Here is a 230,686-nt window from a genome sequence, read left to right on the forward strand (position 1 = left end):
CATTAATTATTGACCTTCTAAGCATATTAGCAAAAGCAGGACTAGACTGTTCTAAAACAAAAGATATTTTACCATTCTTTTTATCAGATTCAAGAGAGGTAACAATCATTTTAAACTCTTCGACCTCGCTTTCCGCCTTTTTTCCTGCACCCATCGTGAGGGATTGGCGTTACGTCTTCAATAACTCCGATTCTTAAACCCATTCTTGAAAATGCTCTAACTGCTGCTTGAGCACCAGGGCCTGGATTTGAAGGACCATTATGGCCGCCTCTAGCTCGGATTCGAACATGAATTCCTGTAATTCCTTTATCTTTTGCAATTTCTGCAGCTTTTTTAGCAGCAATCATTGCAGCAGTAGGACTTGATTCTAAACGATCTGTTTTAACAACTTGACCACCAGAAGTACGCGCTATACTTTCAGTTCCAGTAATATCCGTAATGTGAATAATAGTATTATTATATGTTGAATAAATATGACAAACTCCCCATTTAACCGGTCTACGTTTATATTCTGGCCTAGGCGCAGGTCTTCGGTCAGTATTACGATTAAATTTATCTGGCGTCCTTGCACCTACCGGTTTACTATAGGTACTTTTAGGTGCAGTTTTTTCTACACTAGGTTCTGTTGATTGTACTTTTGGTTTTTCTTCAGCCATTTTTAATCTTATTTTTTGGGTTTAGCCTGTTCTTTTTTAGGCTTTGATTTTAATGTTTCTTTTTTTACTGGTTCAGCACCAGGCGTGTCTGTTTTTTTCTTTTTTTCAAGTGAAGCACGTTCTGGATGTTCTGGATTAGATATTGCTGATCGTTCAATAAATGAAATTGTATGTTCTTCATTTAATGAAACTAAATAAGATGGCGCAGTTATGATTTTCTCATTAACAGTAATATGTTTATGAGTGATAAATTGTCTAGCTTGTTTAGCTGAATTTGCTAACATTTTTTTGTAGACCATTGTTTGTAATCTTCGCTCCATTAAATCGCGAATTGAAAGTGATAATACATTAGGAAGAGAAGCTTCAGAACTTAAAAATCCAAGTTTTTGTAATTTTTTAAGTAATTGTGCTTTTTCAATTTCAGCTTGACTACCTGTTTGAGTAACAAGTTTTTTTGCTTGAAGAAAGAAATTTCTCAATAATGAATTCATCCTATAAATTTCAGTTTTGTTTTTTAATCCAAACTCTGCTTTAAGTGCTTTTTCCTCTTCTATTCGTTCTTTATTCCAAGGATGATTTGGACCTGAATATTTTTTTCTTGTTTTTTTAGGATCTCCCATTGTAAATTACCTTATTTTGTTTTTTTCTTAACGCCTAAACTAGTTCCTCTTTTACTTCTAAAATTAGAACCGGTTCTTTGACCTCTTAGTGGAAGGCCTGCTTGGTGTCTAACACCTTTAAAGCATTTAATTTTTTTAAGAAGTTTGATGTCATTATCTTTTTGAAATTTAAGACTAGGCCCTAACAAATGCATATCTTCTCCAGTTTCAACATCTTTTTGTCGATTTAACATCCAAGAAGGCATTTTGTATGAATGTGGATTTTGAAGAACATCAGTTAATTGTTCAGTTTCGTCATCTAAAAGATATCCAGTTTTTTTATTACCTTCAACTTTTGCGTATTGGCAAACTGCATTAGCTAAAGAAAAACCAATTCCTTTAATTTTAAGCAAAGCTTGCTGAATAGGTTTGTTACCATCTAAATCAGTATTTGCTACACGCACGATGTGTTTGAACTCTTGTTTTTGTTCTGACATTATCTAAACACCTTAAAAAAGCTCCAAATTGATTCAAAAAACATAGAAAGCGCTCATTTATTGAAATATTATCAATAAACCCTAAACGCGCTCGAAATGCCTTTGAACTCGGGCTTTTATAATATTTGGTAAAAATGGCGTTCGTTTATAAACTTATTGGAAAGACACCAATTAAGTTAGTTTAGTCTGCTAAAATTTAAGTATTGTGGCGCCCAATATAAGATGAGACATAGTTTAGAATATAATTAAAGCACATTACTATCAGTTTAAAGAATTATTTAATCATACCCTGATTAGTTTAAGTCAGCATTAATATATTTCATTTAAAAACAAAAGAAATATAAGGGACATATCTTAGAAAAAATCTCAACAATACGGGGCAGCAATCGCACAATAGTAATTGGTTACGCTCAATTGAAACGCAAAGTAACATTCCTCATTAAACATTCGTCAAGATTACACATGGCAGTAGTCGTATAATGGCAATTGGTTACGCTCAATTGAAACGCAAAGTAACATTCCTCATTAACATTCGTCAAGATTACACATGGCGGTAGTCGTATAATGGTTAGTATATAGGACTGTGGCAAACACTAATTTCCAAATATTATTTGGATTTTATTTGCAGATATCCTAAGACGCGAGTTCAATTCTCGCCTACCGCCCTTTTTTATTTTATTCACACACACTAATTATTTTCAGTTCACGTGTCAATAATTTATTTATACATCCCTTGCGCAATATGTGCATCACTTTGTTCTCTTGCAGGTTGAGTATATTTAGTATGAAGAGAAGGATTTGACTTCTTAAATTTGTGTTCTTTAGAAATATCTTTTAGTTTATATATTATGTACGGCGCAGAAAACGAAATAACATAAACGAAGGTAACTAAAAAAGGATTTTGAATTATTTCCAGTTGAATTACTCGACTTAAGTTATTGGCAATTGATACTACAACAAAAATTGTTACTGCGGCCATCATTGGAATAAAAACTCCTGCAACAATATGATGTTTATAATCAATTTTTTCAATATCTTTTAACAATAAATTAAACATAGCTCCAAAAATTAAACCCATCACAGACAAAATAACTAAAATTTGCACAGAAGTTAACATCATCAAAAATGGAATAAAAACTAACGCAATAATAAAATTACCAATAATTGCAATAATTAAAACTGCCCAATAAATTACAGGATTTAAATCATGAACATTAGAAAATCTTTGATGATGTGTTTTCATAGCTTCAGGATGGTTATCTTCACTATACAATCTTGATAATGCACCATCAACTTCATTAGACGACCACCCTTTTTCCATAAGATGCTGATGAAGCGTTCTAGGCATATGGGTCACCTGCGAGCAAAGAAACTGCTAACTTGCGAAAAGCACTCGCGGAGTCTGAATCAGGATGTGCGAATACCACAGGATGATTAAGCTTTGATGCAGACCTTACCGAATTATCAAAAGGAATAACCCCTAAAATAGGTTTTGATAATTTTTCACTAATTTCAAAAAGCGAATGATCAAACTCATCAGATTTAAACTGATTAACAATAACTCCTTCGATATTAATTCCAATTGAATTTGATTGTTCTATAAACTTCTTAGTATCATGAACTGAATTAGGACATGCAGTACATACTGCGATCACATGATCTGATGCTTGCATAGTATGCATAGTGTGGAAATGATCGTCTGCAGAATCAACCACAACTAAATTTGTAGAATTATTTTGGGCCATACTATTTGTAGACGCGCCTCTTTTGGGAAAATGCGCATGAGGTTTTCTTTTAGATAAATCAATAAGATGAGGTTTAAGATGAGTAATTAAAGAATTATGATAGTCTTTTTGAAAAATTGAGGAAGGAACAAACTTCAATCCAGAATTGTGTTGATACAAACAAGAATGAACTGGGTGAGTTCCATTAATTGCAGAGTTTAAATTTTTAGTTAAATTAGGAAAGCCTAAATTAAGACTGATGTTTGGATGAATAAAATCCGCGTCAACAAGAATTACTGAAGAATTATTAGTTTCAAAATGTGGCGAAAGTGCAGAACTTAAATTAATAGAAACAGTGGTTTTACCTACACCTCCTTTTGCAGAAACTAAACTTAATATAGTCATTTGAAAATAAGTTTTACAAAAATCTCTTTTTTAATCTTTTTTAAAAAAAATAAATTATGCTAATAGCTTTAAAAAGCTCTTTTTAAAAATAATTAAACAATTATAATTTATAAAAATACCTTAAAATTAATCTTCTTGAGGCAAAAATTTGTTTGATAAGTACCCAAAAAATAACTTAGTTTTTTGAAAATATTCAGTAATAACATCAATATTAACTTTAACATTTTCTTCATCCTTTAAAAAAGCAGTAAGTGCTACATGTCTTCTAAATTCAAATTCTTTGCTATATTCAGCCTTAGAAATACGTCGCCACAATAAGAATAATTCCACCATTTGAACAACTTTTTCATCATCTGCAAATAATTCTTTAACTAATTTGCATTTGGGAACGGGAGCTGAGGGAATTTCTCTTAATTCCCCTTTTTCAACTAAATCAGTTAATAATGCGTTAAAACAAAAATCAACACAATTAATTAACCTCTCAATTATACTTTTAAGAACATCAACTGTACGAGTATATTTTAAACTAACGAATATTAAATGATCTGCTCTTTTTAGCTCATCTCTTGATTTTTTGTAAAATTCGTTCATTTTGCCCTCCTAAATTCTTCTGAACTGGAAGTGAAGACCCACTTATTTATAAATCTAATGAGAATTTAAAAAACCAAGTATTATTCGCCCGCAAATATCAATTAATCAATTTTGCAATTTGAATTTATGACTCGTGCTTTATGATTATATTCTCAATTTTCTTTAAAAATGCATTTGCCTTTTTGATGTACTGTTTCATTTCAGATAATGAAATTTCTTTCATCTCATATTTGTCTGAACAGATAACAAATTTATTATTGCGAGAAAATTCAACAGGACTGTCTTTATGAAACTTAACAAACTTTTTTAAGTCCAAAATTAAATTAATCTCTTCAGTTGAAAAATTATGTTTTTTAGCTAAATGTAGTTTGAATGAATTATATTTTGAATCGAATGATTCCTGGAATTGAGGAATTTCTTTTTGGTCTCGCATAAAAAAAAGTAAAGCATCAAGAGAATAAGATGTTGAAACAAAAATGTTTTCTAGTACTGCTAACAATAATTTAGGATCTTTTACCATAGGATATGTCTGAGTTAGCATGTGATCTGCAACTTGAATTTTTTTTTGTGCTGCAGATAAAGATTGCGAGTAGGATTTCATAAAAAAAAAGAAAGCAGAGAATGTTTAAAAAGGTTATTGTTTATATAATTATTAATTTAAAATTTATTAAAATTTAAATTTGTAAATACTTAATTAATTTAGCTAAGATTAAATAACTAACATAAAAAAAAGAAAAATGAATAAAATAAAAAAAGAAATTAGATTGTCATTTAAACAAAAAGTTTAAATAATTATTAAATTTACTCGTCGGATTGTTCTTGGATATCAATAATTGCTTGAGCTAAATCTCCTTTAGCCGCTTTTAATGCATTCATTGCATCTTCTTTTTGAACTCCTGTTTGATCTATAACTGTTTGAATATCGTCTTCATTAATTTCAGGTTCAGTTGATACTTCCCGTTCATGAATTTCGCCAGAAATCTGAAATGTTTCTTGCCCCATCATTTTAACTTTTGCAACCTGAGGATTAACTATAATAATTTCTTTATCAGCAGTTTTGATAATAACTTCAGTTGCAGGAATATCTACTTGAGAAACACCCATCTTTTTCATCATTCCTTGCATTTGTCTTGGATTAACACCTGGAAACATAATTAAACACCCCGCATATAGTATTTACTATAACATATTTATAACAATAAAAAAATTTGATTTTGATAAATTTACTCAAATTACCTTAACTAGTTACTGTAAATGTGCCACCCATAACATGTAAAAGAAGAATTATAATCATAACTACAATACATACTATGACAACATGACCTGGTTTAATTTGAATACTTGATTTATAATCATCAAAATATCTTGTTAAACCGCCAATTCCTGAAGGCATTGATACTTTATTTGATTTTGACATAAATTTCTAGAAAAAGAGGGAGCTATTTAAAGGTTTCTGATCTAAACAACTGCTATAACACCCCAATAGCCAATTAACAATGAATGTTATCTAAAACACCTAATTTAGCTAAACCCCTAATGGGAGTTAAAAAAAACGTAGGACCAGAATAAGCCATCTTCTGTAAAATCCAAACAGAACTATAATATTCTGCGATGATTTTTCTTGACATTTTACTTAGCAGCATAATGCTTTGCACCAGCCTAGGACTCGCCGTTTCATCCCTTCCTTAAATAATGTCTGGAGGTTAACTGAATTTTGTTGCCAAAATCTTCGCATCCGTCATCCTAAATTTTAAGGTGGTTTCGTTTCTGAGCCGTTGCCAACCATTTCTGATTCTTACTTTAGTAAGTGGCAAAATTAGGTGGATGGACTTTCCTCAGTTGTGTTAAACACTTCCGTTAGTCAAGTTCTAATCCTACAAAATAGAAAAAACGCAAAGGCACTTTTAAACTTTTTCAAAAACTACAAAATGAATAGGATCTTTTCCTTGAAAAACTATTTTTGATGCAGTCATTTTAAAATCATTTTTCTCAGCTATATCTTTTAATGCATTTTTAGTTTTCAGCATAAATCCTATTTTACCCTTGGATTTAAGAACATGTTTTGAGACATAAAAAAATTCAGAATATAGTTTATCAAAATCTGCTTGATCAAAAGTCCTACAAAGCCTAGGTGGATTTGAAATAATAAAATCTACTGATTTTTCTTCAAATTTAGTATCTAACCATTCAACTTCAGTTCTAGAAAAATTAAGAATTTTATTGACATTTGCAAGTTTAGCATTTTTTTCTGCAGCCCTTACATTTTTTTGATTTTCATCAAATACGAAAATTTCAGATGTTAAATTCGCAGGAGAGATTTTTTCTGAATCCATCTCTTCAAAAAAAGAATTACAATCAACATTCTCAAACAAATTAAACTTTTGAAATGCAAATTTTGGTTTAGCAAAAAAGTTCACAGAATAACTCGATAAAAAACAAGCAGATTCAATTCCCGTAGTTCCTGATGCGCAAAATGGATCTAACACGACCATTTTAGTTTTTTGAATTTTAGATTTATTTTTTTTAAGTTTTGACTCAGGTTTAAAAACTTCTTTTACAGATGGAGTTAACCCAGTAAATCTAGCTAAAGAATAAGCTAACGTTCCTTTAATTGAGTCTAGATGATTAAAAATTCTATAATCTCTTTTACTTACATCAAACCCAATAAAATTCAATCCTAAATATAACTCATTGTCGAAAATATAAACAAAAATAGGAATATCTGGATCTGATAACTTAACTTTTGACTCAACTTTATTTTTTTTGAGTTCATTAAAAATAAATTCTCCAACTTGTGCACCAATATCTTGCGATGTAAAATCATGAGAACCTATTCTATTGCATGAAACTGCAAATGTTTTATTAAAAAATAAGTTTTTTGGAAATTTGCCAAAGTCAAGTTTAGATTTTAAATCTGCTAAATCTGTGAATGAAAAATTTTGAAAAAGTAGCCCCGCACTAAAAATTGATTGTGCAGAATAACAAAATTTCGCTAAATCAGTTAATTTATCTTTTGGCAAATCAAACAAGTTTATTCCCGATTCAAAAGATTTACTTTTGACATTTAATAATTCTTGAATTTCTAAAGCAGTTATATCTGAATTGCCTACATGAGTTAAAGAAAACGCTTTCATTTTAAAAATTACTCCACCTGAGACTCAGAATCTGAAATTGGTTCTTGAGTTACAGTTGAGGCGTCATTTGATTCTTTTGTTGAATCATCACGGTCACTATCAATATCGCTGTTATTATCAGCATTGCTTTTAGTATCATTACCTAAATCATCATTGTTAGTTTCATCTTCTGAATTATCACTATCTTCTTTGATAATTTTTGCAGCATCAATTACCGTATCTCCCGCACCAATTCTCATAAGACGAACTCCTTGAGTATTCCTACCAATAATTGAAATTCCTTTAACTGACATCCTAATAATAATTCCATTTTTAGAAATAAACATTAATTCATCTTCTTCATCAACACTCTTTACTGCAATTGCGCAACCATTACGCTCACTACAAATAATATTTCGAACTCCAATTCCTCCTCGGCCTATCAAACGATAATCCCCAACAGGCGTTCTTTTACCATAACCATTTTCAGTAATTGTAAGAATACATTTTTCTTCTTCTGCTTTGATCATTCCAATAACTGAATCTCCAGGTTTTAATTTAATTCCTTTTACACCTGCAGCATTCCTACCCATAGGCCTTACTGCTTGTTCATTAAATCTTGTAGCCATACCATTTTTAGTTGCTAAAATTAAATTTAAATTTCCATCTGTTAGTACTACTTCTTTTAGTGTGTCTTCAGAATTTAGAGTAATTGCACGAATACCGCCTTTTCTAGGTCGACTAAATGCAGAAAGTTCTGTTTTTTTAACAATTCCTTTTTCAGTTGCAAAAATTAAATAATGTGAATCATCAAATTCTCTAACCGGTTCGAATGCAGAAATATATTCATCTTTATCTAAACGAAGCAAGTTCACAATTGCTTTTCCTTTGGATTGTCTAGATGTTTCTGGAACTTCATATACTTTTAACCAATAAACTTGACCTTTATTTGAAAAGAATAAAACTGTTGAATGTGTTGATGCCACAAATAAATGTTCAATAAAATCTTCTTCTTTTGTTCCTGCAGCAATAATTCCCTTACCACCTCTACCTTGTTGGCGGTAAGTGTCGACAGAAAGACGTTTGATATAACCACTATGACTAATAGTTACTACCATATCTTCTTCTTTAATCAAATCTTCAATAATAATATCAGAGTCATCTCCTACAGTAATTTCTGTTTTCCTAGGATTTCCAAATTTATCTCTAATTACTATTAATTCATTTTTTATTAATGCAAATATTTTTTCTCTAGAAGCTAAAATAGCTTTAAGATCTTCAATTAAACTCATTAAACCTTTGTGTTCTTCTCTAATTTTTTCTTGTTCTAATGAAGATAGTTTTTGTAATTTCATATCCAAAATTGCTTTTGCTTGAATTTCAGATAACGAATAATCAGTCATTAAAACTTGTTTTGCATCTTCTGCATTATCACTTTGCTTAATTTTTTGCACAATTGCATCAATATCTTCAAGAGCAATAATTAAACCTTCAAGAACATGTGCTCGTTCTTCTGCTTTTTTTAGATCAAACTGAGTTCTTCTTCGCACAACTTCTTCACGATGATTAATGAATTCTTGTAATGTTTGTTTAAGATTAAGAACTTTTGGAACTCCCTTAACTAAACTTAGATTAATAACTCCAAATGTTACTTGAAGCCTGCTGTGTTTGAAAAGTTGATTAGTAATAACTGCAGGGTTTGCATCTGATTTTAAATCAATAACAACTCTAATTCCTGATTTATCAGATAAATCTCTAATATTTGAAATACCTTCAATTACTTTATTAGAAACAAGATCTGCAATTTGTGCGATAAGATGACTTTTATTAACTTGATAAGGAATTTCAGTAATAATTATTCTGTGTTTATTTTTGCGTTCTTCAGTGTCTAATTTTGCCCTAACTTTAATTCTTCCTCTACCATAAAGATATGCACTTTGAATTCCTGCAGTCCCACAAATAATTCCCCCTGTTGGAAAATCTGGACCTGAAACAGTATTCATTAATTCTGCAATTTCAAGTTCGGGATTATCAATTAAATTAATAGTTGCATCACAAATTTCATTCATGTTATGAGGAGGGATGTTTGTTGCCATTCCAACTGCAATACCGCTACTACCATTAACCAAAAGATTTGGAAATTTGCATGGAAGAACTAATGGTTCATCAAACTCACCTGAAAAATTAGGTGAATAATCAACTGTGTCTTTATTTATTTCAGAAAGAAATTCGTCAGATAATTTTGATAGTCTTGCTTCAGTATAACGCATTGCTGCTGCTGAATCACCATCAATCGAACCAAAGTTACCCTGCCCATCAATTAAAGGATATCGAAGTGCAAATGGTTGAGCCATCCTAACTAATGAATCATAAATTGCTGAATCACCATGCGGATGAAATTTACCCATAACTTCTCCTACGATTCTTGCTGATTTTTTGAATGGTTTACTATGAGTCATCCCAAGACCATTCATAGCGAATAAAATTCTTCTATGAACTGGCTTAAGTCCATCACGGACATCAGGAAGTGCTCTTCCAACAATAACTGACATAGCATAATCTATATATGATCTTTTCATCTCATCTTCAATAAGATTTTTTTTAACTCTAGGATCATCAATTATTTGAGGCGTTTTTTCGCTATCAACTAACTCTTCGTCATCAAAGTCAGATTCATTCGAATCAGAATTATTGTCATCAGAATTGTTAGCATCAGCTTCAGAACTATTAGAATTAATTTCTTCTTTGTTTTCTTCGTTTGTTGAAGATGAATCTTGATTTAAATCTTCTTCAAAATTATTAGAATTTTCTTCAGCCATTTTAGTTTTAAAATCTCAATTTATAATATAAATATAATACTTCAAATGAAAAAGGGGTTGTTTTTAAATGTTTTGGTTGTTTTTTTCAAGCAAATGATCGCTCATTTATCAAGATCATTTTCTACGCGTTTGCAGGCCATTTAATGATCTCCGAATCAAATAATTGATTACTCAATAAGCTAATTATTTAGCGATACCAATAACCCTTTAATGAGCTTACAACTCCCAAAAATTAAATGCCAACGCACACCAAAATTAGAAAAGTATAAAAGTCAGACAAAACATCCAATTTGTATGAATGTTAAAATGAATATACCAATACCAACGAAAAAAAATGAAAGCAACAGATTAAATGATCTGAAAAAATATGCACCCATGATTTTACTTGCAGTAATAATTATTGGATCTGGGTTATTTTTTGTATTACAAGATAATACTGGAGGATCTCAACTTACCAGTGCAGTAGTTACTGATTCAAAATCACTTTTAACTGACGGCGAGACAATAACTTTTGAAGATACAGGCGCGAATAACTTAACTGATACCACAATTGATTCAATAAATAACTCCGATGCACGACCAAATGACGCAAGTGCTGCAGAAAAAAATGCAAAAATTATCGACGAAGAATATGTAAAACGAATAGATACAGAAATAATGTTTGATCAAATACCTTCACTCAATAAAGAATCAAAAATTAAATCAATTGTTTTAGAATTCACTGATTTGACAACAAAAATCAATGTTAATGATGACCAGTTAGAATTGAATGATTTAAATAAAGCAAAATTAGAAATTACTAACTTTGATGGCTCAATAAAACTCGATGAAATTGGATTCTCACTAAATGGTGTTGCTGAGCGAATTGAAGTAAACAATATTGCTCTTGCAACAAAAGAAAAAATTAAACTAAGTTTTACCAATCTAAATTATGACACTGTTTTTGTAAAAGAAATTAATTTCAAAAATATAGAATTATCAAAAGGAAATGGAGTTATAGAAATTCCAGAAAAAATGACATATTATTTGAAAGGGGATATTCTTTTAATAGAAGATTTTTTTGGCGATCTTACAATAGATAAAGAAGAAGACCAGAAATTTAATTTAGAAGGTGGAGTTACCGATATTGACGTTAATGGCAATACCATGAATCTTAATTTGCGTTAAAAACTCCAAATTACAGTTTAAAGCTATTTTTAATCATTTTTTTTCTTTTAATTCAAAATTTGAGTAGTTTAAACAGAGTTAGGTATATTCTGCAATATAACAATATTTAAAAAGAATTATTGATTAACCAGTAGTAATAAATCTTAAATTTCAGAAGAAATTGAGGGAGGGTATTAAAAAATGGCATTAGAATCAATAGTACAAGTATTATTAATCGAAGACGATCCACAAATGAGAGCGAATGCAGAACAGACTTTAAGTTTGCAAGGAATTAATCCAGTAATGGTTGATCCAGCTCAAATAATGAAATACGAACAACCAGGAAATAAAGGAAGATTAGTTGTTAATCAAGAATATTTAGCTGGTTTTGAAGAACAAGCAAATCTAAACGGAAATGATGGTAAAATCGTTATGTTCGTAGATTTAAAATATGATTGTTTAAAAACAGCAGATGGATCTCCAATACCTTATTCAGGAATTGATTTTGTTCGAGAGTTAGCAGAATTGAAAGCACAAACTGGAGATAAATATGATTGGATTGATCGAGCAATCGTCCTAACAAGCTTATCAGGACAAGTGAAAGATCCAACAGATTTTATGATGATGAATGAAGCATTACCAATTTCAGTAGTGCACAAAGATGTCGAAAATAAAACATATAGTGAGATGGTTTCTGATGTTTATCACGCACTACAATCAGAAAAGACTGCACCGAAAGTTGCTAATGATCCAACTAACTGGTAAGTTTCATCTAAAAATTTTTAAAATTTTTTCTTTACTCTTTTTTCTCAATATCTAAACTAAATTTAAAAAATTCTCTAGCTTAAATTAAACTAGCCCATTTAACACCACAAAATAAATCAACACAAATTAATAAGAAATAAAAAAATAATCAAAATAGTATTCTAATTCTCGCACCACTCTCGCCCAGACTATCATACATAATTGCACCCTTATGCGCATCTTTAATAATGTTATAACTTGCGACAGTCCCAACACCATGCCCCCTATCGCCCTTAGTTGAACCAACACGCTCACCCCTAGTAAGTTTTTGTGCAATAACTGGATCTAGCACGCCCGACTGATTAATAATAGTCATAACTTTAGCACCCATTCGTTTTACTTCAATTCGCGCATACCCCCCAATTGACGCATCCAAAACATTGTCCAAAATATTAATGTATGCTGCCTTTAAATCCCTGGGACTAATTTCAACTTCAACATCAGGCCCAACAGTAAGTGAAATATCAACTTCAGATGAATTTAAAACCCTCGCATCAGAAATTACCCTATCTAAAAATTCAGCATAATTAACTTTTTCTTTAGGAACTTCAATTTTTTTACCCATAATTAATTGAGCATAAGTATACGACGATCCCGATCTAGAAAGAACTTTTTGTATGGATTCTAATTCACCAACATATTCAGTTCCTGAAAAACCCTCAACAATATCCCCAATTTTTGCTTCAAGAGAACTAGAAGTTTTCAAATCATCTTGAGATAATTCAAAAGGAACCTCCCCTTCAGCAATTAAATAAATTTGTTTTAGACGAGCCAAACAAACCATTCTAACTGCTGCCTGATCATTTTTGATATCGTGAGCCCAACCCATTAATTGATTTTGATAAGTATAAAGTCGATTTACCTCTGAAAGACTACCTTCTAATTCTCGACGAAGACTTTCTTTTTCTCTTGCTTCAAGAGCTGCTTTCTTTTCTGCTTTAAGTTGTCGAGTTTCTGCTTCGTGACGTTTTTTTTCTTCATTAAAACGCCTCTCTTGTTCATCCAATAATTTGACATTTCCGATTGCCTGTTCATTTGCAAGCTTTCTTAAAAAAGTTTGATTATCTTCAAATGCCTGTTGAAACTTCTTAGCACTCCCAATATTTGAAAGCCCCGCTAAAACAACAAAAATACCCCCTCTAGTTTGATAATAAAAGTGATCAAAACATGCTTCAGAATTATAAAATTGACCTGCCCTAAAAATTCTTTTTTCATTAACATAAACATCTCGCTCACAAAGAATTGCAGTGTTAGGTAAATCATCCCTATCAGCCATCATTCTAGAAATCGGACTATAGTGCACACCTTCAACAGGCGCTAGAACTCCCTCCAATTCACTCAAACTAACTCCTTTAGATTTTTCAACTAATTGTTGCATTTCAAGTAAAGAAACTCGTTTTCCAAAATATTCAGTCGCATTTCCATCCCCAATAAATAATTCTATCCCCTCTGATTCCAAAGACAAATTAGCTCCAAAAAAAGTATTCATTGCAAGCACCGTATCCTCAACTCTTGATTGTGAATGTGTTGGAACACAACGCATAACAAATCTAGGAGAATTATAAAAACTAACATTCCTAGGTGCTGATGCAGTAACAGACTGAGTGAATTGCTCATCAAAAATAAGCGGGACGATATCATATTTACCAAACTGTAAAGACCCCCCCTTAACTGCACCAATTTCGCGCATATCTAGCAAAGTATTTAGTTCAGCATCAAATGTATGAGTTCTATGTAAAATTGCCTCTGGGTTGCCCATATACTTTGCAACAACTCCTAATTTTTGAGAATACCTAAACGCCCTAGAGGTAATTTCCTTAAAAATTTCAGGATTGTCAGTAACTTTTAATATATTTTCAATTATAGTTTTACGCAAAGGAAAATAAGGAACTTTACGATCTGGCGTTGAAATAAAATCAATAAGACTTGAATCAGAAGTTATATCCACCCCTGCAGACTCGGCAATTGAAACTAAAACAGGTTCGTCTCGCATGCCATCTAACAGATGAAAATGTTGAATTGCTTCTGCGAAATGCTCTGCTGAAGATAACCCCGAATTGTTGTCCCTTGCTTTTTTTTTGTCTAAACCAATTAATATTTCAGTAAGAGAATTAAAATATAATCTAACACTATGGCCACTAATTGTTAATTCTGCATCATTTGAACTTGCCATAAATATACGAATCCCCATTGGAAATAAAGCTTTGTTACTTTTGGGTAGTGTTATTCTTTTATAAATATTTTGATTTATTTAAAAATATAAAAGAATATATATTATTAAGTTTATAAACACAATAATGTATTAAGAATAATAACTCATCCACACACTTAAAACCCAATTCGCAAAATTAAAAATCAATTACACTAATTAAACTTAATTAATCTGAATCTAATCAAAATGGCCAAAATACAAATAAAAGAGGTTGATTTAGAACTCTTAGATGCATTCATAGACTTCCCAAACAAAGTATATTCCAAAAATAAATATTGGGCCAAACCAATCAAAACAGAACAAAAAAAGTTTTTTGACAAAAATAGAATTCTTTGGAAAAATGTTTCAAAAAAACTATTTCTCGCAGTATTAACAAAAGAAGATTCTACAGAAGAAATTGTTGGACGAATCGGAGCATTTATTGATAAAAAATATTTGAAACAAGAAAAAGTAGGATATTTTGGATTTTTTGAATCAATAAACTCAATTGAGGTTGCAAAAAAATTAATCAAAGCCGCAGAAACATATTTGAAACAAAATAAAATAAAAAAAATGAGAGGGCCAATTAATGGAACCATTTCATATGAGACCGGACTTCTTATCAAAAATTTTGAAGAAATTTCGGCACCGCTCATGAATTTTAATCACAAATATTATTCAAAATTACTAACTCAAACAGGCTTGATCGAATATAAAAAATTATTTTGCTATAAAATTAATCTTAAAACACTATCTTTTGAAAAAATTAAAGACTCCCTAAAAGAAGGATTCGGATTTAGAATGTTAAAAATCCAACAATTAGAAAAAGAATCAAAAATAATGGCAGCAATCATAAATAAAGCATTCATTGCCACAAAACACTTCCAATTTAGAAAACATGACCCCCGAGAGTTTTTAGAACAATGCTTAGGACTCAAACAGTTATTTGATAAAAAATTAACATTTTTTCTCGAGGATAAAATAAATAAAAAAGAATGCGGAATTGTTGTTGTATATCCCAATTATAATATCATAATTAAAAACTTAAATGGTAAATTAAATTTGTGGAATAAAATTAAATTTATGCTTGAAAAGAGAAAATTAAAAAAAGCAAAATTAGACATAATTGCAATTCATCCAACTTATTTCCACAAAGGTCTTGGAAAACAAATGATGAATCAAGTTTTAACAAACTTAAAAAATAAAGGATTTGAAGAACTTGAGTATTCATGGGTTCTTGAAGACAATATTGCTTCAATAAAACTCGCAGAACATTACGGCGGCAAAGTTAATAAAACATATGCACTATATGAGAAAAAAATAGAATAAATTTTCTAACTTAAAATACAAACTTAATCAATAACTTTTGCAAGAATACTTTCTCCTGCTCTCACATTATCTCCTTCTTTAACGACCAATTTAACGTGTTTAGATGGAACTAAAACATCAACTTGTGAGCCCATCTTAATCATCCCAAATCTTTGACCTTTACTCACTTTTTGATTCTTTTTAACCCAGCACACAACTTTATTCACTGCAAGATCTGCAATCTGAATAACATATACAGGAAATTTATTTTGAATTAAAATAATATTTCTCTCATTTTCCCACATGTGTGTTGAAAATTTATGAAACGGTCTTAAGTTTAGCATTGTTCTTAACCACATCAAAGTCATAGGCAAATTTTTATGCTGATAATGATGAATTTTTTTAACAGTGCCTGCAATTGGTGCTCTATTAACATGAACGCTGAAAGGATTCATAAAAATTCCTATCAAATATTTTTCTCCCCTAAGGTGAGTTTTAACACTCTCCTCTAAATTAATTTTTCTTCCACGTTTAATTGGTATGGGGATTTCATTATGCTTAACTTTTTTGACATAAACTATTTTCCCATCTGCAGGAGACACTAAATTTTTACCTTTTGGAACTATCCTACCAGGATCCCTAAAAAAGAAATAAAATCGCCAATACCCCCACAATAAGAATAAAAGCACAAATAAAATTATGAAATAAGATAAAAAAGTCATTATGATCACACATACCTAATTTTAATCCCACTCTTATGAGGATATTTATCAAATTCGAAACAGTTTATGATTAATGGATTCTTCCCAGTTTTTTCTTCTAAAATTTCAAAATTAAGAGGGAAATCAGTACTCAAATGCATAAAAAAAGAATGGATTGCTTCATGAAATTTAGCAGCATTATCTTTTGACTTCTTAATATTTTTTCTTAATTGAATATCAATTTGTAAAAAAGGATTATGATCTTTATCATACATTTTTATCAATTTAAAAGTTCCAGTTGTAAGTTTTGATAAAAAATCATTAGAATAAATTAATTCTTGAATGTACTGAGGATAAATTAATTGGCCAATAAAATTAATCGTCCCATCAGATCTTCCGACTACGAATAAGAACGGAAGAGGTGCTTTAATTTTAAGATCTATATTTTGTTCTTTTAATATTTTATTAAGTTCAACAAACGAAATTGGCTTACCCACATCATGAATATTATATCTTATAAGAGGTAGCGAGGCTTTAAGATCGCAATTAGAAAAAACAAGTTCATCTTTTTCAGTATTTTCAATAAAAAATTTAGTTGGGTCGTATTGGAATAGCATAGGCAATGCAGTCGCATAATCTCCAAAAAGTGCAGTTTTAAGTTTGGAATTTGTTAAACATAAATATCTCAAATATGCAGATTCTTTCGTCTCATTAATTCCAGTTACGCCAAGATCTGATGCGCCAAATGCAGAAAAAATAAATCCTTTTTTATCATCTCCCATCGAACTTCCAAGTAAAGAATGCATATACTGCCGCCATTCTTCAGTAAACGCCTCCGCTCCCAGTAAAAGATTAACTTGACTTTTTTTAAAATCAATTCCCCTCTCAATACCTTCTTCAACGAGGTTTTTTATGAAATGTGGAGTTCCTGCAAAAATAAATTGATCATATTCTTCTTTTAAATCATTGAAAATATCTAATGTTTCTTTTGAGTCTGCTCCAGGCGCAATAATACTGCACTTGTCAGATCCAATCATCAACAAATCAACACCACTCACCCAAGAACCTAGCGCAAAACAATCAATAAGCAATGTTTTAGATTTAGTCACGCCAAATAATAAGTCTAAACCCAGCGACGCAAAATGTCTAGATTCAATTTGTTCACTTCTAGATTTAGCCCAAGTAGACGAGTGTCCAGTATAACCAGAACTTCTTGCAAGAAGACCGCACTGACTTAAATCCCTATCAATGCATAACTCACTCATCTTTGTTGCAGTTTTAATATAGCTAACTTTAGAAATAATTGGAACTGTTGCAAAATCTTTAAATGATTTAATTAGTTTAGGATTAATATTTTGATTAGATAAAATTTGAGAATAATGTGGAACTCGCAATGCTGCACGGTGAAAACTTTTCAAAACTTTTTTTTTTGAAAGATATTCTAAATCGCTAGGATTTGAATTAAGAATTATATTCTTCATAAACTTAACGTCATTAGCTTTAATATCCATAAAAAAATCTGAAACTTCCACGGGAAGATATTTCATAAGACGAGAGATCATGTTATATACCTACTTTTTAAACCTATTTAAAGCTTTCTAAATTTTGATCAGAATACCCCGAGAGATTCACTTAATAAATTCTTGAATTCTAGTAATAACTTGTTTGGGATCTGAAACTATAACTGTGTGATCAGCACCAGTTAAAATTCTTAACTTAATTTTTTTATTCATCGCTTTAATATCTTTAGAAAGTTTAATTGGCACTGTTTGATCTTTTTCACCTGCTAAAAGCAATGTTGGAACTTTAAGATGTTTTAACGTATAATTTATTTTTTTTTTATTACAGTTAATATAATTTTCAATAATGTCTAAAACTTCAACTATGCTTTTAATCGGAGTCATATGTACAAGATAAGAAACTAAATGCATATTTTTTAAATTTTCTGGCTCAGATAAATCATACTCCTTATGATTAATAATCGAAAACTTATGTGTTTTGGAATGCTCTGCAAAAAATCTCATAAATTTTGATAAAAAAGGAGTAAGATTTAAAATACGATTATGATCAAATGGGCATACCGATGCAGTTTCTATTAATATCAGATATGTTGGATAAATTGTTTTATATGTCATGCAATAATTAATTGCAATTGCACCGCCCAGACTATGACCTATAAGTGCATATTTTTTTATTTTATGTTTTTTTAATAATTCCCTTAAATCTTTAGCAAAATAAGCTGCCATATAATTTTTAAACTTTGCAGGTGCATCAGATAAACCATGCCCCCTAAAATCAAACGCTAAAGTTGAGTATCCTTTTTTTTGAAAATAAGTCATTTCTTTTTGCCAGATAGTTAAATTACCTCCAACACCATGTAAAAAAACTAACGTTAATGGATTATCACCTTTATGATGATCATAATAAATTTTTGTTTTGTCAAAAGAAGTTAAATAGGATCCCATAAACAGCACCATAATAATTTCAATTTATAAATGTTTTTAAAATAATTACGATATGATAATTAAAACATATAAATCAATATAACAAAATATATTCTCGAATCACTATTATTGAGTGGAATAAAACATATAAACGCTTCAGGTCTTAAATAAATAATAAGAGAAACTAAGAGGAGATATTAATGAGTTCTGAACCAAAAAAAAATGAAACTGTTCTAGAAACAGATCCAACAAAATTAAGAAAAGTACACATTGTTCTTGAAGATATTGATGAATTACGCGATGCAATCGTTTCTCAACTAGATCGAAGTTTTGCAAATTTTAGAAAAGGAACTCCTGGAAGTTTAGAATTTGAAGCATCCACACCTCAAGAAATAGTTTGCTTTCCAACACTTTACAACTTTTTAGAAGAAGCAACATTTGATCCTAATGCAGTTTATACCTGGTCAAATGATTGGCACTACACAACTGAACAAGACATGAAAGACCCATATAATAGTGCACGTGCAATAATTATTACTCTTGCCGGAATACTTGGAAGTTATGATGTAATGTTAAGACAAGATCAAACTGTTTTACCTGATACTGACACAATAGGATTTTTGTTTCCAGAATATCAAGAAGTTCAAAGAGTTTTAGCCGATGACAAACTAACAAAATTAAAACAATATTTAAGAAACACTGCAGGAATGTCAATTAACACCGCATATCCTTCAGACGCAATATTTGATATGAGTACAATCGCAACTTTTTCAGCAGTTGGAAACACAACCGCGCCAGTTTTACTCTATCAGGAAAAAAATCCAGCATCCTTTGAAATGCAAATGTATAACATGGCTTTTGCAGCAATAATTGCTCGACGAGGATTTCAAAATGGACTCCCAATAGTGGGTGAAGCACACCAATACTCTCCAGAGGATTTAGCTCGTAGAATAGAACTTGATCCTGAGATTGCAAATCAATTTGGTATTGCGCGAGGCCTTAGCGGAAATGTTCTTGAACAATTTGTTGAAGAATTTCCAATCGGAAGATATTTCAAACACGAGAAAAAACAGACGTGAATACCTACTGTTGTGAGAATATCATTAAACTTACTCTAAAAACAAAAACATTTTTATAATCTAGTTTATAAAGTAGGTTTAGTGATAGATATAATTATGATTCTCAGTAATGAATATTTACGATTCGTATTAATTCTTACGCTTTTTTTTGGTCTTGCTTGGCTTGTCGACTGGATTTTAACAAAATATGTTCAAAAATATGTTGAAAGTACAAAAACAAGCATTGATGATTTAATTGTTGAAATAATTAGGGGACCCGTACATTTTTACATAATTGTTGGCGGAATATACTTAGCATTCAAATCACTAAGCGTGATTGGATCATATGCTAATTGGCTAAACAAAGGATTTATTGTCATTTCTATATGGGTCGGAGCCACAATCATTGCAAGTCTTGTTGCAGCACTAATTGATTATTGGTTAGAATCCCATAAGCGGTTTAAAAAAACACCTCAACTACTTAATAAAATATTTACAATCACAATTTATTTTCTCGCACTAATCATAATACTAGGATACTTCAATGTTGAAATTACACCTCTCCTTGCAACACTAGGAGTTGGAGGTCTTGCAATCGGTCTTGCATTACAAAAAACATTATCCGATTTTTTTGCAGGACTAAACATAATCTCTGAACGACAAATAAATGTTGGAGATCATGTACAAATAGAAAACGAAAAAATCTCAGGATATATTGATGATATTGGTTGGAGATCAACAAAAATAAAATCATTAAGAAATAATATGATCATAGTTCCTAATTCTAGTCTATCAAACAGCATAGTTACAAATAACAAAATGCCACACGATGAAATGTCAATTATCATTAAATGTGGAGTTGCATATAGCTCAAATTTAAATCAAGTTGAAAAAATAACTCTTGATGTTGCAAAAAAAATACAGAAAAAAATTGAAGGTGCAAAAAAAGAATTTGAACCTTTAGTTAGATTTCACACATTTGGAGAGTCAAACATTGAATTTAGCATAATTTTACGTGTTGAACATTTTGTTGACCAATACAGAGTTAAACATGAATTTATCAAAGCATTAAAAGACCGATATGACCAAGAAAACATAGAAATTAGTTGGCCTGTAAGAAAAATTTATTATGATAATCAGGTAGCAAATAAATTAAAATTGCAAACTAAACCTGTTCGAAAGAAATAAAATAATTACTTAATCTCGCCAATCATATGTTCTCTAACTATAAACGTTCTTCCGCAATAAACACAACGTTTTTTTTTATCGCTCAGAATTCTAGATGTAGTATGATATTTCATATTATTTTTACACGCAGGGCATTGAAGTAAAAAGAAAAATTTTTCCATTTTTAATTAGAATCGTGTTTAATAGGCATTGCATCTTCAGGAACACTCATCCCTTCAGAAGAAGAATCGTTTTTATTAGATTCGGATTTTTCAGTATTTTCTGACTCACTATTTTTTGACTCTTTTTTTTGAGAATCATTTTCGCCATCATTTTGATTCGAATTAGTTTGTGCAGGATCTTGTGCTAGTTCTTGTTCTGGACGTTCAGTTGCCTTAACACTTTCTCCCTCGATAAAATCTTCAAGTTCCGGATGAAGATTTCGATCCTCAAAAATATCATCTTTAACAACAACATCTTTTTTAACTGGTAAATCTTTATGAGTTTCTAGTAGTTGATCTGCAAGTTCTTTTGCGTGATCTGAATTATTTTTTTCTAAATCCTCTTCGAGTAATTTTGCTGATCCATCAACTTCAGAGTTAGACTTATCTGATTCGAAACCATTATTTGAGTTAGAATCAGCTTCATTTCCAGACGTAGATTCGCCCCCTGCTACTTCAACAGACTCAGCCTCTTGGTTTTCAGATTGTGAAGGAATAGGTACAACATCCAAATCTCCAATTTTTTCAGCAGGTTCTTGTGCTTTATTTTTGCCAGAATCATCATCAGAAATTATTTGTACTTTTTCTAAAGGAACTGCAGAGTCATATGTTTCAAGAGATCCAACTTTTTCACCCTCTACGTTATCTTTTTTTGTTGTGTCACCCAATTTATCTAGATTCGCATCTTGATTTTTGGTGTCAATTATTTTTTCTGGATCTTGTGGAAGTGCTAATTGAGCTTGAGATGAACCATCAAGTTTATTCTCGTAATCTTCCACTTTCTTTTGTGGAAGGACATTTTTTAAATCTGCAAAATCTTTGAATACTTCTTTAATTGCTTTTTTATGAGGTAGATCGAAATAATCCAAAAACTTTTGAGTGGTTTTGAGAAGATAAGATCTCCCTTGACGTTCTTTAGACAGAAATCCTTGCTCAACTAAATCTTTAATATGTTCATATGCTTTATTAGATCTAATATTTACTACTTCTGCTTGCAAAATTGGTTGTTTCCACGCAACAATTGCTAATGTTTCAAGAATTGCTTTAGACATTTCAGTGTGAGGATTAATACTATGAACAATTCCCAAATATTTTTCGCGAACTATTAATTTCCAACCATCTCCCTCTTCTATAAGACTTATAGGTGAATTTCGAGTTTTATAATCTGATTTGATGTCATTTACGGTTTCTTTTACTAATCCGTCTTCTTTAATGTCTAATAAAAGTTTAATTTCAGTTAAAGTAATTACTCTACCACTAGAAAAAAGAATTGCTTCAATTTCATTTTTTAATTCTGAAAATTCAGCCATTTAAATTATCCACCTCGTTTGAAAACCAAAATAAAATATAATAATGTACAATAAAATATAATCCAATAATTGGTTATTTAAATCAATAATTGTTTATTTAAATCAATAATTGTTTATTTAAATCAATAATTCCATAATAATCCAACAATAACCCAATATTTTGAACTATTAAAACATTTGAAAAAAATAAACTAATATGAGTATATAAATATTATTTATCTAAAGCTCAATTTAATAAGTATTTTATAATTTGATTGAAACTTATTTTAAAATTAATAACTGCAATCATATTGTTACTTCTTACCTAACTTACTTCTTACCTAATTTAAGCATTGAAGAGTAAACATCTCCCTTTTTTTCAATAACTTTCTCTTTTACTAATTGACCTAAAAAGTTTTCAATTTTATCTGCCGGAATACCCACATTTTTAGAAATTTGTTCAAGAGATAACTCTTTGTTTTGAAGTGAAAAAACAATAAAATTTCGAACTAAATTAATACTGTTTTTATCCATAAGTTTAACGTGCGCAGACATTTCTTTTACTCTCATATCTGCAAAGTGAAGTCTTGCTATAAGATCTAACATTAAATCTGACAAATCTTTTGCACCAATCATTGATTCTGTTGGTTCTAAAACATCAATAGACGATGGAGTGAAATCAAAAACAAAACTTAACAAATCTTTAGGAGATTTAACCCAGAATTCTACTTCCGCAAATGCAGTCAACAATTTCTCATTATCTTTAACAGGTGTTGCTTCAAACGATTCTTCAAATGTCACTTCTAAATATTTTTCTTCATTAACTTTATCTAGAACTCCATCCAATGTTTTCTCAACATATTCTTTAGGCGCACCTAAAACCTCAATTAAAGCTTTTACCAATAACTCGCCTTTAGCCATCCTTTCTTTAGGAGACATAACTGGAGCTTCTTCCTCTTCTACTGCTTCAGATTTATTTTTTTTACGCTTAGTTGATTCTTTAATTGCCATACTTTAATCAAAAAAGATACTGACTTATATATCTTTCTGAAAATAAAAACCCCTCAATACTGTGCTTAGAAGATCTGTACCTGCGAAATTGAATAAAATTTAAAAAAAATGAATCTATTAAAGTTTTTTGAAAATGAGTAAAACTAAAAGAACTGCAAATAATAAAATGAATATAAAAACTAGAAGAGATCTTGCTTTGGCAGAACTTGATCTATAACTGTCAGATGAGTTCATTTTTGAAAAATTTGCAGGAAATTTTGATTTAAAATCAATAATATGTTGATCTAAATTTAACGAATTATTTAATTTATTTAACGAATTATTTGTTGGAATTACAATTAACTCTTTAGTTAACAAATAAGGTGTTTTTCTATTTGATGAATTAATAACAATTCTTAACTTAAACATTCCGGCTTTTATAACTGAATTATTAAGAGTAAAAGATACATTTGAAAATTTAGGCAAAATTAAATCTTTACGATTATCTGTTTTTTTACCTTGCGAATAATGTTTGCTACTTTTAAAAACATAAGAATATACGGAAAATATCAAATCCTCATCTCGAAAATTTTGAGCAGAAATATTAATTGTAAATGACTGATTGACAAATACTTTTGATGGTGCTGAAATAATTGAAAAGTTCAAATTAGTTGATTTTGTGTTTGTTTTTTTAGGAGAGGGTATTGATTTTTGTGTTGAAGTGATCGATTGAGAGTTAATTGATTGATTTATGAACTGAGCATTACAATCCCCGTTAGCACTCCCCTCATCATAGACCTCACATTCCTCAGAATTATTCAAATCACATTCTTTTAAGACATCTAACTCTGCTAACTCCAATTTCACGTCGAGATCAAACCCCGTAATTCGTAAAAAAACTGATTGATTTTTAGCAAGACAACTTAAATAAAAAGGAAAATTAATAGTTTTGGAATGATTTGAAAATTTATTTTGAAATTTTTCTTTTTTTGTAGGAGTTAATTTTTTTAGTTTCGAATCTAACAAATCAAAATACAATGTAGTCTTTCTAGAATCTAATTTAACAAACAAGTAATCAACCAATAACTCATTCGCATTAGTGTTTTTTGAAATATTAATAATATTTATTCGTGCTTGATCATTTTCCCCAGAAAATAACACTTTTTGTGGAATTTGATATATATTTTGAGACGAATCACCCATATTGCTTTCACCCACTAATAATTTTAGACTAATTTCATTTTCAGGATTGTTAATTTGATATTTGGCGATGTTAATTATTGAAGCAGTATCGCCACCAGAGAATATTATAACCACGATTAACAAAAATATTTTTAAACACAATTTTAAAAAAATATTAGTCTGCATGTGTTACTAGCGAAGAAATTATTTAATTAATTTTTACTGGAAAAAACCGTAAAAAGAATTAACTTAGTCGGAAAAACTAATTTTATTGCTACTTCAAAGTTTGTTACCATTATAGAATACTCGATAAAGTTTTAATACTAAGCAAGGATAAAGTATTTAAACGTAACTATATGTTGTCGTGGGGGTAACATGTCTTTTTTGGAATCAATTAAAAATAAATCTAACAATGGAGAACCTGAATTAGATTTGCCACCATTACCAACAGAAGATGAATTTAATTCTCAAGATTTTTCCCAAGAACTTAATCAGTTCCCACAAGACAATATGAATCCAACTAACACTCAACAAACAACAGTACCCGAGTTAGATAATCAAGGACTTCCTCCATTACCTCAACAAGTTCAATTTCCCACTCAACCTAATGCAGGACATGATATGAGCACAATTCCACCACTAGACTTAGGTAATAAAAAATTTCCCATCCCCCCTCCAAACGAAAATTCACTTCCAAAATTACCACCAATTAATCCTATGAACGCGTCCTCTGCAGTCGCACCCCAACCAATACAACAATATCCGCAACCAGGACAGATTGGAAATTCTCCTGTTGAAAATACTAACAATTACCCACCTACACAACCTATGCCACAACCAAACTCACAAAATCAAGTCACTCAAATTCCCGAAGTTCCCGATCTCGACGATCTTCCAGAACCAGTTTCACAGTCAACACGTCAAGAAAATTCACAAACCAACTTTAACTCTAATTCGCAAATTCCAAAATCAGTACCTTCTCTTGAAGGATTTCCAAACATATACGAAGAAATTAATCAAATGCCACAGTCACAAAGAATGGCATCAGGACCAGTTTTTGTTTTACTTGACGATTATCGAAACATACTAGATAATTTTAATCAAATCAAAATTAAATTTAAAGAAGAAGAAACAAAATTTACTGCAATCAATAATATCAAAATTAAAAAAGAAATAAAACTCGAAGCATTTAGAGAAACCATCGAGGACATACAGCGAAAATTATTATTTATAGATAAAGTCCTATTTGAAGGATAAAGAGGTAAAAATGGAACGAAGTGCACCAGTATTTGTAAAAATAGATGAATACAAAGACGTCTTAGACATAATTGATTTAGTTAAAAATAAAATCGGTGAAGCAAAACATCTTATCAACCAAATCAATGAAATAAAAAATCAAGAAGATACTGAACTTGAAATGTGGTATAATGAAATTAATGACATTGAAAGAAAAGTAGACTATGTGGATAAAACACTAGTTAAACCTGAAAATACATAAAAATGGCAGAAGGAGAATTTTTTGTACAAATACCTGACGGCACAGAAGTGCGACGAATCTTACTTGAAGATAGCAAACAAATAATTCAAATTCTACAAAGATACGAACAATTTAAAGCACATAGAATCCACAAACAAGAACTCATTAGCAAACTCCGCGATATAAATCAATCAATTCAAGTTTTATTACAAAAATTAGAAGAAGAAATGCCAAAAACAAATATGCGTGTAAAATTAACCAAACGAAAAAAAGAACCAATTAGAAGTCAAAAAACAAAAGAATTACAACAATTAGAACAATCACTTGCAGACATAGAACGAAAGATCTCATCTGTACGAAAATAAAAACTAATTCTCTCATAAAACTAGTTATTAAGTTAATAAATATAATCAGTTAGCTTTTTAAATCGTTACTCGTTTACAAGAAAAATGACAAAAGTAACTTGTGTTAGCGTTGTATTACAAAAAGCTGAAGATGTAAAGAATTTTTTACTTGAAAAAAATCTATTTAATAAAGATTATTCTTTCAAAAAATATGAAAATAGAATTTGCTTCCCAATAATTCAATCAAAAGAAAGCAACCAAATGATTCTAGACAAGTTCGATTTTGTAACATTTGAAGAACTAGAATTACAAGAAACTAGATATCCTCAAAATTTAAAAGACTCACTAAAAGAAAAATTAACAAAAGAAGAATTAGGTTTTTTAAAAACTTCATACGATGTTGTTGGAACAATTGCAATACTTGAAATTGATGCACCACTTGATAAAAAAGAAAAAATTATTGCAGATGAAATTCTTAAAACAAACAAAAACATAAAAACAGTAGTAAAAAAGGCAGATAAACACGACGGAGAATTTAGAACTCAAAAAATGACCTACATTGCCGGCGAAGAAACACTCGAAACATCATATCAAGAACATAATGTGCGACTAAAACTAAATGTTGAAGAAGTATATTTTTCACCAAGACTCTCAACTGAACGAAAAAGAATATATGAAAAGATTACGAAGGGAGAAGATGTTTTAGTTATGTTTAGTGGTTGTGCACCTTATCCTTGCGTTCTTTCAAAAAATAGTTCTGCTGCCAATATTTTAGGAGTTGAAATAAATCCAGTAGGACACAAATATGGAATTGAAAATATTAAATTAAACAAACTAACCAATGTTAAATTAATTAATGGCGATGTACGCGAAATTGTTCCAAAGCTAGAAGAAAAATTTGATCGAATACTTATGCCACTACCAAAAACTGCAGAAGAATTTTTAGATACAGCACTTTGCGTTGCAAAAAAAGGAACAATAGTTCACTTATACGCCTTTTTACATGAAGACAATTTTAAAGAAGCACACGATGCAATAGACATTGCCTGCAAGAATAAAGGATTTAAGTATAAACTACTTGAGACAGTCAAATGCGGGCAACACGCGCCAAGAGTATATAGAATCTGTGTTGATTTTGAGATACTTTAAACTTTAGAACTCATTTAAAAGAATTTCTGGAAAGCTTTTTATAATGCCCTGAGTTATTCAATAATTAAGTAGTGTAAACCTGCGATGATTTAGTGAACACCAGCTGAGCCTTGCGGCGATGATGGACGGTAGTAACTTAAGAGCGGGGCACAAATACTTTACAAAAATAGAAATTACTCAACAAACAAATTCTAACCGAAAAAAATATGTTAAAACTCAAAAAAAAATCTTACGCTAAAGAAAAAATAATTAATCGACAAAATCTATAAACTGCCCATCTTGAATTATGTGAACTTGTTTTTCAGTTTCATAACCCATTTCTTGACAAAGATCAACAAGTGCAGTCTTCATACTCAAATTACCATGCGCAGGAATAATATGTTTTGGTTTTACCATATTAATCAAATCTCTCAAATCTTCTCTTGCTGCATGACCACTAACATGAATTTTTTTAAAGAGTCTCACTCCTTTCTTTTTTATTTTCTCTTCTAAAATCTTACGATTTGCAATATTAATAGTTGTTGGAATCACATCACAACTAAAAATAATATGATCTTCTTTTTCTAGTTCAAACTTAAATTCACCAGAAATAATTCTTGACAAAACAGATTTAGGCTCGGCTTGATGACCTGTGCACACAATCAAATACTTAGAACGATCTTTTTTGACCTCTTCTAACATACGAGCAATTTTCTTTTTATAACAAATAACTGTTGCTTCACGAGAAAAATCAACTATTTTAATTGCTTCTGCAGCACCCACATACTTACCTAAACTACGACCTAAAAGAATAACTTTTCGCTCCAATTTATTACCAAACTCAATAATTGATTTGAGTCTTGCTATATGACTAGAAAAAGTTGTGACAATAACTGCTTTACCCTCGCTATTACAACAAAGCATAACATCTTTTAGTAATTCACGCGCTACTTGCTCTGAAGGAGTCTTACCATCATTATTTGCACGCGTACAATCAACAATTAATGCAACCACTTTTGATTTGGGATCCTCAGAGTTTTCAGAAATTTCCCCAATTCTTTTTAATTTTTCAAAATTAGGTTTTTTACCAAGAGTAGGATTATTATCAAACTTAAAATCATTACCATAAATAACTTTACCATACTTAGTATGAACAATCACCATCACAGTCTGAGGAGTACTATGCGTCATGTTAACAAATTCAATAGTGATATTATCAGAAATTTTATAAGAACAATTAACATTTAAAACTTTAATTTCATTATTAAGTTTTATTTTTTCATCTTTACAAATTCTAAAAATAACTTCTGCAGTAAATGGCGTGCAAATGATTGGAGACGTAAATTTATTTGACATAAAAGGAATTGCTCCAACATGATCCAGATGTGCGTGAGTTGGAATAATTGCTTTTACTAATTTTTTCCATTTTTTAATTGGTTCAATATCAGGAATTGCGCCAATTTTAGATAATGCATATGCACTCAAATCAACATTGTCTGCATCTTCAGTATAATTCACATAAGCATCCAGATGAAGCCCCATATCAAGAATTACTACCTCATCATCAACTCGCACTGCAGTCATGTTTTTACCAACTTCATTAAATCCTCCCACACCACAAATTTGTAAAGTCATGAAAAAAGATTCAGGATAATTTGTTTATAAATCTTTGGAAGAAAAAGAAACTGAATTTGATTGAAAGCAGATGACTGCAATAAGTTTTATATATCACTGCAAGATTTCTTTTACGCAGCGCGAAAGGCTTAAATTGGTTAATTGAACGCTAAACTAATGTTACCTTAAAATTAATGCTTAAAAAAACGTGGGGGTAGCAAAGTATGGTCAAATGCGCTGGACTCAAGTTAAATTTGAGTGATGAGCTTATGCGATGAATAATTACGCATATGACTTTCCTATTATGAGGAATCCAGTCCTTTAGTAGGTTCAGGGGTTCGAAATTAAATATGATTTTTTTAGTGCTTAAAACTAACTAAAAACCATATTTGACGATTGTCCCCTCCCCCACATTTTCTATTTTTTTATCATAAATAATAATTAGAACAATAAAATTAAAAGAAATCTCCAAGACCTTTTTGCGCTGCTTTTTGTTGTTGCTTTTCAAGTTTTTTTAATGCAGACAAAACACGATCTTTGCTAAAATCATGTTCTTCACATAAAATTTTACAAACCCTATCAGGATCAATTGCAGTCCAGGTTAAATCATAATCATCAGTGTGAGGCATTTTTTTAAATAAATAAAATACTTCAGTCCAAGGAAAATCAAAAAAATCATCCCACTTAACTTCTTCAAATAAACTATCAAAATCAGAACCATGTTTTTTAACTAACTTAATTGCATTTTTTGGACCAATACCCCTAATTCCTCCAACATTGAAATCAGTTCCAACTAACATGCCGACAGCAATTAATTGATCTCTATCAATACCTAAATGATTAAGGTTTTCTGCAAGTTCTATTATTTCAGGTTTAATTTGTTCATAAGACAATCTGCCCAACATTTTTTTACGCTCAGAAATAGTTAAATTACGAACCATAATAGGCACTCCAAACATCAAACAATCAAAGTCTTGAGAAATTTCATAATCAACTTCCCCTTTTGAAACCATGTATGCTGCTTGGGCCTCCCCCTCGCTTGGTGCTTGAATAACTGGAATTCCCAGCGCCAATAAAAGTTCTTTTGCTTCACTTACCATTTCAGGACTTAACTTAGCAGTTCTTGCAGCAAATTTTTTCATACCTTCGAGATCGTGCTCAGCTTCCGCTTCTTTAAATTTTTTTTGAGCGTCTGATTTGAGTTGTGCTCGCCTAATACGTTCTTTAGTTTTAAGTTCTGGTGCTTTCCCATCAAAAACAAAAGCAAGTTTCATTCCATGAGACATAAGTTTAGTTGACCTATAAAATAATCCACTAAGATGAGATGTTACTCTACCTTTAGAATCAGTAAGAAGTGCTCCGTCTCTTTGACGAATTGTCGATACAAATTGATATAAAATATTAAATGCATCTACTGCAAACGTTTTATTATTAAATTGATTAATCGACGCTTCTTTTTTCAAAATTAAATCTTTAAGATTAACACCCATTCAAGACACCTTTTAAACTGAATTTAGACTTCTGGTTATTGACTGTGCTCACAAACTTCCCAGCATAAAATATTTATGAATTACAGATTTATGAATTATATATTTACAGTTCAGATATTGTTGATGACCATTCCTTTAAATTCATTAGACAACATTTCTTCTGCTCGCTTAGTTAACTTTCCCGACGTAACAAAAAGAACAGGTAACTTTTTTAATTGTCCTTGAACAAACGCTGAACTTAAATCACCATCATTAATTGTTTTTTTTGATTTAGCTTTACAATAAAAACTAATAACTCCTACTGGACTTGGAACATCAAGTACCAAATCAAGTTCAGAATTTTTTCGAATAATTTTTATGTCAATAAGTTTAATATCATTTGATTTTAAAAATGAACTTATTTGAGACCCGAACTCATCATCAGGAATTTGAGGAAGTGGTTTTTCAAAAGTTTTTTGCGTTTCATTAGAAATTGATTCAAGTTTTGATTTTTTAGGTTTTGGTTTATCCCTCGATATTTCTTTAATTTGAGAAATTTCTTTTCTTAAGTCTGAGATGATAGATTTTTGTTGATTGATAAGATCATTTCTATGTTTTAAAAGAGATTGTTCTAATTCTAAAATTGTTTGATGATCATTAAGTTGAGCTTTAGATGGTACTTCACTATCACTCGTTGTTGAAGGAACCTGACTTTTTTGAGTTAATACTTCAGGCTCCACATTTGGTTGCGCATTAGGTCGGGGTGATTCAACTGGCGTTGGTTGTGCAGGATGAGTTTGAGTAATTGGTTTTTGAGTTGGTTGTATGTGCTCCGCTGCAATTGAATTAGAATTTTCTTTTTGAACCTGAGTGTTTTGCGATTGAACTTGATTATTTTCAGGAACATCTGCTTTTGGAACTTCATCTACTTTTTCAACTTCAGGTGCAGACTTATCTTCAATTCCCAATAATTTTTTAATAAAAACCGAACTCTCATCATTTGATAACAAATACCATTTCCAAAAAATTTCAGTAGAATTATTATGCGAAACTTCTAACGGAATTGCAAAGTCTTTAATTTCTCTTAAACTAACTCGCACCAAAGGAGTCTGAGTTGAATCTTGAAGAATCTTTTTAGATTTTAATAAATCAAAAGTATCACGATCTTTTGCATTAAGTTTATTTGAAAAATTTTGAAGAAGATGTTCTTGACCTGGCTTAAAATACAAAGGAGACCCCCCAAATTTCAAATTTGAAAGCTTTAAAATTTTATTATCAACAAGCTCGGATAACATAGCTGATGTAAACAGAATATTTAGATTTAATTCCTTATTAATATTTGATGGAATAACTGGGCCTTTAATACTTATTAACTGAAGGATCTTAGACTGGTTATCTGGAGCTGCCATAATACAAAATAAAAGAAATCAAAGGTATATAAGTATTTTGATACAAGTGGAAAGTAAAAACAAAAAAAAGTAAATTAAGTTAAAAAAATGATTAGAAATTTAATTATAACTACGTTTATGGTCGCATCCAACGAATTTCCCAGTAAGTAACATCAGTCTCAGCATCAACAACACCGATTAAAAGCCGTTTTTTAGTTGAGTTTGCAACACGATTTTTTGCAGAAAATTCATACCATGAAAAACTATCTGATTCTTTAACAGGATATACTAACCATTTGGCATGATCTTCACCAGGTTTCACACCACGATCGTAAACCCTAAAATCAGCACCAAACTTAAGTGCAGTCTTAACAATATACCCTCTGTTTCTTAAATCCTTAAACACGCAGAATCTAGTCCAGAAATTATTTTCTTTTCTTAACGCTTTTTTAAGAAAATTCTGATCATCAAGTGGCTTATTACGAAGATCAGTAATGACAATACGTTTTTTTTGCATAAGATAATAAGCTTCAATAAGAGATAATTCTACTCTGCTTTCAACAACAACCCCAAATCTACTTTGATTATAAAGTTCTCTTGCTATATCACTATCTTCAGTTAATACTCTTTCCTTAGCAAAAATTGCTTTAACAACTTGTTTTGGCATTTTATATCAGATTGAGAGGGTTATTTATAAAGGTTTGGGGATTTAATAACTTTGTTTAAATAGGATTTATAAAGGAAAATAATATAAATGGATAATGGAAATTAACTAATAATATATTCACTAAAATTGATTGTGCGTACGCCAATTACAAACTCAATCGTACTCGATTATTAAAAAAAACTCAAAACAAAAATAAAATGCAACTAACATTTTTAGGCACCAACTGGTTACGCTCAGCTTGACACGCAACACCCAGTACGATTTCGCAAACTCAATCGTACTCGATTATTAAAAAAAACTCAAAACAAAAATAAAATGCAACTAACATTTTTGGGCACCAACTGGTTACGCTCAGCTTGACACGCAACATCCAGTACGATTTCATAAATTCAATCGTACGCAATTTTAAAAAAAAACTCAAAACAAAAACAAAATGCAACTAACATTTTTGGGCACCAACTGGTTACGCTCAGCTTGACACGCAACATCCAGTACGATTTCATAAACTCAATCGTACGCAATTTTAAAAAAAAACTCAAAACAAAAACAAAATGCAACTAACATTTTTAGGCACTAGTGCCATGGTTCCAACAAAGGAACGAAATGTATCAGGGATTTTTCTAGATTACAAAACAGAAGGAATACTATTTGATTGCGGAGAAGGAACGCAAAGACAGATGAATATAACTGGAATAAAAAGATCAAAGGTTACAAAAATACTAATCAGCCATTGGCATGGAGATCACGTTTCAGGAATTATTGGCCTCATCCAAACAATGGGTTCAGATCAAGTAACTCACACAGTAAGAATATATGGCCCAACAGAAACTAAAAAAAGAGTTGAACATATGATGCAAACTTGCATATTTGATCAAAAAATAGAAATTGAAGTGATGGAACTTGAACCTGTGGGAACAGAAGTATTAAGATTTTTTGAAAACGAAAATTATGCACTAGAATGTGCTGCTCTTGATCATAAACTACCTTGCATAGGATTTAATTTTATTCAAAAAGATCAGCTTAATGTGAGCATGGCAAAAATTAGCAAATTAGGACTGAGTGAAGGCCCATACTTAAGACAAATTAAAGAAGGAAAAGATGTTACTGTAAACGGAATTAAAGTTCTTTGTAAAGATGTAACGTATCTTAAACCAGGAAAAAAAATAAGTTATGTTGCAGATACTCAAACTTGCGAAGGTGCACTGAGACTCGCCGAAAATGCAGACATACTAATAAGTGAATGCGTTTATGCCTCATCAACACACCAAGAAAAAGCAGAACAATACAAACACATGAGCGCAAAAGATGCAGCAATGCTTGCAAATCGGGCAGAAGCAAAAAAATTAATACTCACACACTTTTCTCAAAGATACAAAAACACACAAGACATAGAAGAAGAAGCTAGCATGTACTTTGATAATGTAATTTGTGCAGAAGATTTTATGAAAATAAAAATTTAATTCTTTTCTCGACGAGAAAAATTCATCTGCTTTGTTTAAATTCATAATTTTAAAACAGAAATTGTTAAACTAAAATATAATTAAAATTCCCAAATAGACTTCTGTCCGGCTTTCAAAAGCTGTTCTGCTTCATCATAAGTTATACGTCGTTTATTCATCAAAGCTCTAACTTGAGTTTCAAAAGTTTCTTCTTCAGTTTTTTTTTGCTCACCAAACATCTTAATATAAAATTATTAGAAATGTTATTTAAAGTTTGTTTACCATTACACAATTAAATAAATAAATATGAAATCGCACAATAGTAACAAAAACATGAATTGTTTATGTAATGCCCCAGAAATACATATTTGATCAAAAGTTTTGATTGATAAAAACATAATAATAAAAATAGTTCTTACTTAAGTAAACACATAATTATTTTGAAATGTAAACAATAAATAACAATGAGTCTAAAAAGTAAAGGAATTAATGCTGAAAGAGAATTAATCCACAAATTTTGGGGATCTGGTTGGGCCTCAACAAGAGTTGCAGGAAGTGGTTCAATCAAATACGCTAGTCCTGATGTTATTGCAGGACGAGGTAATCGTAAAATAGTAATAGAATGCAAAGTCACTAAAAATACTCGGCAATATCTCACCCATAAAGAAGTAAAAGAATTACAAGAGTTTGCAAGCATATTTGGAGGGGAAGCCTGGATCGGGGTTAAATTTAATTCTTACGGCTGGTATTTTTTAAATATTGAAGACTTAGAACTAACACCTAAAAGTTATGTTACAAGTTTAGAACATGCAAAATTAAAAGGATTACTCTTCGAAGAATTAATTGAATTCAAATAAATTATTATGAATTTACTTTTTTTTAGCTTTTGTTTTTTTAAGAAGTTCATCAACTTCTTTTTCCTTCTTCTTAATTTTTTTAACTTCAGATTTTACTTCTTGAATCTCATCTTCTTGACGTTCATGTGATTCTTCTGCTCGATCCAACTTATGTTCTTCTCTTTTTAAAATATTACTTTGAGTGCCAGAAATGTAAACTAATAACAATGCAATAAATAACACATTAATTACCATCCCAAACATAATTTCCAAACTAGTCATAAATCTTGCTGCAGTCGATAAAGGAGTAATTTCTCCATACCCAATTGTTGCAAATGTTACAACACTATAATAAATAAAAGTAGTTGGTTCAAGTTCTTCTTCAAATCCAACAGTAAATGCGTCCGGCGAATGAACATACATATCATAATACTGCATACCAAAACCAAAAATATACAATAAAACAATCGCAAGATACACAACCATAACGTATAATTGTTTTCCTTTAATGAACCAATCTTTAATATTAGAATAAATACCTAAAACTTCGGGAGCAAAAATAAATGTTAATAAAAGATAATGCGCAAAATAACACAACGACCCAAGTAAAAAACCAGGATTACCTGCTAATGCAGAAGGCAAGGAAAGTCCAATACCCACAAGAAAAAAAGCTAAAATGGAATATCTAATTCCTGAAATTTTCTCTCGCCTACGAATAAAAGGGATTATCAACATAAAAATAAGAAATGTAAAAACAAACATGAAAATTCTAGCGACAATAGTTTGCGATGTTTCAAAGAAAATACTAAAAATTGAACCTAACCAAAAAGAAATCAAAAGCGCAATTAAAATAGGAATAAAAAAGAGCAAATTATAATTAACTAATTTCATAAGAGAAATATCAGTTTTGCCAATATCAGACGGGTGCGACACCTCTTTTTTCATACGATCCCACAGATTCATTATTTAAATACAAATAAAAAGACTATTTAAATGTTTCTCATAAAAAAAATAAAAAAGATTACACCAACAAAGAAATAGTAAGATTAATAAAACTCAAATTAATACAAACTAATATGAAATCTTGGATGCATAAATTCGAACATTTAATTGATAAATCAATACCTTATACTTTAATACTATTATTAGGAATCATTGTTATTGAAATATTTTTTAAAGACTTTGCACACCACTACCACACAATAATTTCCATACTTGATTGGATTGTAATTTCAGTATTTGTTTTTGATCTTGTGTTCAAATATATCCGAATAAGAAATGTAAAAAATTTTATAAAAAAATGCTGGCTAGATATTATCGCAGTATTTCCTTTCTTTATTTTTTTTCGAGCAATAGAAGGAATTGCAGGGACATTATCATTTGGACTCAATGAAGGACTTGGAACATTTCAAAGCATTCTACACGAGGGAGTCGAAGTTGAAAAGGAAGGCGCAAAAATAATTGAAGCAATAGAAAAAGAAGGCACACGAGGTGCAAAAATGACTCGAAGCACTCGATTTACAAGATTTGTTCGAATGTTTTCACGAACTCCCCGATTTTTAAAAGCAGTGCCTTTTTATGCAAAACCAACAGGCCAACATCACCCTCACGAAACCATACTCAATAATAAAAAGAAAGCACATAAAAAAACTAATTCTAAAAAGAAAAGAGTATGATATTGAACATACTTAATGTCTAATTAATAATAATTAAAAAGAATAAAAGCCCTTGGTGAGAGTTGAACTCACGACCTGCTGCTAACTCAAATAAACACATTTTACAAGTTCTGTGTTAGGATATACGAGGCAGCCGCTCCAGCCACTAAGCTACAAGGGCAAGTATGAACGTAAATTCAAACATGACTATAATTAAATTTTTTCTAATACTTCCTTTTTTGTTTGAAACTTATTTTGACATTCACTACAAATAATATGCTTCTTACCCTTTTCATCCTTAACATAAGAACCAAATGGTTTTTCTAAAAAATTCATTTGAACCTTTTGCTTACAAATCTCGCACTTCATATTAACTAAAGAAAAAAGATTTGTTTATAAATTTAATCAAATAAGTTTAAATACTTAAAAAACCAATATATACATTAAAATGATAGGATTCGTACTAATCTCACTAAATCATGGAGATGAACAGAAAGTACAAGCTGAATTACAACTATTAGAACAAGTAACTGAAGTTCATATTCTATTTGGAGAATGGGACTTAATCGCAAAAGTTACCGTAGATGGTCCAGAAGCACTTTCAACATTTGTTATGGACGCAGTTAGAACAATACCTGAAATAAAAATGTCATCTACTCTTATTGTTGCGAAATAAACATGAACTTAGAAAAAAACTAATATTTATGTGTAATACAACTTGTTAGCGGATTTTTGTTCACGGTCTTTACGACTATCTTCTTTATTTACCCTTGGCCTAGATGAATCTTCATCACGCCGCATAGTAATTTTTAAATCTGCCAAAAAATGATTCATCCCTTGCTCCATCGTAAACGGACCTTTTACAATACCATTTACTGCCGGAACTCCATCAAATACCACAATTTTTCTAGCAATATAATCAATAAATAATAAATCGTGATCAATAACAAAACAAGACTTACCCGTTACATCCATCAAATCTGCAATTATTTTGGAAACATTAAGCCTTTGCTCAACATCCAAATAAGCACTTGGCTCGTCTAAAAGAAATAAATCTGCATCCCGAGAAAGACAATGTGCAATTGTTACTTTTTGAAGTTGTCCTCCTGAAAGCTCATTTAATTTTTTATAAAATAAGGGTTTTAAATTTAATGGATTAATTAATTGATTCTCAAACTTTTGAATTGCAGTGCCTAAAAAAGTCATCACTAACTCATCAGTTGATTCCAAATATTGTGGTTTGTAAGCAATCTTGATTTTCTCATCAATTTCTCCTTCATCAGGCAGATCCACTTTTGCTAAAATTTTAACAAAAGAAGTTTTACCAATTCCATTCTCACCTAAAACTCCAATAACATCATGTTTTCTTAATTCACCTTTCTGTGCAACTAAAGAAAAATTACCTAATTTCTTTTTAACATTTGACCACGCACACAACAACGGAGTTTCCCTATTATGTTCTTCAGGCCTAGTGTTAAATGTAATCTTGTAATCTCTAAATCTAACATTCTCTTCTTTAATGTAACCTTCAAGATATGCATTAATCCCAACTCGCGTTGTTCTTGGAAGACTAACCATCCCATAAACACTTTCTCGCCCGTACATAATATGAGTTAAATCAGTCATCGAATCAAGAATAATTAAATCGTGCTCGATAATTAAAACTGCCTTTTCAGGGGTTGCCAGACTTCGAATAAACTTACTTAATTTAATTCTCTGTTTAATATCTAAATAAGATGTTGGCTCGTCGAAGATATATAGATTTGCATCTTTTAATACAGTTGCTGCAATTGCTACTCTTTGTAACTCCCCACCAGAAATATGTTCAACACTCCTATCAATTATTTTTGTTAATTCTAAAAGAGTAATTATTTCATCAAGTTTATTTGTTTCATCAGCTTTTTCTAAAAGTTCTCTTACTGTGCCCTTAAACACTTTAGGAATTTGATCAACCGCCTGCGGTTTATATGCAACCTTAATTTCTCCCTGCTTTACCTTCTCAAAAAACTTCTGAGCTTCAGTTCCTTTGAAAAACTCAACAAGTTCGTCGTATGATGCGGATTCATTTCTCCCAAAATTAGGCTTTAATGCACCCGCAAGAATTTTAATTGCAGTAGATTTTCCAATACCATTTACTCCCACAATACCCACAACTTTCCCAAAAAGAGGTGTTGGCAAAGAATAAAGTGCAAACCCATTTGGGCCAAATCTATGAATTGGATCGCGTTGAAGTTCTGATGGTAAGTTAATAATTGAAATTGCTTCGAATGGACAACGATTACTACAAATACCACAACCAGTGCAAAGAGACTCGTCAATAAGTGGTTTTCCCTCTTGTTGAATTATACATTCAGAACCAGTACGATTCATAGGACAAAGTTTGACACAAAGAAAATCACCACAACCAATAGGATTACAATATGATTTTTTAATAACTGCAATACGTTTTTTCATTTTCCAATCTTCCTCACAAAACTTAAGAATCCAGAATGAATAATTTGTCTTGATTTTGGTCTAACTTTTCTACCTTCAACTTGCCACTCTCGTTCTATTAACTCAATAGTTTTAAGATGAATAAGATTTTCATGATTGGGAATTTCATTAACAAACTCTGCAGTTTGAGTAATTGTTGGAGAATAAGATACAACAAAACCTCCTGGTTTTAGCATTTTTGATGCGTGTTTTAAAACTAACCACGGTTCTGGAAGATCAAGAGTTAATAAATCAACATTTTTTTCTTCAAATCCATCATAAATACTTTGATTTTTAACATCAATATTTTTTATATCAAGAATTTTAATATTTTCTTTAACAACTGCAAGATGATCAGGTTCAATTTCATACGTTGTAACCTTTTTTACATGGCGCGCTAAAAATAAAGAAAGTGCGCCTGAACCACTACCTGCATCAACAACAATAGAATCTTTACCAACTCCAGTTTGCGCCAGAATAAAACCAATATCTTTTAGAGGGATTATTTGAGGCAATCTTTTCATCTTTTTATAATCATCAATGAACGCAGAATCAAAAATAAATAATTCTTCACCTTTACTAGAAATAACTTTATCGCCATTTGATTTTTTCAGATCTTCCGCTTTGATAAAACCTTTTGACGTGGAAAAATCTTTAGACAAATCAGATAAATAATATCTTTTTTCTTTTGAAAGAGTAATCTCTTTATCCAAATCTTCAAAATACTTTTTTATGCATTTTTTAATTAAAATTTTAGCGCACATAAATATAAAAGAAAAAGAGAAGATTTTATAAAATTATAGCTTTTGAGAACGCATTAAATAAGGCTTAATCTATCTTCTCAAGCACTTGCGCCGCTAAATCCTCAGTCCAACCTTTTCTAATTAAACCTTGTCTAATTTGCTCTTTTGAATATCCTTTCTTCGAAAGTGCTTTAATTGATGCGATTGCAGCTGAAAGCCGCGTATCTTCCTCATGCAGTTTATTCTTCTCCATATGAGTATCAACCGCAGTAATATGAGTGAAAACATCATCTAACAATTCATTAGACCAACCTTTTTTTGAAAGAACATTTCTAACTTCCTCACCCGTAAAGCCATTAGCAAGCGCATGATAAATATACCTTTCCACTGCCATTTCTTTTTCTTTTGATAGAGTTAATTTAGGCTTAGGTTTTGGTTGCACTACTGGTTTTTCTTCTTGGGTAAAAGGTAGGACAGGTTCAGAGATCTCTTTAGGTGATTCTCCAAGACCTGCCCTGGTTGTTGTTGGGGGTTTTCCCATAGGCAATTGATAACGGAAAACCGCAATACCACCTATGAGAAGAACTATGATTGACGATGCAATAATCCACGTCCACAAACTAATTGGAGACTTCGGAGGTGTTGGTGATTCTACAACAGGTTCGGGCGTCGCCTTAATATTTGCCCAACCACTTTCAGTTTTGGTTGTTGCTTGCCCTGTTACTTCAGTTGTTATTTGAGACTCAACTTTAGGATTTGTTTGAGGAGGAGTTACTTTCTTCTTAGGCGGCAATAAATTAGGCATAGCATAAGATTTTTTCTCAGGATATAATTTAAAACTCATTATAACAAAACCATCAGCAAGCTCTATATTGATCACAATGTCATCTGAAAATAATTCTGCTAAACCAACAGTTTTTTGCTCTCCTAATTTAACTGTGTATGAATAAGGAGTTCCAGTTCTTTTGATGGTTGCTTGTAAATTACCAACTTCAGTAACATCAAAAGGATACTCTAACCCATTAAACAAAATAGTAAGTTTGTCATTTTTTCTAAGTTTTGCAGTAACACCTTGATCGGTTGGGATAACTACAATAGATGAGGGACTAGATGAAGAAGATCCGCCTCCGCCGCCACCACCTGTGTTCCCACCCGCAGAACAATCGTTGCAAATACCACCACAATCAGTTCCAGTTTCAGATCCATCTTTTTTATTATTATTACACATATCTTCCGCAACAAAAAATGCAGAAAATTGAGTGATTCCCGTAATTGTAATCATGCCAGTATTAGAATCAAAGGATAAATCAGTACCATGAGTTTCGACATTCCTAGTCATATTTGGAATTCCAGCATCAAAATCATAAGGCGTGTGAATAACCACCGGAGTAGTTAATGAATCTAACTCTGAAGCATTATAATAAATTGTAAAAGTATTATTAACTCCATTTTGTTTTACTTCAAACGCATGCACTGCTAAAACTTCATATTCTGCACCCGAAGTATTAAATGAAGTATTAACATAAGTAAAATCATCTATGTCTAAAGACCTTGAACTAATATTAACAACAGTTGTTGGTTGAAACGTTGTTGAAATTACTTTAAATTTCTCATCCAACGATGCAATCTCTGCAGTTAAAATAGTGTCAGGCAAATCTACCTGTTGCGTAGAATTAAATGACTGATTATTATGTAATTCAATTTCGCCCAAACTATAAATCAAACTAACATTTTCTTTGTTTGTTGCAGAAACAAAACTAAATGAAAATAAAACTAACAAAAACAAAATACAAAATTTGAATAAGTTTTTAGTTCTCATTTTAGTTTACGTTAACATTCTGTTCTACTTTTTCGAAAGAGGAAAACACATTCAAGTAGGATTCATCAAATAAATTAGATTCATTGTCAGATGCATTTATGAAAATACTATAAGTTCCATTCTGACTAACCTCATCAAAACTAAGATTATAATCTCCCTCTATATCTGCATCACTAATCGCAGGTATAAAATCATCAGCTTCATATTGAGATAAAGATCCATTAGGAAGAATAAATGTTAAATTAAATGAATCAATATTATTTTTAGACGATAATGTAAGTGCAACATCTATCCCGCTATCATTAAACGTCCAACCAGACCCGAAGGAAATATTATCAATGAAAATAAAATCTTCTAGTGCATGGAAAGTTGCAATATCAGGATCACCATAAGTTCCTAAATTATCCACACAAGAAATATTTAATACCGTTTCTCCTTGAGATACATTAATTGTAGTATCATTCCCTAACGTGTTCAGATACGTTTTATTTACGACACCGTCAAGATAAATGGTACAGTTAGCAAGTTCATCCACTGTGAAATTTAAAGGAATTTCTAACGACTCATAAACTCCCCCATTAACAGGAGAATATAAATCAACTCCTGGAGTTGAAACATTTAGTTGAACTACAACAGGCGTTGAATTTTTATAATTCAAACCATCAAATGCGCTTATTTTAATTCCGAAATAATCAACATTGTAACTTGAATTTATCCACTGATACCAATTATTGGTTGTGTTGGCCACATTAGTAAATGAAGTAATATCTTGAGACGAATCAAATCCAAAATACACATGATACTCTAAAGATTCATTATCTATATCTTCTGCAGCATCCCAAGTAATATTAATTGAGCCACCATATTCCTCCCCTGATGATGGATAAGTTATTACTGGCGCTATGTGAGGCATATCATTAAATGCAGTAACATTTAAAGTTATATCTGGAGACCACTCTGAAACATTAATTAAATCGCCAGCCCTAAATGAAATTGTTGGCAAAATTTCATCCTCACTATTAGAATAATTTGCAGGAGGAGTTATGTTAACAATTCCAGTAGAGTCATTAATTACAACAGTAAAATTACTATTAGATAAATTATATTCATAAGTTAAGTTATCCAAATCTACATCGAAAAATTCTTCAGATAAATTAATACTTATATTAGATACATCTTCAGTCAGAGACATATTATCAATTTGACCTCCAAAGTAAGGAGCATCATTAACAGGGATTATTGATATGTTAATCTGAGTTTCAAACCCAATTAAATAGCTATCAACAACATTAATAATTAAAGTAATGTTTTCAACATAATCATTACCTAAAGTAATATTATATTCTCCAGTTGTGCTATTAATTAACTCAACAGTTAAAGTTTCATCTAATAACTCAATAGGATCTGGCACAACATCATAAGTTAAATTATCACTTGTTGGATCAATATCTTCATCAGGATCAATAAAAAAATCATCTAACGTAATTGTACCAGACAAGTCTTCGAGTATACTAATAATGCCTGCACCCATAAATATTGGAGGTGTGCTTTCAATAAAAATTGAACTAGGTAATTCAGTTGAATCATTATTACCATCAACTGCAACAACTGACCAATTTAAAGTTTTATTAATGAACTTGTGTAAATCAACAACCTCAAAAGTATAAATCCCACTATCTAAGTAATGTGTTGAATTCTGAGTTTCGTTAACACTAGATACTTTAGAAACAATCGTTCCATTAGGATACTCAAATGAAATATTTACTAAACTTAGCGTTTCATCAGTAATATTTACTGAAAGATAAATACTATCACTAGCAACCACTGTCGTTAAAATAGCATCACCTGAAACATTCATTGTTTGATTTTGTGCAATGATCGGACTTGAATGATCAATATAAACTTCCCTACTTTCAGGATTGGTTTCAGCAGGACCCGCACCATTCTCACCATTTAATTGAATAACATATTCTCCTTCAGCCCAATCACCAACATAAATTAAATCAGTGTAATTATGATCTTCTGCATACACAGTTTCTTGAGTTTCTTTAAATTTAATTAAACCTTGCGAATCATAAATAGTAAAAGAACTATTGATTGCATTTGTAACTTGAAACCCTGAATCAATATTAGTTTCGTTGTATATGTGCCCACTCTCAATAAAAGAGCTATTTGTATCATTAATCCCAAATATTAATTGCGGAGCTCTTTTATCAACTGTAAAATTAATAAATGATTGATTAGTGTTATTGAATTCATCTTTTGCAGTCACAATAAAAGTTAAATTCGTTACATTATTTTCAATATCTGAAAAATCTAGTAAAATATCTCCATTGGAAGGTAAACTTCCAGTCATATTATCATAAGTTATATTTGTATTATTAGCATACTTAACTTGATATGTTCTCTCAGTAATTGCATTATTATCAGTAATTGTTGTTTGAAATTCCACTACTCCCGAAATAATATCATCCTGGTCAGGGAAAACAAATTCTACCGAGGGATTAGTTCTATCAAGTTCAAACTGTCTTGTAGTTGAGTAAACACAAGAATTGTTAGCAACAGCATTATCGCAAGCAACAACTCTCCAATAATAAGTTCCATCCTCAGAGTTTGATGTATCAACTTCAAAAGTTTCAGCAGTAGCCCCAGTTGGTTCGCTGATAAAAATAGAAGTTGGAAGTTTCAAATCACGTTCATAAATCCAAATTTTAGATCCGTTAGTTGCAACTACAATATTATCACTAAATCCATAATCAGTAACTGAATCTGATTCGTCAATTAACTGATTGTTGTTTTGATTTATAAAAAAACCATCCAAACTGTTATTTATTGAATAATCTCCAAAATAACTATTTTCAAAATTTTCTTCAGGATACGAAATAAAACTATTATTATTTCCAAAATAAACTGCAGTTCCACCATTATTATCAGAATAACTGGATACAACTATTGGGAAAACTGACAAATTGTCGCCAGCATAATCCAGTTTCATAGATAACTTAGATTCTGAATCCGCTAAACTTAAGATTTCACCAGATTTATTAGACTGCAAATCATGCATCCAAACAGAGCTGCCATCACCCCAAATAAAAGACCCTCCTTTAACAGAAACTGCATCAGCACCATAAACCCCATTTATCATAACTAATTCTAAGGAATCTAATTTAAAATTAAATATTCCTGAATCATTTACATAAATTAAATTATTCCCCTCAACATCATAAGTGTTTGATTTAAAATCAGTTACTACCTCTGATCTTTTTGAAGTTGTTAAATCATAACTTAATAAATCCTTTTGCGCACCATTTGTTTTTTGATAATAAATTTTATTTTTGTAGATTTTAGGCATTGTTTCTGCAGATGTTGTTGTTGTTATTTGAGCAGTATTATTAGTCACAATATTTCTTGAAAAAATGTTCCAATCACCCGACCTATTATCAGCCCAAACAATAATATCTCCAAAAACATCTGGATCTGCAATAGTTGCAACGGACGGCGTTAAAATTTCATATCTTGAAAAATTATTCAACTCATTATCCGAATAATTAAAACTAGTTTCATTATCAATTTCAATTGAGTAAATAAAATAATCATCATCAAGGTCACTTGTTAAATTCCAAGATAAAATAATATCTGAATTAGTTTTAGTATTGTTTGAAACTCCAATTAATTCAGGAATTGCTGGAGCACTATTTGAAACTCTAACATAACCTGACGAACTATTAGTTCTTTCTGTCTCATCAGCAATATTTACAGCACATGAAAGAGTTGAATCGCGAGTTATTGAATATTCTGATAAATTCAATTCAGCAGAAGTAAAATTTCCTGAAAGGAATAAATTTGTGGAATTCTCAAAGTTTACTCCGTCGTCAAACCACTGAAACAATGCCGAATCAACATTATTATCTTGATCCGTATAATTTGCAGAACAAAACGCAATTGAATCTGCATAAACAAATTCGCCGTCTGAATTATTAACAGTTACGTTAAATACTTGAGGGGCATCTGGCCAATTAATTATAAAATTAACATTAGTATTTTGAGTATGATCTTGAGCAACTCCCTGACTATCCCTACAAGAAATATACCAAGTAAAATTACCTTGACCACCAGTTGAAATTTCGCCACCAACATTAAACCTATTTACAGTCGTATTAGTACAAGAATAATTAGTTAAAGTAAAATTATCACATTCTTGAATATTTTCATTACTACTATACCCAATATCAACATAAGTTAAAACACATTCACTAGCTTCTTCTGCATTGAAATTAATAGTAACATCTTTATCAGTTTCATTTACAAAAATCCAACCATCGCCAGGATTTGAATCATCATTAATTTGATAAACTTCCGGTGCGGTTGGTGCAGAATTATCAATATAAATAATACCATTTGAATAAGTTGAAGCATTAGGATTATTAAAACCATTATAGGGAGTTATTTTAAAGTAATATTTAATTTGATTATCTAAACTAAGTCCACTAACTGAAACTTCAGAATTAGTAACATTACCACTTGCACCACTTACTGCCGGACAACTATTAGGAATATCTCCACCACACTGATCATCCTCAGGATTGTACTGCAAAATTTCCCAAGCATAATGATCTATACCCGTTTCAGGATCAGAACTTGGAGTCCAACTAGCATGCAAATATGAACTATCAAAAGTTTGGAAACCTTGATCAGTAACAGATGAAATTAAAGTAGGCCCAGTTAAGTCAGATTTCATAACTTTTTGTATTGCCCCCGAATCATATACTTTTAAGTTACCTGCACCATCATAAACATGAAGTTTGAACGCATGACACTTACCAGAAATTAAATTCACATCTTCAATTGATTCGGCAAGACCATTACTAGGAGTAAGATAATGAATCAAATTAAAATCATAAATTGGAGGGCAAGTATTATTAAGACCTACAGGTAATGAAGACGTTCCCATCCACAAAGAAACATTTTTGATTCCTGCAACCGAATTACTGGGCGTATCTAAACCATTATCTAAACCAGATCCATTATCCCCCCCCGAATTATAAAAAATATCCACGCTTTCAATATCATAATCGCCTCCCACATAAGAAATCGCACCACCAACTGGCTCTGTGAAATCAGTAGTTATTCCTGCAGATGAAAAAAACTCAGACCAACCACTACTATAGTTAGAAAAACTATTTCCACTTTTTGCTCTAACATTAAAATAATATTTTACTCCTTCTTCCAAAATTAAATTTGAAACTAAAACTGAGGTTTGACTTGTTTGCGTGAGCGGATGAACTGAATCAAAGCTTGCTTCCCATTCATTAGTTCCAGTTCCGATTGAATACTCATACCCAATAATTTCAGACTCTGCATCAGTAAAATTCCATGAAGCATTTAAGGATGATTGTGAATTTGCCCAAGCAGATGCGCCTTGTGACACGCAATTCCCCTCACAAGCAGGAGCACTATCATCAATATACAAAATACCATCACTAGAAACTGGCGCACTTGTAGCTCCAGCCAAATTAACTGCCCTAACATTAAAATAATAAACTTCATTAGTTAAAAAAGTAAAATTATAAGCTGATTCTATTTCTGAACCCGTATGAGTTATGTTAATTTCTTTAGTTTGTTTTGATATATTAACCCAATTTAATTTATCAACAAGACTTGGATCTTTACCAACTGAAACTTGATAATAATCTAAATCAGTATCTTCACTCCCACTAGCTAAAGTCCAATTAGCCCAAATCCAATTTTTACTAGTCACATCCCAATTATTATAGTCTCTAACCCAACCAATACTGACATTAGTTAGTATAACATTAATTTCAGTCACATTAATTTTTTCAGTACCAATATAATCCGATACATTAAACTTAACATTATTTGTTCCATTAAATAAAACCAAAGTAACATTACATGAATAATATGAAGTATTGATTTCAGAACACAAAATATTATCTTCAAATTCAGACATATTTAATCCCAAAGAATCATTAACTGATTCAGGACTAACTGCATGAATACTAAAGTTATCATCTTTTGACGCATTAATCCACAATGAAGAAATATTTACTTCATTATTATCAGATACGTTAAACTCAATAAAAGTTTCAGTTGATGCAGAAACATTTGAAATTTCACCCAAATAAAAAACAGGAGCGTCACCTGCATCATAATAAACGTATTGTGAAATTGATTTGTATCCTTCAGTTTCGTTTTTAACTCCCACTGCATAAATTTCATTAGTTTGATTGGCAGTTAAATTTCCAGAAATATTAATTGATACATTAAAAAATCCATGCCTCCACTCTGCGCTATGAATTACCATATCCGCAGACGTTGTTACCGAACTTTCTAATGTAGGATCGAGTATTATTCTAGGATCTTCTCCAGGATTATCTTCTATTTCAGTTACATTATATCTTTGCCAATAAGTTCTATCATGATTTGAAAACTCAACCCAATAATTTGCCCACGCAGATTCGCTAATATCTAATGAGTCATATTCTGCTTGAGAAACAAAAACATAAGATGCACCTTCTGCATGATTTGAACTAATGTTTAATACACCTAATTGATTTGAAGTATTATTTACATCTTGAGATAATAATGATACTTCATTATCCTCATCTTTGATTACAACAGTAATATTTAAATGGGTTAAGCTTTCTTCGTCAATATACCCAATAACATTAAAATCTTCATTTTCTACACTAGGCAAATCCCACAATTTAGGAATTGCTTCAACAGGACCTGTTGGATGATTAATAAAATCATCAGTAGCACTACCAGAATTTCCTTTCTTATCCGTACCCCAAACAGAGATTCTATTAACGCCACCATACAAAGAAACATTAGCTTGGAAATGTCCTGAAGGATACTCTGTCGAATACAAAGTAACTTGTGTTCCCACAGGAATAATTGATTCTAAATTATCTGTAAAATTAACTCTAATATCATTACCCGTTCTATTAGCCTGATCAATTGCATATCTTTGGAAATAAGTCTTATCATGATTTGAAAATGTAACATAATCATATGTCAAAAATGCGTCTTCACGCTCAGCAGTCCATTCAACCAACACAACATTTTGACCTTCTTCAGCATGATAATTTAAGGTAATACTTTCACCTTCATATGTTGAATAAATTTCTGAATTTGTTTGAGTATCAACACTAAACTCATAATTTTCATCCTCATCAACTCTTAAAATAACAATTGTTGATTCAATATCAGACTCATCATAATAACCCGCAACAACTGTTGTAGAATTATCAGATTGATTTGTTGGATGCAACCAAATTTGTTTATACAAAATAGGTGCAATAGGTGCAGTTACATCATCAACAAGAGTAAACGTCGAAGATAACGATTGATTCTCAAATTTATTTGAAGTACAATTAATATTATAATTATACACTCCTGGAGCAGTAAAATTTGTAACAGAATTATTAAATTTGTAAACTCCAAAATTTGAATCATAAATCATAGGCGTATTTGAAATTTTAGATAATCCATTCCAAGATTGAGAAATTGAAATTGTACAACTACCATTATTAGTTGATGCAAAATCATCTCCTCCTGTTTGATCATTTATTGATTGTCCTGAAAGATCATTACCTTGATCAGTTATGAAAAACTTAGTATAGTTTGCATAAAACCAAATACGATGATAAGTTTCTAAAGTACCATTTTCAGTATAAGTATTAATTTTACTATTATTAGTAGTTGAATAATTTGAAAATGAATTAACTTGAGTTGAAAAAATTCCATTCGTGTAATTTCTTGAACTGCTCGGACAAATTGAGTTATTACATAAAACTCCATTCCTAAGTAAAGCAGGAATTTGTTCGTAGGAAAGATTTGTTAAATTTAATTGAACTTGTTTGTTTGCTAAGTTGTATAACAAAACAGAATCCACACTAATTGAATTTTGTTCAATTGTAGCATAATTAAGATTCATTTTTTTAAAATTAATTGTTTCAAGGAATTCAATTGAACCGTAAGTGTTTTCCAATAAAACATTTTCTGCAGAGTCTAATTCATCAATCAACGTAAAATTATAAGTATACTCTGCTTGATTAAATCCTTCCCCACAATCAGGTTCATCCCAACCAATATCCCCATCACAATCCCAATCAATAAGTCTATCTGCAAGATCAGTACAATGATCAACAGAAGAGTTTGAATGATTTAATGCGCCCGGATTTACCGCAGGATTATTATCATTACAATCTTGAGGAATAAAATAAGAATCGTTATCATAATCAGTTGCCTTACTTACATTAAAAAAATCACTCTGATTAGTAAAACCAATAACTCCATATGCTAACGGAGTAACATTATAATAAAACGACGTATTTTGCGGATCACCATAAGTAATTTGGTTATACGGAGTCCACTCAAAATAATTATTTACTTCAGTATCTGTTAAAGTAACCGAACCATAAAAAGTACCTTCAACACCAGTATCATTTTTGTAAAGATCAACCTGATACGTAATTGCATCAAAATTACCAACAGAATTCCAAGTTAAATTAACAACATCCTCACTAGTTTCAAACGCAGCATCAATTGGAGGAGACGTTTTCAAACCACATTCAGTATCAGGAATAGTTGCACCTGCCGGATGAAAATTACCTGTGTTGTTTTGGCAAAAAGTGTTGTTTGTTAAATAGTCTTCACCAATTCCTTTCAAAAATAAATTGTTTGAAACTAAATTTCCCTCATTATTCTCAATAAATGCAAGATCATTTCCTGAACTATTAAAATAATTATTATAAATAATATTAGAACTGGATACTACACCAATTCCCGAAATAGTCGAGTTTATGAATGAATTATTTTCAATTAAACTCAAATTTGAATCAAGATAAATACCATATGATGAACCAGATATTGAATTATTAATAATTGAAATATTAACTGAGGGTTCATCAGTAAATACACCCATGTCAAAGTTACCCATAATTAAACAATTAGTAATAACTGAATTATTCACATATTGATCAATTTCAATTCCTCTGTCAGTAATTCCTTGAATAGCAAAACCTGCGCAATCAAGAGCTACATTATTAGCATTGATGTTAAGACCATTTGTGGAACAACTAGTAATATTATCAACCAAATAAGTATGTTCAACAGTCAAATCAGAATTACAAAATGTAGAAGTACCATCACCAATCCAAGCATAACCACAATCAAAAGATGCAGGGAAATTTTTAGCAGTTAATGTGTAATTATTACCAACACCGTTGATACAGAAGTTGTTGTTGCCATTATCTAAAATGCCATTTCCATAAAAAATATTATTGGAAAAATTATTATATTCTCCAGAATTAAGGTCTAAATCATATTTAGAGTTTCCAGCATTAATAAAAACATTATTTATGAAACTATTATTATTTCCCCCTTGCAAATAAACTCCCGATCCAGTTGTGCTATTAATAGTATTATTTTCAAATAAACCATATTCTCCAACTTGTTGTATGCCATAAATAACATTGTTTAAATTGGTGTTAAATACTCTTAAGTAATCTGCATTATTTGAAGCGCCAATACCATATGAAAAATTATTAATTATACAATTATTTATGGTGATATTGGAATGAGGATTGTTAAATAAATCTACTCCAAAATTAAACTGGGTTCCATCACCGAGAATAAGATGGTCGTCACAATCTAAATTAAGATTATCCTCCCCAATGTTGAGTCCATTACCAGAACAAGTAGATTCTCCAGTAGCTCGAGTTAAATTTTCAGTTAAAATTAAGTTGCCAATAACAGTTACGCCACAAACAGGAGGCAAAGTTTCTGGAGAATATGCTTCAGTCAAATTACTACAAGGATAGGCATCCATTTCTACTCCTTCTACGTAATAGTTACCATAATAGTTTGATGAAGTTGTAAATCTTCCCGCAGTAAGTTCTGAAGTTACAGGCCCACAATAATAACTAGTTCCTGCAGATACATCATTAACATTACCACTTAGAAAAGTATTTAGCCAAAATTGGTTATTTGTCGACGATCCAGTCACATTAATGTTAGTTTCCATATCTGAAAAAGTATTTCCTACAAAATTATTGGAGTCCGCATTTGAAAGCGAAACGTCAACCTTACCATTTTCTTCATTATCCAAAATATTAAATGAAAAATTGTTATTATCCGCACTAGTATCAAAAACTACTGCATGATCTTTAGTAGTATTACAATCATATATAGAATTGTTAAAAAATAAATTATAATCTCCTTGTATATGTATGCATGAATCCGTAGAATCATGGAAGGTATTGTTCGTAAAATTTGAATATCTCACATTATCAAACAAAATTACATTAATCACAAACCCTGAAATATCGCAATTTCTAATTGTAGTATAATTCCACTGATAACCAACATTAAAAATATTAATGCCATAATCCTGATCATACAAAGCATAATCGCCACTAATTTCAAATCCACCACAATCCAAAGTTACATTGTTTGCACCTATATAGAATCCATTACCCGTACAGGCTAAGCCCTCATCTAAAGTATAAACTCCATTTTCAGTTGCTAAAGTATCACCACAGGCAAGAGTTTGCCCAGGTGTTTTGACTGCCATCCCAGTTATTGTTGGATCGCCTGGAAGGATTATTGCTGCTGCTATTAAAGAACCAATCAAAGCTATTACTGCCACTACTGAAAGTAGTTCTGCATTCTTGTTTGATCTCATAAAACCTCTTTTCTCTTTTTGTTCTTTAGTAGTCAGGTTCATCTTATTTATTAAATTTATTATAACTCCTCGAGATTATTTTTGGATCGTGATTTTTTGTAAGTGTCAACTGCTTTGTCAATTGATTTTTTCTTAAGTGGAATTTTGTCAGATTTTTCTTTTAATTTTTGAATTATTGGAGAATCGCTTGGAAGATCTTCACGTGGAATTTTTTTGAGTAGAATACCTTCATCAGAAATAGAAAATGCCCAAAAGCCCGTACCTTCACCTATTCCAAGCTCTTCACGAATGTCCTTAGGAATAACTATTTGCCCGCGTTTATCACACTGAACAATCTTTGGGTACTTCTTCACTTTAAAATACAATCGCCTCTTTTATTCTGAAAATCAGATTAAAACCTCTGAAATTCATTTTAAACGTCTGATTTTCGTTTAAATTGTTTGAATTTCTTGAAAAAATTTAGTTTTTCTGAATTATTTAACTGAAAGTCTCACTTATATTCTGAAAATAAGAAAAAGCATCGTATATAAATGTTTCTATTTTTTTAAAGCTTTAAACAAACTTAAAGTTAAGAAAACCTATTTAAATGAGCAAAGAATAGCAGATAGCCATGAGTCGAAACTTTTTACTAGTGTCCTTGAATGACAAAAAGGCCAAAAAAATTGCAAGCGTAATTAAAAATCCTAGCTGCAAAAAAATACTCGATTACTTGGCAGGAAAAGAGAGAAGTACAGAAACCGAGATTAGTAAAAAACTTGAAATGCCGATTTCAACAGTGCACTACAGCATAAAACAATTAGTTGAGGCAAAACTTGTCAAAAGTGATGAATATACTTACAGCGAAAAAGGAAAAGAAATAAATCACTATAAACTAGCAAATAAATATGTAATCATCGCACCCGAAGAAGATAAAAAAGGTTTACGAGAAAAATTAAAAACAATCATCCCCGTTGCACTAATTACAGGAGCACTAGGATTTGTTGCCAGTTTATTTGGAAAAAGCATAGGATCATTTGGCTCAAGTATTTCAACGACAAAAATAATGGCAGCACAAGATATGGCAACTGAAAGTGCTCAAGTCATGACTGCAGAAGTTGCAAGCTTTAAATCAGCACCAATTGCCAGTCAAGCAAGTAACATGTGCGGAGTTGATATTCTAACTTACTTTGGATGGTTTATTTTTGGTGCAATTACAGGAATTGGAATTTATTTACTGATAAAATATTTAATTAAACGATTTTCTTAAAATAATCTCATCATGTTATTTTTATGTTATTCTATTTTTAAACTACCTCTCAATTTTAAAATAATAACTTTAACCTAAATTAAAGCTTACTCGTCAGAATAAATAACATAATAGTTCTACCTAGTATTTGGTGATACTAATGAAAAAAATAATCTTACTCATTTCAATACTTATGTGTTTAACACTGTTAAGTTTTGTTAACGGCACAGAAATAACCCATTATCCAGGAAATCCAAATATTGGCTTTGAAAATACTGCAAACTACAATGTAATATTTGATGGAGAAGGGGAAGCAGAAATTATTGCAAAAATAAATATGATTAATTTGAATTCTGAATTGAATACAATAATTCTCGAAATTCCCGGAAATATTCGAATAATTAATGCAATACAAGAATATGATGCATCAGATCGAGATGAACAAACAGACGAACAAAGAAATAAGTATTATTACAATAACCCAAAACATTACGCAAAAATAAATTATTCAAAAACAGGGTTTTCAGAAACAAATGTTTACGAATTTAAGCTTGCAAACCCAACCCGCGAACTAGAAAGTACAAGCATAATTTTACACTACAAAGCGAACGGATACGTACAACCAGGATTTAATAAAAAGTTTGAATTTAAAACAATAAAAATTGGACATGATCAAACAAACGTTCGAGTAGCAATAGATGTCGTTGATGGTTTATATCTTAAAAATGGAAAAAGCAAAATAGGATATTACAACAATTACGGCGTTTTTGATAGTGCAAAAGGAATGCAAAGTAGGGAAATTTCTCAAGCAGTATCGCGAATTGGATACACCGGACAATACACAAAACAAACAGGAGGACTCGATCCTTGGGAAACATATAATGTTTACGGAACTTATACTGACTCTTGGTTAGTTTACAACCTAACACCCATAATTGTTATTTTAGGCCTAATCAGTTTAGTTTTTTTCATCGGAATAATTGGTTTTAAAAAACTTAAGAAAACAAAAGAACCAAAACTAAAAAGTTATTTAGCAGGAATTGGAAGCGTAATTGGAATTTCAATTTTATGGGGGCTCGAAATATTTTTACTTGTTAATTTGCGAGACCTTGTGGGATATCAATATGATGACTTAATTGGTGCTTTGAGTTTTATCATAATACTGCTGATTACTCTTGTGACTCTTATTTTAACTCCAATTTATGTCGGACTCAAAAGTAAAAGTAACTATGGCTTTATGGTGGTCGTTGTACAAGTCATTAGTGCAATTATAATATTAGTATTAGGCACAGTAATTTTAGTTATCTTAGGAGTTTGAGTAATTGTTTAAAAAAATAATTTTTTTATTTTTATTTATTATGTTAATTTTTCAATTCTAATTGTTAAAATCAATAACTTAAACTCAAATTAATTGATAAGTTTTAAATAACCTAAAATCTTTTTTATTCTTATGAGTTTAAAAAATAATAAAGCAATTATTGTAACTGGAACACCAGGCACAGGTAAAACCACATTTGCGAAGAAACTTACTCGCAAAGAAAAACTCAAAATCATCGATGTCACTAAATTTATTAAAACTGAAAAATTAAGCCAAGGATATGACGTTGAAAAACAATGCGAAATTATTGATGAATTAATTCTTAAGAAAAAACTAATAGAACAAATAAAAAAAAATGAATCTACAAGTAGTAAAAAATTAATTATAGATAGTCACATGTCACAAATACTGCCAAAAAAATATGTAGAAAAGTGTTATGTAACCAAATGCAATCTAAAAGAATTGAAAAAAAGACTTAAAACCCGAAAATATTCTAAAGAAAAAATAAAAGAAAATCTGGATTGCGAAATATTTGATATATGTTTAACTGAAGCTCAAGAGAAAAAATACGAAATAGAAATCATCCACACAGATTAAATAAAAAATAAAACACTATTTCTTGAAATTAAATGTTATTTATGCTAAATTAAATATTATTTATGCTAAATTAAATATTATTTATACTATTTAAAAAAATTAATTTTAGTATTTTACAACAATATAAAAATAAAATAAGAAAAAAAATTAAAAATATAAAAAAAATATTAAGTTATTATTTATCTAAAGCTTCCGCAGTAAGAATAGTTATCCTACTTTCTTTAACTTTAGAGTCCATACCAACAATATATTTGATTTCGCTACGTTCAACAGTTGCAACTAAAACTTTGTCAACAATCCCATCTAAGATTATTGCATGAACGCCAGAAGTTAAACTCTTAATAGTCCCAACAAGCTCTGTTACTGGAACTTTACCAAGAATATTTAACTTTGGATCAAGAATATATGCTCCTCTCGTACCAATTAAATCCTCTAGCATTTTTTTGAAAGTTGCCTTTTCTGGTTCAGATAGCGCAGGCTTTCTCACAAACCTAGGATTAGGTGCAGATCTAAGCTTTGGCAATGGTTGCCTTCCTTGAGGTGGTGCTCTAGAATTATTTTGAACTGGAGCAGACCTTCTTTGAGGAACAGCTTGATGACTCGCAGATGGGCGAGGCATAGGCCTTTTGTTAGCAAAGTCCAATTTAGCTTGTTCTGCTGAAATTTTCGAACGCAAACATTTGTGAAGTTCTTTTTGAGTTAATTCTTCAACTTCTTTCCCATCAGGCGCTTTAGTTACAAAATCAAGTTCTGCAACTTGGATTAATTCCTGAACGTTTAAATCTCCGCCACGATCTCCATCTACAAAAGCACACATTATTTTTCTTTTGGACAAATCAATAATTGTTTGAGGAACAGATGAACCATTCATAGCAATTACGTTTTTGAAACCATGCTTAAGCAAATTTAAAACATCTGCGCGACCTTCAACAAGAATAATTTCTTCAGAATCATCAATTGATGGCCCTGCTGGAAGTCTATCCCTACCATACTCTCTAATTTCCATAACTCTAACTGAATAAGCAACTTCATCTGCTAATTCTTGAGAATCAGGAAGAACCGTATCCGCAAGAGTCTTTAAAAGTTCTTTTGCTCTGTCAATAACAAATGATCTTTTCGAAATTCTAACATCTTCGATTTTAGTAACTTTGATTTTAGCATTGCACGGGCCTATTCTTTGAATAATCTCTAATGCAGCACCAATAATACAAGTTTCAGCTTTATCTAATGAAGACGGAACGATAATTGCCCCAGTAGTTTTACCTGCTCTTGTTTCAACATTAACCTCAATACGGCCAATACGACCAGATCTTTGAAGTTCTCTTAATTCTAAATCAGATCCTAAAAGACCCTCAGTTTGACCAAAAATAGCACCAACAACATCAGGGCGATCAACAACTCCCTCAATATCAATAGTTGAATGGACTATATATTTTGCACTTACTTGACTAATTTTTGCCATGTGTATCCTCCTCTATCTTGCAAATAACAAATACAATCAATTAGAATAAGTACTTACGATCCCCACTTTGAAAGTTACAGTTCAATTTGCGCAATGGATTTAATTAAATTTAGACGAATTTAACCAATATTAATTAATATCTAAACTGGTTGATATCTAATCGATAAAATATCCAATCTGTTTAACATCCAATAAAAACAATGCAAAATGAAACTGTGTGAGCATGCAAGTAACCTCCTTCTCAAAGACTAAATAGAACAACCTGTTACAAATAATGTATTAAATTAATTAAATTTAATGAATATGATGAATATGAAATATTTGTTCTATTTAACTTATTGATTGTATTTGTATAACGCTTTAAATCGGCTTTGAAAGCCTTTTTGTTTTTTAAATGATAAATATGAAATAAAATGTTGCCCGAGACACTAACTCCCAAGTTCATCGCTTGCATTTAGCGACAGCTCAATTGAGTACTCTCGTGACGGGCTGTACCACGCAAGAGTGTCTTCAAATCATCGATAGACCTTACGTCAGGCTCAAAAAAGGACCCATTTACGCAGTTTTATGAGTTTATATAGTGAACATGACATATATAAACTTTTGTTTTCGAAGTTAGAAAATTAAACTATATAAATGTTTCGATTATTTATTACTGTTTAGTAGTATTTATCGTTGCTTGCGGTTTTGTAATATTTTAATCACAAATACGATAACTTGCAACCAAATTAGAAAAATCAAAATCCATAATTACAATTAAATTACCAGAAGAAACATATTCACTATATTTTTTCGAAATACGCCCAACCAAACTAGACCCTTCCACACTCGAACTCACAACTAAATCTAAAGTTTTTGCTAAATAAACCTCTACCAACGCTTCATTTTTTCTCCTACCCACATAAGTAATACCATTTAATGCATCATGAGCATAAACTCCCGCTAATTTTTGAAATGAAGTATATTTTTTTTCTTGAACTTGTGCCGAAAATAATTTTTTACGTAACCTGCGCAGAGTTTTAGGATGAAGTGCAGTTACATTCCCATTAATTAACCTGTGAATTAGCGATTGAGAAACTCCAATTAACTCTGCAGTCTCCCTTTGAGAATAATCTGCAGAATATTTTATGAGCGCTAATCTAACTTCAGCAATATCTTCCTCAGTAATTACTGCCATAAAAATTGATTAATTTACTAACACATAAAAGTTTGATTCTATTCATCACTAGTTTGATATATAAATAAAGATATAAATGGGAGGGGACTTCTTTAAAAATACACACAACAAACTAGGTTAAACTACCAAAATTCAAGTGAAATATTAAAATGGGAAAAATAACACGCGAAAAATTCAAAATTAGAGGAAATGTATTTGATGATTTTACAGAAAGACTCATATTCAAATTAGAAGGAAAATACTTCGATCACATAAAAAGTCCAGTATCAATTGGAAAAGAAGCAAACATTTTTACTGCCACCGGACTTGAAGAAAAAGACTCAGAAGATACAGAAGACGAGCGTAGACCAGTAATTCTTAAAATTTACAGACTTGAAAATTGCGAATTTAATAAAATGTATGAATATATCAAAGTTGATCCACGCTATTCCAACTTGAAAAAAAAGAAAAGAGAAATAGTATTTTCTTGGGCTCAAAGAGAGTTTAGAAATCTCCTCAAAGCACGAGAATCAGGCGTAAGAGTCCCAATACCAATACATTGTGAACGACACATCCTGGTTTTAGAACAAATTGGAAAAGACTGTCCCGCACCTAAATTAAAAGATCAAATCCCCCAAGATATTGCTAAATTTTATGACAAGGTCGCAGAGGAAATGAAAAGACTTTATAAAGGAGGACTGGTGCACGGAGATTTAAGCGCATTTAACATACTCAATGATTGCGAAAATCCAGTGTTTATTGACTTTTCACAATCAACCACCACCCAAAATCCAATGGCACGAGAACTGTTAGATCGAGATGTAAAAAACATTTGTGATCACTTCAAAAAAATAGGTTTAAAAACAGACGAACAAAACCTAAGAAAACAGATAAAAGAAGCTAAATAAAAAATGGAATTCCACCACGAAATCAAAATACCAAAAGAAAGAATCGCAGTCTTAATAGGTAAGTCTGGAGAGATTAAGCACGAGATAGAAGAAGAAACCAACACTAAAATTAACATAGACAGTAAAGAAGGCGATGTGAATTTAAGTGGAGAAGATAGTTTAGGCATATTTATTGCAAAAGATGTAATCAAAGCAATTGCCAGAGGATTTAATCCAGATCTTGCAAAACTACTTCTTAAAGGAGATTATACATTTGATATGGTCAATATTCAAGATTATACAGGCAAATCAAAAAAAGATTCATTAAGACTAAAAGGAAGAGTTATTGGAACTGAAGGAAAATCAAGAAGACACATAGAAGACTTAACCGAAACAAACATTAGCGTATATGGAAAAACAATTGCAATTATTGGCCGTGCTGAAGATACAAACATAGCAAGAAAAGCTGTTGAAAGTTTACTTGCAGGAAGTGCACACACTTCAGTTTACAAATGGCTTGAAAAAAAGAAAAAAGAAAAAGAAAGAAATAATTTTTTACAACATACAGAACCAGAAGAACATTTTAAAGAAATAAGCGATCTTGAAGAAGAAACTGATGAGGTGAGTTCTGAAAAAGATAACGATCAGGAAAATGACGAATCTTAAGAACGCAAAAAAATAAAAAAAGTTTAACTGAAAAAAAATAAAAATTTAACTAAAATTTATTGACTACAAAAAACAGTTAACTTTGAAAAAATCAAATTCATATTTCATTAAACAAAAAAAAAGGTGAATATCGATGTCTCAAACTAAACTAACAGAAACAGATCCAACAGGAGAAGGACAAACAAAAGCACACGAGATGGCAAAAAAACAAAGAGAAATCTCTGTTGCCGAATTCTTTGCAAAAAATCGACACTTACTCGGATTTGACAATCCAAAAAAATCACTTCTAACAACAATTAAAGAAGCAGTAGATAATTCTCTTGACGCATGTGAAGAAGCAGGACTACTTCCAGAAATTGCAGTCGAAGTAATACAAATGGGAGATAGTAGATTTAAGGTCGTAATTGAAGATAATGGACCTGGAATTGTAAAAAAACAAATACCCAACATATTCGCAAAACTTCTTTATGGAAGCAAATTTCATTCACTAAAACAACAAAGAGGACAACAAGGAATTGGAATCAGCGCATCAGTTATGTATGGGCAAATGACCACAGGAAAAGCTGCAAGAATAACCTCTCGAATCGGCGCAAACTACGAAGCGCATTATTTCGAATTAAAAATTGACACTCAAACAAACAAACCACTCATCCAAAAAGATGACATAATAGAATGGCACAAAGAAAGAGGGACAAGAATAGAACTTGACCTTGAAGCAAGCTATTCAAAAGGAGCACAATCAATTGATGCATATCTTAAGCAAACCGCAATTGCAAATCCACATGTCACCATAATTTATACCAATCCAAAAGCCGAACAAATAATTTTTCCAAGAGCAGTTGATAAAATGCCCTTAGAAGCAAAAGAAATCAAACCACACCCTTATGGAATTGAACTTGGACTTCTCATAAAAATGATAAGCTGGACTGCTAGCAAAACATTACAACATTTTCTCATGAATGAATTTAGTAGAGTAAGTTCTTCTGTTGCAAAAGAAATTTGCGAACATGCAAAACTCTTACCCAACACAAAACCAAAACAACTCAAACGAGAACATGCCGAAAAAATACTAAACGCAATCAAACAAACAAAAATTATGAATCCTCCAACAGACTGCATATCACCAATAGGATCAGATGCACTCGAAAAGGGACTCAAAAAAGAAATAAAAGCAGAATTTTATTGTGCAACTACCCGGCCTCCTTCAGTATACAGGGGAAATCCATTCGTAATTGAAGCAGCACTAGCATATGGTGGAGAAATGCCAAAAGACAAATCCATCAGAATATTAAGATATGCGAATCGAGTACCAATACAATACCAACAAAGTGCTTGTGCATCAACTCACGCAATAATGCATACTAATTTTAAAAATTATGGACTTCACCAATCAAGAAATTCAATTCCAGTAGGGCCTATGACTCTAGTCATTCACATGGCATCAGTATGGGTTCCATTCACATCAGAAAGTAAAGAAGCAATTGCGCACTATCCAGAAATCATCAAAGAAGTAAAACTTGCAATACAAGAATGTGGAAGACTTCTTGCAAGTTATGTTAACAAAAAAAATAGACTGCAAAAAGAAATGCAAAAAAGAAGTTACATTGAAAAATACATCCCTCACGTTGGAACCGCTTTAAAAAAATTGCTAGATCTAACAAAAGAAGACGAAGCAGAAATTGAAGAAATACTAAAAAAAATCCTCGAACAAAAAAGAGGAAAACTCAAAAAAATAGAAGCAGAAAATTTAGAGTATGATGAAGAATTTGCAAAAATTGGATCTGCAACAGTAGAAGATGAATTAGAGTCTGATGACGAAAATAACGGAGGTGAAAACGATGAGTGAAGTAATTGATAAAATTAAAAAAATAGCAACACAAGTACACCAAGAAATCAAAAAAGTAAAATCACCTTCATTATTCATGCCAGTAAGATCACTACAAAATGTAAGTTATGATCCAAAAGAAGGATACTTTAAATTAATCGGAAAAGAAAAAGAAAGAACACTTACTGCAACAACAGTAAAAACATTTGCTCAAACTCTCCTCATGATGGATGAGAGTAAAAACATAGTAAAGTCTGATGATATTGCCACAAAAAGAGAGATGTATTATATTTCAAAAAACTGGGGAGACGCTCGATTTAAAGAACAACCCGAATCAGACTCAGTAATGGACGACATAGAAAGCATGATGCTTGTTAATCGCGAACAACTAGGATTCATACCTGAAGAAAAAGGCGGCGATGTTGCAGGATCCCTTGTAGTCATTGACAAAGATTCAGAAACTGGGGATGAACTAAAAATTGATTGTACCAAATTTGGAAGTGGAGCATACTCAGTACCAAGTATTGTCGAACATTTAAAATTTGAAACCAAAGCTAAATTTATATTAGCCATCGAAACTGCGGGTATGTTTCAAAGACTAGTAAAACACGGCTATGCAAAAAAAGCCAATTGCATACTAGTTTCCATGGGAGGAGTACCAACTAGAGCTTGTCGAAGATTTATCAGGCGATTATCAGATGATAAAAAATTACCAGTATACGTTTTTACAGATGGCGACCCCTACGGGTTTTTCAATATTTATAGAACTTTGAAAGTAGGATCTGGAAATGCAGCTCACATAAACCAATACTTTTGCGTACCTAATGCACAATTTATTGGAATAACCCCTCAAGACATTATCGATTACAAATTACCAACACATCCATTAAAAGATGTAGATAAGAAAAAAATCAAAGATGTAATCAAAAATGACCCATTTTGTAAAGCACACAAAGAATGGCAAAAAGCACTCAAACAATTAGCAATGATGGGTAAAAGAGCGGAGCAGCAGGCACTTGCAAAACATGGACTAAACTTTGTCATAACTGATTATCTTCCAAAAAAACTCAAAGATCATACAACCTGGCTACCCTAAAAATAGCATAAAAAAGACTAGTAACTTTTGGTTGCTAAGAGAGGTAATAAACTGAGGGAAAGATCTAATACTTAATTTCTTTTTAAATTAAGTTAAATAAGATAATAATATTTATAAATGAACTGCTGTTTCTTGAAGAATAACTCAATACGGGCCCGTAGCCTAGCCTGGTAAAAATCATCACTCACTCTGAGAATAATATTTGAAGAGTTTACTGATTTTTAGGTAAATAGGGCAACAGCCTTCTAACCAAACAAACTAAAGTTTGAGAAGAGAGCTGTGGGTCGAGGGTTCGAAATGTTTTAAGCGCTAGGTAAAACCGACCGAAATGCTTAAACCTCGAAAGTCCCTCCGGGCTCGTTCATATTCACTTTTGAAAATAATTCTATTTAACCAAAGTACGTTTGATAAAATAAAAAAAAATACTTTAAAAAAACAAAAATATACTTCACGAAAACTATATAAATAAACACTTGCCCCAATTGGAATAAAATACGTTCAATTTGGTGGAGTCGCCAAGCCCGGTAAGGCGTTCGGCTGCAATAATTGGGATGATGAGCAACCAAAAATCATGGTTGTAATGATCTAGCAGATCCCGATCATTCGAGGGTTCAAATCCCTCCTCCACCTTTTTTATTTTTATTAAAAATATGTTTTGATTATCACATAAATTTAAACCAAATTTGAGGTAATTAACAAAAAAAAACCAAGTTCTACACAAAACGAATTAAAAAAAATTCAAGGTGAAAAAATGGCAAGTTGTGAAATGTGCGGACGCGAAGGAGACTTAACAGAAGTAGATGTTGAAGGAACAAACCTAGAAGTATGTAAAAATTGTTTAAAGTTTGGAAAACAACAAGTTAAACCTGCAGCTAAATTTAGTAGAGCGCCAAATAAATTTAATAAAACTCAAGGCAGATTTAAACAAAGAAGAACAATACGACCTGAAGTTGTAGAAGTAATAATCAAAGGATACGGCGACAAAGTAAGTAAAGTAAGATCAAAAATGGGTTTGACCCAAGAAGAATTCGCACGCAAACTTAATGAAAAAGAAAGCCTAATTAGTAAAATCGAAAATAATCAGTTCGAACCTAGCATAATCCTTGCAAAGAAACTTGAAACAATACTAAAAATTAAACTAATAGAAGTTCAAGAAGAAACAAAAGCCGAAATGTTACAACAAAAAGCAAGCGGAAAAGGGCTTACCATTGCAGATTTTATTAAAGTTAGAAAAAAATAAATTTGAAGTTTTACTAACACACACCAAAAACTAAAATTATTTATTTAAATTAATTTTCTGTAGTAATTAATACTTTCCAAATCTTAATACCTTGTTTAGAATAAATATTTTCAAATGTTTCTTTATTTCTTAATAAAAATAACAACCCTTCATCCGGTTTGATCCAAACTTTACCATCAGTCATTGTTTCATCAATATAAATATAATTAATACCATATTGAGTTAACAGAGTTTTTGCAGTTTCTAAATCTCTATTTTCAAAAATCGTTTCTGACACTTTTAGTAAAAAACTTTGATCATAATTAGATCCCGAAAATGAATCTGCGAATGCAACTCTTTTTGAAATCGACTCAATCCAATAACCATTATCGTAATGACTAAGAACTACTGAATGCGCATCAGAAGCATTTTCTAAAAATGTTAATGCGTCAATAGTTTCACTTGATGGTTCAAAATTAGTAACTCGATTCATAAAAGAAACTGAAGAAAATAATAACCCTAAAATAATTAAAAAAATAGATAATTGCTTAACAAAATCAACTTTCCATTCTCGCTCATATAACATAACAAATGCCATTCCTGCTGAAACTGCAACAAAAAATGAGATATAAAAATTAGCAGAAACGCCCACTATAAAATTTGCAAACAACAATAATAAAGCCGCTATAAAAAATATTAAAAATTGATTTTTGTGTTTCCAATATAACAAAACACCCATGCACGCAAGTAAAATTGTAAAACTACCAAAACCTGCAACTCCCCCTAAATCAGAATTTAATCCAATGAAAAAATCAGAGGAATGATTAAACAAATAATTAAGGAAATAAGGTGGTTGAACCGAAAAAGAAATTAATCCCACTACAAATGAACTAATCAAAAACCAATCTAATTTTTTACCAGTATAAAATACATATGCAAGTAAAAGTAATACCACAACTGCAGAATTAAAAAGAGTGAATGCTGCAACAAAACCAAATATTATTGTTGAAAGTATAAGAAACATCTTTCCTTCTTGAATAAATAAATAAAAGCCTAACAACGTCAGAAAAATAATAATTGAATGGGGATTTGAAAATGAAAATAAATAAACAAATGCAGGAGATATAACTAAAAAAATAAGAATTATTTGCCGAGTAAATTTTGGAAATTCAAAACTAATAAGAATTTTATTAAAAATAAATAAGGAAAGAATCCCAAATATTAAAGGTAAAAGTATTGAAATATACTTAAGTGAAAAAATAAAACCAAACAATGCTAAAAAAACATGATAAAAAGAAAAATACATGTTTCTTGAATGGAATGCTGAATCTTGAATTGAAGGTAAAGACTGAATGATATCTAATTTATCTGGAGACACCCTATCATAATCAATTAAAGACTGTGCTAAACGCGCATGATAATAAGGTTCTGACCCAATCATTAATGGTTCGTTATTAGCAAAACGTCCTGCGTAAGGCAACAATAAAAATATGATAAAAGCTGCAACTAAAAAAATCAATAAATTCTGTTTTTTCAAATCGATTTTAAACCAATCCATAAATAAACCACCTTAAACAATTAAATTAAATATATTTGTCATATTGAACTGTGAAACTTTTTTATTAAACATACGCATCAAACATAAGTATTAAACACAAATATGTAACATAATTATCAAACATAGCATAAATAGTTAACATAAAAATTAACCAAACTTACATTTAACCTCATATATTTTAATATCAATTATTGAATTATTAGTGGTCGCTAACTCAACTTCAGCAGGAATTGACTCTGACTCATAAACTAAAGGAAAACATTCTTTATCCACATATTTTATTTTTTTAATATCATAATCAAATTTAGTATGATCTGAAAAATAAATATAATCAACAGAATATTTCTGTAATAACTCTAATGCTTCGGATTTAAACAAAAACGAATACATCCCTTTAATATCATCAAAATAAACTGAAGAATCTTTAATTAATAAAAAGTTCATATCACCAACATTTTTTCTGTTAGAAATGCTCGCAATAAACTGTCCCTCACCTAATGTAGATAAAATAACTGAATCTTTTGGAGTATTTTGTTTGATCCATTCAAATGCCTCAAACTCTTCTTCGGATAATGCATTATCCATTTTTTTACTCGAAAACGCAAAACATGCTAAAACAGATGTGAGAATGAAAATAATCAATAATGTTGCTATGAAAACTTTTTTGAAAAACGCAAATTTTGTTTGTTCAAAATAAGAAATCAAAAAACGATATGCAGGACCTGCTAAAATAGATAAAAATAAACTCAATAAAATTAAACCAAGTTCTAATCTAACAAGTTTTAGCCAGAGTAAAATAGTAATTGCAAAAACAAACGATCTTAAAAGATAAACTTTCTTATCTTTATCTTTTAACATACACTTATACATCGAAAAAACTCCGAGAACGAAGGGTAAAATACCCACTGTTGTGAATGCTTCTAGAATTGATGTATCTTTAAAATATGAAAATAAAATTTGATGTGGAAAATTCTGCCAAATAACTGCATAACCATGAAATAAAAATGCATTTTTAAAGAAAATAAATTCAAACCAAATAACAAAAAAAGTTGCAAACAAAATTAATTCTAGCTCCAACCAATTAGTGTTTTTATACTCTAGTCTCATGAAAACTAAGTACAACAATAAACCAATAATTAAAAAGAAAATTATAGGCGAAACTAAAGGCACAATAAAACAAAGTAAAACAAAATAATAAATATATTTTTTTGATTGTGAAACTTTTAAGAAAAAATAGATCAGTAAAAAGAATAGCGGAACAGATAATGAATACACAGAAACCGAATTAACAGTCTCTGCAATATAAATCGGAATAAATGAACAAATAAATGCAGTTATAAGTGAATCTCTTCGATTACCCATAATCTCATACGCGATTAAATATGCGATGAATACAAATGTTGCTGCAAAAATATTTGGTAAAATTTTGGCAGTTAAAAAAGTACCAAAAAATAATGAAAAAAATGATAAAATATAATGAAACAACGGCGCAAACATAAAAAAACGACCAGAGTAAGAAAGTGAATCTTCAAATAGCGGAATTCCTGTTTCTCTTATGTGCTCAATTTGCCTTAAATTAAAATATGCAGACTCACCAGTAAAATGAGGTGATTGAAATGCAAAATAAAGACGAATAGATAATGAAATTACAAATAATCCAATTAACAAATATAAATACTTTTTTTGTGCTTTTGAAAGATTAAATTTCATGGTTTACACACATTTTACACACATAAGTTATTGACGCTAAAACACTTTAAAATAATAAATATTAATATCATTTCACTGCTTTAAAAAGATAAAAATCAAAGGGGTTTAAAAAACTTTGGCAAAAGACTAACTGAGAATGTAAAACTATTTAAACAGCAAAAAAAACAAAATAAATATGGAAAAAACACCCACAGGGAGCAATGTATTTGATAAATTACTTAATGGAGGCTATGAACTAGAAACACTCACAACCGTTTATGGTCCATCAGGCAGTGGAAAAAGTAACTTGTGCCATGTAAGTGCAGTTAATACCATACTAAATGAAAATAAAAAAGTAATTTATGTTGATACAGAAGGAGGATTTAGTTTAGAAAGACTAAAACAAATCACCCCCCGATATGACGAAATTTTGGAAAAAATAGTTATTTTAAAACCAACAAATTTTGAAGAACAAAAAAAAGCATTTCTTAAATTAAATAAATTATTAACCAATGAAGATGTCGGACTCATAATTGTTGACACAATTTCTATGTTATACCGACTTGAACTTGGCAAAACCGAAGAAACATACAGCATAAATCGCGAACTCGGAATACAAATTGCGCTCATAACTGAAATATGTAGAAAGAAAAAAATACCTATTTTAGTAACAACACAAGTATATGCAAATTTCGAAGAACAAAACCAAGTAAAAATCGTCGGCGGAGACATACTAAAATATGCAAGCAAATGCTTAGTAGAATTAAAAGTATTAAAACACGGACGAATGGCAATTCTTAGAAAACACCGAAGCATAAAAGAAGGACGCGAAGCATTATTTAAAATTGAAGATAGCGGACTCATAGAAATAATTTAAAATAAAATTCAGCAAATACTAACTCATATTAACGAAAAAATAACCAATAAAATTAAAGAAAAAAAGATAAAAAAAATATTAAAATTTATGTTTCACAAAAGTCATCAAAAGGCACATCTAATTCTTTACCTTGTTCTAGTAAACCTCTATGTCTCATATATTCTCTAGTTAAAATATGAAATAACAAACCTAAACTTTTCTTACCCTTATTATTACAAGGCATAACAAAATCAAGATTATTAGTTTGGTTGTTTGTATCACATAAAGCAACAACAGGAATACCTACCTTTAGCGCATCCTTAATTGGATTACGATCAGGCCATGCATCTACTGCAAGTAAAACTTTTGCTTCAATAAACTCATTCAAACTAGGATTTGTTAAAACTCCAGGAGGATAACGTCCAGGAAAAGCTCTTGATCCAGTAAGTTTTGCAAACATTCTAATCGGTCTCCACCCATTTTCACGCCTACTAACTACAACAATATCTTCAGGAGCGTAATTTGCGAGAAATTTCGCCGCGAGTGCTATACGTTCATCAATTTTTTGAAGATTAAGAACAAATAATCCATCAGGTCTTACTTTGTAAATGAAATTCTCCATATATTTAGTTTTAAATTTTGTACCAATATGAATACCTGCTTTAAGATATTGATCGATTGGAACTAATAATTGTTTTTGTTCAGCCATTTTAACTCCTCCAAATAATAATCCAAATAACTTTAATTTTTAATTAAATATGATATAAATCAGCTAAATTTAAATTAAAGCTTTAAATAACCACCTAGAAAACATAAAACGTTCTTAGCTACAGTATTATCGCCTTTGTAGCTTGAAAAGAACCCAGAATCTTTTTAAAAAGTCCTGCCATGTTCTTATCTAGGCAATAAAATCAAAAAATCAAAGGGGATTTATAAATGTTTGGGAGGGGTTAAACCCTGAATTTATGACCTTATCGTGCCACGCACCCTAAATCCCTTAAAATCAAATATGTTTATTAAAATTAAATTAAGAGTTTTTAAATATTTAGAAGATTTTGAAGAGGTTGAAGGGTTAGAAGAGTTTGAAGGTTTAGAAGTTGTGCAGTGATTTGTTATAAACCATATTTCGCACAAATAAAAAAATACCTCAAATATTACTAAGCTACTAATTGATTTTCACCAACACCAATAATTACCTCAAAACACGTTCATCAAACCTAATTGTGAAACCTTAATTTTAAACAATAAAAACATTTAAATATAATCTCGCTTTTATTTTTACTCAATAGTTTTGAAACAGATTTAAATAATCTCTTTAAAGCAAACCAATTATTAAGTTATAAATTTAATATAAATTCAAAAAAAATTAAAGTAATATAATACTACCAGAGGGGGACTTACCATGGCTGAAGACGAAAAAAAATTTTCAAAAGAACTTATAGGAAAAACAGTTGTTTCTAAAACTGGGAAAAAATTTGGCCAAGTTGGAGATATAGTATTCGAAACACGTAGCGGAGAACTAATCCACCTAATTCTTGCAAACCCAACACAATACATTGATAAACTTGAATTAGAAAAAGATAGAAAAGGAAACATCTTAATTCCATTTAGTGCAGTTATTGCAATGGGAGACTTCTTAGTAATAGCCGAAGAAGATATCATATAAACTAGCCCAATATAATAATAAATTTAAACTAAATTTTTTAAAATATTTTATTTATTTTTATGATCATTCTAACACCTATACGACAATTAAATTATATCTTGCGATTTAGTTAAAATAACAATATTTTTATAGTAACCCGTTTTCTTTATAACTCATGGTAAGCGACATATGGACTGAAAAATATAGACCGAAAAAATTCTCAGATGTTTTAGGACAAGACGAGATAGTAAAAAGAGTAAAAGCATTTGTAGAACAAAAAAGCATGCCTCATCTTTTATTCTCTGGCCCTGCAGGAGTTGGAAAAACATCACTTTCACTAGTTACAGTACATGAATTATTTGGCGACTCTTGGAGATCAAACTTTCTTGAATTAAATGCGAGCGATGAGCGAGGAATTGATGTAGTACGAAATAAAGTAAAAGACTTTGCAAGAACAAAAGCAATTGGAGATGTACCGTTCAAAATAATTTATTTAGACGAATGTGACGCACTTACAAAAGAAGCACAACAAGCGCTTAGAAGAACTATGGAAAACTACACTCAAACTTGTCGGTTTATTTTAAGTTGTAATTACTCATCAAAAATTATTGACCCAATACAAAGTAGGTGCGCAATATTTAGATTCAAACTACTTGCTCAAAAAGATATAAAATTATTAATAGAAGACATAGTACAAAAAGAAAATTTAACAATGGATGATTTAGCAAAAGATGCATTATACCAAATCTCTAATGGAGACTGTAGACGTGTTGAAAATATTTTACAAGCAAGTGCCGTAATATCCAAAAACATAACTGAAGAACTAATATATTCATTATCCTCAGTTGCAAAACCAAAAGAAATCAAAGAAATGATTCAATTAACACTTGATAACAATTTCTTAGATGCTCGAAAAAAATTACTAGATATAATGCTCAATTATGGATTATCCGGACTTGACATGATCAAACAAATACAAAAAGAAGTAATAAGCATGGATGTTGATGGTCGCAAAAAAATGCAAATGACTGAGATGTGCGGAGAGTTCGAATTTAGAATGACTGAAGGATCAGATGAATTTGTTCAATTAGAAGCATTAATTGCGAAATTTGTTTTAATAGGTTCTGAATAATTATAAACCTGCTTCTGACATATAATTGTTAAATTATGAAATTCATAAAACAAAAGAATTAGTTAAAAATTATTTAATTTTTTGGAGATCTTTTAATTGTTTATCAATACTTCCCATTTCAGATTCTATTATTATTTTTTCGTCTAAAATGGATTTTATTCTCTCAACATAAGGTCTTAACTTTCTAGCCCAATACTCAGGAACTTTTCCTTTTACACGCTTAGCCAGCAGTTCAGACTTTCTTTTTTCACAAGATTCTAATTCATCCTCAAGACTCTTTAACCGTTTAGCTAAACGCTTTGACTTATTAACTAATTTTTCTTCAGGGGTTTTATTACGATCCCAAAAACTCATAAACCATTCCATAACCATTTTTGACATATCAGAAATATATAAACATTTCTAAAAAAAACAATTAAAGAACTAATACAATTATAGTAAGATTAAAATAGTAAATCATCCTCTTAATAAAACATGACTGAAGAAAATGAGGTGCAACTTGATTCTAATCTTATCGAAGAGATAGAAACTAGAACCAAAAGACTTGCTGAATCAAATCTATTTCTAGCACAAAAATTAAAAGAAAATGACGATACGATAAATTATCTTCATGATAACATGTCCAGGCTTTCTTTTGTTAAACAAAACTTAGAAAAAAAAGAAAAAATAATTACTGAATTAAAAACAAAAACTGAAGCTGCATTTTTTGAACAACGAAGACTTGAAACTGAAAATACCAGACTAATTACGGATTTAAGTGAACTCAAAAAGAAAAGTCAAGATTCAATTAATTTAATGGATGAAAAAACTAAACAAGTAACTGACATGAATTTACACGTTTCAGAACTAACTGTTGAGATTAAAAAACAAAAAAATGAAATTGCACGACTACAAAATCAAGTTGAATTATTAACCTCAAAAAATCAACTAAAAGAAAATACAACACACGAACTACAAAGTGCACTTGACTTAGAAAAAAAGAAAAATGAAGATATCAAAGCAGAATTTGAAAATAAAAAAATAGAACTAACAGAAAAACAAAAACTGTTTGACGAAGAAACTGAAACACTCAAAAAAAATTATGAAAGCCGCCTTAACAGGCTCGTACAACAAAACACACTAAAAATTGTTACGTTCAAATCGAAAATAGACAAACTACACAAACTATTACAACACAAACAAGAATCAATCTCAGAAAGACAAAAACAAGCATCACAAGTCATAAATGAATTTAATAAAAAATTCAAAGACCTCGTAAGTGATGAAGATGCACTTCAACTTGAATCATACAAAGAAGAACTTGAAGAAAAAGAAGAAAAGTTTACCGAAGAACTAAATGAACACCCATATGATTCACCAAACAATAACATAGGTCAAATTAATAGTTCGGATTTAATAAATGAAGAAGTTGATGGCGCAACCGCAGAAGAAGAAGAAATGATTATTAATCCATATCAAGAAATTAACGATCCATACTCAGCATCACCAATGCCAAATATTGATGATCTAATACCAATGATTAAAGTAGCACTTGATCATGGAGATAATGTGGAAAGCATATTTAATTCTTTACTCAATTCAGGAATAGATAAACAAGCAATACAACTAGCATTCACAAGAGTAAATGAAAGTGAATAAAAATAATTGTTAGCAATTTATGTTGTGTTAATAGCAACTGTACGTTCCATTAAATTCTCAAAAGAATAATTCCAAGTACTGCAATACAAACTAGTCCAAACTGCTTAAGAGATAGTTCTTCACCATTAAACAACTTAGCAAGAATTGCAGTAATAATTATGAAGTTAGGATGAATTGCTGAAACTAATACTAACGGACCTGATTTAAGCGCAGTCAGTAAAGAAATATAACCCATAAAATTTATGATTCCAATAATAATACCATATTTAATTGATGCAGACCAATTGGTTTTTTGAATCATTTTAGGCAATTTATTTCTTTGATTGAATTTTGATGTTTTTGCAGAACCAAAAGAAATCATAATAGAAAACAAATAAGTGATCATAATAAAAAATCCAAGATTAGTTGAGGTTGCAGCATACTTGTTAGTTATCATCATCCCAGCACCAAATGGAATTGTAATTATGGCAAATAAAAAACCAGATCTTGTTATTTTATAATCAGATTTAGATTTAGCAAAATAGTGAATGAGAGTGATTGCCAAGATAATCAATATAATTCCCACAATAGAAAATATTGAGAGTTTTTCTTTGAAAAAAATAATTGCATAAAAAACAGTTAAAATAATGCTTGCTGCAGAAATTGGAAAAACGATATTAGTTGGAAGAAATTCTAATGCCTTAAATTGAAAAATTGTTTTAAGAAAAAAACATAATGCAAAAAGAAAACCTAACAAGAGAGTAAGGGATATAAATAAAAATTCAAAACCCTTAATTGAAAAATAAACAATTGCGAAAACTTCTACAGTGAGCATGAAAAATAAAGTTACCCAAAACTTATCAGCAGAGTTAGTTAATGCTCGCTTGTATAAAAAACTTTGAATACCAAACATGCACGTTGCAAAAATTGAAAAAAAGAACCATTCCATACACAGAATAAGTAATGAAATAGTTTAAATAATTATCTAGAAACAAAGACTGTTCACTTATCATAAGAAAATAGAAGATATGATTAAAAAAAATATAAGAAAAAAAGAAATAAAAAATTAATTGATAAATGTTTAATTATTTATCCTCCAATGTGTTGAACTGTTAAAGATGTTTCTGCACTTTGTTTGTAATCATATCCGAGATCGATTCTAACAACTTTTTTGAAGTCACTAGGTGAACTAATTTCTTGACTACAACTAATTTCTCTCATGCCGTTTAAAAGAACAACATCACCAGAATAAACAGAACCACTAGATGATGGATCTTGTAGACCACTACAAGTTAAACCGCCACTAATTCCAGTATCAATTTCAACGTGAACTTTGTTACGCTTAGGAAACTCTTCAACACACTCAGAACTTGATGCGTAAAGTTTACCACTTCCTTTATGTTCAACTTTAAAAATAAAATTGGTTTTTGTTGCACTACCAACTGATTCTCTAAAACTAGTTACTTGAACTGGAGCACCAGAATTATCAACTGATTTTTCTTCTGTTACTTTACAAAAACTAGATTCTTGACCAGTCATACCCAGCATATCTTCTAAAATGCAAAGTTCAGAATTAACAACAGTACCATAATTATAACAAACATCTGCTTTAATATTATAAGTTACTTGACCTGCAACTTCTTTTTGGTTTACAAAAGCAGAACCTGATGTTGGAAAATCAATAGATGCCATACCGCCAGGTATCTTTCCACCTTCAGTATCAATTTTAACTCCTCTAAGCGGATCAGGACTATCTTTTTTAAGATCAGATGCGCCAACACCAAAGTCAGCAGGATCAAATCCAGTAACAGTAACAGTTGCATCAGAACCAAGATCTATATCATGACCTCCTAAGTTTTCAATACGAACACTAATTCCGAAAGGTTGCTCTTTATCAACAACGGATGTAGGTGGAGCACCGGATACAAATTCAATTGATAAACCATCAGTACCTTGAATAAACATACTTCCAGTTTTAATACCAGTAGGTTGAGCTGCAGAATCTTGATTCTCCCCACAACCAACTAAGAAAATCATCATTAAAATGACCAAAATAATCGCTAATCTCCTCATTTTTACGCCTCCTTTTTGAAAAAAATGAAATTTGAGTTATTATATTAAATATTACCAACCAAAGAGTTGATAACACACATATCATCAATTTTTTATTATTTTTAACTAATATTAATAGCTAATACAAACATAAAAACCGTTTTTCTATATAAATATTATTTAAAATGCATCATATATGTTATTTTTTATTATTCAATATTTTTAATTGCAACATCTCGACTTATGCTATTTTTATAACCATATTTTAATCTCACAGATAATGTAGTTTGAAATGCACTACCTGCTTGAGCAGTTTGAGGAAATTTACAATAAATTGTTGCTTTACCATTAACTAATCTAAGTTTATCATTTGAAGGTTTACAATCTCCTTCCCAATTAGTACCTAAAACAGGATTTTCATAATAAACTTTGTTAAGATCTTTAAAATCTAAATTATTAGGACATGCTGCAAGTGCAGTTGGAGAATAAACAACACCGTTTCCAGAATTAGAAATATGAATTCTAAAAAAAGTTCCTTTAGGCGTTGAATCTTGTTCAATTGACGTTACTGCCAACGGTGCTCCTTGACTACCTGCTGCAACATTTTGAACTGTACATGCTTTATCACTTAATTGATCAGTAGGATTTGGATCAACACACACAATAGGACTTGCAACAGTTTCATAGGGATAACATGCAGTTAATAAAAATTTAGGACGATAAACAGGAGTTCCTTCTTGAAGATGAATGTCTGATGATTCCCACTCAAGAATTTCCATTCCTCCTTCAGAATTATATTGAGACTTTCCCTCTAAATAAGAAACTTCACGAAATGGTTGTAAGTTAATTAGTCTAGGATCATATCCAGTTAAGTAAAATGATGCACTTGGAACATCATAAGTTCCACGATTTTTAATTGTTACCATAAAAATTAGAGGAGTTGTAGAATAAATTTCTTGAGGAGGCGTATCTGCTGAAAATTCCATTACAATTCCTTCAGTCCCAGTATGCGAATAAACTGGGGATTGTTCAGGATTATCAGGATTACCTTTGTTTAATCCCCCACAACCAACTAATAAGAAAGATGTGACTAGAATTGAAATAATTAAAAACATTCGCTTAGTTAATTTCATTTTATATCCTCTTTTAAAACAAAAACAGTTATTTTGTTTTATATATTTTTCGGTAAAATATAATTATTTTAATAGTAAATGAATAATTTAATTTTATAATATATAACAATCATTATTCTAGGGAAGACAGCGATGCTTTAAACTCAGATTCTAATCCAGTACAAACTGCATCACTAACTCCACCAATTGGAGGTGCAATCATTAATTTATGATGAACCTTATCTTTATAATTATATTTCGCAGTAACAGTCACAGGAGTAATAAATGCGCCATCTTCTTTATTTAATTCAGTATAACACCTAATTTTGGATTTGCCCGATCTAAAAACTGCAGTTCCAGGTTTTTCATTAAAAGTATTCACTAAACTTTTACAATGCATGTTTTGACCACTAATTTCTGCCTCAACAAAAATCTTATTTTGAATCTTAGGATCATCGCATTCAGCAATAAATTCATTCAAATAAACTTCACCTTGAGAATTTGCAATAGATAAGTCAATATCAATTTGTGCCCTAATTTTATTCCCATACGGAACTATTTCGGGACTAATTTGTGTAACTGCAATTGGTGCGCCTTGACCACCTGACAAAGAAACTGCTGATTGAGTACAAACTTTTTCTTCATTTTTTGCTGACTGTTTATTGCTATTTGGATCAAAACAAATATCTGCACTTGCATGAGTTTCATAAGCATAACATGCTATTGCCACCACAGTTTGTGAAAAATTCTTTTTTTGATTGCCTTTTAATTGCTGAAAACAACGAGACAGGGCAGGATAATAAATTTCAGTAAACTCACCATCACTTACAAATGCAGAACGACCCAAAAGTTCAAATTCTTGAGTTCTAGTATCTTCTTCAATTAAAAACATTGTTGAATCGAAATTTAAAAAAAGACTGCCCTCTGCAAGATCTACATCATATGCACCCTTATTTTCTAAACGAATACCAAAATTAAACATATCTCCCACAAGAACTTTCTCAGGAGGCATTGATTCGACAAACTCCAATTTAATACCTTCAGTTCCTTTTCTATAATCTTGAATTTTAACATTATCAGCAGTTTTTCCCGTACCAAATAAACTACCTTTCATACTAACTGCAGAACCACAACCAGTTAGTGCTATAAGTAAAAAAATAATTGCAATTAAAATAAATAACTTGGTTACATAAATTTTATTTAGGACGGTTGATTGAGTTTTAATCATTTTTTTATATTCTCTTTTTGGTTTGATCTTTTTTAATTTTTATTTTTTTATTATTAAATATTATTAATTAAAAATTTTCATTATTGAAATTTAAGTTGTTGTGTTATTACTTATGTTTTTAGTAGTTGATGTTTTAGAATCACTTGCTTTTGACTTTCCACAACCATAACTTGTTTTAGTAAATTCTTTTCCTGCAGACTTAACATCGAGTTCCAACTTATTTTGAACTGCATACTCATATTCTATTTCACCAATAATAGTAGTTGGATTGGCTTCTGTCGGATTTATTAATATTTTATCAGGCGCAGTTAATGCCAAATGACATGAAGGTAACTTTTTTTGTAACCCTTTTTGTAATTCGAAAAATTTCATATTACCAACATTATCTAAAGTTAAAACTGTACGCTCATCCTCAACAAGTTGTGACCAACCTTTACAAAAATTAATTGCTTTTCCCTCAGTAGTTCCAGAATCTGCTTTCTTAAACCCATCTGGCAAAACTAATCTGACTGAAGAAATATGTTCAATTGCACCTTCCCCCATATTTTCTACATTAATTGACAATTTAATAGTCTTACCACTATCTTCTAAATCTAATCCAATTAATGGCATTTTTTGAGTTTGCAAAACTAATTTAATTAAACCTTTATCAGACATTGATACGCCTGTGAAATCTGATAGTTCAGGATAAAGAGATCTAATTGCAGAAACTACTGCGCTTTCACCATCTAAACTAACTCCATTTTGTTGAGAATATGCTTTTAATTTTTCTTCTAAATAGGATTTATCAATAAATGCATTTTTTAATTCAGCTTTTGTTGTAAACCCAGATGACACTGCAGTTAAAAAAACAAAATATTTCTCAGGACAAACAATATCGTCAGGATAACAAGTTATTTCTTGATCAAAACTTAATTCAGATGGTAACTCTGACAGATCAACAACTTCTTTTGTTGAACCAATAAGTGAATCATACGCAGTTGAGGCAGTAACTTTATGTTTAGATCTTCTAATAGAATTACAACCTACAACTGTTTGAATATTATTACTATAACCAAATCCATGCAATCTAGCGCTTATTTCTAAAGGTTCTTTTGAACCCATATCTCCTGGTTGTGGAAGATTATATGTTTTAGTATTGGGAGTCCAAGGATTTAACCATTCAACACCCACAAATTCTTTAACTTGAGTATCTTGATTCCCTTCAATACGTTCACCACTTGCTTTTTGCAAATTCTTTTTCCAACTCTTTTGAAATTCACCAATGAGTTCTGCTACTGCGCTTTTAGCACCGTAAGAAACTGACTCTGATGCCTCGTCTGTTTGAGCATCAACAGTTGTTTGAGACATAGCATATGCAACACGAGGACCAATCACTGTAACACCAAACGAACCAATTGCCACAATGAAAAGAATAACCACTATAACTATGATAACTGCACCCCCGTTACCTCCTGACCTAGAACCACCAGATGCAATATTTGCAAATCCGCTTGATGATTGTTTAACTCGTGCACCAGATAAACCTCCTGAAGAAGGACTTGAACTCGTACTTGAAGATAAACTTGCACTTTGAGATTTCATTTGAGAAACTAATTTTTTTTGTGAATCTATTTGAGATTTAATTGCATCTCTTTCTTGATATAAATGCTTTAAATTATTTTTACTAGCTTTGATAGACAGATAAACATTTAATGTATACCAGGGAATAATATCTAAAAACGGAACTAATTCTAACAATCCAAAATTCATTTTTTGATATCTGCCCTTACCCAATATAGATGGAAATAGCATAAATTGAAGTAAGCAATCAAAAACAAGTTCTATAATCTCAGACATTAATCCAGTACTTACTGACACTATCTGATCAATAAAAATTCCCCACACTACATCTACAATAAATGCGACTATGTATGCAGTAATTTTTTTTCCAAACGAAATATCTTTTTCATTAATCTCTGAATTTTTCGCATCAAGTTGCGATGCAAGAGAGGTAATTTGAGAACTTGCCGAAGAAAGTTGATTTGCTAATTGATATTGTTCCATTTGACCTAATCGCCCCATATCAGGACTTGAGGTTTGTGGTTGATTTTGCATTGCAGTATTTGGTACTTGCGATTGATTTTGCACAGAGGGATTTGGCGTAGAACCTTGCGGTTTAACAGAATTAGCACTAGGGGCAAGCCGACTATTTAACTTATTTAAAGCATTACTACCCGGATTAGGAGGAGAAATGATACCACACCTCTTTTTAATAAATATTTGATTATCGATAAATATTAAATTAATTTAATAAATATTTAAGTAAATATTTTAATTGATATAAATAAACATTTAATTGATATTTTTAAAATATAAAAAAATATTTTATTAAGATTTAATCTTTTCTTACCACTTCTAACTTAACAATCTGAAGAATGTCTTCAGGAGTTATCTTAATTGCATTATTGCCTTTCACCAAATAATCATTAATTTTTTTACTATAAACTCTTTCTTTTTGATGAATATTTGTTTCAATGCCATTAATATTTGCCTTGCCAATGTGATACTCTTGCGAATCTATAAAAGTGATTTCTAAATAAATTTCATCAGATTCATCTTGTACATCAGAAAACTCATCCTCATCTAAATCAAAGAAATAAACTGGCTGAATAATTTCTTTTAATTCACTCTTAATTTTGATTAAATCAATCAAGTAATTACCTTTAATTGTTTTAAACACGATTTGGTTCTCCCCATTACGAAGAATATCTGGAGAAAATTCAACAGTAATTGCAAAACCACAGTCAGGAACTGCATCATAAACTATGTGATTATTAATCAAAGCTTGAAGAGCTCCAACCGAACCAATTGAACATTCCGGCGTAAAAACTAACTTTCCTCGCTTAAGATTATTTTTCTCAGTTGCACTTGCAATAAAAATATTACGACTCAATTGTTGACTAATATCAGTAATATCACCTGTAATTTGTAAGTTTTCAAGATTGTGTTTGTTCACTCTCCAAAAAGCAAGTCCGACATCTTCTGTAATAAATTCTAAACTATTAGCACCTTGTGCCAAATATTTTGAAGATAACTTAATAGGATCAGGATTTTCTTTAGTTATTGCTTGATTGAAAATTTCTTCGCCATTCAATAAAATTTGAAGATTTCCTCTACTTAGTTTAGAAACAAATGTTAAAAGTAAGTTCTCAGTTTGAGACAAATCTTGAACTACAAATGAAAACTCTCCTGTTTTATCTGAAAACCAGCTCTTTTTCACAGACAGACTATTTTGAGTATCAATAACTTTAGAATTTTCTGATGCAAAAATGTTTACTGGCGCAATGCTATGTTCAATATCTTTAGTTGAAATAGTAGTTAATGTGCCTGGAGTCTCAAGAAGTAAAGTAGTATTTTTATCATCATCGCCAGAATCTTTCGAATCTTCTGAATAATCACCTTCTAAAATATTCTGCCTCACTTGAGGAGGAATAAACAATAAGTAGAAAATAATTAATAAAGCAATTAATGCAACTAATGTTGCTGCCTTTGTACCATCTTCAGCTCTTTTATTTTTAAATAACTGCATTTTTAACCTCTATTTTGAAAAACATTAAACAATTTGAATTATTTAAATGATAATTTAAAGATAAATAATATTTTAAATAATATAATACTTTGGATTAATGAATAATTTTATATATAAATGTTTTTCTTTTTTATGTATGAAAATAATTAGTTTTAAGAAAAATGAAGCAAAAGTCGAAATAGAAACTGCTGATGATTTATGGTATCTGAGTAGTATTGTTGATAATTGCGACATTGTTGAAGGTAAAACTGAAAGAAAAATAAAAATTGGTGAAGCTACTGATCGGTCCCAAAAAATAGTACGAAAATGGGTTTACTTAAAATTAAGTGTTGAAAAAATTGAATTTCATAAATATTCCTCAAGTTTACGAATTAGTGGAAAAATAACTGAAGGACCAGAAGATGTCGCCAAAGGAAGTTACCATACATTCTCAATTGAACCTGGAACACAGATAAAAATTGTAAAAGAAACTTGGCTTTCATATCAAACAAAAAAACTAAAAGAAGCAAGTGAAAAAGCAAAATCAAAAATTTTAGTTTGCGTATTTGATCGTGAAGACGCATATGTTGGACTATTAAATCGACAAGGATATGAACTTTTAACTAAATTAAAAGGAAATGTTGCTAAAAAAGATGAAGCTAAACAAATTGTAACAAATTTCTATTCAGAAATTATAACTGTCCTAAAAGAATATGCAACTAGATATAACGTTGAAAAAATAATTGTTGGCTCCCCTGCATTTTGGAAAGATGAATTTTTAAAAAATGTAAAAGACCCCGAATTTAAGAAAAAACTTGTAATGGCCACTTGCAGCAGTGTTGATGAAAAAGCAATAAATGAAGTATTAAAACGACCTGAAACACAAACAGTACTAAAACAAGATCGAATTGCTCAAGAAGTACAATTAGTTGATAAAATATTATCTGAAATTTCAAAAGAAGGAAAAATCGCATACGGTATGTTTGAAGTTAAAAACGCAACCAATATGGGTGCCGTAAGTAAACTAATTGTAACTGACGGACTCATACAAAAACTAAGAGAACAAGAAACATTTGATGAATTAAATAGAATAATGAAAGAAGCAGACAAACAAAAAGCCGACATTGTAATTATTGATTCTGAAAATTCAGGCGGACAAAAACTTGACGGGATAAGCGGTGTTGCTGCAATACTTCGATTTAAATTGAATTAAAATTAATTTGATCTTATTAATCATTACAAAAAACGCAATTATTCGCCACCTTCTCTAAAAATATCAACAATAGATACAACAATAATTGGAAGTAACCCCACCGCTAAATGACTCACTACTTCTTTATCAACCAAAATAAAAAAATTCAAAAAATCAATAACAAATAAATCATTAAATGCCGGTGATAACAACAATGCAGCACAAGCAACCACAACTATTGCCTCGATTAAAATTCTAACCTTAACTTGTTCTTTAAACGCTGAAAACAATAAAATTAAAGAGTGAATAATTAAAAAAAAAGCAACAATAACTGATAATAAAGATTTGAGTTCCGGAGTAAAAACATCAAAAAAATGATAGTGTTCAGACAATAAAATAACAATTGCTAAAACTAAAGAACTTGCCTGAATGATTTCTAATATACGCATAAGAGACATTTTTTCACTTCATTTATTTTAAAACATTAATTACTTCTAAATACATCATTTTTTCTTCATTGGTGGGAATTACAAAAACTGAAACTTTGGACTTTTTTGAAGATATTTTAATATTATTTTTTTTGTTAAGATTAATATCAATATCAACACCCAAATATTTGAAATAACTAAGAATATTTTTTCTTATCCACCAAGCATGCTCGCCAATTCCTGCAGTAAAAAGAATTGCATCGACGCCATTTAACGTCGCAACATACGACCCAATATATTTTGCAACTCTATAACAAAAAACCTCTTCTGCTAGTTTTGCATCAGATATTTCTGATTTTTTAGATTTAGATGAATCTTTTTTGATTTGCGTGTGAATATCTCTCATATCACTAGAACCGCAAATACCTTTCAAACCACTTTGGCAATTAAGTAATTGATTTATTTGTTTTGAAGACATATTTTTTTGATCTTGAAGAAATAATATGATTGCAGGATCTAAATCTCCTGATCTAGTACCCATAACTAAACCTTCAAGAGGAGTAAAACCCATTGAGGTGTCAACACTCTTGCCATTTTTAATTGCGCAAACACTAGAACCATTGCCCAGATGACAAGAAATAATTTTCAAACGAGAAATTGGCTTTTTTAAAAGTTTTGCAGCAACTCCTGATACATAATTATGACTTTCCCCATGAAAACCATATCTGCGAATTTTATTTTGCTTACAAAGAAGTTTTGGAAGCGCATATGTAAATGCTTTAGGGGGAATTGACGCATGAAATGCAGTATCAAAAATTGCTACTTGCGGAATTTTAAATAATTCTAAACAAGTTTTAATCCCCTCAATTTCAGGAATATCATGAAGAGGTGCCAACACAGATATTTTTTCTAACTTTTTAACAACTGCCGCAGTTATTTTTTTTGATTCTTTAATATCTCCGCCATGAACAACACGATGACCTATTGCATGAATCTTGCAATTAAAATCTTTATTAATTATTTTTATAAGATTTAGAAGTTCTTTTTTAAAATTAATAACTCTTTCAATTAATCCTTTATTAACTTGTTTGCCTTCAATAAATAATGCATATTTTATTGACGATGACCCTAAGTTAAGAATTAAAATGTTTTTTATTTTAGTTTTATTCATTTTTTTATTGGAGTCTTCATTTAATTTTTTTGTTTAATTTTTTTGATGTTTTTATTTGATTTATTTTTTGAATTTTTTAATTCCAGCACTTGAACTGATGTTAATGCTGCTAGCTCCACAATATCATTAACACTACAGCCCCTACTTAAATCATTAACCGGCATTGAGAGTCCTTGAAGAAACGGTCCAATAGCTTTGGCATGAGCTAGACGTTCAACAAGCTTATATGAAATATTACCTGCATACAAATTTGGAAAAATTAAAACATTTGCATTACCTTTTAGAGGAGACAATGGTGCTTTAAGTTTTTGAACTGAGGGAACTAATGCTGCATCCACTTGAAGATCTCCATCAATTTTTATTTTAGGATGTTTTTTATTGACAATCTTAATTGCTTTTTGAATTTTTGCTAATTCATCATAATTTGCACTTCCATGAGTTGAGAAAGATAATAATGCAATCTTAGGATTTAGCCCTAAATCTTTTGCTGAATTCCAACTATCAATTGCAATCTCGGCTAATGTTTTTGCGTCAGGGTTTATGTTTACTGCACAATCGGCAAATAAAATAAGCCTATCTTGAAGTTCCATTAAAAAAAGACCACTAACTCTATGAAACCTTTCTTTAGTTTTTATTATTTGTAATGCAGGACGAATAGTGTGAGCCGTCGTGTTTGTTGCACCACTAATTAGAGCTTCTGCAAAACCCATTTTAACCATTGTTGTTGCAAAATAAATCGGATCTTTAAGAAGAATGTTTGCTTGCTCAATTGTAAGTCCTTTCTTTTTTCTTAATTTGAATAAAAATTTAACATGTTTATTAAATTGAATTTGGGCTTGTTTTGAAGAACTAAGATAATCAACAAGAATCACTTTTTTAATTAAAGAGTTAGGTAACTTATTTTTTTTAAGAGCTTGAGCTAATTTTTTTTCTGAACAAAGAAGAACTGGCTTTGCATAATTAAGTTTTATAATTTTTTGAATTGCGCTAAGCGTTCTTGGTTCAGTAGACTCGGGAAAAACAATCTTTGCAGGATTTTTAGATGCTTTGTTTTTTATTTTTTTAAGAAAATCCATAAATTCACCTTTTTTATTATTGATACAAGGAATAATATTATTTTACTGGCAGAAATTATGCTGCGTGACGAGCTTGAAGAACTTGAGCTTTTGCCTTCTGAGCAGCAGTACGTGCTTGTTCTGCATCAGCTTTTGCTTTTTTCTCTTGAGCTAACACTTCTTTACTCTTTTTAATTTCAGCCTTAATTGTTTTATTAAAAGCATCGTGAACTTTTTTAACAGTATAACTCTTCGCTTTATCAGTTTCTGCAACATCTCTTTCAAGACTTTTAACATGAGTTTTAACTTCTTCAACAGATTTTTTTAAAAATCCATATGCGTGCTTAACTTTAAATTGAACTCCCACAGTTTTTCGTTGTGCAACTTGAGCCTCTTTTGCTTCAAACTGTTGTTGTCGAAATACTTTATCTAATTCTTCTTTATATTCCTTATTTTGAGTTATAAGCGCACCTGTTTGAGTAATTTCAGAATAAGCCAAAGCTAAATGCCCATATGCTTCGTCTAAAAATCGCGATGCCCTGGAAAGATAAAAAACTTCATGAACAATTTTTGTACTTCCTTCAATAATTGGAGTAATTTTATTTTTGTTTAAATCTAATGCTAAATGAAGAATTGTTGAAATTCGATCTAGAATAATTCCCAAATAATCTGTAGCTTCAACAAGAATTGCATCAGGAATTTCATTTTCAAAATCTTTCACTTTACCTTTAAAGACTTTGTAATTTGCTTCAAGTTTTTTATCTTGATTTCTAAATTTAGGAGTGTAACTTCTAAAACTATTTTTTATACTCTTAATATCTTTTTCTGCAGCTTCTATTCTTTTAATTTGTTTATTATGTTTTCTCCAAACATCTTCTAATTGTCGCATTACCAAATCAAGTTTACTTCTAATTTGATCTAATTTATGTTCTTCTTGTTTGAGAAATTCAATTCTTCTGTGAACTCCACCTAATTCTTGTTTCGCATCATGAGTTTTCGCAGTAATATGTTCTAATTTTTTTCGTTCCTCTACTAATTCACCCTTAATTCTCATTAATTCTGTTGCAGTTGCAGCTTTAATATGTTTAAAATGACTCATAGGTTCTTTTAGCATCCGACATTCTTCTGCGGCATGAACTACTATATCTAATACTCCATCAATAATTTTAAGTGCTTTTTCACGATAATGCTCACCCTTACGCCTATTTTCAATTAATACAGCAAAATCTTTTAACATTTGTTTTGCAAATGCAAGAAGTGGTTTTGCACGTTCTTCATCTAAAGCTTCGGCACCAACGTGCGCTAATTGATTATCAATCCATTTTGCTTTTTGTTCGAGAACATTTAATATTTGATGATCTTTTTGTTCAAGACTAATTTCTCCTTGTTCTAGAGAATCTAACGTTTGTCCAATTTTTTTAGCACCTGCAGCCATTGCTTCTTCATGAGTTAAAAGTTCTAAATTTTCTGCTTCGCGTCTTGCAAGAAGTGCAGTAACTTTTTTTGCTCCTGCAACAACTTTGTCTTTTGAACCTTTAATTGTAGCACCAATTTTCTCTAAAGGTTTTTCTAGCCGCAAAGTTTTTCTAGGACTAAAACCTTCTTCACTCATTAAATGTCGTTCTTGTCCAGTACCATATTTTTTATCATGATTTCTTTTCATAGAAAACAACATAACGCCCACTGCTCCAAGAAATAATCCTGCAAACATCCAATAATTAATTGAAACTAAAGTAGACAAAAACCAAATAACAAGAATAATTGGTAAAACTCCTTTCGAATTGCCTTTCTTAACTTTGAATACAAGAACAACTGATAACATAAGCATAATACCAATTGATGCATAATTTAAATCCATTCCAAAACGAATAGCAACACAAATAAAAAGAAGAGCTAAGTATGCTGCCAATCCTTTTTTATCTTCAGATTTTGCAGTCATAAAAATCATTAACACACAAAAGAACATAATCACATAAAGAATCGAACTATATTCTCCAAGCTTACTAATATAACTCATTAATTTACCTGAAGGTCCAACCCACCCATTCATGCCCGTTTGTGCTGTACTTAATAAATCCATTTTGTTAAAACCAATAAAACGCGAATAATAATAAATTGTATAAAATTAAAATTTATAATTAACGAATAATTTTTAACAATAAACGTTTAAACATTAATTTAAATGATATAAATTTTCTTTTTACTGATAAATCTTTTTCTTTTTGAATGCAAATAAATGTAATTGTATGCATTATCTGCGCTGCTTTTTTTAATTGATTTAAATCTCTAAACGCATGCGTATGAAAAATCAAATCTAATTTGGGTAGGTGAACGTTTAGTATTCTATTAATTTTTCTTAACGAAACTCCCCCCACACTCAAAAAAGAAGGTTTGCAATTGTGACTAATCAAAATATTTTTTTCTGATTCAAGCGCAGTTTTAAAATCAGATAAATGGTTAATAACATCTTTTTTAACAACCAGGATATTTACTTCTTTTCTTAACTCTTCTTTAGAAAAAACTTGAACAAGGTCATCTAAGATGTATGTTAAATTTTTAGCCAGATTTAATTGGGTGAAACTTACTTCTTCAAATGAATTAAAACTTGGTTGTGAATTGTCAGATACTTCTTTAGAGGAAGTAGTTTTGTTCTTATTACCCTTATTATTTTTATGACTATCAAAATTATGATACTTCTTTTTTTTTGATTCAAAAACCATTTTTTAAAACTTACCCTACTTGAGTTAAAACTCTTGTTAGTTTCTTAAATATTGAGTTTTGATAATGTGTAATTAAGTAATATATACTCTAACCACAATACTATAAACATATTAATAGATAAAAAGTATTTAAAGTTATTTAAATTAAACAATGTTGGCCCGCGCCATAAAACTTAATCAAACCAGCAAAATAATGGCGACTTCACCTAATCCAAAGTTTGTCCAAAACAGAACAAAAAAATAAATTATGAGTGAATTTAATATAAATAGAATTTAAACAAAATTTGAATTGGATTTTAACAAAATACCCTTGAATTAGAAAAAATTTGAACAAACTTTAGAAAAAATAATGCCAAAACAAATCAAAAAAAACCATTAAAACCCCCAACATTCATTTGAGTTTATCAATGTTTTGTAACTGCAATAAAATAAAATATGAACTTAGTTTAACAATGCATAAATAAATAACATCCATAAGTGACAGATATTTGTCGTCGAGAAAATAAAAAAAATAATTCTAAATATATAAATAACTGCCAAATTAAGAGTGTTTGCGTTAAGCAAAAATATATAAACCGTAATTACTACACTGTTACAGAAGTAAAAAAACGTAACATATATTAAGTAGTACTTTGTTATACCGTTCTAATAAGTAACAAATTTTTAAAAAAAAAGTTAAAAAAGGGGGAGGTTACAAACATGATTGTAAAAGAAGAATTTCTAAGCAAATTAAGGCGTTATTTCTCACTCAATCTATACGAAGTTAAAATCTGGACTGCGTTGTTATCTCGCGGTGTTTCTACAGCAGGAGAATTATCAGATATTGCAAATGTTCCAAGATCTAGATCTTACGATGTTTTAGAAAGTCTAGAAAAAAAAGGATTTGCAGTAACAAAACTCGGCAAGCCAATAAAATATATTGCAGTAGCACCAGAAGAAGTAGTAGAAAGAGTTAAGAAAAATATGAAATTTCATGCAGATGAAAAAGTAAAAAGATTAGATGGTCTAAAGGGCACTGAAGTATTAGGAGAATTAAACACACTACACTCTCAAGGTATCGAACTTGTTGAACCATCAGACTTAAGTGGAAGTTTGAAAGGAAGACATAATCTATATAATCATCTAGAATTAACAATTAAAAATGCAGAAGAAAGTGTAACTATAATGACTACAACTCAAGGTTTAATGAGAAAAATCGAAGGATTAAAACCAGTCTTTGAAAAGATCAATAAACGAGGAGTTAAAATTAGAATTGCTGCACCAGTTACAAAAGAATGTGCAGGAGTTATAAAAGATATATCTTCAGTTGCTGAAGTAAGACATACAAGTCACAAAGGACGATTCTGCGTAGTTGATGGAAAAGAAGTTGTATTTATGGTAATGGATGACCAAGAAGTACACCCAACATATGATGTGGGAGTATGGGTTAACACACCATTTTTTGCAAGTGCTTTGGATAATTTATTTGATCTCTCATGGAAAAGCATGAAAGTAGTTAAATAAACTTCAACTAATAATAAGGCAATTAAAACTTAAATTTTTTATTTTTTCTCAATTTATTCTTTTATTAAAAATTAATTAATAAACACAGATATTCTTATTGCTCTTTTTATTCTAATTATTTTTATGAAAAATATCTGGTAATATTAGCATAAGATATTTAAATAACCATTCCAACCAAGACAAAGATGGAAGGGAATGAAATTTTAGAATTAATCGAAACATTACACCCATTAGAGATTAAAATAGTCCCACTATTAATTGAATCTCCAACATTCAAAGAATTAGTTGGAAAAACAGATCTTTCTGAAATAGAAGTTATGCGGGCAGTACAATGGCTTGGAAATAAACAAGTATTAAAACTTGAAACTACATCTATTAAAAAAATAGAACTCGCAGAAAATGGACCTGAATATGTTGAACGTGGCCTTCCAGAAAAAAGATTTTTGCAATGTTTAGTCCCCGCAGTTGATGGACTAACACTGGATGAAATCACTCAAAAAACAGGACTTAAAAGAGAAGAAATCAATGTATGCATTGGAACTTTACGAAAAAAAGTAGCAATAGATGTTGTCGATAAAAAATTTAAAATCACAGACCAAGGTCATAAAATACTTACAAAAGAAAGTTTAGAAGAACAATTTCTTAGAAAAGTAAACCAGCAAGAATTAATTGAAGAAAAACTCGAACCAGAAGAAAAATTTGCATATGATAATTTAATTAAACGTAAACAAATAATTCAACTAATTGAGATTAAAACAAAAACTATTCAATTAACTGACTTAGGAAATTCTCTAACTCAAAAAATCAAAGAAAGTCCAAATATCCTAAGTAATTTAGGAAGTGGGCAACGAATAGAACGAGTCACTCATAAAATGCTTAAAGATGGTTCTTGGAAAGGAAAAACATTTAGAAAATATGATGTAAAAATAAATGTTCCAACAATATATCGCGGAAAAAGACACTTTGTAAATCAAGCAGTAGACTATGCTCGAAGAGTATGGGTGGAACTAGGATTCAAAGAAATGAAAGGACCGATTCTTAATACTTCATTTTGGAATTTTGATGCATTATTCACACCTCAAGATCATCCAGTAAGAGAAATGCAAGATACATTTTTTATTAAAAATCCAGAATTTGGAAAATTACCAAGTCCAGAACTTGTTGCTAAAATAAAAGCAATGCACGAACATGGAGGAGATATGGACTCCACAGGCTGGCAATATAATTGGAATTCTAATGATTCTAAAAAAAATGTTTTACGAACTCACACAACAGTATTATCTGCAAAAACACTTGCAGCACTCAAAAAAACAGATTTTCCTGCTAAATTTTTCGCAGTTGGAAAATGTTTTAGAAATGAAACTCTTGATTGGTCACACTTATTTGAATTTAATCAATTCGAAGGAATTATCGTTGATCCTGATGCCAATTTTAAACACTTGCTTGGATACTTAAAATTATTTATGAAAAAAATAGGTTTTCCTCAAGCAAGATTTAGACCTGCATATTTCCCATATACTGAAATGTCAACAGAAATTGATATATTTCATCCAGTTCACAAACAATGGTATGAGCTAGGCGGTGCAGGAATTTTACGACCTGAAGTTGTTGAACCATTACTAGGTGAAGCAATTCCCGTACTTGCATGGGGACCAGGACTTGACAGACAAATGGTTGATTTTTATAAATTAAATGATCTACGACACATGTATAAAAATGATGTTAAAAAACTTCGTGATATGAAAGAATGGATGAAGTAAGTTTGAAATACAAATTGCAATCATAATTTTTAAAATATAAAAAAATAAAGGATACACAAAAAATGCCAAGCATAACACTTAACAAAGAAGTTTTTGAAAAACTTATTGGAAAAGAACTTAGTGAAGAAGAATTAAAAGATAGAATAAGCATGCTTGGAACGGATCTTGAAAAAATAGAAGATGGAGAAATCCATGTGGAAGTATTCCCTAACCGACCAGATATGTTATCCGAACAAGGATTTGGACGCGCATTATCTGCATTTATTGGTGTTAATGTTGGACTTAAACAATACCAAGTTTTAGATAGTTCAGAAAGAGTAATAGTTTCTGAATCAGTAAAAAATATTAGACCTTATACTACCTGTGCAATTGTTCGTGGACTAAACTTTGATGATGCGAAAATTAAAGAAATTGTTCAAATACAAGAAAAACTTCACGTAACATTTTGTCGAAATAGAAAAAAAGGAGCAATAGGAATATACCCTATGGAAAAAATAAAAACTCCTATAAGATATATGGCTGCAGAACCCAATACAATTAAATTCTTACCACTAGAATCACAAAGAGAAATGACTGGTCTGCAAATATTATCACAACACCCTGCCGGACGAGAATATGGTCATTTACTCGAAGGAAAAGAAAAGTTTCCATTCTTTATTGACGCAAATGATCAAGTATTATCAATGCCCCCAATCATAAACTCACATTTAACTGGAAAAGTAACTGAAAACACAACTGATGTTTTTATTGAATGTAGCGGATTTGACTTTAACATACTTCAAATTTGTTTAAACATAATTGTAACTGCACTCTCAGACATGGGTGGAACAATTCATAACATGAATGTAGAATATCCTGACGAAACAAAAAAAACTCCAAATCTTACTCCTCGAAAAATGAAATTTGATCTTGATTATACCAATAAATTATTAGGTCTTTCTTTAACACTCGAGGAATGCGAAAAATTACTCGCTAAAATGGGGTGTGGAATGGAAAAATCAACTGATGGTCGTAGTTATGCTTTAATTCCAGCTTATCGTGCAGACATGTTACATCACATGGATTTAGTTGAAGATATTGCAATAGCATTTGGTTATGAAAATTTTTGTGAAGAAATACCCCAAGTTGGAACAATTGGAGAAGAAGAACCAATAGAGATATTCAAAAGAAAATTATCAATTATGCTTATCGGACAAAGATTACTTGAAACAAATACTTATCACTTATCAAATAAAGAAGAACAAAATGAAAAAATGCTAGATCAAGTTAATTTAGTAGAATTAAAAAATCCATTAACAATAGAATATTCAGTTTTAAGAAGAAAAATGTTGCCTTCGCTCATAAGAGTATTAAGTGAAAATAAACATCATGAATACCCCCAAAATTTATTTGAGATGGGAGTTGTATTCAAACATGATGATACTCAAGAAACACTTGTTCGTGAAGATGAACATTTATCAGTTTGTTTATGTGGACAAGATAGCGATTTCACCAAGATTAAACAAATATTGAGTAGTTTAATGGAAGGACTTAATTTAAATTATGAAACAACCACTAACGAACACAATTCACTAATTAGGGGAAGAAGCGCAAATATATCTTGCGAATTTAAAACAAATTTAACCGGAACTGATGATGATACAAAAAGCATTACTCTAGGATATATTGGAGAATTAAATCCAGAAATCCTAGAAAAATGGGGAATTGAAATGCCTGTTTCTTGCTTTGAACTAAATCTTAGTAAATTATTTGAAGAATATCACAAAATAATCCAATAATAATATTAAGAATTAATCCTACTAAATTTATTTAATTTAAATCAGGAGTTTTTACTCTGCCAAATTTATTGTTTGAACTTTTGTAGAAATAAGTTCATCATAAACATCAAAGAATGCGATGTGTAATTTTTTGTCTTCTTCTAAATCACTAGTTGTTATTTTTGTTTCTATGTTTATAGTTTTCATAGATCCACTAGTAATTTTTATTTTCTGGTCTTCAAGATTTATTTCATCATCAAACCATTTTGGCGGAACTTCATTTGCAGCATATATTTTCATTTTTATTGTTTGAGGATATACCGTAAATGTTTCGCCATTAGTTATTATTAATTCTAAATTTTCAATTGATCCCCAGTCTTCTCCTCGAGTATTAAATGTGTGATCTTCTAAATAGGTTATGACTTTAAGATATTCCCTGATCACATATTTTGCAGACTCATCAGCATCAGTATATTCATCTGTTGAAACTCCAACAGTTGGGTTTTGGTCAGTTAAATTATCTTGATTAGTTGAGGAAATAGTTGAATTGGAATTGTTAATATTATTAGCCGCAGCAGTATCAGCTATACTAGAATTATTATCAGCACCATCATTTTCGCTAGGTTCAATAATTATTGGCACTCCTAACTGTTCTGTTTGATTAATAATTTCAGTTGCGGTTTTATTATCAGGTATTAAATCATCTTTTGAACTTACAGTTTCAGATACACTCGCCTTATTTGTAGAATTGATTGATGAATTCAAACTTGCGTTGATAGGTTCATAATCCATTTGAGTTGTTAATTCAGTAATTTGAGTGTTGTTATCCGAACTCATTTTTTGAGCACTAATTCTACCAATAAAGAAACTTCCCACAATAATTATTACAAAAATAAGTGCATAAATGATAAATTTGAGTACTGAACGCATACTTACAGAATAAGCTAAGATTTCATCTAATAAGAATTCATGTCGCTTCTTTCGTCTAAACGGGTTGTTTATTTCTTTTCTTTTGAAAGCGAGCTTTTTTTTGTTCTTTGTTTTATGTGATGCCATCATTAAACCTTAGCAATTAGCGTCTCAATACTTGCCAGCATATTATGTTTAATCGAGGTAGTTTTTAAAAATATTTCTATGGTTTACTAGGCCTAATTTTAAGTTAGAATGAGTTCATAGATTAAAAACTAGAATAAAAAAAATGTTAAAATAAATTAAAAGAATTATTCTTGATCAATAGCTTTCTCAAGTTTAGTTTCAGCAACTTCTTTTGATTCTACTTTTGCTTCAATTTTAGGTTTGTCTTCTTTTTTAGCAGCAGCCTTACCTTTTTTTGATTTATCAACTAACTCAGCTTTTTCAGATCCCCTTACTTTTCGAGGTCTTGGTTTAGCTTCTTTTTTAGTAGTTTCAGTTAATTCAATACCTAATTTTTTGAATTCTTCCACAACTAATGCATGATCTGCTCCTTGTGTAAGTTCAATAGTAGATGCTTGCGGATCTAAATGAATAATATTGCATTTACGTCTTCTAGTCTCACCATCAATAAGAACATGGTTAGAATCCATAATATCAACAATAACGCAAACTTTACCTGAGTCTCTTCCTGCAATTTTAGTACATAATCGTCCTACTTCCATCATTTTTAAAACCTAATATATAATATATGCAGCGCAAATAATCGTGCATAAAGATCATTAACTTTAATTTATTCTGTATGAATTTAATTTATTCTGTATGAATTTAATTTATTCTGTAACTCGGGTCTTGCCAATGATAACTCTTCGAGTACATTTGGAACACAAACATCCACCATAAGGCCTTTCAGGGCGCTTAACAGATTTCGGCATAGTTCTCATCTTAAAAGGCCTTTCTCGAGGCACTCCTTTGAGATTATCACCGCAAATACCGCATTTAGCAGCGTTAGGCTTTCGTTTCTCGAAATGCATAACTGTATTGCTTCCAGGAGTCTTTTTCATGACTCTTCTCAATGTTCTTGACTTATGACCAGGTTTAACCATTTAAATCACTTATCTGCGAAAAAAGCGCGCGGTTTATAAATCTTTTCAATTGATATAAACTAGCAGTGCAAAATGCGCGCAAAACCACCCTAAATTCAATAAAAATTGATTTTATAAAACAACTAATCTTCGCTAAAACTGTAAAAACACCAAAAGGTTTTTAAATCTTATTATCTGAAAACAGCAATATAAAAATTATAATCAAAATAATATAAAAATTAAATAACAAAATAATAATAATCACACAAAATATTATTTAAACTGTTTTGAAAACAAAAAAATAGCAAATTTTAAAAACAAAAAGTTTAAAAAGGAACTGTTGAGATTGAACATACAATAATAAAATAACAGAGCGCACAATCTACAAATTGCTCGAATTTGGTTATTAACATGAAGTTATCAAATAAACTTATAGAAGACGTAGTGACTGAAGTTGCGGGCCAAGATGTTCTACCACTTATAAAACTCATAAAAAACAAAAAAAATGTTAGTGAGTTTAAACTAGCTGAAAATCTTGAACTTGAAGTAAACTTTGTAAGAAATATGCTATATAGATTATATCATGCGAACTTAGTTTCATTTACAAGAAGAAAAGATAAAAAAAAAGGTTGGTATATTTACTATTGGACTTTTAGAACAAAACAAATTAAACATTTAGCAATAACTCTTAAAAAACAAAAAGTAGACAGATTAAAGGATCGACTTAATAGAGAACAAGACAGTCACTTCTTTATTTGTAAAAATTCTTGTATGAGACTTGATTTTGAAACATCAATGAACTTTGGATTCAAATGTCCTGAATGTGGAGAACTCATGGAACAACAAGATAATGTAGCAAAAATTAAAGAAATAAAAGATGAAGTAGAGTTATTAGAAAAAGAATTAGAAGCAGAAAAACCAAAACCCTTCACCCAAAAAAAGAGTGCTTCAAAAAAGACTGTCAAGAAAAAAGAAGTTGAAAATGAAGATGGATGGGAAGATGATGAAGAAGATTTAGATAATGATTCTGAAGAAGAAATAAAACCAAAAAAGAAAACCGTGAAGAAAAAAGCAGTTAAAAAAAAGGTAGTGAAGAAAAAAACAGTAAAAAAAACTACCGCAGTCAAAAAAACTGTAAAGAAAAAAACAAAAGAAAAAAAAGCAGATGATTCTGATACTGACTCCGAAGACGTAAAACTAAAAATTACTAAAAGAAAAGCAGTTACAAAAATAACTACAAAAAGTAAACACATTCGAAAAAAATCATTACTAAAAAAACCTAAAAAAGGCGTAATTTCTTATCTAAAAAAAGTTATAAATCATTAAATTAAACTGACTTTGTATCAACAAAAATAATTCTAGAATAAAAAAGGATATTCTCGACGTAATTCTTCAATTAATGAATCAGATCTAAAAACTCCCAGCTCAGTTATGACTCCTGCAACTAACTCAGGAAGAACTATTTCAAATGCAGGATTTAATACTTTGACTCCTTTAGGAGGTGCGCTCCAAATCTCTTTTGGATCTCTTAATTCAACAGTTTCATCAGAACCAAACACAGTTAATGGATCAAATTTCCAAGAATGAGTACAAGAATAAACTGGAACTCTTAAAGCATGCGCAAGAGTTGCAATCATCCCACTACCAACTTTATTAAACACATTACCTTCAGACGTTATTGCATCAGCACCCATCAAAAATAAATCTGCTTTACTCAAAGCAATGGCTGCAGCACTATCTACAAAATGAGTCACTGGAATTTTTGCTTTTGCTAAATCAGTCGCAGTAATTCTTCCTTGAAACCGCGGTCTTGTTTCGGTATTGTAAACTTCAAAAGTTTTACCTTGTTCTTTTGCTTTAATTAAAATATTCACAACAGTACTACTATGACAATGAGTATACACAATAGAACCTGTTTTGATTTTTTTTGCTCCAAATTCAATTAATCTTTCTTCGCCAACTTTAATAGAATGAATTGCTTCATGAATTTTATCGTGAATACTTGACACAAAAAGAACTTTTGGTTCGTGAATGAGGTTATCAATATCTTGCAACACAAAATTAATTGCGTTTCGCATCATGGGTTCCGTCGGCCTACTTTTGAATAATAATAACTTTCCTTTTTTCAAAGATTTTGCTAACTCAATTGTTGAGTCAGATTTCTTTTCTTTAATGAGTTCTTTAATAGCTAACACTGCAGATGTTGCGACGTTTGTTGCTCCCTGAATTTTTAAAGATTTAATATCTCCAACAATTTGTTTAAAACTCATAATATTACCTCAATAGATAATGCACTATTTAATAATTTTGATTAATTGAACAATGAAAAAAATTAATATTCAAAAAAAAATTAATTAAATCAAGTAAATTAATTTAATCAATTAAAACAAATATTTTTGACAGTTAAGATACTACCTTAGGGATTTTTTGTTTAAGTTTATTATCGAGTTTAACTTCATTTACGTCAAAAGTAGTTAAACAAGATTTTTTTGAATCAAACACATCAAGAGATGGTTGAAACACATGTGCAGTTTTTTCATCAAAATAACCACAACGAAAATCTGAAAGAGGAATATTTGTTCGCCGAGACAACATCAATGCATAAAAAAACGTTTGAGTCGTGGCATATTTTTCTTTTGTTGCTTTTGGTTTAAAATCCCAAACCCAAATTTTATCATCCGGTTCTACTCGCAACACATCGATATGTCCAGTTAATGGCTCGTCAGTTTCAAAAATAGATTTATACTGTTTGAGCTCGTGAGATAATAACCAAATTGGAACTTCCACTCCAATGGTCGTTGAATCTTGTTCTAACATATGAATTTGAACATTACTGTGCGCAGTTTTGTAGCGCTCAGAATCAAGTCCGATTTTTGCAAGAGAACTTACTTCATGACCTTGAATTACCACTGGATCAATATTCAAATTGAATTTTAGAGATGAACCCCTCGGACCTGAGTGAAAATAATGATCTGGACAATCATGAAAAACAACATCCAAATATTTTTTAAGTGTTTGAAAATTAGAATTACATAATGAATTTATTTTATGATCATTAAGGCGGTAGTGGTAAAACCATCCATGCTTAAATGATGTGTGTCTAATTGACATATTAAAAATATAATAAAGAAAAGAAAAAATTTATTTTTTCTTCTTAACAGCTTTTTTCTTAGATCCAGATCTAGTAGCTGATTTTAACATGCTCTCAATCTTTTTCTCTTCCTTAAAAACCGCTGCTTCTTCTCTGACTAATCTATTTGCAATTTTAATTAAGTTCTCATCCATCCTAGCAATGCGCCTTTCAAGAAGAACTAGAATTCTTAAACTATAAACAATAGCTGATAAAGTTCCTATAATAATTGCAAGAGTAACACCTTCCAAACCAAGTCCTGCCATTTTATTACCTCCTCTTTTTTTTAATAAACTAAAAATAATCAATAATTATTAATGAAAAATAGTGAGTCCTACTATTTAAATGTTACTCAATAAATAATGACAAATATAGAAGACAGGTAACATAAAATTTTTTATAAAAATATAAATTAAAAAAAGAAAATAGTGATAGAAAATCAGTGAAAAAAATTAAAATATTTAATAATTGAAATTGATAAAACTTATTTTAATGCTTTATCTGCAGAGTTTAATTTTCCCCATTCGCCGTCAAATAACTGTTTTAAAGCCGCGCCGAAGAAAGGAGTATTTACCCACACACCAGTATCGTATGTTGGATGAACCTCTGAATCATCAAGTAACATAAATGTTAGTTCCTTACCATCAATTAAACAAAATCTAGCTCGCATATTTTCATTATGTTTGATTTCTGCTAAACCATTAAGTTCTTTAACTGCTTTTTTTGTTTCTTTGGATAATGGTGCTGCGATTCTAACTTTTAAATTTTTATCTTTTGCTTTTAGAAGTGCTGATCTTAAAAATTCAGCTTTTCTGATAAGACCTTCACTTGTAGTCATAATATCAACTGTGCTGGATGCGTTTTTAACCATGGATTCAACGTGATTATAAAGATTTCCTCGACCTTTAAGTGCCCCAGAAAGATCGGTTGGATCAACAAGTTCAATACCTTGTTTGTGAAGATCTTGAAGTTCATCTAAAACATTGCTCGCTTTAAGCTCATCTAATAATCTTGTATGGCTTTGAGCATCTTGTTCAACTTTTTTCTTAACTCGCTCTAAAACTTCATCAGGAGAAACCGCAACATATTTTATTGGCTTGCCAAGTTTCATAACAATAAATCCTTTTCGTTCTAAACTTTCTAAAACATCATAAGATCTAGATCTTGGAACATTAGCGATATCAGATAATTCTCCTGCTGTAGAAACACCACGAGATAACAAAGCAGTCCAAAGCTTGCTTTCATATGTATTAAGACCAAAGTCTTTGAGTTTGCTTAAAAATTCTTTTTGAACAATCATTATTGGGCACCTTCCGTTTGTTTTTCACAAATAATCACTATAACCTTCGCGTTTAGCTTAAAACCATCTAAACACCTCAAAATTATCAAAATTATGATTTTAAAACAGTTAAAATGTTTTAAATCTTTGAGAACCCCTTTTTATCCCAAAAAACCCAATTTTACAAGTTTGTTTGAGAGTTAATATAATAAAAATCTAGAAGGTGTAACCAGTATTTAAAGGTTTCGCTATTTTTGCTATTTCTAAGTAGCAAATAAATTTTATGTTGATTTTGAAGCAAATTTACCTAATAACTACAAAACATAAATTGAACCACACATTAAAATCTAATATCAAAAAAGTTGAATTCTTGATTTGATAAATCCTCAAATTTTTCAACAGAATCAACTTTAGCCATCAATGAGCCCATTTTTAATTTCAAAATAAATTGAGAAATCTTATTTTGATTGCCATGAACTATAATTTCTACATCACCCGAACTTAAATTTTTAACAAACCCCGCCAAACCTAAAATTGATGCAGACTGCTTAGTAAACGCTCTAAAAGATACACCTTGAACTTTTCCTTTAACCAACAATCTAACTTTTTCCAATTTAACTCAACCTCAAAAAATCACGTCCACTCGACGGATGACCCAATCAACAAATTTTTCTTTTTGATTAACCCTTTTTTAACCTCAATAAAAAACTTAGCCTTTTTTTGCGCAGTATAAAATGTAAAGGGTAAAAAATTCTGTTTAATATCAACAATTTTTTTATTTGAATCAATAAATAACACATCAATAGGATAAAAAACAAACCACATATGCAAACTTAAAAAAATAGGTTTTGTGAAAATAAAAATATGAGCCGTATCCTCAATTTGGGCTCTGTTTGAGAACATCAAACCAATCATTTTTGAAACTAAACTTATTCTTAACCTAACTTTTTTACAAATAATTTGTTTTGAATCTTTTTCAAACAACATATAAACATTTAAAAAACAATAAACATATAAAAGATTATCTCAAAAATAGTCTCGTTAAAAATATTTTAGGCACTCAAACACCATAAAACCCTGTCAAAACGTAAGTTTCCACAGGAAATCAAGGGGGTTTAGTGACCGCAAGAAATAGGTTCTTAATTATATGTTTCTGAGTAGATATATTTATAAAGAAATGGGGCTTTTGATTTATATAAGGTTTAAAAGTCATTTATAAACATATGGGGGTTTAAAATGAGTAAAAAAGAAATAAGAGTTGTAAATATAGTTGTTTCAGCTGCATTAGGGCACGATATCCCTTTAGAGAAGATGGCAGCAACACTTTCTAACACAGAGTATAATCCAGAGCAATTTCCAGGCTTAGTTATAAGAATAAAGGAACCTAAAACCTCTGCTTTAATATTCAACAGTGGTAAAATTGTATGTACTGGCGCAAGAAACATGGAAGATGTAAAAAAATCCATAAAGCAGATAATTAAAAGCCTAGAAAAGATCAATGTAAAAATTAAAGAAGAACCAGAAGCTACAATCCAAAATATGGTTGCTAGTGGTGCTATTGGCATGGATCTTAATCTAAATACTCTGGCAATGAAGCTACAGAACACAGAATACGAACCAGAACAGTTTCCAGGATTAGTATACAAACTAACTGTTGAACCTAAAGGCATGAAACCTTTTAAAGCGACATTCCTATTATTCTCAAATGGAAAAATTGTATGTACTGGAACTAAAAGTGAAGAACAAGTAAATCTGTCAGTAGATGCTTTAATCGAAAGTTTAGAGAAAGTAAAATAAAAACTTGGGAAAAACGTTAAAATAATTCGAGAATTGATCATAAATTTCAATTCTCGACCCAAAATCTTTTTAAACATTTAAAATAGAACTAAAATAGCTTTAGCTTTCAACATAAGTTTAAAAATACCAATTAATAAATTGTTTATTTAAAAGATGGTGTGATTTGAGTGGATGTATCAGAACAAGTAAGAATATTTGAAGAATTCTTTGAAAAGAATTACTTAACAGATATACTAGAAAAAATAAGAATAGGGCAAAACTATTTAGTAGTTGATTTCTTAGAATTAACCAAATTTAATCCCGAAATTTCACAATTATTACTAGATCAACCAGAAGAAATTCTAAAAACAGCAGAAATTGCAATAAGATCATTTGACTTACCTGATAGTTTTAAAAATTTCTATGTAAGATTTTTTAATTTACCGCTATCACAAAAAATAGCAATAAGAGCTATAAGAAGTGAACATTTAGAAAAATTTATTTTTTTAGATGGAACTGTTAGACAAAAATCAGATGTTCGTCCTCAAGTAACTTCCGCCCGATTTGAATGTCCAAGCTGCGGAAATGTAATTACAGTTCTTCAACTAGAACAAAAATTTAAAGAACCTACCAGGTGTGGTTGTGGAAGAAAAGGAAAATTCAGACTTCTAAGCAAAGAACTTGTTGATGCACAAAAAATAGTATTAGAAGAATTAGCAGAACAACTTGATGGTGGCCAACCAAAAAGAATTGACGTATTTCTCAAAAATGATTTAGTTTGCCCATTAAGTGATAAAAAAACCAATCCCGGAACAAAAGTACAAGTTGTTGGCCAATTAAAAGAAGTTCCAATACCTGCAAGAGATGGCGGTCAATTAATCAGGTATGATTTGATGGTTGAAGTAAATCACATATTAACTATGGATGAAGATTACGGCGAACTAAAAATAACTGATGAAGAAAAAAAAGAAATTTTAGAATTATCACGCGATCCAAAAATATTACTTAAATTAACAAATTCAATTGCGCCTTCAATTTATGGTCATGATAAAATAAAAGAAGCAATAGTTCTACAAATACTCGGAGGAGTACACAAAACGCGTAAAGATGGTGTTCGAACTAGAGGAGACATGCACATTTTACTAATAGGGGATCCTGGTTCGGGAAAATGTTTGGAGGGTAATACTAAACTAGTTATGGGAACAGGAGAAATAAAAACAATCAAAGAAATAGTGGAATCAAAAATAAATGAAAATGTTTTTTCAATTAATCATACAGGAAATTGTTTTGATATTGCCCCCTCAAGATTTTGGAAAAGAAAAATTAGTGAAAAACTTTTTAAAATTAAAACAAAAACAGGCAATGAACTTTTACTTACTAAACAACATCCATTATTTACTACAAATCACGGATTGATTAATTCTAAAACTGCTGCAGAATTTAATATTGGAGAATATATAGCTCAACCATCTAATTTGAATGTTTTTGGAGAATTACAACAAGTTCCAATTGATTTTGAAAAAGTTAAATCTTTTCATAAAACAAAATATAATTTACCAACACACATAGGTGTTAAGTTTGCAAGGTTGTTAGGCTATCTAGTTGGAGATGGATATGTTAGACAAAGAAAAACAACTGGCTTAGTAAGCATCACAAATAATGATTTTGATTTGTTAAATCGTTTCGAACACATAATTCATGATTTATTTGGAATACAGGTTAGTAAAAGAAAAAAACAAAATTCAAATAGTTATGAATACTATTTTTGCTCAAGAGAACTAGTTAATTGTTTAGAAAAAATTGATAAAAATATAACTAAAGGATCGGGAGATATGTTAATTAGCAAATACATCCAAAAATCCCCTGATTTTGTTTTAAAGGAATTTATTTCTGCATTATTTGACTGTGAAGGTTATGTTAATAAAAATAAACGAGAAATAGAGTTTAGTTCGAAAAGTAAAAATTTAATTGTTGATTTAAAATTGTGTTTATTAAGATTTGGGATAACAACTCAAAGTTCTGAATGTTTAAAACATGCAACAAATACAATAAATAAAATTAAAAGAAAATATCATAGATTAAAAATTAGTGGAGAAAATATTAAACAATTCTCTAAAACAATAGGATTTGGGTGTTCTAAAAAACAAACTGATTTAAAAAAATCAATTGAATTAAATGGAAAATTTAACACAAATTTAAATATAGTGCCAAACATATCAGAATTATTAATAGTATTAAGACATACTTATGGTTTAACACAAAAAGATTTTGGAATTTCTCGCACAACATACCAACATTACGAAAGGGGGGATAGAAATCCAAGTTTTACCAATCTAAAAAAAATTAATTTAGTTTATCAAAATCTCAAAAATAAATTTGGACTTGTTGATGATTATTTAGCTATTTTAGATCAAATTAGCAATGCAGATATTTTTTGGGATCAAATAGAATCAATAGAAGAAGTAAAAAATGAAGAAAAATACGTTTACGATTTAGAAATTCCCAAAGTTCATAATTTCATAGCAAATGGAGTTATGGTTCATAATTCTCAGTTAATTAAAAGAGCACAACTCGTTGCTCCAAAAAGTAGATATGTTAGTGGTAAGGGAGCTAGTGGAGCAGGACTAACTGCTGCAGTAGTTAAAGATGAATTTATGAGAGGCTGGGCTCTTGAAGCAGGAGCACTAGTTTTGGCAAACAAAGGATTTTGTATGATTGACGAGTTAGATAAAATGAGTACTGAAGACCGAAGTGCGATGCATGAAGCATTAGAGCAGCAAACAGTAACCATTGCAAAAGCAAACATTCAAGCAACTCTTCGTGCAGAAACCACCGTACTTGCAGCAGCGAATCCTAAATGGGGGAGATTTGATCCTTATGAAATAATTGCAAAACAAATTAATTTGCCACCTGCACTTATCAGCAGATTTGACTTAATATTTCCCGTAAGGGACCTACCTGATCGCGATCAAGATAGTAAACTTGCAGCATTCATATTAAATTTACACAAAAATAAAGATGCAGGAAAAGCAGAAATTGATACTGACCAATTAAGAAAATATTTATCTTATTCTAGACGATACTGCAAACCTGAACTAACCAAAGAAGCACTCGAAGAAATACAAAAATATTATGTTGAAATAAGAAATAAAGGTGGAGAGGACGGAGGAGTAAAATCAATTCCTATTACTGCGCGTCAATTAGAAGCACTTGTAAGGCTTGCTGAAGCTAGTGCTAGAAGTAGACTTGCAGAAAAAGTTACTCGTAAAGATGCAAAAAAAGCAATTGAATTACTACATTATTGTATGGTTCAAGTAGGGGTTGATCCGGAAACTGGAAAAATTGATATTGATGTTTTAACAACAGGCGTTTCAAGTAGTGCTCGAAATAATATTGCAATAGTAAAAGAATCAATTAATGAACTTGAAAATAAAATTGGAAAAACAATACCTATAGAAGAATTAGTAAAAGAAGTACAAGAAAAAGGCATTGATGTTGATAAGGTTGACGAAGTTATTGAAAAATTAAAAAGATCCGGAGATATTTTTGAACCTAGAAGAGGATTTATTCAAAAAATTTAAAAAAATTATTTCAAATAATATTTTTATTTACTTCCTCTTATTAAAGTTAAAAATAAGATACTTTGCTTAATTTAATTGATTTTTAAAGTTCTCCAAAGTAAAACATATAAATAAATAATATATATTCTTTTAATATTATGGAAAAAAGGGGAAATTGGCAGATATACATTAAATTCGTGGGTCTGCTTTTAATTTATTTATGGATACTTCTACCAATTCATGCTAGTTCAGTATATGCAAATATTCAAAATGTTAGTGCAACAGGACAACATGGAGTAACAGGTGTAAGACGAACAAATGATTATACTCAAATAGAACTTGATTTAATTAATAACAGCAATTATGTTGAACCTAACAGTTTAAAATTATTAGAATACACTAGTGAAATGTTTGAATGTACTTACAACAATAAAACATTTATTCACCATTGTATTTCTTTAATTGATGAAATTTTAGAACCTGGAAAATATGTTTATCAAATACAAAGATTTTCGAGTGGCGGAACTATTTCGGAAGAACTCGACTTTGCACAATTTATTGTAGATAACATACCCCCAAAAATACAAAGCTTTAATGTAATACAAAATGAAAGTGGAGTATATGCAAATTATTCCAGTATTGATCTTGGTTGTGTTGATTGCGGACTTGAATGTGCAGGAATTGGAAAAGTTATATTCTCCATTGATTCAGTTCAAAAAGGAGAAGCAATATTTAATACAAGTTCATGCGCAATAACTAATACAACAAAAATAGAAGTTAATGGACTTGAGGGAATTTTTGAGACCAAAAAAATATGTATTGATGTTTATGATAGATTAAATCAAAAAACCAAAGAATGTACCAACATAACAATTGACATGAAAATACCTGAACTAAAAAATATAAGTTTAAATTTGGGGAATAAAGAAATTAAATATTTTAAAGGAGATCCTTTAATGAATGCAGAATTAAAGATTTCTTTTTATGAAGATTCAATTCTTAACTTAAGTTCATTAAATCTAGATATGTCTTCTTTAAACATAAGACCTGAGTATCAAGAAGCTTACAAAGAAATAAAAGCTCAAACAAACTATCCAATAATCACTTTTGGAGGGTGCTCTAATGGAACTGCAAACTACAGTGAGCAAGACACAATACCAACCCAATTAAGTGGAGAAATTGAATGTACTTGGGGAGGAATTGTAGTTTATTTTTCAGAAGAACAAACTCCCGTTGTAAAAATTGATGTATCTGATGAAATCGGAAAAAAACTAAGCACAACTCATGAACTACCAATCACAATTGATCGTGAAAGTCCCCTTGTTCAAAATATAATAACCTCCAATGTTGATGAGAATGGAAAAAGTTGGATGGGACTAAACCCAGATAATATTACTGCACTCATTCAAGAAAATAAAAGCGGGATTTATAATAAAAAAATAATTATGGACTTTTCTAGTTTAGGAGAACAAAACGTAACTGACAACTTTGATAAAACAAAAATATTACCTAATAATTGTACTGAAGGTTGGACTTGCTTATGGACAAATATAATTGTTGATCCAAAAACTCACAATTCAGGAGACATACTTCAATTAACAATAATTAATCCATCACAAGATGATGCTGGAAACGCAGTTGATGGAAAAACTACCACATCCATATTTTATGATTCAACCCCCCCCAAAATAGATAATGAAAGCATACTTAGGCCTTACGCATGTCCAGTCACTGGTGAAACTATAGACATAGAATTTAATGTAACTGAGACTATGAGTGGAGAAGTCAGTGTTGAATTTTATGCACAAAATATTTCACTTAATTCATTTCCTCAAAAAGGAGAATGTGAAAAAATAGAAGATGCGTATGGGCAATGGAATTGTAAACTATCAATAGATAATTTAGTTTCTTATTATGTTAAAGATCAAATCAGAATTGATGCAATTGATCGAGCAGGAAACAACGCAACATTTTTTATTGAACAAGAAGTATGTGAATCTGTCAATGGAACTCCCAATGTAGTTTCTGCAGACATTCTTGAAGGAAGTATGTTCCCATCTAAACTTGATAAAATAACTTCAGGATACTTGTCATACCCAGTATTTTTTCAAATTATGCTTAATCATGCAGAAACTGTTGCAGTTCAAAAAATTGATGTTGAAAGTTGTAATCTAAGCGAAGGAAGCATAACTGATGAATACGTTGTAACACCGCTTGAATTTATTCAACCATTAATTGGAATTAAAATATCTTTGGATGCTGACGCAGTTGCGAATGTTTCCGAAACAATTATGACTTGTAAATTAAATTTAAAAGTTCGCGCAGGTACAAAAGTTTATTCACAACCAGAATATGAAGAAGTGGAAATTCCACTCCAATTAACAGGAACGATATTTGGAGGACTTAATGAAAGCATGCAAAATACGCTTGAAGGAATTGAATCAGATATTGAAGATATACAATCAGACATAGATGGTTATGAAGATGCACTAGCTTTTTTTGGAACATTATGTTCACTTGTAGAAATTTTAGTTTATTTAATTCAAGCAATGCAAATTATTAAAATGCTACTTTGGATAGTTGGGTGGATAGTTTATGCAGTTATGCTAGTCGTAAAACAAGGAGATTTAGTTGAAGCAGGGAAACTACCTCACACAATATATTATGATATTTGTGCAATAATTGATAAAGTTTCAACAACAATTGTTACATTAACATATCAATTTGATGCAAAAATTTGGACTCCAGATGTTTATACCTCCCCTGGATTTTATCTTAAATTACTTTGTGCCTGGGCTACTTGCAGATTTAGTGAAGCAGATAATTTTATTCAAACATTCGCTGGAACTGGAACATCAAGCGGATCACAATTCAAATACTCTTATGAAAATGAAAAAGGTCCATCAGGAGATAAACTAAATTTTGGCGAAGCAGTATTTTCTTATGATTGGAGTGTTTACAAAAGTATCACTGTTGCAAGAGGATTTGGGTGTATTCCTGGAATAGTTTATGGACTTAAAAAGAAAAAACAAGTCACGTGTATGCAAAGAAATTGTGTTAGAGATTATGTTTCAAGTGGTTTTTCACCAGCACACTGTAATGAAATGAAAGATGCTCGCGAGTGCTTATATGTTGATAGTGCAGCTTCAAGAATGGTTGATGGCCCTCAAGCATATGCCTGGTTTCAAGGATTGAATGAATGGCTAATTGGCCAAGTAGTTGGATCATTAATGGCAGCTTTAATGGATTATTTTGATTGTGGTTGTCCTTGCGGACTTACTACATCTAACTGTGCAAGTTCTGGAGCATCAACCTTATTTGATACAAAAACAGGAGCATATGGTCAAATTGAAAAAGCATGTGGCAAGTCTGATGGAAAAGATACACAAGGTTTTTTACTTGAATCATGGAGATCATTTGTTTGTGGAATAACATTATCACTAGCTTTATTTTTAGAACTTGGTGATTGGATAAATTGGTCAGACTTAGAATGGAATTATTATGATAATAGTTTAGAAGGAGAAGATTATTGTAATCAATAAACAAAAATTTAGAAAAATGAAACTTCAAAAAATATTAATTTGGACTTGGTTGATTTTAATTAGTTTAAGTTGTGTTTCTAGTTTTGATTGGTCAACTATGGGAACTACAGACATATTAGATCGAGATCATGGAATTCCATCAACTGATTGGTACGATGTTGAAGAATGGGAAATAACATTTTGTCTCACAAATGATGTATACAACGAACCTAGCGAAACAAATGTTGGTAATATGGTAAGGGGAGACAGTTCATTTTCACACAGCTATGTTGCAACAATCCAAGCTGAAGTAAATGAAGTTTTGGCTAATGATGATTTAGGAATAGTTATGGAAGAAAAATTATATGAATTAAGTTGGTTTGTGCGCGCAGCACATGGAGAAACACTCAATTATGAAGTAAGAGTTTCAGGACTCACAGATCCAATAGTTTCAGGTCCTGCAAATTATGCAAATCCCGGACGAGATTATTGGTCGTACATCACTACAAGTGATTTAAAAACTGCTAAACTAAAAATATGGAATGAAGATATTTCTGAAACCATAGAAGTAACTTTTGAAGGTGCGGATCATACAGGTTCAAGCTAATCTCACACAATAATAAAATTAAAATAATTAATAACACAAATTAAACAATGAAAACTAAAAAAAAAGAATTAAAACAAAAAGAATTGATTTCAATTAAACAGAGTTTTGACTTATTAAAAACTGAAAAAGTATTAAAATTAATCTTATTTGATATTTTAACCATATTTTCATTTTTTCTAATAATTGCAACATTCTTAATTATTTCAAGTTTAGCTTGGGTTGATGTAATGAAAATAAATGAACTTGCAAAAGGAGTTTATGAACTTGGCGAAGGAGAATTACAAAACATAGCAGGAGATTTGGAAAAAACTAAAGAATTAAAAGAAAATGTAACAACAATACAAAAATTATTCAACACATTCATACTAAAACTTATTGGAATCACCTTATTATGTATAACATTGTTTAGCATACTCTATTCTGCAAGTCAATATTTTGGATGGAAAAAAATAAATATCCCAAATACCAAACTGAATTATAAATTTTTAAAATTTTGGAGTATGAACTTAAGTTTTATGATTTTAAGTTTTATTACAACAACAGGGTTATTTCTACTTTTAAGAAAAAAACCAATACTCACAATAGTTATCATAATAATTACAAATATTATCATAAATTATGTTTACAAAATATACTCTCAATTAATTAAAGAAAACAAGTCCATTCGAATTCAAATTAAAAAATTAATAATTACAATAATTAATTTAAAAACATTATTTGTTTATTTTGTTGTAGTACTAGTTTTAATTAGTTCTCTAGCAATTCTTGGAGTAGTATCTTATTTTGCGGCAATATTAAGCATCCCATTAACCATATTATTCTTATTTTGTTTATCCTGGAATAAAATATATTACGCTGAAAACTTAAAAATAATATTAAAAACAAATAAGCCACATAAAATTATAGACAATAATAATACAAAAAATAAACCTGTCAAAAAGAAACTTATTAAAAAAAAATCTAACAAAAAAAAGACTAGAAAATAATGAAACCAAACAAAAAAGCCCAAATAACTATGTTTATGATAATTGGAATAGTTTTAGTTAGCATATTTTCTGTTTTTTTATATTTTAATAATGGAGTTTCTGAAAGCATAATTGAAGAAGCAACAGAAACTGTACCCTTAGAAGTCAAACCAATACAAAACTTTGTTGAAAGTTGTTTAAATAAAATAAGTAAAGAAGCATTTGTTGTTTTAGGGAGTCATGGAGGTTACATAGATATGTTAGATGCAGATTATGCTCCCGAACAATACACCATAGACTCAATGAATCCCACTGAAGCTGATGGTGCAACACTAACACTTAATCCCTCCACACATGTTGCTTATTGGTGGATGCTTGAAACTGAAAATAATTGTAATAATTGCAATTATGGCTCAAATCAACCAAGCATAGAATTAATTCAAATACAAATTGAAACATATGTTAAAACACACCTGGATAAATGCATAAATGATTTTGAAGGATTTGAAAAACAAGGATTCAAAATAAATGAAATAACCGAATTTAAACCAAAAATAACTATTGCAGAAAGAGATGTCGTGGCTTTTTTAGATTATCAAATTCAAGTAAGTATTGGAGATCGTAATACTACCATGAAAAAATTTGTTACAAAATTACCTTTAGAATTTAAAAAAATATATGAGTTCTCACAAGAAATTGTAGATAAACAAAAACAATACAGCTTTTTAGAATATGATCTAATGTATTTAATTAGCTTAAATTCCCCCGGAGACATGAATAAACTACCCCCAATTTATCTTTCAGAAGATAGTTATGTTCCAAAAATGTGGTCAAAAAGTCTAGTGTCAATGCAAATAAAAGATTTACTTACGAGTCACATTCATTTAATACAATTAAATCAAACAAAAGATGCTAAACTTATTCAAACTGGAACTGACTTTGATAATTTATATTCACAATTCTTTTTACCAAACGTAACTGAAGATTTTGTAAATTATTCTGTTAAATTTATTTATCTTAATTGGCCAATATATTTTGATATAACTCCTAGTGATGGAGAAATGATAATTGCAAGCGAGGTAATCCACAACCCATCTGGTTTTTGGGGATTTGATATACTGCCTGCAAAACCCACTCGAATTTATAGATATAATTATGACATATCAGCTCCAGTAATTGTAGAAATTAGTAGTGATTCAGAATTTTTTGGAGAAGGCTATCGAATGTATTTTGCACTTGAAGCAAATATTCGACAAAACTTAAAACCTATTGATTGGTTTGAAGGTAATGGACGAGAATTTTGGGATAAAAAAAGCGTAAGTTTTGCTGAAACTGATGCGATGAAAGAAGCAAAAGAACAAGAATCACCAGATGTTGATATTAGTTCAGAATCAGAACAAGCCGAAACTGCAGGGGGAGGAGATGGAGTTTCTCAAGCAGAAGATGGACTGGCATCAACAGATAAAACACAATCAACCACCCCAATTAAACAATATACTAAATCATTATTTTGCAGTTTAAAACAAAGAGTAACTGATAATATAACCATAATTGTCAAAGACAAAAATGGATCTGTATTAGATGATGTTGATGTAAGTTATGCATGTGGCAATTATGATAATTGTAAAGTTGGAAAAATAATTCGCCAAAATGAAACCGATGATCCTAATTTAATTGTTAAACTTCCAATGTGTTATGGAGGAGGAATATTTACTTTGAAAAAAGAGGGATATTTAACTGAAAGAATAATTGATCAAACAACCACGCCTGGACAATTAGAAACATTTGAATTTGAAATGCAAAAAAAATATACAAAAAAAGTAAATGTAAAAAAACATTTAGTGAAAAGACTAGTTAGTAATGATTCATTGTATAATGAGATTAAAATATTGCAATATACTCCAACACCCACAAAATTAAATGAATCTGAAATGGTACTAATTAACATAATTAAATTAATAGATAATCCCTGGGAAGAACAAATAAGTAAATTCATCATGTTTTATGGAGATTCTGAATTGAATACTGACTTTTTTACAGAAATGGAACTAGTTCCTGGAAATTATAAAATTGATGCAACTTATTTTTATTTAGATAATATTAATCTAAGTGCAAATTGTAGCCATATGTGTGATCGATGTGATACTGAAACAGCACTAAAAACTTGTAGAACTGTAAGTCCAGATTCTGATACTTCATACGAATGTGAAATTGATGAATGGAGCCCTGAAGAAGATGTTATTTTAAACACCCACCCACTTGGCGGTTATCAAACTAATGAAACTGACCCTTGGGTTGTCACAGAGAGTAGTCTTGAAACGGGAGAACAAGTAGAATTTCATGTTGTTGCATCACCAATACCTAGATGCATACCAGATTTACAAGAAACTGCAGATATGTTTCAATTTTATGAAGATTTTAGATATAGTTTAAATCCAAAATTAAATTAAAATTTTTGAATTTTTAAAAAAAAAACTTTAAAAAACAATAATGATGATGCGCCAATTATAATTGTTAAATTAAATAATAACTTAATTCTGTTTATTCTTTGCTTGTTTTATTTTATCTTTCAAACTAGAACTTGATTTAATTTTATCCATTGAATCATATAATGATTTAGAATTACCTGATTCTGCAGCTGTTTGAATATCACCCATCATCTTTAATTGTAAACACCCAGTTTTAAGACCAAGATCTGAAATTTTATTACATGATTCATAATCTTTTGATTCCATAGCATAATTTAAGATGCAATTTCCTTGTTTTGTAGTATCAACTATTTTTTCACAAAATGAAGAATCTTTTTTGAAATTTGATAATTCTAGTAAACAATCATTAGTGGTTTGAGTATATGCAAAACTGCCACACATCTCAATTGCGCGATTAGGGTTACGTACGCTTACTTGAGTTATAATTTCAAATGATTCTTGCTTATTTTTACCTTTGAGGATATCTTCTTTCTCAGGCTTTGAATCTGCGTCTAACTCAGGTTCTAATTCAACAGGTTGCGTATTTGTTGATTTATTTACAGACTCATTAATAGACTCATTTAATTTAGTAGTTTGGTTAAATTCCAAATCAGTCAATTCAGGAAGGTCTGATTCAACAATATTTGTTTCATTTTCTGATTCTTTATATTTTTCAACAACATCTTCAATTATTTGTTCTACTTGCTCAACTGGTTTTACATCAAATAAAAAGCCAGATGTTGCAGTTTGATTATTATATATTGCATCAGTTCTTAGAATATAATCACCAGGAATTAAAGAATCTGGCAAATCAAAAACTACTGCTCTTTGAGTAGAAGTAATAATTGCCACAGATTCTGATTTTTCAAGAATAGTTTTATCCGATTTTTTATCAATCACAGAATATTTTAATTCAACATCAAATTTTTGAGACTCGCCCAAATTAATTAAATCAACTTTGAAAACTAATTCGCCTCCAGGTTTTTGTAAAGATGAAATTTGTTCTGATTTAACATCTAGTAATGATTGAACCTCAAAAACACCTGAAGATAAAAATGAACTAACATAAAAAAAACTTAATACTCCTGTAATACCAATCATCATGATTAATGCCACCAGAAGTAATTTGTGTTCAGTTGATCTTGCAGTTTTTGGTTCTTGGATTTGATTGAATGCTGATTGTACTTCAGAATAAGGATAACCTTTAGAAATTAAAAATTGACGAATTGTTTGAATAGGATAACCTGCCGCAATTTGTTGATTAATATAATAAATTAATTGTTGAACTCTTTGTTGCTGTGCAATTTGAGGATTTTTCCAAAGATTTAGTACATACTCAACACTACTTTCAACTTCAGAACTATCATAACCTGAACTAATAAGAAAATCTCTAACTTGATAAATACTTTTACCTAACTTAACCTGACTAAATATGTAGTCAACTATAGTTTTCTGTACCATACCACCCTCTTTTAATATAAAATACTTTTTTATTTTAAAAGATTTTCTATTTTTAGATGATATTACCTGAATTTAACCAACCCTCACTGAACATAAAATAATTAAAAAAAATAATTAAAAAAATCAAACAACAATATAATAAAATTTATTAACAATCAAGTTATTTTTACGATCATGGGTAAAATCATATTAAAAAAACCAGATATTGAATTATTAAACAAACAAGGATACAACTGCGTTGACTTGCACACCCATACAACTTATTCTGATGGAACTATGAATTATAACGAAATAATTAAACACACAAAAAAATTAAAAATAGGATTTTCAATTACAGATCATAATTTAATCACAGGTGCCATAAAAGCTTGTGCACAAAATAAACGCAATAAAAATAAACAATTAATAATTCCAGGAATTGAAGTTACAACAGACAAATATAAAGATTTATTATTCTATTTTTATGATATTGCTGAATTAATTGAATTTTATTCAAAAATAAAAAAAGATATTTCAAGACCCAAACTTAAAAAAGTTCCAAAAAAAATTATTAGTTCTGATGAAATACTAGACATATCAAAACAATATAATTGTTTGAGTAGCATCCCACACCCATTTTGTTTACGACCAAAAAGAGCTTACAAATATTTTCAAAAAAAGCCTACTGTTTTAAAAAAAATTGATGCAATTGAAGTTATTAATTCTATTTTAAAAAAAAGGCGGAATGAAAAAGCAATACTTTGGAATTTAGAACTTGAAAAAGCATTTACTGGAGGAAGTGATGCTCATCGCCTAAAAGATCTAGGGAATGTAATCACAGGAGTTAAATCAAATACTGTTGAAGATTTTTTAAATGGAGTTTTAAAAAAGAAAAATGTAGTTATGGGTGCTCCTGGCAAAATACCAAAAAAAATATTATCTCAAATAAGAATTGCTGGAACTAATATAAAAATTTGGTCTCCCTTACAAAGAAAACCAAAACAAAAAAATAATAAAATAAGAAAAACTTAAATTTTTTGCTTTTCTTTATAATCTTTAATCGCATTTTGAAGTGCATCTGCTGCAAGATTCGAACAGTGCTCTTTAATTTGAGGAAGACCACCTAATGCTTTTGATACATCATCACGAGTAATTTTTTCTGCGCAACTCAATGTTTTTCCTTTAGCAAGTTCACACAACATATCTGATGATGCAATTGCCGAAACACAACCAAATGTTTGAAATTTGATATCTTCAACTAATTCTTTACCAGATTCATCATTTTTAATTTTAATAAAAACAACCATTACATCTCCACATACTTTATTTCCAACTTCACCTTTACCATCTGGATTTTCTATTACTCCTGAAAATTTAGGATTTTTAAAACGTTCAATAACTTCTTCAGTGTACATGATTATCACCCTTAATTGATTCATAAGATTTAAAATCTTTAAATGGAGAAATCTTTCTAAGATCCTCAACTGTTTTTTTAATTTTTTTAACTGTTATATCTAATTCTTCTTTTGTAGTATATTTTGAAAGCGTAAATCTAATTGTTCCATGACATTGTTCATGCGGTAAACCTAAAGATAACAGAACATGAGATGCTTGAAGATCCATTGAAGAACAAGCACTACCTGTAGACACACAAATTCCTTCTAAATCTAAATGCATCAAAAGACTTTCTCCTTCAATAAAATTAAAAACAACTGAAATATTATTACAAAGTCTCAAATTTTGTGAACCATTCAATTTAGTATCAGAAATTTTTAGAAGTTCTTCGATTAAATAATCCCGTAACTCAGACATTTTTTTTATATCTTTATCAGTTATTAATTCAATTGCTTTTGCAAAACCAACAATTCCTGCAATATTTTCTGTGCCTGCACGTTTAAGTTTTTCTTGACTCCCACCAAACAAAATAGGAGTTAATGGTAATAGTTTTCTAATATATAGTGCACCAACTCCTTTTGGACCGTGAATTTTATGTGACGAAATAGAAATTAAATCAACACCTAACTCTTTTACATCAAGAGGTAATTTAGTAAAAGATTGAACACAATCAGAATGAAAAATAATATTTTGATTCTCACTAAATTTTGTTTGTTTACAAATCGCTGCAATTTCTTTAATTGGTTGAATTGTCCCAACTTCATTATTAGCATGCATTATTGATACAAAAATAGTTTTTGGTTTTAACAATGATTTAAGATGATCCAAATCAACAATCCCCTCTTCAGTAATATTTACTAAGTCTACTTCAAACCCTTGTTTTTTTAATTGTTCAAACGATTGTAGAACTGATGGATGTTCAAATTTAGAAGTTATTATATGATTTCCTTTATCTTTTCTTGAATTACAAATACCAAATATTGCTAGATTATTTGCTTCAGTGCCACCACTAGTAAAAATTATCTCACTTGCAGCTGCATTAAGTTTATTTGCAATATTAATTCTTGCAAAATCTAGTGCTTTTTTTGATAATCTTCCTAAATGATGCAGTGAAGATGGATTACCATAACTTTCATCATTAAAAGAATTGATTGTATCCAAAACTTCTGGTGCGGTTTTGGTTGTTGCTGCATTATCCAAATAAATTGTTTTCATTATAATCACCATATTTAATTACAATTATTAAAGCAAACATTGCAATTCTTGAAATTTGAATTCTTTTTTTTATGAATTTCACAAGTTAATTTTTGTTTATACGCGTATTCACATAAAAAATGAAATTCTGCAATTACTACTTGTTTTGCTTTTATTAAATCAGTAAAATTTAATTTTTTAATTATTCTATTAGTGGATTCTTTAATTTTTGAGATCATATCAAGCGACAGTAAATCTTCTTTACTTCTCTTTTTTTTAATATATTGTGAAATTGCACTAGGAGTTAAATTTAAGAGCTGTGCAATCTCTTTTTGTTTGATCCCTTCTTCTTTTAGGTAAAAAGCAAGATTTTTTCGAATAGCTGGAATTAAATACCAAATTTCAATTTCTTGCCTTAAATCCACAATAATTAACAATTGTTAATTATTTTTATTTAAAATTATCCATTATTGTTTAAAAGTCAAAAATATCCCCAATTTAGATATGTCATTTAAAAAAAAGAAACATTTAAATAGTAACCTCTATTTTGTAGTAACAAATCGAGGGTGTCTAATATGAGTAGTAAAAATATCCTAAAATATATTATAATCAGTTTATTAATATTAATAACGTTAATTAGCGCAGCTAGCGCTTTACAAGAAGATTTCTGGGCTTTTTCACAGCAAAAAGATTTAAACGTTTGCTCATGTGAAGTAAAAGAAAATCTAATAGTCGTCCAAAATACAGGAGACATAATTAGTTCATATAGTGTTAGTTTAGCAGGTGAGGCTCAAAATTGGGCAATAACTGCACCAAACTTCTTTATTGCAGAACAAGGAGAAAAGAAGAGTTTTAACAACTTTATTAACATACCTTGTGATGCGCGCGGAGAATATGAATTAATAACTAAAATTCAAACAACACTTGGTTTAGAAAAAGAATTAAATCAAGTTCTAAATGTTCAAAATTGTAAAAATATTGAAATATTACAAAAATATGAACAAAAGCTAGAAGAAGGAGTATGTCCTTGTACACCTGCAGAATATTCATTCGAAATATATAATACAGGAAAACACACTGAAACATACAAACTAAGCTTTGATCAATACTCAGAATATATAACACTAAGTACTGACTTATTAATTCTAACACCTGGAGAAAAACAAGAAGTTAATGCATTTGTAAATCTCCCTTGTGAAATATATGGAAATCAATCAATTATCCTTACTGTTCTCGCCAAAGAAAGTGGCATGCAGGGAATCTCTGAAATAAATTTAGATATTAACAAATGTTATGATTACACTATTTTATCTCAAGAAAATTATGCAGTATGTCAAAATGCAGCAAATCAAATTGATTTAAACATATTAAATAATGCAGAATTTACCAATGGATATTATTTAGATATTGTTGGACCTGAATGGGTTGCGCTAACTAATGAAACTGTTGCGTTATTACCTGAAGAAACAGGCTCATTTAATTTACTTGCAATTCCTACAAAAGAACATAATGAAACTTACGAAGTTTTAGTAAAAAGTATTAGTTCAAAAGGAGATGAATTAAGAAATCACACATTCTTATTAACACCTGAAAACTGCTATGATTATGACTTAATTTTTGATTCAGTTCAAGAAGATGTAAGCCTATATGTAGTTAACGGAGAATCTGAAGATAATACAGTTTTAATTGAAAATAAAGGAACTAGAGATCTTGAATATAATTTAATTTATGAAGCTCCTGAATGGATTAATTTAACCAAAGGCACAGATGGTGTTTTAGAAAGCGGAGAATTCAATGAATTTAATCTTGAAAGCGTAACACCTGAAACTGCAAAGGGAGATTACTTAACTAAACTAACAGTTACAATCCATAATTTAGATAATGAAACAAGAACCAATGAAATTCTAGTAGGCGTTAAAAATTCAGAAGATGCATACAAAATTGAGTTCGAACAATTAAATGATGATATTGCAGTTGATTATAATTTAACAACACACGAATTAATAATTAGAAATAATGGAATTAAAAAGACCAAATATGTTATGGGTCTTGATTCAAGTCCTTGGATTAAACTGGATACTTACAATTTAGAACTAGCACCAGGTGAAGGACAAATAATTAATTTACTAATTGAACCAACTGAAGACGTACCTGAAATGCTCTATAAAGCAACACTATATGTAGGAGTTTTAGGCACTGAACAAGAATACAATCAAGAATTCTTTGTGCAGGTTGGAGAAAAAAGTTTACTAAACTCAGAATGGTTATGGTTATTACTATTATTGTTATTAGTTTTGGTAATTGGACTTGCAGGATTATTATTTAAATTTAGTAAAAAAAACAAATCAGACGATTATTCTGAATTAGACGAAACTGAATTTGAAACTGAACAAAAAACAACTAAAAGAAAAACTAAGAAGGAATTAGATTCAGTAAGATATACAGGCTCATACGAAACAGCACAACAATCAAAACAATCCAAATGGTTGAAAATTTTATTATTAATATTAGGTATTATTTTTATTATTGGAATTATCGCAGTTGGAACTTATTACGGATTACAAGAAGTTAATAATGATTCATTAAATGAAACTATAACTCCTGAATCTGACATAAATAATAGTGCAATAATTACTCAAAATACTAGTTCTGAAAAATTAGTTCAAACTGATTTAAGTGAACTTGATACTACTAATGGTAAACTAATTGCAACCAATCAAACAAAAATAAATGTTCCAATAACTATTAAAAATCCAACCGATAAAACAGCAATTTTTAAAATTCAAAGTAATAATGGGTGGATACAATTTGATAATTCATTAGTTCAAATCAACCCAAATACTACAAAAACAATTGATGTTACAATCATTCCAGATTATGAAATTTTAAAAACACAAAATTTTAAAGTAGAAATTGAAGGAACAATTACTGGAGAAAAAATAGATTATTTAGAAAACTTTTCATTTGAAGTTACACGAGCAAAAAAATGTTATGAAAATATTTGGTTTTGGTTAATTGCAGGAATTGTTGCTTTAGGTGTTATTTTATTAATATTACACCCAATTCGAAAGAGTTTGAAAAAATCTCGAGAAGAACAAGTTAAATATAAACAAACTGGAAATCAGCTTGGAATTTGGAAAATCTTAATTGGAATATCATTAGTTTTAATCATAATTTTAATTGTAATTGGTGGAGTTTGGAAATTAGGACAAATTAATACAGCCAATAATCAAACACAAACTAATTCAACTGATTTTGATACAACTTCGTTTGAAGAAAATATTGTTACTGAACAAACTAGCACAGAAAAATTACTAAAATTAGATTTGAATGGGTATGGAAGTTCTGGAACTATTAATGTAGAAAATGAAACTGACGTTGAAATAAAATTAATAATTACTAATCCAACAGATAAAAAAGCAATATTTGCAATAGAAACTCAAGATAATAGTTGGGCAACACCAACCGAATCAAAAATAATTGTTAATGAAAATCAAACAGAAACATTACTAATCAATGTTGATTTAGATTTAGAAGAATTAAAAGAATCAAATCACAAATTAATAATTAATGGCAAGATAATTGGAGAAAAGATAAATTACCAAGATAATTTAGAAGTAATAATTACAAAAAAATCTAAAAGTTTTTGGAACTCATATTTATTTTTTTTAATTTTAGCATTAGTTTTTTTAGTTGCAATAATTTTAGTTGTTGAACTAATTATTAGAAATAAAAAGAAAAAACAAATAGTTGAAAATAAACAAGATGAAATGGTTGAAGAAATTTTAAAAGTTAGCCAAATAATGGACACAGTAGTGAAGAAAAAAACAACCAAAAAATTAACCAAAAAAACACCAACTAAAGAAAAAAGAACAACAATTGCACTCAACAAAAAATAAATTATTTTATTTTTCTATATTTATATTGAAAGAAAGCTTTAAAAAGAAGCTTTGAATTCTTGAAGACAATAGTCAGATACTTAAGTCTAAATGGGGCTGTAGTATAAACCTGTTAGTTATTACTAATAAGGGTACAACCTGGCTAGAATAGTCGGCTCCAATTTCGGAGCGATGAGACGTTAAGTCAATGACTGAAACTATTGGTATGTCGCTTTGATGAAGATACCGTCGGATTTGGGTTCAAATCCCAACAGCCCCATATTTCATACTTCTAAAATAATATTATTAAAAAAAAAAGAAATTATAATCTACTAATTTTAATGAATAAAATAAAAAAATAAAAATTAATTTTAAGCTGCATGAGCCTGAAGTTTTGGATCATGTAATTTTGAATCAACATTTGTTGCTAAATATAATGCTAATTCTCCAAGTAATACATAGTCAGATTTTATTAAATCAGATTTATCTAATTCACGTAATAATCTACTAACATGATTACCTTTTGAATCAAATTGACGCTGAGTTCCATAACTTAACAAAACATCTTGATTAAATGCACTTTGCACTGTTAAAGATAATCTTCTAGTTTTGTTATCATCATAGAAGTGATCTATTAATTCATCTTCTAAAACAAAATAATGATCTCCTTGTCTTGCATGATACTCATGTTTATATTGAATAGTACCTTCTGCAATTTCTTTTGTTTCATGTTCAACTAATTCAACAAAGTCTAGTTGTGACTTTTGAAACTTTTTAACAAGAGTTTCAAGAACTTCTGCTGGCATTTTTGCCATTTTATGTCATCACCTATTTAATATCACATGCAGATTAGAATTTAAACCTTATTAATCACATTTAGTGTTATTCCGCAATACACCTAATCAAAATACGGAAATTGAAAAAAAAAGCTTATTTGACCTATAATATTATTTAATTAACAATTAAAGTAATGATTTATACAATAATTCCAAAGTAAATTAATGCTAAAAAACCAACATATCCCAAAAGAAATAACCCACCTTCAAACCGTTTAATTTGCCAACCAGACCGAATAAAAAGTAAAAGTAATAATGCAGTTGCAATCACAAATGAAAATGTGTATGTAAGGGTTGCTTGAGGTAAAATCGCAGGAGAAATTGCCATTGCAGACCCACCAACAAAAAGAATATTTGCTATATTACTACCTAAAATGTTCCCTACAACCATATCACCAAGACCTTTTTTAGCAGCTACAACACACACAGATAATTCAGGAAGAGATGTACCAAGTGCAACTAAAGTTAACCCAACAACACCACCAGTAACACCAAAAAACTCTGCAAACCAAGTAGCTTCACGAATAAAAAAGTTAGCACCTAGAATAATTCCGACACAACTACCCAAAATAATTAAGAATTCATGCCAAAAATCAGATTTTTTCAAGTTAATTTGTCTTTCTTTATTTTCTTTATCATGAATTTTTTCAGGATCTTTTTTTGAAATAATAATATATAGATCTTTAACGAATTTGACATTTAAAAAATAAACTAAGAACTTTTCAAAATTTTGTTGTGTTGATTTGCCAAGTCTACTTTGAGAAACATATATTAAATATGCAAAAAACATCAAAATCATAATAAATCCTATAATTCTAATTATAACTGGATGAGCTATCACAAAATCAAATCTTGCACTTACAAGTAACCAATAAAACAATATACTAGAAAAAATCATAATCATACCATCACGATCTAACATTTCTCTTGTAGTCTTTAAATTAGCAAATAAAGCTGAAACTCCTAAAATTAACAAAATATTTGCAATATTACTACCAAGAACGTTTCCTACAGCCATTCCTGCTTGTCCTTGAATTGATGCAATTAATGAAGATGCAAATTCAGGAAGAGAGGTTCCAATTGCAACTAGAGTTAAACCAATAACTAAATCAGAAACTCCAAGAAGTTTTGCAATCTTTGATGAACCATCAACAAATAAGTCTGCGCTTTTAATAAGAACATATGATGCTATGATTAATATTATTATATGAACTAGTAACATGGAAAAAATAAAGAAATATTTAGGTATTTAAACTTATTTATTTGAAACTGCGTCGATTGCTTAAATATATGGGATCACCCACTTAATTTTAATATGACCAAATAAATTTTTAATAAATTGAATTGATTTTGCTATTTAAGGTATAAATTAGTATTCTAAATTCTTTATTTATAAATGCTGTTACCCCTTGATTTCTCATGGAACTTGTGTAGTAACGGAAACAAAGGAAATAAAGGAATAATAAGTATATAAAGTATAAAAAGAGAAGTTTTGATTTTTTTTGCAAAAGAAATTGAGGTTTGATTTTTTTTTATTTTCTATATTGAAAATTATTATATATTATATATATTATAGAATACATTATATATTATTATTATAGTACGTTTTTTTCTGTTTTTTTGAGTTTAAACTTAGCAATATCTTACTAAATAACTAAAAATAACAGTTTAAGTGGTTTTTTATTATATTAAGGGTTCCATAGGAAATGGAGGGGTCAGAGTTAATTCATTTTTTATTTAAAAATCACTGAGTTATTTGTTTTTAACATTTTCAGCACTTCTAAATGGTGGTTTTCAGGATAATTATAAATGAAAAAGCTTTTAAACCTCCATTTCTTCTGGAAATATTATGGAAAAAAAGGGGATAGCCGATTTTTTTGAAGAATTCTTAGAGAAAGAACCTTTATTTAAGGAAAAAGCTAGTCTACAAGCTAATTATACTCCAGAAAACATTCCCCATAGAGATGAACAAATAAGACACATCGCAAAGATTTTAGCACCTAGTCTTCGTTTGGAAAAACCATCCAATATTTTTTTATATGGTAAAACTGGAACTGGTAAAACATTATCTGTAAAACATATAACCAATAAAATGCAACAAGTAGCTGCAAAAAATAATTTAGCGCTTAAAATAATATATGTTAATTGCAAACTTAAAAAAATAGCAGATACTGAATATAGGTTAATTGCTCAATTAATTAATGAATTTGGACGAGAAATACCTGCAACAGGACTTCCAACAGATGAAGTATACAAAATATTTTATTCAACAATTGACAAAGAAAAGCAATTAGTTTTATTAATACTTGATGAAATAGATCAATTAGTTAAAAAAACAGGAGATGAAATACTTTATAATTTTACTCGAATCAATGCAGAATTCAAAAATGCACAAATTTCTTTGATTGGAATATCTAATGATCTAATATTTATTAATCATGTAGATCCGCGAGTCAAATCAAGTTTAAGTGAAGAAGAATTAGTTTTTCCACCATATAACGCAATACAATTACAAGATATTTTACGAAATAGATCTAAAGAAGCATTCAAAGATGGTGTTTTAGAAACTGGTTTGATAGAAAAATGTGCTGCATATGCTGCAAGAGAACATGGGGATGCCAGGCGTGCATTAGAACTTTTACGAGTTGCAGGTGAAATTGCTGAACGTGAAGGTGAAACTCTTGTTAAAATTGCACATTTAGATATTGCTGAAGATAAAATTGAGAAAGATCGAATGATAGATATTGTTAGAACTCAACCAAAACAGTTCCAAGCAACATTATATGCCATAATGAGTCTTGATAGTCGCAAAAATATTTTTACTGGAGATATTTATGAAGTATATCAAAAAGTTTGTGGACTTATTGGTCAAAGACCATTAACGCAAAGAAGAATATCTGATATTATTGCCGAGCTTGATATGATTGGAATGATAAATGCAAAAATAATTTCAAAAGGAAGATATGGTAGAACGCGTGAAATTACTATGAGTCTTCCTAAAAATGTTGAAATTAGTGTTAAAACCATTCTAAAAAAAGAATTAGATTTGTAATTCTTTAAAATTTAAATATTTTATATTCATTATTTTTTAAATGAATATTATACTTTTAAAATGACAAATGCAGATGAATTAGTAAAAAAAAAAGAAATTGTGAAACTTTTACTAGCTCGCGGAATAATGGTCAATAAGGACGTAATGGATAAAATAAATAATTTAGATAACTATGATCAATTCTTAACTGATTTTGAAAAAAATCTTTATCAATTACATTTATCTGAAATTGATTTAGTTAATTCACATAAGTTATCTAAGTCAGCTTCTGAATCGGATAATAAATCAAATTCAAGTTCTAATACTAATAATTCTTCAAGTTCTACTAATGTAACTAAGTCTAGTTCTGAAAAACCTGCATATGATAAAACACCTCTTGTTTCTGAAGGAATGGTAAAAATAATAAGTTCATATAATAATCCACCAAAAAAAAGAGAAGTTAAAGATTTTGTATCATATTTTTCTGAACGATATAAAACTCTTAGAAAAATATTGCTTAACAGAAAGGAACTAATGGGTGCAACATCAATAAATAAATTAAAATTAAAACAAGAACGAGATAAAGTGGCAATAATTGGGCTTATTACTGATAAAAAAGAAACAAAAAATGGAAATATAATTTTTGAACTTGAAGATTTAACAGGAAGATTTAAAGTATTAATTTCAAAAAATAAATCAGAACAATTAATTGCAGCAAAAGATTGTGTTCTTGACGAATGTGTTGGTGTTGAAGGTAATTTAGGTAATAATATTATATTTGCAAATTCACTCATTTTTCCAGATATTCCAATATACAAAGAAGTAAAAAAATCACCTGAAGAAAGTTATGCTATATTTATTGGTGATTTACATTTCGGATCCAAATATTTTTTACATGAAGCATTTGATAAATTTTTGAATTGGATGCGAGTTGAACATGGAAGTGAAAACCAACGAGAAATTGCTCGAAAAGTTAAATATTTATTTATTGTTGGAGATGTTGTTGAAGGAGTTGGAATTTATCCTGGACAAGATAATGATCTTGAAATAACTGATATTTACGAACAATATTCTGAATTTTCAAGACAAATAGCAAAAATTCCCAAGCACATAAAAATTATAATAATCCCTGGAAATCACGACGCTATGAGAATTGCAGAACCCCAACCTCCAATATATCAAGATTATGCTGAAGCATTATATGAACTTGAAAATGCAGTTATTGTATCAAGTCCTTCAATTGTTAATATTGATAGCACACCTGATTTTGTAGGTTTTAATGTTTTAATGTATCATGGATTTAGTTTTATTTATTATGCTGATGCAATTGAGCGAATAAGAAGTCTTGGAGGGCAAGAAAGAGTAGATTTAATAATGGAATTTTTACTTAAGCGAAGACATCTTGCACCAACACACAAATCAACATTATATCTTCCTGATGTTGACAAAGATTATTTAGTAATTGAATCAGTTCCCGATTTTTTTATTTCAGGACATATACATAGAGTTTCAGCATCCAATTATCGTGGAGTTACAATGCTTAATTGTAGTTGTTGGCTTGCAACTACTGATTATCAAGAAAAGTTAGGTTTAAAACCACAACCTGGACGAGTAACAATCGTTAATTTACAAACAAGAAAAGCAAAAATTTTGAAATTTTCAGGAGATGAACATTTATGACTGTCGCATCAAGCGAAATGCAAGAATATTTTGATTCTATGAAAAAGATATTGTTAAATGAGTATGCACTAGCAAATAAAGCAAGACTTATGGGAATAGACCCTGATACTAAAGTTGAAGTTCAATTAGCAGAAACTATGGCTGAGCGAGTAGTAGGTCTTATTTCAGTTCTTGCACCACAAATAGTTGGAAGTGGAGTGGATAAAAGAATTCAAGAATTAGAAGCAGAATATAGTGCTCTTGATTGGAGAGTTGCACTACAAATTGCACTTGAAGTTGCACAAGAAAAATTTTGTAAATTTAAAGATAAACGAGAAGCAATAGAAGTTGGAATAAGAGTAGGATTCGCATATGGTACTGTTGGAGTTGTAAGTTCGCCTATAGAGGGATTAGTAAATGTAGAAATCAAAAAAAGATTTGATGGTAAAGGAGAATATTTTTGTTTAAATTATTCAGGCCCTATTAGGAATGCAGGAGGTACTGCTGCTAGTTGGTCAGTAATTATTGCTGATTACGTACGAAAAAATATGGGATATGCAGAATATGATCCGACTGATGATGAAGCAAAAAGATGTTTTACTGAAATATCCGATTATCATGAGCGAGTTACCAATTTACAATATTTTCCAAGTAAAGAAGAATCATTATTTATCGTAAAAAATGTTCCTGTAGAAATAAGTGGAGATCCTAGCGAGAAAATAGAAGTTTCAAATCAAAAAGATCTCTCTCGAATTCCCACTAATTTTATTCGTAGTGGATATTGTTTAATTCATAGTAGTTGCATCCCATTAAAAGCACCAAAACTGTGGAAACAATTAAATGCGTGGGGTAAAGATTTTGGGATGGAACATTGGGGATTTTTAGAAGAATTTTTGAAAATTCAAAAAGAAGCAAAATCAAAAGGTGCCAAAGCAAAATCAAGCGGGGATAAAAAAGAAAAAATTAAACCTGATTTCACATACATTAAAGATTTAGTTGCAGGAAGGCCAATACTTGGACATCCTTTACGAAATGGAGCTTTTAGATTAAGATACGGGCGAGCAAGAACGTCGGGATATAGTGCCCAAAGTATTCATCCTGCAACCATGCATGTTCTTCGAGATTATATTGCTATTGGAACACAACTTAAAGTAGAACGGCCAGGAAAAGGTGCAACATATACTCCTTGTGACGTAATTGAAGGACCAATTGTAAAATTAAATGATGGTAGCGTCGTTAGATTAAATTCAGAATCAGAAGCAAAAAAAGTCAAAAAAGATTTTGTTGAAATATTATATTTGGGAGATGTATTGATTAATTATGGTGATTTTTTTGATCGTGCACATCCATTAGTTCCTGCAGGATATTGTGAAGAATGGTGGATTCAAGAACTCGAAAAATCTGCAGTAAATATGTTAGGATCACTTGATTATGAAAAAATGCACGAATATACAGGAATTCCTGCAGAATTTTTTCAAAAAATAATAAAAAATCCATTTATTAGAAATATAAATTCTGAGACTTCAATAAAATTATCTCAAACATTTGAAATTCCATTACATCCGCGATTCACATATCACTGGAACTCTATAACTAAAAAAGAATTTATTGAACTTATGAATTGGCTTGTTAAAATAAAAATAGAAAAAGAAGGAGAAAAAACATTAAAAGGAATTTTATTTATTGAAGCAGCTCCCAAAAGATTACTTGAAATTGTTGGAATTCCACATATAGTTTCCGCAAATGAATACGCAGTTTTAGATAAAGATCACACACAAATACTATGGTATTTTATTAAAAATTATATGGAAAATAAAATTCAAATGAGTCAGTGGATAGAACTAGAAGAAAATGCAGAACGTGGCGTTAATGGACTCATAAATAATTTCTCAAAAATATTTTTGAGAGATAAAAATGGAACATTTATAGGAAGTCGTATGGGACGCCCCGAAAAAGCTAAAATGCGAAAATTAATTGGGAGTCCTCACGTATTATTTCCAATTGGAGAAGAAGGTGGACGACTTAAATGTTTTCAATCAGCACTAGACGCTGGAAAAGTAACTGCAGATTTTCCAACATATGAATGTACTGGTTGTGGGCATAAAACCGTACTTACTATGTGCGAGAAATGCTGGGCATTGACTGTAAGAAAATATACTTGTTCTATTTGTGGTGAAATTGATGAATCAGAATGTCCCAAACATGGAAAAACTCAAGCTTACAAAAAACAAGAAATACCAATTAAAGATATTTTTCAAAGCATGCTTAAAAAACTTGGAACTAGAACATATCCTGATTTAATTAAAGGTGTTCGCGAAACAAGAAATAGAGATAGAACACCTGAGCACATAATTAAAGGAATATTAAGAGCAATACATAAAATTCATGTAAATAAAGAAGGAACTATAAGATATGATGCAAGTGAATTACCACTAACTCATTTTAAACCAAAAGAAATATTTGTAAGTGTTGACAAATTAGTAAGTTTAGGATATACTAAAGATATTTATGGAAAAGAATTAACTAATGAAAATCAAATACTGGAAATAAAACCTCAAGATGTTGTACTTCCTTGTTGTCCTGATAGTCCTGATGAAGCATGTGATACAATATTATTTAGGACAACAAAATTTATTGATGATTTATTAGTTCGCGTATATGGTCAAGAACCGTATTATAATTTAAGATCAAAAGAAGAACTAGTTGGACATTTAATTATTGGACTCGCACCACACACAAGTGCAGGAATTTTGGGAAGAATAATTGGATTTTCAAAAACGCAAGGATTTTTAGCACATCCTTATATGCACGCTGCAATGAGGCGAGATACTGATGGGGATGAGAGTTGTTTATTTTTGTGTTTAGATGCATTTTTAAATTTTTCAAAAAGATATTTACCTTCTTCTAGGGGATCTACGATGGATGCACCTCTAGTTTTAACAACAGTACTTATTCCATCAGAAGTAGATGATATGGTATTTAACATGGATATAGTTGGTAAATACCCTTTAGAATTATATGAGGCTGCACTTGAATACAAAAAACCATGGGATATCAAAATCAAAAAAATAAATGAAGTACTTGATACAGAAGAACAATATGAAAAAATGATGTTTACTCATGACACAGATAATTTTAATTGTGGAGTATTATGTAGTGCATATAAAACAATTCCTTCTATGCAAGATAAATTGTTAGGTCAGATGAAAATTGCAGAGTCTATAAGGGCAGTTGATGAATCTGATGTTGCAAGACTTATAATTGATAAACATTTTATTCGAGATATTAAAGGAAATTTACGTAAGTTTTCTATGCAAGAATTTAGGTGTGTTAAATGTAATACCAAATATCGTCGACCGCCAATGATTGGACTTTGTACAAATTGTGGAGGTAAAATAATATTTACTATTTCTGAAGGATCTATTGTGAAATATTTAGAACCATCAATTAGTTTATCAAATAAATATAATTTACCAATTTTTATGAAACAAACCTTGGAACTTGTTAAACGAAGAATTGAAGGAGTATTTGGGAAAGAAAAAGAAAAACAAGTAGGACTTGGAGCTTGGTTTGGATAAAAACTTCTTAAGAAAATAAATTTATTTAGTTTAATTCTTTTTTTTTAGTTATTAAATATAATAAACTTCTAAAATAATACAGGAGTAATAAATGCTTCAATAAGCCCTGCTACTAAAAGAACAAAAATTGCTAAAAGTAAAAGCGTACTTGAATCAAACATTATTTTTTGAAATTTATCTTCTTCTAAATCATGTCTAATAACTGCAACACTAATTATTCCTCCAGCTAATCCTGCGATCATATAAGCAATCATCTCGGGAAGACCATGGATCATATATCTAAAAAAAGAATATGTTGATATCTGGGTTGCTGCAATGAATGAATCAAATCCAAATGAAGTATACTTTGCTAGTTCGCCACGAATGATTCCTCCCATGGCTGCGGCCACTACTGATGAATTCCACATCAAAATAAATATTGCGCCCGAACCATAAAAGAATGAAAATAAAATACAAAAAATCATAACTTTAACATTATTAAAAAAAATCTTATTGAATAATCCTATGTTTGCTGCAAAACCAGTTACATGACCTTTAATTGGATTATTAATTTCAGTAATTGTTGATACTTGTTGATTAAATAACATATTAGTCATTCCAGTCGGTAAAACAACATACCAAATAACCCATGCAACCATAGTACCTAAAAATAAAAATGAGAAAAATGCAATTAATTTAGAATGCTCTTTTAGAATAGATCCTTCACCCTCTAAAACTATATCTTTTTTTTCTTCAGCACGAATTGTGTGAAACATTATAGAAATGCATGCAAATGTAGTTAAGAAAACCATAACTAAATCAGCACGATCTTTGAAAATCCAATAACCAAGAAACAGTCCAATTGATGCAACTATCATACCATAAAAAAACATTTCCCATGGTTTTTTTTCTGCTTGAAGTGGTTTGATAATTGACTCTAGAACCATATATAGAAATAAATAAATTTTCTGTTTTTAAACCTTTTGTTTTTTATATAAGAAATAAGTAAATTATTTTTTATTTTTTATTTTAAAATTAAATAATTATGTTAGTAAAAATTTGATTTTTGTTTGAGAATTATTGAGGTGGTATCATGTTATGTCTATTATGTTTGCGAGAGTGTTTGGATTAAATCAAAAGCTTTTTAAGAGGAGGCCAATTCTTTGCTTATAAAATGAAATATGAAGAAATGCTCAAAAAAGCAAGAGATGAACTGCCCGATATTGCATTTAGTGCAGAAAGATTCGAAATTCCTAAAGTAATGGGACATTTTCAAGGAAATAAAACTATAATTTCTAATTTTCATCAAGTCGCAGCAGCTCTAACAAGAGATGCTAATCATGTTCTAAAATATGTACTTCGTGAACTTGCAACGCCTGGAAATTTAACTAGGACTGCTTTAATACTCGGATCAAAAGTTCCCGCATCAAAAATTAATGAAAAAATCAAAAAATACGCAATGGAATTTTTATTATGTTCTGAATGTGGTAAACCTGATACTAAACTAATGAAAGAAGGTCCATTTTTGTACTTAAGATGTATGGCTTGTGGTGCAAAACACACTGTAAAAAGTAAAATCTAAGAAAAATGAAACTTATTGTTGGCAAGAAAACTTCTGAAAGAGGAATTCTAATTACTATAACTGATAAAGATATTTTAGGTAAAACCTTTGAAGAAGGAGATGCATTTCTCGACTTAAGTTCTAATTATTATTCTGGAGAAGAAATGGAGATTTCTGATTTAGAAAAAATCATGAAAAATTCATATATGTTAATTTTTACTGGTGCAATTTCAGTTCAATTTGCAATCAAACATAAATTAATCTCTGAAGAAAATGTTTTACATATACAAAAAATACCTCATGCGCAATGTGTTATGATTGGATAAATTTATTCTAAAACTTTATACTTTCCAGGAGATATTTCAAAAATTTCTCCATCCATCATAAGATTTTTTATTAAAGAATCCGTAGAATCATTATCTGATTTTTCTAAAACATCTTCATAAGTTGCACCTCTGCCTGAATCGAGCGATCTTATAATATTAATTAATTTAGTTGCTTTATCTTCTGGTTCTGCAAGCTTAGGCGAGGGAGTATTTTCAGGTGTTGTTGTCTGATTAGAAACAACATTTTCCACTATTTCTTCCTCAACTTTTGGTTCAGTTTGATCTGAAGTGCTTAAATTTGGACTTGTAGTAGGTACTGGACTAGAAGTATCATAAAATTCAGAGTAAAAAAAATCTAATTCATTTTTTCTTACTTGAACCCAGCTAGGATCAATTCTTTTTACAATTTCAGGAATAAGATACCTTTCTCCATTAAAATCGCGAATTTTACCAATAACTTGGACAATATCACCAACATCTGCGTCAAATTTAGATTCAGTTTCAAAAGATCTTAATGAAATACGTCCAGTTCCATCCTCAATTAACAAATTTTGAAAAGAAACTTGATTTTCTTCAGTTGAATTAGATACGACAACTCCAATAATGTTTACTCTAGAAACTTGTTTTTTGCCAAAAGAAACAAAATTAGGGTCAAATCCTTCCTGTTTAGTATAAATGGAATTAAGAACGTCATTAATTTTAATTTTAAATGCAATACTTCTTTTAAATTGATCCGTCATAAATAATCTAAATTAAAATAAGAATATGATTTTAAATAACTTTCGTTACTCTTTTCATACTGTTATAACAGCTAAATCAGGGTTTATAAATCATTTAAATACTAAGCTTTATAAGTCTTACTTTGATTACAAGGAAATAATGGTTTGCATAATTTGTAGATATGGAGAACTTGCATTGAAAGGCAAAAATCGAGAATTTTTTGAAAAACAATTAGTTCAAAATATAAAAAAACAAATGAATAAATCTGAAATTGAATGCAGTATTCGAAAAATACGTGGAAGAATATTTTTAGAAGCTGAATCAATTGATTCTGTTAATGTTTTACAGCGAGTTTTTGGACTTGTAACTGTGTCTATTGCACAACAGGTAGAACTTGATTTTGAATTAATTTCAAAAAAAGTAATTGAATATGTTAGATCAAATTTAAAAGGAGTCAGCACATTTAGAGTAAGTACTACTAGAACTAATAAAAGTTTTAAAAAGACCTCAATTGAAACTGATAGAGAAATAGGTGCAAGGATTGTTGAAGAATTTGGATTAAAAGTTAAATTAAAAAAGCCTGATTTGGAGATTGGAATCGAATTACAAGATAGTGCATATATTTATCATGAAAAAAACGAATGTGGTGGAGGACTTCCTGTTGGAGTTACAGGACGAGTTAGTTGTTTACTTGAAAATAAAAAAAGTGTTCTCGCAGCAATTAGAATGATGCGGCGCGGATGTACAATTCAATTTATTTATTTTGAAGAATTATTTGGTGAATATTTAGATTTGTTGAATAGTTTTAGTCCAGAACCAATAAAAGTTGAAAAAATAACAACTGAAGAATTTGAACAAAAGTTTTTTGGATGTAATAATATTTTAGTTACGGGAGATACAATTAATGAACTTGAGGTAATTAGAGATTTGAGCTGCAAAGGAATCATTTTATTAAATCCTCTGTTAACTTATGATTCAGAAAGCATCAGTCTTGAATTAGAACAACTAAAAAATGGCAAGTGAAAAAATATTAGTTGTTTTAGGATCAGGAATTTTAATTAAAGGAATGCCAAAACTTATGATGGAGCGAATCTATAGGGCAATTAGATTGTTTAAAACGGGTGAATATAAAAAAATTGTATTATCTGGTGGTATTGTTAATTTACCATTACCTGAAGCTGAACTTATGCGAGTTATAGTTTCAGAAAAAATTGATATCAAAAAAATTATAATTGAAGATAAATCACAAAATACAATTCAAAATGCGATATTTGTATGGGAAAAATTACAAAAAGAAAAAATTAAATCGATTACAATTGTTAGTTCAAAATTTCATAAACGCAGACTAGAACACATATTTAATCAAGTATTTTCACATAAAAAAATTGAAATTAAATATTCATATGTAAAACATAATTTGCCACCAATGCTTGAATTAAAACTAAAAGTTAATGAATTATTGTATTATTTAGCATTATTGGTTAGAGGAATAAAATGAAAGTATTTATTGAAAAAGAAAATAAAAATATTGAAATTGACTTTCAAGGAACTGTTAAAAATCTACTACTGGATTTAAAAATTAATCCAGAAACAGTAATTGTTGTTTGTAATGATGAATTAGTGTTACTTGATGAGAAATTAAGTGATTTTGATAGTGTGAAATTGTTGAGTGTTGTTTCAGGAGGATAAAATTGAAGTGTGTTGAATGTGATCAAAAGGCAGTAAGTCAAGAATCTAAGTTATGCAAAAAACATTTTCTAAAATATTTTGAAAAAACAGTTTTTGATACAATAGAAAAATATGAGTTAATAACTCCAGGTGATAATATTTGTGTTGCTACAAGTGGAGGGAAAGACTCATTATCAGTTTTATATTTAGTAAAAAAATACTGTGAAAAAATTGATAGTAAAGGTAAAATAGTCGCGCTTGCAATAGATGAAGGAATTAGAAGTTATAGGAAGAAAACGCTAGAAGATTTAAAATTATTTTGCAATACTTACTTTATTGATTTAAAAATTATAAGTTTTGAACGAAAATTTGGAAAAAAACTTGATCAATTATTAAAATCAGAAAAATTCAGTCACTTAAAACCTTGCAATATTTGTGGTGTTTTAAGACGATACTTGATGAATAAGTATTCTAAAGGATATGATAAGCTAATTACGGGACATAACTTAGATGATGAATCTCAAGCAATCATGATGAACTTTTTTCGAGCACAAACAGAAGTTCAAGCAAAACTTGGACCTGTAACGGGAGTTAAAAAAAATAAATTGTTTACTCAAAGAGTAAAACCACTATATTTTTGTTCAGAAAAAGAAGTTGCAACATATGCACTTTTAATGGGATTTGGAGTTGGATTTACAGAATGTCCTTATGTTGGAGAATCTTACAGAGCACAAATACGAGATCTATTAAACGATTTAGGGTCAGAAGTTAAAAAAAATGTAGTTCATAAATTTATTAATAATCTCGAAGTGATTAAATCGAGTGTTACGATTGAAGGCGAAGTTGGCAAGTGTGATTCTTGCGGGGAGCCTGCAAAACGAGAGGTTTGTAATGCTTGCAAATTAATCGGAATGATAGAATAGTAAATTATTTAAATTAGTAATAATATTATTACTTTTTGTAATAATGATTATTAAAAAAATTTTATCCCAATTTGTCATTAATCCATCTAAAAAATGGACTATAAGAGAATTATCATTAAAAACTACAATTAATTATCGGCAAGTATACGAAGCTATTCACAAACTAATTTTAGACGGTGTAATAACTTATGAAAAAGTTGGCGCGTCAAAGCAATGTGCTATTGATATTTCAAAAAATGAAAAAATATTTTCAGAAGTAGAAAATTTTCGAACAAACCAAATAATTTCTAAAAATTCATCAATAAAATTAATAAGCAAGTTAATTAAAGAATTAAATAGTTGTTTTTTCATATGCATTTTATTTGGTTCTTATGCAAATCATACTCAAACAAAAAAAAGTGATCTTGATCTGTTGTTCATAATACCTGATTTAGAAAATGATGAAAATTTCAAAAAACAAATCAAACAAAAATTAAGCGTTCTTCCCGACAAATTAGATATTAATGTAGTGCAAGAAAATTGGTATTTAGATATGATATCAAAACCAAATAAATACAATTTAGCAAATGAAATAATAAAAAATCACGTTATTTTATTTGGTTCAGAACAATATTATTTATTATTTCAAAAAAATATTTTAAAAGGTAATTAAAATAGTAAACGAAAAACAAATACAAATATCTACAAGAATAATTAAAGAATTAATTAAAGAAAATAGAATAATTAAACCTGATGAACAATATTCCACCTTTTTCATTAACAAATCAAAAATTTCTTTAAGAGTTGCAGCAGAGTTATTAGATTCATGTTCTGACTTATTTGAAGCAGAGGAATGGGTAATAACAACAGCATATTATTCAATGTTTTATTCTGCAACTGCACTATTAGCATATTATAATCACAAAATTAACACAACAATTGGGATACATACATTAACATTTCATGCATTGGTTTATTATTTTTTAATAGAAGACAAAAAATTTGAAAAACATTTTTTAGATTCATACAGCCAAGCAAAAGATGAAGCAGAAGAGTTAATGAATATTTCCGAATCACAACAAAATGCAGAAAAACTAGTAGAATCATATAAATTCGAAAGTGAAAAACGAAAAAAGTTCACATATGAGATGGGTCAGATCGCAAAACATACTAAAGCAGAGACATCTTTAAAAAGAGCGCAAGAATTCTTTAAACTAGTACAGGAGTTAATACTAAAATGATTGATTTTGTAAAACCTAATGGAAATGAGCAGGAATTAATTTTATTTGCTGAGAAATTAGGTTATCAATCACTTTGTTTAGTTTATGACAAATTTGAAGATATTAGTAAATTTAGCAGTAAAATTGAGTTAAAATTAGGTGTGGTCGTTGATAAATCAAAAAAAATTAAAGGAGTTGATTATATCATTTACCAGTCACAAAATCCTGATATTGATCGAGTAGTAATTGAACGAGGAGAAATTGATTTTATAATTGGACTTGAAGACACTCGAAACAAAGATTTTATGCATAATAGGGCTAGTGGAGTTAATCAAGTTATTTCTAAGTTATTACTTGAAAAAAAAGTTAAACTATTAGTTAATTTTGGGTTAATACTTGGTTCTAAAGGATACATCCGAAGTTTATATCTTGGTCGCATCAAACAAAATTTGAAATTTTGTAATAAGTATGGGTTTGAAGTTAGAATAGCATCCTTTGCAAAACAAAGTTATCAAATGAGAGATTATTCAAGTTTAGTTAATTTTTTGAAATTATTAGGATTGGATACTCAAAAAGTAAAAAATTTATTAAGGCCAACAGATTTATAGCTAAATAATGGCTGGCACGAAACAAAAATTTAGTACAATTAGTTCTACTGTACTTATTCTAGTTGGATTTGCAGTTTTATTTACTGTTCTAATGATTGTTATGTTTGGAGAAAATCCTGAATTTGTTTCTGGAATAGAATTATCAAAAGCAGAACACAGTTACAATTTTGATAATGAAACCAATAAAACTATTGATGTGCTAGAATTAAAAGTTAGTAACACAAATGATTTTTTAGTAAATTGTGATTTAATTCTAAAAATTACTGGCGGAGAAGAAGACCTAACTGATAGTCAAGGATTTTTAATGTATCCTTGGACCCTTGCAAACAAATCATTTAGTTTTGAAATGCCAAATGGCAATAGTAGTATTAATATTTATTCTGAATGTGTGCGACTAGGATGACTGAGTTAGATTATTTAATTTTAGTTAAAGTTAGATCATTATTGGGAGATTTTAAAATATTATTTGAGCAGTTTAAAGAAACAAATAATAGTTTAATTTATGTATCTTCAAATTCTCAAAATAAATATTTGTTGAAATTATTTAAGAAAAATGATTTCTCGTTAGAAAATGTTAAAAAATTAAAGAAAATCTATTTAGATTTGGGTGTTTTGTTTGAAGACTCAATATTAAATTTTTTTTATGATGAAAAACTGGTTGAATTATATTATTTTATAGAATGCAACCCATTTGAATCAAATGTTAATTTATTGGAAACTGTCGCTAATATATTTAATAAAATCTATTTGAACTCGTCACCAAGTACTAATCATAAACTAATTAATTTTTCAATTAATGAAATTAATAATTCTTTTTTTATTGAATATGAAAAAAAATTAATCCAGGAATTATTTGAGGAGTTTGTAAAAAATTGTGGTTCGTTGAAACAATCTTTTTGTCATAATGATTTAAAACCACCTAATTTTTTATTTAGGGAGGATGGCGTAGTGTCAATTATTGATTTTCAAACAGCAAATTATAATTATGTGATATATGATATTTCAATATTTTTAAGTCATTTATTATATTATTATAAATTAAAAAAAATATCTTTCGAAAAAATAAATTTTTTTTTAAATATTGTATTTAAAAATATACCTTTGATTGAATTTAAAATGTTATATAATTTAGTAATTCTTATTAATTTGGATAGAATAAAATTTTTTAGAAATAAAATGGATGGTGCTAAAAATTTGCAAGAACGAAAAAATTATGTTTATCAGTTAAAAATGGTAAAAGAAATCATGTTTGATAAAAAAGTTTCATCGTTATTCAATTAAATTTTGTTTAAACAGATAATTATTTAAATCAAAAATACTTTATTCTTTTAAAAGAGGGAAATTATTTATGGCACAACATAAAACACTAATAGCTTACATTAAAAAACATCTTGAGAAAGGAGTGGATATTACTAAGATTAAAAAAGCACTTTCTAGAGCAGGACACCCCATAAACAGAATAGAGCTTGCAGTCGAGGGCGTTTTCGAGTCCAATCCCCATCTAAGAAAAAAGAAAAAATTTGATGCGAATAAATACTTTAAAAAATTTCAATCAAGACAAGTGATAGGCATAGGAATTGGTGTTTTAGCCGTTGTATTAATTCTATTTTTAGTAATGTTTGGACTAAAACAGTTTGGAGAGTATTCTGAGTATAGAGAAGATGTAGTTGAGTTTAACGAAAATCAAACATTTGAACTTATGAGTGACCTTGATTTACTTAATTTCGCACAACAAGAAGGAGACATGAAAGCTTGTTCTTTTATTGAGAGTCATAATTATTACTATGCCTGCGTTGAGAAATGGTGGGAGAAGGATGATTGTAAATTTTTATTGTTGACGGATCAACCAACTGATGAGTGTAGATATAATTATGCAATAAAAGAAAAAAATATTTTATTATGTGTTTATATTCAGGATTTGGATTTAAGAACTAAATGTTATTCATTTGAAACTGATTTTTTACGAGATAAATTAGACTTAGCGTTAGCAGTTAATAATATTAGTTTATGTAATCAAGATAAAATTTGTGAATATGAATATTATTTAACAAAAGAGCGATGCGATTTAATGTTAGATTCTGGCGATTCTAACAATTGTTTTATTGAATTAGCTAAAATTAAAGGAGATCAATCTTTTTGTGATAAATTAAATAATTCAAATAATTTAGATATTGATTTGAGTTGTGATTTTCTATTTTATTCTGAAGAACAAATCATTAATTCATGTCAATATTTAGCAGATAGAGGGAGAGGTTTAGAAGGAACTGAAGAAGAATTTGTTGAAAATATTGCTTTTTCAGAATGTTTAATGAATTCAGCAATATCTCGAAATATGCCTAACCTTTGTTTTAAAACTTCTTTTAATGAAGCATGTTTAACTGCAGTAACCAAATTTGCTGAGCATGGCGATAGTTGTGGTTTAATTCAAGATACTGCGTGGAATTCAGTTTGTACTGCAATTAAAACTCAAAATTCTGAACTTTGTAATATTGCAACCGAAACAAATTTAAATACACTTTGTAATATTCATACTGACATGACTAAGAATGATTGTGAGGCTCTTCCAATAGGGGCACTAAAACAATTTTGTGAACGATTATTAAAATTAAGGTGATTATTTGAAAATACCCAAAATTAAAAAAGAAGTGAAAGCATTTTTGTTATCGGATTCGGGAAATGTAACTAAAAATAAAGTGTTAAAAATAGGGTTATTTTCTTCGTTATTAGGTATTGGGGGCATGAGTAAAGATGCATTTGCTTGTCATTGTAGTATAAATGCTGAATCTTTAACGGATGCGCCTAAAGATGATGATTGGTCTTTGATAAAACCTTATGCTGAACAAAGTTGTGGGACAAATCCTCCGTCTGCAGATCATAGGCCGTTATTCGAATCCCCATTTACTGATCATGGGAGTGATGGTCATTCTAGTGCTGATGATGATAATTGGACTTGTCACGCGAGTACTCATGCAAGCCATCAAGATGGGTGGGAAGGAAATGATGAAGGCCAATTTGATCCCGCTATGGCTGATGCAGCATATCATAAAAATCATCTGCTAGTTGGTGAAGATTCGGATATAGGTGAATTGCAAATTACTCATCAACATGAAATAACTGACTGTGTTCAAGAATTACATGCTAGTTATGATGAACATTGTAGTGATGGCGATTGTAATGATAATCATTGTAATGGTTAATAAGTAGATTAAACAAAGTTTTTTTAATTAGTTATTTTATTAATTTATTTAATGGGTAATTTAATGAATTTGGAAACTATTAAAAAAATTTGGAAATATAAATTAACTAAAAATTTTATTAATGGTGATGAAAATTTTAATTTATATATAGATAGTCCTTTTTGTATTGCACCTATTTGCAAATATTGCATATATAAACCAACAATTATTTCTGATAAATCAATTTTAAAATTAAAAAATAAATATTATTCGGAAATATTGTTAAATAATATTAAAAGTTTTTCTGATATTATTTCTATAAGATTGCCCGATGCAATATATTTTGGAGGGGAACCAGTTCTTTGATGACTGTTAAACAAATGCAAACAATTTTTGATGAGTTAAATAAATATTTTAATTTTAAGTTAGTTAAACACAAACATTTTGAATTTAATCCGTTAAGTGCAACAGATGAAAAAATAGATTTTTTGTTAAAAAATAATTTTACTCATTTTACTTTTGGTGTTCAATCTTTAAATTCTGATGTTTTGAATTATAATGATCGCATTAATATTAATTTAAAACAATTAAAAAATATTTGTATTAAATTAGAAAAACACTGAGTTAAATATAATTTAGATTTACTTGCATTTATTTTTAAGGATAATTTTAAACAAGATTTAAATATTTTAAAAGCGGATTTGGCTCTTCTTAAACAAGAAATAAATCCTATGCGAATTACTATTTTTCCTAATTATAATAAGTTCAGAAATAATTATGCTATAACTTCAGAGTATGTTAAAATAATTAAACAGTTTCGAAAATTTATTTTAGCGTTTGCAGATCAAAATAGTTATGTTAATATCCATCAATGTACAACTATGCTGGAAAATAAAGAAATTGCTAAAAGTTTACTTAAAAATCCTATATTGGTTAGATCGGATCTGGCTAATGAACCTTGGGAGCAATATACTAGTACTTCCCCCTCTAATTCAAAATCCGAAAATAAAAGTGTTTTAGCATTTGGAGGTTGGAATAATAGGAAACCGTATTCTTATATAACTGATAAATTCGAATACCGTACTATTAATTCAATTAAGGGTACTGAGTATGAATTAATTTGTGCAGATATAAACTATTATTAATCGGTTATTGGTTTAAATTCAGAATTTCCGAATTTTTCAGGATATTCTTTCCACACACCTTCGCAAATATTATTATGTTTACATAAATTACATTGTTTAAATTTGGCTTTAATTTTTTTTCTAACTATTTCCCAATTTTTGGTATTTCCATCTAATTGTTTTAATTCTGAATTTTTTTTATTAACAAATCTTAATTCCGAAATGAGTTCTTCAAATCCTTTCATAAAACAAAAGGGAAATGTTTCAAAATTAACTTTAATATTATTATCTTTGCAAAATTGCGCAGTTTCATGAACATATAATTCTATTTCAGAATATTTTGGTACTACAAGATCAAAATTTTTTCTTGCATTACCTTCTGCGTGAGGAAATGCGAAATTAATATTATTAACATTTAAATTTTTAAATAATTGTGCAATATTTTTTAAATCTTTAAAATTTATTTTAGAAATTACAACTTTTCCTGTAATAGTTTTATCAATTTTTTTTAAATTTTTTATTCCTTCAATTGTTTGTTTAAATGAATTATTAACTCTGACAATTTTATCATGAATTTGCGCAGTTGATCCATGAATTGCAATTACAAAATGAATATTATATTTTTTAAAATTTTGACAAAAATCTTGATAAAAGAACATTCTGCCATTTGTTTGAATTCCAATGCGAAAACCCATATTTGTTGCAGCAGTTAATAAATCAAATAAATCTTTTCTTAAAGTTGGCTCCCCCCCTGTAAAAACAACTTGATCACACCCATTTTTTTTAGATTCAATGAGTTCATTAATATATTCTTGAGTGCTTCTATCTTGATTTCCTCTGAAGATTAATGCTTTTTGTCTTTGATCTGCAATAACGCAATGGATGCAATTATTATTGCACGTATATCCTAATTTAATATCTGTTTTCATTTTTTATTTATATTTAAGCCAGTTTAATAAAATTTTTCTAGATTCGGGTTCGAATAATAATTTATTAAAAACATAATCGAACTGAAACATAAATAATTTACATTTTGAATTTGATGAGAGTTTCGGAATCATATTTCCTTCTTCTGCATAGTTCATAACTGGACAAAGCCCGCAATATGGTTTGTAAACACAATTATCGCATAAAAATGAACTGTTAATGGATAATGAGATTAGTTGTTGAGTTTTTTTTTGATTTATTATCTCTTTATAATTATTATCAAAAACATTTCCTAGTTTAAATAAATCAAAATTTCTTCCTTCATCACAGGAAAAAATGTTTCCTTTGTGATCATAAGCAATTTGACCGATAGCTAAACCGCAAGGGCTTCTAAAATCTAAAAAAGAAGGATCTGTTTTTGTAAGAATTTTTTTTAAAATTAAAACAACATATCTTTCTCTGACAAAAATTCCTCTTTTGTTGAGGGATATTATGTATTCTACACTTTTTTCCCAAAAATCAATAAATTCCTCAATTGAATATCCGTCATTATTCCATTTTTCTTGTGCGAATCCTAGTTTATTCAGATATTTTATTTGAATATCTTTAAACCCTTTGTCAACGTATTCATCGATGATTTCTTTATGTTTTGATAGGCTGTTTCTTGTTGTAACCATTAAAGCTGCAATGCGTTTGCCTTTAGATCTTACATCTTTAATTTTGTTTGTTACTGCAGTATAAGTTCCACTTTTGTCCTCATATATTCTGTTGTGATCGTGGATTTCTTGAGGGCCATCAAGACTAGTACACATATCTATATTTTGTTCTTGAATCCAGTCTAATTGGTCCTCGGTTAAACAAGTTAAATTTGTTACTAATGCAAATCTTATTTTTTTATTGAATTTTAGGTTCATTTTTTTTGCTTCAGTAACAATAAATTGAAATGTCCCCCAATTAAGTAATGGTTCACCGCCTTGAAACTCAATAGTTATTGTATTTGAAGGAGTTTGAAAAATGAATTCAAGAGTTTTTTTGGCAGTTTTTAAATCCATATCAAATTCTTTTTTGTCGCAATCTTTTGCAGCAGAGTGACAATAAATACATTTATGGTTGCATCTTAGTGTCGTAACTATAATATGCAGTGAAGCACCCTTAAATAAAAATTCAAATCGTTTTGCATAATCAATTAAAATTTGATTAATATTATTTTTAGTAATTATTATTCCCTTTTTAGTTAAATCTTCGAATAGTTTTGGATCTAATTCTTTACGCATTAATTTATCAAATTTTTTTTTACCTAAAACTATCCAAGATCCCGATTCATTAACTATTAAAAATCTATCTTTAATTTTTTTGTACCTGAAGGGATTATATTCAAAATCGGTTATTATTTCTTTTTTTTTATTTTCCATTTTGTTGTTATGTTTATAGTATTAACTGGGTAATTGGTTATGAATATGTGCTGCACAAGGTTTACATGATCCTCTTTTCTTCAAAGTACATGATGTGCATTTTTTCATCATTATATGATCTAATTTTTTAATTATGTTATTTCTTATTTCTTGAATGTCATTTAAACTATTTTTTTTTAAATTGCCAATTTTTTGATCTAAAAAAGGACATATGTGTACATCTAAATTTGGGAATACAAACAATCCATTATTGCATTTTTCAAAAATAAAATTATTTTTTAGTAATTTATTTTTTTGTGCGATTGTAAACATGCAAATTGGCGAAAAACAATGTTGTTTTATTTGAATTTGTTGTTTTATACATTCTTCAATTATGACTTTAATTTTGTATTTGTTTTTATCATTTATTTCTGATATGTATTCATTATTTTTTTTTTGTGTTGGAAGTGAAATGACTGGCATGACTATGTTTGGTTTGATATTTTGAATATGTTTAATTATTTCTTGTTCATCTGTTTGATCGTGAATGACTGCAGTAAGTGCAATTTCTGCATTTTTTTCTTTTAATAATTTAATATTGTTAAATATTATATTAAATTCTTTTTCGTTATGAGCACAATGGAAATTGAATTTAAAATTTTTCATGTTTGAGTATTTTTCAAAAAGCCTTTGATGAAATAAACCGTTAGTTGTAATTAGTATTTCAAAATCTTCTTTAAAATTGAGTATGTAATCAATAATTTGTTTTAATTCAGGATGGTTTGTGGGTTCACCCCCCAGAAGATTAATTCTATTAAATTTATTTGCAATAAAGTTATCAAAATAAAATTTAAACTCATTGAAATTTATGTGCTGATTGTTTTTAAGAACATGTTTTGCTAAACAATAATTGCAGCCTCTATTGCATTCTTTGCTGATAAATATTTGATTTAAAGACATTATTTCATCAAACCTAGTGCGTAATTTGAAAATTCTAATTCTAGATTTGAAATCGGTTCGTGAGATTTAAGATTAAGCTTAAAATAGTTATTATTTTCTGTAAATTTCACTTCGCAGATTTTTTCAAATGCTATAATTGTAGAGTTAATTGCAGTTTTTGAATAAAATTTTTTGTTTAATTTCAGTTGAATCATTTTAGTTTGTTTATTCTTTGTAATCTTCTGCATCCCAAGGCTTCATAATTTTTTCAGTATCGCTAACAGTATTTTTTGGCTGTTTGATGGTGGTTTGGGGTTCTGCATTATTTGTGAGTAAAACTCTTTGCAAGATTGTTTCTCTAATTTGTTTGTTTCTTTCATTTTGAATTTTATAAACTGAATAATTAAGCAGCTCTTCATTAAAATCTTGAACTAATAAATTTAAATCTTGATTGGGTTTTTTTTTTCGAATTTCAATCAAGATTTCTTGAGTTGGATCTCCATCTAAAATAATGAAAGCCTTATCAATCATAATATATGCTGCGCTATATACTATATCTATGGGATAAATTTTTGGATTCAAAGAAAATGTTGCATTATCTGATTCTATAGTTATATTTCCTAATTTGTTAGATATCATTATAATTCTCCTTTTTATTTAGTTTATATTATTATTCTTATTATTTATGTATTTTTATGCGAATATTTGAATTAATGCAGTAATTATGTTACCTTTAAAAATAATTGTTAATAAACAACCTGCGAATATGAATGGTGCGAAAGGTATTGTTTCTTGTATATTTAAATGACTGAAATGTAATTTTCTAGAATTGTGTGCTGTTTGAATAAATTTTATGTCTTTTTTTGTTAAGCCAGTTGTTCGTCTTTCTATTGCAATAGTATCCTTGTTTAATTCTAAAAATTTTTGGTTTTTTTCAAAAATGGCAAAACCCTTTTTTGTTATGAGTTCTAAGGGGATCATTCCTTCTTTAAGATTTGATATTTTAATTTTATATGAATAAAAATCAGTCGAATTAATAATTAACACTTTAATAAGTAAAAAACCCGTTAAAAAACTTAAGAAATTAAACCAAAATTCAAATCTGGTAAAATGTTCTGGACTAATAAATAATCTGATGATTGCAATGAAAATTAATACATAAATTGTTTGCTCTTCAAATATTTTATTGAATAAATATGAAATTAAAAAAAGACCCATCATTATATATAAATAATTTGAATTTATTCCTACATAATTGAGGATTGATTTGGAAATCCAAGTTAGGCTGAATACCGTTAAAATTATTCTGAGAACATATCTATGATTAGTAAATCGTTTTAAAATTTTTCGTTTATGAGCAAAATTGGTTTTTAAGATTAGTTTAACAGTTAAATAAATAAATAATGGGATGAATGCGTTTATGATTAATTCTAAAATTGGCAAATCTATGCTGATAAATTTGTAATGTGTTAAAGGGATTAGTGAAAAAAATGCAAGATATAATTTGGCATCTCCTGCACCCCAAAAAGAAAAATGCCAGCCTATGAACCCTAATAGTGTGGCACCCACAATATTAATTAGAAAAAAAATTATATAATCTAATTGAATTAGGTTTAGAATAAATAATGTTGAATTAATTAAAATGCTACAAATTAATGCAATTATGACATATTTATTTTTAATTTTTCTTTTAGTTATATCTTGATAACTAGTAACAAGTCCTAAAATTATTATTATAGGTAAAAAATAAATAATCATGTGAATCTCCTAACTGTGCTCTTTTATTTCTGAAATTATATTTTGTAGTTTATTTTGGATTTCATTTATTTGATTTGAATTGGGTTGATTTGTAAGATTTTCTATAATTAAAAACTTTGGAGTTCCAACACCCATAAATTCAAATATTTTTTGTAAATAATTTTTTTGTAAATCAAATTCATTAAATGGGGGTTTAGAATAAATTCCCCCTCTTGTTAAAATACATATTATTGTTTTATTTTCTAATAATCCTTTTATTGTGGGTTTTAATTGAAATGTTTTATTTTCAATTAAGATTAAATCAAAAAATGCTTTGAGAATTGAAGGTATTGAAAAAGACCACATTGGGGTGGATAATATTAACATATCGCAGTTAACTAGCTCTTTAATGTAATAATCTGATAAATAGTTTAAATTTGTTTTTTTATTATTTGAATTTGTTAAATGTTTTATGTAGTCTTCATTTATGAACTCTATTTTTTCAGAACATAAATTAATTATTTTTGTGTTAGATTTTTTTTTACACGAAATTTGATTTATTAATTCTTTTGCTATATTTTTTGAGTTTGAATTTTTTTTCGGACTAGTATTAATCCATAATATGTTATTAGCGATATTATTTTGGTTTTTTGTTAATAATTTAGTTTCAATTTTAATTAATGAATTAATTGAATCTTCTGGGCAATCTAAACATAGTTTAATGAATTTAGAACTTTTTTTGATTTCTTCTAAAAAAAGTTGTTTGTTGTGGTCAGTTAATAATGATAAATTATTTTTTGCTTGATCTAAATTTTTGGATGATAAAAATTTAAAAAGATTTTGGTATTCTTGCACGTTTTCATCAGATATTAATGGCCATAGTTGTCCTTGTAGTTCAGAATAACTTTTGTGTTTGATTAAACTATTATAATTAAAATAGTCCTGAGTTCCTGGAAATAAAAAAACAGGAAATGGGCAGGGAATTCCTCCAAAATAAATTATGCTCAGGAATGTCCTAAATATTGATTTAATTTCATCATCTGGGTGGCCAATAATGAATGTGCATTCACAGTCTTTGATGTGAAATCCTTCTTGTTTAAGAAGATGTGTCATTTTTATTGATGATATGATTGTATACGGTTTGTTATATTTAGTGATTGTTTTAGAACTTGCGGTTTCAAAAGGTAAACTGGCAGTTGTAACTCCTGCAGTTATCATTTTTTTAACAAGTGACTCATGAATAAGATTTGGTTGAAAACCCATTTCAAATTTAAGTTGAGATGTCATTCCTGATTTAATATACATATCAAGAAATTTTTCTAAATGATCTGGAAATAAAAGTACGTTTGAATCCCAATTCCAAAAAGCTTTGGGGTTATATTTGACATAAAATTCTTTCATATAATTAATTACAAATTCAATTGGGATTTTTTTTAGTTTATCCATTGCAGAGATGCAAAATGAACATTTATTTGGGCAACCAACTTCAAGTTGAAATAATCCATAACTCCATTTGTTTTGGATTTGAAAATCTGGTTTGAAAAGTTCGACTCCCTTTATTCTTTTTTTAAAACAAATAACTCCTAACTTAGATTCTAGGTTGGGAGTAACTCTTGCCATGGTTCCGCCCAATTTTATTATAGATCTAGGAAAAATGAATTTGCAGGTTTGAATCATGGAGTTAACAACGTCAAAATCACAAGAAAATGAACAACTAATCCAAATTTCATCAGGTATTTTTTTAATATTTTTTAGTTCATATTCTAGAAATTTTTTATTTTTTCCTAAAATGTGTGTTTGTATTTTTTGTTTTCCATTTAACCCTAGGGGCTTAATTTTCCATAAGTGTTTATCATTTGATCGCATATTAATAAAAAAAACGTTATTTTGTTTATTTTTTAAAAATGATATTAACTGTAAAATGCCTATTGCTATTTGGTTTGGGCAAAGATAGTTTTCAATACAAGTATAAGGCGTATTCAAAATAACAATATTTTTATTTGAAGGAATAATCATCTGTTTTGTAGGAATGTTGGAATTTATAAAACTTTCATTTGTATTTAATAAGGTTTATTATGGCTGAAGAAATAAAATTTAAAAATGTACTCGAAAAGTTTAATTTTCATTTGGATATGAATTCAATTAAAAAAGATGATTTGTTAAATTTATTTGAAGATTTTTTAGTTCAAAATAAATTAAATAGTTTAGAATGTTCTATAAAATATGCTCATGATAATGTATTTTCAAAAAGATTTAATATTTGGTTTAAAGGAAAAAATCATTTTCAATCTATTTCTAATACTATAAAATTTTTTAACCAAGTTGAAAATAAATTTAATTTAAAATTAAATTATGACCTGCTTAAAAATTTTTTTGGAAAAGAATTCGATCTTGATTTGTTTGATCAGGTGATTATGGGAGTTGATTTTAGAGAAGACTTGAGTAAATCTCGTCTTAAATTATGGGTTTTGACTTTAAATTATGGTGTGATGAAAAAATTAATTCAGTTTTATGGGATAAATTATAATCTTGCGTCTTTACCTATATCCAATCAAGTATTATTGGGATTTGATTTTGGATTTGACGGATCATTAAATAATAAAATTTATTTTACCTATTTTCAAGAATTATTAAATCAAGATCATACTAAACAAGTTTTTAAAAATTTATTTTCTAAAGAATTTATTGAGGTGGTTAATTATTGTGATCTAATTCACATTTCTTTGAGTGGGGGAAATGGTAAATATATTTTTCATTTTGCACCTTGCCAAATTAATTTTTTTAAAGAAAAATTTAGTTCTAGTGTCGGTTATGATTGGAATTTTCCATTAAAAGTTTTTTCTACTTCCTCGACTGAATTTAATTCAATGCAAATTAGAAATTATAATATTTATTATTAATGTTAATAATAACTAGAAACATTTATAAATAAAATCTGTTTAATCATAATAAATACTTTTAAAATATATATTAATGATATAATATGTTGTTTGATATCAAAAAGGGGTTTTTAATATTTTATGTGATTAATCTAGTTTTAATTTTATCTTTGGTGGTAATTGGAAGTGAAGTTATTTCAGGTCCAGTTAAATCCACGCTTTCAGGAGGGATTCAAGATCCTGATTTAATTATGGGGGAAAATTCTATTACTAATAAATTACCATTAGCTTATGCTGAAAATGGTTTTTGGATGGCTTTTTGTAATAAAGCAGGTGAAGAACATCCTATTTTCTGTGGTAAAATAAAAGAAGTTAAATCTGATATAAAAGTTCATCATCCAAATTCAGTTACTCAAGACACATTTTTGTTAAACTATTCTGATTCTTATGATTTTTTTGATATACCCCCTAATGAAGAAGTTGTTCAAATTTCTTTAAAATTTCCTGCAGAGATTTTTAAAAATTTTGATAATCAGTTTTATAGTTCACATTATTGGCCTAAGGGTACATTTACTCATGAAGATGCTCTTGATTTAGTTAAAGCAGAAATTGAAACTGGTTGCGCACCATATTCGGTTGATACAATACGTAAACAATATGACGCAAATGGTTATTTTGTGGGAGATAATGCTATTATCGTGGATGGACTTTGTTTAGATATATATCTTTTAAATCATAAAAGCTGTTCTGATATGGCAGATGTAAATAATCAATTTTGTGAAGGAATTGATTCTGTTGCGCCTAATACTGTTGACGTAAATGGTCAATACAATTTCTATGATGGAGGAGGGATTGGTTGGGGTGGTTGTAATCCGTTTTCTGGATCTGATGGTTGGGATGGCCTTGTTTCTGGCAGGAATTATGGTCGAGATTGGCTTGTTAGTGGAAAGGGAGATACAGGGAATTTTTCGCCGTATTATTTGGTACAGAATGAGGTTAAACAAAGAATTGGTGGTTGTTGTGGAAACGATATTAATGGTTCAGATTTAGTTATTCAAGATTTTGATTTAGATATTGGCGCGTTAAAAAGTGGAGAGTTTGCTAATTCAGGATCGGCAGGAGATATGCCTAATCAATACATTTGTGCAAATGTTCCTAAGCCTGACCTACCCATAACTGATTTTAAAAGCGGGTATGGTTGGTTAGACGCATCTAGACCTGAGTTTAATTTTAATATTCACACAGTAAATAAAAATGTTCAAACTTCAAATATTTCTTATGATATTATTTCATATAATTCAAACTGGTTTATTTGTGATGATGGTTCAAATGAATTAAATAATTTTTATGAATATGCTTTACCTGTAAATTCATTATCTTCAAAATGGACTGAACAAGGGCCTCTTCTTAAAAAATATCAGAGAGTGCCTGAAGTTGTAGAAGTTGGGGGTAATTATGGGGTTACTGAAGGATTTGGTCAAGAAGGTTCTGGTTCTGGAGATGTTTTAGGTCAAGGAATTGGTGGTGGGTCTAGTGATGCCAAATTAGTTGATATAGATGAATTTTCTGCACCTGGCTCTACCCATGGATCCACTGAATTCACCTCTTGTGATAAAGATGGGGATGGTTATGATGGTTTTTGGGTTTTATCTGAAGATGATTTTCAAACTCTTTTAGAACAAGGTGCAATTAAAGATGAAACAGATGATCCTTGTTATAATCCTCAACCAATAAATGGAGTTTATGATTGTCAAGATTTGCCTGAATTAAATGGTACAAAAATGAATCCTGGAATGGTAGAATTTTGTGGAGATGGAATTGATAATGATTGTGATAAAGGCGTAGATAAAGAGGATCCTGAAGGTTGCGTATATGATAAAGAAGCTAATTTGGTAAACGGAATGAATTTTACTAATGCACATCTTTTTCCCCGATTTGTGTGTCATAATGAAGATGAAAAAGGAACCTTTGTTGAATGTTGTGGATATAATTTAAACGATTGTAAAAATGATTTTCCTAATGCACGAAGAATGGGATCTCCTGTAGATACCTTAGTTGAATTTCATAATTGGGCGGGAAATAAATGTGGTGAGGGAACATCAAATTGTATTTTGCAATATAAAATAAAATTGCCTTCATCAGAAGACAAACAAATTAATAATCCGTATTATTTGGCGCTTTATTTGGAGGATGCTGATTCAAAAATAATTAATTGGGAAGATCATGAATATTTAGAATTTTATGTTTGGTTTACAACAAATTTTCATCAAAATTTGTTTTTAGGTAAATATATTGGCCCTGAAGGTGATAGTTCAGGGGTGCAAGGCAAAAAAAGAACGCATGAAAATTATCAAAAAATAATAGAAGTTCCAATAATTGATTATGTTGTTAATGAAATTAGTTTAAGAAAATGGTTACACGTTAAAGTTCCAATATCAATAATTCCTGTATCTGAACAAATGTCTATTGGTTTAATTGCATTACACTCATATCCTGTTAATTTATTTGAAATCGATCAAAATTATGATGAACAAAATGATAATATTAATGATTATAGCAATTTAATTGCATTAGATCGTTTTTTTTTAACTCCTAAAAAATCTGAATTAACTAAAGTTGAATTGGAAGGTAACTTATTTTGTACTGGCACATTTCCAGTTTCGACTTGGATTGATGATTTAGATAATGATAACCTGGATAAAACAAAATATGGCCCTTTTAAGATTGGACATGCAGTTTGTGATTCTATGCCTGGATATAAATGGACTGGAAATTACTGTTGTGGTGATGATGGAGGAAATAATTCTGTCGGTTTAATTTTTGGAGAAGGCTCGTTTAAAGAGTATTATACTGATATAAATGGGAGTTGTTGGGGTAGTTCACCAATTTTAGAACCTACTCGATTTTTGCCAGTAATATATAATATAACTCATGGTTCAATGTCGTCTAAAGCAGGACAAACAGAAGAGATAATAAGAGTATGCAAAAATGCAAGTTGTAATTTTTATGTTTCTCCTGAAAAAGGAGTTGGAGTATCAAATGTTTATTCCGATGTTTATGATTTACATTTTGCAGGACCGGGGTTTACATTATCTATAGGTAATAATGCTTATTCAAGTTCAGAAATAAATTCCATTAAAGTCAAAGGAAAAAATGGAAGACCAGTTCCATTAAAAGTTCAATTTTATAATCAAACTTTTTTAAGTTGTAATGGTGAAGACTATTTTTTTAATAATGAAAAATTAAGAGTTACTGCGGGAGATAAAATTGGAAATCAATTAATCTTGGCAGAGGATAACTATATTTCAACTGATGATTTTTGTGAAGTTCAGGGAGACTATTTTTGCTCGCATTATAGTGGTTGGAGTGATGAAATAGTTTATAATGGAACGGGTTATGAACAACATGCAACAAGTAGAAATATAACAAAAAAAGTTATTAATTTAATAAATAATCCTAGTTTCGAAGAAACATGAAAAAGATAAATTTAATTTGGATTTTAGTAAGTTTGGTTTTGGTAAATTCTATTTTTGTTAGTTCTATTGGAGAGCCATTTGTTAATTTTGCGTCTAAACAAAAAATGTGTTTTAATAATGAAGAAAATGGACTTTATAACTTAGTTTTTAATATTCCTGAAGGGTTTAACCATGTGTCTGCATCACCTTATTATTGTTTGATGACTTTGGGTAACTCTAAAGAGACTTCTCAAGGAGATCTTTTATCGAGTTTAACAAATTCAAATTATGATTATTGTTGTGAAATTTTTGAAGGCGAACAAAAAGTTGCTTTGGCAGTTAATTCAGATGAATTACCTAATTCAGTGAGTGATTTTTATTTTTTTAATGCAGGTGTTGATGTTAGTTGTTGGAATTCACACGAAAAAGTTTTGCATACTGATGGATATTGTGCTGATTTAGAATGTGTTGATAATGATGGAGACGGATTTTTTTCTCCTGTAAATCAACAGTTTTTAGCTGCTGTTTGTGATAATCAAGATTGTGATGATTCAACTAACTATTGTACTGATAACTGTTGGGTTGATAATGATGCAGATGGACTTGCAGACTGTAGTGTTTGTATTGATAATGATGGGGATAATTATGGCATAAATTGTCTTAATGGCGCTGATTGTTTAGACTCTAATCCTAATTGTAATTCTGATTGCGGAGACTATAATAATAATAATAAAAAAGATTGTGCTGAAGAAAATTCAGGTGTTGATTTAGATGGTGATGGATTTTGCGAGACTTGTGAAAAAGGCCCTGATTGTGACGAATCAACAACTCTTTGCAGATTAGATTGTGAAACTGATAAAGATAATGATGGTATATCTGATTGCAAAGATCCTTGTATTGATCAAGATGGTGATTGGCATTGTTCTGAAGATTCTACTTTCGGGTCTAAAAATGGGTTTGATGATATAAATCCAGTTATTGATATTTTTTATGAAAATGCAGAACCTGGAACTTTTAATATTGCTGATTTTTATACTGAAGAATTAAAGAGAGTTATTAATAATCTTGCTCCTGATGATTTAAACTACTCATCATATACTGTAGATGGTGAGTCTTCAGAAGCATCTTGTTTCGATGCTAGTTCGGATTTAGCTATTTGGAGTTGTGCGAATAAATTAGCTATATCGCTTAAAACGTATTTTGATTGTGATGATTCTAATTCGAGTATTTATTCTGGGTGTGTTGAAGAAATATGTGATGGGATAGATAATGATGGGGATGGTTATGTTGACGAATGCAATTCCAAATTTGGCTTATCTAAGGTAACTCATAAAAGAGGTTGTATTTATGATGAAACTCCTCGATGCGTTTTGGAAGATTTAGATCAAGATGGTTATGGCAATATTTCATTAGACTGTTTTAATTGTAATGATTGTGATGATAATAATTATTTTATTAATCCGTTTGTTTTAGATGATACTCTGGATAATATTGATCAAAATTGTAATGGTATTTTTGATGATGAATTGGATTCAGATGGTGATGGAGTTTCAGATATTAATGATGATTGTCCTCAAGAAATAAAAAATTATGATGATCAAATATTTAATGAAGATACTGGCTGTATAAGGCGCCCAGATTATTGGAAAAATGATTCGGGAGTTGAAGCATATATTTCTGCAATTGATTACAAAGAAGGTGATTTTTCATTAAAGTTAATTGCGAATAATGGAAAAAAATTGTTTCAATCATTTATTGTAGAACCCAATCAAATTTATTCTTTTAGTGTTTATGCAAAAATAGTACGAGGTGAATTTGAAGTAAAAATAACTGGCAGTCCTACAATTAATTCAACAGTAATGAGTGATTTATCTTGGAATAGATATGTCTTGATGTTTAATTCAACGAATCATGAATTAATTAATATAGAATTTGAATCTTTACAAGCTGATTCTATTATTGTTTTAGATGCACTACAATTAGAAGAGGCAGAGGTTGCAACAAAATTTATTAATTTTCAACATAAAGATTATGGCGTGTGGGATTCTAAAGGGTGTTGTCCTCAAGATTACTGTTGGACTGGGGGGAGTTTAAAATATGATATTGATAAAAATCCTGAAACTGGTGAGAGCGGTAAAGAAATACTTGATTGTGTTCATGATGATGTTTATGAAACAAATGCTTGCATGCCCCCTCTTGGTTGGGAAACTTCAGTTGGTGATAATCAAGCAGGATTGTTCAAATCTATAAATTGTAAAGGTGCTGATTGTGCAGATTCTGGCTATAGGTGTATAAATGGAGATTGGAAATTATCTAAAATAAAATATTCACCATATAGAGATCAAGCAGGCTTTTGTCCTAATGAGACTATGTGTTATGCAGGTGCTTTAAGTTCAAGTTCCGAAAATGAATCTTGTGAGGTAGATAAAGTTTGTTTTGAATCTGGAGGGTGGAGTAATAAATTTAGTCCAAGTTTACAATCTGAAATGAGTGAAAGCTTTTATTGTTATAATGGTGAATGGACCACAAGAACAAAATCAATAGCAATGCAATTACTCAAAATAGCTGAAAATTCAAATAATTTTACCTTATTTTGTGATGAATTTAAACTAACATTAATCCCTGGACAAAAAGGATATCGGGGTCTTGAATTACCTGAAGAATTGTATTCGTCTCAACTTATAGAAAACTTTTTTAAAAATAAACAAGGCGCGGGTCTTGGTTATACATCAACAAATAATACTGTAAATGAATTTTGCGTTTTAAACATGGATGAAAAAGTAATTGTTGGTGTTAGTTTGAATGTTTTACCAAACGAAACTATTGGTGATGAGGGTTTATCTTTTTGGAAAATATTAAGAGGTGAAGATAATTATTGTGAAGAAGCAATGACTTCAGAAAATTATACTTCATGTGATTCTGTTCAAGATGTTTTTTATGATTCAAAATTAAATAGTGTAATATTTACTAAAAATGGTCAAAAAGTGCCACAACTTTCTGAAAAAACATTTTTAGATGAAACTATTGAAGTGTTAAGAAATTTGTTAGATCGTATTTTAAAAGTATTTGGAATAACTGCGACTGGAAGTCAATATTCCAAAACAGCACATGAAATGGCAGATTCGAACGCATTTATTTCTGATACAGGTGATTTTGATAAACTGTTTATTTCATCACATCCTGGTCCAAATAATAAACCTAAAACAATTAGGGCAGTTCATGAGTATACTTACAACAAAAATCATAATGGTGGTGATGGAGGAGTAATTGATTTTATAGAAGTTCAATATGATAATTACAAAACAAATATTTGTGATTATTTTGATTACAGATTATTTGATCCTGATAGGCCATATATTCTTCAAAGAGATAATAAACCTAAAGATGTTGTTTGCACTCCAGTTATTTTAAATGAAGATGATTGGTATTTTTCAATTTATGTATATTTGCCTAAGTTAGAATGTAGTTTGAATTTTTGTCAACAAGATTATGATGATACTTTTTGGAATGATATAACTGCTAGTTTAAGATTGAGATCTGCAAAAGAGTTTGATGAATTGGATCAAGAAAATTATTATTGGAATGTATCTTCTAATCATGTTGCTGTGGAAGCTCCAATAAAATTTAATATGGTTAATGGTTCTAATAACATAATTGGTTTTACTTATGAATTTGGCGATGGAACAAATGCTGCTAAAACTGGAGCATTTAATCAAGCATTAAATGAGTTTGAACATTTTTATACAATGAATGGAACTTATACTCCAAAAGTTTATTTGTTATTAAAAAACTTTGAAATTGTAGAAGCTAAACCAATTGGAACTGGTGAAATAATTGTAGAACCTAAACCAAAAATACAAATTAATGAAGAGCAAATTTTAGGTCCTTTGTATAAATTTGAAGTAATTGTTGAGGGAGGAGAAAGCCCTTATACCTTTATGTTTGATTTCGGAGAAGAAGATGTTGATCCAGTTGTAATGCATAATGGAGTGGTTACGACGGAAGAAGATATGGCAGAATTGAATGAAATAACTGGTAATTCCATAACTGGAAATGTGGTTGTTCCACTTAATTTTGTTCCAGTACAACCATTGTTAGATCTTGAGGGAGTTCAGTCTTTTGTAGATATGAAAACAATTGAATGGCAAGACTCTGGAAATAAATTAATAGTTTCAAATATTCAACATCAATATTCTGCAGGAGGATATCATGACGTTTCTGTAGAAGTTGGAACTTTAGGTGCCACATTTACTAAAACTAAAAGACCAATGATAAAAGCATCATGATCTTACAAAAAACTTATAAAATTCTCTCATTCTTAAATAATAAAAGAGGATAATTACATGTTTTTAAAAAACAAAAAAGCACAAGTAGCTTTATTCATTCTAATTGGAGTTGTAATGGTTGGGATATATGGATTTATGAATTATCTAACCACATCAGTTAATACTGCACAACTAGATCAAAGTGTTGAAAAAGTGCAAACTGAATTATTTCAATCAGGAGCAATACCTGTTTATGTAGAATTTTGTTTAGATAAAACAGCACAAGAAGCAATAATTCTTGCAGGACTTCAGGGAGGAGACATATTTACAAATCAAGAAGGTCCAATGCTTATTCCTCAAAAAAGTTTACAAATACCTGCACCGCTTCAAACATTTCCATCTACAAAAGTAAAATATGGAATTTTACGCCCTAAACTTAATAATAATTCAAATTATCCAGAACCTCCCGGCTATCCAGGACATAATCAAGTTCCTGCATTAAATTTTAGTACTTGGGGAAATTTTGGATCAAATTCTCTTAGAAAATTATGCGATATAAATGGAACAAATAAACCACTAGCAATTTTAGGATATTTCAATCCATTATGTTATCATAATCTTTACACTGATTTTTGGTCAACACAAGAACAAATAGAATATTTTGTGAGTAAACGAATGCAGAGTTGTGTAAATTGGACTGCAATAAAAAATGAAACTGGAATAAATGTAACCGTTACTGGACTTCCTGAAACTACAATGACTTTGGGAGTTACTAATGTTTACATGAACATAACATATCCCTTAGAAATTGAAACAATTGGTTCTGGAACTCAATTTACTCGAGCTAGTTTTGGAACAAAAATTCCTGTACGATTTAAAAGAATAGTTGAATTTGCAACACTACTAAATTCAATGGATTCAATTTATTTAAGTTTTAATTATTCAAATTATAATTTTGTTAGTATGTGGGATGAATATATTGACATTAAATTATTTACTCCATTTGAAAAAATTGGGGGATTTGATGAAGTAGTACAAATAACTGATACAAAATCATCAATTGGTGGAAAACCATTTATTTATCGATTTGTTCGAGAAAACAGATATCCAGTTCTCGATTATATCAAATATACTAAACAAGAAAAATATGATATAATAACTATGGAATATCGCAACTTAACAATTTCACCAAATCCTGATTGTGTTGGTTGTATATACGATCCTGACGAGGATAAACTAACATATGATTTTACTGGCTGGAAAGAAACTTGCAGTGAAAAATTTAATTTTAATACTGGAGAATCAAATCTAAGTTGTTCACTTAATCAACCACAATCTTTAAACACAAATAAAAATCCAGGAAATTGGACTGGATCAATTGATTATAATTTAACACTGCAAAACGCAACTATTTATTTAGAACATGAAGACATAGGACCTCATAACATTACTGTTTATGTTTGCGACGATGCAGGACTGTGTGATTATCAAATAGTTCGAGTGATGGTATTTGACGTTCCTCAAATGTTTATTAAAGGTGCAAATAAGTATGGGGACATTCCTGATGAATATGCATCAATTGAAGATCCATACGAAATAAAAGGAACAACAATACAATATTTTACAGATATTGTTACAATAATATTTAATGATGCCATAGAAAATTTTGAAATATCTTTACCTGGAGAAAAAGATAAATTTGATTACAAATTAGATGTTCCTTGGGAAAATTATGATATAAATACGATAGTTGATAAATTTTTTAAACGCGAAAATTTAGATGGAATAAATTTAACACACAACATAACTATGACTGTAACTCCATCACTTCCTCCAAAAGTGATGCTTCCTGTAAACGTATTTCAATGTTTACCTCATCGAAATGAAAAACATCCATTTCCATATCCTTATCATAATTATACATTAAATTCTGATGGTAGTTTAGGAGAAGAAGAAATTGAACCTTTCCAAGCAGGACATGCTTGTTGTAGTTTGGGTGATGAACAAATTGTTATTGCAAATTTATCTGAGATGTTTGATCAAGGAGAATATTTAATAAAACATGAGTTTGGAACTAATGTTAAATTTAGTTTAGTATCTATGGATTTTCCTGCAGCAGCTATTTTTTATGCTCCTGCTGTTGATGGAACTATGGCAGGTATTTGCGGTGCAGATGATTGTTTAAGTTTTAATTTAACAGTTCCAGGAATATTAAACATTACAGTGGATAAAACTGCAAATTTTTTTAGTTTAATTAATCAAGATGAAATTTTAATTAAATTTATTTTAACATCAACAGATTCAAACTATCCTGAATATGGAAGTTATCTTGATGAAAGTAAAATCTGTTTTGAAGGTGCTGCGCAATATTCTGCAGTTGGTTTATTTGATGATGTTGGACAAACCGTAACTTATTTTGATGAAGTGGGAGGGCTTATTTGTAAATTTGGCGGAAATAATTTCATTTGTACTGACCAACAACTTTCTGCCATGTCTAATGATATTATTCGACGAGAATTTTTACATTTTTGTTCTGGGGATGTCAATAGTGGTATGTTGGGTATTGAACCTAGAGGAAATATTTGTGGTGGATTAAAATCCGAAAAATATTATATTCATGACAATTGCGAAGATAAAAAATTGGGTGAAGATGAATCTTGTGAAGGTCCCGCACCTCCAAAAACAAGTTGGCCCAAATTAAATGCTGCAAATTGTCATCCTTATTCATATGATTCTGGAAAAACTTATGAGTATACGTTTAATATGACTCTTGCAGATGGGAGTCCGCCCGACGGTATTTGTAATAATCAAATGACTTGTAGTTCTTCAAACACTGAATTTAATGCATCTGAAACAGAGGGAAAATATATTTTATTTGGTGCAGTATGTAAAAATGGTGAATGTAATGATCCTTTGCCTGCTGAATTAGGATCTGTTGATTGTAATAATTTTAATGGACTTGCAGATCAAGATCTTGCAGCGCAAAATTATTATTGTGAATATGCAACACCTGCAAAAACTAATCTTTCAAGTAAATTTTGGAATTGCAGTGAAAATCCTGACGCTGCGTGTGCAGGTGTTAAAGCAAATCCAGATATTTCTTCAAATATGTGTGATGCGTGTTCAAGCAAACAAAATTCTCCTAAAATTCAAAATGTTGGCAGCACTTGGCAAGGAGATAAATGTTGTGGTGATGATTTGGGTGAAGGAGGATTTCCTTATTTTCATTCCGGTAATGCTGCGAAAAGAGCAGGATCAACTCAGTTATTTGCAGGCGCATTTATGGGCGAAGTTTGTGATGATTATTATTCCAACGATCCTTCGAAAGGGATTGATAATAATTGCGATGGTAAAGTAAATTGTGAAGCTAATGAATGCGGCGGTAAAATTGGTCCGAATAAAAAATATTGTTGCACTACTAATAATCACTGTAATATGAAAATAGATCCACATTTTGAAAAAGCAAGTTGTGGTGAAGATCCTATTTTACAAACTGATGATGGTGAGTGTGTTTGTAGCGATCTTAATAGTGATAAAAAAGTTTTTTTAACTTCTGCATTGCTTGATGGCGGATTCGAATTTTGTAGTCCTATATTGGGTTATAATTCTAAACACAGAATTTTAGTTGTTCATGATTCTTTATCTGATGAGATTGATGTCGAAATTGGAATTGAGTTTTATAAAGATAATTTTGTTACTGAATTTGAGGAATGTGAAATTTCATTGGATTTGCCAGTGAATGCGTGTTCGGAAAATAAACTTGATGAATCTATTAAACAGGCCACTTGTAATTTTGAACAAAATCAAGAAATCATAATTTCTAATAGTGGTGATGAATGTTTTGCAAAATTGAGTAAAAAATAATTAAAAATTATATTGTGCAGTTATTTTTGCTGAGTCACATTCTTGGTTAAATGTTTCATTTATGCTTTCATATTTTCCCGGATCATTTCTGTGACTTATTCTATCAATTTCAGTTTGTGTTAAATTAGTCCAAATTTTTTGTATGAGATTAATTTCTTCTAGTGAAGCATCGAAAGAACCTTCTGCAGCTCCAGTTGTATGATCTTTTGTTAATTGGGCTGTCATAATTTCTTGAGCTAATTTATCGTACGCAGAATTTGGTAAGGCAACTACATTTCCGCAAAAATTTGCAAAGGTAACATAATTTCCGTGTTCCCAATTAATAATTAAATCAGTGGTTTCTCCAGTGTCATTGTTTGTTAAATTAAGCGTTAGGGTAGCTTCTCCAAAATAATTTGTTTTTTGAGTGCTTCCAAAATATACTGTTTCTTCTTCAACTGCACAACCAATATCTTGGGCTAATTCTGAGGTGGAGTTAGTTATTTCACAAGATGTGTTTTGGCCTCCATTAACATATTCCGCATTCATCAAAAGTGTTAATCCGTTTGTTCCTTCGTTAATTCTATAATCTGTTATCTTCAAAGCGTTCGGATCATCTTTGTCGTAACGAAATTGTGTTGTGATTGAAGTTTGATTGCTGCCGTCGAGAGAATCGAATCTAAATTCTAAAGTATAATTTCCGCTTGGAAGTTCCCCTCCATTAAATGCAGTGTGATTATTAATCTCTCCAGATAAATTATCTCCTGGAGTTACAACTCTTGAATCTACTTCGATGTCAAAATCATCGTCAGGATTTGGCGTGTCGTTATCTCCGACGAGAATTACTCTAGAATCTAAATCTGCAAAAATACTTCCAGGAACATTTACTCCAAATGGAAGGTTAAAATCAGCACTTGAATAATTATTATTTCCATTAATTGGTGGAATTACTGAATCAGAATCAATTGGATCAAAAGGATCATCTGATGAATCATCATTTGGTTGCGCATCAGGTTTTGAAATATCAACTTGCGAAGTATCAGGACCAAAAGAATCATTGTGTCCTTCGTTACTTGAACCACTACATGAAGTGGCCATTGCACCAGTTGCGATTAATAATGCGGGAATATACCAAATTGATTTCATAAATAAGCCTCCAAATAACTGTTATAATCTTATTATATTACTTTCGTCTTTTTAAAGTTTTCCATTATTAACTACTATATAATGGCTATTTTTATTATATTAATATTTTATTTATTATTATAAAAATACAAAAGTTTTTTAAATAATAATATACTTTTACTTATAAATTAACGCGTTAACATCGGTGTTTGGATGAAAAAAAAGAGGGTAGTATTAGCATTAATTCTAGTAGTATTAGTTTTGGCTTTAAGTTCGCAAGCAATAGCTGAACTTGGTTGTTGTTATACAATTGCTGGATGTGGATTTGTTGACGAATCTGCGTGTAGTGGTGGCTTTGAAAATAAACCTTGTGATCAAGTAGATTTTTGTGATGTAGTTGCATGTTGTCATGGCCAACCAGAATTACAAAATGCATTATACAGAGGAACTTGTGATGCATACTCTCAACAAATAGGGAATGTTCAATCTTTTTTTGTTTCAAAATACAAAACTGATTATTCAATTTATGAATCTGAAGCAACTTCTCAATGTTCATCAGGAGAACTTCCTTCTTGCCAATACACTTCATGTGGTCAAGCAAGTACTTATGATTGTTCATGTGGAACCGAAGCTACATCTGCTGGAAACTCTTGGTGTTGTGCAGGAGATAATTCTGTTTTTTCAAATAAAGCACAATGTTTGCAAAGTCCAAGTTGTCAATCAACTCAATCTTATGCATTAACTGGTACTGTTACAAATCAAGACGGAGCAAAAGTTGCTGGAGCGACAATTACAACTGGACAAAAAATGACAGTTTCTCTTGAAGATGGTTCATATATAATTTCAGAACTTGACAATGGTCTTGTTGGAACAGTAATTGCTGCAAAAGGTGGAGCGATTCAATCAAAAAATTTTACTATTAATTCTCAAGATGCAATAATTAATTTTAATTTAACAATACAAGCACAATTAGTTGGCGAGGGTGAAGCGTTAATTAGTTGTGAAAATAATTATGATGATGATAAAGACCAATTTAATTGGAACTCGACTGCAACTGGGCATGGCAATTATGCAGATATTTGCGATTCTGATTGTGGGACAGTAAACAAAACTGTTTTTTATCAATATTATGAATCACAAAAAGAAGAAAGTTGTGAAGATCAAGTTGATAATGATTGTGATGGAAAAGTTGATTGTGAAGATTCTGATTGTAATTCTAATTCCGCATGTAAACCAACATTTTGTGGAGATAACGTAACTCAATTTCCAAATTCAAATAATTTATTTGAACAATGCGATGCAGTTTATGATTTAAATGGGCAACTAATCTCTGGAACTGATGAAGTTTGTCCAGGACAATGTTACGCTCCTGGAACTGCAAATCAATGTACTTGTAAATACGAACCAGTTTGTGGGAATGCAATAATTGATGAACCACAAGAACAATGCGATGGAGAATATAATGCAGTATCCTTATTTTGGAATCCAGGAACCTATGTTTCTTTAGGTGCGCCTAATGGTTGTGGTGAACTTGAATGTGGTTTACCTGGATCTGCTTATGCATGTCAATGTCCCCCTCCTCAACTTTGTGGGAATGGAATTGTTGAAGCGCCTGAGCAATGCGATCCTGGAAGTGATGAAACTAATTTTTGTCCTGGAGCTGAAGGTGATGAGGGTTGTACTCCTAATTGTTTATGTCCTCAAGCACCATTTGAATGTGGCAATAATTTGCTTGAACCTGGAGAAGACTGTGATGGTATGTGGGATGATGAAACAAATGTTTGGTCAAATTTTAAAACAAGAAAATTTGGTTGTGAGCGAGAATATTGTGGGTGGCCAGGAATTGCAATAAATAGTGAACAAATTCCTGGAGCAGATGAGGGAGAATTTTTTCCACACCAATGTGGGTGTCCATCTGTTTGTAAATTAGATCCTCCTGGACCAAATATTACTAATATTACAACTGAAACGTTTATCAAAAAATTTGATTTAACTTGGGATGATGAATGTGGATTTGAAATGAATTCTAGTATCAAATATAATGTTTATCGATGTGATCTCTCAAATGGAGACAATTGTACTGAATGGGATCCTGAGTGGGCAATTATTGATACCTTATTGCCTAATAAACGAGAATATGAAGATACTACGATTGAACCTGATAAAAATTATTGTTATTATATTGAAGGAATTTATGACACTTTAGAATCGGGAAATAGTATTAAACCGTTAAAACCTTTAAACATTATGTGTAAACGTTCGGGAAATTCTGAATGTTATGACCTAAAAAATAATCATGGCGCACTTGCAACAGAATTTTGTGGACAATTAAATAATAATGTTCGTTCAACTTGCGATATTGAAAATTATATAATTAATGTTACTGATGAATATCAACATAATTGTAATGAACCACAGACAGTTGCAGAGATTGTAACTAATTTTGTTTGTGTTGGATATTATGGGACTAATTCAGATCTTGAAGGAAAAACTAGGTGTGTTCCTGAATCTTTTTGTAGTGGTTGTGGAGATCCATTTGGTTTATTTTCTTTTTTTCCTGACGCTATTTATGGTGAAGCATTAGAAGGCGGACACATGAAACGAAGTTGTAATTTAATAAGTTCTTGTTTTTTAGATAGCTCAAATACTAATGTTGATTATTTTAGGCAAATACAATATGATTTTAGTTGTTATGATTATCATTCAGAACGCGCTTGCTTTGAAGATGCGAAAGGTGTTGGAAATTGCGGGTGGAATTATTCTGAAAAATATGGTGAAATTGGAATTGGTGTTTGTAAATCAAATATTGTTGAAGAACAAGAATGTGATCGTTGCCATCAACACCCCAATAAAATATATGGTAAATGTGAAAAAGATATTTGCCAATTATATGGTAGGTGTTATTATAATCATGAAGATTATCCTGGTCAGTATACTGATAATTATGACGTTGGAAAAGCAGATGCATTACAAACAAAATATGATCTTTACCAATGTATTCCTGAAAGAGAAACAACTTGTTTAAGTTATGATTTTCGTGAGGATTGTATAAACAGTGAGGGAATATACTCTTTAGATGGGAAAAATCAATTATTAAATAATTCATTTGATTTTAATGTAACTCAATATGTTCGTAATAATTATGATAAAAAACCTATTCAAAATGTTAATCATGGTTTCATTTCTGATGTGTTAGGATATAAAGTTAATTCTAATCCTTCAATAGGAACTAATACTTTTTTAAAATTAAATGGGACTAATAAAGTTTTAACCAAAAGTGATGACTATTTTGGATTTGGGAAATGTCAATGGGATGGAAAAGGAAAAAACATTTATGTTGATAATGGTTCTGTAGTTGAAATTCATCAATACTGTGGAAAAAATTCAGATAATGATCCAAATTTAGTTGAATATCAATCAGAGTCATTAGAAGATCATAAAAAAACACTTGAAGCTATGGGTATTAATATTTCTGAAGAAGACTTTTCTAATTTTACTCAAGAACAATGGAATTATTTCGTTCCTGATTGTGGTTATGATCCAACTTGGCAAACAAATATTAACATACTAGATGATCTTTCTTGTAGAAAAGATTTTACAAATCCAACAACCACCATCACTCACGCTCCAAAAATAAAAGGAGAATTTAGTTTAGACGCATCAATATTTGATGATTCCCTTAATTATTCAATTCCAATACATTATCCTAAAACTTATGTTTGTGTTGTTTCATCAAATAATTTGTTAACTGATGGCTCATATGATTATTGTTATCCTAATGGAACTTCAACAAAAATATATGGATCAAAAAACAAAGTAAGTTTTGAAAATGTAGGTTATGATGTCGAGTATAATTTTTCAATAAAAGGATTTGAAACAGGATGGCACAGATTCTATTATTTCTCAGAAGACATATCACACAATTTAGAAGTTGTAAAAAACTTTTCAGTATTTATTGATGCAGATGCGCCAAATATAACTTTTGAATTTTCAAATAAAAGTTTTGAAATATTTGATGATGAATGGAGAACAAACCTTTCCATGAAAATGACTACTGATGAAAATGCAACTTGTGACACAGATATGTTCATCAATGATAACGTATCAATTTATCCAATACAAAAAATATATCACGAATTTAAAGAAGCAGATCAAAGTTGGGAAAAAGTATATGATCATATGATAGATTCAGAATATCGACTTTGGTATCGGTGTGAAGATGAAGTTGGAAATGTTAAAGAAGAAAATATAACAATAATAATTGATGGAGATAAATCAATTACTAATCCTAGACCAAAAGGAACTTGGAATGTATCTGAGTTATACCTTCGAGTAAATACTGGAAAATCTGCAGTTTGTAAACATATGCTACATAGTTCTGATGTTGAGTATTCCGGCTTTGAATGGAATGCAACAATGAACATGACTCAAGTTGCAAAAGAATCACACATGTTAAGTTTATTTAATCTTGCAGGCATGCAACAATTCGCAGAAGACACATTAGGTGATGAACCAAGCACGCTTCATAGAGAACTTGAAGAGGGACTAACAACTGGATTTTACAGATACTATGTTAAATGCATGATGGAAGAAAAAGCTCGAGGAAACAAAGGCGATGAAATTCGATTTGCAGTAGATCTTAAACATCCAACAACAATAACACTTCCAGATCAAGATAACTATCAAGGATGGTATAATGCTGATGTTAATGTAGAACTTAAATGTGAAGATTATCCAATTTATGGACTGGGATACTCTTGGGAATTTGGGTGTAAATCTAAAGAAGATACTTATTATTGCATAGGACGCGATTGCGATGAATACGAAAATTATTTCTTATATGATAATCCAATAAAATTTTCAGAAGAAGGCGAAAACTATATCTCCTTTTATTCAATTGACAAAGGAGGAAACGTTGAACCTGTTGTTGAAAATAAATTATTTAATCTAGATAAAACTCCTGCAAATTTAACTTTACAATTTTTTGAAGGAAATGAAGAAGAAGATATAATCCGCGCAGGAATACCCTATCATGTTATAGTTACCGCATCAAAAGATTTTATTAGTCCAGGAGTTGACATACCAAAAATAACATACACGTCAGCACCATCATTATTTACTGGAGAAATATTATTATTTCCAACAAATGATTCAAAAGTTTATCAAGGATTTTTTAACATACCATTCATTAATGATAATTTAGGTTTTGAAGGATCAGGATTTTTTTCAGTAGAAGGACATGATAATCATAATGTTTACACAACCGATACATTTGAATTTCCAATTGATACAAAACCGCCAACACAACCAGTATTATCCCCTCATTTTGATGATTATTCCAATGATGAATTAAATTATTCATTATATAAATTTAACAATACTTACTATACTAACATGCCAGTTCTTGCAGTAACTGGATACACCGATGAATTACTTGATATAATTACAGTATCCGATTCAGAATTTGTTCATAAAAATTATACATTTACTCAGTATGCAAATCCAACAGAACAAGTACATGATGATAACATAATTTTAGCATTTTCAGACACTCATGATATACGAGTAAATGGAGACATAACCAATTTAGTAACATCAGATGATTTCTTAGGTTTTATGCAACAACAAGAAGAAATAGGACCTAGGCGCGCGTATGGAGATTATGGAAAATTTTATGATATAGTTTCAGTAGATTATGTTCCTGGAGATAATCAATATACACAAATTATGGTATTTCCAAAACTAGAAGAATCATATAATCAAAACAGTAAAATACATTTTTACTCAAAAGAATATCCTTTGTACTGGTTTAATGTTGAATTACAATTAACACCATATAGAGAAACATTATTTTACATAAAATCATATGATAAGTCAGGCAATTTAGTGAGGCTACCAACAATTTATGATGATCCGCAAGTATTTAAAATATTTTTTGATCCTGATAAACCTCAAGTTCATCAACACTATCCAAATGATGGAACCACATCTGAAAACACATTTAGAATTAGTTTAATTGTAACTGAAGATGGAGATGAATCAGGACTTAATTATGATTCAGTAGAATTTGTAATAAATGGGGGCCCGCACTTAGATGAAATCGTTCCTGCAAATATTACTAGGTTGACTGAACTTGAAAATAATACTGAGAGCACATTATTTTATGGTAAAAAAGTTTATGAAATATTTTACGAAGTTTCCGATTTAGATGATGGCACATATGATGTTTCAATAACTGCAACTGACTTAGCAGGAAACTCATTAAGTGAAGAATTAGAAGACGCATCATGGGAATTTATTGTAGATCAACAAGCACCAATAAGTCCTGAATTTAGTTTAGTTGGTGGATTTTCTGAACCAGTAGAATTAAGTTTACCTGATTCAAATCCTAGGTGGTATGTGAATAAACCAAATCCAATGTTTAAGTTAGATTTTTCAGAAAATAATGACCCTGTAACTGTAACGTCAGTAAATTTATTTTCAAAATTCCCTGATTCAACTGATGATGCGACGTGTTCTGCAATTAATGGAAGTTTTAATGAATTTTTATGTTCATTTAATTTTCCAATTGATGATGAAAATCAAATTTATCAAGATTATTCATTTAATATTACTGCATTTAAAACACTTGATGATGGAACAGATTCTGACGATGGATTATTTGGTCCTTTTGAATTTACAATAGATCAACAAGCACCAAATTTCACTGTTGACACATTTAAAACAAGAATTAGAACTGGCGAAACATATACTATTATTTTAGAAGTAAATAATGAATATCATCCATTAAATGCTAGCTTTGTTGCAGGACCACAAGAAGGAGAAGCAGTAGCGTATAAACAGAATGGGACAACAAAACTTTTTGATTATGACTGGAATGTTAATGTAAGTGAAAATGGAAATCATTCTTATGACTTAATATTATCTGATTTTGCAGGAAATTCAAATGATTGGCACGGAAGTTTCTTGTTAGATAATATAAAACCAAATTTTACTGTAAATGTAGTTAATATCACAAATTTATTTGAAATAAATGGAGTTTGGTACACATCAAATGGAAATTTAACTTTGAATGGAACTGTTGATTCTGACACTGCATTTGTGTGGGTTGCACCTGGAGACTATAACGAAACTACAGAAACATTTGATGATAAAAAAGATGGAACTCTTATTAAGAAAAATGGAACTCCATATGCATTTACAATTTCAATAATTTTATCAGGACAAATTGGACAAGAGGTTACAAATATTTTTACAATACTTGTTGCTGATGAAGCAGGAAATATTCATATGAAAAACATAAACATAATTCAAGATTTAAAACAACCTGATGATCCAGAATTTTATATTCAACAATAATTTAAAAATTTTCAATTATTATTTATTATTTTATAATTTTTTCAAAGGAGAATAAAGATGAAAAAAGAGGTACTAATACTCCTAGTAATTGTATTTACACTCATTCTACCCATTTCAATAGCAATAGACACATATGATGATGTCGTACCTCACATAACTGCAGATTTTCAAGAAAATGTAACTATCATAAATTCATCATTAATTAATATAGATGCAGGACAATCATACTCTTTAAGTAATAATTCTTTATTGGATATGCCTAAGAAACAATATGTTTTTTTTCCAATTATCGCATTACAAAATGGAGTATATCAAATAACATTACAAGCAAAAGATCAAGTGGGAAATATTGGAACTTATTCCTGGCCATTTGAAATCTATAAAAAACCAAATAGTGTGGAACTTTTAAAACCTAGACTCGGAGTATCAAATACAACTTATTTTGAAGTATTATTATCAACAGGAGAAACTTCTTATTGTAAATCATCAAGTCAAGTACCACAATCATTCGAATCAATACTTTTAAAAAAATTTGATTTAACTGGAATTAGTTTATTAAATCCAGATACTTATGAGTCCACTCATAAATTTTTAAATTATACAATAACTCCCGCACCATCACAACCATTTTATGTTTATTGTAAAGATAATTTGGGTCGAGAAAATTTTAAGTCATTTACATTATATACTGATTTAACTCCTCCAAATATTGTAGCAAAAACTGCAAGTCCAAATCCTGTTTTAGAATATCCTGTTGAAGGAAAATTACGTTCGACAATAACTGCAATTACAAATGAACCTGCAATTTGTAAATACTCTTTAGATTCAAATGAAACATATTCTGATATGAGTGGTGAGTTTGATAATTGGACTCAGATATATGATTTGATTGAATATTCTGATGATTTGTTTAATAGTTTCACTACAGAAAATAAAGTAACTTTAGAATACCCTTCAAACATTACCAAACAAGATTTCAAATATTATATTATTTGTGAAGATCGTGCAGGCTGGAAATCAACAAAAAAAGAATTCACTCTAAAAGTAGATTTAACTTCAGCACTTTCAATAAAAATTGAAACTCCTCCAAGTGCAACAAACAACCCTGCAGTTTTTTTAAACATAACAACAAACAAAAGAGCATACTGTTTATACAAAACAGGAAATAATACTTATGATTCAGGACAGATGAGTAGTTCCTCAGTAAATCTTGCAAATACGCACACAAAAAACTTAGGAACATTATCCTCTGGAACTTATTCATACAAATTTAGGTGTATTGTTCCTCCTGCAGGAGAAGTAGAACAACAAAGTAAAGAAAAATCATATACTTTCATAATTGATACAACTCCCCCTAGTAAACCAATAATTAATACAACTGACTTTGTTTGTAAACACGAACTTAGCGGATCATTTCTAGCAAACGATACTCATACGAGCATAGATGAATATGTTTGGCAAATATTTACTAGCGGTCTTGTTTTAGCAAATGGAACAAGTTCTGACACCGTCACTGTTTCAAAAACAAACAACGGATCCAATTTTGTACTTGACAAAGAAAAACAATATTTTTTCAAAGTATATGCAATCGATGCAGCAGGAAATTCTGGACAAACCGCTGATTCTTTACCAATAAGCTATGATGATACTGGAATTAAATGTGACACAACTCCCCCTACAATAACTGTTGATAAAAGTCCTCTTGGAGAATCAGTAATCATAAATTGTTATGATAATCAATCCGGTTGCGGAATTATGAATTATGGTGTCGCGCTACAAGAACCTTGTAATGTATCCAAAGTAAATTTTGCACCAGTTACAATTCCTCTAACTAGCACAATTATTGTTTGTTGGGATGTATCTGATATAAAAGGAAATGTGAACAAAGGAGTAAAAAAAATAGTAGTTAATGGAACTGGACTTGATAGTTCATTAATGGAATGTATTGGTGGAACTGATAATGATGGTGATGGACGAGGAGAATTATGTCCTGCAGGGCCTGATTGTGATGATACTGATTCAAATTTTTACATTGGTTGCTTATCTGGTTGTGTACAAGACACTGATGGTGATAAATACGGTCGAGGATGCACTATTGGCAATGATTGTCATGATCGAGATGAAAATTTAACAACAATTTGTCCTAATGGGTGCGTTTCTGATAATGATGGAGATGAATACGGTCTTGGTTGTAGTAAAGGACATGATTGTCGAGGAATAGCATTCCCTAAAACTAATTATTGTCCTAATGGATGTATATCTGATAATGATGGGGATAATTATGGATTTGGTTGTCCTGCGGGACTTGATTGTAATGGTGAAGATCCAAACTTTTTAACACAATGCACTAATGGTTGCATCTCTGATCTTGATGGAGATGGATATGGAATTGGATGCGAGACAGGGCCTGATTGTAATGGCGCAGATCAAACAACCAATGCAGGTTGTGAAAATTTATGCATTAATGATGAAGACGGAGATGGTTATGGATTTGGGTGCACTCTTGGGTCTGATTGTGATAATGTAAATCAACTTTATACCACTGAGTGTCCTGATGGTTGTTTAGTAGATAATGATGGTGACGGATATGGTTGGGGAGAATGTAGCCCGGATTGTGATGATACTGATTATTCATTAAACATGGACTGTGTTGATACAACAAACTGCGTAGTTGATCTAGACGGTGATGGAATGGGGCTTGGTTGCGAGGCAGGACCTGATTGTAATGACTTAGATACGTCAGTAGATAATACTCAATGCGTTGTTAATTGTAGTTTTGATTTAGATTGTGATAGGCTACCTGATAATTGGGAACAAAAATACTCTCTTAATGAAACACTAATTAACGAAATGGAAGATCCAGATTCTGATGAAATAATAAATCTTGACGAATATAGACAAAATTCAGATCCTACAAAAAAAGACGAAAAACAAGTTTCACAAGAATCAGAAACAAAATTTAATCCCGACGAAGATGGAGATGGAATACTGGATGAATGTGAAAGTCGAAATCCTAGTGTATTATCAAACAAAGATCTTTATGATGCAGATAAAGATCCTGATGCAGATGGATTAACAAACAAAGAAGAATGCGCATACATTCAAGGACTTTGTAGTTATGGAACAAATCCTGCCAAAGCAGACACTGATGGGGATGGTGCCAATGATAAAAAAGAAATTGATGCATTAACTGATCCGTGTGATCCAACTGACAAACCAAGTTCAGGAATGGGACTTTGGCTAATACTATTAGGTTTACTTTTAATTATTGTTAGCACTTGTTTTATAGTATACAAAAAATATTATTTAATTTTAATTGCTCCTCCTCCTGCACCAGTTCAAAATCAACAAGTTGCAAAACCACTCTTTAGAAGAACTGCAATAAAACATCCTATGAATCATCCAGGCGCAGGCAAATTTCCTTTACGAAGACCACATAAACCTTCAGGCCCGAGATTATCTCATGATAAATATGCTGATTCAGTAAAATCTAAATTAGAAGAAAGAAAAAAAATGCTAGATGTGTTTGGAGACCGAAAAAAAGTCGAACACAGCAAAATTATGGAAAAACTTGCACGTAAAAAAGAAGAAAAAGTTCATCTCAAACCATTAAGAAAAAATGATTCTCCAAAACCCCAAGTTGTTGAAAAGCTTGAAGAAAAGAAAATAGAGCCTGAGCACATAAAACAATTAAATAAAGTAATTGATGGTGGCGCGTTTGATAAATTAACTGATCTTACAAAAAAACAAGTAGATGAATTTGGAAAACTTGCAGGGATTGTTGCACAAAGAGCAGAACAAAAGAAAAAGTTATCTGATGATCAAGTTCACAAACTAGCAAAAATTACTCAAAAACTCGAAGAACATAAACTTAAGAAAAAAGAAGTAGAAAAGGCAGTTAAATCTGCAGATTTTGATAAGTTAGACAATTTTTTGAATACAAAACAACAACTAAAAACATTCATGAGAGATTTCAAAGAAGATCAAACAAAGAAAAAAGTAGAAGAAAAAGCCGAGGAAGACGCATTTGATTCATTGTCTAAACTCTCAGGGCAACACGCATCTAAAAAAACTGCAATGGATAAACTCTCCGAACTCAGAGGAGATGAGTCAAAACAAGAATTATTTGAAACAGTCAAAAAGATGAGTAAAGAGGCTCATGTTGATAAAAATGTATTTCAAGTTTTATTAAATTATTTAATGAAAAGTGGAAAAATAAATAAAAAAGAAGTTGCAGAATTATTATTTGACTTAGAAAAACAAAAAGTCTTTGATTCAAAAGATATAGCAGATGTATTTTTTAACTTAGGACTTCGAAATAATTAGGCAAACATTAATTAAGAGTTATGATTAAATAATAATTATTATAAACAAAGAATAACTATTGATTATTATTTAATTATAAATAAAAATTATGATGTCAAAATAATGTTTTGAGGTGATTTAAGATTAACAAAAAAGCACAAGTCGCAGGACAAATATTTGTTTACATACTAGCAATAATCATAGTTTCTATGATACTCGTGTATGGATATAAAGCAATTAAAAGCTTTGGAGAAAGAGGAGAACAAGTTGAATATATCTCGTTAAAATCAGATTTAGAAAATGCGTTTAAAGGAATTAAAACAGATTATGGCTCAATAAAACGACCTGTAATACAAATTCCAGGAAAATTTAAAAAAATATGTTTTGTTGAACCAGGAAAACACTCTGGAACTGCACCCATTTGTCAACCGGGAAATTCCGAATATGAACCTTTAGTTTGTAGTGGCTGGGAAATTGGAAGAAACAATGTGTTTTTATGTCCTGATTGTTCAGAATCATTTAATGTAGAAGAAATTGAGATAGTAAATAATGGTGAACCCTACATTTGTTTTGAAACAGTTGCGAATAAAATAAACTTGCAAATAGAAGGAAAAGGAGATCGAGTTAAAATAACCAAATATTAATTTATTTTTTTTTGTTTTAATTTGTTTTAATTTGTTTTTATTTTTTTAAATTTTTTATTTAATTTTTGTTTAACATTATATTACTGAGTTTGAATAAAAATATGGCAAAAATCAAAAAATACAAAATAGGAAAAAAGCTTAACAAAAAAGCACAAGTCGAAACCCAATTTAATTGGATATTTATTTTAGTAGCGGGAGGAGTAATCCTTGCATTTTTTACCTATGTTGTAATAAAACAAAAAGCAAATTCAGAAATAAAATTATCAGGTAAAATTGCACAACAATTAAATACTATTCTTACAGGTGCAAAAGTTAGTAGTGGCGCTACAGAAATAATACCTATGCCCGATGTTGAAATACGATTTTCTTGTAATGATTACTATATAGGTCAAGCCTCACAACGGTTGGGGAATCGAGTTGTTTACGCGCCCAGGTTCATAACTGGAAGAAAGCTAATTACTTGGACACTAGATTGGAATCTTCCTTTTAAAATTAATACCATATTATATTTATCTAGTCCTTATACTCGTTTTGTAGTAATAGGTAATTCTAATAATGATATAGTAAAAGAACTTAATAAAACACTTCCGGATACTATAAACTTAGATTTTTATGAAACTGATTCGGATCCTAATTTAATAAACGAACAAGATGATCACACCAGATTCATATACGTAACAGAACTTTCTCCAGGACCAGTTCCGCCATCGTTTATTGGTAGTTCAGTTTCTGCACTATGGGTCTCGCCAAATCCTATTGAAAAAAATATGGTTTTTTTAGAATCATCTGGAAGTTCTTTTGTTGAAATAATTCAATTAAAATATATTAATTATCCAATATTATACGGCGCAGTATTTACTGATGATTCAAGTAGTTTCAAATGCATTACCGAACGCGCATTTTTGAACTATAATATTGTTGCACAAATTTATTATGAAAAATTTAATTCACTTTCCGAATTTTATCCTGGTAGCACTTGTGAAAAATTCTACAAAGAAAATGCTAATTTAAAATCAATAGTCACATCAACCAATAAAACAAACTATGAAGATATAGAAAGCGAATATGCAAGTATATTAACACAAGTTGCAACACTTTCCCAAACAAATCAAAAATTAGAATATAATTCATGTCCATTAATTTATTGAAAAAATCAATACCTCACTAAAAAATGAAAAATAACAAAGCACAAGTACAAATGGGCGAAACTATGGCCATATTGTTCATATTTTTTATTTTGTTAGCTGTTGGTGCGATGATTTACATGAATATGCAAAGAACAACATTTCAACGAGAAATGGCAGAACGATTTGAATTACAAGCAGTAGAACTTGCGCAAACAATATCATTTTTACCCGAAATACAATGCACTGAAAAAAATGTTGTTGAACCAGGATGTTTTGATCTCTTCAAAATAATTGCTTTAGAAAATGTGTCTAAAGATCCAAAAAATAGTGCATTTTATTCACGACAACTCGGAACATCATTAATACTTATCAAACAAATATATCCATTTTCAGCGCAATGGATTGTATTTAACAACACTCCTGAAAAATTTTCAGATTCATCAGTATTTCAAATACCAATATCAATATTTGATGCATCACAAGATGCTTCCACATTTGGAGTTTTAGAAGTAAGATCATTTAGATGATATTGAAGTTGATTATTAACTGAATTATATTTATTATCAAATTAAAAAAAAAATCGTTAAATAAAAATGTTTAAAATCAAAAAAATAGGAACTGCGAAAAATAAAAAAGCCCAAATGGAAATAATGGGCCTAATGGTAATAATTATATTAGTAATTGTTGGAATGTTATTTGCCATAAAATTCGTTTTATTAAAACCACAAGCAGAAACCAAGAAAAATTATATGACAACTCAGATGGTATCAAACTTTGCAGTTGCAATAATGCACTCCACAACACAAGATTGTAGAGGAACTGATATGTCAGAACTTATGATTGATTGTGCCAATTGGAAAGAATCCTCTGGAAGTATTGTTTGTGAAAATGGAGAAAAAAGTTGCGAGTATGTTAAAGATGTTTTTGAAACAGTAATCAATGAGACTCTTGCAGTATGGAAAATGCCCTATTACATAAAGGCAGGAACAAGTAAACTTGATCAAGAACAAATATTTATTTTTCAAAGTAGCCCTTTATGCCATGATAAAGTCCCAGGAGAATCAGAACAGTTTTTCCTTCCAACTGATCGAGGATTATTATCATTTAAAGTATTCATATGTAGGTGAGAATTAAATGTTTGAATTAATAAAAAATATTATATTTAGTGCTAATGTGTTACGACATAAAAAAGCACAAAGTGACACAAGCCCGATAGTTAAAATCGGAATCATACTTGCAATAACCCTAATTGCAATAATTGTAATTGTAATGATTATTATGAAAATAATTAAAGGAGTACTTGGATCTTAAGTTTGATTAACTGTTGTGAAAATAAGCATGAAAAAAAGAAATTCGCGAATAAAATTTTGTAATAGGCCTTGTTTAGTTATACGAAATAAAAAAGCACAAGGATTTTCAGTACTTGCAGTAATACTTATTTGTTTACTTGGAGGGTTAATGCTTATTGGGATGGCATACAAAATCTATAGTGGATCAAAAAGCATGAACAAAGATGAAACTTGCAGACTTTCAATTGTTAGTGCAACACAATTATCTAAACTAAAACAAGGCTCATATGGTTTTGTAGATTTAGTCAATAATATTGAATGTGAAAAAAAAGAATTTTATGTAGATAAAAAACATGTAATGAGAAGTGGGCGAATAAGTGATAAATTAGTAAAAGATATGGTTGCTTTAGAAATGGCTAATTGTTGGAATAAAGTGGGAAAAGGAAAACTCGATCCATTTAAAGATAGTTGGACTGTTGATGATACATTTTGTTTAGTTTGTTCAAAGATTGTTTATACAGATAGTTTTTTGAAGCAAGCAAAAAAAGAAAATTATGAATTAAAAGGTTTTCAATATCACATGGCTAAACGGAAATTGCCGGCATATAAAAAAACGGTTGCTGAATTTTTAGGAGGGAATAGTGTTAATGCAGAACAATTAGCTCAAATTAAAACAACAGAATCTGATCCTAAATTTCAATTAAGTCTTGATAACGATTATGTAGTAGTTTGGAGAACAGAAAAATATGAAGCAGGATTTTGGGAAAAAGTTGTGACTGCAGTAGTTACTGCCGCGGTAGGTGCAGTGCTTATATCAACAGGAATACTTTTTTTAGCTGCTGCTGCAGCATTAGGTGCGGGGGGGACTGCATATTTTCAAGGAGATACACAAATTCAACAACAAATATTTTTGGTTCCTGAACGCCAAATAGCTGAGGAGTTTAATTTTGGAACACCTCAAGAGCCAATCAAAAAAGATTTTTGTACAAAATTATTAAATTAATTAAATTTTATTTTGATTATTAATTTTTTTTATTTTTGTTTAATTTCATTTTTTTATTTAAATATGGTTAAAAAAAAGAGAAAACAATTTGGACAAGTTAAATTTAAAAAAGCTCAAATTAGTTTAAAACTTCTTAAATCACTCGTAATTGCGATTATGGGATTATTATTGCTTCTTGGAATAATTTTTTTAGTTAAAGGGGGATCTGAAGATATACAATATAATACCCGATGTAAATCCAGTGTTCAATCACATGCTCGAATGATTAGTTTAGATCTTGATGATCAACCAGGAAATGAAATTGATTGTCCTACAAAATATTTAACGCTTAAAGGATCAAAAGAAGCCCAACTCAAAAAAGAATTTGCAAACGAAATATTTTATTGTTGGAATAATTTTGGTGAAGGTAAATTACAATTATTTAGTGCAACGGATGATAAATTTTGTGTTGTTTGTTCAGTAATATCATTTCAAAAAAAAGATTTGCAATTAGAAAGATTTGATAAGTTTTTACAAACAAAAAAAATTCCTGTAAAAATAAGAGATCGACGTTACACCTATGCAGAATATGTTTCTGGAGGACATCAAACTAATACAGGTGTTGTTGATAATACGGGTCAACCAGATAATACCTTTTTAGACACGAGTAAAACATATGCAGTATTATTTACTTATTTTAAAGAAAGTTATTGGTCAAAATTAAAAGGAGCTTTATGGGGTGCAGGAATTGCGATGGCAGCCATAATTGTGGTGGGAGTAGTGATTGTAGCAACAGGGGGATCTGCTGCACCATTAGTTGCCCTGGTATTAACAAAAGCAGGTAGTCTTGCAACTGCAGCTATTGTAGTGTCAGGTGGTGCTGCTGGAGCTTCGGCAGTTGATGGGAATACGTTAACATCAGGTGCTGATTGGGACGCACGATTAATAATTACTGAATGGAATGCACAAGATATTGCGAAATTTAAGTGCAATTCATTAGAAGGAAAAAGTTCAGGAAAATTTAACTAATTTAATTGAATACATCAAAAACTTTAAATTGTTTTAAATAATATTTTATTTTTAATTCACACAATTAACATTTAATTAATATTTATAAAGGTGATTTATATGAATTTACTAAAAAGATTAAATAAAAAAGGAGATTTTAATATTACTCTGTTATTAATAATACTTGCAACGTTACTCGTTATTGTAATTGCTGCAGGAATAATTATTACTAATGGCTCTAAAGGTAAAGATTTAACTGATGATACATTAGTTGGAATTGGCATGGGATTGTTTATTTTTTTACCTAAATATTTAGTTATGAAATTTTTAAAATGATAAATAAAAAAGCAATGTCTCAGTTACTTATGTTATTCGGATTTTTAGTAGCAGGAGCTATGGCGCTATTATTTGTTTTTTCATTTGTGATGAAAGGAAGCTCTGCTGCATCAGCAGACCTTGATGGTTTTTTTAAAAATAAACCTTGTGCATATTCTAATTGGGATTTATTTGACTTTAGAAATGCAATAGTTAATTCTAATTCAGAGACTTGCCAGCGAGAATATGATTCAGAATTAGAAATAGGGCCTGAATATTTTGATGAATTTGCCGCTTGTTGGGAAAAAGGATATATCAAATATGTTGAAGAAACAGATTTAAATTATGTAGCATATACTCAAGCATTAACTGATATTTATTGTTCCACCCGAAGTGCGTATGGAAGAAAAATTAAAACATTAAAACTTGAGATTGAAAGACTCGAAGAATTAGACAAAAAAACAACTTATGAATTTGCTCAGTTGAATGAATATGCTAAAAAATTAGATATGTATACAAAAGCATATTTTGTGCAATCGTTTGGGAAATCAAGAAAAGAAGTTTTAGCAGTAGATGATTGTGTTGGCGCAGGTTGTGGTGATTTTTGTACTGTTATGTTGCAAAATAGTGCTACTAAAACTAAAAGAGGAATTGGTGATAATGAAGGATGTTCTTCTATGAAACGTCCGTAATTTTAGATTTGATAATGTTTAAGTAATTTCAATAAAAAAAATCATTAAAACATACGAAACCTTTAAATAAAAACAATTTATAATTATTACCATATATTAATATCATATTTAAAATAAAAAATGAGTAAATGAGGTGAGTTGATGGATATATTAAATAAAAAAAGAGGACAAGGACTTTCTATGACTGTAATTGTTGTTGCGGCCTTAGCTTTACTAGTATTAGTAATTCTTGCAGTAATATTTATTGGACGAATGGGATCTACTGCAGACTCAGTTGATGAGTGTAAAGGACAGTGTGTTGATTCAGAAGATATTTGTAGAGAAGATTTTGGAAAATATGCAAAACCAACATCAGATCCGTGTACAGGAGATGACGAAGGACAAGTTTGTTGCATGATTGTTTGAGTTTAAAATGAAATCTTTTTTTTCTTCTTCAAAAAAAGCTCAAGGATTGAGTCTTAACTTAATAATTGTGGCAGTTCTTGGACTTATCGTTCTTGTAATCATAATACTTGCAATTACAGGAAAATTTGGTTCGTTTAACAAAGGACTTGCAGATTGTAGTTCTAAAGGTGGAATTTGTAGAGACTATAATGATAAGTCTCCAATTGAATCATGTTTAGACACTGAATCCAAATCCTTGAGTTCAACTAATTGTCAAAACGTTGAAGAAGGTAAAACAAAACAAGTTTGTTGCATTGCAATGGAATAATTTTATTTTTAAAATTTTATTATGATTAAGGTGATTATTTGATTACACGAAAAAAAGCAAATATGTCAATAGCATTAGTAATTGCACTCGTTTTAGCGTTAGTTTTTGTAGTTATTGTATTATTTATTGCAAAAAAAGGACGAGGGGGAGTATCTGATTTAGGTAAATGTTCAACATCAGCTCCTAACGCGCAATGTTTAGGTCCGAGTCAAACAAGTTGTCCTGTTGGAACAATTAAAAAAGTAACTCCTTGTAATGATTATTCAGGCAATACTGATAAAAAATATGATGGTATTTGTTGTGCGCCTGAAGTTTCGTTCGGGTAGCCGAGCCATATTTTTTAATAATTAATTTTTAATTTAAAATTTAGGTGATAAAATGCAATCAAAAAAAGCTCAAGGACTAAGTCTAAATATGATAATTGTCGCAGTAATAGTACTAATTGTTCTCGTCGTATTAGTTATGGTATTTACAGGAAAAATTCAATTTTTCAATAAAGGTGTAGGTACACAATCAGATGAATTTACTAGTGGAAAAAAATGCGAAATGCTTGGAACATTAAATAAGTGTGTTGATGATCCTTCTGATTGTTCTGGTGGTGTTGCTCGAAAAGGAGAATGGGATTGTGGCAGTACTTATTGTTGCATGAGTTAATTATTATTTTATTATTATATTTTTATTATTGAAAATTTATTTAAAATTATGAGTTAACTAAAAAAATGATTAAAACTAAAAAAGCAATGTCTGGAGCGTTACTTGGGTTATTAGCAGCATTAATTCTTATGGGGCTAGCATTATTAATTTATTTTAGTATTGGAAATAAAACTGGAAATGTTGCAGGCGAAATAGGAAATATTGCTAATTCGATGACATTAAAACGTTGCGCATGTTTATTTGATCCTCCAATATGTCCTTCTGGATCGCAAAAAACCTTAAATTATCCTGGTTGCTTACCTGATAAATTAAGTGCAAAATCAAATAAAACTTTTACTGTTATGGAAGGAGGCTTTTTTGGTGTTGGTGGTAGCAAAAGTGAACCTTATAATCTTGATTGTAGTAAAATTGAATCTGCATCAGATTATATAAAAACGTCTGCAGCATATAAAAAACATTATGAACAAGTAAAAAAAGATGATGGTTTGAAATCAAACGGACTTTCATATGGTAGTTTATGTTTGGGTAGTTTTAAAGATCATTATGCAGAACGAGATAATTTTGATTATGAAAGTTAATTGTTTATTTTTTAATACATATTTAATTTAAGTTTTGATGAAAAATCTGTTTCTTAAAACAAAACAAAAAAATGCAAAAAACAATTTTTGGAAAAAAGCTTAAAAAAGCTCAAGTTGAAATGGGAATAAAACCATTAATTGGTCTTATACTTGCAGCGCTAATTATTGTTGGAACAATTGGACTATTTACTGGACTTTTAAAAATTTTTACTAAAGATGCTGATGCTGGAAGTTCTGCAACACTTAAAAAATTTCATAGGTCGATGGAAGCTTTGGCAAATCCCAGTCATGAATATACTTCGTGTGGGTTTATGAATTATTATGTTGAAGCAGATTTCGCAATATTGGGATTTAATTCAGAAGGAGTAGTTTCTAATACTGAAGATGACTTATTCAATGGGATTGAAGAGTATTGTGGTGCTGCGGAAGATGATAATGACAAACCGTTAGGAAAATGCGGGAGTAAAGCTTGTCTTTGTCTTTGTGATGGAGGAGTTGGAGATATATCTGGAGATGATTGTGACTCAGGAACTTGTTTAAAATTATCCGCATCAATTAGTTATTTCAATTTTTATCCTGGACAAACTCCTGATAAAAAAACTGATTTAGTAGTTTATGGTGAATATTGCGGGGGCACTGATAAAAATGTTCAAGAAGCAATGTTTATTGAAAAAGTTAAAAGAGGTTCTTTTGTACCTGGTGGTTCTACAAAAGGCAATGAATATTATTTAATTGTAAAAGAAATGACCAATGATAAACTTAAAGCAATGTCAAAACCAAAAGGATATATCGAATGTGATAAACTTGTTGATCAACTTGCAAACCCTGAGCAAGACGCAAAAGAAACAACCGTTACTACTTCTACTACCACAACAATTAATTCTGAACCAGGTGGAGTTCGTAATGACGTAATAAACAAATAATAATTAAGATTATTATTTATTTTTATTAATTAATTTTTGATTTATATTTAATTTATTTATGTTTATTTTTAACAATATATTTTATCGCTTATAATAATTATTTTATTTATAATAAAATATTTAAATACTATAACATATTATGATAATTCTGGGTGACTTTATTTGAAAAAAAGGGGTAATCGAAATATTTATAGATTTCACACTAATAAAAAAGGAAATATTATGCATGAAATGTATTTCTTTATTTTCCAAGTATTTCTAATAGGAGTAGTAACTATCGCCCTTTTTCAATACGTAAATTCAGTTGCAACCGATATGAGTTTTGAAAAAAAATATGCAGCACTTGATGCAGGACTATTAATGTCAGTTGTGCAAACTGCTCCAGGATTTACCTTTCATAAATTTCAAGCACCCCATTTTGAAGAAATAAATAAAGATGCCAAAGTACAAATGTATTTTCGAGATTCAGTAGTCGTCGTACACGAACTTGAAGAAATACAAGAATTTAAAGGAAAATTTATTCAAGACAGAAGTCTTATGAATTATTTAAAAAATGCATTATTTAATTTTGAAGAACCAATTTTTTACAAAGCAGGAAACAAAGTATTTGTAAGTGATAATTCTAATCAAAATCTTCATCAACAATTATGTTCAAACACAAACACAACATTTCCTGAATGGCGTGATGAAAAAACAATTCTTTTAAAAAAATTAGGAAAAGTTCCTGAAGCAAAAGCAATAGTTTCTGCAGTAATTGATCCTTCTCAAATGCCTTCCACTCTGCCTGGCGCCCCACAACAAATTGCAACAGATAATGAAATAGATCAATTCCTAGCACAAGAAGCCCAAAAATTAGGAGTTGAGTTTGTTTTTTTTAAAGCACTAACCATAGTTGAAGCAGGAGGTAAGTTTTTCTCAAGTGATGGTCGAATAGTAATTCGAATGGAGCCACATGTTTTTAATTCAAGACATTTAGGACCTGAGTTTAAAAAAGTTAAACGAGATGATGCAGGAAGTTGGGGAACTAGTACAATTAATGGGCGAATGATAGGTGGAGTTAGTTGTCAGGGGGGACAAGAAAATGAATACAAATGTTTTGAAAAAGCAATAACTATCAATGAAAAAGCAGCATACTTGTCAATTAGTATGGGTGCACCACAAATTATGGGGTTTAATCATAAAACTGCAGGTTATTCTTCTCCTCAAGAAATGTTTAAAGACTTTCAAGCATCGGGACTTAATCAAGTTAAAGGATTTATTAAATTTGTAGAAAATTATAGAACTTTACTAAAGTCTGCACAATCAAAAAACTTCGCATCATTTGGGCAAACATATAATGGTGATACTACTGGAAAATATGCAGCAAAACTTGAAAAAATATATAATCAACAAAAAATAAAATATAGTGGAGGATCAGCAGTTGCAACAAGTACGGGCGGCGCTAATTCTGTAAGTTCAGGTACTGTTCCAACAAGTGCATTAACAACCTCAATTGTGAATTCTATTTCCACATCTTTTTCTAGTTTTGGAGGAATTACCGGAATGGCAACGGGAGACACTGAAGAATCTGGTAAAGAAGGAAACGGGGGGAAAAAATTAGAAGATCTTGATCCTAAAGATTATGTATCTCACACAAGTGAAGATGCTGATAATGGCGAACTTGAGTCAGATTATAGTCATGTAGAATTAACAGAAGAAGATATTGGAGAATCTAGTTTGGTTGGAATGTCATTTGTTGATTTGAATGGACTGCCAATTGATTGCACTAAAGGATTATATGCAGAACAAACAATCGATACAACTCTTAAAGAAAAAATAGAAGCAAAAGCATTTGGATCAAAGAAAACACTCAAACAAGAAATAATTGAATCAGCAACAACAAAAGGATTTCATCCTGCAATGCTTGCAACATTTGCACAACTTGAAACAAATCTTGGAAAAGAAGATACTTGTCAAAAAACATATCAAAAAAGTATGATTACAAAATGTGGTGCAACTTCCCAAAATATTTGTTCAGATGGAACTAACACTGATCGAGCACAACTTGATTGTACAATGAATGAAACTGATTTTGCGTATAGAACTGCGATTTCTGGACAAGATTTATTTGGAACTCCAAAATATACAAAATGCGATTATTTCTTTAAAGATTTAGATCCATTAAAAATTTGGAGTTGTATTTTTTGCTCTATGAAAGATAATAAACTTGCAAAAGAAGCAATAGGCAATTGTCAAAATGAAGACTTACCTCCTGAACAATGCACTGTTAATTGTGAATATTCCTCGAAGGTTTTATCAGAATATTGTTCTTGGTCAAATTATTTTGGGCCTGAATTTAAACTTAATTCTGAAGCACAAGAAGAACAAATTAAAACAAGTACTTTAATTACTGAAGAAGATATAGAAAAAACTCAAGAAGTAACCACTTATTTTGATAAAATAATAAAATTATTAACTGATGATTTAAACGCGCGTTATTCTATTAACGAACAAAAACCATCAATACAAATTGGTATTGGAGGACCAGGAGATGGGGAAGTAGATAAAGCACTTAAAATATTTATTTCTGCTGAATCAAAAGATATAGATTCTAATCGAAAACTTGCTTGTTTAATTATTAATGAACTTATGACTCCTGAAAGTGAAGTTGAATTCACACAAATAATTCCTGTGGCAACAGCTAAGTTGGGTGCGAATAATCCATTAAAATTTTTAGATTATGCGAGGGACGTTGATTCAAATTCTGCAGGCGACCAAATCGACAAATCAAAACTTGTCGGATCAGAATCAAAGGTTGCCGTATTTATTGATTTAGGACGATTTGCACCCTCCGAAGTTCAACCACAACAAATAGCATATGCAATTGATAATGCAGTAAGTAGATACTATGGAACAAAGCCCAAATATCAAGTGGATGGTTTTACAATCAAAGCAAAATATGGATTGCAAGATCAAATTAAATCATCACCTAGTTCTTGTCAACAAGCAAGTTCAAAAAAATTATTTTTACAATATCCTGCTCACCCAGATTACCCAGAGGGAAGGCAAGGAGAACTTGGCATGGTGTGGTTACCCAAACAAACACTATGTGGAGGATCCTTCCCTCTAATTATTATGCTTCACGGATGGAGAAATTCTGAGAAACCAAATGCAAATTTGTATTTAGGTGAAGATAGTACGCATGCATTTGATTTACTTGCGGAAGTTATGATTAATGCAGGCAAGATTCAACCAGTAATAATCGCAGCTCCAATGGATGATCCAAAAAATGAACAAGAAATGAACAAACCTTATTGGAAACAAGATGAATATGATGTTACAACACACGTTGAAAAAATAAATGAAGTACTTGCGTCAGATAAAATAACAATAAGTAGTGTTAGTGTGCTTGGTCATGGAAGTGCAATATGTGGTGGAGGAGTTAGACGAGCTGTTGAAAATATTCAAAACATAGATTTAAGTTCGAGCGCAGGAGCAGGACCAACAAAAGCAGCATTATATTTAGTTGGATTATTTGATGGTGGGTGTAATCAATTAAATTATGCTCAGTTTGTAACCGAATCAATAAGTTCTGATAAAACAATTGTATCTCAGTTTCATAATGGACTTACAACTGGAGATGATAGTAGCGCAGATACATTAAAAGGAGAAACATCAGACAATTATTTAACACAAACAATTTATTCACAAAATTATCAAGAAGCATATAAAAATAAACTTAAACCTTGGTATACTTACAAACTCAAGTTAAAAGATCAAGATATTTCTCACACTAAAGTTCCTGAAATTGGTTTTGCAGAATTACTTCTTGCGCATTTTAGTTTAGGTCAATCAGTTGTAACTCCAAAATCAACGCAAACTGCAAGTATTTCACCTAGTCAAGGAACTCCAGGAACTGGAGGGGTGGATTATTCAAAAACAGAACTTCCCAAATTTAGTTCTTATAGTGAGTTCAAAAAACACTTCGCAAGTTTATCAACAGAACAAAAAATTGGGTTGTGGGGTTTTGGAAAGGCTAGAAAAGAAACAAGATATATAGTATTTCATGATGGGGGAGGTTATGCATTAAAAACTCTAATTTGGGATTGGGCTGCAAGATCACAAAAATTAGATTATTTGCCTGAATGTCAAAGCAAACCTGAACTTTCAATTTGTCAGTCTAGACGAGTATCTTCACATTATCATATTGGATGTGATGGAACACTAACTGCTTTAATTCCAGATCACATAACTGCATTTCATGCAGGATGCAATCCATCAAATCCTAGTTGTTATTTTAAAAGTGTAAATTCAAAATCTATAGGAATTGATTTTAGAAATTGTAAGAAATCAGGAGGAAGCCCATATACTGCAGAACAACATGCAGCAGGAAAACAATTGATGCAAACATTAAGTACTAAATATAATTTACCGTTAGATGATGATCATGTAGTTGCACACTTTGAAGTTGGGATGCATGGAGATCCATCCAAAGGATTTAATTGGGCTGCAGTAGGACTCACAGATCATAGAACTAATGGTTATTGTTGTAGACATCCAACTGAGCAAAATTGTGCAAGGTATGTTTCAAAAGCAGGAGGAAGTAGTTGGTCTTGCGCGTAAAAAAATAAATGCAATTTGATAAATAAACCTGATTTGATAGTGAAAAAATATGAAGTTAAATTTTCAAACAAAAATCTTGAAGAACAAGAACGCATTAATTACATTTAACATACTTGCAATGATTCCTAGAATAATTTTTTTAATTCTTGCGATGATTGCAATAGTAATACTTGTAAGATTATTTGTCGTAGGTCAATTAGATATAGATCCTGTAATTGCAGATGTATTTGAACATTCATTATTGTATTCTCCAGGAGGGATTTCATTTCATGATCCATTAACTGGAAGAATATATCCTGGAGTAATTGATGGAACTCAATTTGGAATAAACAAACTCGATCTTAATAAATCACTTAGTTTAGGCAATAATCGATTAATTGCTGCAAGAATAAATTTAGAAACTTTTGCGCTTGAAGGAAAACCAATTGTTGTAGGATATCCTATATTATTTTATAATGAAGATTGGTACTATAACTGGAAACCATTGGCTGATTTGAATAGTAATTTGAAAGGTCTTGGAAAAGCAGATTATCACGTTAGAACTTTACCTGTTGTAGTTAGAACAGTTCTTGGGCCATATCAAGGGAAATTAACAATAAGAATGATTATTCCTAGAGGCTAAGAGTGCAATATTATTTTTTTGATATATTATTTTTTTAAGAGGAATTTTATGAGTTGGAAAAAATCAGTTAATAAGAATAGAAAAAAAATATTGAAAAATAAAAAAGGATTCATAGCAAGCGCTATAGTTGATTTATACGCATATATCGTATTTGTGTTAGTTGTTTTAGTCTTTTATTTTATTTTCAAATGGAGTGCAGATGCTGACATTGTAAAATATGAAGCTTATACTTTGAATAATCAAGGCAATTATTTGGTTTCAGTATATTTGAAATTGCCTGTTGATGTAGTATCTCAAGATACTCAATTAACAATGGGTGAATTAATGCTTCTTGCAGAGGGAGATTCTGATAAATATAAACCTGAATTAATATCGCAAACAAATATTTTTTTACAAAAATTTGCAAATAAAGATAGGTGTTATATCTTTTTTATTGAAACTGCGAATTGGAAACATTTAGATTATCCCACTAAGTGTAATCAATTTTTTTATGCGTATGGGTCAAACCCGAGTGAATTGAATAATCGAATAATAAGATTTTTAGATACAAAAAAGTTTCCACACGAACAATATCAAACACTAATTCCTTCATTAAATTATGAGGGTGATGCAATAGATGTACGATTTTATTATATTTCAGAAAGCGTATATGATTTTTATGGATTTAAAGATTTAGTAAATTGAATTAAATGAATTAATTGTTTTAAAAAAATAAAATAATTGTGTTAAAGAATGAACAAATCAATTTTAAATAAGTTTTTTAAAAATAAGTTTTTAAGAAATAAACGAGGGATGTTGTTTAACATACTTTTAGTAATAGTTACAGTAGTTATTCTTAGCAATGCTTTTGTTCAATTAACACACAAAAAAGAATTTAGAGACTATAATATTGGCGAACAACAAATGAAACAAATTCAAAAAATTCAAGCAGGAGAAAAGGCAGCATTATGTATTGACTTAGCATCAATTGTTGGAGTAAATCAAGCATTGTTTAAATTACAAGAAAAAGGTGGAACTAGTGGTGACTGCGGAGAATATTATGGATTTAATTTATGGCATGATAAAAAAGGAAAAGATTGTAGTCCAACAGATAAAGGTGTTAAGGAAGGAATGAAAAAACATTTCAAAGAAGTTTTTGAAAAATATTATTATTTTTGTCCAGGAGATTTTGTAAGGCAATTTGTAACAACTACTGAAATAAATGATATTAACTCACAAGCAACAGCATTAGGTGCGGGCACGCCTACAAGTCAAACTGCATCTGCTAATACTGTGCAACAACCATTAAGTCTTAGTGGCGGACTAAGATTTTCAGTAATATCTGATGTTCATTTGCCAGGTGGAAAAAAATCTTTGGATGCAGCATTTAATTCAATGAAAAACTTAAATCCCAAACCCAATCTGGTTTGGATAACTGGAGATTTAACAAACTGTAATAATCATCCATCTAGTGGAGATAAAGACTTTGCATCAATTAAAGAATCAATGCAAATATTAGAATCTCAAGGGATACCTGTTTTTGTAGTTCCTGGAAATCATGATTTACATGAAAAATCCGGAAAATGCAGGCAACTTTATACTCAAACTTTTGCACAATTCCCAACACAATTATCTGTTCAAAACCAAGATATTTCAAAACAGCCTTTTTATTATTCATTTGATTTCCAAAATTCACATTTTATAGGGTTAAACATTGCTTCAAATAGTTTTTCAGAAGAACAAGCACAATGGGTTACAAGTGATATGCAAAAAGCAAAAACTCGAGGCGCACAACATGTTTTTGTATTTTTTCATGTACCTCCTGCAAATCCAATAAATCAAAATAGTGGTTTTTCAAAAGCAGGAAGAAAAGGTGTTGTGTATAAAGGCAGTTCAAAAAACTTTATGCAAATATTTTCAAAATTCAATGCAGTGATATTTGTTGGACATTTACACGTAAATTATTTAACAAAATATAAAGGAGTAAATATTGTTTATTCAGGAACTTCTTCAAATGATAGAGGAAATAATATTATTAATGTTAAAGGAAGAAGACCACCCAAATCATTTTATGTAGTTGATGTTTTAAATGATCAAACATCATTTAGTATTCCGAGTGGAAATAATTTTGATACTCCATTTGATACTACTAAACATTGGTTGCCATTACCTGAAAGAACAGATTATGCTTTTGAAAAATTTGATTATGGGAGTGCGCCACTAGTTGGCTGAATAGTTTAAAATGAATAAAAAACAAAATGTTAAAAAATTGAAATCAATTTTTTTAGTTTTAACTTTAATTACTTTGTTAAGTTTAAGTTCTAGTTTTGTTTTTTCAGAAGAGGTTGCAGGAATTGATTTATGTTCTACTGCCAAAATTGCATTACTTGGAGATTCAATAACAAATTCAGCAGGGACTGCAGGGTGGGGTAATGAACTTAGAAAATTATGCAATAATAATCCAATAAATTATGCTCACGGTGGAAAATTAACTATTTGGATGTTACAAAGATTAAAAGGAGAAAAGGATGACTCAAGCCCATATATTTCTGGAAAAATACTTGGTCAAGGTTATCAATACTTGATAGTAAAAGGAGGCACTAATGATATATCTTCGTCAAGATCTTTTGAACATATCACAAATAATCTAGCTCAAATTTATTCGATTGCAAAGCAAGATGGAATAAAAGTAATCGCTGGAACTATTTCACCATATAATAAAGAACAAAATCCTGAACGAAATGAATTAGTAAAACAAGTTAATAGTTGGATCAAACAACAACACTCAGAAGGAAAAATTGATGGAGTAATTGATTTTTATCAATTTCTTGTAGGAACAGAACCATGTATGAATTCACAATATGCATCATCCTGTAATAATGTTCATCCTAATACTGCAGGATATAAAGCCATGGCTGAGAAAGTTAAATCAGAATTATTTGGGTCTGGATCTGATGGTTCAATTAGTGCCACGCAAACTACGTCCATAAATTTAGGTGAGGGAGTAAAAATACTTCATATTGGAGATAGTCATAGTGCACAAACCTATGGAAAAGAACTTGCAGCTCAATTAAGAAGTGGTGGTGCTACGGTTAGACATTATGGGCAATGTGGATCAAGACCTTCTTGGTGGTTAGAAAAAGATTCTACTAAAAATGCAAATTCAGGAGTTTCTGGGCATGCAACAACTTGTGGTTCATTATTTATTTTAGAAGATGGCAAAAAAAATCTTGTAAAAACAAGAGCCACCCCATTATTACCTAATTTAATGTCAGAGTTTAAACCAGATTATGTTGCAGTATCACTAGGTGCAAACTTACACGGATTTGTAAATAAAAAATCAGGAGATGAATGGTTTGTTACAAAAGCATCAAGACTAATGGCAGAACAAATAGTTGCAGCAGGTTCTAAATGTATTTGGATAGGAGTTCCACAAGGACCTAATAAAGTTCATTTAGAAAATTTGTATGAACGGATTAAAGCAGGAGTTGGGGATAAATGCACATTTATTGATTCTCGACCACACTCTAATTTTGATTTTTGTGGAAATGGGAAATCTTGTTGTTGTAGTGCGAATGTTCATTTTGATGCTCACGGCGCTGCAGGAAAAAATGCAGGTGCAAAATGGGCTCGTGCAATATACGCAGAAATAAAAAAATCAGGAGTTTCAATGCCAACTCAAGTTGCAACTCAATCTTTAGTTCCAACTCAAGTAGTTCAAAAAGGGCCGCCTCCAAAACCTGCATATTACAATTTTCAATTTTTTCCAATGGGATCTAAAACAACAGTTATTGGTCTTGCAAAAAGTCATTGGGGTCCGACACTTGTAAAACAAGATTTAGCAAAAGACTGGGCAGATCTTTTTGGTGGGACTATTTTAGAAAGTAGTGCTGAAAATGCTTTAAGCATAAAATCTGATGTTTCACAAGATTTGAATATGAATTTTAATCTTGTTGATGGAATATCTGTTAATACACCTGATTATGGTCAAATGACTTTAAATCCAACACAACAATGTCCGTCAGATATTTGTGAATGGGACCCAATGGAAAAAGGATTTAGTCGAGATAATATAGATGGACTTGTAATTCATTGTACTGTTGGAGGATCAGCAAAATCAACTGCAAATACTTTCAAAAAAAGAATGGCAGATCGTCTTAAAGAAAAGCCAGGTAAAAGATATAGTGGAGGAACACAATATGTTTTTGGACGTGATGGAAAATATATTCAACAAGTAAAAGAAGAAATGGGTCTTTATCATACTAGTGATTCTAAACGAGATAAAACAAATATTGGAATTGAAGTTGCAAATTCTGAAAGTTTATGTAAACAAGTTTGTACTGGGGGTGTATGTAAACCTGACGCTTGTCAAAAACCAAATGTTCCAACAGGCATTCCAGAATACAATTATTGGAAAAGTAAATCAACTAAATATTTAGAAACATATAGTGAAACTCAACTCAAAGCATTAGTAAAATTAAGTGCTGAAATTTTCTTAAGACAAAATTTGAAAATTGATGGACTCATAAGACATCTCGATGTTACTATGAGTGGAAAAGGAACACATACTGATCCGGGACCTCATTTCCCTTGGGACAAATTCAAAAAAAATGTTTTAGCTGCAGTAAATGAATATAAAAAACAAGCAGGAAATGGTGCAGTTTCTGAAGGGGCAAGTAGTGGTAGTTTAACAAGTGCTCAAACAGGAGGAATTATTCCTGCAAATCCTGAAGGAAATCATGATCCTGTGCCTCAAGTTTATACAAAATATAAACAATTAGAATCCGTTTATGGAACTACTGAATCAGGGATTAAATCTCAGTTAGTTAGTATTGATTTTATGGGGCGAAAAGTTCCTGTTCATAAAAACGCAAAAAAAGCATTTGAATATGTACTCGCAGATATTAAACAATGTCCTGAAGCACAAAGTTATCCTTACTGGAGCACTGTTTGGACACACAATTATCGTTGTGTACTTCATAAAGGAACTCCTCCAAATTGTGACATTGGACTAAGTGCTCACAGTTTTGGAACTGCAATTGATATAAATCCTAAAGGTAATCCCTATTCCAAAACAAAATTAGTTTATGATATTCCTCCTTGCGTTATTGGTGCATTTAAACGATATGGTTTTAGATGGGGGGGAGATTGGAAAACTGCAAAAGATGCAATGCATTTTGAGTTTATGGGAAATCCTGCAAGTTTGGCTTGATTTTAAAATTATTATTTATTAGAATTCCAAATGAATTAAAACAAAAAATGAATCAAAACAAAACATGTAAAAAATTGAAAGCGATGTTTGTATTTTTAATTGTATTAGGTTTATTTATTCAATTGATTAGTTTATCTGTTGCAGAAGAAATTAGTGAATCTGATTTGAATAATTTTAGTGCTGATTTAATTAATTATCCTGATGATATACTTGACATAGATTATGATTTAGGAGAAAAAATTATTTATTTTACAATAGAATCAAATTCAGGAAAAATTAATATTGGAGATTTATTTATTTTTAATAAAGACTATACTCTTCCTGATTATTCTGAAGATTTAGAATTAAAATATTTAGTTGAATTCTATGATTTTTATGGAACTCTTTTATCTTCTGAAGAAACATCTGAAATTTATGTTGGTGTTATGAATCCTGCAACAGAAAAAATTGTAATAAAAAAAGATCAAATAATAGTTTATGAACATAGTTTTGACGTAAACATTCAAAAATTAAACTCGATTTCAAATAATCTCGAAAAATATATTTTTATTGAATCAGTATTAACTGATGATGATGTAAAATTTAACAAAGCATATGTTATTGAAGATAATTCGTTTTATTCAGGACTTTTTTTGAAACATTCAGGACCTCTCGATTATGAAAAAGTATACTTAGTATTATCTTCTTCAGATAATCCTTCAGTATTTGAATTGGAATATGATTATTTAGCATTTCAATATGATGTTGAGGATATCCAAACATTAGATCCTGAACTCAAACCTGATGATTCATTTTTACCTTTACTCAATTCAGAAAAAAAGAAAAAACTTATTAAAATTGAAATGGACGCTAAAGACGATTATGAACTATTATTATTTAATTCGTTAACAAAATTATTACAAATTTATCAACCTAATTTATGGGGGTTTGATGAACTAATGTATCAGAGATCTATTGATTTTTGTGATGGTGATGGGATTTGCGAGCCTTGCTTTAGTGATGATTGTTTAGTTTCTGAAACTTTCGCATCTTGCGGGGATTGTAGTTCTGGAAGTTTAGATAATTATTGCGATTTAAGATCTGATGGGGTTTGTGATCCTGATTGCGAAGGCTATGATTTAGATTGTGGATTTTGTGAAAAAGATCGGGGCTGTTTATTATCTTCTAAATCATTTGAAGAAATAAGTTGTGACACTATTGGTGGATTTAATTGTTTAACTGATATGAGTTGTTATGACGGATTAGTTGTTGACACACTCGATTCGGGAATTTGTTGCGTTGGTGGTTTTTGTCAAGCAGACTATTATGGTGCTTTATATGATTTTGAATCGGAACCTGAGTTTGATATTGAATATGATGAAAAGGGAGTTGTTCAAATATTTAAACCAACAATTGTTGACTTGGATAATTCTCAATTAGCTAACTCTTTGTCACCATTACCTTTTGAACAAAATATTAATTTATTATCTGCAGAAGCTGCAGAACAAAAAATAATGGAAGATTTTAGTACTATTGATTTTGAAATTTCAAAAACTGGAGAAGCAGTACCTAAAGAAATAGTTGAGTTAGAAGAAAGCGAAAAAGAATTTGAAAAATCAATGCAACAAGATTTTGAACAAACAAGTCAAGAAATAAATTCACCACTAAAACCATATTCATTTTTGTTTATATTTATTTTAATTATAGTTGTTATTTTAATTGTGTTTGCGTTTATTGTATCTTTTGTTAGAAATTCAAAAAAACAAATACCTCTAACTAAAGAGTATAATTCTAAACAATTTGCGCAACCAACCACTCAAGTAAATCAAAGATCAACTCAACAATTTGCGCAACCAACTAATAAGTTATCTGCACAAAATCAACCTGCCTACTATGATTTACAAAAAATAATAACTGACATGGTGAAAAGAAGATATAATTATTCTCAAATAAAACAAATATTAATTAAAAAAGGATACTTATCTTCAAATGTAGATTCAGAAATAAGAAAACACTATTCCAATTTTACTCAAAAATATGGTGTGAGAAAATAAAAATTGAAAACTATGGTTTATGCAAATAATAAAAGTAAAAACAAGAATAAGTTTAGAATGAATTTATTAGTTTTAACTATCTTGTTTATATTTTTAGTATCATTAGTTTCTGTTCAAGCAATAACTTATGCACAACATTCGCCAAAATGGAAACCTGAATGGAATGATTACATTGCCGAAGGAATTGACACAAAAGCACCCAAGTTACTTGATGAAACTTTTTTACCGCCAGATGCTTTTGAAATATGTCCTGGATTAAAAGGATCGAGCACAGATCAAAAAAAAGCATTTTGGGCATTATTTTTCGCATCATTTGCTAAATTTGAATCAGGATTTAATCCTGGAACTACATTTGACGAAAAAGCACTATCTCAAAAATACGGAAAAGAAATAATTAGTGAAGGCCTCTTGCAATTAAGTTATGGTGATGGAAAAAATCATCCTCCTTGTGAAATAAGTAAAGCAAAACAAAATGTTCAAGATCCAAAAGTAAATCTTCAATGTGGCACAGTAATTATGAAAAATCAAATAATTAAAAAAGGAGTTTTATTTCCTGATGGTAAACATTATTATTGGTCAGTTCTAACAAAAAATAGGGCTAATGGTGTTGAAACATACAAAAAAGTTCAAGATTATTTTTTAAAATATGCCCCTCAATTAGGTTTTTGTGGGGAGGGGGATGTAAGTTCTGCTAGTTCTCAATCAAGTTGTCAACTAACAACCAATGCACAACCAAATGAATTTAAAAATATGTTAATTTTAGGAAATGTTGAAGAGTCAGTTCGAGTTAAACGAATTAATGGCGCATATGAATTAATGCAAAAAGGCAATTATGAAAATATTATAGTTTCTGGAGGGTGTGGTGCACATAAATCTGCAAAAGACAATTGTGAATCAGTACACATGGCGAAATTATTAGAACAAAAAGGAGTTTCTTCCGATAAGATATATCAAGAAGGAAAATCTGGAAGCACAAATTCTAATTATAAAAATTCCATAAAATTAACTAAACCTGATGGTTCTTTAGTTTTTAAACCAGGAGAAAAAACAGTTGTTGTCTCAAATCATCCGCATGCAAAATCAGTTGCATATTGTTTAAGATATGTTAATAAAATTGATGCATATTATTATATTGTGGGTGAATCATCTGTTCCTATGATAGTTCCAGAGGATTCTAAAGTAAATTATGCAGGAATGGTTACTAGTTGTATGCTTTCAAAAAAAGAAGTCGAATGTGCTTCTGCAGTAGAAGGTTCAGGCGTTGTTTCACAAACTCCTCCTTCAAGTATATCACAATCAGGAGTATTTGTTCCACAAATATCCTACTTACCAACATTTTCTAGTACTTTTCGTAAAACTGATTATTCATTTAATCCTTCATTTAGACTTGATGTCGCTTACGATTTTGAAATATATAATAAAATAGTTGAGCAAGTAAAAGAATTGAAGCGATGTAAGGGAGACGTTGATTGCGTTGAAGAAGAATTAAAACAAAGATCAAATAATTTGTGGATGGGAAAAATATTTTCAGATGTTCAAAAAGCAACTGGTGGAGACGAACTTTTTTCATTTTGGATGGGAAAACACGCAGGGCGAATAGTAAATGAAGAAACTAAAACTCTTGAAAATTCTATAGGAATTGATGTTGGAGAAGTTCCTGAATGGAATTTATATTGTGAAAATCCTGCAGAAGATGCAGTAAGTTCAATTGCAGAATTTATTGATGATTGTGCACGAGTAAAAGATACAAATTGTTATTGTGAATTTGAAACCCCTGAACGATTTGTTAATTTATTTATTGATTTTGATGTTAGACTTAATTCTAATCCTAGTTCAAAAAATGTTGTTATAAGTTTACCTGAACCTCTCGAAGTCGATCAAAGTATTTACTCAGGAGAATATGGTTTGTTTGGGAGTAGTTTATTTGGAGATAAGTATAAATTTAATTCAAAATCATTTGAAGTTTCTGATGCGCTACTTTATACTGTTCGAGATAATAGTCTTATGACTGATGCGTTAGATTTTGTAACTATGCAAGATACGCCCGAAGGAAAATTTTTAGTTGGTAATTTTGATTTTGAGCTTGATGAATACAGTTCAATATATTTAACAAAAAATTCTTCTGAAATTGATATGGGACTTTATTTTGATGTTCCTGATTCTAGCATGAAACAATGTGATATGGAACAAACACCAATGAGATTTTTTAAATTCTGTGTTAAATCATTTTCTACATTTTACGCATTTGATCCGCAAAAGAAAAAATTAGAAGAAAAAGACGTTGTAATAAAATTTGCAGAAATATTTAGGACATCACTTCCTGAAGTACAAAATTTTAAAGCAATGAGTTTATACGGATTTGAAGGTGGAACCTGGGTTATGTGGGATGAAATTACTGAAGGGGACATGGATTCATATCAGATTTTTGTTTTGGATCCGTCCAAATCAGGAAAGATAAGTAAAATATCTCCTGAAGAAGCACTAGTAAAACAATTTAGTGGAGACTTAGGAGATGTCAAATTAGAAAAAATAGATGTTAGTAGTTCTGAAGAGATACAATCAATTGATTTAACTCGATTTATATGTTCCGATGCAACTGACACTTGTACCATTTCTTACGAAGGAGAATCCGAACAGGGATCTGCAATTGAATTATTACCTGAACAATTATACTATGTTAAACAAGGACATTATTATCTTTATTTTATTCCGGAACTTGAAATTGGAAAAAATTATTGGATGGGAATATATGGGGTTGATGTTGATGATTATAAATCTCCTGCAATTACTGGAATAACTGCCAAATCTGAAGATAAATTACCTCCTGCAATTGTAAATTTAGAAGTTGAGGAAGTCACATTTAAAGAAGAAGAAGCGGGAACTGTAAGATTCTTTGTAACTGAAATTCCTTCATATAATTTAGATGGGACTGAACTGAACTTTACTGAAATATCTCGAATTGATTTATTTTGTGCAAATACTGCAACACCTCAAATTGGTTCTAATTTAGCTGAACAAAAAATAGTAAGTTTGGGTGCACTACCCTTCCCAGTTTTAGAAGTTACACATCCATTCTCCGCATTAAAAACTTGTCCAAAAGATTTAGATCAAACATCTCATTTTTTTGCAATTGCTGTTGATAAATCAGGAAATTCATTTAAAGGAGAATTTCCAACAGATTATACTTATCCTCTCTTCTTTAGTGAATGATTTTAATTGAAAATTAATTTTAATTAGTTTTAATTATTTTTGAATTGATTCTACAGTTTAATTATTCTTATAATATTGTTTTCATTTCTTTTTTTTTTATGGTAAATCATCCAAGACAAGTTAAAGGATTTAATGGGTCATTAGATGAATTAGCTTGCGCCATAGGTAATATGACTTATGATCAAACAGCGGAGGTTATAGGAAAACTTGCAGATGATTTGAAAAGACAAGCAGATGCAGATCATGCTAGGGGAAGAGTTAAACTAGCAACTGAATTATATGCTACTGCAGAAAGATTATATTCCTCGCGCGATAGGATGAATGCTGCATGGACAATATGTATTCCTTACATGAATGATTCGAAATAAGTTTCATTTTATTTTTAAACTTTAAAAAGAAATCAACAGTTTTTTAAAGATCTATTTTTAACGTAACTATAGTGTATTGTCCTAACTCAATATTGGATAATCATAATAAATAATCATATTAAATAATAAACTCGGGTGGTAATTAATGTTTCAACTTCCTTATGAAAAAATAGTCGAATTAATACAAGAAAAGTCTGAATTAAGCCAAGCTGAAGTAGAAATGAAGATCAAAGAAAAACTAGATCAATTATCTGGTTTGATTTCAAAAGAAGGCGCCGCACACATTGTAGCAAACCAATTAGGGGTCAGCATAATGGATCAGAGTGGTGGTGCTATAAAACTTAAAAATGTTCTTTCTGGAATGAAAAATGTAGAAGCTGCAGGAAAAGTTTTAGGTGTTTATGACATAAGAGATTTTGAACGAGAAGGAAAGCCGGGAAAAGTTGGATCGTTTTTGATTGGTGACGAAACTGGAGTTTTAAGAGTAACTTGTTGGCACGCTAAAACTGAAGTTATGAAAGACCTTAGTGTTGGAGATATAGTTTCAATTAAAGGTGCGCAAGCTCGCCAAAATAATGGTAGAATAGAATTACATTCAAATGATCGTACTGAAATTATAAAAAATCCTGAAGGAGTAGTTATTGATGTTCCAACAAATATGCCTTCTCAAGATGTAACTCGAAAACATATTTCTGAACTTACTGATAATCAATTCAATGTTGAATTACTAGCAACAATTGTTCAAGTTTTTAACCCGAATTTTTTTGAAGTATGTCCTAATTGTAAAAAGAGAGTTCGTGGCAGTGAAGATAGTTTTGTATGTAATGAACATGGACAAGTATCTCCTGATTTTTCATATGTTATGAACTGCGTTTTAGATGATGGAACTGAAACCATTCGAACAGTATTTTTTCGCGATCAATTATTAAAACTTGCGAGTAAAACACATGAAGAAATATTACAATACAAAGAAGTTCCAGATAAAATGGAAGAACTCAAAAATAATTTGCTCGGTCAATTAATTAAAGTTGATGGAAGAACAAAGAAAAACGATATGTTTGATCGTGTTGAGTTTACTGCGCGAACTGTTGATCCTAACCCAAATCCTGAAGAAGAACTAAAAAAGTATACTAAAGAGGATTAATTTTTTAATAATTTTTTTCTTATTTATTTTTCTTAACTTGTCTAATATTAATCATTTTAAGCTAGAAATCTTTATTAACTTCTGTTTTTTAACTATTTTAAAATGAAAACACGAAAAAGATCTGGTTCTATCATAATTTTAGCATTATTAGTATTTACTATGTTTTTTTTAGTTGGGTGCGCATGTGACGAAAAGGAAGTAAAATACTTTGAAAAAGTACCCATAATTGAAAATAAAGCAAATATTGTGGAATCAACTGAAACTATACAAGAAGAATACTTAGATAAAGAATGCATTTCAGTTCCAAATTACGAATTAGAATTAGGCGAGCTTACTTGGCTTAATGGAGAAAAAACCGGGGATAATCAAGCAAAAAGAACAGTTACTATAACTAATCCCAATCCAAAACTAGTCACATTTTATTTTGATAAAGTTTTTTTAGCTGGGGAAGAAGAGGTTTGGAGAAGTAGTCCATCATATGAACAAAAATTACCTGCAAAGGGATCTAGAAATGTTTATTTGATTTGGAATACGGAATACTCAAAAGATAAAGATATAGTTGTAGATTTAATGAACAAAACATCAATTCCTGGAAAACAATCTTGTGAATTTGTGAAAAAAACTAAAGATGTTGAGATTTCTGTTAATACAACAGTTCCCTATACTGAAACTCACTTCGAAACTGTAATTAAGACAAAAAAAGTTTGTACATAAGTTTTAGTTGAGTTTTAAGAAAATTATTTAGATTAGTTCTTTTATTTATTTTTATTAAATTAAAATGAGGTTTAAAACAACTATGCGGAGTATTTCAATTTTTTGTGAAATTTTTAGATCGAAAACGTTTCTGCATGTGCTCAAAAATTAATTTGATTTTTGGCATCCTAAAAATCTTGGATTTTTATGAAATCAATGATATTTCGTTAAATAAAATGAACAAAAAGTTTCAAGTTATTCTCCAAGGCATAGTTTGTATATTTATCTAAAATGATGTTTAAAACACATATGTTGTTTAGTTATTTAATATGTTTAATTAGTTTAAGTATTCTTAATCCCAAAAATGTTTTTGGATTTATGATCTTATTTTTAGTCGCTGGTGCGTTTCCTGATATTGATCATCCGAAAAGTAAAATCGGAAAAAAAGTGAAAATCATTGCTTTTTTGTTTGAGCATCGAGGTTTTTTTCATTCTTTAATTGCTGCAATATTATTTTCAATTGGCGCATATTATTTATTTGGTGGAACAGAATATTCTTGGGCCATATTTTTGGGATATAGTTCGCATTTAATTTTAGATTTATTATCTCATCAAGGAATTATGCCAATTCATCCATTTTCAAAATTTAGACTTTCAGGCGTATTTAAAACAGGAGGATTTTTTGAATGGATATTATTTGTTAGTTTAATATTTTTTGATATATATTTTTCGATTAAGTATTTTTTCTGATTTTGATTTGTATTTTGTAGTTTTTTAAAAATTGATTTTTACTGAACTTTTTAGTTTCATAGTTGTTCAACTTCACAATTGTATAAACCGTAAACTTTAAAAAGAATGAAATTATTCTTTATATAAATATGAATATAAAAGAAGAGAGACTTGCAAGAGGACTTAGTGCGAACTCTCGCAGACAGATTCTAAAACTTATTTCAGACCAAGAATTAACAGTAAAAGATATTGCGCAACAAACAAACATGAGTGTATCATTAACTTCTAGACATTTAACATTACTTTATGATTTAGGTTTTTTAAATTTAAGAATAAAGCATCCAAACAAGTTCTATTCATTAAAAATTAAGGAATTAAAAGATTTATTGAAAGTTTATGATAAGGTAATTAAAAAACTATGAACTCAATTAATTTGAAACAAATTAGTGAAAGCCAAAAATTGGCAATGGTTTTAATAGTTACATTACTTATTGGTATTGGTGGAATTCTTAGTATAAATTTAAATTCAACAAATGTGGGAGTTGCGTCTGAAAATAACAATAATTTGTTTTCAGATTCAATTAATAGTTTCTTTTCTAGTAAAATGGGATTAACTGGATATTCCGTAAAAGACTCAGGAATTTTAGATGTTGGGGTTGATGATAGCAGCGAGAATGAAAATTTGTTAGAGGTTCAAGGAGAATGGACTGGTTGTCAATCAGGGCCTATATTAACTCCTGGAATTTTTACATTAACTCAAGATGATACTACTACTGAAACTTGTTTCCTTATAAGTACTGATGATTTGTGGATAGATTGTCAAGGGCACACGTTTACTAATGATCTGGGAGATTCAGGTGTTTATGTAAGTAATAGCAGGGATAATATTTCAGTTTTTAACTGTACTTTTATTAATTTTAGTTCTGGTGTAGATATTCATGGAGCGAGTATTGGCTCAAATATTTCTTATGTAAACATTTATAATTCAGTATATGGAATTAAATTAGGATCAACTTCGGGAGGAGTTACAAATAGTTATTTTATTAATAATCAAATCATAAATACAACTCAAGAAGCAATTAAATTTGATTCATTTGAAACAAATACTGGAAATTATTTTATTAATAATTATTTACAAAATTTTTCAAAAGGCTTTTTAATTGTTTCTGAGGATTCTGCAATAAATTATTTTTATAATAATCAATTAATTAATGGAACTATATTTGGATTTCAATTTGGTCAAAATACTACTTCCATATTGATAAATAATACAATATCAAATGTTTTACAACGAAGTTTAGAACTTAATAGTGATGCTGAAGTAGAATCAATTGATACTACCCTAATAAATGCAGGGTTATATGCAATAGATGATACAACAGATCCTGGCAATTATAGTTCACTGATTTATAATAATTCATTTGGTTTAATTAATTGGACAAAAGAAGATCTTACAATTGGCGCGTTTGATTTAGAAGTTGGTTCAACAATATTTTTAGAAGAGAATAATATTGGTTTGGCAGACTTACCGGGGCTATCATCTCTTGATTCTTTTGCACAAATAGAAATTAAGGGAGTTGATTTTACTGGGGATCCACAACTGGTTAAATTAGGAACTAATTGTAGCAGTCCAAATTGTAATGTAACGTCTTCTCTATCTGGACAATATGTCAAAGCAGATGTTAATGGTTTTAGTAATTACTCAATATATCAAGAAGAAACAACTCAAGAATATTTTACTTTTCAGATTAATACCAGTCATATTGCTGGAACTAATTTTTCATTTCAGGCCGACGATGCGAATTTAACAGTTTGGTGGAATGAAACAAACTACACAAATTACGTTGATTATGATGGACTAATGTGGCATAATTATTCTACTGAGGGAATTTACAATATTTCAGTAAATGGAACTGCATCAAGAATATCATTTTATGAAGGAACTGAAGATGCACTAATAGACATACTAACAAATGTATCAAATGGGGTTAGTGGAATTACTAGTGCTTATAGAATGTTTATGGATGCAGATAATTTTGGAATAACTCCATTAACTGAACCTAATTTCTTTGATGAGCTTTCTGAAAATATAACTACGTTGCAAAGCATATTTTCTTCATCGAGTTTTAATCAAGATGTTAGTAATTGGAATGTTTCTAATGTAATTACTATGTCTGAATCGTTTTCAAATTCGCCTTTTAACCAAAATATCGATAATTGGGATGTATCTAATGTTAAAGATATGAGTTTAATGTTTAATTATGCTCAAGATTTTAATCAAAATCTTAGCAACTGGAATGTTTCAAATGTTTTAGATATGCGCAACATGTTTTCAGGAGCATTTGATTTTAATGGAAATATAACTGATTGGGATGTTTCTAATGTAATTAATATGAATTCAATGTTTAATAATGCATTAAATTTTAATCAAAACATAAGTTCGTGGAATGTTTCTAATGTTACTAACATGGGATATATGTTTAGAAGTACTTATGATTTTAATCAAGATATTGGTTCTTGGGACGTCTCGAATGTTGAGCAAATGGATTTTATGTTTAATATTGTTTCTGATTTTAATCAGGATATTAGTGCTTGGAATGTTTCTAAAGTTACTAATATGAACTCTATGTTTAGACAATCAGAAAGTTTTAATCAAAACTTAAGTTCTTGGGATGTTTCAAATGTTCAAAATATGCGTAATATGTTTTATAATTCTGTTTTTGATCAGGATATAAGTTCTTGGAATGTTTCTAATGCGGTTGATATGAGTTATATGTTTTATGATTCTATTTTTGATCAGAATATTAGTTCTTGGGATGTGTCGAATGTAACTGATATGACACACATGTTTCAAAATTCAGATTTTAATCAAAATATTAGTAGTTGGAATGTATCTAATTTGATTGATATGGGTTATATGTTTTGGAATTCTCAGTTTAATCAAAGTATTGGTGAGTGGGATGTATCAAGTGTAACTAATATGAATAGTACATTTATTTATTCTCAGTTTGATCAGGATATAAGTTCTTGGAATGTTTCTAATGTGGTTGATATGAGTTACATGTTTTATGACTCTTTCTTTGATCAGGATATTGGTGCTTGGAATGTTTCTAGTGTGACAGATATGAGCGGCATGTTTGAAAGTTATCAATTATCTCGAGAAAATTATGATAGTTTGTTAAATGGTTGGGCTGAATTAACATTGACTGATTCAGTAATTTTTGGTGCAGGAAATTCACAATATTGTTTAGGTGAGACTGCTAGAAATTCAATATTAACAAATGAATCAGAATATAATTGGACAATTACTGATGGTGGAAAAAATTGTAGTGGTATAAGTTTTGATCCAACCAATAAGTTTACTTTTCAAATTAATACCAGTCATATTGCTGGAACTAATTTTTCATTTCAGGCCGACGATGCGAATTTAACAGTTTGGTGGAATGAAACAAACTACACAAATTACACAGATTATACTGGACTCATGTGGCACAATTATTCTGCAGATGGAATTTATAATATTTCAGTAAATGGAACTGCCTCAAGAATATCCTTCTTTGAAGGCGCCGAAGATGCACTAATTGATATTTTAACTAATATATCTTTAGGAGTTAGTGGAATTACAAATGCTGAAAATATGTTTCGTGATACAGTCAATTTTGGAATAACTCAATTAACCGAACCTAATTTTTTTGATGAAATTTCTGAAAATATAACTACTATGCAATATATGTTTTCGGGTTCTAAGTTTAATCAAGATATTAGTTCTTGGGATGTTTCAAATGTAACTAATATGTATGTCCTGTTTGGAAATTCTCCATTTAATCAAGATATCAGTAGTTGGAATGTTTCTAATGTTGGCACTATGGGCTATATGTTTTCAAATACTATTTTTAATCAAGATATTAGTTCTTGGGATGTTTCAAATGTGGTAGTTATGGCTAATATGTTTGCTAATTCTTTTTTTAATCAAGATATTAGTTCTTGGGATGTTTCAAATGTAACTAATATGTATGCTATGTTTGGAAATTCTCCATTCAATCAAGATATTGGTAGTTGGAATGTTTCAAATGTTATTAATTTGCAGTACATGTTTCAAGATTCGCAATTATCTAGAGAAAATTATGATAGTTTGTTAAATGGCTGGGCTGAATTAACATTAACTGATTCCGTGAATTTTGAAGCAGGAAATTCTCAATATTGTTTAGGTGAGGAATCAAGAAATGATACGTTGATTGATACTTATAATTGGGTTATTACAGATGGTGGAAAAAATTGTAGTGGGATCATAAATAATTTACCAATTATTAACGATTTGATATTAAATTCAACAAATAATTTAATTAATAACACGAATCAGAATTTAACCTCATATTGGACTGTTAGTGATGATGACGAAGATAGTGTAAAAAATATTACTGATTGGAAAGTTAATGGAACTTCTTTATTTATTGCAAATATTCCTTTTGAAGGGGGAAGTAATTTTTCATTTACTAAAGATTATTCTCCAATTGAAAATGAAATAATTGTTAACGGTGCAGATTGGATTAGTACTGGTGGTTTTGATGGGCGTGGCGCGTATGATTTTACCCAAAATACTGATGTTGTTTCAATTATGAGTTCTGCAAATAATGATTTAACTGGAAAATATGGAATAACTTTTTCTGTTTGGATATATCCTACTTCTTCGAGTGCGTGGTCTAGAATTTTTTATCGTAAGTGGAGTACAGTTGATGAAGATCCTTGGTCTGCGTACTCAATGTATTTTGATGATGCTGGAAAAATAGGATTTGCATTAACGCTGGATGACAATAATGCTTATGGAACTACAACAAGTTCTGCAATTCCTTTAAATCAGTGGTTAAATATTGTTGGACGCTACAATGGAACAAATATTTCTATATATGTAAATGGGGTTTTAAACAATACTGCACAAGGAAATGGATCATTAATTCCTTTAGGGGATCCAATAATTAATGGCAATATAGATATTGGTAAAAATACGTTTAAAACAACTCAAACTTTTTCAGGATTAATTGATGAATTTATGATATTTAATAGATCTTTAAGTGATGAACAGATTTTTGTAATTTATGAAAACAAATCTAATATTTTAGTTTCAGAAGAAACTACAACTGGAGAAAACTGGTCATTTTGTGTTACTCCAAATGATGGTATTGGTGATGGAAATCAAGTTTGTTCAAATGAAGTAGAAATATTAGGGGGTGATTGTGATTATTATATTAATAGTTGTGGTAACTTAAATAATCCCGGAAATTATTGTTTGACTGAGAACTTAACGAGTTCTGAAACTTGTTTAACATTAAATAATAATTCAATTACTCTTGATTGTCAAGGATATAATGTTACAGGAGATAATTCTGTTGATAATTCTCAAGGAATAACTTCTCCAGAAGGTAATTTTGAAAATGGAACTATACAAAATTGTGAAATTTCAGGATTTGAACAAGGTATTTATTTAAATAATTTTAATAATGTTTTAATTTTTAACAATACTGTTTTTAATAATTATTTTGGTCAATCAGGTGCGGGTATTTACCTATCAGGAGGGGTTAATGTTAGTCTTAGTGATAATAATATATATGATAATTATGAATATGGTATTTCTTTAAACCAAGTTAGCAATTCTTCAATTTTTAATAATTTAATTTATAATATTAGTGATGGTGCCTCTTGGGTTTCAAAAGGAATATATTCTGATGCTTCATTTAATTTAACTTTTTTTAATAATTTTATTAACTCAAGTTCTGATGGATTTTATGGTTCTGGAAATTATATTAATTTTTCAAACAATCAAATTTGGAATATGAATACGACTGGTGCGAAGTTAAATAATATTAATAACTCTATTTTGGAATATAATATTATGACTAATATGCGACCTGCTTCAACTTCAATTAGGATATCAAATCCAATAAATTTAAGTTTTAGATTTAATAATTTAACTAACGTATCTAGACTTCTCTCAATTGGTGAGACTTTAGAAAATCAAATTTTACTTGAATCAAATAATTTTAATTCTTATTATCTTTATACTTATAATATTAATTTAGGAAGTGTTTCGATTTTAGCAGATAATAATTATTGGAATGGATCTACTTGCGAACAAATAATGTCCATGGTTGATCACGATGATGATTCAAAATTTTTCTTAACTAATGTGTTAAATGATAGTTGGCCTCAAGGAATACCTGAAGATTGTGGGGAGTTATATTGTGGTCAATTCGTAAATGAGTCAAAAAATTTAACTGAAAATAGACAATGTGAACATGAATGGATAAAAATTGTTGAAGATAATATAACTATTGATGGTTTGAATAATTTAATTAACTATAGTCGAGGAACGAGAACATCAAATGGAATTACTGCTTTGAATGTTGTTAACATTACAGTTCAAAACTGTTCATTGTTGCGTCCTGATGGTTATCAACAAGATCAACCAGCAATTTATTTTGAAAATGTTTCTCAATCAGAAATTTTTAATAATTCATTTAATATTTTAGGTTATGAACATTATTCATATCCTGTTTATTTATACGAATCTCAATTAATTGACGTTTATGATAATTATATGAATACTGAATGTTATTATTGTTATGGGGTTTTCACAAAAAATTCTGATCAAATAACAATTCATAATAATACTGTTAATACTAGCATGTTAGATGCGCATGGATTTAAATCAGAATATTCAACTAATATTGATTATTTTTTAAATAATATTACTGCTAATGCTTATTTATCTGAAGGCTTTAGAATAGAAGATTCAGAAAATGTTTCAATAATAAATAATTTTTTTAATGCAACCAGTTATTCTAGCAATCCTGTAAATGCTCAAAGCACTATTAATTTAACTATTGAAAGCAATGAGTTTTTGACGCCGGGATCTGGAGGATTATCAATATCTGGAACGCAATATTCTCATTTTGATCATAATATTGCAAATAATAATACTATTGATGGTTTTTCTATTTGGGTAAATAAATCAGTACAAAATCATCAATTGAATAATGAATTATTAAATGATTTTGGGCAAGTAATTTGTTTGAACTGCGAAAATGTAAGTTATTATAATACTACTTTTGGAATTGATGGCCTTGGACTCTTTGGTGGAACCAATATAAGTTTAATTAATTCCTCTTTTAGTACAAGTACTTCTGGAAGTATTTTGGATTATACTTTAGCTAATTTTAATTTTTTAAATTCATCAATAAATGGTGCGGGACCTACTAATTATGGTTTGGTAATTAATTCTATAAATGCAACAATTCAAAATAGTTTAATTAATACAGCTGGATCGGGAGTTGATTCAATTCAAGTAAATTCAGAGGGTTTTGTAATTAATAATAGTGAAATTTTTTCAGGACCTTTAGCTTTAAGACTTAATAATGCAGATTTTTCTTTTGTAGATAATATTAATACTACTACTGTTTCTGGTCAAGGAATAGTTCTTGAATGGTCTGATTTTGTAATTATTAAGAATTCAAATATTAATTCAACTAGTTATTCTTTACGTAATTATTATTCAGATAATAATCTTTTTGAAAATTTAGATCTATATTCTGAGAGTAATTGTGGATTGTTTCTTTATGCAGGTGACGCGGAAAACTTAACATTAAAAGATTCAATCATTAAACATAATTCAGCCAATTCTGTTTGCAGTCAAGATAATAATATTATGGCCAGATTATTAAATACATCATTTAATCATTCAAAAAACTTTTCTTTTTCTAATAGTGATGGAGCAATATTTGTTGATTGGTATGTTCAATTTAATGTAACAAATATTACTGAAGAACAATTAGATTTAGCAGAAATACAAATTTTGAATGTTACTGGTGATTTGATTGAATCAGTTAATACTAATTCTAGCGGTCTTACAGAAATGTTAACTATTAGAGAATTTAATCAAACATCTTCAAATAAAACTATGATGACTCCTCATGATGTTACTATTGATTTAGCAGGATTTGAACAAGAAAATTTTATGTTAAATTTATCCGAAACTGAAAGTACATTACAAAACATAACTTTAATTCCTACTGGATATTATCAAGAAGTTAGTGAATGTGGAGTTTTAGATACTGAAGATATGTATTATAAATTAGTTGCAGATTTAGAATCAAATGAAACTTGTATAACTATTGCTGCAGAAGGAATAACTCTTGATTGTCAAGAACATTCAATAAATTATTCTATAAATGAAAGTTTTGGTTATGGGATAAATAATTCAGGATACACTGAAGTAAATATTAATAATTGCACTGTTAAAACGAGTAGTGGTTGGGGTGCAGGACCTGCGATATATTTTAATGGAAGTCAAGGTGGAATTCATAACAGTAATATTACTATGCCTGAAGATAATTCTGCAATTTATGTAGATTATCCAACTGTTAGTGTGAATATATCAAATAATTATATTTCTGCTGTGGGTGCTTCAGGGGAAGGAATTACCTTTGCAGGTTTTAATAGTTATATTGAAAATAATTTTATTGAGGTGGATGTTGTCGATGCAATACGTATAGTACAATATGGATTTGCCAATAAAATATTTAATAATACAATTTATTCTGAACTCGCAACACAAATTGGAATTAATATTGTTGATTCATATAATCAAGGAAATCCAAATGGATTAAATAATAATATTTCTTCTAATAAATTAACAAACTCTCAAATTTGGATTCAAAATTCAAATAATAATTTTTTAGAGGATAATAAAATTAATTCTACTGAATATAATAGTATTGGGCTAATTAACTCTTTTAATTTAAGTATTGATTCTTCCAATCTAGTTGAAGGATTTTCAGTTTATTATAATGAATCAATTGAAAATGAGATATTGTTAGAAAACGAAATTGTAAATGAAACATATGGTCAAATAATTTGTAATAATTGTTCAAATATAACTTATAACAATGTTACTTTTGGTAGTGATGGTATTACCTTTTTTAATTCTGCAAATATTTCAATTAATAATTCCCGCGGAATTTCTGGTGTGGGGTCATTAGTTTGGGCATATAATTCTAAAGATATAAATATAACTTTTAGTGTATTTAATTCATCTCAAGAAGAGGAAGATGGAATGTCTTTATTTTCTCTTAATTTATATCAATCAAATAATTCTAATATTTATGGTAATACTTTTATTGCTGACAAAACAGATACGTTTAGTCTATATTATTCATCAGTAAACGATGTTTTTGTTTCTAATAATTTGTTCGATTTGAATTCTTATAGGAGTAGAGGAATCAGTTGTGGTAGTTGCACTGGAGAACTTAGTTTTAATTATAACAATTTTTCTATTGGCGGAAATTATTCGCAAGCGTTTTATTATTTACCCTCGCATGCAGAAATTAGTCATAATAAATTTAATAGTTCTAATGTAATTGAAGATTTAAGTTATGTCTTAGATTCAAACATTTTTGATTCAACCAATTTAACAATTTATAATAATAGTTTTTATGGTTATTTGAGACTTATGAATTTGAGAGGATATTCATATAATGTTTCAAATAATTATTTTGATATGGATGATTCAGATCAATCACTTTTAACTCTTTCAACTAGTAATTCATTTTTTAATAACAATATTATGGGATGTCCTTCAAACTATTGTGTTCAATTAGTTGCTGGAACAAATAATAATTTCACAAATAATACCTTGATTGGGGATGATTCTATTGTGATCGATGATGGATCTGGAATTTTTATTGATGGTGAATTAAATACAACTGGAATATATTTTTCTGGGAGTGCTGCTGGTAATATTACAATCGCACAGTCAGTTTACTTTAATATTACCAATTCTACTTTGGACGGATTGGATAATTCTCAAGTTTTGGTTAATGATTTATTTGGTGCGGGAGTAATTAATGCAATGACTAATTCAACCGGTTTAACTGGTTATTATGTTTTGAATGAGTTTTTGGAAAATAAAACTGAAAGAATTAATTACTCTCCTCATCAAGTTAATGTAAGTTTAGCAGGTTACAATAGTAATAATTCTTTGGTAAACATTAGTGAACTTGAAGATTTTGAAATTCAAAAAACTCTTGAAATTTTTGTTGGAGGCAGTTTAGCAATTCAACAAAATGAACCTGCTGAATTTTTGTTAATTGATAATGGCGCTATTTTTAATTACAGTGTTAATATAAGTTGTCAAGATGGTCCTTGCGGGAATATAACTTTGATACTTGATCCTCAAGACTCTGAAGAAAAAGGAAATGTAACTTTGGATAGTTCAGGTGATAAGACTAAACAAATTGTTTCAATTAATAGTGTTAATCTTGAGGATAATAACTCGTTTTTATATGATGTTCAACTAAGTGGATGTTATTTGACTGAGGGACAAAGTGATGCGTACGATGGATTTTTTGATTTAAATGTTAATTATTCTGAATATGGTGGACTTCGGTTTGAAGATAATTCTTTAGAAGGTTGGGCTAATTGTGAATCACAAATAATTAGTGATTTAAATATTACTAGAAAAATTTATGTTTCAGATCAAGAAAATTGGATACGATATTTGGAGATTTTACAAAATCCAACTGAACAAGAAATTTGTGTTAATGTTTCTATAAGTGGTGATTTAGGATCTGATTCGAGTACTGTTTGTGTAAATACCTCTGATGGAGATAATGATTTTACTATTGCAGATTCTTGGTTTATTACTGATGATGAAGGTGATTTAGGTGGAGGAAGTGAGAATGATCCTACATTGGCATTTGTTTTTCAAGAAGATAATTTTGGTGTTGAAAGAATTGATTCTGCATATTGTGCTGATGGTGATGATATGCCTTATTGGCAATGGAATGATACTTGTGTTTTTCCAGGTGAAACTAAAATTTTAATGCATTATGGAGTTCAACAAACAGATAGATCTGCAGCACTTGTCGAAGTATTAGATATTCAAGAAAATTTTTTGAGTGAAATTCATACTGCGAGAATGTCTGATGCAGAACAAGAACAAATTATTAATTGGGGTTTTAGCAAAGGAGTAATTCCTAATGGTTCGGGAAATCCATTTTATACAGTTAGTGAAAATCCTCGAACAAGTATTACTGATAATTGTTTAACTAATATGCAAGCAGATGAGTCTTGTGAAATAAATTGGACAGTTCATACAAATTCATCAGGTGGGGATTATACATTTTTTGTAATTGCAGAATCAGATATTTCTGAAGTTTTGGGAGTGTTAAGTTCAAATGTTACTATTTTAGTTGATGGTGCAAATCCAGAATTAGTTTCTAAACAACCGCAGAATGATGCGATATTTGGAGACGGTCCAATTAGTCAAGATTTTAATTGCACATTTAGTGATGATGTTAATTTATCAAATATTTCTTTGTATATTACTGATGAAACTGATCAAAATTTTGTACTTAATTCCTCTCAAAATAAAATTGGGCTAGAAAATACTAGTGATTGGAATTTAGATTTAATTGATGGGAATTATACTTGGGCGTGTTTAGCAAAAGATCAATTTGGCAAACAAGCTTGGAGTCAAAATAATACTGTTGAAGTTGGTTATTCTGGTTTTTTAATCGATGAATGTATAAATATTACTCTTCCTGGAAATTATATTTTATCAAATTCAATTAATTCAATTAGTGGAAATTGCATCAATATTAATGTTTCAAATGTTAATTTAGATTGTCTAGAAAATACTATTAGTAGTTCAAATATGAACAATGGAATTAATGTCGAAGATGCAGATAATATTTCTATTACGGGATGTTCTTTTGAAAATTTAAGTCGAGGAATTAATATTGTTGGAAACTATGGGATTTATTTAAACAACCTAAATATAAATAGAAATCAAGTTACTTCAAATAACGTATCTTATGGAATTTACTTATATTATATTAACAATAGCATTATACAAAATAATTTATTTGAATCATTACCGTATGCTATTTATGGAGATTATTCCGATAATCTATTAGTTCAAAATAATAATTTTGATTCTGGCGATAGTGTGCTTCGTATTTATTATGTGAATAATCTTTCTTTTAATCAAAATAATTTAACCAGTATATCTTCTGATGTAATAAATTTACAAGGAGTATTATTGGGGTCAGGAGATAAATTAAATATTTCTCAAAATAATTTTATTGATACTTCAAGTACATTATATTTTTCAGGAGCTTTTAATGTGAGTGCTCAACAAAACTATTGGAATTCTACTAGTTGTTCTGAAATAATTAGTAAGATTGGTTATCAAGGGGGAACTAAGTTTGAATTTGAACCTTTCTTAGATGATGTTTGGCCAGCGGGTGAAGAACAAGATTGTGGTGAAGAAATTTATTGCGGGATGATTATTGATGAGTCAATAAATTTAACACAAGATTTGAGTTGTGATTCTAATGGTCTTAATTTTGGAGGTAGTAATTTAGTTATTGATTGTAAAGGATATAAAATAAAATCAGAAAATATTTATTCATATTATACTGCAATTCGAGACTTGTATAATTCAAATAATACAATTCAAAACTGTTCTGTTGAACAATTTAGATCTGGTGTTGGAGGAGATGGAACTAATTTAACAATCAAGTATAACAATTTTACCAATCATACAAGCTTACTTTCTTATTATGGCTCCGTAAATTTATCCTACAATAATTTTTTTAATATATCTGAAACTTTTTTGCTTGTTGATGGTGAAATAATAGCTGAAAATAATTATTGGAACTCAACAGATTGTAATGAAATCTCAAATAAAATTTCACGAAATCATCTTGGATCTAACATAGTTTTTTATCCTGTATTAGATGCGCCGTGGCCAATAGGACAACCCCGAGATTGTCAATCTCCATATTGTAATGAATTTTTGAATCACTCAATAATATTAACAGAAGATTTGAACTGCTTAGTAAATGGTTTAATTATTGATAATGAGAATATAACTGTAGATTGTGCAGGACATACAATTAGATATTCTGGAGATGATTATTATTCAGATTACACTACTGGTTTGAATATTGAAAGAACTAATGCAACAATAAAAAATTGTAATGTGAGTAATTTTTATGATGGAATAAGAGGATATTTTACTGATAGAATTAATCTTTCAGATATTGAAATTTATAATTCTTCTCAGTTTGGAATCACTTTTAATAATGTTCCTTATTCTAATTTAAACAATCTTAGTTTGATAAATAATGAGCGTGCAATTGAATTTCAAGATCAACCAGATACAAATGTTACTAATTCTCTAATTTATAACACTCAACTAATGGATTATGTTAATGTGGACCTTTTAAGATTACATGGGACAAATTTGTTTTTTGAAAATATAACTATAGAAAATATATCTGCAGAATATTGTAGTTCTTTTAGTGCAATAAATGTTCGAGATATGTCACATTCAGAATTTAGAAATGTAGTTATTAAAAATATGTCAAATCCTGGAGGGTGTGACTCATATTATGAGGCAAATGGAATTTATGTTTCTTCGTATGGTTACACATATGATAATATAACTTTTGTTAATTTAGATATTCAAAACGTAAGTGATAAGTCAATTTATACTCCATATGCTGCTGAAATTAATTATGTGTTTGATACAGAAAATGGGACTATTTCTTGGCAAAATAAATCCGCTGTTGATATAAATGCAACTAGTTTTGTATTGGGAGAACAAGTATTTATTGAGGAAAATTTATTAGGTTTGGCCGACAATGAATTATTAAGTAATTTAAATTCTACTGCTCAATTAATCTTTAAAGGTTTAGGGCATCCTGCAGAACCTGAAATTTTGAAAAATGGAGTTTTATGCGGAGAAGAAGAAGGATGTAATGTAACTTATTTTAATTCACAAGAAGATATGTTAATCGTTGAAGTTGATTCATTTAGTAATTATTCAACTCAATTAAATTTAATTGATTACGAATTTAGTGTTGAAGTCGGAGAAAACGTGACAGGATCTGTTGGTGAGAATGTAAGTTATGTTGTTAATGTTACTAATGAAGGTTTAATTTCAGATAATTACACCATATATTTAGATTCAAATGAAACTGATTATGCAAATATTAATCAAACTGAATTTGACCAAGTTGGGTTTGGAGAACAAATTAGTTTTAATTTAACAACTAGGGATGATTCTCCGGGAGATTATTTGGCAGGAGTTTATGTTAGGTCAGAGGGAAATAATTCTAATGATCTGTTAATTCAATTTAATACTACTTTTGAAACGCAGGCAGGAATAATAAATGTAACCAAATTGAATCCTTTAGGGTCTGAAGAAACTGTGCAATATAATACTATTTTTAATTATTCAATTTTAGTTGGTTGTGAATTAGGGGATTGTGGGAATATTAGTTCTGAATTATTTAGGTATAACAATACTGAAATTGAAATAGTTCCTTATTGGAGTGGCAATCCATATAGATCAATAAATCCAACCCCCAAAAATTATACTAATTATTCTTGTCTTGGAAACATGACTCAAGGAGATACTTGTCAATTAGATTGGTTGGTGTTTTCTGAAGAACTTCCTGGACTAAATAGTATGGTTTATGCAAATTTGAGTTCTGATGTTTTAGGTTTTTCTAATACTATGAGTGATGAAGTAAATATTACTATGGACTATATTTCAGGAAATCTTAATCAAACAAGAATTGTTCCAATATCAAATCAATTGTTTAAATCTCCTGATGATTATATTAATTATACAATTTTAGTTGGTTGTAATGTAATTTCAGGCTGCAATGATTTAACTGTGAGTTTATATTGGTATAATAATACAGACCATGAACTTGTTCCTTATAATAGTGGGACTCCGTTTAGAGATATTATTTCTAATCCTAAAACTAAATTTACTGATGAGTGTTTAGATGATATGTTATTTGAAGAAACATGCCAATTAGAATGGGGCATAATCGTAGATTCAAATGTGCCAAATTCTGAATATGATATTTATTCAAATATCACCTCTAGTTCAGAGGGTATATTGCCAATAGTTACTGAAGAATTAAATATTACTATTGGTGAGACTACTGAAATTGAAATAAATTTAATTGAGCCACAAAATACAATTACTAATTTTACTCAAAACGAATTTAATAATTATAGTGTTAACATTAGTTGTGTGGGAAGTAATGATTGTGGTATCATAACTGCTGGAGTTTATTTTCAAAATATTTCAAATGATACTTTTGAACAAGTATTTTCATTTTATGATGTGAGTGATTTAACATCAATTGCTAGATATGATTATAGTGGAGAATCAATATTTTCGTTTAGTGAATATAATAAATCTTTAAATTCTATTTCTGAAGGAGGGGATTATGTTTATTTAGCAAGCACTGAAGATGACATTTATCAATATGATTTAGTGACTGGTGAATTAACTAATAATTGGGATGCAGTGATGGATGGTGATATTGGTTGGGCAACAGAAGTTGTTTCCGATAATCAAAGTAATTTTTATTATACTACTCTTGCTTCGGAAGTTGTAGCTAAACGAAATTCTTCAGGTGATTCTCAATGGTATTATAATTTTGATGAATCTGCATCTCAATCTATTGAAGGAATTGCATTAAGTAACGATGATAGATTATTTTTGTATTCTGAAGAAAATTTAACAATTTTGAACAATTTAGATTCGGAAACTCCGTCATTTTATGCTAATTTAACTTATGAGGGGGAAACAATTAAAGCAGTAGTTGCTGAGCATAATTCTAATAGAATGTTCTTTGTTGTTACTAAAGATGACACTACGGGTAATTTATCTTTTTATCAATATGATGATGGTGATGGAGTTACTTGGAACGGGGATGAATTAACTGGTTCGTTATCCTTTTTGCCTGCGGATTATAATATTAGTTCGGAATCTGATGCATTGCTTGGTGCTGAAATGACTGCTTGGGTGTATCCTGTTGTGCTATTTAAAAATAAAGATGATTCTTACGCATATAATCTGATATCTTTTGAATGGAATTTTGAAAATGTATTTATTAATTCTCAAATTAGACCTGGAAATGAAAGTGAATCATACTCTAATTATAATTTACGAACTGAAAAATCTGGTGATGATCCAGTCACTACTGTGAGTGCAACATCAACTGCAGGAGATGGAAAAATTTTGATTCATGATTATAATGGGAATTATATAAGTGAATATAATTATTCTCAATTACCAATAAATTTAGTTTCATTTAATTTAAATGGTCTAAATATAGCCGAATCTGCTAATGAAACAATTCCGTTTAATTTTGGAGCTTATTTTTATGTAAATACGTCAAATCCAACTCAAACAAATTTTTTATTATCGGGAGAATCTGAAATTATTAATTGGTATGTCAATGCAACTGGGCCTTTATTTTCGTCATATATCCTGCAATCCGAATCATATTTATCCGAAACTCCATTTGTTAATTCCTCTTCACAAATATTAAATATAACTATAGTTTCTGCAGGAGAGTCTAATTTTTCTGGTTTGGTCGAATTGACAAATCCAATAGTATGTAGTAATGGGTATACTTCAGGTAATGGAGATTTTAATATTTCTAATGAAACAGTAATTTGTGAAAATGGACTTTTAGAAGTTATGGGGGACATAAATATATTTGAATCGATGCAAGGTGATTCTGAATTTATCGAAGTTAATAATTTTACTTTAGATGAAATAGGCTATGTTGATTTTGTTGAAGAAAATTATATTGGGTCGGTTAATATTCCTGTTGATATAAGTTTTGTTGATCAAAATTATAGTCCTGATTGGGATAGCGGAATTGGCGAATTTAGAATAACATTTAATGAAGCAAATAAAATTGGTGTTTATTTAGATAATGTTCCTGAAAATGTAATTTATATGATTGATACTGATGGAAATTCTTCATTAGGAGTTAATTTTGGCGGGCCTATGAATGGAACTGAAGTTATTTTTGGTAATATTGGAGGGAATTATGTTGCGGGTTGTTGGAATGAAACTGCACCTATGGAACAGCCATTTACTTTTTTAGAAAGTGGAGATTACTGTGATAATTCATTTCATTCAAATATAGGTTCAAATACGACTGTGATTTATGATACTTTTGGAACTGCAGCAGAATACGTTTTTGATGTTACATCAGGATGGCATGAAGAAGAACTTCTTGTTTGGGTAGTTCAATTTAATGCTAGCGCAGGTGATAACGGTGAGATGGGATATACCTTATTTGCATCTACTAATTTATCTGGGTTTGGAGAAGTAGAATCTGGCTCTGAAGGAAATTTAATAATTAGAAATGTTACCTTAAAACCTGAAGGCTCAATTAATTCTTTTGGAAATTTATCAATTAATTATTCAATTGTAGAATTTCAAATGACTGAAAATGGAAGTAGTAATTTTAGTATTGGTAGTGGCGAGTATGATCAAGAGTATAGTGCAATTGCAAATATTTCTTTAAGTGAAATTAGAAGTAATGATTCTGAATATTATTGGGGTTTTAGAGTGTATGGTGTAGATCATGTTACTTTATTTGATAATGATTTTTCTGATTCTGGACTTGTTGGTGATCAATGGGGTTGGACTCATGATAATCGATTTGGTCAATGCTATAATTTGTCTATTGTTTCAAATATTTTTAGTAATTCTGCAGAACAAAGATCAGTTAATTTAGCAGACACAATATATGATTTAGAATTTGTTTCAAATGAAATTAAAAATTATGCTTCATTATCTATTTCAGATATTTTAGGAGAAAATACTTCAGTAGTTATTAGTTCAAATATTTTAGGGTCTTTATTTATAGAAAATTTAAATGATACTTTATTTGAAAATAATACTATTATTGGTTCGATGATTTTAGCTAATGAAGCTGAACAAAACTCTTCAAATAATACTTTTTTGAATAATAATTTTCAGGGCGGAATAATTGATAATAATTATCTTTTTGAAAATGTTTTAGTTTATAATAATTCTTATGGCGAGTTTAGAGTTGAAAGTAATAATATATCTATTGAACCTGGACCGTATAGTTTAGGTTTAGGAATGTCCGAATTATTTATTGAAAATAATAATATTACTATTGAAACAATTTTTGAATCTTGGAATGCAACACTTAAATTTTACGATCTTCCTTGGAGCGGAGGCGTAAATTTAACTCGAAATAATATTTTACAATTAGAATGTAATTATTACGAGTGTGAGTATAATAATATTACAGGCATTATGCAAGTTAATCAAACTGAACTTCCAATTGACGTTACTTATTCAACTGTTGGAAATATGGGTGTTTTTGAAGAACATACTTTCTTAGAATCATTCTTTGATGATTTTAGTCCTAATTTGAATTTATCATTTTACGAACTTGATTTAGATGAATTAGGAGTTATTTTTTCAAGCGATGATTATTTGCATGCAGAATTTGATTTAACTCAAGAAGAGTCTTCTAGTGTTGAGGTTATTACATTAAATTATGTTGAACCTTCTGTTGATTTTGAGGCTTTTGTAAATGTTAGTTTGCATCCAGAGTTAGGTTCTTTTGAAGAAGATGCTGTTTTATCAAGTGGGTTATTTGTATTTAATGAATTTAATGATGACTTGTTTTTTGGTTGTGATTTTATTTATAATTCGTCTGGTTACTATTTTATGGGTGAATCTGATATTGATGAAACTAATTTGCCAATATCTGGTGTTGCTGATTCAGGAATTCTTAGTTTATCTTTTGATTCAGTTAACAATCAATCAACCTGTAGTTATGATGGTAATGAAATTACATTCAATGCAACTGTTGGAGAAGATTATGTTTTAGCACTGGGGATGGGTCTTGATCGAGATGAAAATTGGGATAATGTTACAGGTGCAGGAAATGTTTCGATGGATGATTTAACATTTACAACCATATCTCCTGGTTTTTTAGAATCATTCTTTGATGATTTTAGTCCTAATTTGAATTTATCATTTTATAATTTAGATGTGAATGAATTAGGAGTTAATTTTTCATCTATTGATTATTTACATTCCGAATTTGATTTAACTCAAGAAACAGGTTCTATTGTCGATATTATTACTTTTGATTATTTGGAAATTGGTGAAGATTTTGATGCATCAGTATATGTTAATTTGTTTCCCGAAATAGGATCATTTACTGAGGATGCTTATTTGTTTAATGCAATTTCTGTTTTTAATGTTGAAGATGATGATTTATATTTTGGGTGTGAAGTTTCATATAATTCTTCTGGATATTATTTTAAAGGTAGGTCTGATATTGATGAAACTAATTTGCCGATAGGAGAAGTTTCTAGTTCAGGTTTAATTAATATGTCTTTTGACTCTGTTAATAACCAATCAACTTGTAGTTATGATGGTAATGAAATAATATTTAATGCAACTGTTGGAAGCGAATATATTTTAGCGTTAAATATGGGTCTTGATCGAGATTATGAATATACTAATGTCACTGGAATTGGAAATGTTTCGATGGATGATTTAACATTTAATATTGAATCTCCTGGAGAATTAGAATCATTTTTTGATAATTTTTCAGAATTTAATGAAAGTTTTTATGATGTTTCAGATGAGGATAATGCAAGTTATGAAACAACGCCTGCATTATTTATGAACGAAAGTATTGAAGATGATTCGGGAATATATGTTGATTTTTTAACTGAGGATTATGTACCTCTAAATAATTTTTCTCTTTCAATGGAGGTTAATTTAATTCCTCAAATTGGAAGTTTTGAAAATGGAACTTATTTATTGTCGTATGTTGGAGTGGTAAGCTCTGGCGAAGATGATGATTGGTATGGGTGTGAATTAAGATATAATAGTTCGGGATATTTCTTTTCAGCAGTTTCAGAACCAGATTTTATTGGCACGAGCGCGCAAATTGTGGGTGAAGGAAAAATTACTTTTACTTATAATAGTTCAGATAATTCATCCGTTTGTTTATTTGATAATACTTCAATTCAATTTAGTGCTCCATTAGTTCCATTAGAATTCAAAGTAGCAATGTCGATGGGAATTGATAATGATAATGAACAAACTTTTGGGAACGGCGAGGGTAATGTAACTATTGATAATCTAAATTATACTATAATTCATACATTTGAAAATGATGTTCCAGTTATTCCTCAAACACCAGGTGGTGGAAGTGGTGGAGGTGGAAGTGATAATCCTGTGACTCATTATGTAATTCCAACATATGACGGAGTGGATATTTCAGTAAATAGTAAAGATAAAATAACTTTGCTGTACGAAGGACAAGAGTATGATTATAAAATAAGTCAATTAACAACTTCATTATTGTTGCTTAGTAGACTTTATTCGCCTTACTTATACAATTTTGTTCCTGGTAGTGAAGTTACTATAGGTGTAAGTAATATTTTTGAAGATCAAGTTATTATAACTTACACTCAAATAGGAAAATTAGATGTGATGAATTTTAAATTGTATGCATCCCCTAAAAAACCAAATTATAATTTATTACCCCCTAAGAAAAAAGTATTTACTCCTATAATTGATGATCCTATAATCCCTGAGGAGGATACATTTATACCTGAAAAAATACTTGAAGAAATCCAAGATATGATTGAAGTTCCAGTACTAGAAGAAATGCCAAAAGAACCAATATGGGATAAAATAAAAAGTTTATTGTGGTTTGTATTATATGTATGTTTAATTTTAGGCGTGGTTGCTGGAGCAAGTTATGCAGTTCCAAAAACATATTCTTATTTGAGTTATGTGTGGCCATTAAGAAGATTTAACCCTTCAGATTTATTAAAAGGAAGACCACAACGAAAATTAGATCAAGTAAGTAATAAATTTGAATCAGTTAAACATGAAGATTCACAAATTGAAAAAATAGAACAGAATAAAGTGGAAACTTCCAAAGTAAAAAATAATAAATTAGAACAAGTAATTGAACCGGTAAAAATAATTCCTGAAGTTAAACCAATTGAAAACCCAACCCCAATTGAAGAGTCAAATTCAGTTGAGTCTGATAATCAAATTATGGGACATGTTGATTTAAATGAAATTGATAGTAAAATAAATTTAGCATTTAAAAAATCCGAAATTGATAGTTTAGATGAACATGATACTCGAATTGATACAGTTCATGATGCGTTAGAAGAAATTAATCAAGCATTGGACAAAGTCAAAAAAGAAATGAAAGATTCGAATAAGAAAGAATAAACTAGTTTAATTCTATGTTTGTAAGTTCACTGGACACTGGACAGTTGCGTGTGAGCTATTTAAATGATCAACTTAACCTATTCTTTGTTGTAAACAAGCACTCCCGATCAAAGTCCTCTTTACCCTTGTTTGCAACGACCTCCATTTCCTGAGGCCAAAGTTGTCTATAATTTAAGGGAAATTGAAACAAAAAGCGAAAGCAAGGGGGAAAAGAAAATGGAAAAAACAATGCCAGTTAAAGTTTTCAAAGTAGGTGCTATTTCTGCTTCAATTTGGGTTAATAAAATTCAAAAAGATGGAAAAGAATTTGCATATAGTACTATAAGTTTAGAACGCAATTACAAGGATCGAGAAGGTCAGTGGAAAAAAACTAATTCAATGAGACTTAATGATATTCCCAAAGCTACACTTATTTTGAATAAATCGTATGAATATTTAGCAATGGAACATCCAGAATTAGCGCAAATGGCGTAATTTGCAAAAAATAATACTTAATAGATAATACACACAATTTTAAATATATGAGGTGATTAACAAATGGCGAGTAAATCTGAAAAAAATAAAACTGAAGAAATTATGCCTGAAATTGGCGTTGAAGATATTCTTCCAACATCATTAAAAATGGAATCCGAATCAAATAACGAAGTAAAAGAAAAAGAATTTACATTATATGACTTGCCAGGAGTGGGAGCTGCAACTGCTGAAAAACTTAAAGAATCAGGATATGATACTGTGATGTCTATTGCTATAGCATCTCCTGGAAAACTAACTGATGATGTTGGTGTAAGTGAAGGAGTTGCTCGAAAAATGATAAATGCTGCTCGTGATTCTTTAAGCATGGGATTTGTTTCTGGAGATGAGATTTTAAAGAAAAGAGCAAATGTAGTAAAGATTCCTACTAGTAGTGCGATGTTTGATGAATTAATGGGAGGCGGTTTTGAAACATCTGCAATTACTGAAGTTTTTTCAGAATTTGGTGGTGGAAAAACTCAAATTGGTCACATATTATCTGTGAATATTATTAAACAACTTCCTGATGCGTATGTTGTGTATGTAGATACAGAAAATACATTTCGTCCGGAAAGAATTATACAATTAGCAAAGGGCGCAGGAGTTGATCCTTCTGAAGTTTTAAAAAGAATAAAAGTTGCGAAAGCGTATAACTCTGATCATCAAATGTTACTTGTAGAAAAAGTACAAGACTTAATTAATAATGATAATCTTAATGTAAAATTAGTTGTTGTGGATTCGTTAACTTCTCATTTTAGAGCAGAATTTATTGGAAGAGGAACTCTTGCAGAAAGACAGCAGAAATTGAATAAACACATGCATACTCTTGCAAGACTTGCAGATTCAAATAATTTATGTGTTTATGTAACCAATCAAGTTATGTCTAAACCTGATCAATTTTTTGGAGATCCAACTACTGCAATTGGAGGGCATATTGTAGGTCACGCATCTACGTTTAGGATTTATTTAAGAAAAGGTCGTAAAGGTTCGAGAGTTGCAAAACTTGTAGATTCGCCAAATTTGCCTGAAGGGGAAGCTAATTTTATGGTTGTCGAAGAAGGTTTAAAAGACCTTTAAACTCATTTTTTCTTTTATTTTCTTTTTTAAATAATTATTTAGGCTATTTCTTTCTCGATAATTTTAAATACTACTTTACGTTTTAGATTAGTATTGTAGCTTGTCTACAAGATTAAAACTAATTTATAGGTGTTATATAGCATGTATGGGAATAATTACGGTGGAAATAATGATAGGCGTGGAGGATTTCGCGCGCCTGTGGCTCCTGTGAGAGAAGGAGAAGAAGTTGATGTAAGAATTGAAGCAGTTGGAGAAAAAGGCGACGGCGTTGCAAAGAAAAAAGGATTTGTTCTTTTTATTCCTAACGCTCGTGAAGGTGATGAAGTTAGAGTTAAAATCACTAGAGTATTGAAAAAAGTAGGATTTGCTGAAGTTATAGGCCCGGCACAAGGACCGATTGATGAGGATCAACCACCTCAGAGAAGACCTAGAGAAGATAATCGACCTGTTGCTCAACCAGAACCAATGCGTGCATCAGTACCTTCACCTGAAGATACCGAAGATTTCGGAGATGAACCTGAAGAATCTGCACCTGAAGAAGCTGCACCTGAAGAAGCTGCACCTGAAGAATCTGCACCTGAAGAAGCTGCACCTGAAGAAGCTGCACCTGAAGAAATGCCTGCAGAAGTTCCAGTTGCAGAACCAGTTGAAGAAGTAAATTCTGAACCTGCTTTAGAAACTCCAGTTGAAGAAGCACCTGTAACAGAACCTGAAGCTGCACCTGAAGAAGTGCCTGCAGAAGAACCAGTTGCTGAAACTCCAGTTGATGATATGGAAATTCCACCTCCTCCATTAGATGATGAATCTGATGAAGAGAAAAAAGAAGAATAAATTTCTTTTTATTTTTTTATTTCTTATTTTTATTTTTTTTATTTTATTAATCTGGTAGATTTTCTTAACAAAAGTTTTATAAATAATTGAAGCATACTTTATAATATGTTAAATAAAATTGTAATTAAACAATTTGAATTTTTCTTTTTCTTTAGCTTTTGCTAACTTCATAATTTCTAAAATAAGTTTCTTCAAACGCTTGGCTTGAAATCCAAAATAGCATGAAACAAAAATTAGAATTCAAATCAGAACAATAATTGATTCTAGAAAATTCTATGTTGATTTTATTGAATGAATTTTTTTAAAATTAAAATTAAAACATAAAATAGCTTAAGCTATGCAGATTTGGAGGAAAAAATGCAAAATCAAACAATTCAAGGAATAAATTTAAGAGAAGAAAATTTGGAGGGTGCAGGTATTAGTTGTAATGAAATTAGCGACTTAATTCATGAATTAGTTAGCGAGTTAGAAACTCATGATTTGAGTGTTGAATTAGTAACGCCAAAAGAATTGCCAGGAGATCAACAAGATTTGTTAATTGATTTACTTTATGATGTCGCACTTGATTCATTTGGAAGATGGTTACCGTATGAGGCCATAGATGGGAGAACAAGGGAAGCTGATTATGTTCTTTTACTTAAACGAGATGAAAGAGTAATTGGATACGCAGTAAATGAAGTTATGGAACTCGCAGGAAAAACTGTTAATTATTATAACACTATTTTACTTCGACGAGAAATACAACATCAGGGAATTGCAGAACCCTTATTTAAATTAGAACTTGCTTTAGGGCCGTCAGATTATTTATTATCTCGAACACAAAATCCTGCGCTTTATCGAGCAATGGATAGATTATGTTCTCAAACAGGATATAAAATGCACCCTAATGGAGTTGAAGTTCCTGAAGCATTAAAGAAAATAGTTTTAGCATATGATCCTGAAGTTGGAGCTGATCTTGTAAAGAGAGGAGTTTATTTTGGGCGTGCACTGATGTATGATACTCCAAAACCTAAAACTGAAGAAGCACATATTTGGGAAAAATTAGGTGTTGAAAAAGGAGACGCTATAATGCTTGTTGCAGAACGAGTACAAAATTAAATTTAAAATAAGTTCGTTGGATGAATTTATTAAATAATTAAATTATTTTTTTTAGTTTTTTTTTTAGAATTATTTTATTTAACTCTTGAAATATAAAATGCAACATTTTGGTATTTTTGTTCTTTTTCTGAGTCATATCCTGAACTTGATTCAATCAAATCTTTTTTTGATTTCCATCTTGGGCCAAAATATTTGAGCGGAGTGTCGTTTACTAATTCTTGCCAAGAAGAATATGTTTTAATATTTGTAACTCGAACTGTTATTGATTCTTCTAAATTGGGGCGTTTTTTGAATTCAATAATATCTCCAATGCTAATTTTACTTCTTTTTTCATCTAATAAACGTAATTCTACAAGTTTTAAGTCTGCAGCGATTTCATCAAAACAAATTGATTCTAATCTCATTTGGTGTTCAGTTTGTTGAGTCATTTTGGCTTGTGGTATGTATTGATTGTTTTTTAGCTGAGTTTAGTTTTAGGGGGATTATTTAAAAATGTTTTGGGAAATATTCAGAAAGGCATATAAATTAGAATAAATATGAATTTATGAATAATAGTTTTTTTAAATTATGTTTTAATTTATGATTTAATAATATGATAATAATATTTTAATTATAATGGGTGAATAATCATGGAAATTGAAGAAAAAATCAAACTTATCAAAGAAGTTGGAGAAGAAATCATTAATGAAGATGAATTAAGAGAATTACTCCAAAATAAAGAACATCCAATAGCATATGATGGTTTTGAACCTAGCGGGCGAATACATATTGCTCAAGGACTTCTTCGTTCAATAAATGTTAATAAATTAACTAAAGCAGGAATTCATTTTAAATTCTGGGTTGCTGATTGGTTTGCACTTATGAATAATAAAATGGGTGGCGACTTAGAAAAAATTAGAACTGTTGGTGAATATTTCATTGAAGTTTGGAAAGCTTGCGGAATGGATTTAACCCATGTAGAATTTTTATGGGCATCTGAAAATATGGGTCAAGATTATTGGCTAAGAGTAATAAAAATTGGAACATTAAATACTGTTACAAGAATTACTAGATGTTCACAAATTATGGGTCGAAATGAAAAAGATTCATTAAGTGCTGCGCAAATATTTTATCCTTGCATGCAATGTTCTGACATTTTCCATCTAGATGCAGACATAACTCAATTAGGGATGGATCAAAGAAAAGTAAATGTACTTGCTCGCGAAGTAGCACCAAAATTAGGACATAAAAAACCTGTGGTTATATCTCATCATATGTTAATGGGACTTACTCCTCCTGCAGATCTTGGTTCGGACGTGAGTGGCGCTGATGCAAGTATTGCAAAAAAGATGTCGAAATCAAATCCGGATTCTGCAATTTTTATGACTGATACTTTTGATGAAATAAAAAGAAAATTTAAAAAAGCATATTGTCCAGAAGGAGAAGTTAAGGATAATCCAGTATTAGAATATTGTAAATATATTATTTTTGAAAAAATTGAGGAATTTGTTATTGAACGTCCAGAAAAATGGGGGGGAAATATGCAATTTAATTCATATGCTGATTTAGAAGCTGCATTTGTAAAAAAAGAATTACATCCAATGGATTTGAAAACTGCAGCAGCAAAATATATTGATTCATTAATTGATCCAGTAAGAAAACATTTTGAAACTGATGAGAAGGCAAAACAGCTTCTTGAGAAAGTTGAAAGTTATATTGTTACTAGGTAAATATTATATGGTGAATAATTAAAATGAAATCATTAAAAGAAAAAATAAATCAATTTCAGAAGTATTTATGTGCTGAAGGTATTAAGTATTCTCTGTTTATTAATATGGATGATGACAAATTTGATCCTAATTTTTTTTATTTAAGTGGTTTTAGGGGCTATGGATTATTAGTTGTAGGTCAAAAAGGTAAATTGAAATTATACGTAAATTCGATGGAATATTTGCGTGCAAAGAAATCATATCCTTGGGTTTCGGTTGTTAAATGTTCCAATAGTTTAATTAAACAAATAAAAAAAGATTTTAAAATTGGGAAGCGAGACAAACTAGGAGTTGATTTGAGTGCTTTAACTTGTGTTGCTTTAAATAAATTAAAACAAGCAGTTACTTGTGAGTTTCGAGATGTTTCAACTGCACTAGTTTGTTTAAGAAAAACTAAAACTTCACAAGAAATTATTAAAATTAAAAAAGCATGTAAAATAACAGATGAAATTATGCAATCTATGTTTTGGAATTTTAAAAAATTTAAAACTGAAACTGATGTTGAAGCATTTTTGGTGAGTTGTGCGATTTCTCGAGGAGTAGAATTATCTTTTAAACCAATAGTTATGGCTGGAAAACAAGGGATGCCGCATTTTAAAGCGCGAAATGTTAAACTTTGCAAAGGATTTTTAGTAATTGATTTTGGAATTAGAGTTGATGGCTATTGTTCTGATATGACTAGAACAATTTATTTGGGAACTCCATTAGTTAAGGAAGTTGAACTTTATTATTTAATTTTGAATACGCAACAAAAATCAATTGAATCAGTTTCTAAAGGAATTCATTTTTTAGAACTTCATGAAAATGCAGCATCTTTTTTAGGCAAATATTCAAATAAATTTATTCATGGTTTAGGGCATGGTGTGGGAATACAAATTCATGAAGCACCTCATGTAAAACCAAAAAAAGGAATTGATCCTAAAAATGCTTTAGGTGACATGTTGGAAAAAGGAGACATAATTACCATTGAACCTGGAATTTATGCTCCTGGAAAATATTCAATAAGAATAGAAGATACAATACTAGTTACAGAAAACGGTTGTGAAATTTTAACGAAAACTGGGAAAAACTTATTGATAATCAAATAAAAATAAATTTAAAAATATTTTTTTAATTATGATTTTTTTTTTAAAATTAAAATTTTCCATTCTTCTGAAATAGTTTACCGTCGAGATAAATTTCTCCTTGTTCGCGCATATCTTTAATCATATCCCAATGAAGCATTGATTTATTTGTTCCATTTGCATCTTCAAAAGACATACCCAAAGCAAGATGAATTGTTCCGCCAATTTTTTCATCAAATAATATTTGTTTAGTAAATTGAGTAATTCCAAAATTTAGTCCAATTCCAAATTCTCCAAGATATTTCGCACCGCTATCGATATTAATCATTTTTGTAAGCAATGTTTGATTTTTGGTCGCTGTAGCTTTGATTACTTTTCCGTCTTTGAATTCTAATTTAATTCCTTCTACTTCTTTTCCTTCATAAATTGCAGGAAATGAATATTCAATAAAACCTTGAGTAGTTTTTTCTAAAGGGCATACATAAACTTCTCCATCAGGCATATTACATTGGCCATAACACATAACTGCTGGACGATCTTTTATTGAAAAAGAAATATCAGTATTTTTTCCAATAATTCTGACTTGTTTTGCACTATCCAGGCGTTGTTTAATCTTTTTTTGAAGAACTTTCATTTTATTCCAATCAACATTAACTGCTGAAAAAACAAAATCTTCATATTCTTCTAACGACATTTCTGCATCTTGAGCGAGTGCATTAGTTGGAAATTTAGTAAGGACCCAATCATTTTTTAACCAAATCTTTTTTATTGGGAAAAATGATTTTCTAAATTTTGATAACGTATCATTTGAAATATTTGAAAACTCACGAGTATTATATTCTCCACCAATGCGAATAATTTTATTTGTTTCTTTCGCTTCTAATAAATCAACTTTTGAAGTCTTTGTTAGTGCAGTCTCTCCCGCATATTTAAGAAATGTATGTTGAAAATTAGGCAAATTGGGTTTTAGTCTAACTATTGCTTTGTTTTTTAATGCAAGTTTGTAACATTCTAGTGCAAGTGGGCTTGCATTCGAATCAAAAATAATCAAAACATTATCATTTTTTTTAATTCTTGTAGAATAATTAACAAGAATATCTGCAAATTGTTTAATTCTTGGATCGGTCATATTAATTTGGAGTTTGTTAAAATATATAAATGTTATTTACTTAATTTCCTTTTTTTGATTTTGTTTATTCAGGAGTATTTATGTGCTTTTATTTATTTAATCTTATTTATTCAGGATTATTTATTTGATTTTATTTGTTAATGAATATTTTCTTGAATGATTTATTTGGATTATGGGTTTAAATGGATGAAGTTATATTTGTGGATGGTGCCTCCACATAATTTAAAAACACAAGGTTTAAATATTACTGAGCAGAAATTAAGACGATGGCAACAAAAAAACAAACAATAAAATCCCGTCAAATAAAAGATGAAGCAGTAATACAAGCTTTGATGGGAGGTTATACTGAAAGTTCATTATTAGAGCGAGAAAATAAATTGCTAAAAGAAACAGTTAACCATCTAAAAAAAGAATTAGATAGGTATCAACACCCTCCACTATTAGTTGCTGAAGTTCGTGATTTGATGGGTGATAATGCAGTTTTAAAATTAAATAATGGAAATGAGTTCTATGTATCTGTAAATTCAAATTTAAAAGATTTAACGTCTGGTGATGCAGTGTTAGTTGAACAAAAAAATCTTACCATTGTAAAAAAAATTCCAGTTACTAAATCATTCAATGTAGAAAAATTTGTGATTGTTGAAAAACCAAACATAAGTTGGTCAAAAATTGGCGGGTTAGAACAACAAAGAAATGAATTACAAGAAGTAGTTGAATTACCTTTGAAAAAACCTGAATTATTTAAAAAAGTAGGAATTCAACCTCCTAAAGGAATATTATTATATGGTCCTCCTGGAACTGGAAAAACATTACTTGCAAAAGCCGTAGCATCCAGTACTGATTCAAACTTTATTGAAGTTGTAGGAAGTGAACTTGTACAAAAATTTATTGGAGAAGGTGCAAAATTAATTAAAGAAATATTTCAATTGGCTAGAGATAAAGCTCCTTCAATTATTTTTATTGATGAAATTGACGCACTTGCTTCTAGAAGAATTGATATTGGAACTAGTGGGGAGAGAGAAGTTCAAAGAACATTTATGCAACTTCTTGCAGAAATTGATGGATTCAAACCATTAGGTGATGTAAAAATTATTGGTTGTACCAATCGAAAAGATATTTTAGATCTTGCAATAACTAGGCCAGGTAGGTTTGATAGATTAATTGAAGTACCACTTCCTAACGCTGAAGGTGTTGAACAAATATTTAAAATTCATACAAAAAATATGACTCTTGACTCTAAAATTAAATTAAAAGAACTTAATAAAAAATTAGTAGGATATAGTGGTGCGGAAATAAAAGCAGTTTGTACTGAAGCAGGATATTTTGCAATTCGTGCTAATAGAACAAAGATATTAGCAAAAGATTTTGATGAAGCACTTATTAAAGTTCAACGTGAAGAAGAACTTGAGGGTGACGACTATATGAAAATGTTTGGTTAAGGTTGTCGTAATATTTTATTTTTTTTTACTTCTTTTATTATTTCTTTGATTGATAATATCTTGTTTGATTGTTGGAATTCTATCAAAATCATTTATAAACCTTTTTTAAATCAATTTATGTATTTTTAAACCCGTATTTTATAACTTCAAAAGATTTAAATAAATGGTAAAATTCTTTAAAATAGAAAAAACCTAAAATATAGGATTAATAGATGATTTAGATTATTTTAATCAAGTTTCAAACATAAAACGGGGGTTTACCACATGAAATTAAGTTTAGCTGAACCAAACTATCTAAAAGATAGCGTATCAATTATTTCTGAGCTTGTAAATGAAGCATCATTCAAATTCACACCAAATTCAATAGAACTTATTGCTATGGATCCTGCAAATGTCGCAATGGTCATATTTAAGTTATTGAGCAGTGCATTTGTTGAATACAAGGTAGAAAAAGAAACAGATATTGCTATTAATTTGAACAATCTTAAACAAATTTTAAGAAGAGCAAAATCTAGTGATACATTAGATTTAGAAATTGAAGAAAGTAAATTAAAAATTACTCTAAGAGGAAAAAGTACTAGAAAATTCTTCTTACCAATTATTGACTTAGAAGAAAAAGAACAAAGAATTCCTGACCTAAATTTTCCTGTCGAAATTGTAACTCAAACAAATATACTAAATGATGCAATTGAAGATGTAGATGTTGTTGCAGAAAGCGTAAGTTTCATGGCCGAAAATAATACATTTATTGTAAAAGCAGAAGGAGATTTAAGTAAAGCACAAATTGAAATTCCAGGAGATGAAGCTACTCGTATTAATGTAACATCTGATGATAAAATAAAAGCAAAATATTCTATTGAATATTTGAAAAAAATGATTAATGCATCAAAACTTGCAGATACAGTAACAATTCGGTTTAATAAAGATTATCCGTTAAAACTCGATTATGTAAGTATTGATAAAATTTTCATAAGTTTTATTTTAGCTCCAAGAGTTGAGAACGAATAAACATTTAATTTTAAATAATTTATTTTTTTATATTGTTTTTTCTTTTTGTATCTATTTTAAAATTTTTAATATTTGGTTTAAGGTTGAAACATGAATATCTCAGATGATTTATTACTTGTGAAAGATCAATCATTTAGACTTATTTGTGAAAATGAATA

173 protein-coding genes, 5 tRNA genes, 1 other RNA gene and 1 pseudogene (2 of these 180 running past the window's edge) are annotated in these 230,686 nt (G+C 29.8%); 103 read left to right on the plus strand and 77 right to left on the minus strand.

Annotation, left to right across the window (positions count from 1 at the left end):
- The 13 genes from HN587_05775 to gyrA form a co-directional block, all read right to left on the minus strand.
- A protein-coding gene (locus HN587_05775) for a DNA-directed RNA polymerase subunit D (GenBank protein ID MBT7903346.1) crosses the window boundary here: on the minus strand, positions 1-109 show its 5' end (the start). Its footprint begins 671 nt before the window's first position; 109 of the gene's 780 nt are visible here — the first part of the coding sequence; its start codon is at positions 107-109; the stop codon falls past the left edge of the window.
- A 1-nt stretch (position 110) separates the two neighbouring features.
- The gene (locus HN587_05780; protein ID MBT7903347.1) at positions 111-656 is read right to left on the minus strand and encodes a 30S ribosomal protein S11; all 546 of its coding nucleotides are present in this window, start codon (positions 654-656) and stop codon (positions 111-113) included.
- An 8-nt stretch (positions 657-664) separates the two neighbouring features.
- Positions 665-1,276: a 30S ribosomal protein S4 gene (locus HN587_05785; GenBank protein ID MBT7903348.1), complete on the minus strand. Its 612-nt coding sequence runs from the start codon at positions 1,274-1,276 to the stop codon at positions 665-667.
- A gap of 11 nt (positions 1,277-1,287) precedes the next feature.
- Positions 1,288-1,752 carry a 30S ribosomal protein S13 gene (locus tag HN587_05790; GenBank protein ID MBT7903349.1) on the minus strand — a complete coding sequence of 155 codons (465 nt, stop codon included), beginning with the start codon at positions 1,750-1,752 and terminating at the stop codon, positions 1,288-1,290.
- Positions 1,753-2,470: 718 nt separating this feature from the next.
- Positions 2,471-3,100: a hypothetical protein gene (locus tag HN587_05795; protein ID MBT7903350.1), complete on the minus strand. Its 630-nt coding sequence runs from the start codon at positions 3,098-3,100 to the stop codon at positions 2,471-2,473.
- Positions 3,093-3,881 (minus strand): P-loop NTPase, encoded by a 789-nt coding sequence (locus HN587_05800; protein MBT7903351.1) that lies wholly within the window; start codon positions 3,879-3,881, stop codon positions 3,093-3,095. The genes HN587_05795 and HN587_05800 overlap by 8 nt, the downstream gene beginning before the upstream one ends.
- Positions 3,882-4,007: 126 nt before the next feature.
- Positions 4,008-4,472 (minus strand): hypothetical protein, encoded by a 465-nt coding sequence (locus tag HN587_05805; protein MBT7903352.1) that lies wholly within the window; start codon positions 4,470-4,472, stop codon positions 4,008-4,010.
- A gap of 124 nt (positions 4,473-4,596) precedes the next feature.
- Positions 4,597-5,073: a hypothetical protein gene (locus tag HN587_05810; protein MBT7903353.1), complete on the minus strand. Its 477-nt coding sequence runs from the start codon at positions 5,071-5,073 to the stop codon at positions 4,597-4,599.
- A 200-nt stretch (positions 5,074-5,273) separates the two neighbouring features.
- The gene (locus HN587_05815; protein MBT7903354.1) at positions 5,274-5,624 is read right to left on the minus strand and encodes a nascent polypeptide-associated complex protein; all 351 of its coding nucleotides are present in this window, start codon (positions 5,622-5,624) and stop codon (positions 5,274-5,276) included.
- Between the two features lie 85 nt (positions 5,625-5,709).
- Positions 5,710-5,889 carry a preprotein translocase subunit Sec61beta gene (locus tag HN587_05820; protein ID MBT7903355.1) on the minus strand — a complete coding sequence of 60 codons (180 nt, stop codon included), beginning with the start codon at positions 5,887-5,889 and terminating at the stop codon, positions 5,710-5,712.
- 140 nt (positions 5,890-6,029) lie between these two features.
- Positions 6,030-6,347: RNase P RNA component (gene rnpB / locus HN587_05825), an RNA gene on the minus strand.
- Between the two features lie 29 nt (positions 6,348-6,376).
- Positions 6,377-7,606: an RNA methyltransferase gene (locus tag HN587_05830; GenBank protein ID MBT7903356.1), complete on the minus strand. Its 1,230-nt coding sequence runs from the start codon at positions 7,604-7,606 to the stop codon at positions 6,377-6,379.
- Positions 7,607-7,614: 8 nt separating this feature from the next.
- A complete protein-coding gene (gyrA, locus tag HN587_05835) occupies positions 7,615-10,404 on the minus strand; it encodes a DNA gyrase subunit A (protein MBT7903357.1) in 2,790 nt (929 codons plus the stop codon).
- A 294-nt stretch (positions 10,405-10,698) separates the two neighbouring features.
- On the opposite strand from gyrA, the gene HN587_05840 reads away from it, so the two are divergent.
- Both HN587_05840 and HN587_05845 read left to right on the plus strand, forming a co-directional pair.
- Complete coding sequence (locus HN587_05840; protein ID MBT7903358.1) at positions 10,699-11,571, plus strand: hypothetical protein; 873 nt, start codon at positions 10,699-10,701, stop codon at positions 11,569-11,571.
- 180 nt (positions 11,572-11,751) lie between these two features.
- Positions 11,752-12,315 (plus strand): hypothetical protein, encoded by a 564-nt coding sequence (locus HN587_05845; GenBank protein MBT7903359.1) that lies wholly within the window; start codon positions 11,752-11,754, stop codon positions 12,313-12,315.
- Between the two features lie 148 nt (positions 12,316-12,463).
- On the opposite strand, the gene HN587_05850 is transcribed toward HN587_05845, so the two are convergent.
- The gene (locus tag HN587_05850; protein ID MBT7903360.1) at positions 12,464-14,527 is read right to left on the minus strand and encodes a hypothetical protein; all 2,064 of its coding nucleotides are present in this window, start codon (positions 14,525-14,527) and stop codon (positions 12,464-12,466) included.
- Between the two features lie 225 nt (positions 14,528-14,752).
- Here HN587_05850 and HN587_05855 point away from each other — a divergent pair, with 225 nt between their 5' ends.
- The gene (locus HN587_05855; protein MBT7903361.1) at positions 14,753-15,874 is read left to right on the plus strand and encodes a GNAT family N-acetyltransferase; all 1,122 of its coding nucleotides are present in this window, start codon (positions 14,753-14,755) and stop codon (positions 15,872-15,874) included.
- A 23-nt stretch (positions 15,875-15,897) separates the two neighbouring features.
- Here the strand turns inward: HN587_05855 and HN587_05860 are convergent, their stop codons facing one another.
- The 3 genes from HN587_05860 to HN587_05870 form a co-directional block, all read right to left on the minus strand.
- Positions 15,898-16,575, minus strand: coding sequence for a phosphatidylserine decarboxylase (locus HN587_05860; protein ID MBT7903362.1), 678 nt, complete (start codon positions 16,573-16,575; stop codon positions 15,898-15,900).
- 5 nt (positions 16,576-16,580) lie between these two features.
- Positions 16,581-18,116 (minus strand): phenylacetate--CoA ligase family protein, encoded by a 1,536-nt coding sequence (locus HN587_05865; GenBank protein ID MBT7903363.1) that lies wholly within the window; start codon positions 18,114-18,116, stop codon positions 16,581-16,583.
- 66 nt (positions 18,117-18,182) lie between these two features.
- The gene (locus tag HN587_05870; protein MBT7903364.1) at positions 18,183-19,019 is read right to left on the minus strand and encodes an alpha/beta hydrolase; all 837 of its coding nucleotides are present in this window, start codon (positions 19,017-19,019) and stop codon (positions 18,183-18,185) included.
- A gap of 179 nt (positions 19,020-19,198) precedes the next feature.
- On the opposite strand from HN587_05870, the gene HN587_05875 reads away from it, so the two are divergent.
- Positions 19,199-20,077 (plus strand): hypothetical protein, encoded by an 879-nt coding sequence (locus HN587_05875; GenBank protein MBT7903365.1) that lies wholly within the window; start codon positions 19,199-19,201, stop codon positions 20,075-20,077.
- A gap of 81 nt (positions 20,078-20,158) precedes the next feature.
- On the plus strand, positions 20,159-21,244 hold the full coding sequence (locus HN587_05880) for a mechanosensitive ion channel (GenBank protein MBT7903366.1): 1,086 nt from the start codon (positions 20,159-20,161) through the stop codon (positions 21,242-21,244).
- A gap of 163 nt (positions 21,245-21,407) precedes the next feature.
- Here the strand turns inward: HN587_05880 and scpB are convergent, their stop codons facing one another.
- The 3 genes from scpB to HN587_05895 form a co-directional block, all read right to left on the minus strand.
- Positions 21,408-22,754 carry an SMC-Scp complex subunit ScpB gene (gene scpB, locus HN587_05885; GenBank protein MBT7903367.1) on the minus strand — a complete coding sequence of 449 codons (1,347 nt, stop codon included), beginning with the start codon at positions 22,752-22,754 and terminating at the stop codon, positions 21,408-21,410.
- 309 nt (positions 22,755-23,063) lie between these two features.
- Positions 23,064-23,744: a hypothetical protein gene (locus HN587_05890; GenBank protein ID MBT7903368.1), complete on the minus strand. Its 681-nt coding sequence runs from the start codon at positions 23,742-23,744 to the stop codon at positions 23,064-23,066.
- Between the two features lie 117 nt (positions 23,745-23,861).
- Positions 23,862-25,040, minus strand: coding sequence for a hypothetical protein (locus tag HN587_05895; protein ID MBT7903369.1), 1,179 nt, complete (start codon positions 25,038-25,040; stop codon positions 23,862-23,864).
- Between the two features lie 240 nt (positions 25,041-25,280).
- Here HN587_05895 and HN587_05900 point away from each other — a divergent pair, with 240 nt between their 5' ends.
- The 4 genes from HN587_05900 (at position 25,281) to HN587_05915 (ending at position 27,875) form a co-directional block, all read left to right on the plus strand.
- The gene (locus HN587_05900; GenBank protein MBT7903370.1) at positions 25,281-26,162 is read left to right on the plus strand and encodes a hypothetical protein; all 882 of its coding nucleotides are present in this window, start codon (positions 25,281-25,283) and stop codon (positions 26,160-26,162) included.
- 10 nt (positions 26,163-26,172) lie between these two features.
- Entirely contained in the window at positions 26,173-26,403 is a 231-nt protein-coding gene (locus HN587_05905) for a hypothetical protein (GenBank protein ID MBT7903371.1), read from the plus strand.
- Between the two features lie 2 nt (positions 26,404-26,405).
- The gene (locus HN587_05910; protein MBT7903372.1) at positions 26,406-26,747 is read left to right on the plus strand and encodes a hypothetical protein; all 342 of its coding nucleotides are present in this window, start codon (positions 26,406-26,408) and stop codon (positions 26,745-26,747) included.
- 84 nt (positions 26,748-26,831) lie between these two features.
- A complete protein-coding gene (locus tag HN587_05915; GenBank protein MBT7903373.1) occupies positions 26,832-27,875 on the plus strand; it encodes a class I SAM-dependent methyltransferase family protein in 1,044 nt (347 codons plus the stop codon).
- Between the two features lie 249 nt (positions 27,876-28,124).
- Here the strand turns inward: HN587_05915 and HN587_05920 are convergent, their stop codons facing one another.
- On the minus strand, positions 28,125-29,489 hold the full coding sequence (locus HN587_05920; GenBank protein ID MBT7903374.1) for an RNase J family beta-CASP ribonuclease: 1,365 nt from the start codon (positions 29,487-29,489) through the stop codon (positions 28,125-28,127).
- 187 nt (positions 29,490-29,676) lie between these two features.
- Here HN587_05920 and HN587_05925 point away from each other — a divergent pair.
- Positions 29,677-29,881: transfer RNA gene (locus tag HN587_05925), tRNA-Leu, on the plus strand.
- A 42-nt stretch (positions 29,882-29,923) separates the two neighbouring features.
- Here HN587_05925 and HN587_05930 read toward each other — a convergent pair.
- From HN587_05930 to endA, 3 genes are all read right to left on the minus strand, one after another.
- Positions 29,924-30,958: a flap endonuclease-1 gene (locus tag HN587_05930; GenBank protein MBT7903375.1), complete on the minus strand. Its 1,035-nt coding sequence runs from the start codon at positions 30,956-30,958 to the stop codon at positions 29,924-29,926.
- Positions 30,959-31,068: 110 nt separating this feature from the next.
- On the minus strand, positions 31,069-32,346 hold the full coding sequence (locus HN587_05935) for a hypothetical protein (protein MBT7903376.1): 1,278 nt from the start codon (positions 32,344-32,346) through the stop codon (positions 31,069-31,071).
- Between the two features lie 115 nt (positions 32,347-32,461).
- On the minus strand, positions 32,462-32,992 hold the full coding sequence (gene endA / locus HN587_05940) for a tRNA-intron lyase (GenBank protein ID MBT7903377.1): 531 nt from the start codon (positions 32,990-32,992) through the stop codon (positions 32,462-32,464).
- 581 nt (positions 32,993-33,573) lie between these two features.
- On the opposite strand from endA, the gene rnz reads away from it, so the two are divergent.
- Complete coding sequence (rnz, locus tag HN587_05945) at positions 33,574-34,452, plus strand: ribonuclease Z (protein MBT7903378.1); 879 nt, start codon at positions 33,574-33,576, stop codon at positions 34,450-34,452.
- 80 nt (positions 34,453-34,532) lie between these two features.
- Here rnz and HN587_05950 read toward each other — a convergent pair whose 3' ends face one another.
- The gene (locus tag HN587_05950) at positions 34,533-34,670 is read right to left on the minus strand and encodes a hypothetical protein (protein ID MBT7903379.1); all 138 of its coding nucleotides are present in this window, start codon (positions 34,668-34,670) and stop codon (positions 34,533-34,535) included.
- A gap of 225 nt (positions 34,671-34,895) precedes the next feature.
- Here HN587_05950 and HN587_05955 point away from each other — a divergent pair, with 225 nt between their 5' ends.
- Positions 34,896-35,288: a Holliday junction resolvase gene (locus HN587_05955; protein MBT7903380.1), complete on the plus strand. Its 393-nt coding sequence runs from the start codon at positions 34,896-34,898 to the stop codon at positions 35,286-35,288.
- Positions 35,289-35,300: 12 nt separating this feature from the next.
- On the opposite strand, the gene HN587_05960 is transcribed toward HN587_05955, so the two are convergent.
- Complete coding sequence (locus HN587_05960) at positions 35,301-36,230, minus strand: hypothetical protein (GenBank protein MBT7903381.1); 930 nt, start codon at positions 36,228-36,230, stop codon at positions 35,301-35,303.
- A 113-nt stretch (positions 36,231-36,343) separates the two neighbouring features.
- Here HN587_05960 and HN587_05965 point away from each other — a divergent pair, with 113 nt between their 5' ends.
- A complete protein-coding gene (locus tag HN587_05965) occupies positions 36,344-36,943 on the plus strand; it encodes a hypothetical protein (GenBank protein ID MBT7903382.1) in 600 nt (199 codons plus the stop codon).
- Positions 36,944-36,990: 47 nt separating this feature from the next.
- Here HN587_05965 and HN587_05970 read toward each other — a convergent pair.
- Positions 36,991-37,103: transfer RNA gene (locus HN587_05970), tRNA-Thr, on the minus strand.
- 32 nt (positions 37,104-37,135) lie between these two features.
- Entirely contained in the window at positions 37,136-37,291 is a 156-nt protein-coding gene (locus HN587_05975; protein ID MBT7903383.1) for a hypothetical protein, read from the minus strand.
- A gap of 79 nt (positions 37,292-37,370) precedes the next feature.
- On the opposite strand from HN587_05975, the gene HN587_05980 reads away from it, so the two are divergent.
- A complete protein-coding gene (locus HN587_05980; protein MBT7903384.1) occupies positions 37,371-37,598 on the plus strand; it encodes an Lrp/AsnC ligand binding domain-containing protein in 228 nt (75 codons plus the stop codon).
- A 26-nt stretch (positions 37,599-37,624) separates the two neighbouring features.
- On the opposite strand, the gene HN587_05985 is transcribed toward HN587_05980, so the two are convergent.
- The 5 genes from HN587_05985 to HN587_06005 all read right to left on the minus strand — a co-directional run bounded on the left by HN587_05985 (position 37,625) and on the right by HN587_06005 (position 53,017).
- Positions 37,625-39,376 (minus strand): ribosome biogenesis/translation initiation ATPase RLI, encoded by a 1,752-nt coding sequence (locus tag HN587_05985; GenBank protein MBT7903385.1) that lies wholly within the window; start codon positions 39,374-39,376, stop codon positions 37,625-37,627.
- Positions 39,373-40,158 carry a methyltransferase domain-containing protein gene (locus HN587_05990; GenBank protein MBT7903386.1) on the minus strand — a complete coding sequence of 262 codons (786 nt, stop codon included), beginning with the start codon at positions 40,156-40,158 and terminating at the stop codon, positions 39,373-39,375. The genes HN587_05985 and HN587_05990 overlap by 4 nt, the downstream gene beginning before the upstream one ends.
- Before the next feature lie 64 nt (positions 40,159-40,222).
- Positions 40,223-41,956 carry a hypothetical protein gene (locus tag HN587_05995; GenBank protein ID MBT7903387.1) on the minus strand — a complete coding sequence of 578 codons (1,734 nt, stop codon included), beginning with the start codon at positions 41,954-41,956 and terminating at the stop codon, positions 40,223-40,225.
- Between the two features lies 1 nt (position 41,957).
- Positions 41,958-52,664, minus strand: coding sequence for a hypothetical protein (locus HN587_06000; GenBank protein MBT7903388.1), 10,707 nt, complete (start codon positions 52,662-52,664; stop codon positions 41,958-41,960).
- Positions 52,665-52,723: 59 nt separating this feature from the next.
- Complete coding sequence (locus HN587_06005) at positions 52,724-53,017, minus strand: AbrB/MazE/SpoVT family DNA-binding domain-containing protein (GenBank protein ID MBT7903389.1); 294 nt, start codon at positions 53,015-53,017, stop codon at positions 52,724-52,726.
- Between the two features lie 257 nt (positions 53,018-53,274).
- On the opposite strand from HN587_06005, the gene HN587_06010 reads away from it, so the two are divergent.
- The 3 genes from HN587_06010 (at position 53,275) to HN587_06020 (ending at position 55,804) form a co-directional block, all read left to right on the plus strand.
- A complete protein-coding gene (locus HN587_06010) occupies positions 53,275-53,910 on the plus strand; it encodes a helix-turn-helix transcriptional regulator (GenBank protein ID MBT7903390.1) in 636 nt (211 codons plus the stop codon).
- A gap of 139 nt (positions 53,911-54,049) precedes the next feature.
- Positions 54,050-55,207: a hypothetical protein gene (locus tag HN587_06015; GenBank protein MBT7903391.1), complete on the plus strand. Its 1,158-nt coding sequence runs from the start codon at positions 54,050-54,052 to the stop codon at positions 55,205-55,207.
- Positions 55,208-55,339: 132 nt separating this feature from the next.
- Positions 55,340-55,804: an AAA family ATPase gene (locus tag HN587_06020; protein MBT7903392.1), complete on the plus strand. Its 465-nt coding sequence runs from the start codon at positions 55,340-55,342 to the stop codon at positions 55,802-55,804.
- Between the two features lie 175 nt (positions 55,805-55,979).
- Here the strand turns inward: HN587_06020 and HN587_06025 are convergent, their stop codons facing one another.
- Positions 55,980-57,266 carry a DNA primase gene (locus HN587_06025; protein MBT7903393.1) on the minus strand — a complete coding sequence of 429 codons (1,287 nt, stop codon included), beginning with the start codon at positions 57,264-57,266 and terminating at the stop codon, positions 55,980-55,982.
- A gap of 697 nt (positions 57,267-57,963) precedes the next feature.
- Positions 57,964-58,443 (minus strand): helix-turn-helix domain-containing protein, encoded by a 480-nt coding sequence (locus HN587_06030; protein ID MBT7903394.1) that lies wholly within the window; start codon positions 58,441-58,443, stop codon positions 57,964-57,966.
- A gap of 149 nt (positions 58,444-58,592) precedes the next feature.
- On the opposite strand from HN587_06030, the gene HN587_06035 reads away from it, so the two are divergent.
- From HN587_06035 to HN587_06065, 7 genes are all read left to right on the plus strand, one after another.
- Positions 58,593-59,330, plus strand: a complete 738-nt coding sequence (locus tag HN587_06035) for a serine protein kinase RIO (protein ID MBT7903395.1) — start codon at positions 58,593-58,595, stop codon at positions 59,328-59,330.
- Positions 59,331-59,333: 3 nt separating this feature from the next.
- A complete protein-coding gene (locus tag HN587_06040; protein MBT7903396.1) occupies positions 59,334-59,975 on the plus strand; it encodes an RNA-processing protein in 642 nt (213 codons plus the stop codon).
- Between the two features lie 133 nt (positions 59,976-60,108).
- Positions 60,109-61,821 carry a DNA topoisomerase VI subunit B gene (locus HN587_06045; protein MBT7903397.1) on the plus strand — a complete coding sequence of 571 codons (1,713 nt, stop codon included), beginning with the start codon at positions 60,109-60,111 and terminating at the stop codon, positions 61,819-61,821.
- On the plus strand, positions 61,787-62,896 hold the full coding sequence (locus HN587_06050) for a DNA topoisomerase IV subunit A (protein ID MBT7903398.1): 1,110 nt from the start codon (positions 61,787-61,789) through the stop codon (positions 62,894-62,896). Before HN587_06045 ends, HN587_06050 begins: the two co-directional genes overlap by 35 nt.
- Positions 62,897-63,047: 151 nt before the next feature.
- A tRNA-Arg gene (locus tag HN587_06055) sits at positions 63,048-63,256 on the plus strand.
- Positions 63,257-63,401: 145 nt separating this feature from the next.
- Positions 63,402-63,526, plus strand: a tRNA-Cys gene (locus HN587_06060).
- A 121-nt stretch (positions 63,527-63,647) separates the two neighbouring features.
- A complete protein-coding gene (locus HN587_06065; GenBank protein MBT7903399.1) occupies positions 63,648-64,136 on the plus strand; it encodes a TIGR00270 family protein in 489 nt (162 codons plus the stop codon).
- A gap of 49 nt (positions 64,137-64,185) precedes the next feature.
- Here HN587_06065 and HN587_06070 read toward each other — a convergent pair whose 3' ends face one another.
- Both HN587_06070 and HN587_06075 read right to left on the minus strand, forming a co-directional pair.
- Positions 64,186-65,673, minus strand: a complete 1,488-nt coding sequence (locus HN587_06070) for a hypothetical protein (protein MBT7903400.1) — start codon at positions 65,671-65,673, stop codon at positions 64,186-64,188.
- Between the two features lie 147 nt (positions 65,674-65,820).
- Positions 65,821-67,383, minus strand: coding sequence for a hypothetical protein (locus tag HN587_06075; protein ID MBT7903401.1), 1,563 nt, complete (start codon positions 67,381-67,383; stop codon positions 65,821-65,823).
- A gap of 175 nt (positions 67,384-67,558) precedes the next feature.
- Between HN587_06075 and radB the strand changes: the two genes are divergently transcribed.
- Positions 67,559-68,239 (plus strand): DNA repair and recombination protein RadB, encoded by a 681-nt coding sequence (gene radB / locus HN587_06080; GenBank protein MBT7903402.1) that lies wholly within the window; start codon positions 67,559-67,561, stop codon positions 68,237-68,239.
- An 85-nt stretch (positions 68,240-68,324) separates the two neighbouring features.
- Here radB and HN587_06085 read toward each other — a convergent pair whose 3' ends face one another.
- Positions 68,325-68,927 (minus strand): 30S ribosomal protein S2, encoded by a 603-nt coding sequence (locus tag HN587_06085; protein ID MBT7903403.1) that lies wholly within the window; start codon positions 68,925-68,927, stop codon positions 68,325-68,327.
- Positions 68,928-69,620: 693 nt separating this feature from the next.
- Here HN587_06085 and HN587_06090 point away from each other — a divergent pair.
- Positions 69,621-69,884, plus strand: coding sequence for a hypothetical protein (locus HN587_06090; GenBank protein MBT7903404.1), 264 nt, complete (start codon positions 69,621-69,623; stop codon positions 69,882-69,884).
- Positions 69,885-70,038: 154 nt separating this feature from the next.
- Positions 70,039-70,995, plus strand: coding sequence for a replication factor C small subunit (locus HN587_06095; GenBank protein MBT7903405.1), 957 nt, complete (start codon positions 70,039-70,041; stop codon positions 70,993-70,995).
- 69 nt (positions 70,996-71,064) lie between these two features.
- Here HN587_06095 and HN587_06100 read toward each other — a convergent pair whose 3' ends face one another.
- Positions 71,065-71,361: a hypothetical protein gene (locus HN587_06100; GenBank protein ID MBT7903406.1), complete on the minus strand. Its 297-nt coding sequence runs from the start codon at positions 71,359-71,361 to the stop codon at positions 71,065-71,067.
- A gap of 108 nt (positions 71,362-71,469) precedes the next feature.
- Here HN587_06100 and HN587_06105 point away from each other — a divergent pair, with 108 nt between their 5' ends.
- Positions 71,470-72,633, plus strand: a complete 1,164-nt coding sequence (locus HN587_06105; GenBank protein ID MBT7903407.1) for a hypothetical protein — start codon at positions 71,470-71,472, stop codon at positions 72,631-72,633.
- A gap of 49 nt (positions 72,634-72,682) precedes the next feature.
- On the opposite strand, the gene HN587_06110 is transcribed toward HN587_06105, so the two are convergent.
- The 6 genes from HN587_06110 to HN587_06135 all read right to left on the minus strand — a co-directional run bounded on the left by HN587_06110 (position 72,683) and on the right by HN587_06135 (position 80,575).
- The gene (locus tag HN587_06110) at positions 72,683-73,561 is read right to left on the minus strand and encodes an EamA family transporter (protein MBT7903408.1); all 879 of its coding nucleotides are present in this window, start codon (positions 73,559-73,561) and stop codon (positions 72,683-72,685) included.
- 140 nt (positions 73,562-73,701) lie between these two features.
- On the minus strand, positions 73,702-74,685 hold the full coding sequence (locus tag HN587_06115) for a hypothetical protein (protein ID MBT7903409.1): 984 nt from the start codon (positions 74,683-74,685) through the stop codon (positions 73,702-73,704).
- A 188-nt stretch (positions 74,686-74,873) separates the two neighbouring features.
- Positions 74,874-75,797 carry a hypothetical protein gene (locus tag HN587_06120; protein ID MBT7903410.1) on the minus strand — a complete coding sequence of 308 codons (924 nt, stop codon included), beginning with the start codon at positions 75,795-75,797 and terminating at the stop codon, positions 74,874-74,876.
- Positions 75,798-75,909: 112 nt separating this feature from the next.
- Complete coding sequence (locus HN587_06125) at positions 75,910-77,004, minus strand: hypothetical protein (GenBank protein MBT7903411.1); 1,095 nt, start codon at positions 77,002-77,004, stop codon at positions 75,910-75,912.
- 90 nt (positions 77,005-77,094) lie between these two features.
- Positions 77,095-79,134 carry a hypothetical protein gene (locus HN587_06130; GenBank protein ID MBT7903412.1) on the minus strand — a complete coding sequence of 680 codons (2,040 nt, stop codon included), beginning with the start codon at positions 79,132-79,134 and terminating at the stop codon, positions 77,095-77,097.
- A gap of 247 nt (positions 79,135-79,381) precedes the next feature.
- The gene (locus HN587_06135) at positions 79,382-80,575 is read right to left on the minus strand and encodes a hypothetical protein (protein ID MBT7903413.1); all 1,194 of its coding nucleotides are present in this window, start codon (positions 80,573-80,575) and stop codon (positions 79,382-79,384) included.
- 136 nt (positions 80,576-80,711) lie between these two features.
- Here HN587_06135 and HN587_06140 point away from each other — a divergent pair, with 136 nt between their 5' ends.
- Positions 80,712-81,767, plus strand: coding sequence for an mRNA surveillance protein pelota (locus tag HN587_06140; protein ID MBT7903414.1), 1,056 nt, complete (start codon positions 80,712-80,714; stop codon positions 81,765-81,767).
- A gap of 38 nt (positions 81,768-81,805) precedes the next feature.
- Here HN587_06140 and HN587_06145 read toward each other — a convergent pair whose 3' ends face one another.
- The 5 genes from HN587_06145 to HN587_06165 are packed head-to-tail and all read right to left on the minus strand — an operon-like array spanning position 81,806 to position 87,120.
- The gene (locus HN587_06145) at positions 81,806-82,204 is read right to left on the minus strand and encodes a hypothetical protein (GenBank protein MBT7903415.1); all 399 of its coding nucleotides are present in this window, start codon (positions 82,202-82,204) and stop codon (positions 81,806-81,808) included.
- A gap of 13 nt (positions 82,205-82,217) precedes the next feature.
- On the minus strand, positions 82,218-83,345 hold the full coding sequence (locus tag HN587_06150; protein MBT7903416.1) for an acetate/propionate family kinase: 1,128 nt from the start codon (positions 83,343-83,345) through the stop codon (positions 82,218-82,220).
- Positions 83,346-83,365: 20 nt separating this feature from the next.
- The gene (gene pta, locus HN587_06155; protein MBT7903417.1) at positions 83,366-84,421 is read right to left on the minus strand and encodes a phosphate acetyltransferase; all 1,056 of its coding nucleotides are present in this window, start codon (positions 84,419-84,421) and stop codon (positions 83,366-83,368) included.
- Positions 84,422-84,476: 55 nt separating this feature from the next.
- Positions 84,477-86,480 (minus strand): hypothetical protein, encoded by a 2,004-nt coding sequence (locus HN587_06160; GenBank protein ID MBT7903418.1) that lies wholly within the window; start codon positions 86,478-86,480, stop codon positions 84,477-84,479.
- Positions 86,481-86,538: 58 nt separating this feature from the next.
- The gene (locus tag HN587_06165; GenBank protein MBT7903419.1) at positions 86,539-87,120 is read right to left on the minus strand and encodes a hypothetical protein; all 582 of its coding nucleotides are present in this window, start codon (positions 87,118-87,120) and stop codon (positions 86,539-86,541) included.
- A gap of 699 nt (positions 87,121-87,819) precedes the next feature.
- Here HN587_06165 and HN587_06170 point away from each other — a divergent pair.
- The 3 genes from HN587_06170 to HN587_06180 all read left to right on the plus strand — a co-directional run bounded on the left by HN587_06170 (position 87,820) and on the right by HN587_06180 (position 92,161).
- Positions 87,820-88,623, plus strand: coding sequence for a TrmB family transcriptional regulator (locus tag HN587_06170; protein MBT7903420.1), 804 nt, complete (start codon positions 87,820-87,822; stop codon positions 88,621-88,623).
- Positions 88,624-88,808: 185 nt separating this feature from the next.
- On the plus strand, positions 88,809-90,383 hold the full coding sequence (locus HN587_06175; GenBank protein MBT7903421.1) for a phenylalanine--tRNA ligase subunit alpha: 1,575 nt from the start codon (positions 88,809-88,811) through the stop codon (positions 90,381-90,383).
- Between the two features lie 62 nt (positions 90,384-90,445).
- Positions 90,446-92,161, plus strand: a complete 1,716-nt coding sequence (locus HN587_06180) for a phenylalanine--tRNA ligase subunit beta (protein ID MBT7903422.1) — start codon at positions 90,446-90,448, stop codon at positions 92,159-92,161.
- A gap of 51 nt (positions 92,162-92,212) precedes the next feature.
- On the opposite strand, the gene HN587_06185 is transcribed toward HN587_06180, so the two are convergent.
- The 3 genes from HN587_06185 to HN587_06195 all read right to left on the minus strand — a co-directional run bounded on the left by HN587_06185 (position 92,213) and on the right by HN587_06195 (position 94,158).
- Positions 92,213-93,196 carry a hypothetical protein gene (locus HN587_06185; GenBank protein MBT7903423.1) on the minus strand — a complete coding sequence of 328 codons (984 nt, stop codon included), beginning with the start codon at positions 93,194-93,196 and terminating at the stop codon, positions 92,213-92,215.
- Between the two features lie 164 nt (positions 93,197-93,360).
- Positions 93,361-93,780 carry a 50S ribosomal protein L14e gene (locus tag HN587_06190; GenBank protein MBT7903424.1) on the minus strand — a complete coding sequence of 140 codons (420 nt, stop codon included), beginning with the start codon at positions 93,778-93,780 and terminating at the stop codon, positions 93,361-93,363.
- Between the two features lie 105 nt (positions 93,781-93,885).
- A complete protein-coding gene (locus HN587_06195; protein MBT7903425.1) occupies positions 93,886-94,158 on the minus strand; it encodes a 50S ribosomal protein L34e in 273 nt (90 codons plus the stop codon).
- A gap of 390 nt (positions 94,159-94,548) precedes the next feature.
- Here HN587_06195 and HN587_06200 point away from each other — a divergent pair, with 390 nt between their 5' ends.
- Positions 94,549-95,463, plus strand: a complete 915-nt coding sequence (locus HN587_06200; GenBank protein MBT7903426.1) for a hypothetical protein — start codon at positions 94,549-94,551, stop codon at positions 95,461-95,463.
- A 32-nt stretch (positions 95,464-95,495) separates the two neighbouring features.
- Here HN587_06200 and HN587_06205 read toward each other — a convergent pair whose 3' ends face one another.
- From HN587_06205 to HN587_06230, 6 genes are all read right to left on the minus strand, one after another.
- Entirely contained in the window at positions 95,496-96,407 is a 912-nt protein-coding gene (locus tag HN587_06205; protein MBT7903427.1) for a translation initiation factor eIF-2B, read from the minus strand.
- Positions 96,408-96,540: 133 nt separating this feature from the next.
- On the minus strand, positions 96,541-97,248 hold the full coding sequence (locus tag HN587_06210) for a hypothetical protein (GenBank protein MBT7903428.1): 708 nt from the start codon (positions 97,246-97,248) through the stop codon (positions 96,541-96,543).
- Positions 97,249-97,278: 30 nt separating this feature from the next.
- Positions 97,279-97,533, minus strand: a complete 255-nt coding sequence (locus HN587_06215; GenBank protein ID MBT7903429.1) for a hypothetical protein — start codon at positions 97,531-97,533, stop codon at positions 97,279-97,281.
- 218 nt (positions 97,534-97,751) lie between these two features.
- Positions 97,752-98,567 carry a TrmB family transcriptional regulator gene (locus HN587_06220; GenBank protein MBT7903430.1) on the minus strand — a complete coding sequence of 272 codons (816 nt, stop codon included), beginning with the start codon at positions 98,565-98,567 and terminating at the stop codon, positions 97,752-97,754.
- Positions 98,568-98,886: 319 nt separating this feature from the next.
- The gene (locus tag HN587_06225; protein MBT7903431.1) at positions 98,887-99,159 is read right to left on the minus strand and encodes an acylphosphatase; all 273 of its coding nucleotides are present in this window, start codon (positions 99,157-99,159) and stop codon (positions 98,887-98,889) included.
- Between the two features lie 20 nt (positions 99,160-99,179).
- The gene (locus HN587_06230; GenBank protein ID MBT7903432.1) at positions 99,180-99,533 is read right to left on the minus strand and encodes a DUF192 domain-containing protein; all 354 of its coding nucleotides are present in this window, start codon (positions 99,531-99,533) and stop codon (positions 99,180-99,182) included.
- A gap of 249 nt (positions 99,534-99,782) precedes the next feature.
- Here HN587_06230 and HN587_06235 point away from each other — a divergent pair, with 249 nt between their 5' ends.
- From HN587_06235 to HN587_06260, 6 genes are all read left to right on the plus strand, one after another.
- Positions 99,783-100,343: a TATA-box-binding protein gene (locus HN587_06235; protein ID MBT7903433.1), complete on the plus strand. Its 561-nt coding sequence runs from the start codon at positions 99,783-99,785 to the stop codon at positions 100,341-100,343.
- A 167-nt stretch (positions 100,344-100,510) separates the two neighbouring features.
- On the plus strand, positions 100,511-103,903 hold the full coding sequence (locus tag HN587_06240) for a helix-turn-helix domain-containing protein (GenBank protein ID MBT7903434.1): 3,393 nt from the start codon (positions 100,511-100,513) through the stop codon (positions 103,901-103,903).
- Between the two features lie 137 nt (positions 103,904-104,040).
- Complete coding sequence (locus HN587_06245; GenBank protein ID MBT7903435.1) at positions 104,041-107,424, plus strand: hypothetical protein; 3,384 nt, start codon at positions 104,041-104,043, stop codon at positions 107,422-107,424.
- Between the two features lie 16 nt (positions 107,425-107,440).
- Positions 107,441-108,010, plus strand: coding sequence for a hypothetical protein (locus tag HN587_06250; protein MBT7903436.1), 570 nt, complete (start codon positions 107,441-107,443; stop codon positions 108,008-108,010).
- A 47-nt stretch (positions 108,011-108,057) separates the two neighbouring features.
- A complete protein-coding gene (locus tag HN587_06255; GenBank protein MBT7903437.1) occupies positions 108,058-108,996 on the plus strand; it encodes a hypothetical protein in 939 nt (312 codons plus the stop codon).
- Positions 108,996-111,425 (plus strand): hypothetical protein, encoded by a 2,430-nt coding sequence (locus tag HN587_06260; GenBank protein MBT7903438.1) that lies wholly within the window; start codon positions 108,996-108,998, stop codon positions 111,423-111,425. The genes HN587_06255 and HN587_06260 overlap by 1 nt, the downstream gene beginning before the upstream one ends.
- A gap of 81 nt (positions 111,426-111,506) precedes the next feature.
- On the opposite strand, the gene HN587_06265 is transcribed toward HN587_06260, so the two are convergent.
- On the minus strand, positions 111,507-112,904 hold the full coding sequence (locus HN587_06265) for a hypothetical protein (GenBank protein MBT7903439.1): 1,398 nt from the start codon (positions 112,902-112,904) through the stop codon (positions 111,507-111,509).
- 174 nt (positions 112,905-113,078) lie between these two features.
- On the opposite strand from HN587_06265, the gene HN587_06270 reads away from it, so the two are divergent.
- Complete coding sequence (locus tag HN587_06270) at positions 113,079-113,915, plus strand: PHP domain-containing protein (protein ID MBT7903440.1); 837 nt, start codon at positions 113,079-113,081, stop codon at positions 113,913-113,915.
- Here HN587_06270 and HN587_06275 read toward each other — a convergent pair.
- From HN587_06275 to HN587_06285, 3 genes are read right to left on the minus strand one after another with little or no spacing between them, the layout of a single operon-like run.
- Entirely contained in the window at positions 113,912-114,298 is a 387-nt protein-coding gene (locus HN587_06275) for an iron-sulfur cluster assembly scaffold protein (GenBank protein MBT7903441.1), read from the minus strand. The two genes, HN587_06270 and HN587_06275, sit on opposite strands and share 4 nt — an antisense overlap.
- On the minus strand, positions 114,288-115,493 hold the full coding sequence (locus HN587_06280; GenBank protein ID MBT7903442.1) for a cysteine desulfurase: 1,206 nt from the start codon (positions 115,491-115,493) through the stop codon (positions 114,288-114,290). The genes HN587_06275 and HN587_06280 overlap by 11 nt, the downstream gene beginning before the upstream one ends.
- A 14-nt stretch (positions 115,494-115,507) precedes the next feature.
- Entirely contained in the window at positions 115,508-115,897 is a 390-nt protein-coding gene (locus HN587_06285; GenBank protein ID MBT7903443.1) for a helix-turn-helix domain-containing protein, read from the minus strand.
- 150 nt (positions 115,898-116,047) lie between these two features.
- Between HN587_06285 and HN587_06290 the strand changes: the two genes are divergently transcribed.
- Together HN587_06290 and HN587_06295 are read left to right on the plus strand one after the other, a co-directional pair.
- The gene (locus HN587_06290) at positions 116,048-119,371 is read left to right on the plus strand and encodes a hypothetical protein (GenBank protein MBT7903444.1); all 3,324 of its coding nucleotides are present in this window, start codon (positions 116,048-116,050) and stop codon (positions 119,369-119,371) included.
- A 92-nt stretch (positions 119,372-119,463) separates the two neighbouring features.
- Positions 119,464-119,630: transfer RNA gene (locus HN587_06295), tRNA-Trp, on the plus strand.
- 91 nt (positions 119,631-119,721) lie between these two features.
- Here HN587_06295 and HN587_06300 read toward each other — a convergent pair.
- Positions 119,722-120,165 carry a hypothetical protein gene (locus tag HN587_06300; protein ID MBT7903445.1) on the minus strand — a complete coding sequence of 148 codons (444 nt, stop codon included), beginning with the start codon at positions 120,163-120,165 and terminating at the stop codon, positions 119,722-119,724.
- Positions 120,166-120,325: 160 nt separating this feature from the next.
- Positions 120,326-121,408 (minus strand): calcium/sodium antiporter, encoded by a 1,083-nt coding sequence (locus tag HN587_06305; GenBank protein MBT7903446.1) that lies wholly within the window; start codon positions 121,406-121,408, stop codon positions 120,326-120,328.
- A gap of 627 nt (positions 121,409-122,035) precedes the next feature.
- On the opposite strand from HN587_06305, the gene HN587_06310 reads away from it, so the two are divergent.
- Genes HN587_06310 through HN587_06320 form a run of 3 tightly spaced genes read left to right on the plus strand, consistent with a single transcriptional unit; the run spans position 122,036 to position 128,454 of the window.
- Positions 122,036-123,238 (plus strand): ORC1-type DNA replication protein, encoded by a 1,203-nt coding sequence (locus tag HN587_06310; GenBank protein MBT7903447.1) that lies wholly within the window; start codon positions 122,036-122,038, stop codon positions 123,236-123,238.
- A 60-nt stretch (positions 123,239-123,298) separates the two neighbouring features.
- Positions 123,299-124,897: a DNA-directed DNA polymerase II small subunit gene (locus HN587_06315; GenBank protein ID MBT7903448.1), complete on the plus strand. Its 1,599-nt coding sequence runs from the start codon at positions 123,299-123,301 to the stop codon at positions 124,895-124,897.
- Positions 124,894-128,454, plus strand: a complete 3,561-nt coding sequence (locus HN587_06320) for a DNA polymerase II large subunit (protein ID MBT7903449.1) — start codon at positions 124,894-124,896, stop codon at positions 128,452-128,454. The genes HN587_06315 and HN587_06320 overlap by 4 nt, the downstream gene beginning before the upstream one ends.
- Before the next feature lie 68 nt (positions 128,455-128,522).
- Here the strand turns inward: HN587_06320 and HN587_06325 are convergent, their stop codons facing one another.
- Positions 128,523-129,380 carry a stage II sporulation protein M gene (locus HN587_06325; protein ID MBT7903450.1) on the minus strand — a complete coding sequence of 286 codons (858 nt, stop codon included), beginning with the start codon at positions 129,378-129,380 and terminating at the stop codon, positions 128,523-128,525.
- 227 nt (positions 129,381-129,607) lie between these two features.
- On the opposite strand from HN587_06325, the gene HN587_06330 reads away from it, so the two are divergent.
- Both HN587_06330 and HN587_06335 read left to right on the plus strand, forming a co-directional pair.
- Positions 129,608-130,015 carry a translation initiation factor IF-2 subunit beta gene (locus tag HN587_06330; GenBank protein ID MBT7903451.1) on the plus strand — a complete coding sequence of 136 codons (408 nt, stop codon included), beginning with the start codon at positions 129,608-129,610 and terminating at the stop codon, positions 130,013-130,015.
- Between the two features lie 5 nt (positions 130,016-130,020).
- Positions 130,021-130,320, plus strand: coding sequence for a DUF424 family protein (locus HN587_06335; protein MBT7903452.1), 300 nt, complete (start codon positions 130,021-130,023; stop codon positions 130,318-130,320).
- A 2-nt stretch (positions 130,321-130,322) separates the two neighbouring features.
- On the opposite strand, the gene HN587_06340 is transcribed toward HN587_06335, so the two are convergent.
- Positions 130,323-131,060, minus strand: coding sequence for a hypothetical protein (locus tag HN587_06340; GenBank protein ID MBT7903453.1), 738 nt, complete (start codon positions 131,058-131,060; stop codon positions 130,323-130,325).
- Between the two features lie 139 nt (positions 131,061-131,199).
- Between HN587_06340 and HN587_06345 the strand changes: the two genes are divergently transcribed.
- The 13 genes from HN587_06345 to HN587_06405 all read left to right on the plus strand — a co-directional run bounded on the left by HN587_06345 (position 131,200) and on the right by HN587_06405 (position 139,759).
- Positions 131,200-132,063, plus strand: coding sequence for a hypothetical protein (locus tag HN587_06345; protein MBT7903454.1), 864 nt, complete (start codon positions 131,200-131,202; stop codon positions 132,061-132,063).
- Entirely contained in the window at positions 132,053-132,538 is a 486-nt protein-coding gene (locus tag HN587_06350; GenBank protein ID MBT7903455.1) for a YdcF family protein, read from the plus strand. Before HN587_06345 ends, HN587_06350 begins: the two co-directional genes overlap by 11 nt.
- Positions 132,535-132,729: a MoaD/ThiS family protein gene (locus HN587_06355; protein ID MBT7903456.1), complete on the plus strand. Its 195-nt coding sequence runs from the start codon at positions 132,535-132,537 to the stop codon at positions 132,727-132,729. Before HN587_06350 ends, HN587_06355 begins: the two co-directional genes overlap by 4 nt.
- Positions 132,730-132,731: 2 nt before the next feature.
- Complete coding sequence (locus tag HN587_06360; protein MBT7903457.1) at positions 132,732-133,631, plus strand: TIGR00269 family protein; 900 nt, start codon at positions 132,732-132,734, stop codon at positions 133,629-133,631.
- Between the two features lie 43 nt (positions 133,632-133,674).
- Entirely contained in the window at positions 133,675-134,283 is a 609-nt protein-coding gene (locus tag HN587_06365) for a nucleotidyltransferase domain-containing protein (GenBank protein ID MBT7903458.1), read from the plus strand.
- A 208-nt stretch (positions 134,284-134,491) separates the two neighbouring features.
- The gene (locus HN587_06370) at positions 134,492-134,851 is read left to right on the plus strand and encodes a hypothetical protein (GenBank protein ID MBT7903459.1); all 360 of its coding nucleotides are present in this window, start codon (positions 134,492-134,494) and stop codon (positions 134,849-134,851) included.
- Positions 134,848-135,438: a hypothetical protein gene (locus HN587_06375; GenBank protein MBT7903460.1), complete on the plus strand. Its 591-nt coding sequence runs from the start codon at positions 134,848-134,850 to the stop codon at positions 135,436-135,438. The genes HN587_06370 and HN587_06375 overlap by 4 nt, the downstream gene beginning before the upstream one ends.
- A gap of 7 nt (positions 135,439-135,445) precedes the next feature.
- Positions 135,446-135,841: a hypothetical protein gene (locus tag HN587_06380; protein MBT7903461.1), complete on the plus strand. Its 396-nt coding sequence runs from the start codon at positions 135,446-135,448 to the stop codon at positions 135,839-135,841.
- Positions 135,838-136,719 carry an aminoglycoside phosphotransferase family protein gene (locus HN587_06385; GenBank protein ID MBT7903462.1) on the plus strand — a complete coding sequence of 294 codons (882 nt, stop codon included), beginning with the start codon at positions 135,838-135,840 and terminating at the stop codon, positions 136,717-136,719. The genes HN587_06380 and HN587_06385 overlap by 4 nt, the downstream gene beginning before the upstream one ends.
- Before the next feature lie 67 nt (positions 136,720-136,786).
- A complete protein-coding gene (locus tag HN587_06390) occupies positions 136,787-138,052 on the plus strand; it encodes a hypothetical protein (GenBank protein MBT7903463.1) in 1,266 nt (421 codons plus the stop codon).
- 4 nt (positions 138,053-138,056) lie between these two features.
- Positions 138,057-138,635, plus strand: coding sequence for a hypothetical protein (locus tag HN587_06395; protein ID MBT7903464.1), 579 nt, complete (start codon positions 138,057-138,059; stop codon positions 138,633-138,635).
- A gap of 344 nt (positions 138,636-138,979) precedes the next feature.
- On the plus strand, positions 138,980-139,237 hold the full coding sequence (locus tag HN587_06400) for a hypothetical protein (GenBank protein MBT7903465.1): 258 nt from the start codon (positions 138,980-138,982) through the stop codon (positions 139,235-139,237).
- Positions 139,238-139,315: 78 nt separating this feature from the next.
- Positions 139,316-139,759 (plus strand): hypothetical protein, encoded by a 444-nt coding sequence (locus tag HN587_06405; protein ID MBT7903466.1) that lies wholly within the window; start codon positions 139,316-139,318, stop codon positions 139,757-139,759.
- Here the strand turns inward: HN587_06405 and HN587_06410 are convergent.
- Genes HN587_06410 through HN587_06440 form a run of 7 tightly spaced genes read right to left on the minus strand, consistent with a single transcriptional unit; the run spans position 139,756 to position 146,748 of the window.
- Positions 139,756-140,667 carry a radical SAM protein gene (locus HN587_06410; GenBank protein MBT7903467.1) on the minus strand — a complete coding sequence of 304 codons (912 nt, stop codon included), beginning with the start codon at positions 140,665-140,667 and terminating at the stop codon, positions 139,756-139,758. The two genes, HN587_06405 and HN587_06410, sit on opposite strands and share 4 nt — an antisense overlap.
- 3 nt (positions 140,668-140,670) lie before the next feature.
- Positions 140,671-142,077, minus strand: coding sequence for a His-Xaa-Ser system radical SAM maturase HxsB (gene hxsB, locus HN587_06415; GenBank protein MBT7903468.1), 1,407 nt, complete (start codon positions 142,075-142,077; stop codon positions 140,671-140,673).
- Between the two features lie 21 nt (positions 142,078-142,098).
- Positions 142,099-143,016 carry a radical SAM protein gene (locus HN587_06420; protein MBT7903469.1) on the minus strand — a complete coding sequence of 306 codons (918 nt, stop codon included), beginning with the start codon at positions 143,014-143,016 and terminating at the stop codon, positions 142,099-142,101.
- On the minus strand, positions 143,016-143,243 hold the full coding sequence (locus HN587_06425; protein MBT7903470.1) for a hypothetical protein: 228 nt from the start codon (positions 143,241-143,243) through the stop codon (positions 143,016-143,018). The genes HN587_06420 and HN587_06425 overlap by 1 nt, the downstream gene beginning before the upstream one ends.
- Positions 143,221-143,634, minus strand: a complete 414-nt coding sequence (locus HN587_06430; GenBank protein ID MBT7903471.1) for a hypothetical protein — start codon at positions 143,632-143,634, stop codon at positions 143,221-143,223. Before HN587_06430 ends, HN587_06425 begins: the two co-directional genes overlap by 23 nt.
- Positions 143,635-143,688: 54 nt before the next feature.
- Positions 143,689-144,753: a hypothetical protein gene (locus HN587_06435; GenBank protein ID MBT7903472.1), complete on the minus strand. Its 1,065-nt coding sequence runs from the start codon at positions 144,751-144,753 to the stop codon at positions 143,689-143,691.
- Positions 144,754-144,762: 9 nt separating this feature from the next.
- On the minus strand, positions 144,763-146,748 hold the full coding sequence (locus HN587_06440; protein MBT7903473.1) for a radical SAM protein: 1,986 nt from the start codon (positions 146,746-146,748) through the stop codon (positions 144,763-144,765).
- A gap of 59 nt (positions 146,749-146,807) precedes the next feature.
- Between HN587_06440 and HN587_06445 the strand changes: the two genes are divergently transcribed.
- The 4 genes from HN587_06445 to HN587_06460 all read left to right on the plus strand — a co-directional run bounded on the left by HN587_06445 (position 146,808) and on the right by HN587_06460 (position 159,195).
- Positions 146,808-147,632 (plus strand): hypothetical protein, encoded by an 825-nt coding sequence (locus HN587_06445; GenBank protein ID MBT7903474.1) that lies wholly within the window; start codon positions 146,808-146,810, stop codon positions 147,630-147,632.
- A gap of 122 nt (positions 147,633-147,754) precedes the next feature.
- On the plus strand, positions 147,755-151,087 hold the full coding sequence (locus HN587_06450) for a hypothetical protein (protein MBT7903475.1): 3,333 nt from the start codon (positions 147,755-147,757) through the stop codon (positions 151,085-151,087).
- A complete protein-coding gene (locus HN587_06455; protein ID MBT7903476.1) occupies positions 151,084-155,352 on the plus strand; it encodes a hypothetical protein in 4,269 nt (1,422 codons plus the stop codon). Before HN587_06450 ends, HN587_06455 begins: the two co-directional genes overlap by 4 nt.
- Before the next feature lie 57 nt (positions 155,353-155,409).
- Entirely contained in the window at positions 155,410-159,195 is a 3,786-nt protein-coding gene (locus HN587_06460) for a hypothetical protein (protein ID MBT7903477.1), read from the plus strand.
- On the opposite strand, the gene HN587_06465 is transcribed toward HN587_06460, so the two are convergent.
- On the minus strand, positions 159,196-160,320 hold the full coding sequence (locus HN587_06465) for a hypothetical protein (protein ID MBT7903478.1): 1,125 nt from the start codon (positions 160,318-160,320) through the stop codon (positions 159,196-159,198).
- 192 nt (positions 160,321-160,512) lie between these two features.
- Here HN587_06465 and HN587_06470 point away from each other — a divergent pair, with 192 nt between their 5' ends.
- From HN587_06470 to HN587_06635, 34 genes and pseudogenes are all read left to right on the plus strand, one after another.
- Positions 160,513-167,658, plus strand: a complete 7,146-nt coding sequence (locus tag HN587_06470) for a hypothetical protein (protein ID MBT7903479.1) — start codon at positions 160,513-160,515, stop codon at positions 167,656-167,658.
- Positions 167,659-167,715: 57 nt separating this feature from the next.
- On the plus strand, positions 167,716-171,984 hold the full coding sequence (locus tag HN587_06475; GenBank protein MBT7903480.1) for a hypothetical protein: 4,269 nt from the start codon (positions 167,716-167,718) through the stop codon (positions 171,982-171,984).
- A gap of 188 nt (positions 171,985-172,172) precedes the next feature.
- Entirely contained in the window at positions 172,173-172,607 is a 435-nt protein-coding gene (locus tag HN587_06480; GenBank protein MBT7903481.1) for a hypothetical protein, read from the plus strand.
- 101 nt (positions 172,608-172,708) lie between these two features.
- Positions 172,709-173,755, plus strand: coding sequence for a hypothetical protein (locus HN587_06485; protein ID MBT7903482.1), 1,047 nt, complete (start codon positions 172,709-172,711; stop codon positions 173,753-173,755).
- 23 nt (positions 173,756-173,778) lie between these two features.
- The gene (locus tag HN587_06490; protein ID MBT7903483.1) at positions 173,779-174,261 is read left to right on the plus strand and encodes a hypothetical protein; all 483 of its coding nucleotides are present in this window, start codon (positions 173,779-173,781) and stop codon (positions 174,259-174,261) included.
- A gap of 132 nt (positions 174,262-174,393) precedes the next feature.
- Positions 174,394-174,861 (plus strand): hypothetical protein, encoded by a 468-nt coding sequence (locus tag HN587_06495; protein ID MBT7903484.1) that lies wholly within the window; start codon positions 174,394-174,396, stop codon positions 174,859-174,861.
- A 7-nt stretch (positions 174,862-174,868) separates the two neighbouring features.
- Positions 174,869-175,045: a hypothetical protein gene (locus tag HN587_06500; GenBank protein MBT7903485.1), complete on the plus strand. Its 177-nt coding sequence runs from the start codon at positions 174,869-174,871 to the stop codon at positions 175,043-175,045.
- 27 nt (positions 175,046-175,072) lie between these two features.
- Positions 175,073-176,026: a hypothetical protein gene (locus HN587_06505; GenBank protein ID MBT7903486.1), complete on the plus strand. Its 954-nt coding sequence runs from the start codon at positions 175,073-175,075 to the stop codon at positions 176,024-176,026.
- A gap of 63 nt (positions 176,027-176,089) precedes the next feature.
- Complete coding sequence (locus tag HN587_06510; protein ID MBT7903487.1) at positions 176,090-177,034, plus strand: hypothetical protein; 945 nt, start codon at positions 176,090-176,092, stop codon at positions 177,032-177,034.
- A gap of 99 nt (positions 177,035-177,133) precedes the next feature.
- Complete coding sequence (locus HN587_06515) at positions 177,134-177,349, plus strand: hypothetical protein (protein MBT7903488.1); 216 nt, start codon at positions 177,134-177,136, stop codon at positions 177,347-177,349.
- On the plus strand, positions 177,346-178,020 hold the full coding sequence (locus tag HN587_06520; GenBank protein ID MBT7903489.1) for a hypothetical protein: 675 nt from the start codon (positions 177,346-177,348) through the stop codon (positions 178,018-178,020). Before HN587_06515 ends, HN587_06520 begins: the two co-directional genes overlap by 4 nt.
- Positions 178,021-178,161: 141 nt before the next feature.
- The gene (locus HN587_06525; protein ID MBT7903490.1) at positions 178,162-178,425 is read left to right on the plus strand and encodes a hypothetical protein; all 264 of its coding nucleotides are present in this window, start codon (positions 178,162-178,164) and stop codon (positions 178,423-178,425) included.
- Positions 178,426-178,432: 7 nt separating this feature from the next.
- Positions 178,433-178,732: a hypothetical protein gene (locus HN587_06530; GenBank protein ID MBT7903491.1), complete on the plus strand. Its 300-nt coding sequence runs from the start codon at positions 178,433-178,435 to the stop codon at positions 178,730-178,732.
- Between the two features lie 38 nt (positions 178,733-178,770).
- Positions 178,771-179,058 (plus strand): hypothetical protein, encoded by a 288-nt coding sequence (locus HN587_06535; protein MBT7903492.1) that lies wholly within the window; start codon positions 178,771-178,773, stop codon positions 179,056-179,058.
- A 52-nt stretch (positions 179,059-179,110) separates the two neighbouring features.
- Positions 179,111-179,386, plus strand: coding sequence for a hypothetical protein (locus HN587_06540; protein MBT7903493.1), 276 nt, complete (start codon positions 179,111-179,113; stop codon positions 179,384-179,386).
- 65 nt (positions 179,387-179,451) lie between these two features.
- The gene (locus HN587_06545) at positions 179,452-179,964 is read left to right on the plus strand and encodes a hypothetical protein (protein ID MBT7903494.1); all 513 of its coding nucleotides are present in this window, start codon (positions 179,452-179,454) and stop codon (positions 179,962-179,964) included.
- Positions 179,965-180,035: 71 nt separating this feature from the next.
- Positions 180,036-180,887: a hypothetical protein gene (locus HN587_06550; protein MBT7903495.1), complete on the plus strand. Its 852-nt coding sequence runs from the start codon at positions 180,036-180,038 to the stop codon at positions 180,885-180,887.
- A 222-nt stretch (positions 180,888-181,109) separates the two neighbouring features.
- Positions 181,110-185,489, plus strand: a complete 4,380-nt coding sequence (locus tag HN587_06555; GenBank protein MBT7903496.1) for a DUF3380 domain-containing protein — start codon at positions 181,110-181,112, stop codon at positions 185,487-185,489.
- Positions 185,490-185,565: 76 nt separating this feature from the next.
- Positions 185,566-186,111, plus strand: a complete 546-nt coding sequence (locus HN587_06560; GenBank protein MBT7903497.1) for a hypothetical protein — start codon at positions 185,566-185,568, stop codon at positions 186,109-186,111.
- Between the two features lie 48 nt (positions 186,112-186,159).
- Positions 186,160-186,795, plus strand: a complete 636-nt coding sequence (locus HN587_06565; protein ID MBT7903498.1) for a hypothetical protein — start codon at positions 186,160-186,162, stop codon at positions 186,793-186,795.
- A gap of 48 nt (positions 186,796-186,843) precedes the next feature.
- Positions 186,844-188,322, plus strand: a complete 1,479-nt coding sequence (locus HN587_06570; GenBank protein MBT7903499.1) for a hypothetical protein — start codon at positions 186,844-186,846, stop codon at positions 188,320-188,322.
- 10 nt (positions 188,323-188,332) lie between these two features.
- The gene (locus tag HN587_06575) at positions 188,333-191,302 is read left to right on the plus strand and encodes a hypothetical protein (protein MBT7903500.1); all 2,970 of its coding nucleotides are present in this window, start codon (positions 188,333-188,335) and stop codon (positions 191,300-191,302) included.
- Positions 191,303-191,349: 47 nt separating this feature from the next.
- Complete coding sequence (locus tag HN587_06580) at positions 191,350-193,335, plus strand: hypothetical protein (GenBank protein MBT7903501.1); 1,986 nt, start codon at positions 191,350-191,352, stop codon at positions 193,333-193,335.
- A gap of 57 nt (positions 193,336-193,392) precedes the next feature.
- Positions 193,393-196,545 (plus strand): YdcF family protein, encoded by a 3,153-nt coding sequence (locus HN587_06585; GenBank protein ID MBT7903502.1) that lies wholly within the window; start codon positions 193,393-193,395, stop codon positions 196,543-196,545.
- Positions 196,546-196,643: 98 nt separating this feature from the next.
- Positions 196,644-196,913, plus strand: coding sequence for a hypothetical protein (locus HN587_06590; protein ID MBT7903503.1), 270 nt, complete (start codon positions 196,644-196,646; stop codon positions 196,911-196,913).
- Positions 196,914-197,058: 145 nt separating this feature from the next.
- Positions 197,059-198,057, plus strand: a complete 999-nt coding sequence (locus HN587_06595; protein MBT7903504.1) for a DUF2240 family protein — start codon at positions 197,059-197,061, stop codon at positions 198,055-198,057.
- 102 nt (positions 198,058-198,159) lie between these two features.
- Positions 198,160-198,771 (plus strand): hypothetical protein, encoded by a 612-nt coding sequence (locus HN587_06600; GenBank protein MBT7903505.1) that lies wholly within the window; start codon positions 198,160-198,162, stop codon positions 198,769-198,771.
- Between the two features lie 270 nt (positions 198,772-199,041).
- The gene (locus tag HN587_06605; protein MBT7903506.1) at positions 199,042-199,500 is read left to right on the plus strand and encodes a metal-dependent hydrolase; all 459 of its coding nucleotides are present in this window, start codon (positions 199,042-199,044) and stop codon (positions 199,498-199,500) included.
- 128 nt (positions 199,501-199,628) lie between these two features.
- Complete coding sequence (locus HN587_06610; protein ID MBT7903507.1) at positions 199,629-199,901, plus strand: winged helix-turn-helix transcriptional regulator; 273 nt, start codon at positions 199,629-199,631, stop codon at positions 199,899-199,901.
- Positions 199,898-220,624, plus strand: a complete 20,727-nt coding sequence (locus tag HN587_06615; GenBank protein ID MBT7903508.1) for a BspA family leucine-rich repeat surface protein — start codon at positions 199,898-199,900, stop codon at positions 220,622-220,624. The genes HN587_06610 and HN587_06615 overlap by 4 nt, the downstream gene beginning before the upstream one ends.
- A 216-nt stretch (positions 220,625-220,840) precedes the next feature.
- Positions 220,841-221,098, plus strand: a complete 258-nt coding sequence (locus HN587_06620; protein ID MBT7903509.1) for a hypothetical protein — start codon at positions 220,841-220,843, stop codon at positions 221,096-221,098.
- Between the two features lie 147 nt (positions 221,099-221,245).
- Positions 221,246-222,211, plus strand: a complete 966-nt coding sequence (gene radA / locus HN587_06625) for a DNA repair and recombination protein RadA (protein MBT7903510.1) — start codon at positions 221,246-221,248, stop codon at positions 222,209-222,211.
- Between the two features lie 141 nt (positions 222,212-222,352).
- Positions 222,353-222,589: pseudogene (locus HN587_06630) on the plus strand (TRAM domain-containing protein).
- An 810-nt stretch (positions 222,590-223,399) separates the two neighbouring features.
- Positions 223,400-224,140, plus strand: coding sequence for a hypothetical protein (locus HN587_06635; GenBank protein ID MBT7903511.1), 741 nt, complete (start codon positions 223,400-223,402; stop codon positions 224,138-224,140).
- A gap of 74 nt (positions 224,141-224,214) precedes the next feature.
- Here the strand turns inward: HN587_06635 and HN587_06640 are convergent, their stop codons facing one another.
- A complete protein-coding gene (locus tag HN587_06640; GenBank protein ID MBT7903512.1) occupies positions 224,215-224,568 on the minus strand; it encodes a hypothetical protein in 354 nt (117 codons plus the stop codon).
- Between the two features lie 201 nt (positions 224,569-224,769).
- Here HN587_06640 and HN587_06645 point away from each other — a divergent pair, with 201 nt between their 5' ends.
- Both HN587_06645 and HN587_06650 read left to right on the plus strand, forming a co-directional pair.
- Positions 224,770-225,849, plus strand: a complete 1,080-nt coding sequence (locus HN587_06645; protein MBT7903513.1) for a tyrosine--tRNA ligase — start codon at positions 224,770-224,772, stop codon at positions 225,847-225,849.
- A 23-nt stretch (positions 225,850-225,872) separates the two neighbouring features.
- Positions 225,873-226,976: an aminopeptidase P family protein gene (locus HN587_06650; protein MBT7903514.1), complete on the plus strand. Its 1,104-nt coding sequence runs from the start codon at positions 225,873-225,875 to the stop codon at positions 226,974-226,976.
- 46 nt (positions 226,977-227,022) lie between these two features.
- Here HN587_06650 and HN587_06655 read toward each other — a convergent pair whose 3' ends face one another.
- Positions 227,023-228,081 carry an aminopeptidase gene (locus HN587_06655; GenBank protein ID MBT7903515.1) on the minus strand — a complete coding sequence of 353 codons (1,059 nt, stop codon included), beginning with the start codon at positions 228,079-228,081 and terminating at the stop codon, positions 227,023-227,025.
- A gap of 332 nt (positions 228,082-228,413) precedes the next feature.
- Between HN587_06655 and HN587_06660 the strand changes: the two genes are divergently transcribed.
- From HN587_06660 to HN587_06670, 3 genes are all read left to right on the plus strand, one after another.
- Entirely contained in the window at positions 228,414-229,520 is a 1,107-nt protein-coding gene (locus HN587_06660; protein ID MBT7903516.1) for an AAA family ATPase, read from the plus strand.
- A 264-nt stretch (positions 229,521-229,784) separates the two neighbouring features.
- A complete protein-coding gene (gene pcn / locus HN587_06665; GenBank protein ID MBT7903517.1) occupies positions 229,785-230,528 on the plus strand; it encodes a proliferating cell nuclear antigen (pcna) in 744 nt (247 codons plus the stop codon).
- 90 nt (positions 230,529-230,618) lie between these two features.
- Positions 230,619-230,686, plus strand: partial view of an HIT domain-containing protein gene (locus HN587_06670; protein MBT7903518.1) — the start only. The gene runs 361 nt beyond the window's last position; 68 of the gene's 429 nt are visible here — the first part of the coding sequence; its start codon is at positions 230,619-230,621; its stop codon lies beyond the right edge, outside the window.

This window comes from Candidatus Woesearchaeota archaeon, assembly GCA_018675335.1.
GTDB lineage: Archaea > Nanobdellota > Nanobdellia > Woesearchaeales > UBA11576 > JABJCP01.

Coding starts and splice junctions, on each gene's coding strand:
- HN587_05780 (MBT7903347.1), bottom strand. CDS start 656: ATGGCTGAAGAAAAACCAAAAGTACAATCAACAGAACCTAGTGTAGAA.
- HN587_05785 (MBT7903348.1), bottom strand. CDS start 1,276: ATGGGAGATCCTAAAAAAACAAGAAAAAAATATTCAGGTCCAAATCAT.
- HN587_05790 (MBT7903349.1), bottom strand. CDS start 1,752: ATGTCAGAACAAAAACAAGAGTTCAAACACATCGTGCGTGTAGCAAAT.
- HN587_05795 (MBT7903350.1), bottom strand. CDS start 3,100: ATGCCTAGAACGCTTCATCAGCATCTTATGGAAAAAGGGTGGTCGTCT.
- HN587_05800 (MBT7903351.1), bottom strand. CDS start 3,881: ATGACTATATTAAGTTTAGTTTCTGCAAAAGGAGGTGTAGGTAAAACC.
- HN587_05805 (MBT7903352.1), bottom strand. CDS start 4,472: ATGAACGAATTTTACAAAAAATCAAGAGATGAGCTAAAAAGAGCAGAT.
- HN587_05810 (MBT7903353.1), bottom strand. CDS start 5,073: ATGAAATCCTACTCGCAATCTTTATCTGCAGCACAAAAAAAAATTCAA.
- HN587_05815 (MBT7903354.1), bottom strand. CDS start 5,624: ATGTTTCCAGGTGTTAATCCAAGACAAATGCAAGGAATGATGAAAAAG.
- HN587_05820 (MBT7903355.1), bottom strand. CDS start 5,889: ATGTCAAAATCAAATAAAGTATCAATGCCTTCAGGAATTGGCGGTTTA.
- HN587_05830 (MBT7903356.1), bottom strand. CDS start 7,606: ATGAAAGCGTTTTCTTTAACTCATGTAGGCAATTCAGATATAACTGCT.
- gyrA (MBT7903357.1), bottom strand. CDS start 10,404: ATGGCTGAAGAAAATTCTAATAATTTTGAAGAAGATTTAAATCAAGAT.
- HN587_05840 (MBT7903358.1), top strand. CDS start 10,699: ATGAATGTTAAAATGAATATACCAATACCAACGAAAAAAAATGAAAGC.
- HN587_05845 (MBT7903359.1), top strand. CDS start 11,752: ATGGCATTAGAATCAATAGTACAAGTATTATTAATCGAAGACGATCCA.
- HN587_05850 (MBT7903360.1), bottom strand. CDS start 14,527: ATGGCAAGTTCAAATGATGCAGAATTAACAATTAGTGGCCATAGTGTT.
- HN587_05855 (MBT7903361.1), top strand. CDS start 14,753: ATGGCCAAAATACAAATAAAAGAGGTTGATTTAGAACTCTTAGATGCA.
- HN587_05860 (MBT7903362.1), bottom strand. CDS start 16,575: ATGACTTTTTTATCTTATTTCATAATTTTATTTGTGCTTTTATTCTTA.
- HN587_05865 (MBT7903363.1), bottom strand. CDS start 18,116: ATGATCTCTCGTCTTATGAAATATCTTCCCGTGGAAGTTTCAGATTTT.
- HN587_05870 (MBT7903364.1), bottom strand. CDS start 19,019: ATGGGATCCTATTTAACTTCTTTTGACAAAACAAAAATTTATTATGAT.
- HN587_05875 (MBT7903365.1), top strand. CDS start 19,199: ATGAGTTCTGAACCAAAAAAAAATGAAACTGTTCTAGAAACAGATCCA.
- scpB (MBT7903367.1), bottom strand. CDS start 22,754: ATGGCTGAATTTTCAGAATTAAAAAATGAAATTGAAGCAATTCTTTTT.
- HN587_05890 (MBT7903368.1), bottom strand. CDS start 23,744: ATGGCAATTAAAGAATCAACTAAGCGTAAAAAAAATAAATCTGAAGCA.
- HN587_05900 (MBT7903370.1), top strand. CDS start 25,281: ATGTCTTTTTTGGAATCAATTAAAAATAAATCTAACAATGGAGAACCT.
- HN587_05905 (MBT7903371.1), top strand. CDS start 26,173: ATGGAACGAAGTGCACCAGTATTTGTAAAAATAGATGAATACAAAGAC.
- HN587_05910 (MBT7903372.1), top strand. CDS start 26,406: ATGGCAGAAGGAGAATTTTTTGTACAAATACCTGACGGCACAGAAGTG.
- HN587_05915 (MBT7903373.1), top strand. CDS start 26,832: ATGACAAAAGTAACTTGTGTTAGCGTTGTATTACAAAAAGCTGAAGAT.
- HN587_05920 (MBT7903374.1), bottom strand. CDS start 29,489: ATGACTTTACAAATTTGTGGTGTGGGAGGATTTAATGAAGTTGGTAAA.
- HN587_05930 (MBT7903375.1), bottom strand. CDS start 30,958: ATGGGTGTTAATCTTAAAGATTTAATTTTGAAAAAAGAAGCGTCGATT.
- HN587_05935 (MBT7903376.1), bottom strand. CDS start 32,346: ATGGCAGCTCCAGATAACCAGTCTAAGATCCTTCAGTTAATAAGTATT.
- endA (MBT7903377.1), bottom strand. CDS start 32,992: ATGCCAAAACAAGTTGTTAAAGCAATTTTTGCTAAGGAAAGAGTATTA.
- rnz (MBT7903378.1), top strand. CDS start 33,574: ATGGTTCCAACAAAGGAACGAAATGTATCAGGGATTTTTCTAGATTAC.
- HN587_05950 (MBT7903379.1), bottom strand. CDS start 34,670: ATGTTTGGTGAGCAAAAAAAAACTGAAGAAGAAACTTTTGAAACTCAA.
- HN587_05955 (MBT7903380.1), top strand. CDS start 34,896: ATGAGTCTAAAAAGTAAAGGAATTAATGCTGAAAGAGAATTAATCCAC.
- HN587_05960 (MBT7903381.1), bottom strand. CDS start 36,230: ATGAATCTGTGGGATCGTATGAAAAAAGAGGTGTCGCACCCGTCTGAT.
- HN587_05965 (MBT7903382.1), top strand. CDS start 36,344: ATGAAATCTTGGATGCATAAATTCGAACATTTAATTGATAAATCAATA.
- HN587_05975 (MBT7903383.1), bottom strand. CDS start 37,291: ATGAAGTGCGAGATTTGTAAGCAAAAGGTTCAAATGAATTTTTTAGAA.
- HN587_05980 (MBT7903384.1), top strand. CDS start 37,371: ATGATAGGATTCGTACTAATCTCACTAAATCATGGAGATGAACAGAAA.
- HN587_05985 (MBT7903385.1), bottom strand. CDS start 39,376: ATGAAAAAACGTATTGCAGTTATTAAAAAATCATATTGTAATCCTATT.
- HN587_05990 (MBT7903386.1), bottom strand. CDS start 40,158: ATGTGCGCTAAAATTTTAATTAAAAAATGCATAAAAAAGTATTTTGAA.
- HN587_05995 (MBT7903387.1), bottom strand. CDS start 41,956: ATGAGAACTAAAAACTTATTCAAATTTTGTATTTTGTTTTTGTTAGTT.
- HN587_06000 (MBT7903388.1), bottom strand. CDS start 52,664: ATGAGATCAAACAAGAATGCAGAACTACTTTCAGTAGTGGCAGTAATA.
- HN587_06010 (MBT7903390.1), top strand. CDS start 53,275: ATGAGTCGAAACTTTTTACTAGTGTCCTTGAATGACAAAAAGGCCAAA.
- HN587_06015 (MBT7903391.1), top strand. CDS start 54,050: ATGAAAAAAATAATCTTACTCATTTCAATACTTATGTGTTTAACACTG.
- HN587_06020 (MBT7903392.1), top strand. CDS start 55,340: ATGAGTTTAAAAAATAATAAAGCAATTATTGTAACTGGAACACCAGGC.
- HN587_06025 (MBT7903393.1), bottom strand. CDS start 57,266: ATGGCAAAAATTAGTCAAGTAAGTGCAAAATATATAGTCCATTCAACT.
- HN587_06030 (MBT7903394.1), bottom strand. CDS start 58,443: ATGGCAGTAATTACTGAGGAAGATATTGCTGAAGTTAGATTAGCGCTC.
- HN587_06035 (MBT7903395.1), top strand. CDS start 58,593: ATGGGAAAAATAACACGCGAAAAATTCAAAATTAGAGGAAATGTATTT.
- HN587_06040 (MBT7903396.1), top strand. CDS start 59,334: ATGGAATTCCACCACGAAATCAAAATACCAAAAGAAAGAATCGCAGTC.
- HN587_06045 (MBT7903397.1), top strand. CDS start 60,109: ATGTCTCAAACTAAACTAACAGAAACAGATCCAACAGGAGAAGGACAA.
- HN587_06050 (MBT7903398.1), top strand. CDS start 61,787: ATGACGAAAATAACGGAGGTGAAAACGATGAGTGAAGTAATTGATAAA.
- HN587_06065 (MBT7903399.1), top strand. CDS start 63,648: ATGGCAAGTTGTGAAATGTGCGGACGCGAAGGAGACTTAACAGAAGTA.
- HN587_06070 (MBT7903400.1), bottom strand. CDS start 65,673: ATGGATTGGTTTAAAATCGATTTGAAAAAACAGAATTTATTGATTTTT.
- HN587_06075 (MBT7903401.1), bottom strand. CDS start 67,383: ATGAAATTTAATCTTTCAAAAGCACAAAAAAAGTATTTATATTTGTTA.
- radB (MBT7903402.1), top strand. CDS start 67,559: ATGGAAAAAACACCCACAGGGAGCAATGTATTTGATAAATTACTTAAT.
- HN587_06085 (MBT7903403.1), bottom strand. CDS start 68,927: ATGGCTGAACAAAAACAATTATTAGTTCCAATCGATCAATATCTTAAA.
- HN587_06090 (MBT7903404.1), top strand. CDS start 69,621: ATGGCTGAAGACGAAAAAAAATTTTCAAAAGAACTTATAGGAAAAACA.
- HN587_06095 (MBT7903405.1), top strand. CDS start 70,039: ATGGTAAGCGACATATGGACTGAAAAATATAGACCGAAAAAATTCTCA.
- HN587_06100 (MBT7903406.1), bottom strand. CDS start 71,361: ATGGAATGGTTTATGAGTTTTTGGGATCGTAATAAAACCCCTGAAGAA.
- HN587_06105 (MBT7903407.1), top strand. CDS start 71,470: ATGACTGAAGAAAATGAGGTGCAACTTGATTCTAATCTTATCGAAGAG.
- HN587_06110 (MBT7903408.1), bottom strand. CDS start 73,561: ATGGAATGGTTCTTTTTTTCAATTTTTGCAACGTGCATGTTTGGTATT.
- HN587_06115 (MBT7903409.1), bottom strand. CDS start 74,685: ATGAGGAGATTAGCGATTATTTTGGTCATTTTAATGATGATTTTCTTA.
- HN587_06120 (MBT7903410.1), bottom strand. CDS start 75,797: ATGAAATTAACTAAGCGAATGTTTTTAATTATTTCAATTCTAGTCACA.
- HN587_06125 (MBT7903411.1), bottom strand. CDS start 77,004: ATGATTAAAACTCAATCAACCGTCCTAAATAAAATTTATGTAACCAAG.
- HN587_06135 (MBT7903413.1), bottom strand. CDS start 80,575: ATGCAGTTATTTAAAAATAAAAGAGCTGAAGATGGTACAAAGGCAGCA.
- HN587_06140 (MBT7903414.1), top strand. CDS start 80,712: ATGAAAATAATTAGTTTTAAGAAAAATGAAGCAAAAGTCGAAATAGAA.
- HN587_06145 (MBT7903415.1), bottom strand. CDS start 82,204: ATGTCTCTTATGCGTATATTAGAAATCATTCAGGCAAGTTCTTTAGTT.
- HN587_06150 (MBT7903416.1), bottom strand. CDS start 83,345: ATGAATAAAACTAAAATAAAAAACATTTTAATTCTTAACTTAGGGTCA.
- pta (MBT7903417.1), bottom strand. CDS start 84,421: ATGGATTTTCTTAAAAAAATAAAAAACAAAGCATCTAAAAATCCTGCA.
- HN587_06160 (MBT7903418.1), bottom strand. CDS start 86,480: ATGGATTTATTAAGTACAGCACAAACGGGCATGAATGGGTGGGTTGGA.
- HN587_06165 (MBT7903419.1), bottom strand. CDS start 87,120: ATGGTTTTTGAATCAAAAAAAAAGAAGTATCATAATTTTGATAGTCAT.
- HN587_06170 (MBT7903420.1), top strand. CDS start 87,820: ATGATTGTAAAAGAAGAATTTCTAAGCAAATTAAGGCGTTATTTCTCA.
- HN587_06175 (MBT7903421.1), top strand. CDS start 88,809: ATGGAAGGGAATGAAATTTTAGAATTAATCGAAACATTACACCCATTA.
- HN587_06180 (MBT7903422.1), top strand. CDS start 90,446: ATGCCAAGCATAACACTTAACAAAGAAGTTTTTGAAAAACTTATTGGA.
- HN587_06185 (MBT7903423.1), bottom strand. CDS start 93,196: ATGGCATCACATAAAACAAAGAACAAAAAAAAGCTCGCTTTCAAAAGA.
- HN587_06190 (MBT7903424.1), bottom strand. CDS start 93,780: ATGATGGAAGTAGGACGATTATGTACTAAAATTGCAGGAAGAGACTCA.
- HN587_06195 (MBT7903425.1), bottom strand. CDS start 94,158: ATGGTTAAACCTGGTCATAAGTCAAGAACATTGAGAAGAGTCATGAAA.
- HN587_06200 (MBT7903426.1), top strand. CDS start 94,549: ATGAAGTTATCAAATAAACTTATAGAAGACGTAGTGACTGAAGTTGCG.
- HN587_06205 (MBT7903427.1), bottom strand. CDS start 96,407: ATGAGTTTTAAACAAATTGTTGGAGATATTAAATCTTTAAAAATTCAG.
- HN587_06210 (MBT7903428.1), bottom strand. CDS start 97,248: ATGTCAATTAGACACACATCATTTAAGCATGGATGGTTTTACCACTAC.
- HN587_06215 (MBT7903429.1), bottom strand. CDS start 97,533: ATGGCAGGACTTGGTTTGGAAGGTGTTACTCTTGCAATTATTATAGGA.
- HN587_06220 (MBT7903430.1), bottom strand. CDS start 98,567: ATGATTGTTCAAAAAGAATTTTTAAGCAAACTCAAAGACTTTGGTCTT.
- HN587_06230 (MBT7903432.1), bottom strand. CDS start 99,533: ATGTTGTTTGAAAAAGATTCAAAACAAATTATTTGTAAAAAAGTTAGG.
- HN587_06235 (MBT7903433.1), top strand. CDS start 99,783: ATGAGTAAAAAAGAAATAAGAGTTGTAAATATAGTTGTTTCAGCTGCA.
- HN587_06245 (MBT7903435.1), top strand. CDS start 104,041: ATGGAAAAAAGGGGAAATTGGCAGATATACATTAAATTCGTGGGTCTG.
- HN587_06250 (MBT7903436.1), top strand. CDS start 107,441: ATGAAACTTCAAAAAATATTAATTTGGACTTGGTTGATTTTAATTAGT.
- HN587_06255 (MBT7903437.1), top strand. CDS start 108,058: ATGAAAACTAAAAAAAAAGAATTAAAACAAAAAGAATTGATTTCAATT.
- HN587_06260 (MBT7903438.1), top strand. CDS start 108,996: ATGAAACCAAACAAAAAAGCCCAAATAACTATGTTTATGATAATTGGA.
- HN587_06265 (MBT7903439.1), bottom strand. CDS start 112,904: ATGGTACAGAAAACTATAGTTGACTACATATTTAGTCAGGTTAAGTTA.
- HN587_06270 (MBT7903440.1), top strand. CDS start 113,079: ATGGGTAAAATCATATTAAAAAAACCAGATATTGAATTATTAAACAAA.
- HN587_06275 (MBT7903441.1), bottom strand. CDS start 114,298: ATGTACACTGAAGAAGTTATTGAACGTTTTAAAAATCCTAAATTTTCA.
- HN587_06280 (MBT7903442.1), bottom strand. CDS start 115,493: ATGAAAACAATTTATTTGGATAATGCAGCAACAACCAAAACCGCACCA.
- HN587_06290 (MBT7903444.1), top strand. CDS start 116,048: ATGAGTAGTAAAAATATCCTAAAATATATTATAATCAGTTTATTAATA.
- HN587_06300 (MBT7903445.1), bottom strand. CDS start 120,165: ATGGCAAAAATGCCAGCAGAAGTTCTTGAAACTCTTGTTAAAAAGTTT.
- HN587_06305 (MBT7903446.1), bottom strand. CDS start 121,408: ATGTTACTAGTTCATATAATAATATTAATCATAGCATCATATGTTCTT.
- HN587_06310 (MBT7903447.1), top strand. CDS start 122,036: ATGGAAAAAAAGGGGATAGCCGATTTTTTTGAAGAATTCTTAGAGAAA.
- HN587_06315 (MBT7903448.1), top strand. CDS start 123,299: ATGACAAATGCAGATGAATTAGTAAAAAAAAAAGAAATTGTGAAACTT.
- HN587_06320 (MBT7903449.1), top strand. CDS start 124,894: ATGACTGTCGCATCAAGCGAAATGCAAGAATATTTTGATTCTATGAAA.
- HN587_06325 (MBT7903450.1), bottom strand. CDS start 129,380: ATGGTTCTAGAGTCAATTATCAAACCACTTCAAGCAGAAAAAAAACCA.
- HN587_06330 (MBT7903451.1), top strand. CDS start 129,608: ATGAAATATGAAGAAATGCTCAAAAAAGCAAGAGATGAACTGCCCGAT.
- HN587_06335 (MBT7903452.1), top strand. CDS start 130,021: ATGAAACTTATTGTTGGCAAGAAAACTTCTGAAAGAGGAATTCTAATT.
- HN587_06340 (MBT7903453.1), bottom strand. CDS start 131,060: ATGACGGATCAATTTAAAAGAAGTATTGCATTTAAAATTAAAATTAAT.
- HN587_06345 (MBT7903454.1), top strand. CDS start 131,200: ATGGTTTGCATAATTTGTAGATATGGAGAACTTGCATTGAAAGGCAAA.
- HN587_06350 (MBT7903455.1), top strand. CDS start 132,053: ATGGCAAGTGAAAAAATATTAGTTGTTTTAGGATCAGGAATTTTAATT.
- HN587_06355 (MBT7903456.1), top strand. CDS start 132,535: ATGAAAGTATTTATTGAAAAAGAAAATAAAAATATTGAAATTGACTTT.
- HN587_06365 (MBT7903458.1), top strand. CDS start 133,675: ATGATTATTAAAAAAATTTTATCCCAATTTGTCATTAATCCATCTAAA.
- HN587_06370 (MBT7903459.1), top strand. CDS start 134,492: ATGTTTTATTCTGCAACTGCACTATTAGCATATTATAATCACAAAATT.
- HN587_06375 (MBT7903460.1), top strand. CDS start 134,848: ATGATTGATTTTGTAAAACCTAATGGAAATGAGCAGGAATTAATTTTA.
- HN587_06380 (MBT7903461.1), top strand. CDS start 135,446: ATGGCTGGCACGAAACAAAAATTTAGTACAATTAGTTCTACTGTACTT.
- HN587_06385 (MBT7903462.1), top strand. CDS start 135,838: ATGACTGAGTTAGATTATTTAATTTTAGTTAAAGTTAGATCATTATTG.
- HN587_06390 (MBT7903463.1), top strand. CDS start 136,787: ATGGCACAACATAAAACACTAATAGCTTACATTAAAAAACATCTTGAG.
- HN587_06400 (MBT7903465.1), top strand. CDS start 138,980: ATGACTGTTAAACAAATGCAAACAATTTTTGATGAGTTAAATAAATAT.
- HN587_06410 (MBT7903467.1), bottom strand. CDS start 140,667: ATGAAAACAGATATTAAATTAGGATATACGTGCAATAATAATTGCATC.
- hxsB (MBT7903468.1), bottom strand. CDS start 142,077: ATGGAAAATAAAAAAAAAGAAATAATAACCGATTTTGAATATAATCCC.
- HN587_06420 (MBT7903469.1), bottom strand. CDS start 143,016: ATGTCTTTAAATCAAATATTTATCAGCAAAGAATGCAATAGAGGCTGC.
- HN587_06425 (MBT7903470.1), bottom strand. CDS start 143,243: ATGCAGAAGATTACAAAGAATAAACAAACTAAAATGATTCAACTGAAA.
- HN587_06430 (MBT7903471.1), bottom strand. CDS start 143,634: ATGATATCTAACAAATTAGGAAATATAACTATAGAATCAGATAATGCA.
- HN587_06435 (MBT7903472.1), bottom strand. CDS start 144,753: ATGATTATTTATTTTTTACCTATAATAATAATTTTAGGACTTGTTACT.
- HN587_06440 (MBT7903473.1), bottom strand. CDS start 146,748: ATGATTATTCCTTCAAATAAAAATATTGTTATTTTGAATACGCCTTAT.
- HN587_06445 (MBT7903474.1), top strand. CDS start 146,808: ATGGCTGAAGAAATAAAATTTAAAAATGTACTCGAAAAGTTTAATTTT.
- HN587_06455 (MBT7903476.1), top strand. CDS start 151,084: ATGAAAAAGATAAATTTAATTTGGATTTTAGTAAGTTTGGTTTTGGTA.
- HN587_06460 (MBT7903477.1), top strand. CDS start 155,410: ATGTTTTTAAAAAACAAAAAAGCACAAGTAGCTTTATTCATTCTAATT.
- HN587_06465 (MBT7903478.1), bottom strand. CDS start 160,320: ATGAAATCAATTTGGTATATTCCCGCATTATTAATCGCAACTGGTGCA.
- HN587_06470 (MBT7903479.1), top strand. CDS start 160,513: ATGAAAAAAAAGAGGGTAGTATTAGCATTAATTCTAGTAGTATTAGTT.
- HN587_06475 (MBT7903480.1), top strand. CDS start 167,716: ATGAAAAAAGAGGTACTAATACTCCTAGTAATTGTATTTACACTCATT.
- HN587_06480 (MBT7903481.1), top strand. CDS start 172,173: ATGATACTCGTGTATGGATATAAAGCAATTAAAAGCTTTGGAGAAAGA.
- HN587_06485 (MBT7903482.1), top strand. CDS start 172,709: ATGGCAAAAATCAAAAAATACAAAATAGGAAAAAAGCTTAACAAAAAA.
- HN587_06490 (MBT7903483.1), top strand. CDS start 173,779: ATGAAAAATAACAAAGCACAAGTACAAATGGGCGAAACTATGGCCATA.
- HN587_06495 (MBT7903484.1), top strand. CDS start 174,394: ATGGTAATAATTATATTAGTAATTGTTGGAATGTTATTTGCCATAAAA.
- HN587_06500 (MBT7903485.1), top strand. CDS start 174,869: ATGTTTGAATTAATAAAAAATATTATATTTAGTGCTAATGTGTTACGA.
- HN587_06505 (MBT7903486.1), top strand. CDS start 175,073: ATGAAAAAAAGAAATTCGCGAATAAAATTTTGTAATAGGCCTTGTTTA.
- HN587_06510 (MBT7903487.1), top strand. CDS start 176,090: ATGGTTAAAAAAAAGAGAAAACAATTTGGACAAGTTAAATTTAAAAAA.
- HN587_06515 (MBT7903488.1), top strand. CDS start 177,134: ATGAATTTACTAAAAAGATTAAATAAAAAAGGAGATTTTAATATTACT.
- HN587_06520 (MBT7903489.1), top strand. CDS start 177,346: ATGATAAATAAAAAAGCAATGTCTCAGTTACTTATGTTATTCGGATTT.
- HN587_06525 (MBT7903490.1), top strand. CDS start 178,162: ATGGATATATTAAATAAAAAAAGAGGACAAGGACTTTCTATGACTGTA.
- HN587_06530 (MBT7903491.1), top strand. CDS start 178,433: ATGAAATCTTTTTTTTCTTCTTCAAAAAAAGCTCAAGGATTGAGTCTT.
- HN587_06540 (MBT7903493.1), top strand. CDS start 179,111: ATGCAATCAAAAAAAGCTCAAGGACTAAGTCTAAATATGATAATTGTC.
- HN587_06545 (MBT7903494.1), top strand. CDS start 179,452: ATGATTAAAACTAAAAAAGCAATGTCTGGAGCGTTACTTGGGTTATTA.
- HN587_06550 (MBT7903495.1), top strand. CDS start 180,036: ATGCAAAAAACAATTTTTGGAAAAAAGCTTAAAAAAGCTCAAGTTGAA.
- HN587_06555 (MBT7903496.1), top strand. CDS start 181,110: ATGCATGAAATGTATTTCTTTATTTTCCAAGTATTTCTAATAGGAGTA.
- HN587_06565 (MBT7903498.1), top strand. CDS start 186,160: ATGAGTTGGAAAAAATCAGTTAATAAGAATAGAAAAAAAATATTGAAA.
- HN587_06570 (MBT7903499.1), top strand. CDS start 186,844: ATGAACAAATCAATTTTAAATAAGTTTTTTAAAAATAAGTTTTTAAGA.
- HN587_06575 (MBT7903500.1), top strand. CDS start 188,333: ATGAATAAAAAACAAAATGTTAAAAAATTGAAATCAATTTTTTTAGTT.
- HN587_06580 (MBT7903501.1), top strand. CDS start 191,350: ATGAATCAAAACAAAACATGTAAAAAATTGAAAGCGATGTTTGTATTT.
- HN587_06585 (MBT7903502.1), top strand. CDS start 193,393: ATGAATTTATTAGTTTTAACTATCTTGTTTATATTTTTAGTATCATTA.
- HN587_06590 (MBT7903503.1), top strand. CDS start 196,644: ATGGTAAATCATCCAAGACAAGTTAAAGGATTTAATGGGTCATTAGAT.
- HN587_06595 (MBT7903504.1), top strand. CDS start 197,059: ATGTTTCAACTTCCTTATGAAAAAATAGTCGAATTAATACAAGAAAAG.
- HN587_06600 (MBT7903505.1), top strand. CDS start 198,160: ATGAAAACACGAAAAAGATCTGGTTCTATCATAATTTTAGCATTATTA.
- HN587_06605 (MBT7903506.1), top strand. CDS start 199,042: ATGATGTTTAAAACACATATGTTGTTTAGTTATTTAATATGTTTAATT.
- HN587_06610 (MBT7903507.1), top strand. CDS start 199,629: ATGAATATAAAAGAAGAGAGACTTGCAAGAGGACTTAGTGCGAACTCT.
- HN587_06615 (MBT7903508.1), top strand. CDS start 199,898: ATGAACTCAATTAATTTGAAACAAATTAGTGAAAGCCAAAAATTGGCA.
- HN587_06620 (MBT7903509.1), top strand. CDS start 220,841: ATGGAAAAAACAATGCCAGTTAAAGTTTTCAAAGTAGGTGCTATTTCT.
- radA (MBT7903510.1), top strand. CDS start 221,246: ATGGAATCCGAATCAAATAACGAAGTAAAAGAAAAAGAATTTACATTA.
- HN587_06635 (MBT7903511.1), top strand. CDS start 223,400: ATGCAAAATCAAACAATTCAAGGAATAAATTTAAGAGAAGAAAATTTG.
- HN587_06640 (MBT7903512.1), bottom strand. CDS start 224,568: ATGACTCAACAAACTGAACACCAAATGAGATTAGAATCAATTTGTTTT.
- HN587_06645 (MBT7903513.1), top strand. CDS start 224,770: ATGGAAATTGAAGAAAAAATCAAACTTATCAAAGAAGTTGGAGAAGAA.
- HN587_06650 (MBT7903514.1), top strand. CDS start 225,873: ATGAAATCATTAAAAGAAAAAATAAATCAATTTCAGAAGTATTTATGT.
- HN587_06655 (MBT7903515.1), bottom strand. CDS start 228,081: ATGACCGATCCAAGAATTAAACAATTTGCAGATATTCTTGTTAATTAT.
- HN587_06660 (MBT7903516.1), top strand. CDS start 228,414: ATGGGAGGTTATACTGAAAGTTCATTATTAGAGCGAGAAAATAAATTG.
- pcn (MBT7903517.1), top strand. CDS start 229,785: ATGAAATTAAGTTTAGCTGAACCAAACTATCTAAAAGATAGCGTATCA.